The 230,686-nt window shown below is 38.9% G+C and carries 198 protein-coding genes and 4 pseudogenes (1 of these 202 running past the window's edge); 96 read left to right on the forward strand and 106 right to left on the reverse strand.

Going from position 1 to position 230,686, the window contains the following annotated elements; translation table 11 throughout:
* The first annotated feature begins 5 nt into the window (after nt 1-5).
* Nucleotides 6-566 (forward strand): tetratricopeptide repeat protein, encoded by a 561-nt coding sequence (locus D0817_RS00245; protein ID WP_127336388.1) that lies wholly within the window; start codon nt 6-8, stop codon nt 564-566.
* 123 nt (nt 567-689) lie between these two features.
* Here the strand turns inward: D0817_RS00245 and D0817_RS00250 are convergent, their stop codons facing one another.
* Complete coding sequence (locus tag D0817_RS00250; protein WP_127336389.1) at nt 690-1,121, reverse strand: nuclear transport factor 2 family protein; 432 nt, start codon at nt 1,119-1,121, stop codon at nt 690-692.
* A 121-nt stretch (nt 1,122-1,242) separates the two neighbouring features.
* Nucleotides 1,243-2,289, reverse strand: coding sequence for an NADP-dependent oxidoreductase (locus D0817_RS00255; protein WP_202866460.1), 1,047 nt, complete (start codon nt 2,287-2,289; stop codon nt 1,243-1,245).
* Between the two features lie 130 nt (nt 2,290-2,419).
* Between D0817_RS00255 and D0817_RS00260 the strand changes: the two genes are divergently transcribed.
* Together D0817_RS00260 and D0817_RS00265 are read left to right on the forward strand one after the other, a co-directional pair.
* Complete coding sequence (locus D0817_RS00260) at nt 2,420-2,776, forward strand: winged helix-turn-helix transcriptional regulator (RefSeq protein ID WP_127336390.1); 357 nt, start codon at nt 2,420-2,422, stop codon at nt 2,774-2,776.
* A 132-nt stretch (nt 2,777-2,908) separates the two neighbouring features.
* Entirely contained in the window at nt 2,909-3,814 is a 906-nt protein-coding gene (locus D0817_RS00265; protein WP_127336391.1) for a Wzz/FepE/Etk N-terminal domain-containing protein, read from the forward strand.
* Here D0817_RS00265 and D0817_RS00270 read toward each other — a convergent pair.
* The 7 genes from D0817_RS00270 to D0817_RS25995 all read right to left on the reverse strand — a co-directional run bounded on the left by D0817_RS00270 (nt 3,811) and on the right by D0817_RS25995 (nt 11,140).
* The gene (locus D0817_RS00270) at nt 3,811-4,491 is read right to left on the reverse strand and encodes a transmembrane-type terpene cyclase (protein WP_127336392.1); all 681 of its coding nucleotides are present in this window, start codon (nt 4,489-4,491) and stop codon (nt 3,811-3,813) included. The two genes, D0817_RS00265 and D0817_RS00270, sit on opposite strands and share 4 nt — an antisense overlap.
* Nucleotides 4,488-5,477: a UbiA family prenyltransferase gene (locus D0817_RS00275; protein WP_127336393.1), complete on the reverse strand. Its 990-nt coding sequence runs from the start codon at nt 5,475-5,477 to the stop codon at nt 4,488-4,490. Before D0817_RS00275 ends, D0817_RS00270 begins: the two co-directional genes overlap by 4 nt.
* Nucleotides 5,477-6,442: a glycosyltransferase family 2 protein gene (locus D0817_RS00280; RefSeq protein ID WP_127336394.1), complete on the reverse strand. Its 966-nt coding sequence runs from the start codon at nt 6,440-6,442 to the stop codon at nt 5,477-5,479. The genes D0817_RS00275 and D0817_RS00280 overlap by 1 nt, the downstream gene beginning before the upstream one ends.
* A 250-nt stretch (nt 6,443-6,692) precedes the next feature.
* Nucleotides 6,693-6,980: a hypothetical protein gene (locus D0817_RS00285; RefSeq protein ID WP_127336395.1), complete on the reverse strand. Its 288-nt coding sequence runs from the start codon at nt 6,978-6,980 to the stop codon at nt 6,693-6,695.
* A 162-nt stretch (nt 6,981-7,142) separates the two neighbouring features.
* Entirely contained in the window at nt 7,143-9,332 is a 2,190-nt protein-coding gene (locus D0817_RS00290) for a glycoside hydrolase family protein (protein WP_127336396.1), read from the reverse strand.
* A gap of 56 nt (nt 9,333-9,388) precedes the next feature.
* Entirely contained in the window at nt 9,389-10,912 is a 1,524-nt protein-coding gene (locus D0817_RS00295) for a DEAD/DEAH box helicase (protein WP_127336397.1), read from the reverse strand.
* Between the two features lie 57 nt (nt 10,913-10,969).
* The gene (locus D0817_RS25995) at nt 10,970-11,140 is read right to left on the reverse strand and encodes a hypothetical protein (protein ID WP_167470915.1); all 171 of its coding nucleotides are present in this window, start codon (nt 11,138-11,140) and stop codon (nt 10,970-10,972) included.
* 350 nt (nt 11,141-11,490) lie between these two features.
* Here D0817_RS25995 and D0817_RS00300 point away from each other — a divergent pair, with 350 nt between their 5' ends.
* From D0817_RS00300 to D0817_RS00315, 5 genes are all read left to right on the forward strand, one after another.
* On the forward strand, nt 11,491-12,537 hold the full coding sequence (locus D0817_RS00300; protein ID WP_127336398.1) for a glycoside hydrolase family 130 protein: 1,047 nt from the start codon (nt 11,491-11,493) through the stop codon (nt 12,535-12,537).
* Nucleotides 12,538-12,570: 33 nt separating this feature from the next.
* Entirely contained in the window at nt 12,571-12,732 is a 162-nt protein-coding gene (locus D0817_RS25610; RefSeq protein WP_161568401.1) for a hypothetical protein, read from the forward strand.
* A gap of 371 nt (nt 12,733-13,103) precedes the next feature.
* Nucleotides 13,104-14,684: an FAD-dependent oxidoreductase gene (locus D0817_RS00305; protein WP_127336399.1), complete on the forward strand. Its 1,581-nt coding sequence runs from the start codon at nt 13,104-13,106 to the stop codon at nt 14,682-14,684.
* A 58-nt stretch (nt 14,685-14,742) separates the two neighbouring features.
* On the forward strand, nt 14,743-15,117 hold the full coding sequence (locus tag D0817_RS00310) for a SpoIIAA family protein (RefSeq protein WP_127336400.1): 375 nt from the start codon (nt 14,743-14,745) through the stop codon (nt 15,115-15,117).
* Between the two features lie 36 nt (nt 15,118-15,153).
* On the forward strand, nt 15,154-15,600 hold the full coding sequence (locus D0817_RS00315; protein ID WP_127336401.1) for a hypothetical protein: 447 nt from the start codon (nt 15,154-15,156) through the stop codon (nt 15,598-15,600).
* A gap of 76 nt (nt 15,601-15,676) precedes the next feature.
* On the opposite strand, the gene D0817_RS00320 is transcribed toward D0817_RS00315, so the two are convergent.
* Nucleotides 15,677-18,853, reverse strand: coding sequence for a PAS domain-containing sensor histidine kinase (locus tag D0817_RS00320; RefSeq protein ID WP_127336402.1), 3,177 nt, complete (start codon nt 18,851-18,853; stop codon nt 15,677-15,679).
* Nucleotides 18,854-19,217: 364 nt separating this feature from the next.
* Between D0817_RS00320 and D0817_RS00325 the strand changes: the two genes are divergently transcribed.
* The 9 genes from D0817_RS00325 (at nt 19,218) to D0817_RS00370 (ending at nt 31,465) form a co-directional block, all read left to right on the forward strand.
* Nucleotides 19,218-19,997: a bestrophin-like domain gene (locus D0817_RS00325; protein ID WP_127336403.1), complete on the forward strand. Its 780-nt coding sequence runs from the start codon at nt 19,218-19,220 to the stop codon at nt 19,995-19,997.
* A 532-nt stretch (nt 19,998-20,529) separates the two neighbouring features.
* A complete protein-coding gene (locus D0817_RS00330) occupies nt 20,530-20,739 on the forward strand; it encodes a hypothetical protein (protein WP_127336404.1) in 210 nt (69 codons plus the stop codon).
* Between the two features lie 85 nt (nt 20,740-20,824).
* Complete coding sequence (locus D0817_RS00335; RefSeq protein WP_127336405.1) at nt 20,825-22,633, forward strand: DUF8693 domain-containing protein; 1,809 nt, start codon at nt 20,825-20,827, stop codon at nt 22,631-22,633.
* Between the two features lie 58 nt (nt 22,634-22,691).
* Nucleotides 22,692-24,212 (forward strand): phage tail-like protein, encoded by a 1,521-nt coding sequence (locus D0817_RS00340; protein WP_238160789.1) that lies wholly within the window; start codon nt 22,692-22,694, stop codon nt 24,210-24,212.
* Nucleotides 24,213-24,637: 425 nt separating this feature from the next.
* Entirely contained in the window at nt 24,638-26,656 is a 2,019-nt protein-coding gene (locus D0817_RS25615; protein WP_161568402.1) for a PAS domain-containing sensor histidine kinase, read from the forward strand.
* A 10-nt stretch (nt 26,657-26,666) separates the two neighbouring features.
* Nucleotides 26,667-27,107 carry a response regulator gene (locus tag D0817_RS00355; protein WP_127336406.1) on the forward strand — a complete coding sequence of 147 codons (441 nt, stop codon included), beginning with the start codon at nt 26,667-26,669 and terminating at the stop codon, nt 27,105-27,107.
* Nucleotides 27,108-27,137: 30 nt separating this feature from the next.
* Nucleotides 27,138-28,430, forward strand: a complete 1,293-nt coding sequence (locus tag D0817_RS00360; RefSeq protein ID WP_127336407.1) for a hybrid sensor histidine kinase/response regulator — start codon at nt 27,138-27,140, stop codon at nt 28,428-28,430.
* A 163-nt stretch (nt 28,431-28,593) separates the two neighbouring features.
* Nucleotides 28,594-30,528, forward strand: coding sequence for a M1 family metallopeptidase (locus tag D0817_RS00365; RefSeq protein WP_127336408.1), 1,935 nt, complete (start codon nt 28,594-28,596; stop codon nt 30,526-30,528).
* Between the two features lie 409 nt (nt 30,529-30,937).
* On the forward strand, nt 30,938-31,465 hold the full coding sequence (locus tag D0817_RS00370) for a hypothetical protein (RefSeq protein WP_127336409.1): 528 nt from the start codon (nt 30,938-30,940) through the stop codon (nt 31,463-31,465).
* Between the two features lie 49 nt (nt 31,466-31,514).
* Here the strand turns inward: D0817_RS00370 and D0817_RS00375 are convergent, their stop codons facing one another.
* The 8 genes from D0817_RS00375 to D0817_RS00410 all read right to left on the reverse strand — a co-directional run bounded on the left by D0817_RS00375 (nt 31,515) and on the right by D0817_RS00410 (nt 40,083).
* Nucleotides 31,515-32,948: a glycosyltransferase family 2 protein gene (locus D0817_RS00375; RefSeq protein ID WP_127336410.1), complete on the reverse strand. Its 1,434-nt coding sequence runs from the start codon at nt 32,946-32,948 to the stop codon at nt 31,515-31,517.
* Between the two features lie 3 nt (nt 32,949-32,951).
* The gene (locus tag D0817_RS00380; protein ID WP_127336411.1) at nt 32,952-33,773 is read right to left on the reverse strand and encodes a hypothetical protein; all 822 of its coding nucleotides are present in this window, start codon (nt 33,771-33,773) and stop codon (nt 32,952-32,954) included.
* 1 nt (nt 33,774) lies between these two features.
* Nucleotides 33,775-34,989, reverse strand: coding sequence for a YaiO family outer membrane beta-barrel protein (locus tag D0817_RS00385; RefSeq protein ID WP_127336412.1), 1,215 nt, complete (start codon nt 34,987-34,989; stop codon nt 33,775-33,777).
* A complete protein-coding gene (locus D0817_RS00390; RefSeq protein ID WP_127336413.1) occupies nt 34,989-35,354 on the reverse strand; it encodes a response regulator transcription factor in 366 nt (121 codons plus the stop codon). The genes D0817_RS00385 and D0817_RS00390 overlap by 1 nt, the downstream gene beginning before the upstream one ends.
* A gap of 80 nt (nt 35,355-35,434) precedes the next feature.
* Entirely contained in the window at nt 35,435-37,423 is a 1,989-nt protein-coding gene (locus D0817_RS00395; RefSeq protein ID WP_127336414.1) for a GAF domain-containing hybrid sensor histidine kinase/response regulator, read from the reverse strand.
* A gap of 136 nt (nt 37,424-37,559) precedes the next feature.
* A complete protein-coding gene (locus tag D0817_RS00400) occupies nt 37,560-38,465 on the reverse strand; it encodes a cyclase family protein (protein WP_127336415.1) in 906 nt (301 codons plus the stop codon).
* Between the two features lie 19 nt (nt 38,466-38,484).
* Nucleotides 38,485-39,051, reverse strand: coding sequence for a cysteine hydrolase family protein (locus D0817_RS00405; RefSeq protein ID WP_127336416.1), 567 nt, complete (start codon nt 39,049-39,051; stop codon nt 38,485-38,487).
* A gap of 75 nt (nt 39,052-39,126) precedes the next feature.
* Nucleotides 39,127-40,083 (reverse strand): GlxA family transcriptional regulator, encoded by a 957-nt coding sequence (locus D0817_RS00410; protein ID WP_127336417.1) that lies wholly within the window; start codon nt 40,081-40,083, stop codon nt 39,127-39,129.
* Between the two features lie 202 nt (nt 40,084-40,285).
* Between D0817_RS00410 and D0817_RS25620 the strand changes: the two genes are divergently transcribed.
* The 10 genes from D0817_RS25620 to D0817_RS00455 all read left to right on the forward strand — a co-directional run bounded on the left by D0817_RS25620 (nt 40,286) and on the right by D0817_RS00455 (nt 53,460).
* A complete protein-coding gene (locus D0817_RS25620) occupies nt 40,286-40,456 on the forward strand; it encodes a hypothetical protein (RefSeq protein WP_161568403.1) in 171 nt (56 codons plus the stop codon).
* Between the two features lie 432 nt (nt 40,457-40,888).
* Nucleotides 40,889-42,319, forward strand: coding sequence for a hypothetical protein (locus D0817_RS00415; RefSeq protein WP_127336418.1), 1,431 nt, complete (start codon nt 40,889-40,891; stop codon nt 42,317-42,319).
* A gap of 2 nt (nt 42,320-42,321) precedes the next feature.
* On the forward strand, nt 42,322-43,365 hold the full coding sequence (locus D0817_RS00420; RefSeq protein ID WP_127336419.1) for a caspase family protein: 1,044 nt from the start codon (nt 42,322-42,324) through the stop codon (nt 43,363-43,365).
* Nucleotides 43,352-44,773, forward strand: coding sequence for a hypothetical protein (locus D0817_RS00425; protein WP_127336420.1), 1,422 nt, complete (start codon nt 43,352-43,354; stop codon nt 44,771-44,773). Before D0817_RS00420 ends, D0817_RS00425 begins: the two co-directional genes overlap by 14 nt.
* A 941-nt stretch (nt 44,774-45,714) precedes the next feature.
* Nucleotides 45,715-46,476 carry a LytR/AlgR family response regulator transcription factor gene (locus D0817_RS00430; RefSeq protein ID WP_127336421.1) on the forward strand — a complete coding sequence of 254 codons (762 nt, stop codon included), beginning with the start codon at nt 45,715-45,717 and terminating at the stop codon, nt 46,474-46,476.
* Nucleotides 46,477-46,529: 53 nt separating this feature from the next.
* The gene (locus D0817_RS00435; RefSeq protein WP_127336422.1) at nt 46,530-48,932 is read left to right on the forward strand and encodes a PAS domain-containing sensor histidine kinase; all 2,403 of its coding nucleotides are present in this window, start codon (nt 46,530-46,532) and stop codon (nt 48,930-48,932) included.
* Nucleotides 48,929-49,333, forward strand: coding sequence for a response regulator (locus tag D0817_RS00440; protein WP_127336423.1), 405 nt, complete (start codon nt 48,929-48,931; stop codon nt 49,331-49,333). The genes D0817_RS00435 and D0817_RS00440 overlap by 4 nt, the downstream gene beginning before the upstream one ends.
* A 513-nt stretch (nt 49,334-49,846) precedes the next feature.
* Nucleotides 49,847-50,035 (forward strand): hypothetical protein, encoded by a 189-nt coding sequence (locus D0817_RS00445; RefSeq protein WP_127336424.1) that lies wholly within the window; start codon nt 49,847-49,849, stop codon nt 50,033-50,035.
* A 45-nt stretch (nt 50,036-50,080) separates the two neighbouring features.
* On the forward strand, nt 50,081-51,895 hold the full coding sequence (locus D0817_RS00450; RefSeq protein ID WP_127336425.1) for a T9SS type A sorting domain-containing protein: 1,815 nt from the start codon (nt 50,081-50,083) through the stop codon (nt 51,893-51,895).
* A 68-nt stretch (nt 51,896-51,963) separates the two neighbouring features.
* On the forward strand, nt 51,964-53,460 hold the full coding sequence (locus D0817_RS00455) for a phage tail-like protein (RefSeq protein ID WP_167470916.1): 1,497 nt from the start codon (nt 51,964-51,966) through the stop codon (nt 53,458-53,460).
* Between the two features lie 449 nt (nt 53,461-53,909).
* Here D0817_RS00455 and D0817_RS00460 read toward each other — a convergent pair whose 3' ends face one another.
* Nucleotides 53,910-54,794, reverse strand: coding sequence for an alpha/beta hydrolase (locus tag D0817_RS00460; protein WP_127336426.1), 885 nt, complete (start codon nt 54,792-54,794; stop codon nt 53,910-53,912).
* Between the two features lie 284 nt (nt 54,795-55,078).
* On the opposite strand from D0817_RS00460, the gene D0817_RS00465 reads away from it, so the two are divergent.
* Both D0817_RS00465 and D0817_RS00470 read left to right on the forward strand, forming a co-directional pair.
* Nucleotides 55,079-55,651 carry a hypothetical protein gene (locus D0817_RS00465; RefSeq protein WP_127336427.1) on the forward strand — a complete coding sequence of 191 codons (573 nt, stop codon included), beginning with the start codon at nt 55,079-55,081 and terminating at the stop codon, nt 55,649-55,651.
* Nucleotides 55,652-55,863: 212 nt separating this feature from the next.
* Nucleotides 55,864-56,088: a hypothetical protein gene (locus D0817_RS00470; protein ID WP_127336428.1), complete on the forward strand. Its 225-nt coding sequence runs from the start codon at nt 55,864-55,866 to the stop codon at nt 56,086-56,088.
* A 164-nt stretch (nt 56,089-56,252) separates the two neighbouring features.
* Here the strand turns inward: D0817_RS00470 and D0817_RS00475 are convergent, their stop codons facing one another.
* A complete protein-coding gene (locus tag D0817_RS00475) occupies nt 56,253-56,705 on the reverse strand; it encodes a response regulator (protein WP_127336429.1) in 453 nt (150 codons plus the stop codon).
* Nucleotides 56,706-57,268: 563 nt separating this feature from the next.
* On the opposite strand from D0817_RS00475, the gene D0817_RS00480 reads away from it, so the two are divergent.
* From D0817_RS00480 to D0817_RS00525, 9 genes and pseudogenes are all read left to right on the forward strand, one after another.
* On the forward strand, nt 57,269-57,883 hold the full coding sequence (locus D0817_RS00480; RefSeq protein WP_127336822.1) for an alpha-ketoglutarate-dependent dioxygenase AlkB family protein: 615 nt from the start codon (nt 57,269-57,271) through the stop codon (nt 57,881-57,883).
* A 197-nt stretch (nt 57,884-58,080) separates the two neighbouring features.
* Nucleotides 58,081-58,260: a DUF3606 domain-containing protein gene (locus tag D0817_RS00485; protein WP_127336430.1), complete on the forward strand. Its 180-nt coding sequence runs from the start codon at nt 58,081-58,083 to the stop codon at nt 58,258-58,260.
* A gap of 2 nt (nt 58,261-58,262) precedes the next feature.
* On the forward strand, nt 58,263-58,469 hold the full coding sequence (locus tag D0817_RS00490) for a DUF2188 domain-containing protein (protein ID WP_127336431.1): 207 nt from the start codon (nt 58,263-58,265) through the stop codon (nt 58,467-58,469).
* A complete protein-coding gene (locus D0817_RS00495; RefSeq protein WP_127336432.1) occupies nt 58,456-58,695 on the forward strand; it encodes a hypothetical protein in 240 nt (79 codons plus the stop codon). The genes D0817_RS00490 and D0817_RS00495 overlap by 14 nt, the downstream gene beginning before the upstream one ends.
* A 150-nt stretch (nt 58,696-58,845) precedes the next feature.
* A complete protein-coding gene (locus D0817_RS00500; RefSeq protein WP_127336433.1) occupies nt 58,846-61,233 on the forward strand; it encodes an ATP-dependent helicase in 2,388 nt (795 codons plus the stop codon).
* A gap of 632 nt (nt 61,234-61,865) precedes the next feature.
* Entirely contained in the window at nt 61,866-62,345 is a 480-nt protein-coding gene (locus D0817_RS00510; RefSeq protein WP_127336434.1) for a GNAT family N-acetyltransferase, read from the forward strand.
* A gap of 188 nt (nt 62,346-62,533) precedes the next feature.
* The gene (locus D0817_RS00515) at nt 62,534-62,995 is read left to right on the forward strand and encodes a VOC family protein (protein ID WP_127336435.1); all 462 of its coding nucleotides are present in this window, start codon (nt 62,534-62,536) and stop codon (nt 62,993-62,995) included.
* Between the two features lie 148 nt (nt 62,996-63,143).
* Nucleotides 63,144-63,995 (forward strand): helix-turn-helix domain-containing protein, encoded by an 852-nt coding sequence (locus tag D0817_RS00520; protein ID WP_127336436.1) that lies wholly within the window; start codon nt 63,144-63,146, stop codon nt 63,993-63,995.
* 86 nt (nt 63,996-64,081) lie between these two features.
* A pseudogene (locus tag D0817_RS00525) lies at nt 64,082-64,665 on the forward strand (DUF417 family protein).
* Nucleotides 64,666-64,852: 187 nt separating this feature from the next.
* Here the strand turns inward: D0817_RS00525 and bshB1 are convergent.
* From bshB1 to D0817_RS00590, 13 genes are all read right to left on the reverse strand, one after another.
* A complete protein-coding gene (bshB1, locus tag D0817_RS00530) occupies nt 64,853-65,560 on the reverse strand; it encodes a bacillithiol biosynthesis deacetylase BshB1 (protein ID WP_127336437.1) in 708 nt (235 codons plus the stop codon).
* 10 nt (nt 65,561-65,570) lie between these two features.
* A complete protein-coding gene (locus D0817_RS00535) occupies nt 65,571-66,185 on the reverse strand; it encodes a pyridoxamine 5'-phosphate oxidase family protein (RefSeq protein WP_127336438.1) in 615 nt (204 codons plus the stop codon).
* 112 nt (nt 66,186-66,297) lie between these two features.
* Nucleotides 66,298-67,281 (reverse strand): type I glyceraldehyde-3-phosphate dehydrogenase, encoded by a 984-nt coding sequence (locus D0817_RS00540; protein WP_127336439.1) that lies wholly within the window; start codon nt 67,279-67,281, stop codon nt 66,298-66,300.
* Between the two features lie 15 nt (nt 67,282-67,296).
* Nucleotides 67,297-68,061, reverse strand: coding sequence for a sulfite exporter TauE/SafE family protein (locus D0817_RS00545; RefSeq protein WP_127336440.1), 765 nt, complete (start codon nt 68,059-68,061; stop codon nt 67,297-67,299).
* A gap of 2 nt (nt 68,062-68,063) precedes the next feature.
* The gene (locus tag D0817_RS00550; protein WP_127336441.1) at nt 68,064-68,969 is read right to left on the reverse strand and encodes an alpha/beta fold hydrolase; all 906 of its coding nucleotides are present in this window, start codon (nt 68,967-68,969) and stop codon (nt 68,064-68,066) included.
* An 87-nt stretch (nt 68,970-69,056) separates the two neighbouring features.
* A complete protein-coding gene (locus D0817_RS00555; protein ID WP_127336442.1) occupies nt 69,057-69,923 on the reverse strand; it encodes an alpha/beta fold hydrolase in 867 nt (288 codons plus the stop codon).
* A gap of 21 nt (nt 69,924-69,944) precedes the next feature.
* Nucleotides 69,945-70,490 (reverse strand): carboxymuconolactone decarboxylase family protein, encoded by a 546-nt coding sequence (locus D0817_RS00560; protein ID WP_127336443.1) that lies wholly within the window; start codon nt 70,488-70,490, stop codon nt 69,945-69,947.
* 368 nt (nt 70,491-70,858) lie between these two features.
* Nucleotides 70,859-71,692: a helix-turn-helix transcriptional regulator gene (locus tag D0817_RS00565; RefSeq protein WP_127336444.1), complete on the reverse strand. Its 834-nt coding sequence runs from the start codon at nt 71,690-71,692 to the stop codon at nt 70,859-70,861.
* 101 nt (nt 71,693-71,793) lie between these two features.
* A complete protein-coding gene (locus tag D0817_RS00570) occupies nt 71,794-72,228 on the reverse strand; it encodes a DinB family protein (RefSeq protein WP_127336445.1) in 435 nt (144 codons plus the stop codon).
* Nucleotides 72,229-72,356: 128 nt separating this feature from the next.
* The gene (locus tag D0817_RS00575; RefSeq protein ID WP_127336446.1) at nt 72,357-72,935 is read right to left on the reverse strand and encodes a Crp/Fnr family transcriptional regulator; all 579 of its coding nucleotides are present in this window, start codon (nt 72,933-72,935) and stop codon (nt 72,357-72,359) included.
* A gap of 93 nt (nt 72,936-73,028) precedes the next feature.
* A complete protein-coding gene (locus D0817_RS00580; RefSeq protein ID WP_127336447.1) occupies nt 73,029-73,811 on the reverse strand; it encodes an alpha/beta hydrolase in 783 nt (260 codons plus the stop codon).
* A gap of 214 nt (nt 73,812-74,025) precedes the next feature.
* Nucleotides 74,026-75,120: an alkene reductase gene (locus D0817_RS00585; RefSeq protein WP_127336448.1), complete on the reverse strand. Its 1,095-nt coding sequence runs from the start codon at nt 75,118-75,120 to the stop codon at nt 74,026-74,028.
* A gap of 130 nt (nt 75,121-75,250) precedes the next feature.
* Complete coding sequence (locus D0817_RS00590) at nt 75,251-75,676, reverse strand: nuclear transport factor 2 family protein (RefSeq protein ID WP_127336449.1); 426 nt, start codon at nt 75,674-75,676, stop codon at nt 75,251-75,253.
* Between the two features lie 469 nt (nt 75,677-76,145).
* On the opposite strand from D0817_RS00590, the gene D0817_RS00595 reads away from it, so the two are divergent.
* On the forward strand, nt 76,146-77,561 hold the full coding sequence (locus D0817_RS00595) for an aldehyde dehydrogenase family protein (protein WP_127336450.1): 1,416 nt from the start codon (nt 76,146-76,148) through the stop codon (nt 77,559-77,561).
* A 100-nt stretch (nt 77,562-77,661) separates the two neighbouring features.
* Nucleotides 77,662-78,459 carry a helix-turn-helix domain-containing protein gene (locus tag D0817_RS00600; protein WP_127336451.1) on the forward strand — a complete coding sequence of 266 codons (798 nt, stop codon included), beginning with the start codon at nt 77,662-77,664 and terminating at the stop codon, nt 78,457-78,459.
* Between the two features lie 196 nt (nt 78,460-78,655).
* Here the strand turns inward: D0817_RS00600 and D0817_RS00605 are convergent, their stop codons facing one another.
* The 8 genes from D0817_RS00605 to D0817_RS00640 all read right to left on the reverse strand — a co-directional run bounded on the left by D0817_RS00605 (nt 78,656) and on the right by D0817_RS00640 (nt 93,220).
* Nucleotides 78,656-79,819 carry an MFS transporter gene (locus D0817_RS00605; protein WP_127336452.1) on the reverse strand — a complete coding sequence of 388 codons (1,164 nt, stop codon included), beginning with the start codon at nt 79,817-79,819 and terminating at the stop codon, nt 78,656-78,658.
* 28 nt (nt 79,820-79,847) lie between these two features.
* On the reverse strand, nt 79,848-82,199 hold the full coding sequence (locus tag D0817_RS00610) for a GH92 family glycosyl hydrolase (protein WP_127336453.1): 2,352 nt from the start codon (nt 82,197-82,199) through the stop codon (nt 79,848-79,850).
* A 12-nt stretch (nt 82,200-82,211) separates the two neighbouring features.
* Nucleotides 82,212-83,390, reverse strand: coding sequence for a glycoside hydrolase family 76 protein (locus D0817_RS00615; RefSeq protein ID WP_127336454.1), 1,179 nt, complete (start codon nt 83,388-83,390; stop codon nt 82,212-82,214).
* Nucleotides 83,390-84,580 (reverse strand): glycoside hydrolase family 76 protein, encoded by a 1,191-nt coding sequence (locus D0817_RS00620; protein ID WP_127336455.1) that lies wholly within the window; start codon nt 84,578-84,580, stop codon nt 83,390-83,392. Before D0817_RS00620 ends, D0817_RS00615 begins: the two co-directional genes overlap by 1 nt.
* 54 nt (nt 84,581-84,634) lie before the next feature.
* Nucleotides 84,635-85,819: a SusE domain-containing protein gene (locus D0817_RS00625; RefSeq protein WP_127336456.1), complete on the reverse strand. Its 1,185-nt coding sequence runs from the start codon at nt 85,817-85,819 to the stop codon at nt 84,635-84,637.
* Between the two features lie 11 nt (nt 85,820-85,830).
* Nucleotides 85,831-87,420 (reverse strand): RagB/SusD family nutrient uptake outer membrane protein, encoded by a 1,590-nt coding sequence (locus D0817_RS00630; RefSeq protein ID WP_202866461.1) that lies wholly within the window; start codon nt 87,418-87,420, stop codon nt 85,831-85,833.
* Between the two features lie 11 nt (nt 87,421-87,431).
* Complete coding sequence (locus tag D0817_RS00635; RefSeq protein WP_202866467.1) at nt 87,432-90,446, reverse strand: SusC/RagA family TonB-linked outer membrane protein; 3,015 nt, start codon at nt 90,444-90,446, stop codon at nt 87,432-87,434.
* A gap of 89 nt (nt 90,447-90,535) precedes the next feature.
* Complete coding sequence (locus tag D0817_RS00640; protein WP_127336457.1) at nt 90,536-93,220, reverse strand: ROK family protein; 2,685 nt, start codon at nt 93,218-93,220, stop codon at nt 90,536-90,538.
* A gap of 256 nt (nt 93,221-93,476) precedes the next feature.
* Here D0817_RS00640 and D0817_RS00645 point away from each other — a divergent pair, with 256 nt between their 5' ends.
* A complete protein-coding gene (locus D0817_RS00645) occupies nt 93,477-94,211 on the forward strand; it encodes a GntR family transcriptional regulator (protein WP_127336458.1) in 735 nt (244 codons plus the stop codon).
* Nucleotides 94,212-94,564: 353 nt separating this feature from the next.
* On the opposite strand, the pseudogene D0817_RS26510 reads toward D0817_RS00645, so the two are convergent.
* A pseudogene (locus D0817_RS26510) lies at nt 94,565-94,786 on the reverse strand (hypothetical protein); the annotation flags it as partial.
* Nucleotides 94,787-94,840: 54 nt separating this feature from the next.
* A complete protein-coding gene (locus D0817_RS00650; protein ID WP_238160790.1) occupies nt 94,841-96,862 on the reverse strand; it encodes a glycoside hydrolase family 97 protein in 2,022 nt (673 codons plus the stop codon).
* A gap of 400 nt (nt 96,863-97,262) precedes the next feature.
* On the opposite strand from D0817_RS00650, the pseudogene D0817_RS00655 reads away from it, so the two are divergent.
* The 3 genes and pseudogenes from D0817_RS00655 to D0817_RS26165 form a co-directional block, all read left to right on the forward strand.
* A pseudogene (locus D0817_RS00655) lies at nt 97,263-98,246 on the forward strand (SDR family NAD(P)-dependent oxidoreductase).
* 534 nt (nt 98,247-98,780) lie between these two features.
* The gene (locus D0817_RS00660; RefSeq protein WP_127336459.1) at nt 98,781-99,986 is read left to right on the forward strand and encodes a hypothetical protein; all 1,206 of its coding nucleotides are present in this window, start codon (nt 98,781-98,783) and stop codon (nt 99,984-99,986) included.
* Between the two features lie 876 nt (nt 99,987-100,862).
* Nucleotides 100,863-100,990: pseudogene (locus tag D0817_RS26165) on the forward strand (transcriptional regulator); the annotation flags it as partial.
* A gap of 135 nt (nt 100,991-101,125) precedes the next feature.
* On the opposite strand, the gene D0817_RS00670 reads toward D0817_RS26165, so the two are convergent.
* Nucleotides 101,126-102,151 carry a hypothetical protein gene (locus D0817_RS00670; protein ID WP_127336460.1) on the reverse strand — a complete coding sequence of 342 codons (1,026 nt, stop codon included), beginning with the start codon at nt 102,149-102,151 and terminating at the stop codon, nt 101,126-101,128.
* Nucleotides 102,152-102,348: 197 nt separating this feature from the next.
* Between D0817_RS00670 and D0817_RS00675 the strand changes: the two genes are divergently transcribed.
* From D0817_RS00675 to D0817_RS00720, 9 genes are all read left to right on the forward strand, one after another.
* Nucleotides 102,349-102,864, forward strand: coding sequence for an RNA polymerase sigma factor (locus tag D0817_RS00675; protein ID WP_127336461.1), 516 nt, complete (start codon nt 102,349-102,351; stop codon nt 102,862-102,864).
* Nucleotides 102,865-102,914: 50 nt separating this feature from the next.
* Nucleotides 102,915-103,814, forward strand: coding sequence for a FecR family protein (locus tag D0817_RS00680; protein WP_127336462.1), 900 nt, complete (start codon nt 102,915-102,917; stop codon nt 103,812-103,814).
* Between the two features lie 27 nt (nt 103,815-103,841).
* Nucleotides 103,842-106,346, forward strand: coding sequence for a TonB-dependent receptor (locus tag D0817_RS00685; protein ID WP_238160791.1), 2,505 nt, complete (start codon nt 103,842-103,844; stop codon nt 106,344-106,346).
* A gap of 353 nt (nt 106,347-106,699) precedes the next feature.
* On the forward strand, nt 106,700-107,608 hold the full coding sequence (locus D0817_RS00690; protein ID WP_127336464.1) for a COG4315 family predicted lipoprotein: 909 nt from the start codon (nt 106,700-106,702) through the stop codon (nt 107,606-107,608).
* Nucleotides 107,609-107,724: 116 nt separating this feature from the next.
* A complete protein-coding gene (locus D0817_RS00695) occupies nt 107,725-108,117 on the forward strand; it encodes an OB-fold protein (RefSeq protein ID WP_127336465.1) in 393 nt (130 codons plus the stop codon).
* A 19-nt stretch (nt 108,118-108,136) separates the two neighbouring features.
* Nucleotides 108,137-108,979 (forward strand): DUF5777 family beta-barrel protein, encoded by an 843-nt coding sequence (locus D0817_RS00700; protein ID WP_127336466.1) that lies wholly within the window; start codon nt 108,137-108,139, stop codon nt 108,977-108,979.
* Between the two features lie 351 nt (nt 108,980-109,330).
* Nucleotides 109,331-109,711: a cytochrome c gene (locus D0817_RS00710; RefSeq protein WP_127336468.1), complete on the forward strand. Its 381-nt coding sequence runs from the start codon at nt 109,331-109,333 to the stop codon at nt 109,709-109,711.
* A 5-nt stretch (nt 109,712-109,716) separates the two neighbouring features.
* Entirely contained in the window at nt 109,717-110,271 is a 555-nt protein-coding gene (locus D0817_RS00715; protein ID WP_127336469.1) for a YceI family protein, read from the forward strand.
* Nucleotides 110,272-110,332: 61 nt separating this feature from the next.
* The gene (locus D0817_RS00720; protein ID WP_127336470.1) at nt 110,333-110,734 is read left to right on the forward strand and encodes a hypothetical protein; all 402 of its coding nucleotides are present in this window, start codon (nt 110,333-110,335) and stop codon (nt 110,732-110,734) included.
* 17 nt (nt 110,735-110,751) lie between these two features.
* On the opposite strand, the gene D0817_RS00725 is transcribed toward D0817_RS00720, so the two are convergent.
* Nucleotides 110,752-111,864, reverse strand: a complete 1,113-nt coding sequence (locus D0817_RS00725; RefSeq protein WP_127336471.1) for a PepSY-associated TM helix domain-containing protein — start codon at nt 111,862-111,864, stop codon at nt 110,752-110,754.
* A 58-nt stretch (nt 111,865-111,922) separates the two neighbouring features.
* On the reverse strand, nt 111,923-114,310 hold the full coding sequence (locus D0817_RS00730; protein ID WP_127336472.1) for a TonB-dependent siderophore receptor: 2,388 nt from the start codon (nt 114,308-114,310) through the stop codon (nt 111,923-111,925).
* A gap of 278 nt (nt 114,311-114,588) precedes the next feature.
* On the opposite strand from D0817_RS00730, the gene D0817_RS00735 reads away from it, so the two are divergent.
* From D0817_RS00735 to D0817_RS00790, 12 genes are all read left to right on the forward strand, one after another.
* Nucleotides 114,589-115,713: an NAD(P)/FAD-dependent oxidoreductase gene (locus tag D0817_RS00735; RefSeq protein WP_127336473.1), complete on the forward strand. Its 1,125-nt coding sequence runs from the start codon at nt 114,589-114,591 to the stop codon at nt 115,711-115,713.
* Nucleotides 115,714-116,427: a methyltransferase domain-containing protein gene (locus tag D0817_RS00740; RefSeq protein WP_127336474.1), complete on the forward strand. Its 714-nt coding sequence runs from the start codon at nt 115,714-115,716 to the stop codon at nt 116,425-116,427.
* The gene (locus D0817_RS00745) at nt 116,424-117,476 is read left to right on the forward strand and encodes a type III polyketide synthase (RefSeq protein ID WP_127336475.1); all 1,053 of its coding nucleotides are present in this window, start codon (nt 116,424-116,426) and stop codon (nt 117,474-117,476) included. The genes D0817_RS00740 and D0817_RS00745 overlap by 4 nt, the downstream gene beginning before the upstream one ends.
* 19 nt (nt 117,477-117,495) lie before the next feature.
* Nucleotides 117,496-117,933 (forward strand): 3-hydroxyacyl-ACP dehydratase FabZ family protein, encoded by a 438-nt coding sequence (locus D0817_RS00750; RefSeq protein WP_127336476.1) that lies wholly within the window; start codon nt 117,496-117,498, stop codon nt 117,931-117,933.
* Complete coding sequence (locus D0817_RS00755) at nt 117,930-119,204, forward strand: beta-ketoacyl-[acyl-carrier-protein] synthase family protein (RefSeq protein ID WP_127336477.1); 1,275 nt, start codon at nt 117,930-117,932, stop codon at nt 119,202-119,204. Before D0817_RS00750 ends, D0817_RS00755 begins: the two co-directional genes overlap by 4 nt.
* Nucleotides 119,205-119,208: 4 nt before the next feature.
* The gene (locus D0817_RS00760; protein WP_127336478.1) at nt 119,209-119,463 is read left to right on the forward strand and encodes an acyl carrier protein; all 255 of its coding nucleotides are present in this window, start codon (nt 119,209-119,211) and stop codon (nt 119,461-119,463) included.
* Nucleotides 119,460-119,963 (forward strand): 4'-phosphopantetheinyl transferase family protein, encoded by a 504-nt coding sequence (locus tag D0817_RS00765; protein WP_127336479.1) that lies wholly within the window; start codon nt 119,460-119,462, stop codon nt 119,961-119,963. Before D0817_RS00760 ends, D0817_RS00765 begins: the two co-directional genes overlap by 4 nt.
* A 140-nt stretch (nt 119,964-120,103) precedes the next feature.
* Entirely contained in the window at nt 120,104-120,304 is a 201-nt protein-coding gene (locus tag D0817_RS00770) for a hypothetical protein (RefSeq protein WP_127336480.1), read from the forward strand.
* Nucleotides 120,305-120,686: 382 nt separating this feature from the next.
* Nucleotides 120,687-121,472, forward strand: a complete 786-nt coding sequence (locus tag D0817_RS00775) for an SDR family oxidoreductase (RefSeq protein ID WP_127336481.1) — start codon at nt 120,687-120,689, stop codon at nt 121,470-121,472.
* On the forward strand, nt 121,469-122,389 hold the full coding sequence (locus tag D0817_RS00780; RefSeq protein WP_127336482.1) for a helix-turn-helix domain-containing protein: 921 nt from the start codon (nt 121,469-121,471) through the stop codon (nt 122,387-122,389). Before D0817_RS00775 ends, D0817_RS00780 begins: the two co-directional genes overlap by 4 nt.
* A gap of 178 nt (nt 122,390-122,567) precedes the next feature.
* On the forward strand, nt 122,568-123,542 hold the full coding sequence (locus D0817_RS00785) for an aldo/keto reductase (RefSeq protein WP_127336483.1): 975 nt from the start codon (nt 122,568-122,570) through the stop codon (nt 123,540-123,542).
* Between the two features lie 76 nt (nt 123,543-123,618).
* The gene (locus tag D0817_RS00790; RefSeq protein WP_127336484.1) at nt 123,619-124,536 is read left to right on the forward strand and encodes a helix-turn-helix domain-containing protein; all 918 of its coding nucleotides are present in this window, start codon (nt 123,619-123,621) and stop codon (nt 124,534-124,536) included.
* 22 nt (nt 124,537-124,558) lie between these two features.
* On the opposite strand, the gene D0817_RS00795 is transcribed toward D0817_RS00790, so the two are convergent.
* The 6 genes from D0817_RS00795 to D0817_RS00820 all read right to left on the reverse strand — a co-directional run bounded on the left by D0817_RS00795 (nt 124,559) and on the right by D0817_RS00820 (nt 129,620).
* On the reverse strand, nt 124,559-125,317 hold the full coding sequence (locus tag D0817_RS00795) for a hypothetical protein (RefSeq protein ID WP_127336485.1): 759 nt from the start codon (nt 125,315-125,317) through the stop codon (nt 124,559-124,561).
* Nucleotides 125,318-125,375: 58 nt separating this feature from the next.
* Nucleotides 125,376-125,885, reverse strand: coding sequence for a hypothetical protein (locus tag D0817_RS00800; RefSeq protein WP_127336486.1), 510 nt, complete (start codon nt 125,883-125,885; stop codon nt 125,376-125,378).
* 39 nt (nt 125,886-125,924) lie between these two features.
* The gene (locus D0817_RS00805; RefSeq protein WP_127336487.1) at nt 125,925-126,527 is read right to left on the reverse strand and encodes a hypothetical protein; all 603 of its coding nucleotides are present in this window, start codon (nt 126,525-126,527) and stop codon (nt 125,925-125,927) included.
* A 238-nt stretch (nt 126,528-126,765) separates the two neighbouring features.
* Entirely contained in the window at nt 126,766-127,623 is an 858-nt protein-coding gene (locus tag D0817_RS00810; RefSeq protein ID WP_127336488.1) for a hypothetical protein, read from the reverse strand.
* Nucleotides 127,624-127,668: 45 nt separating this feature from the next.
* A complete protein-coding gene (locus D0817_RS00815; RefSeq protein WP_127336489.1) occupies nt 127,669-128,718 on the reverse strand; it encodes an alpha/beta fold hydrolase in 1,050 nt (349 codons plus the stop codon).
* Nucleotides 128,719-129,080: 362 nt separating this feature from the next.
* Nucleotides 129,081-129,620 carry a YceI family protein gene (locus tag D0817_RS00820; RefSeq protein ID WP_127336490.1) on the reverse strand — a complete coding sequence of 180 codons (540 nt, stop codon included), beginning with the start codon at nt 129,618-129,620 and terminating at the stop codon, nt 129,081-129,083.
* Between the two features lie 120 nt (nt 129,621-129,740).
* Here D0817_RS00820 and D0817_RS00825 point away from each other — a divergent pair, with 120 nt between their 5' ends.
* The 6 genes from D0817_RS00825 (at nt 129,741) to D0817_RS00845 (ending at nt 134,044) form a co-directional block, all read left to right on the forward strand.
* The gene (locus D0817_RS00825; RefSeq protein ID WP_127336491.1) at nt 129,741-130,082 is read left to right on the forward strand and encodes a winged helix-turn-helix transcriptional regulator; all 342 of its coding nucleotides are present in this window, start codon (nt 129,741-129,743) and stop codon (nt 130,080-130,082) included.
* A 186-nt stretch (nt 130,083-130,268) separates the two neighbouring features.
* Nucleotides 130,269-130,469, forward strand: coding sequence for a hypothetical protein (locus D0817_RS00830; RefSeq protein WP_127336492.1), 201 nt, complete (start codon nt 130,269-130,271; stop codon nt 130,467-130,469).
* 319 nt (nt 130,470-130,788) lie between these two features.
* Nucleotides 130,789-131,598, forward strand: coding sequence for a mechanosensitive ion channel family protein (locus D0817_RS00835; protein WP_127336493.1), 810 nt, complete (start codon nt 130,789-130,791; stop codon nt 131,596-131,598).
* A gap of 156 nt (nt 131,599-131,754) precedes the next feature.
* Nucleotides 131,755-131,898: a hypothetical protein gene (locus tag D0817_RS25625; protein WP_161568404.1), complete on the forward strand. Its 144-nt coding sequence runs from the start codon at nt 131,755-131,757 to the stop codon at nt 131,896-131,898.
* A gap of 65 nt (nt 131,899-131,963) precedes the next feature.
* Nucleotides 131,964-132,569 carry a DNA-3-methyladenine glycosylase gene (locus tag D0817_RS00840; protein WP_127336494.1) on the forward strand — a complete coding sequence of 202 codons (606 nt, stop codon included), beginning with the start codon at nt 131,964-131,966 and terminating at the stop codon, nt 132,567-132,569.
* A 65-nt stretch (nt 132,570-132,634) separates the two neighbouring features.
* Nucleotides 132,635-134,044 carry an MFS transporter gene (locus tag D0817_RS00845; protein ID WP_127336495.1) on the forward strand — a complete coding sequence of 470 codons (1,410 nt, stop codon included), beginning with the start codon at nt 132,635-132,637 and terminating at the stop codon, nt 134,042-134,044.
* Between the two features lie 152 nt (nt 134,045-134,196).
* Here D0817_RS00845 and D0817_RS00850 read toward each other — a convergent pair whose 3' ends face one another.
* The gene (locus tag D0817_RS00850) at nt 134,197-134,835 is read right to left on the reverse strand and encodes a carbonic anhydrase family protein (RefSeq protein WP_127336496.1); all 639 of its coding nucleotides are present in this window, start codon (nt 134,833-134,835) and stop codon (nt 134,197-134,199) included.
* Between the two features lie 18 nt (nt 134,836-134,853).
* Complete coding sequence (locus D0817_RS00855; protein WP_127336497.1) at nt 134,854-135,747, reverse strand: bestrophin family protein; 894 nt, start codon at nt 135,745-135,747, stop codon at nt 134,854-134,856.
* A 142-nt stretch (nt 135,748-135,889) separates the two neighbouring features.
* Here D0817_RS00855 and D0817_RS00860 point away from each other — a divergent pair, with 142 nt between their 5' ends.
* Nucleotides 135,890-136,561, forward strand: a complete 672-nt coding sequence (locus D0817_RS00860; RefSeq protein ID WP_127336498.1) for a TetR/AcrR family transcriptional regulator — start codon at nt 135,890-135,892, stop codon at nt 136,559-136,561.
* A gap of 129 nt (nt 136,562-136,690) precedes the next feature.
* On the opposite strand, the gene D0817_RS00865 is transcribed toward D0817_RS00860, so the two are convergent.
* Complete coding sequence (locus D0817_RS00865; RefSeq protein WP_127336499.1) at nt 136,691-137,467, reverse strand: acetolactate decarboxylase; 777 nt, start codon at nt 137,465-137,467, stop codon at nt 136,691-136,693.
* Nucleotides 137,468-137,948: 481 nt separating this feature from the next.
* Between D0817_RS00865 and D0817_RS00870 the strand changes: the two genes are divergently transcribed.
* Genes D0817_RS00870 through D0817_RS00880 form a run of 3 tightly spaced genes read left to right on the forward strand, consistent with a single transcriptional unit; the run spans nt 137,949 to nt 139,888 of the window.
* On the forward strand, nt 137,949-138,161 hold the full coding sequence (locus D0817_RS00870) for a hypothetical protein (protein WP_127336500.1): 213 nt from the start codon (nt 137,949-137,951) through the stop codon (nt 138,159-138,161).
* Nucleotides 138,162-138,213: 52 nt separating this feature from the next.
* Nucleotides 138,214-139,218 carry an SDR family oxidoreductase gene (locus D0817_RS00875; protein WP_127336501.1) on the forward strand — a complete coding sequence of 335 codons (1,005 nt, stop codon included), beginning with the start codon at nt 138,214-138,216 and terminating at the stop codon, nt 139,216-139,218.
* 49 nt (nt 139,219-139,267) lie between these two features.
* A complete protein-coding gene (locus D0817_RS00880; protein WP_127336502.1) occupies nt 139,268-139,888 on the forward strand; it encodes a hypothetical protein in 621 nt (206 codons plus the stop codon).
* A 60-nt stretch (nt 139,889-139,948) separates the two neighbouring features.
* Here D0817_RS00880 and D0817_RS00885 read toward each other — a convergent pair whose 3' ends face one another.
* Together D0817_RS00885 and D0817_RS00890 are read right to left on the reverse strand one after the other, a co-directional pair.
* The gene (locus tag D0817_RS00885; RefSeq protein ID WP_127336503.1) at nt 139,949-140,473 is read right to left on the reverse strand and encodes a PPC domain-containing DNA-binding protein; all 525 of its coding nucleotides are present in this window, start codon (nt 140,471-140,473) and stop codon (nt 139,949-139,951) included.
* Nucleotides 140,474-140,597: 124 nt separating this feature from the next.
* Entirely contained in the window at nt 140,598-141,035 is a 438-nt protein-coding gene (locus D0817_RS00890) for a hypothetical protein (RefSeq protein ID WP_127336504.1), read from the reverse strand.
* A gap of 445 nt (nt 141,036-141,480) precedes the next feature.
* Here D0817_RS00890 and D0817_RS00895 point away from each other — a divergent pair, with 445 nt between their 5' ends.
* Nucleotides 141,481-142,107: a phage tail-like protein gene (locus D0817_RS00895; RefSeq protein ID WP_127336505.1), complete on the forward strand. Its 627-nt coding sequence runs from the start codon at nt 141,481-141,483 to the stop codon at nt 142,105-142,107.
* 207 nt (nt 142,108-142,314) lie between these two features.
* Here D0817_RS00895 and D0817_RS00900 read toward each other — a convergent pair whose 3' ends face one another.
* The 9 genes from D0817_RS00900 to lepB all read right to left on the reverse strand — a co-directional run bounded on the left by D0817_RS00900 (nt 142,315) and on the right by lepB (nt 153,369).
* The gene (locus tag D0817_RS00900; RefSeq protein WP_127336506.1) at nt 142,315-142,908 is read right to left on the reverse strand and encodes an outer membrane beta-barrel protein; all 594 of its coding nucleotides are present in this window, start codon (nt 142,906-142,908) and stop codon (nt 142,315-142,317) included.
* A gap of 335 nt (nt 142,909-143,243) precedes the next feature.
* Nucleotides 143,244-144,113, reverse strand: coding sequence for a hypothetical protein (locus D0817_RS00905; protein WP_127336507.1), 870 nt, complete (start codon nt 144,111-144,113; stop codon nt 143,244-143,246).
* 48 nt (nt 144,114-144,161) lie between these two features.
* Nucleotides 144,162-144,893, reverse strand: a complete 732-nt coding sequence (locus D0817_RS00910; protein ID WP_238160792.1) for a hypothetical protein — start codon at nt 144,891-144,893, stop codon at nt 144,162-144,164.
* 416 nt (nt 144,894-145,309) lie between these two features.
* Nucleotides 145,310-145,690, reverse strand: coding sequence for a sensor histidine kinase (locus D0817_RS26170; RefSeq protein ID WP_238160793.1), 381 nt, complete (start codon nt 145,688-145,690; stop codon nt 145,310-145,312).
* A 44-nt stretch (nt 145,691-145,734) separates the two neighbouring features.
* Complete coding sequence (locus D0817_RS00915; RefSeq protein WP_238160794.1) at nt 145,735-147,291, reverse strand: ATP-binding protein; 1,557 nt, start codon at nt 147,289-147,291, stop codon at nt 145,735-145,737.
* A 144-nt stretch (nt 147,292-147,435) separates the two neighbouring features.
* The gene (locus tag D0817_RS00920) at nt 147,436-147,681 is read right to left on the reverse strand and encodes a hypothetical protein (RefSeq protein ID WP_127336508.1); all 246 of its coding nucleotides are present in this window, start codon (nt 147,679-147,681) and stop codon (nt 147,436-147,438) included.
* A 363-nt stretch (nt 147,682-148,044) separates the two neighbouring features.
* Nucleotides 148,045-150,321 (reverse strand): catalase/peroxidase HPI, encoded by a 2,277-nt coding sequence (katG, locus tag D0817_RS00925; RefSeq protein WP_127336509.1) that lies wholly within the window; start codon nt 150,319-150,321, stop codon nt 148,045-148,047.
* Between the two features lie 418 nt (nt 150,322-150,739).
* Entirely contained in the window at nt 150,740-151,615 is an 876-nt protein-coding gene (locus tag D0817_RS00930; protein WP_127336510.1) for an alpha/beta fold hydrolase, read from the reverse strand.
* Nucleotides 151,616-151,761: 146 nt separating this feature from the next.
* Entirely contained in the window at nt 151,762-153,369 is a 1,608-nt protein-coding gene (lepB, locus tag D0817_RS00935; protein ID WP_127336511.1) for a signal peptidase I, read from the reverse strand.
* Nucleotides 153,370-153,726: 357 nt separating this feature from the next.
* On the opposite strand from lepB, the gene D0817_RS00940 reads away from it, so the two are divergent.
* Genes D0817_RS00940 through ku form a run of 3 tightly spaced genes read left to right on the forward strand, consistent with a single transcriptional unit; the run spans nt 153,727 to nt 155,296 of the window.
* A complete protein-coding gene (locus D0817_RS00940; RefSeq protein ID WP_127336512.1) occupies nt 153,727-154,098 on the forward strand; it encodes a SpoIIAA family protein in 372 nt (123 codons plus the stop codon).
* A 13-nt stretch (nt 154,099-154,111) separates the two neighbouring features.
* Nucleotides 154,112-154,498, forward strand: a complete 387-nt coding sequence (locus D0817_RS00945; RefSeq protein WP_127336513.1) for a YidH family protein — start codon at nt 154,112-154,114, stop codon at nt 154,496-154,498.
* 21 nt (nt 154,499-154,519) lie between these two features.
* Nucleotides 154,520-155,296, forward strand: a complete 777-nt coding sequence (ku, locus tag D0817_RS00950; RefSeq protein WP_127336514.1) for a non-homologous end joining protein Ku — start codon at nt 154,520-154,522, stop codon at nt 155,294-155,296.
* Here ku and ligD read toward each other — a convergent pair.
* Both ligD and D0817_RS00960 read right to left on the reverse strand, forming a co-directional pair.
* A complete protein-coding gene (gene ligD, locus D0817_RS00955) occupies nt 155,293-157,845 on the reverse strand; it encodes a DNA ligase D (RefSeq protein WP_127336515.1) in 2,553 nt (850 codons plus the stop codon). The two genes, ku and ligD, sit on opposite strands and share 4 nt — an antisense overlap.
* A gap of 49 nt (nt 157,846-157,894) precedes the next feature.
* Entirely contained in the window at nt 157,895-158,551 is a 657-nt protein-coding gene (locus tag D0817_RS00960) for a DUF6766 family protein (protein ID WP_127336516.1), read from the reverse strand.
* A 508-nt stretch (nt 158,552-159,059) separates the two neighbouring features.
* Between D0817_RS00960 and D0817_RS26400 the strand changes: the two genes are divergently transcribed.
* The 5 genes from D0817_RS26400 (at nt 159,060) to D0817_RS00980 (ending at nt 161,134) form a co-directional block, all read left to right on the forward strand.
* Nucleotides 159,060-159,188 carry a hypothetical protein gene (locus D0817_RS26400; RefSeq protein ID WP_255667786.1) on the forward strand — a complete coding sequence of 43 codons (129 nt, stop codon included), beginning with the start codon at nt 159,060-159,062 and terminating at the stop codon, nt 159,186-159,188.
* 28 nt (nt 159,189-159,216) lie between these two features.
* Nucleotides 159,217-159,489 carry a hypothetical protein gene (locus D0817_RS00965; protein WP_127336517.1) on the forward strand — a complete coding sequence of 91 codons (273 nt, stop codon included), beginning with the start codon at nt 159,217-159,219 and terminating at the stop codon, nt 159,487-159,489.
* A gap of 247 nt (nt 159,490-159,736) precedes the next feature.
* The gene (locus tag D0817_RS00970; protein WP_127336518.1) at nt 159,737-159,973 is read left to right on the forward strand and encodes a hypothetical protein; all 237 of its coding nucleotides are present in this window, start codon (nt 159,737-159,739) and stop codon (nt 159,971-159,973) included.
* Nucleotides 159,974-160,022: 49 nt separating this feature from the next.
* On the forward strand, nt 160,023-160,244 hold the full coding sequence (locus D0817_RS00975; protein ID WP_127336519.1) for a YtxH domain-containing protein: 222 nt from the start codon (nt 160,023-160,025) through the stop codon (nt 160,242-160,244).
* A gap of 188 nt (nt 160,245-160,432) precedes the next feature.
* Entirely contained in the window at nt 160,433-161,134 is a 702-nt protein-coding gene (locus D0817_RS00980; RefSeq protein ID WP_127336520.1) for an SRPBCC family protein, read from the forward strand.
* A gap of 73 nt (nt 161,135-161,207) precedes the next feature.
* Here the strand turns inward: D0817_RS00980 and D0817_RS00985 are convergent, their stop codons facing one another.
* From D0817_RS00985 to D0817_RS01020, 7 genes are all read right to left on the reverse strand, one after another.
* Entirely contained in the window at nt 161,208-161,405 is a 198-nt protein-coding gene (locus D0817_RS00985; protein ID WP_127336521.1) for a hypothetical protein, read from the reverse strand.
* A 112-nt stretch (nt 161,406-161,517) separates the two neighbouring features.
* A complete protein-coding gene (locus D0817_RS00990; protein ID WP_127336522.1) occupies nt 161,518-162,627 on the reverse strand; it encodes a catalase family protein in 1,110 nt (369 codons plus the stop codon).
* Nucleotides 162,628-162,662: 35 nt separating this feature from the next.
* Nucleotides 162,663-163,298, reverse strand: a complete 636-nt coding sequence (gene pdeM / locus D0817_RS00995; RefSeq protein WP_127336523.1) for a ligase-associated DNA damage response endonuclease PdeM — start codon at nt 163,296-163,298, stop codon at nt 162,663-162,665.
* Nucleotides 163,299-163,300: 2 nt separating this feature from the next.
* Complete coding sequence (locus D0817_RS01000; protein ID WP_127336524.1) at nt 163,301-165,760, reverse strand: ligase-associated DNA damage response DEXH box helicase; 2,460 nt, start codon at nt 165,758-165,760, stop codon at nt 163,301-163,303.
* 247 nt (nt 165,761-166,007) lie between these two features.
* Nucleotides 166,008-167,609, reverse strand: a complete 1,602-nt coding sequence (locus D0817_RS01005; protein ID WP_127336525.1) for an ATP-dependent DNA ligase — start codon at nt 167,607-167,609, stop codon at nt 166,008-166,010.
* A gap of 268 nt (nt 167,610-167,877) precedes the next feature.
* Entirely contained in the window at nt 167,878-168,918 is a 1,041-nt protein-coding gene (locus D0817_RS01015; RefSeq protein WP_127336526.1) for a ligase-associated DNA damage response exonuclease, read from the reverse strand.
* 169 nt (nt 168,919-169,087) lie between these two features.
* A complete protein-coding gene (locus D0817_RS01020; RefSeq protein ID WP_127336527.1) occupies nt 169,088-172,006 on the reverse strand; it encodes a S8 family serine peptidase in 2,919 nt (972 codons plus the stop codon).
* Nucleotides 172,007-173,031: 1,025 nt separating this feature from the next.
* Between D0817_RS01020 and D0817_RS01025 the strand changes: the two genes are divergently transcribed.
* Nucleotides 173,032-173,700, forward strand: coding sequence for a response regulator (locus D0817_RS01025; protein WP_127336528.1), 669 nt, complete (start codon nt 173,032-173,034; stop codon nt 173,698-173,700).
* A 187-nt stretch (nt 173,701-173,887) separates the two neighbouring features.
* Here the strand turns inward: D0817_RS01025 and D0817_RS01030 are convergent, their stop codons facing one another.
* The 7 genes from D0817_RS01030 to D0817_RS01060 form a co-directional block, all read right to left on the reverse strand.
* Entirely contained in the window at nt 173,888-175,243 is a 1,356-nt protein-coding gene (locus D0817_RS01030) for a S41 family peptidase (RefSeq protein ID WP_127336529.1), read from the reverse strand.
* A gap of 35 nt (nt 175,244-175,278) precedes the next feature.
* Nucleotides 175,279-176,052 (reverse strand): hypothetical protein, encoded by a 774-nt coding sequence (locus tag D0817_RS01035; protein ID WP_127336530.1) that lies wholly within the window; start codon nt 176,050-176,052, stop codon nt 175,279-175,281.
* A gap of 101 nt (nt 176,053-176,153) precedes the next feature.
* Nucleotides 176,154-176,999 (reverse strand): T9SS type A sorting domain-containing protein, encoded by an 846-nt coding sequence (locus tag D0817_RS01040; RefSeq protein WP_127336531.1) that lies wholly within the window; start codon nt 176,997-176,999, stop codon nt 176,154-176,156.
* 150 nt (nt 177,000-177,149) lie between these two features.
* A complete protein-coding gene (locus tag D0817_RS01045; protein ID WP_127336532.1) occupies nt 177,150-178,451 on the reverse strand; it encodes a beta-helix domain-containing protein in 1,302 nt (433 codons plus the stop codon).
* Nucleotides 178,452-178,943: 492 nt separating this feature from the next.
* Nucleotides 178,944-182,177, reverse strand: a complete 3,234-nt coding sequence (locus D0817_RS01050; RefSeq protein WP_127336533.1) for a TonB-dependent receptor — start codon at nt 182,175-182,177, stop codon at nt 178,944-178,946.
* An 86-nt stretch (nt 182,178-182,263) separates the two neighbouring features.
* Nucleotides 182,264-183,109, reverse strand: a complete 846-nt coding sequence (locus tag D0817_RS01055; RefSeq protein WP_127336534.1) for a FecR family protein — start codon at nt 183,107-183,109, stop codon at nt 182,264-182,266.
* 276 nt (nt 183,110-183,385) lie between these two features.
* Nucleotides 183,386-183,952: an RNA polymerase sigma factor gene (locus tag D0817_RS01060; RefSeq protein ID WP_127336535.1), complete on the reverse strand. Its 567-nt coding sequence runs from the start codon at nt 183,950-183,952 to the stop codon at nt 183,386-183,388.
* 362 nt (nt 183,953-184,314) lie between these two features.
* Here D0817_RS01060 and gnd point away from each other — a divergent pair, with 362 nt between their 5' ends.
* From gnd to pgl, 3 genes are read left to right on the forward strand one after another with little or no spacing between them, the layout of a single operon-like run.
* Nucleotides 184,315-185,721, forward strand: coding sequence for an NADP-dependent phosphogluconate dehydrogenase (gene gnd / locus D0817_RS01065; protein ID WP_127336536.1), 1,407 nt, complete (start codon nt 184,315-184,317; stop codon nt 185,719-185,721).
* A 21-nt stretch (nt 185,722-185,742) separates the two neighbouring features.
* On the forward strand, nt 185,743-187,260 hold the full coding sequence (zwf, locus tag D0817_RS01070; RefSeq protein WP_127336537.1) for a glucose-6-phosphate dehydrogenase: 1,518 nt from the start codon (nt 185,743-185,745) through the stop codon (nt 187,258-187,260).
* Complete coding sequence (pgl, locus tag D0817_RS01075; protein WP_127336538.1) at nt 187,257-187,973, forward strand: 6-phosphogluconolactonase; 717 nt, start codon at nt 187,257-187,259, stop codon at nt 187,971-187,973. The genes zwf and pgl overlap by 4 nt, the downstream gene beginning before the upstream one ends.
* A 101-nt stretch (nt 187,974-188,074) precedes the next feature.
* Here pgl and D0817_RS01080 read toward each other — a convergent pair whose 3' ends face one another.
* On the reverse strand, nt 188,075-188,614 hold the full coding sequence (locus D0817_RS01080; protein ID WP_127336539.1) for a hydrolase: 540 nt from the start codon (nt 188,612-188,614) through the stop codon (nt 188,075-188,077).
* A 272-nt stretch (nt 188,615-188,886) separates the two neighbouring features.
* Here D0817_RS01080 and D0817_RS01085 point away from each other — a divergent pair, with 272 nt between their 5' ends.
* The gene (locus D0817_RS01085) at nt 188,887-189,627 is read left to right on the forward strand and encodes a hypothetical protein (RefSeq protein ID WP_127336540.1); all 741 of its coding nucleotides are present in this window, start codon (nt 188,887-188,889) and stop codon (nt 189,625-189,627) included.
* 71 nt (nt 189,628-189,698) lie between these two features.
* Here D0817_RS01085 and D0817_RS01090 read toward each other — a convergent pair whose 3' ends face one another.
* From D0817_RS01090 to D0817_RS01180, 19 genes are all read right to left on the reverse strand, one after another.
* Nucleotides 189,699-190,538: a DUF4249 domain-containing protein gene (locus tag D0817_RS01090; protein ID WP_127336541.1), complete on the reverse strand. Its 840-nt coding sequence runs from the start codon at nt 190,536-190,538 to the stop codon at nt 189,699-189,701.
* A 5-nt stretch (nt 190,539-190,543) separates the two neighbouring features.
* Nucleotides 190,544-193,156: a TonB-dependent receptor gene (locus D0817_RS01095; protein WP_127336542.1), complete on the reverse strand. Its 2,613-nt coding sequence runs from the start codon at nt 193,154-193,156 to the stop codon at nt 190,544-190,546.
* A 101-nt stretch (nt 193,157-193,257) separates the two neighbouring features.
* Complete coding sequence (locus D0817_RS01100) at nt 193,258-194,100, reverse strand: FecR family protein (protein ID WP_127336543.1); 843 nt, start codon at nt 194,098-194,100, stop codon at nt 193,258-193,260.
* Between the two features lie 12 nt (nt 194,101-194,112).
* Nucleotides 194,113-194,319 carry a hypothetical protein gene (locus D0817_RS01105; protein WP_127336544.1) on the reverse strand — a complete coding sequence of 69 codons (207 nt, stop codon included), beginning with the start codon at nt 194,317-194,319 and terminating at the stop codon, nt 194,113-194,115.
* Nucleotides 194,320-194,365: 46 nt separating this feature from the next.
* On the reverse strand, nt 194,366-194,887 hold the full coding sequence (locus tag D0817_RS01110; protein ID WP_127336545.1) for an RNA polymerase sigma factor: 522 nt from the start codon (nt 194,885-194,887) through the stop codon (nt 194,366-194,368).
* A 315-nt stretch (nt 194,888-195,202) separates the two neighbouring features.
* A complete protein-coding gene (locus D0817_RS01115) occupies nt 195,203-196,708 on the reverse strand; it encodes a calcineurin-like phosphoesterase C-terminal domain-containing protein (RefSeq protein WP_127336546.1) in 1,506 nt (501 codons plus the stop codon).
* 91 nt (nt 196,709-196,799) lie between these two features.
* Nucleotides 196,800-198,626 carry an alkaline phosphatase gene (locus tag D0817_RS01120; protein WP_127336547.1) on the reverse strand — a complete coding sequence of 609 codons (1,827 nt, stop codon included), beginning with the start codon at nt 198,624-198,626 and terminating at the stop codon, nt 196,800-196,802.
* A gap of 259 nt (nt 198,627-198,885) precedes the next feature.
* The gene (locus tag D0817_RS01125) at nt 198,886-200,421 is read right to left on the reverse strand and encodes a RagB/SusD family nutrient uptake outer membrane protein (protein WP_127336548.1); all 1,536 of its coding nucleotides are present in this window, start codon (nt 200,419-200,421) and stop codon (nt 198,886-198,888) included.
* A 20-nt stretch (nt 200,422-200,441) separates the two neighbouring features.
* Nucleotides 200,442-203,831 carry a SusC/RagA family TonB-linked outer membrane protein gene (locus tag D0817_RS01130; RefSeq protein WP_127336549.1) on the reverse strand — a complete coding sequence of 1,130 codons (3,390 nt, stop codon included), beginning with the start codon at nt 203,829-203,831 and terminating at the stop codon, nt 200,442-200,444.
* A gap of 63 nt (nt 203,832-203,894) precedes the next feature.
* Entirely contained in the window at nt 203,895-204,815 is a 921-nt protein-coding gene (locus tag D0817_RS01135; RefSeq protein WP_127336550.1) for a FecR family protein, read from the reverse strand.
* 113 nt (nt 204,816-204,928) lie between these two features.
* Nucleotides 204,929-205,486, reverse strand: a complete 558-nt coding sequence (locus D0817_RS01140) for an RNA polymerase sigma-70 factor (RefSeq protein ID WP_127336551.1) — start codon at nt 205,484-205,486, stop codon at nt 204,929-204,931.
* 363 nt (nt 205,487-205,849) lie between these two features.
* Nucleotides 205,850-206,839: a beta-ketoacyl-ACP synthase III gene (locus D0817_RS01145; protein WP_127336552.1), complete on the reverse strand. Its 990-nt coding sequence runs from the start codon at nt 206,837-206,839 to the stop codon at nt 205,850-205,852.
* Between the two features lie 330 nt (nt 206,840-207,169).
* Nucleotides 207,170-207,469 carry a putative quinol monooxygenase gene (locus D0817_RS01150; RefSeq protein ID WP_127336553.1) on the reverse strand — a complete coding sequence of 100 codons (300 nt, stop codon included), beginning with the start codon at nt 207,467-207,469 and terminating at the stop codon, nt 207,170-207,172.
* Between the two features lie 18 nt (nt 207,470-207,487).
* Complete coding sequence (locus tag D0817_RS01155) at nt 207,488-207,835, reverse strand: hypothetical protein (RefSeq protein WP_127336554.1); 348 nt, start codon at nt 207,833-207,835, stop codon at nt 207,488-207,490.
* 33 nt (nt 207,836-207,868) lie between these two features.
* Nucleotides 207,869-208,819, reverse strand: a complete 951-nt coding sequence (locus tag D0817_RS01160) for a polysaccharide deacetylase family protein (protein ID WP_127336555.1) — start codon at nt 208,817-208,819, stop codon at nt 207,869-207,871.
* Between the two features lie 163 nt (nt 208,820-208,982).
* Nucleotides 208,983-209,831, reverse strand: coding sequence for an AraC family transcriptional regulator (locus D0817_RS01165; protein ID WP_127336556.1), 849 nt, complete (start codon nt 209,829-209,831; stop codon nt 208,983-208,985).
* A gap of 87 nt (nt 209,832-209,918) precedes the next feature.
* A complete protein-coding gene (locus D0817_RS01170) occupies nt 209,919-210,620 on the reverse strand; it encodes a LytR/AlgR family response regulator transcription factor (protein WP_127336557.1) in 702 nt (233 codons plus the stop codon).
* Nucleotides 210,613-212,469: a histidine kinase gene (locus D0817_RS01175; RefSeq protein ID WP_127336558.1), complete on the reverse strand. Its 1,857-nt coding sequence runs from the start codon at nt 212,467-212,469 to the stop codon at nt 210,613-210,615. The genes D0817_RS01170 and D0817_RS01175 overlap by 8 nt, the downstream gene beginning before the upstream one ends.
* Nucleotides 212,470-213,229: 760 nt before the next feature.
* A complete protein-coding gene (locus D0817_RS01180; protein WP_127336559.1) occupies nt 213,230-213,589 on the reverse strand; it encodes a hypothetical protein in 360 nt (119 codons plus the stop codon).
* Nucleotides 213,590-214,448: 859 nt separating this feature from the next.
* Here D0817_RS01180 and D0817_RS01185 point away from each other — a divergent pair.
* Nucleotides 214,449-215,042: a hypothetical protein gene (locus D0817_RS01185; protein WP_127336560.1), complete on the forward strand. Its 594-nt coding sequence runs from the start codon at nt 214,449-214,451 to the stop codon at nt 215,040-215,042.
* 88 nt (nt 215,043-215,130) lie between these two features.
* On the opposite strand, the gene D0817_RS01190 is transcribed toward D0817_RS01185, so the two are convergent.
* A complete protein-coding gene (locus D0817_RS01190) occupies nt 215,131-215,565 on the reverse strand; it encodes an META domain-containing protein (protein WP_127336561.1) in 435 nt (144 codons plus the stop codon).
* Nucleotides 215,566-216,075: 510 nt separating this feature from the next.
* Between D0817_RS01190 and D0817_RS01195 the strand changes: the two genes are divergently transcribed.
* The gene (locus D0817_RS01195; RefSeq protein ID WP_202866462.1) at nt 216,076-216,630 is read left to right on the forward strand and encodes a phage tail protein; all 555 of its coding nucleotides are present in this window, start codon (nt 216,076-216,078) and stop codon (nt 216,628-216,630) included.
* Here the strand turns inward: D0817_RS01195 and D0817_RS01200 are convergent, their stop codons facing one another.
* A complete protein-coding gene (locus D0817_RS01200; RefSeq protein WP_127336563.1) occupies nt 216,631-217,647 on the reverse strand; it encodes an SAM-dependent methyltransferase in 1,017 nt (338 codons plus the stop codon).
* 97 nt (nt 217,648-217,744) lie between these two features.
* On the opposite strand from D0817_RS01200, the gene D0817_RS01205 reads away from it, so the two are divergent.
* On the forward strand, nt 217,745-226,174 hold the full coding sequence (locus D0817_RS01205) for a T9SS type A sorting domain-containing protein (RefSeq protein WP_127336564.1): 8,430 nt from the start codon (nt 217,745-217,747) through the stop codon (nt 226,172-226,174).
* A 53-nt stretch (nt 226,175-226,227) separates the two neighbouring features.
* Nucleotides 226,228-227,082 (forward strand): outer membrane beta-barrel protein, encoded by an 855-nt coding sequence (locus D0817_RS01210; RefSeq protein WP_127336565.1) that lies wholly within the window; start codon nt 226,228-226,230, stop codon nt 227,080-227,082.
* Between the two features lie 91 nt (nt 227,083-227,173).
* Here D0817_RS01210 and D0817_RS01215 read toward each other — a convergent pair whose 3' ends face one another.
* Nucleotides 227,174-228,142, reverse strand: a complete 969-nt coding sequence (locus tag D0817_RS01215; protein ID WP_127336566.1) for a hydrogen peroxide-inducible genes activator — start codon at nt 228,140-228,142, stop codon at nt 227,174-227,176.
* A 139-nt stretch (nt 228,143-228,281) separates the two neighbouring features.
* On the opposite strand from D0817_RS01215, the gene D0817_RS01220 reads away from it, so the two are divergent.
* Both D0817_RS01220 and D0817_RS01225 read left to right on the forward strand, forming a co-directional pair.
* Complete coding sequence (locus D0817_RS01220; RefSeq protein WP_127336567.1) at nt 228,282-228,701, forward strand: OsmC family protein; 420 nt, start codon at nt 228,282-228,284, stop codon at nt 228,699-228,701.
* A 43-nt stretch (nt 228,702-228,744) separates the two neighbouring features.
* Nucleotides 228,745-229,542: an alpha/beta hydrolase gene (locus D0817_RS01225; protein WP_127336568.1), complete on the forward strand. Its 798-nt coding sequence runs from the start codon at nt 228,745-228,747 to the stop codon at nt 229,540-229,542.
* Between the two features lie 49 nt (nt 229,543-229,591).
* Here D0817_RS01225 and D0817_RS01230 read toward each other — a convergent pair whose 3' ends face one another.
* Nucleotides 229,592-230,176, reverse strand: a complete 585-nt coding sequence (locus D0817_RS01230) for a TetR/AcrR family transcriptional regulator (protein WP_127336569.1) — start codon at nt 230,174-230,176, stop codon at nt 229,592-229,594.
* 125 nt (nt 230,177-230,301) lie between these two features.
* On the opposite strand from D0817_RS01230, the gene D0817_RS01235 reads away from it, so the two are divergent.
* Nucleotides 230,302-230,686, forward strand: partial view of an SDR family NAD(P)-dependent oxidoreductase gene (locus D0817_RS01235; protein ID WP_127336570.1) — the 5' portion only. It continues 416 nt past the right edge of the window; 385 of the gene's 801 nt are visible here — the first part of the coding sequence; the start codon lies at nt 230,302-230,304; the stop codon falls past the right edge of the window.

The following is a 230,686-nucleotide window of genomic DNA, read 5'->3' on the forward strand; positions in this document are numbered from 1 at the left end:
GAAAAATGAAAGGACTCCTCAATGCAGCGATCACAAAAGTTAGAGAGCGATTCTCACAATCCGCCAAAAATCCGTCGGTAGCCCATCTGGAAAAAGCCAAAATGCTTTTCAAAAGCAACAGGCTTCAGGAGGCATTGACGCATTTCGACCAGGCCATACTTGCGGGGTTTGAATATGGCGTTTACGAACTTCGGGGCCGCTGTCTTCAAAAACTGGACTATCATTACAAGGCCATTGATGACTTTGACAAAGCGATTGAAAGTGACCCCCTGCAATTCTCCATGTACTATGCCAGAGCAGTGTCCAAAAAAGCCATTCTCGATTTTACCGGACATCTCGAGGACCTTCACAATGCTATTTATTATTACAAGAAAGAGCCAATCGAAGATCAAATCATGCTTGATCATTTCAGGACCGATGTACTGAGCGCCCAGATCAGTATCGAAACCCTGGACTCCGGTGGAAGCAGTACTGCGAAGGTACGCTCTTTTGAAATCAAAAACCTCATTAAGGATTCCCTGCATTTGATACAGAAAGTAAGGCTGAAAAGCAAAATAGTACAATAACCTGTTTTTTACCTTAAACTACTTCTCTTCTTGCTATACCTACAAAAACAGGTAGTTTTACGCTAAAATCAGATACTGAAAATCCTTAGATTAAAGGGCGATAAGAATTTCTTAAATGCTATTCTACTGGTTTTGAAACTGAAACTCAAAAGTTCCTATCCGTTTAGCTACAAGCCACCGATCGTCTGCGCGAATATAATCGTCCTCATAAATTGCTCCGATGGTCGTTCTTGTTTTTTGTCCTTTCTCACTGCTGATTAATGTGATCAGACAGTAACATGTTCCGCTAGCCTTATCACCGTCTATGGTAAAAACCTGCTGTCCGTTAAAATGATATACAGTCTCGATTGCACTGAGATATTCTGCAAAGGCAGCTGCCATTACTTTTCGTCCTTCCAGTTTTAAAATTGTTTTGCCATGAGCCCTAGTTTCTGATACTGCATTCTCTGAAAACAATTTCACTTGCTTATTAAAATCTTTTTTGTCTCCAAGAATAGAAATTGTATCTACAAGTTCTTTAAGCAAAATCCTGTCCTCTACTTCTTTAGTATTCATAATTTATATTTTTTGAAGGATTCCCAATCCCATGTGTTTTAGTGAATAATGATTGGATATTACGCTGAAATAAAGGCTGTCTGCAAGTAGAGACAGCCTTTTGTTTTATAAAAGATCCGTATCAGGCAACCGTCAGCACAATCTTTCCCTGAATATGTCCTTCTGCTGCTCTTTCATGAGCTTTACGGGCATCAGAAAGCGGAAATGTACTATCGATAACAACGCGAATAATTCCCTGGTCCATTATAGCTGCGATTTGCTTCAGCTGCGCACCATTGGAGCGTACCTGGGTGGCAGAAACTGTTACTCCCAGTTTTTCAGCCTCTTCCCCATCAGAGAATCCCAGAGGAAAAATTGGAAACAATGCCCCGCCGCGCTTCAGTGTTCGTAAAAAACGACTACTTTTTGGGCCACCTACCGAATCGATGACAAGATCTATATTGTTTACACTATCCTCTGCCGCAGCTTTTGTATAATCTATAAACTCATCAGCACCCAGCTCGAATAATAATGCCTCTTGTTTTCCGGATGCTACCGCGATAACTTTTGCCCCTTTCCATTTAGCGAGCTGAACAGCAAAGTGACCAACTCCGCCTCCGGCTCCATTTACCAGCACCGTCTTACCTTCAAGAGGAACGGGTTCGTGTCTGTTTGGCTGCAATGGATTTTGTTCGTCGTGTCCCAGTGCTATCATAAACTGCCATGCGGTAAGAAGCGACATAGGTACAGCAGCTGCATGTACGTGATCTATGTTTTTCGGTTTTAGCGCAAGCTCGGAAATGGCTACGTTTACATATTCGGCGTACGCCTGACTTGGTCCGTAACTTGGAAAACGAACCATAGCATACACTTCGTCACCTATGGCGAATTCCTTTACATCATTGGCAACTGCCTCTATCACGCCCGAAATATCTGTACCTAAAATTATAGGAAACGGGACTTTTGGCTGCCATTCAGGCGGCAACATCTTATATCCGTCGCGCAAATACCAATCCGGTGGATTAAGTCCTATCGCATGAACCTTTACCCTCACCTCGCCGTTTTTTAATTCCGGAATAGGAGCATCTTCGTAAATCAGGACCTCAGGTCCTCCAAACTCATGCTGGCGAATGGCTTTCATTACTTTACTGTTTTGATTATTATCTTTTTTATTCTTTAAGGTTTCCATTTTTATTTATGTTATTAATGAGCTACAAAAGTAATTTAACTGTATCTTTGCCGCAAGTATGTACTAATTAGTATGTTATATACCAAAAAGAATGTATTACTGATAATCAAACACTTATAAGTAATTAAAAATGAAAAATAAGATAATAAATCCTGAAGCTGAACAAAGGTGTGGTGTCGATTACGCATTTAAACGCATTGGCGGCAAATATAAAGGACGAATTTTATGGCATCTGCATTCAAAAAAGGTATTGCGCTATGGTGAGCTGAGCAGAACTTTACCGGATATCACTACTAAAATGCTGACTCAGACACTGCGGGAACTGGAAGAAGACAAATTGATAACCAGAGAAGTGTATCATGTAGTGCCTCCAAAAGTGGAATATTCGTTAAGCAGCACAGGCCTGGAATTGATACCCTTTATAAAGCACTTGCACAATTGGGGTAATCAGCAATTGGAAAAGGAAAACCTTGAATGTCAACCCTGACCTTAGAAATCTACAATTCTAACTATAATAGATTGAGAAGAAAAAAACTGAAATTATTAGAAAATAGAAAGTTTTTTATCATCTTTGGCTATCCATACTTTATATTACTACGGAGATAAAACCTAATCAAAAATGACGCAAACAGACCAACAAAACACTGAATTTACCTCAATTTATCTAAATTCACTAATCGTTGTTTTGAAAAGGGAATATAAAATAATTTTAGCATTTACTGCCCTGCTTCCAATTATTGGAATTTTTTATATCTTAAATATCTCCAAAGAATATACTGCCAGCAGTAAGATAATGCCGGAAGTCTCCTATAAGGCGCCCAATGGTATGGCTGGTATCTATCAATTATTAAAAAAGTATAACAATAATATTGATCTCTACAATACCGAAATAACCAGTCCGGAAATTTACTCCGAAATACTTAAAACAAATGACTTCTGCGAATACATACTGAATAAGACAGTAAAGACAAAGAATAATAAAGACATAAGTTTGAAATCTTATTGCGATGGTTATTTGGAAAACAATAATCTCTTTCTTCAAAAAAGAATTGTGGTAAGCACTAATAAAAAGAACAACATCACTTTAGTGACAGTAAACATGCCGGACCCTTCCGTTGCAGCTGATATTTCCAACTTTACAACCACATATCTAATCGATTATATCACAAAATATCGTACTGAAAAAGCCAGGCAAAAACTACATTTTATTGAGAATCTGCAAAAAGATTTTTCAAAAGACTCCACAAAAAGCGAAAATCTGACAGGGGAAATTCAGGATAATCTGGAAGCCTTAACGGTACAGACAAAAATACAAATACAAGAAGATACACCAATTTTTCAAATATTAGAAAAAGCGCAGCCTCCCTTAGGCAGCAACGAACCTTCAATCCTGGAAATTCTTGGGGTATTTGTTTTTGCAGGTTTCTTAATTGGAATTGTTATCGCCTTTTTAAGAAATCATAACTACAAAATACTCCTGAATTCAAATCAAATCATTACAGCAAAAAGTGAAGAGATAAATTAGAATCTTTTCCAGGGGTTTATACCTTCTTTAAGTAATTGTTTGTACAGTAATTTTGCGTAATAAAGTTCAATAATTACGCTAACCGTAACAATTAGTACCAGAAAAGGATTGCTCCATTTGTAATAAAAGGGATGCAGAAAAAATTGCAGGATAAAGAAAAAATTACCGACTATCATGCTCGCAATTATTATAAACGACTGGCCTTGTGAATTTTTTCTCTGAAGAAACATAGCCAACATGCTTGCGGGAGTAATCAAAAGCATCATCCATGCTAAAAAAACAGGTATTTCTGCAGAAGGAAACTGAGTTAAATATTGAGAAAAAAACGGATACCCCAGAAAATTAAATAAAAAACCAATCAAAAAAGCAAATCCACTTATCAAATACCATTGTTTCTTTTCTAAGCCGTAAAAGGCATTAAAAGAACTGTATCCGTATTTAAAATACGTATAGACAATACCCAGATCACAGAAAAACCAGAGTGCGTTTGTAACCTGCGCATATACATTGAGAGGAAAGCAAAAAGAGAAAACAAATTCCCATCCTAAATTAAAAGCCAGCGGTATAAGAGGAATGCCATAGGTTTTATCCTTTATTCCCCTGTAAGCGATAAGTACGTAGGCAAAAATCCACCACAATACACCCGATAATCCTAACAATGCATTAATATATTTCATTTTATTGCTTTTACTTTTAAAAAATTCATTGCATTCAACAAAGTAGGCACATTAAATAAAATAATTGAAAATACCAATAATATTGCGTTTTGATAATTTTTAAAAGTGAGTACTCCCAAAAGCGCAAGAGGAAGAATTGTGATATAAAAATCAAAAAATAAACTTCTGGACCTTTCATTTTCCAGCGGTTTAAAAAAATAGAATTTTATAGTAAACACGATTTTAAAGACAACGAGCAGCAAAACATAGATTAAGATGGGAAATACAAAAATTTGCCAGTCTATGGCCCACATAAATACCATAAAAGATATAATTTCCCCAAACAAAACAAATCCCTGAAATAAACTTTTTGACAGCTGAGAGGTGCTGTTTACAAAAGTAGAAACACCCGCTTTTATATCGTTTTCATAATCGTCATATTGGTGAATAATTAAGGACCGCATCCCGAAAGAAAATGTCATCCAGATACTTCCACTAACTATAAATAGTAAATGATTCCCGATATCTCCTTTATACAAAAAGGAAAAAATAAAAAGAGTAGGGAAAAACTGAGATCCCAATCCGTCAAAAATAACACCAAGATATGCTTTTTCTTTTAACCTGAATTGTTTGCAGGAGTAGAGATAAAAACAAAACCAGCTTAGCCAGTAAAAAACCAAAGCATAAAAATTTGGAAACAGGAAAACAGAGTATAAAATTCCTGTAAAAAAGGCACTTCCTAAAACTATATACTTATAATTTTGGCTCAGATTAATCATTTTATTTTCTTTTCCGGCTATAAGATCATCTTCCTGATCATAATAATTATTAATTAAGCTGGCAAATACAGCAATAGTTATTATGCCTAGTATAAGAAATAAGACCAGAAAAATTTCCTGCCCGAAATCATTTTCATTCTCTTTGATAAAATACAAATAAATCAACACCAGAAAAGGTGGTAATTTAAACCACCACGTACCTATTCTAATATGTTTGAAAAAAGTCATTAATTCTTAGGAGTAAATTGGATATTTCTGGAAATTTCTTTATGAACCCCTTTTGTAAGTGCTTTAAGGAACAATTGCGGTTCTTTAACACTGTCCATAAAGAGTTCCTTAAGTTCTAAGCCAAAATTACCTTTCAACAGCAACATGTACGATATTAAAATTTTATTTTGAAAAACTTTCAGATTAATCATATTACGTTCCTGATTATCAAGATATGAACTAAAGTTATAAAGAATCAGATCTAAATCTTCAATGTGTAATTTTCTAAAGGCAACGCCTTTTCGTCCATCACTAATATTGCTGGTGTCCCTGTTTTTTTTCCAAAAAACTTCTTTAGTAAAACCAACACGGCAGTTTAGATTTTTAAAAATTATTTCGAGCTGTAGAACCCAGTCATCTCCAATATTCACTTTAGAATTCCAGCCAAAAGGTATCGAGGATTTTTTTAAGATTAAACCAGAGCTCGGGGCAATAGAATCAATCAATAAGACTTTCCTAAATTCTTTGTAATCAAAAACATAACAGCCTATATTGGGAATATTTTTATTTTTCAGAAAAGCGGTAAAAACGTTTGCATGGTATTTTTCGATAGTATTATGCTCCCAATTGGAAAAAAAAAAGTCTAAATTGTTTTCCAGCATATAGGCAATACTTTTCTCAAGATATTGATCCTGCCAGATATCATCTGAATCCAAAGGAGCTATAATTTCTCCTTTCGCATACTGCAGTCCCACATTTCTTGTATCAGCCTGCCCGGTATGTTCCTTTTCAATAAACAGAATCTTATCCCCATAAGCTGAAACTAAATCTTTTGTATTATCGGTTGAACCATCATCGACTATAATAATTTCAATATTTTTATAAGTCTGATTTAAAGCTGCCTGAATTGTAGCGTGTAGCGAATAGGAACGGTTATAGGTAGGAATAATAACTGAAACAAGAGGAGAATAACTAGTATGGATCAATGGTTAAATGTTTTTTTGTTTGGAAATGCCTTTGGCTTACGGAAAGCAAATCTAATCAATTATTTAGATATCCAAATAAAAATTAATTTTATGTAGAATTACCTTGTAAACTTTGAGATTGCATCAATCATTTCCTCTCTCCTTAACTCTTTTTATCCTTAAATTTTTGCTCCTTAAAATCAAAAAATAAACCTGCAGCAATTGCTTGCTGCAGGTCTAAAAACATTAATAATCAACCAGGGCAGCACCTTTATCTGCCTTTCTTAGTAGTACTTGTAGAATCTGTGTTTATATTGGTAGTTCCTTTTTGCTGTGTTCCGGCCGATCCTGACCCGGTTGAACCTTCTCCGGTTGCACCGGTAGTTCCTGCGCCGCTTACAGTTGTTGTATCTGAATTTGGTCCGACGGTATCAATAGTGGTTTCCGTAGAATCAGTACCTGTTGCATACGGATCTTCTGTAACAGGTTCATTTTTTTTACAGGATAGTGCGGTTCCCAACACTATAAGGAGCAATGTGGTTTTAATTAGCGTTTTCATAATTTCCTTTTTTAAGTTAGCTTACTATCAAAGATACTGCTGTATCTGTCCGAAAAGTTATATAATTTTGGTTCAACATTTACAATTTTAAAAACATAACTACCTATATATCAATATTAAAAAGTACAAAATTGCAGATATTATAGATAACAGCAAAGACTATTACTGCCATATCATTGTAACACGGCTGCCTCCGGGAATTTTATATGAAAGTAGTCCGGCTGTTTTTTCAGTGGGAAGAATTTTACCCTTGTGTACGGAAACTTCCATTTTTAGAGTTCGTTTTTCCGGAATCAAAATTTTCAGGTTACACTCAAAATCATCCGTTCCTAAAACAGTAAAAGTTAGCGTTTGTTTTGATTTTCTGGTATTCGTTATGGGGTAATCGGAGAATAATAGAAATTCTTCATTTTTAACTTTATGATACTGCCTTGTCAGGATTCCGAAACCTACTCCTGCACCGTACACCTCCTGCCCTACCTGTCCGCTTTTTTCCCAGCCGCTGTATAAGTCTTCGAGGGGAATCCAGAGATCTTTTACAATTTCACCTGTTTTTACCTCATCAGATATCATTTCCTGAGAAAGCTTTGTCGGATAATAATAGGGAAACCGGCTTATGGCATATTTTAAAAATTCCGGTATTAAAATTTTTAAAGAGGGCAGCAGATTTATTGACTCGGACTGTATCAGGTACTCCGAAAGCCCTGCGTATACTTCCATTTCTTCATATGCTGCTGTGTAGGGAGCATCATTGAGCGGAAATACCGAAAAATAATTGGGATAATTTTTACCATATCCGTACTGGCAGTCCCAAATCTGCATGTTTTTAAAAAGACAGGCCAGACAGGCATAACTCAAATCCAGATACTCCTGTTGATTGGTGATTTTATGTAATTCTAATAACGCGCCTGCGGCAAAAGCTGTATTATTGGCCTGATACAGAATATCAAAACCACAGCCTACAAGTTTTTTTACTGCTTTTTCAGCTTCACGCAGATAACGTTTATCCTTTGTCAGTCGAAATAGCAGCAGCATTAAATGTGCGTAAGATCCCGGCACGTCTTTTTCGCCGCCCTTTCCCGGTACGGTTTCTTTTTTGACTACCTCCAGGGTATCCATTTTATAAAATACCGGCCATTGGTAATCAAAATGGTGCGCGACTTTTATGGCAAAATCTATCGATTTCAGAAGTAGTTCTTCTGCCTTTTTTTCGCCATTCAGTGCAAGTCTGGCAAGATTCATAAGCGGATGATGCAGGTACCACGAATCCATAACCATTTCTTTCTTTTGCTCTTCCGATTTATCAAGCTGTTCCAAAAGTTCCGGAAGCCAGCGGTTGATCGTTTTTATCTTAGGATCGTAAAAAGAATCAATTGCATTAAGCAGGTCGGTGTAGACAGGAGGTGTTTCTCCATACCAGTCTTTCAATTCATTGAGAGGCATCAGTACTGCCAGTTGCACCATAACTTCTGCAGGGGTATCATAGTCGCATAAGTACGCATTTAGGTATGAAATCCCTTTAGTCTGCGTCCAGCAGCCTTTACTTTGATCCAGATCCGTAAGACAATTTTGTGTAATCTCAGGCCAGTTATGATAAAGCACCTCCGGATGAGGAAGTACGGTATAAACCTGAGCCAGATTATTTAAAAATTGCTGCGTTTCGGTAATTTCATTATCAATAATTGTATCGGAAAACAGCACATAGGCATCAGAGATAATATAAGCTTTATCGGAAGGCAGCGGTTTTTCGTTAGTTACAGGAAGCTGAAAACCGATCTCCGGCCACGTTCCGCCAACTGTGTCCGCCAGGGAAGTCTGCGTAGCTTCACAATACGGACTAATGGACGTAAGGTTCTGAAAATAGAAAACAGAACCCGTTTTGGGTTTCGTCACACTTGCGAATAGTATTCCCGATCTCGACCCCGCCTGATTCATGTGTATTTTGCCATTGGTGTTTTCTACATCTCCCTGTTGTGTCACGGCAATAATATCACGTGGCCAAAAAGGGATTAGAAGCGGCATAGCTGCCTTAAAGGAAGTTGTATAATGCAACAAGGCTGCTTCGCTATCGGGAAAAGTAACACAGACTTCATATTTGCCGAGCCTGGTTTCTAAATTGATCACCAGCAATTCTCCATCATCCAGTAAATTGGTCACTTCAAAGTAGCTATTCAGCCCGAATGCAGCCCGAAATGCCATTTTACCACGGTCAGGCCAATGGGCTACAATCCATATCGAATCACCGGTATTAAAAGCCTGAAAAGTATACTCTTTACATTTCTTTTCCCAGATTACGTTGTTGTTTTCCAGATCGGCATGCACAGTAGCAGCCCAGGGCGAAATAGTATGCATAAGTTAGTCGTTTAATAAATTACTGTAAAATTTTTCTATATCTGTGATTGCCTGAATTACATTATTCCGGCTAAAGGTGATTTTACCTTTGAAAACAATTTAATAATAAGTCCCTTAAGGCGGTTCTGATAATCTTCGATGAGCCAGTCCTTATAATTTTTACTGGCATGGTCAAGGCATTTCACATATTCTTTTACCCTCCACTGTATCTCCGGCTGTAATGCTTCGGCAAGTGCAATGGCTTCCGATAGCGTTTCAGCATTATCCATGCACATTTTGGCCTGTTGTCTTATAGATTCCTGTATGACTGTTTTAGGTTTTTTCTCCGTATCTATAACTTCCTGATAGGTTGATTCAACATCAAAAGCCATTTCAAGTGTATTCGGAAACTTTGCGCGTAATTCGGCTGACATGCCATGAGACTGTACAGATGAATTTCCAACTGCATTATACTGCAGCTGTTTTGCAAATGCTTCCGGTTTTTCAAAAACAAACTGCCAGTCTATTGGTGCTTCCCATTCTCCAAAACGCTGAATATTATTTCCGAGATCTGTAATTCCAAAGGTTTTCTTTGACGGAAGCCTGCGCGCACCGCGGCCAATCATCTGGTGATACAGCGTGATCGACGTCGTAGCCCTGTTGAGTATGACATGCTGAACGGTTGGCTCATCAAAACCCGTCGTCAGAATTGAAACTGAAGTGAGTACCGCATCTTTTGTTTTCTTAAACCACTTGAGGATTTGCTTACGCTCGTCGTCTGTTGTTTTATTGTCGAGATGCCTGATCGGAATCCCGGCTGCCTCAAAAGTTTCCAGTACTTTTAGTGAGGTGGAGATTCCATTATTAAAAATGAGTGTCTTTTTTCCCAGGGCATTTTCTCTGTAAACCTTTAGCAATAATTCCTGCAGGGCTGGTGAGCTGTACAGTGCATTTGATGAACTTACCGTAAAATCACCGTGTATTCCGGTTTTTAAGGAATTGGTCTCTACCTCAGCAATAAAGGATTGCGGTTTGGCCAGAAAGCCTTCACGGATCAGCGAAGCAATACTTTCGCCCGTAATAAGCGTATCATAATGATGCTTCATGGGTTTAGAGATATCCGAACTAAATGGGGTTGCGGTCACGCCTATTACAATCGCTTTTTTAAAACTTCCCATCAGCTTCCGGAAAGAATTATGATGTGCCTCATCGATAATAACAAGGCCCACATCACGGGGATTTATTCTTTTTGATTTTATCCGGTTGCGCAGTGTTTCAACCATAGCCACATAACAGTTATAATCCGGTTTAAAGTTGCCGCTTGCACTGGTAATGGTCGTATTTCGCACCCCCAGTTTTTTTAATACACCTGAAGTTTGGGTACATAATTCCTTGCGGTGGGTTAGAATTACTACGGTTTTGCCATATTGTTCTATAAATCTTCTGGCTATTTCTGAAAACACAACCGTTTTACCTCCGCCTGTAGGCAACTGGTACAAAAGCTTACTTTTGGAATTTTGTTCCAATTTTTCAAAAATGCAGTCGATATCTCTTTCCTGATAATTATAAATAGAAGTCGACGCTGGTGTATTGTTTTTCATTGGTGTCTTGATTTATAAAAGTGATTAGGCCTAAACACTTTGATTCATTTTTCTACTTTACTGTTCTGCCGGTACGAGTTGTGATTCCATAAATTTTCCCGTCACGATAGTACCTTCTTCATCTTCCCACTGGGTAATTATATTTTCTATGAATTCAGGCTCAAATCCAATAACTTTCATGACCTGATTGCCAAATTCCTGCTGTACATGCTGACCTTTCTTAAACATATGATTTTAGTTTTAGGGTTATTATTAGTAGTAATCCTGTGTGGTTAGTTATAGCACTATTTCACAAGACTAAATTAGAATAACCTATATGCCAACACTTTATATGATTCCCTTCTGTTTTTTATATTATATCAAGTCGTTTGAATCGTTTTTCGTTTTCCTTTATTCTAAAAAGCATGTCTCAAAAATATACACTTATGAAAATATTATAAACCTGATAAAATATTCTATAAGAAAGCAATCGTATAAAAGAGCTTTCTTTATGGTATTGCATGCTGTCCGGAATAATTCAATACTTTATTCTTCCTGCAGGCTATCGGTTATTAATATAAATCAAATTCCTAAACAATATGAGTGACATTGCCCGCAGGTTTGCCGAAAATCCACTTCTGATGCCAAAGGATCTGCAATCCAGCAGTACGGAACTTCAGATTATCAGTCTTTTGAATCCGGGCGTATTCCGCTTCGAAGGTAAAATCTGGCTTCTCGTGAGAGTTGCAGAATCTATCGCCCAAAAAGAAGGTGTGATTTTCTTTCCCGTAGTTAACGCATTGGGAAAAATAGAAATTATCGAAATTCCGCTTAACGATCCCGATCTGGTTGCGAATGATGCACGCGTGATTCAATATAAAGGGCTGGATTATTTAACGACACTCTCGCATTTGCGCCTGCTCTCCAGTGATGACGGAATTCATTTTTCCGAACCAAAGGAGCATGCCCTTTTAATGGGCGACGGCAGCCTTGAACAATTTGGGATTGAAGATGCAAGGGTCAGTCAATTAGGGGATACGTATTACATCACCTATACTGCGGTATCAACAAGCGGTGTGGGTGTAGGTTTGCGCACCACCAAAGACTGGAAAAACTTTGACAACAAGAAAATGATCTTCCCTCCCCATAATAAGGACTGCGCCATTTTTGAGGAACTGATCAATGGAAAATACTATGCCCTGCACCGACCGTCGAGTCCCCAGATCGGAGGTAATTTTATCTGGCTGGCAGAATCCCCGGATGGTATTCACTGGGGCAATCACCAATTTCTGATCGGAACACGTCAGGGATTATGGGATAGTGCAAGAGTTGGCGCCGGTGCAGCACCTATTAAAACAGAAAAAGGATGGCTCGAAATATACCACGGTGCCAATGCCGAACATCAGTATTGTCTTGGTGCTTTTTTAATGGATCTCGAAGATCCTTCAAAAATACTGGGCAGAACCCGTGAACCTATAATGGTACCCACAGAAAATTATGAGCTCAGCGGTTTTTTTGGCTTTGTTGTTTTTACCAACGGGCATGTAGTCGACGGAGATCAACTCACCATTTATTACGGCGCAGCCGATGAATTTGTATGCGGTGCCCATTTTTCCCTTGCGGAGATTTTAGCCGCACTGGAATAATTCGAAATATTTTTAACAACTAAAATTTAAATCATGGAGACAGCAAATTATAACACAGGTGAAATTCACTATGACCTTTGGGCTTCTTATTGGAATTTAACGACAGAACAACTTCAATGTGTAATCACCAGGATTGGCAGTACTGACTTTTTAAAAATTCAGCATTACATTCAGGCCAGGCTCACGAGAAATTGAATTTGTATTTTCCAATTATTTGAAATATGAATAGCAATAAAAAAAATCTGCACATGATACAGATTTTTTTTATTGCTTATTTTTTTTACTGAAATCTTACTTCCATGGATTCAAGATTATGTACCGTATCATATTACGGAATCCGGTGTTTGTATCACTGCTGCTTTCATAACAACTAATTTTAAATCAACAGAACGCTAAATAACTACTATGTAGATGATTAGATCTTACAATTCCTCTGATAATTCTCTATAAAAACAACTGGAAATCATATAAATATCAGGAAATATCTTATAACCTTTAGGTGACATCATTTTATAATTTTGGCAGGAGCGGTATTTTCTTTGCCGTATAAATTAAAAACTTTTCAAATGGCACCATTACATGATAAATTCAACAGCAGTAATATAACATCAGGAGAAAATGTATCCTACTGGATCGATTCTACTCCTATTATAGCCTTTGATAAACCGGATCGCGATATACAGACGGAAGTTCTTATTATCGGTGGCGGAATTTCAGGCCTCACGACAGCCTACCAATTGGCAAAAGCCGGAAAAAAGGTAACCGTTGTTGAAGATGGCTTTATAGGCAGCGGGGAAACAGGACGTACTACGGCACACCTGACCGCAGCACTGGATGACCGTTATTATTTTCTTGAAGAGACTTTTGGGAAAGAAGCTGCAAAACTCGCAGCGGAAAGCCATACAGCAGCTGTTGATGAAATCGAAAAAAATGTAACGGATTTGCAGATTGACTGCTCTTTCAGAAGAGTAAACGGTTATTTGTTCCTGCACCCTACTGACAAAGAAAAAAATTTACATAAAGAATTTGAGGCCACCAGAAATGCCGGTTTACCGACAGAACTCCTGGCAAGTACTCCTTCGCTAGCGGGTGGGGATACAATGGAATGTCTTGCCTTTTACAATCAGGCCCAATTTCATGTCCTGCAATATTTAAAAGCCCTGGCAGATGCTTTCGTTTCACTTGGAGGCCAGATATTTACCGAAGCCAGAGCAGAAGACATCACAAAAGAAGGTGCCAAAGTCAATGGTTTTACGTTTTCGGCACAAGATATTGTGGTAGCTACCAACTCGCCTGTGAATGATACACTGACGATGCATACCAAACAGGCTGCCTACAGAACTTATGTTATTGCAGGTAAAATTCCGAAAGGCAAATTACCGTACTCGCTTTGGTGGGATACCGGTGACGCGGATTCCAAATGGGTTTCACAGCCTTATCATTATGTACGTGTCGAGGATTTTGATGAGCAGTACGATTTATTGATTTCCGGAGGTGAAGATCACAAAACAGGTCAGGCCGATGAGGAAGGCATTTCCGAATCCCAGCGATATGAAAGACTGGAATCCTGGACGAGAACCTATTTTCCAATGCTGGAGGAAATTAGCTATACCTGGTCAGGCCAGGTGATGGAGCCTGTGGACTCTTTAGGATTTATGGGGAAAAATCCCGGCGATGACAATATCTACATTATTACAGGAGATTCCGGAAACGGAATGACACATGGTACCATAGGTGCTATGATCATAAGCGATGCGATACTTGGCATTAAAAATAAATGGGAAGACCTCTACAGCCCGTCTAGAATAACAATGAAAACTACCGGTGATTTTGTCAGGGAAGCCGGTAACATGGCCGCACAGTATCTGGACTGGATCTCTGCATCAGATCTGAAAAATACTTCCGACCTGGGAGCAGGCGAAGGCGGTGTGCTCTCTTCCGGATTAAAGAAGATTGCAGTGTACAGGGATTATGACAATAGCCTGCGGGCTTTTTCCGCCGTATGTCCTCATTTGGGCTGTATTGTACAATGGAACAATGATGAAAAATCGTTTGACTGTCCCTGTCACGGCTCAAGGTTCTCTTGTGACGGAACTCTTACCAACGGTCCGGCAAAAACGGACCTGAGCAAAATTCACATCAAATAAAAATTCTAAAAAAATAAGTACCGTTTAATTTTCAGCACCATTTTTTATACTATATGATATGATACAAACAATTCCGGCACCCGATAATGTAGTCGCCTTCAGGGCATTGGGAGAAGTAACGGCAAACGATTATAAAACCATTATAGCGCCGGCGGTAAAGCGTCTGGTGGAACAGATCAACGAAATTAATTTCCTTTTTCTGATCGATACTGAAATTGAAAATTTTACCGCAAGTGCCTGGCTCGAAGATGCTTTTATCGGACTAAAAAATTTCGGTAAATGGAACAGGGCAGCCATTGTTACAGACTCCGATCATGCCATTTCCTTTACGAATGCCTTCAGCTATGTCGTGCCCGGAAATTTCAAAGGTTTCAAAAAAGATGCATTTGAGCAGGCACTCGAATGGGTTCAGGGCAATAGTCAAAAAGAGTAATTATTTTTTCCAATATAACACTTCAAAAAATTTCTTATGAATTTATATATACTCCTTCAAATTATTATCTCCTCCATAGTTGCGACTTCTGTCATGACTCTTTTTAGTTATGCTGTCTCGGCTGCTGCACGGGAAATATACAAAGAACCGGTACTGCTTACCTATGTACTGCATAAGACTAACATTAACATATCTTCTAAAACAAAAGTAATCTTAGGATGGTTTCTGCATTATGTAATTGGCTTTTTATTTGTCTTAGTATATCATTTGTTATGGTACTACGAATTTTTAGAAATATCGTGGACAGTTAGTATCCTTTTTGGTGTCATTAGCGGCATTATCGGAATAGTGAGCTGGATTATTCTTTTTGAAATAATTCCACAAAAACCAAATATTGATTTTAAAGGATATTATATTCAGTTATTGCTGGCCCACATTATTTTTGCTGTTTCTTCTTTTATGATTTATAAACTCTTCTTATAGTAAGTGAAGTTTTCACTACCAACAGTCCGCCTTTGTCAGGAATAAAAAAATAGGGCTGTATTATTATAAATCAGGCTTAATCTTTAGGCCCAAAGGGAATCAGAATGGTAAAAACGGCTCCTTCGCCAAATATACTTTCAGCAAATATATCACCGCCATGGTTCTGGACAATCTTCTTACACATCGCCAGTCCTATTCCGGTTCCCTCATAAATAGTTTTACTGTGCAGACGCTGGAAAATATTAAAAATGCGCTCGAAATATTCCGGTTCGAATCCTATTCCATTATCCCTGATCTGAATTTTGCAAAATTCTGTTTCTGCGCTGCCGGTTTTTATTTTATGAATCGCACACAGCACAATTGTTTCAGCGGTTACTGAAATTACGGGATCCCTGTCTTTTTGTGTAAATTTCAGAGCGTTACCGATGATGTTTCGAAACAATTGTGTCATTTGTACCTCATTAGCTTTTATAACGGGTAAGCCTTCAATATAAACTTTAGCCCTTTTCTGCTCAATAAGAAGATCATAATCCTGAATCAAATGCGTTACCACATCATTGAGATTTACTTCTATAAACTGCTCATCTGATTTCGCCAGCTGTGAATAATTAAGTACATCACTAATCAGGCTTCGCATCCGCATGGAGGCATGTACAATTTTATCCATATAATTCTGGGTACCTGAGGTTCTGTTTTCCCCCAGGCTTGTCTCGAGAAGACCTGAAAAAGTAATTATTTTTCGAAGCGGTTCCTGAAGATCGTGTGAAGCAATATAAGCGAACTGAGCCAGTTCTTCATTGGACTGAAGCAGTCGTATGTTGGATTTTTCCAGATCCTCATTGGTATGTCCTAACTCATGAACCGCTGCTGCAAGTTGCTCGGTACGAACAAGTACCTGCTGTTCTAATGCCGTTTGTACTTCGTGCTGCAAAGTAACATCCTGTGCGGTACCGTTCATTCGAAGTGGGTTTCCCATACGGTCAAATACGGTTTTTCCCTGCGCATGCAGGATTCTTCTGAAACCGGTTTTAGGATGAATGACCGTATAGGTTTCATCGTAGATCCCTCCTGATTCCGGTTTTAGTGCCCACGTCAAAGCTTTGGTTATTCTTTGCTGATCTCCCTCTGCCAGTATGGGTATTACTTCGTTATAATCTTTATTGTTAGGATCAAATCCAAACCATTCAATAAGGCGATCCGAGTAGACCAGTCCATTGGTCGCGACGTCAATACTCCAGGTGCCCAGCTGTGCTAATTCAACAGCACCTCTTAATCCTGATTCTGCTTCCTGCTGTTTTTGTCTGGCATATACCTGATCGGTTACCTCAATAACAATGCAGATAACACCATAGGGCTGATCATTATCATCGCAAAGCGGTTTATAGGTATAATCGTAATAGCCAAAATAAGATGTGCCATTTTTTATAAATTCAATATACTGGGCAAATGCCTGATAGGTTTCCCCGCTTTCTAAAACATAACTATATTTTTCAAATAAATCCGTTTTCTTTAATTCAGGAATCGTTTCGGTTACGGGTTTTCCGATAATGGAGGCATCGCGTCCAAAAATTTCAAGCATTTTCTCATTAGCCTCCCGTAAAATCATTTCTTTGCCCACATATACCAGATTGGCAACCGGTGAGCTGTAAAATATTTTGCGTATAAACTCCTGATTTTCTTCCAGCAAACGGTTTGCTTGCACCTGGGAGGTAACATCTATAACAACATCTAAAATAGCATATACATTTCCCGTTTCATCAAACAGCGGTTTATAGGTAAAGTCCAGGTAAAATGTGGTGAGCCCCCCCTTTACATTTATATCTGCCCGTGCTCCTTTTTGTTCATATTGCTTTCCGGTGCTGTAAACTTCTTTAAGAATTTCCGGAAAAGGCTGGTTTTTGGCTTCAGGAAAAACATCTAACATATTCTTGCCAATGATTTCAGGGCCTCTTCCCCATTGATCCATTATAATTTTATTGGCAATTTCAATACGCATATCCGGTCCAACATACAGGCAGGTACCTACCGGTGCTTCTTCAATTAAAGAACGGAAGCGCTTCTCACTGTCTTCAATTTTTCTTCTGGATAAGAGCTGTTCGGTTACGTCTACAGCCATATGCAGGACTGCAGAACTTCCTGTTGATTCGGTGATACGATCGTACGAAAAGTTAAAATAGCGACGCTCCAGTTTACCATTTATTATTAAATCGACAGGCTGGTCATCACCTCTGAAAGGGGTTCCTGTTTTTTGAACGTCAATAACGGTCTGCAGGGCCTGCTGGTCTATAAGTTCCGGCAGTGTTTCGATCATTTTTTTGCCTAATACCTCAGCTGCAGATTTTTTATTCATAAAGTCAAGCATCGGTTTATTGATGCTTTCTATGACCACATCTTCACCTCTTGAAAGCAATACCGCCACCGGTGCCTGTTCGATCATATTTCGAAAGCGTGTTTCACTTTGCTGAAGTAATTCTTCCGCACGTTTTATCTCTGTAATATCACGTGTTGTTCCGGCAATGGCCTCTACATCTCCCTGATCGTTTACAACCGGGACAAGAATATAATCGTAAATCCGCCTGCCTAATTCAGCATGTGGAAAAGAAACTGTTCCTCTCACTATTTTTTTTGTGGCAACTACCTCATCAATTTCCTGTTCGTGCATTTGCGCGTGCCATTCCTCGTAGCCGTTTTCCCTTAGTCCCTTACCAATAGCATCCTGCTCCGATTTGCCCCACATGGTAAGTAAGGCCTTGTTGGCATAAATAAATTCATACGATAAACTAAAAACATATACCAGATCGGGTGTATTGTTGGTAATGGAATCATAAAGCCGTTTTTGTTTCTGTACATCGGCCAGCGCATTTTTCAGATTGATTTCTGTCTGCTTTGCTTCTGTTATATCTTCGGTAGTGACCACAAGAAGTTTAGCCTGCTTTACGGCCGTAAAACGGAACCAGTGCTGCATGCCTTCACCGGTATACCACTGTTCAAAGGTGGCCGTAACACCCGTTTCGGCAACCTCAATAAACTTTTCGAGAATGCCGGTTTCTTTTACCATGGGAAACAGGTCGCTGTACCGCTTGCCTTTATAGTCTATATCACCAATCCATTTGAAAGTATAGGCATTAAACAGTAAAATTGAAAAATCTTCTGTTTTGCCCTCCTCGTTGTAAAGTGCCTCCATTACGGCAATCCCATTTGAGGAAGAGTTAAAAACGGTTTGAAAAAGGTCTTTATTTTCTATTAGCTCCATTGTTGTATCTAAAGTCTGTCAAAGCATAGCTGCTTTTGTATTTTTTTAATTCTCAAAACACTTACACATTTTATCTGATCCGCACTAACAATAAGCCAGTGCAGTTTTATTTCGCCTTTTTACTTCAAAATCAGAAGCGGCTCACAACCAAATTATAGTCTGTATGTCTTAAAGAAGACAAAAACAGTAAAACGTAATTAATATAAAAATAAAAAAAAAGTGGTAAACTTTGATTACCTGCCGCTAAATAAAAATTCCGGATCCTGACCGAAGATAATTCGTAAGAAAATTTATAAAGATTTTCCTCTTTTTTGTTTAAATTGGTGTACTATTTCCAAAACTTCTTTGTAAAAAATAAAATGCTATGGAAGCAAATACACTAAATCATACCGAAGCCTGGGTAATCGCTCTGCTGCTATTTTCCCTAATGCTGATTTCAAGTTTTGTTGGAAAACTTTTAGGAAATTACATTCGTGATAAAAAAAGCACGAAGGAAAAATCCACTGAGACTTCAGCGCTGACAGCATTGCTTTTCTTTTTACTGGCTTTTACGTTTGGCATGAGCGGGGACCGTTACGATTCGCGAAGAAAAATCGTGGTAGAAGAGGCCAATAGTATTGGTACGGCCCTATTGCGAACCGATTTATATCCGGATGCAGCCCGAAACTTATTTCGCAAGGATTTTCAGGAATATGTTGAAGCAAGAATTTCCTACTATGAGGTAGGCGCGGATACAAAAGGAATTTTAAAAGCAGACAGTCTGTCGCAGCTCATTTCCTCCCGGTTGTGGAAACGTGCAGCCACGTTGTCCAAAGACCCGGCTAATCTGGCAGCCACCCAGCAGATGATTCCGGCGTTAAACGATATGATCGATGCTACTACTACCCGTCTTGCAGGCGAGAAAGCAAAGGTGCCTCAAAGTATTATCATCATGTTATTTTTTCTGGCTATTATTAGTGCCTTCTACGGCGGCTATTCCGAAGGTCGCAAAGACAGGGCCGACTGGCTAATACAGATCGGATTTTGTCTGATTGTTTCTTTAGTGGTGTTATTTACACTGGATCTTGACAGGCCGAGAAGAGGCTTTGTAAATCTGGACGTCCCAAATCAGACTATAATAGATTTGAGAAAGAACTTCGAATAATTGCCATGTTTGTAGCCTAAGATAATATCAGGCCCAGATCTATCCTTTATATTTTTCCAGCTGCATGTTTTTTTGTTGGAAGGCTGTAATTTATTCTGATTTTCAACACTTCCTGTTTTTTAAATTTTTCCTTACACGATTACCGGTAAACCGTATTTTATTGGAATGCCTTTTTGATGCTTCAAAACCAAAAAAATGAAGTATTGTGATTTTTCCATAGTAGAAAATACCAAAGCTTTAAAAAGCACAATTATTTACTATGCTAGCATACAAATAAAAATAGTCAAATACTAACAAAGTGGGAATTATGTAACTTTTTGTACGAAATTATGTAAGCCGTTGTCATATGAAAGTGTCAAATTTGAGTAAAGGAAAAACTGTTATTGTAATACAATAATTACAATGGCTTTTGGATTTGCATTTTTTCAATCTAATAATCAGCAATTTAACAATTAACATCAATTAGAAGAAGAATTTCAAATTTTGACGGTCGCACGGCTAACAATTATCATACTTAACCCCCAAATCAAATATGAAAAAAACGCCCTTATCCACAATTTTATTTAGCTGCGTTGTGCTTTTTATTCACAATATTGCCTTATCTCAGAATCTGCCCCCTCCGGGCCTGCCTGATGAGCCGGTGGTGATACCCATAAATTCGATGATTTATGTATTGTTAGCTATAGGAATTGTGTTCGGTATCTATATTATCGCTACAAGAATAAATAGACAAAATGCATAAACTATAGCAACGCAAATTATTAAATAGCACTAAAGCTGCGAGTTAAAACTGACAGCAGGTGATTATCAATTAAAAGAAAGAAAATATGAAAAATACTTTACTATTACTTTTTATTTTAATTTCCGTGCCGGGCTTTTCGCAACTTCATATTGGCGCCAACACGCCTGTGTATGTCAAGAATCAGGTTTTGTATGTGACTCAGGGTATGAATCTGGCTGCAAGTTCCAATCTGTACTTGCGCAATAACTCTCAGTTATTACAAGGCACTACGGGAACTTCTACAAATACAGGAACAGGAATTGTGTCTGTATATCAGGAAGGAACCTCCGATAATTTCGAATACAATTACTGGTGCTCGCCTGTTGGAAATCCGACGATTGCAACTGGTAATACCAGTTTTGGAATCTCATTGCTAAATCGTCCGACATCTTCAACTGCTGCGGTTGCTGCCACAGCGCTTCCATTGTCAAATTACAACGGAACTTCCAACCCGCTGGCTATCGCCTCTTACTGGATCTACAAATTAACCAATGCCAACAACTACTCACAATGGGTTCAGGTTGGTAATGCAACTACCATTGCGGCAGGAGAAGGTTTCACCATGAAAGGTACGGGCGGCACTGATGTTACCGATCCTGAAACTACTGGAGTTGCCAATAATCCAGGATCAGCGCAGCGATATGATTTCAGGGGAAAACCGAATGATGGCAATATCAGTGTGGCCGTCGGATCCGGGAATGCGGCGACGCTCACCGGAAATCCATATCCGTCGGCAATAGATCTAAATGCTTTTTTAATGGATCCGACAAATTCTGCCTGCACCCGAGTAGCGTATTTTTGGGAACAGGATAAAACAACCAATTCTCATTATTTATCTGCCTACAGAGGAGGTTACGGAACATATTCGCCCGGGGTTTTAGGATCAAACGGAGTATATGTCGCCGCTACTTTTAACAGTTATAAAAGCGACGGTACGTTAAACACAACCGGTACAAGTTCCGGATTGGTCATACAGCGAAAATACTCGCCTGTCGGACAGGGTTTTTTGATAAACGGCGCCAGCAATGGTACGGTAACTTTTAAAAATTCGCATCGTTTCTTTTATAAAGAAGGCTCCCCTTTATCGCAATTTGCAAAGTCTTCACCGGATAAAGCAGCCGCTGGTAAGGAACAAAAAGAAGAAAAAGAGGAAGAGATTATCATAATCTCACACATTAAATTAAATACCATAATCAATAATCAGTTTACCAGGCAACTTGCTTTGGCATTTATTCCGGAAGCAACAGATGGCGTGGATCCGGGTATCGATGCCTTAAACATGGATCAGACACTTCCGGGTGATGTTTCGTTTTGGCTGGATAATGGTAATTATGTCATACAGGGCGTTAATTTTGAAGTGACAAAAAAAATTCCTTTAGCCGTAAAGGCAGCAACAAACACTACCTTAAAATTTTATATTCCCGAAGTTGTAAATTTTGACCCTTCGCAAAATATTTATATCTATGACGAACTCGATTCGTCATATCATGATATAAAAACAGGAATGTATGAAGTTACTATTGCACCGGGTACTTACACAGACCGATTTAAAATTGCCTTTACCAATGTAACCCTGGGCGTTAATGAATCGGCTAAAAACAATCTTTTTATAAGTCAGGATAATACCAATAAGATATTAACTGCCTCAAATCCGAATAACCTCGTATTTAAGTCATTCGCTTTATATGATATTCTGGGTAAAGCCGTCCTGACCAAAAACAATCTAAAAGAAGAACAAAATTATAGTTTTTCTACTTCAGGCCTGAGTTCAGGAGTTTACATTGCCGCTTTTGTAACCGCTGATAATGAAAAAATCACTCAAAAAGTCATTATATCAAATTCAGGAAAGCAATAATCAGATTTAAACGATCATCCAAATATTTAATCTTCAGTACTAACTAAAAATAATGATTATGATCCATAAATATACCCTTCAAAATTATAAGAACTTCTTGTTATTTCTTTTTTTCTTATCATCGTTTTTAGGAAATGCACAAATCGGAATCGGCACGACCACTCCAAATGCAAGCTCTGTTTTAGATATAACGTCTACGACCCAGGGTCTACTTCCGCCACGTATGACCACGATACAAAGAAATGCTATTGCTACACCGGCTGACGGACTGCTTGTTTACGACACCGATTTAAAATTGGTCTACAGCTATGTCTCCAGCTCATCCTCTTGGATACCTCTTGGCGGAGCGCTGCCACGACTAAATTTTAAACGCATAAGATCGACGGACAATCTGGCAACTGTACTGGCTACCGAACTAGCGGCTGGTGGTGGTGCCAAATATGTTTTGACTGCCAATACCTTATACGAAATTAACGGACAGGTAGTCTTTAATTTCCCAATAGACCTTAATGGTGCTTATCTGGACGGCCTGGATGCTAATGAAGATATTATCGTTAAAACATCCGGAAATCTTTTTGACGGCACTACGGGAGGCAGTGTGAGGAATCTTACCATTACGACACCTGGTGCTACCGTCTTTAATCTAAATTCCGCAGTCTCAACGTCTACTTTTCTACTTAGGGATTGTATCATTGCCAATTCGGCTAGTGTCGGTACAATAGCAGGTTATGGTTTAGTTTTTATGAGTATTGTCAATTTTTCAGGAAATACCACCGGTATCACTTACACTAATATTGGCCAGTTATTGTTAAGCAATCAGGCCTGGTTCAGCAATAATGCCGGTACTTATGAGAAATTTACAGGAACATTCAATCTGATCGAAAAACAGGGAGGGTTCTCCAATGTTAGTTCCGGAGCGTATGGTTTGGATGTTTCCACCGCAGGCCTTACGATTACGGGAGATGCCGTTTTAGAGTCGGTTGTTTTTACAGGTCCTACTCCTGCTACCTATATCAGACCTTATGCAACTCCGTCAACCACTACCTTCACGGGTTTTAATTTTAGTACCAGCTGGACCGTCAGGGCTGCAGGAATACCAACTGAAGCAGATGCAAATTCCGTAGGGGATTTTTCAATGGATTATCCTGTTAACTCCGGTCTTGGTGTAACCTTAAACAATTCAACTCCCAGTGATATCGTAAAAGTCGGGGTAAGTACCGGTAGTGCGCCCTCAACAGTATATTCCAATTTGTTCAGATTTGCAACAGATGCCGGTACTGCCGGTTACAACAGGCTAAAATATGTCGGAAAAAAGAAAAGAATTTTTCAGGTATCGGGATCCATTTCTTTTCAGGTCCCTGGCACCGGAGTTTTCATAGCCTACATTATGAAGAATGGTACTCCCTTAACGCAATACAAAATCTACGGAAGAGGAGCTGCCGTTAATGATATTATCGTGCTTCCCTTAAATGCCACTACCGAATTAACTACCAACGATTACATCGAAGTGGCTTTACAGCGTAATTCCGGAGCGACAGGTCAACTAGTGGTTCCCAATATTACTGTAACTATAAAATAAGCATTAGAATTATCCTTAGAGTTCAATAATCTTGTTTGGTACTGATTTTATGTTTTTTCGAATTAAACTCAGTATCAAACATCTATAAACCCTGCTACAAACTTTTAAGTTTATGTAGCCTGCTTTCCTTTTTATAATAAGCGTTAGAAACAAGTCTGTGCGTAAAACCATATCCCCTTTACAATAAGCTTTTCAGGCCTGGTACACCTTTATTTATTTCATTTTCATTATTCATTGAAAACAAACAAACTTATCCGGCTTTATTCACTACATTCGTAAAATCACAATATATAGTGTACCACTTCATTTTAGGAGTGGGTAACTATTACAGGATTACGGCATACCTAATACTCCATTTAACTATAAAATATCGGTGCTTTTCCAGCAAATTACTGCCATTATTTTCTAAATAATATTACGCTTATATGAGCAGCAAAGCAAAAAAAGGCAAGGAACCGATTACCTCCGGCGAAAAAACTTCACTCTATACTAAAGAAAACAGAGCTGAAAATTTACAGCTAAGCATCGCCAAAAAAGAAATCATTTACCAAAATACAGAAAAGGAAAAGCGGGCCTCTGAACTGGTTCTTGCCAATGAAGAACTGGCCTTCCAGAGCGACGAAAAAGAAAAACGTGCCGCCGAACTTATTATTGCCAATAAAGAACTTGCTTTTCAAAACAAGGAGAAGCAAAAGCGTGCTGATGAATTGTATGTGCTGAATGAACAGTTAAGAGCAAAGGAACAGCAGCTACAAAACCATATTAATGCCATTGCAGTTTCTAATGCTTCAATAGAGTTTGATCTTGAAGGCTACATCCTCACTGCGAATCAAAATTTCCTAAAGATCATGGGCTATGCCAAAAAAGACCTTATAGGAAAGCACCATAGCCTTTTTGTCGATAAAGAATATGCAAAATCAGCTGCTTATAAACAGTTCTGGACTACGTTGAAGAAAGGGGTTTACCAAAAAGACGAATTTCAAAGAGTCACCAAAAAGGGCAAAAGTGTATGGCTGCTGGGCAGTTATAATCCCATTTTGGACATTTCCGGAAATCCTTATAAAATATTAAAACTCGCCACTGATGTTACCCTTGCCAAAAGGCAATTTCTGCAATTGGCGACAGAGGCCGTGGAAAAAGAAAAACGTGCTTCAGAACTGGTCATCGCCGTTAAAGAACTTGCTTTCCAGAACAAAGAAAAAGAAAAACGTGCCGCAGAATTAATTATTGCCAATAAGGAACTGGAGTTTCAGAATGAACAGAAAGAAAAGCGGGCTTCAGAGCTGGTCATCGCCGTGAAGGAACTTGCTTTTCAGAATGAAGAAAAAGAAAAACGTGCCGCAGAATTAATTATTGCCAATAAGGAACTGGAGTTTCAAAACAATCAGAAAGAAGATCGTGCTTCGGAGCTGGTCATTGCCGTTAAGGAACTGGCTTTCCAGAATGAAGAAAAGGAAAAACGCGCTGCAGAATTGATTATTGCCAACAAAGAACTGGAATTTCAGAATAAGCAAAAGGAAAAAAGAGCAATAGAACTCGTCACGGCCCATAAAGAACTTGCCCATCAGAGCAGGGAAAAAGAAAAACGTGCCGCCGAACTGATCATTGCCAATAAAAAACTGGCGCTGGAAAACATACAGAAAGAAAAAAGAAAAGCCGAAAAAGAAAAAAGCGCTGCGGCCCTGATAGTGACTAACCGGGAGCTGGCTTATCAGGAAAAAAGAGGAAAAGAACTTACGCTGGCCAATAACGAACTGAAAAAAGCCCAGGAAGAACTGGGTGCATTTTCATACTCAGTCTCTCACGATTTACGGGCTCCGATCCGCGCCATCAATGGGTACACACAAATTTTAGTAGAAGACCATGCCGACTCGATTGACGAGGATGGCAAAAAAGTACTGCAGGCCGTGATACACAATTCCAGAAAAATGGGACTGCTCATTGACGATCTGCTCGCTTTTAGTAAACTGGGGCGTAAACAAGTCAGCGCTTCTGCCATCAATATGGATGCTCTGGTCAACGGAGTCATTAATGATATCGTTTTTGACGCCGACGCAAAAACACCCCTGTTTGATTTACAGGCACTTGCCCCTTCCAATGGTGATCCTTCACTCATCAAGCAGGTCTGGATCAATCTTATTTCCAATGCGATTAAATACTCGCAATACAAACCTGAAATCCGCATTAAAATTACCTCCGCTGTTCAAAAAGACAAAATTGTATACTGCGTACAGGATTATGGTGCAGGCTTCGATATGGAATATTACGATAAATTATTTGGCGTTTTTCAGCGCCTGCATTCACAAGAGGAATTTGACGGTACGGGCATCGGCCTGGCTATTGTTCAAAAAATAGTAAGCCGCCATCATGGAGCGGTTTGGGCAGAATCAAAATTAGACACAGGCTCCAGTTTTTACTTTAGCCTTCCAAATATTCAACATTAAAACATACAAAATGAATTACGATAACATTGAAATATTATTTGCCGAAGACAGCTTAGATGACGCTATGCTAACCATTCGCGCACTCACCAAAAGTGGCTTTACCAATAAATTACTGCACGTAAAAGATGGAGCTGAAGCCCTTGATTTTATTTATTGCCGTGGTGTGTATGCTGAACGAAATCCCAATTCACATCCGAAGTTATTTCTTCTGGACCTCAAAATGCCAAAGGTTTCGGGAATGCAGGTGCTCGAAAAAATCAAAGGTGATCCTGACTTCAAATCAATTCCGGTCGTGATCCTTACCTCTTCCCAGGAAGATCCGGATATCGCCAAATGTTATGACCTTGGGGCAAACAGTTATATTGTAAAACCTGTAGACAGCAATAATTTTTTCAACGCTATTAAAGAGATGGGAATGTACTGGATGATATTAAGTCAGCCTTCCTTATAAAAACAAACCACACTTTATAAATATTTTAAAATGAAAAAAGAAATTAAAATATTAATACTGGAAGACAACGTGACAGATGCTGATTTAATAATAAGGCAAGTGCACAAATCGGGAATAAGCTTTTTGCCAAAAATCGTTGAAACCCGAAAAATGTTTGAGGAATCTCTTGATCTTTTCGCTCCGGATATTATTTTATCAGATTACTCCATGCCGGCATTTGATGCCGCTACGGCATTTCGTATGCTGAAAAATAAAAATCTTCATATTCCTTTTATTATCGTTTCAGGCACTATAGGCGAAGAGAATGCCGTGCTGCTTTTAAAAGAGGGTGTGACTGATTTTGTTTCGAAAAACAACCTGCTTACCTTATCTCAAAAAGTGATCAGGGGACTAAAAGAAGCGGAAGAAAGCCAGGAAAAAAAAGAAATCCTTGAAAAATTAAAAATACAGACTGCAGCGCTTCTTATTGCCAACAAAGAACTGGTATTTCAAAATGCTGAAAAAGAAAAACGGGCTATCGAATTAATTAATGCCAATAAGGAGCTTCTTGCCTTTAATTTTATCTCCAGTCATGACCTGCAGGAACCTTTGCGTAAAATTCAGACTTTCATTTCCATCATTATGGAAAATGAAATGCAGGGCATGACACAGGCCGGAAAAAATAATATGGAACGCATACATGTTTCGGCGACGAGAATGAGGCAGCTTATTGAAGATTTACTGGCTTTTTCCCGTGTAAACAGCATTGAACGCGAATACGAAATGAGTGATCTGAGAATAATCATCGAAGATGTAAAGACAGACCTCAAAGATACGATTCAGGAAAAGAAAGCAGTCATTGCTGTCGTCGGTCCGCTTTTGCCGGTAAATGTGGTCGTATTTCAGTTTCGCCAGCTTATTTATAACCTGATCAGCAATGCCCTTAAATTTTCACATCCTGATTTGTCACCGCATATTACAATAGAAACCAGTATTATTGAGCATCATAACTTAAAACTTCGCAACCAGAATTTTCAGCCGCAAAAATGCGATTACTGGAACCTTACTTTTAAGGACAACGGGATTGGTTTTGAAGCTGAATTTAACGAACTCATTTTTGTAATGTTCCAGAGGCTGCATCACAGCCACGAATATTCAGGTACCGGAATAGGTCTTGCCATTGTAAAAAAAATCGTCGATAACCATAACGGGATTATTCATGCAGAAGGTATCCTGAACGAAGGCACCACTTTTGAAGTTTTCATTCCTGTGCACCAAAATTCAGAGACCGTACTTCAAGAGACGGTATTAATAGATTTGCAGTACGAGCTGGCGAATGTATAATATTGTTTCCGTGCAAAATGTACTGTCTTTTGAGAAGTTTTTTTATAATGACCTTCTGGATTTTCATGCTCTTTTAAATTAAAACACTGGTTAAATTTTGTTAAATTATAAGTGTCCCTATTTTTTGGATTGCCATAAAAAAAAATAGTTATTTATTTGTAGCATGGAAAAAAATAGCAATACCGGAATTTCGCTGTCTGATCACTCTACAACTATTTCTTCAGCAGCCTCCTTTCAGGATAAAACCAAATCAGCCTTTTTTGTTGTCTTGTCTTTTATTACGATTAGCTTGAATGCTCAGGGCATTCCTGTGTTGCGAAATATCGCAAAAGCAAATCAAAACAATACCCGAAACTATACAGGAACGCCAGGAAAAAAGTATTGGCAAAACCGCGGTGATTACACTATAGCCGTTGATTTTAATCCTTCTACAGGAGAACTTCAGGGAAAAGTAACTACTTTATATACCAACAATAGTCCGGATACGTTAAAATTACTGGTAGTCAAATTATTTCCCAACTTTTATAAAAGCAATTCCATGCGGAATATGGTGGTGGACACGGAAGATTTGGGTAAAGGTATTCAAATAAGCAGTATCAGTATAGAGGGAACTCCCTATAGTCAGGACAAGCGTAAAATTCGGGGTACCAACATGTACTTGCCGAACGTAACCGTTTTGCCGGGGAAAACCATAACTGTTGCAATGGACTACAATTATGTCCTGAACAAGGGATCTTTTGTCAGGACCGGAACAATAGATCCTGAGAGTTTTTTTATTGCTTACTTTTTTCCACGGATCGCTGTTTATGATGATGTCGATGGCTGGGACGAACATCCTTATGTTGGAAAAGAAGAATTTTATAACGATTATGGTAATTTTTCCGTAGCGGTGACCGTTCCCGGAAATTATCAGCTGTGGGCGACCGGTGACCTTAAAAATCCTGACTCCGTTTACGAAAAACATATCATTGACAAGATCGGCCTGGCAGAAAAAGGAGATGCTATTATCGATATCATTACCCCTTTGGATATTAAAAATGGGAACATTACCTTAAAAAACAAAACCAACACCTGGAAATTTGAAGCCCTGAATGTTACAGATTTTGCCTTCGGACTAAGCAGCCATTATATCTGGCAAGCGAGAAGTGTTGTGGTCGACGATGCGGGTAATCGTACAAGAGTTGATGCGGTTTTTAATCCCGATCATACTAGTTACAACAAAGTGGCCAATTATACCGCAAAAACTATCGAATTGATTAGTAACCATTTTCCAAAAATACCTTTTCCGTATTCCCATCAGACTGTTTTTGAAGGACTCGATGCTATGGAATATCCAATGATGGTCAACATGCTGCCTTTTGAGGATCATAATGAGCTGCTTGAATTAACTACGCACGAAGTTTTTCACAGCATATTCCCTTTTTATGTGGGTACAAACGAAACCAAATATTCTTTTATGGATGAGGGCTGGGCAACATTTACAGAATTTTACTTATCGCCTATGATCGATTCTTCCGTACCCCTGGCCTATGACATTAGCTCCGTAAACAATAGCGCAGGAACAGCAGAAGACATGCCGGTTATTACGCCGACACCACAGTTATATGGTAAAGCTCGTTTCTCCAATAAAGACTTAAAGCCTGCACTGGCACATCTCTATCTTAGGGAATGGATGGGACATGACCTCTTCATTAAAAGTGTGCAGGGTTATATTAAAAATTGGGCAGGTAAACATCCCACGCCTTATGATTTTTTTAATAATATGGAAAGCGAAAGCGGACTGGACTTAAAATGGTTTTGGAAAAACTGGTATTTTGAAAATAATGTTCCCGATCTCGCCATAGCAAAAGTACAGCAACTAAAAAAGGGATATACAATTGTAATTTCCAGTCCCGGAACGTTGGCAGTTCCTGTGCATTTAGTCGTTCACTATTCTGATGGCACTCAGGAAATGATCTCAAGAGACATCAGCTGCTGGAAAACCGGAAATAAAGAAGTAGCTATTTCCTTAAAAACACCAAAATCTATTGTTAGTGTAGATTTGGGGGATGCTTACGATATCGACATTGAGAACAGTAACAATCACTGGAAAAAGTAATGTAATATTCCCGGAAAAACCGATACTAAAAAAAGCCGGTGAAACGATCTTCACTGGCTTTATACTGATTCTGAAAGACAGTATGTTTTAACACTTTACTCAAATGGGCCATTCAGAATTTTAAAATATAAAAAATGAAACCTGCTGTAAAAAAGCTTTTTACGTTGAAAATTATTACTTTTAACCCGTTGGGTCAAATTCACGGAAACGCTGTCGTAATCTAAAAACAAATGGATAAGAAGTATGAATTGGAGTAAAATATCGTTATTCTTTTAGAAATCAATTTTAGCCTGAGCGGAGTCGAAGTCCTTTCCATGTAAAAAAAGCCTTCGACTCCGCTCAGGCTGACACCAATTTTTCATACACCCACTGCCTTACTTTACTACCACAAAAACCACACTTTAAAAAGATGAAATATAAATTAACCCTGTTCCTCGTCCTTCTTTTAGCAAGCAGTTGCGCTGTTAAAAAACCGAAAAAAAAAGAAGACGTTATAACGATCCAAAATAGTTTTGATGATAAGGCCGTCAGCTGGTTCACCAACACAGGAACCGGAACTATAAAAGGACTGGCAAAATTTAAATCCAAAAACGGAGAACTGCGTTTTGGACCGGAATTCCGGGTAGAACTCATGCCTTATTCCCTGTATACAGAAGAGCGGTTAAAAAAAATATATCAAAACAAAAAGTCAGGGTTTATTTATCTGGAAGATGGTGTCCCAAAATTTACGCCGGATCCGGAAGGCTACCACAAAACGATAAAAACCTTCTGTGATAAAGAAGGCAATTTCGAATTTAAGAACCTTCCGCCGGGAGACTATTATATTGTCGCTTTTATGATTTGGGAAAATCAAAACGTAAAAACGGGAGGTGGATTAATGCAAAAAGTAGTGCTCTCCGATGGTGAATCTGAATCGGTTAAAATGATAAATTTTTAGAAGGCGGAAAAAAAGGATCAATCCCAAAATCTGTCAAGAAAGTAAAAAATTACTCTTTTTTGGTAAACCCTTTTCGGGTCATATCGCCCCAGCCTTTCGTTCCCCTTATTTTTTCCTTATAGCCCACTAAGGCAGCATAAACCGATAACGGATGAAAATACAAAGGTTCGATAAAAGCCGCTAAAAGCAGTTTGAAAAAATCCGTTTGCTTCGGATATTTATGATACGTCCGTTCTTCGCTGTACAGGGCAATCACCGAAAACATCACCGCAAAAAAGTATACAAACAGCACCAGCAAAAGGAAAAAATGCCAATTAAGCAGTCCTAAAATAATAAAGACAATTGTGATCGCAATACCGGCAAATTCTATTCCGGGAGCAAGGAATTCAAATAGTGCCCAATATGGGACGCTAAGCATGCCCAGCACTTTGTATTTCGGATTCAGGAACATTCTTTTGTGAAAGCTCAGCGTTTCAATCGTTCCCCTCATCCAGCGGCTGCGCTGTTTCCTGAATATCTTAAAATCCTCCGGTGCCTCGGTCCAGCACAGCGGATCCGGGATATAATGAACGGAATACGGCATTTTGTTCTCCAGCATGTAACGTCGCATGCGGACGACCAGTTCCATGTCTTCGCCTACCGTTTTGGTGTTGTAACCGCCTGCCAGCAGTGCTATCTCTTTATCAAAAGCGCCAAAGGCTCCGCTGATCAGCAACAGGCCGTCGAGTCTTCCCCAGGCCATCCTTCCCAGAAGAAACGCCCGCAGGTATTCTAAAACCTGTATTCTGGGCAGCATAAGATCTGGAATGTTTACTTCCACCAGACGGCCGTTTTTTATAATGCACTGGTTGGCGATACGCACTACCCCGCCGGTGGCAATAATTCGTTTGCCGTGTGATTCCAGAAAAGGTTTGGCCAGTTTCAGCAGCGAATCCTTATCCAGGATACAGTCCACATCAATGCAGACCACGTACGGATTCTGTGCAATGTTCAGGCCTACGTTCAGGGCATCGGCTTTACCGCCGTTTTCTTTGTCTACCACTATCAGCTTTCTGTAGGCCGCATTCCGGGACACATACAGGCTTTTAATTTTTTTGGTCTCAATTTGCGGGTGAATGTGCCGTTCCGTCTGCACCAGATCATAGGTTTTGATCAGTATTTCCATCGAATTGTCTTTACTGCCATCATTTACTACAATCACCTCGTAATTATTGTAATTTAAGGAGAGTAACGATTTTACATTTTCTTCAATGGTAAAGCTTTCATTATAGGCAGGGGCAATTAACGAAAGTCCGGGTGCAAATTCACTGGTAAGAAGCACATTATAATCTACAAAACTGTTTTTCTTCAGATATTCCCGTAGTTCTCTCACAGACAGATGCGCCAGTATCAGGTAAGACGACATCAGCAGTATAGCGTACCCCAGAATCAGGATCAGATATACATGCGAGAACAGGGCTATTTCATTATTAAAAAAATCCATTGGCTAAGCGTTTAAGGTCTTCAGTACGTTTTGCGCTTCATATTGTATAATGGTATTGTGCGTCCGGGCAGCCAGCTCTGCCACATACGGAAGCTTTTGCGTGAGCTTTAATTCTCTGATCAGTTTCAGTCCAAGCGCCACCACAGTAGTGTTTTGCGATTCCAGCAGGAATTCAACCCCTTCTGTATCCCCTATATCATGTTTTTTAAAAGCGCTTATAATATTGACCTGCGTCCAGTCGTCAATTGGGTAAGGATGTTCGGTAAGGTGCGTGATGCCTTTTACGCCACCCAGTTTGATACAGGCGTTGAGCGCTGTTATTTTCAGGGTTTTGTTCTGGGCTTTAGAGACGGTAAGGATACTGCTAAAAACCCTCGTAATATTCATTTCCGCCACCTCTGTAATACCTTTGCACTTGATCTCCCAGTTCGGGTTTCTTAGTTTTTTAAACGAGTCCTGTATGAGCCCCGATTCCTTATAAAATTGTTCCAGTTTCCTGGCATAAATACCTTCATAGTTTTTATGCAGGCTGATCACCGATTCCGTCAGCACTTCCCTAAAGAAACCATCCTCAATAAGCCTGCTGAAATCCTGATTTTCTTTTAACGCGGCTAGTGAGGTATCCTCAAAAATAAGGGCGAATAGTATTTTTTCAATCAGGATCGTATATTCGATAGTGAGCTTTTCCTTTCTGATGTTGCTGTTGCGGCTTCTGACGATCATCAGGTACAATATAAAAGCCACTACTATAAACAGCACCGTCGACACGATCAGGAAATATTCTACCCATGCCCCGCCTTTATAAAATTCCCAAACCTTTTCCATATCAGAAACGTTTTGTAATAATGAGCTGCGCACTAAACCTGTTTCTGTACGCATCCGGTAAATATTCTTCATATTCGTAAAGGAAAACAGGCCGTACCAGAAATGAATTTCCGATACGATGCTGATATTGTATTCCGGCCCTGTACGCTTTCAAAGGTCTCACAAAATTATTGTACAAATAAAAATAAGGGACATTGCCGTACTGCAGTTCCAGCCGTAGTAAACTTTCTTTTTCTTCATTGGCTTTCTGTAGGCTGACCACATGAGAAAATAGTTCGTTTGAGGTATCATAAAAAGGCCTGTAGGCAATCGTGTAGGTACCGGTACGATACCCCAGCTGTCCCGTAAGCAAGGTTACGTCGTCTGTTTCAAAATGCATGTACTTAAAACCAACGGAAAAGTCGAATCTTTTCAGGGGGGCAAAAAAATATTCCGCACCTGCTTTGGAGACCGGAAATACGGTCTGCCCTGTTGACACCCCTGCATTCACGTATAAATAATTTCTTTTGGAGAATGTCTGATAATAATCGGCTTCAAAAAGCAGCTGCGTATCGGCATTGACATAGCCGATGTTGGCACGTCCTACCAATGCCGATTTCGTAAACTTATGCGAATATTCGGCATAGCCGTAATGAAGCGGAGACTGTCCGGGATTCGAGGTCGATACATTCAGGTACGAAAACGCCAGCGCATTTTTTGCCTTACGGCCAATAAGGGCGCGTATTCCGGTAATAGCCTGTGTACTGTTATCGGTAACGGGTAATCTGTCGGCAAGCTCCAGTGCTTCTTTGTCACGGTCTAGTTTTTCAAGACATTGTATCTTAATCAGGAGTACATCGGCAGCATTTGGAGCTATTAGCAGGTATTTATCACAATAAATATTACAGGTCTCATACTGTTCCGACCAGAAATAAGTAGTAATGATGGCCAGCAAAGCATCCGGATGTGGTTTTGTCCTGTCGGTCAGGGGAGCCAATACTTTTATAGCGGAAGGATAGTCTTTTTTCCAGCTGTAAATACGTCCCTGATACACTTTGATATCCTCATTTTCAGGAAATCTCAGCTGTAAAGACTGCAGGATGGTCAGGGCAGTGTCATAGTTGCCTTTTTCAGCTTCGAGCTTTACCTGAGACAAAGCTTCATCAAAATTCATTTCCTGCGCTGCAGCAGTAAAAGAGAGCAACAGGAATAAAACGGAAGAATAGATCAATTTCATTAGGCGCGTGTTTTTAGCAGTTTGTTAATTCGCACTAAAAGCACGGCCGGACTTACAGGTTTGGCCATAAATTCGTTGGCACCCATATCAAAAGAATCCAGTTCGGTCTGCTCTACTCCCGAAGAGGTAAATATAATAATCGGAATATCCGAGCCAATAGTTTGTCGTACGTATTGTGTAATTTCCATGCCGCTTTTGCCCGGCATATTGATGTCCGTCAGGATGAGGTCGTAAGAAGTTGCTTCAATAGCATCGAGTGCGTCCTTTCCATCAGAAAACTGATCAACGGTAAATCCTTTGGACTCTAAAAAAAATGATAACGATTTGCGTAGGATGTCATTATCTTCTGATAAAATAATTCTCATGGCGTACGTATTTGTCTTGAAGCAGTATGAATTGCACAACATTTGTAAGAATTACAAAAGTAAGGCATACTCCCCTTCTATCATAATTCCTTTAAAACTTTAACTACTTCAATGATTTCACAATTCAAGATACTCATTTTTTCTCTGGTTTTAACCGTAAAGCTGCCATTTTTAGCTTCCTCCTCTATCACCGACACACAATCACTAAGATCTGCCAGCAGGAAAATATCAAAACTGGATTTCATGTTATGGGCCAGTTTTCGTACAGTATCACTATTGTTAGTTTTATAGGCTTCATTAAGCAGCACTATTTCAATGGGAATTTTTTCCGTAAAAAGATGCACCATCTCCTTTGTAAAATCGGCATTACCGCAAGCCATCTCCTCGATCAAAGAAAAATCGATCTTTCTTTTGGGCGCCGGCTTATGATCCTTGTTCAAGACTGTTTTTATAGTTTCCAGCAACGCGGCCTGTTTAAAAGGTTTGGGTACATAGGCATCCATTCCCATATTATAACAAAGTTCCTGTTCGCCGACCAGCGAATGTGCCGTCATGGCAATAATCGGAATGGTGAGTTTCATTTCATCCCTGATATACTGGGTGGTCTGGTAACCGTCCTTAACCGGCATCTGAAGATCCATTAAGATCAGGTCGTATTCATTTTTAGACAACAATTCGATTCCGGCTTCGCCATGTTCAGCAATATCCAGTTCGAATCCAAAATTATAAATAACACTTTTTACGAGTTTTTGGTTTAAAACGTTGTCTTCACACAACAGTATTTTAAGTTTTCCGAGGTTAGAACCCGTGAAGGATTCCGGTACTATCTCAATATCCGAAGCTTTTTTATAGGCAAGCGTAAAGAAAAATTCCGAACCGCGTCCTTCCCTGCTTTTTACCTTAATTTCAGAGTTGTGCAGTTCTACCAGCTGTTTTACAATATTAAGACCAAGCCCCGTACCGCCAAATCTTCGTGTGGTACTTTCTTCGGCCTGGGTAAAACGGTCAAAAATCGTTTTCAGTTTCGCTTCCTGTATACCGATTCCGGTATCTTTGACCGAGAACCGAAGCAAATAATGTTCGTCGGTTTCCTCCATCTTTTTCACCGAAACCGTTACGTCTCCTTCTTGTGTAAACTTCAGGGCGTTGCCGGTTAGATTCACCAGGATCTGGTTTAACCTTCCCTGATCCCCAACGACAATTTCGGGCATATCAGCATCCAGAAAGAGATTGAATTCTACATTTTCGGGTACCTTTACTTTTAGCAGGTCGTAAATATGTTTGAGGGTTTTCTTTAAATCAAAAGGCTGATCTTCAATAGCGAGATTACCGGATTCTATTTTGGAAAGATCCAGAATATCATTCACGATCAACAGCAGGTTTTCGCCTGCTATTTGCACACTGTCAATATAATCACGCTGAATAATATCCAGCTTGGTTTGTGCGAGAAGATCCGTAAATCCGATGACGGCATTGAGCGGTGTTCGGATCTCATGGCTCATATTGGCCAGAAAACTATCTTTTGCCAGTACGGCGCGTTCCGCAATTTTTTTCTGGGCATTGAGTTCGTTATTTTTTGTCCGTAACTCCAATTGGTTAATGACGTGTTTTGCCACGATATTGAGGGCATTGCGCTGGCTTTCATCCAGTTTTTTGGTCACATGGTCCACCGCACAAATGGTTCCGATATTATAGCCATCGGGCGTGGTCAGCGGGACACCGGCATAAAACCGCACTTTAAAACCATCCGTAACATTTGGATCATCTTTAAATATTTCGTTCGAATGTGTATCCGGTATTTCAAGCATTTCCGACTCCATAATAGTATAACGGCAGAAGGTAATTTCACGGGGTAGCTCCGATACGCCTATACCAATTTCAGATTTAAACCATTGCCTGTTCTCATCTATAAACGAGATATGGGCAATGGGTACACCACAAATGTAAGAAACCAGCCTTGTGGCATCGTCAAAGGCGTCCTCAGGGAGCGTATCTAATATATTGTACCGCCGTAAGGCTGCCAGGCGCTCTGTCTCGTTATGCGGAATGGGTTGTTGCGGATTATTCATGCTATAAAAAAGTAAGGCTGTAAAGGTAAAAAAATAAAACCGTTTACAAGGCATTTAGTAAGTGGACCAGACCGTAGTGAATTTACAGCCAGCCAATTGCTGTCGATTTTCGGTTTCAGGATAAAAAAAACCATTTCTAACGAAATGGTTTTTTTGAAGCAATTTTGGCCATTGCCCGGACGGGAAATGTTCCGACTCCCTTAAATTTTGGCGGAACGGCACTAAACGTAAAATCTTCCTGCGGCAAAAGATACAGATTGCAGAGATGTTCTACGATCAGTATTTCGGCCTGCAGCAGCGTCGTGTGTACAGGTCTGGACTTGCCTGCAGTACTGTCGATATTATGAGAATCGATGCCGACCAGTTTTACCTGGCAGTCTCTTAAATAAGCCGCAGCTCCTGTGGTCAGGTACGGATGGTTTTCATAATAGTCCTCCGTATTCCAGTACCTGTCCCAGCCCGTATGAATCAAAACGGCTTTATTTCTAATTTCACGGTTTTTCAAATGCTGCTCGGTGATTTCCAGCGTTTCCGAAAATGGAATAGCGATCACAACGGCATCAAGGTCTGCAAAACATTCCAGGCCAACTTCCGAAAGGTCTTTTCCGCCTTCAAAACGGTGAAACGGACAATCGATATACGTTCCGGTATTGGTGACCATCTCAATTTTGCCGATTTGAAACTGGGTGCCTTCCTCATAAAACTGTTTCGAATTTTCCCTGCTGAGGTAATCGCATACAATTGGAGCCGGCAAGCCTTTATAGGTAACAAGCCCATGTTCGATTGTATGACTTAAATCAATAAATACATCCGCCTCGGTCCGGGTCTGGATCGGTTTTCTTTTGTGTGTTTCCGCGAAAATTTCCTTGTTCAGAATCCGGACTTCCCCCACCATCAGCAGCCGTAAGTCATTTACAATATAATCGGCGAGCTCTTTATCCGAAATACTTTCGCCTTCGATATCCAGACGAAAGTCCTCGCCTTTAATGCTTCCGCCATTGGTGAAATAGATTTCAAAGTCAAATTTTACTCTTGTATCCATAAGTTTTGCTTTACCTATTTTAAACTAAATCCAATACTTTTTCGGTGGTTATGACCTGTGCAAATTCATTGTGCAGACTCGCCAGAGAGATCTGATGAATCAATTCCGAATCAAACTTTTCGCCATTGATCCCTATCCTGTCAAACGTAGCCGTGGCATCGGAAATTACGAAAGCGTCAAATCCTAAATTACCGGCCATTCGTGCTGTGGTGGAAACGCAGTGATTGGTGGTCAATCCCACCAAAACCAGTTTATTGATGCCTTGCTGATCCAGTCGCTCTTTTAAATCCGTTCCTATAAAAGCACTGTTGACATTTTTGACGATAACCGGTTCACCTTCGATTGGCTGTACTTCATTCTTAATTTCAAATCCCGGATTCGATTCGTGCAGTTTGGAGTCCGGATGTACGGAACTGTGCACGATATGAAATACAGGAAGTTTAAGAGCCCTCCATTTTTCAAGAAGCTGTGCTATTTTTAGCTCCGCATCCTGATTGTTCCGGTTGCCGCCCCAGTATTTTTCGTCATTAAACCCTTTTTGCACATCGATAATAATCAAAGCTGTATTTTGTTCCCTAAGTTTCATGTTTCTGTTAATTAGATTAGTACTACAAAAATAGCAGCTGTTCCCGCATGCAAACAAGGACAAAAGACAGTCGTTTTAAGACAGCCTGTTTTTAATTTCCGTGGGCAGTTCCTGCAGATGGGTTTCCAGAACGACGCGCAATTGCTTCGAGGTTTTGTAACCGCACATATGGGCAATGCTTTCTACCTTATAATCGGAATGCGCCAGGAGGCTTTTTGCTTTTTCGATTCTCAGTTTGGTACGGTACTCGGCAATGGTGATTCCGGTTTGTTTCTTAAAAATTCGCGTCAGGTTTCGTGGGCCGATATGAACGAGGTCTGCTAAAAAATCAATAGTCGATGTTTTTTCGAGATTGTAAATAATCCAGTCCTGGACGGTATGGATTTTTTCGTCACGGTGGTTTCTGTTCTGCAGATAGACACTTTCCTGCTGATCGCTTCCCTGTCGTCTTTTATAGACCACCAGTTCTTTGGCTATGGTTGTAGCGACTTCTTTGCCATGACGGTCTTCAATCAGGAACAGGGCCAGATCAATTCCTGTCACAATCCCCGCACTGGTATACAAATTGTCTGCTTTGGTAAATAGTGTATTGCTTTGCACTTTTAAAAGTGGAAAATCATTAGTAAACTTTTCAATTAATTTCCAGTGCGTCGTACATTCCTTAAAATCCAAAAGCCCTGACTTCGCCAGTATAAAAGCGCCGTTACAAATGCTTGCTATCGTGGTCTTGCGTGCATTTACCTGTGTAAGCCATTCGAAAAAAGTTTCATCCTCTTGTAATTTATTGATTTCCAAAGAACTGAAACCGGAAATAAATACGATATCATTTTCTTCCGGATTTGCTTTTGAAAAATGCCTGACGGATGAAACTGCTAATCCTGATGAAGATGTAATGGTGGACGTACTGCTGATAAATTCCAATTGATAAGGAAACCCTAAATTTTTAGCTTCCTGAAAAACTTCCAGAACGCCGGCCAAATCCAGTAAGGTCACCTGTTTTGGAATATAAAAATATATCGTTGTCACTTCCATATCGGTGAGTCTGTTATTAATGCGAAAAATGTCTTTCAAATTTAGAATAAAAATAACTATTCTGCAGCCTTAAAGGAGTACTAAAAAAATCCATAACATGGGAATTATATAAATTCATGGAAAAAATATATAAACATCCCGTAATTGTAATATTTATTTTTGTAGGAATTACCATTTGTAAAAACTCTGTAAAACAGTAATTATGAAGACGCTAACCATAAAAATTTTATCCATTTTATTTTTAATACTCGTAACGAACATCAATTGCAGCGGTTACTGTGATCCTGATGACCTGACCCGCGATCAAAAAGACAAAACAGAAGCTCAGTTGCAGCCAACACACAAAGATTCTGTCGCCGTCGACATTGACTAAATCTCAAATTTTACTTGTAAGCCTGCAGTCTTTTGCAGGCTTTTTGTTTATAAAACATTCTTCTTTGTGATTTGTTTCAATAAAAATCAAAATAAGGCCATTTTCCCCTAAATAATCAGGTGTTTTTACCCGTTAGTACTCCCCATTTTATTTCTAAATTTACTTTTTATTTTATTATTCATAATAAAGTACTGATTGTTAAACTGTTGACCAAAAAACTTTCAGGATACATTATTTTAATAAAATCTGACCTACTACTATTCAAAGTATAGGTAAGACGGGATATCTTTTATGTTCTAAGAAAACAGAAGTAAAATTATAATAAAACAGTTGCAGCTTCTTCCTGATGTTCACCTAAAATGTACCTGTTTTTTTTCCTCCGTAAAGAGAGCAACTCCATTAGATTAACAACCAAAAACAATCATAAATCCAATGACAAATCTTGAAAAAATTTATTACATCAACATCGGAGAGGGCGGAACATTTAAAAAATCCGGGGACTATGACAGTTCACCATCCGATGTAGAACACCTGTTCGAATATCTGGAAGAAAACGACGTCGAAAGATTGCTTGTTTATTTTCACGGCGGACTTGTCAGTGAAACCAGCGGAATGGGATCTGCCGAAGTCATGCGTGCCAGTTTCGCAGATACGCCTTCGAAAACTCATGCTGTTACTTTTGTCTGGGAAACAGGACTTTGGGAAACCATAGTCGAAAACCTCAGTTCAAAGAGCACAGAGGGCCAATTCCAGAAAGTACTGAACTTTGTTATCAAACTGGTGGGCAAAAAATTAGGCATCGATTCGCGCGGTGGCGGCGAAACACTGGACAATGCCACGATTGAAACCGAAAAACTAAAAGAATATCCGTTTGCCGAGCAGAACACGGAACTGAACAGCAAAGGCGGAAACATTACGTTTGACGAAGAAGATGAAATGTTTTTTTTAGCTAAGCTTAAAAATGAAAGCGATGCGATGATCCGCGCAGAAGGGGAACTGGAATCAAAAGAAATCGAAGTAGCAGCACCTGATCCCGATTCCGGCGATTCAAGGGGATTGTTACTCACATTGGGCACACTTGTAGCCAAAATTGCATTTGAAGTTCTAAAACGGTACGCAAAAGACACCCATCATGATTTCTACCCTACCGTGGTAGAAGAAACTTTCAGGAAGCTTTATATCGACCGCATCGGGAAATGGGGCTGGTCTGAAATGAAAGAAAAGGCCGGGCAAATGTTTGCAGGCAATGAAGGGCTGTCCGGTGATGATTTACATGCCGGAACTTATTTCCTTACACTTTTGGAAGCTCATTCCCAAAAAAGACAAACTGCCGGTAAAAAATTCACTATCGAACTGGTAGGACATAGTGCGGGCTCGATCGCGATCTGTAATATGCTGGCCGCAACGTCCGAAAACTTCAGGCAGCTAAAATACAATAATGTTGTCTTTCTGGCACCTGCCTGCAGGACTGACCTGTTCATCGAAAAAGGAATACCGGCAAAAGAAAACGGAGTCTTCAAAAAGTTCAAAATGTTTACTATGCAGGAACAGTATGAGAAAAAAGATTACTGTGTCAAATACCTGTACACCTACTCCCTGCTCTATCTTGTATCCGGCTTGTTTGAAGACGAGACAGATGCCAAGATAATGGGCCTTCACGAACAGTTCAAAGCCGAAGGGCGTTATGCTAAATTTGAAGAACTGAATGTAATAAACAGCTTTATTACCAGCAACAAACTGGCACTTTCAAAGGATATTGAAAATGCAGACAACAGCATGTGGACCGATTCGCTGCGTCATGGCGATTTTGACAACAACACTGCCACGTTAAAATCAATCCTTTCCACTATTAATATTGTTTAATCATGAACTACGCTATCGTAATAGGAATCGACCACTACGAGAAAAAACCATTGTCGGGTGCCGTAGCAGATGCTAAAGCTTTTGCGGACTGGCTGGAAACAAAAGGAGGTGTGCAAAAGGAAAACCTCAAACTGTTTGTATCCAACAGCGAAGACATGCTGGTGAGTGGTCCCGAAATTGACATAGCCATCGATACGATCAACCGTGCGGCCAGAAACAACAGCGAAACAAACAGGCTGTATTTTTATTTTTCCGGGCATGGCATAGGCGTCACTTTCGACAATACGGCGCTTTGCCTGCGGCTCTGGCCGGCACTGATCAACCATTGCATTTCCGGCCTGGACTACCGCACCTGGTTTACCAATGCAGGGGCGTTTGACGAGGTTCTGATTTTCTTCGATTGCTGCCGCGAACATGATACCCTCATTAAAGGCAATTCTCCCGCCGGCTCCTGGAACCTTCCCATTGGAAACAGGAACCCCAAAGTGCTGATTTGTAATTCTACTGCGTACGGCAAACTAAGCTATGAGGTGATACTGGATCCGGTAAATGAAAACAATTCACCGGGAGCAGCAACTGGCGGACCCGCTAAAGAATCGGAATCTGACAAAAAAAGGGGTGCTTTTACTACCTTTCTTATTGACAGCCTGAACGGTGATGCAGACAGTGACGGTACGGGGCAAATTACCGCACTGGCACTTAAAGATCATATCCGCAACAATTTTAAAAGCCATGCCGAAAAATTCAAAAAAACACAGGACGCTTCAGCCGATACACTAAATGGCGGAGATCAGATTCTGATCTGTACTGTTCCTGTCGTATTGCCGCAATTTAATTGTGAAATTACCTTTGAACGCAATTCCAATATCACGCTCTATGGCCCAAATTTAGAAGACCTCTGGACAGGTGATGTGGTAGACGGACAGGTTTTACAAAGAAATCTCGATAAAGGCTTTTATCAGTTAAAGGACAACCGCGATACAACGTTACCGCCTAAAAATTTTACAAATTATTCCCCAAAAACAATCAGTTATGAACGCTTCTGATACCAAATATACCATCCGTATTTCTTTTACACAGTCATTGGACGGATTGCAGCTCATACTCGTTGACGGCAGCCTCAATAAAATAGTGGAGCAGGAAGCGCAGCAGCTCGAGCTTACCTTGTCCAAAGGAATATACCAGCTAAAAGCTTCTTTTATTGACTACTTCGAGGAATATTTCCTTACGGTCAATCAGGACGAACATTTTGTTCTGGATTATCACTACCCGATGACCTCACCGAGTATGGATTTTGCGACGACCCATGAATATTTTTCAGTACCTGCCGAAATATGGAGCAGGAAATGTACATCAGGTGATCAGAGTAAGGTGCCTAATTTCTTTTTCTTTGCTGCTGCCTATGACAAAGATGCTTCGTATAAAGAGGAAATAATTACGGATCTTGTTGAAAATTTTTCACTGTTCGATCCAAAAGGAAAACTAAATATCCGTTTCGACGACGACAATTCGTTTGTAGATCCCGAAGCCGCAGTTGTTATTTTTTCTGCCCGCCTCAAAAAGGGCCTGTATTTTCTTAAGTACAGAAAAAAAGGGAAACGCAGGATTTTTCCCTTTTACATTTATAACGAGTATCAAACCCAGTTTTTATTGCGTTACAAGCAGGAACCTGATTTTTGCAACAGTTTTTTCTACTATGACAACAAATCTGGATTTACCAGAGGTGAAAACCAATACCTGCTGCTCGACAAAATCCAATATGCTTACAAAGACTACAATAACTATAAATTGCTGACCCCTTCAGACCGATCCGCTATAAAAAACCATCCCTATCTGGTGGCCCTTGTACAGATCCTTCATCTGGTTACGGGAAATGAGCAGGACAACACCGAATTTGCGAATGCACCCCTGCTGGAACTGCCCGATATCGCCATGCTGAAAGCCCTGACAGATAATGAGAAGCAGATCAATTCGGACGAATTACCAATCATCTCGGCTATAATGGCCAAGTGTATGATCACGGTCGGAAAAAAGATGGAATTCAAACCCGGTTCCATCATGGATCGGGTTGTAGACAGCCTGAGTTACGATATCTTCTGGAACAATTTTTCAGAAGTAGAAGACCTTTCACGTATGGAAGAATTGTATAAGGACCTGTTGCAAAAATCAAAGTATTATGGTACAAACCTTAAAGACAATGCTATTGCTAAGGTTAAAAAACTCATTGTCAATTCAATCCGTACCACACCCGAAACGTTCAAAGAAGACCGCCTCAATACACTTTTAGGAAATAACCTCACGAACACCCCGGAGGACACTACTAGATTTACAGATGCCATAAACAGTGTCGGCAACGTATCTGAAATTGCCAATAAATTTAATCTCCCGCCCACTACTATACTTCGAAACTATGAAAAATACGATGACATCTACAAAAAAATGAATCTCAAATAACAGCAACCTGTTTGTAGACTGTTATCGGGAAACGTTACAACAGCATCATCTGCCACTTTCTTCACTGCAAATAGTGATTGATATTCAAATAATGAGCATCAATAAAAAACACTCTAAAAGGGTTGTTCCCATCAGGACAACCCTTATTTATTTCTTCCCGGAAACGAATCATTTATAAAGGTTAACTTTCCTCCCTTTCTCTATAAGCTATCATAGCGACATTACTACTAATGGTAATTATATAACTTAAAAACACCGTCAGCATAATGAGTTGCAAGTTTAAAGGTTCACCTTTGCCTGCGGTAGTAGAACGCGCTGTTCAAATTAACGCTATACCGTTTATTTTGAATGCTGCAACGCGCTGCACCAGCTTAAAATGATTACTATTGTAAAAATATAAGCGCCAATGCCTCCGGGCTGACTCGCTATTAAGGATTTTTTAGTAAACATAAAATGGAAGATTATGTTTATGGACGCCCGTCTCGTGCTGCAAAGTACAGACGGGTTTTCCATTTTATTTTTGACGTTTCTATTTTGCTGCTTAAAGCAAGTGATCATCAAAAAAGAGCAATCCGCTTATTTTTCAGGCCTTACAGGAGAAAGTTAGCATCAAAAAACACAAAAAAAACCTCGTAATACACTAATTTTAAGTTATTTATACCTTACATTTATAATAAATACCATAAATTATATAACCTGATCTGTATCGGGAATCGTATATTTGAAAGCACAACTATAGCCGTTTTATTCCCACTTATACCAATTGAAGCACGTTTATTACTTTTCGACAGATTTTGCCGTTTAGAATCAAAGTATTGCTGTAATTTAAATTTTGTGATTTACAATTTAAAAATACAGTAAAACCATACAAATCAACCGTTTAAAAAGTATCCTAAATAGTTAGTATACCGTTTGAATTTCGTAACCTCCAAAATAAGCTTATGAATCCTATTAATGCTATAATCATATCAGGGGAAAAAGAAACACTGCAGATTCTAAAAAAATTTGAAGAGGAGAACGCTATGATTATAGAAATACTCGGAGAGGCAGATGGTATAAGCACCGGAACCCTGTTGATTAAATCCAAAAAACCGGATCTTATTTTTCTGGATATCGTGCTGGAGGACCAGGCTTTTTTTGAAATGCTGGAACAATTAGAATTCAGCATACCGAAACTGGTATTTTTATCCGCACATAAAGAGTGTGCCATGATGGCATTCAAACACAATGCCATTGATTTTCTATTGAAACCGCTTGATTTTAATGCCATTATTTTAGCCATTTACAAAGTAATCAAAAGGAGAGAAATGGAACGCTCTTATCAGAATCATAAAATCAACAGCATCAATATCCTGAATTCTGCCAGTCAGTCGAATGATTATGTGGCAGTAGCTTTCCTGGAAAAGATAGAGTTAATACCTACGGCAGATATTATTTTTTGCAAAGCAGATGGAAAACACACTGTTTTTGTACTTCTGAACGGTACTAAAGTAATGTCCAGCAGGAACCTCGGAGAATACAGTACGATTTTAGACCACAACTATTTTTTCAGAATACACCATTCGTATATCATCAATCTTCGTCATATCGTTAAAATTTCAAAAAAAGACGGCTATTTCTGTGAGTTTTCCAATGGAGCCATTTTACCGGTTGCCAAAAGACGACAAGAGGATTTTAATAAATTTATTAAACTTAAAGAATAAAAAAAACGGCTTCCTGTTTTGCATTAATTTCAATTAATTACAGACCAATCGCTATGAAAACAAAAATAGTACCTTTTGAGGAGAAAATTGCTGATAGTGCCGCGATTCAACAAGGGCTGAAGACCGGCAGCATCAATGCTATGGCAGAAGGTTTTCGTTTCGGAAAAGAATATGAAGCAGGCCGGCAGGCAAAAGAAATACCACAGAATACTGCCCATGCATCACAAGAGTCCTTAGAGGATCTTCGGGAAATCTTAGATTTTTCAATGGATCTGATTTGCGCCTGCGACGAAGAGGGAAAACTTGTGTGGGTAAATAAAGCCTGTGAACGTATTTTAGGCTACAGGCGCGAAGCATTAATCGGCAAAAAATACATCGACCTCCTGTTTCATGAAGATAAAGAAAGCAGCACGCAGGAAGATTTCAGTGGTAAAAACGGAGCGCAGTTACCTATATTCGAAAAAAGGTTTCTGCACAGCAACGGCACTATTGTCTATCTGCAATGGTCTGCGGTATGGGATGGTAAAAAAAACCGAAGCTACTTTATAGGCCGGGATACCACCAGTGAAAAAAAAATAGAAAAAGCGTATAAAATTGAAAGACAGCGATTTTATAATTTATTCTCTCAGGCACCTTCCTGTATGGGAATCTTAAAAGGTCCCGATCATATCTTTGAATTGGGCAATGAACTTTATCTGCAATTAATCGGCAAAAAAGACATTATAGGCAAAACAGTAAAGGAAGTGTTGCCGGAACTGGAATCGCAGGGGATTTTTGAAATTCTGGACACTGTGTATAAAACAGGCGAAACCTTTTCAGCCAACGAGATGCTCATAAAACTGGATCGCGACGGAAACGGAAAATTAACAGAGGCTTACTTAAATTTCATCTATCAGGCCAACAGGGATATCAACAACAATATTGATGGTATTCTTGTCTTTGCCAATGATGTGACAGAGCAGGTAGTGTCCCGCAAAAAAATTGAGGAACGGGAGAAAATGTACCGGGACTTAATCCACAAATTGCCGGTTGCCACTTATTCCTGTGATCGGGATGGACGAATAACCATCTATAATAAAGCTGCGGTAGCATTATGGGGAAAAGAACCGCAGATCGGAAAAGATATGTGGTCGGATTCCTGGAATATGAACGCTGCTAAAAAAAATCCTGAGCCCCAGAGTTTATGCTCGCTGGCATCTGCACTGACAGAAGAGGAGGCAAACTTCAGGAAAGAAATCATCATCCAGCGCCCCACTGGCGAAAAACGCAATGTCCTGCCCTACCCTGTTCCTTTTCGCAATGCAAAAGGCCAGATCACAGGTGCCGTAATTGTACTGGTTGACATTACTGAAATGAAACTCACACAAAAACAGCTCAAGAAAAGCGAAAAAAAATACAGGTACCTCTTTGATAACAATCCAATGCCGATGTGGATTATTGATTTAGTTACTTTTAAATTTCTCGATGTCAATAAGATGGCGGTGGCGCATTATGGCTATAGCCGTGAGGAATTTCTTTCTATGACTGCGTTAGACATACGTCCAAATAATGATAAAAAGAATTTCCTTAAATCCAGTGATACTTCAGAAATTAACCAATCGAATTACAACAGGGGAAAATGGAATCATCTCAGAAAAGACGGCTCTGTTTTTCCCGTTGAAATCATTGCCCACGATATTATGTATGAAGGGTCGCGGGCAAGATTGATTCTTTCTAACGATATCACCGATCGCACCAAAGCCGAAATAAACCTGGAAAAAAGAAACAAGGAGCTGCTCAAAACCAATGCGGAACTCGATAAATTTGTATACAGTGTTTCGCATGATTTACGTTCCCCCCTCACTTCTGTTTTGGGCCTGCTCTCCTTTATTGAGACCGAAAGCAAGGAAGCTGATACCGTTATACATGCTGAAATGATACGCTCCAGCATCAATCGTCTCGATGATTTCATAAAAAACATTTTAAGTTACTCGCGAAACAAGCGCACCGGTCTTCGACTGGAAAAAATTTCGCTTCAGGAAAGCCTGCTGGAGGTCGTCAATTCGCTTCAGAGCACAAGAGATGCAAAAGGAATTCAGTATGATATTAAGGTCACACAACAGCGGTCGTTTTATACAGACCGGCTGCGCTTTAATACCATACTCGAAAATCTGATCTCCAATGCCATCAAATACCAGAAGAAAGAAGAGTCCGGCAGATATATAAAAATAGCCGGTCATGCTGATAATGAAACGCTTCATCTGACCATAGCCGATAACGGAATCGGTATTGCGCCCGCCTATCACCAAAAAATTTATGACATGTTTTTTCGGCTTTCCGGCAAAAAAGAAGGTTCCGGTATCGGCTTGTATATTGTAAAGGATGCCATAGAAATATTGCAGGGTTCCATAAACATAGCGTCCGAAGAAGGAATCGGCACTACATTTACCATCACACTAAAAAATTTGAAACCATGATCGAAGCATTAGTACCAAAATTTGAGACCGTCATGATTATTGATGATAACATCATCGATCTATATATTGCGTCCCGAATGATCACTCAGAATAATTTTGGAAAAAAAGTATTACTCTATACCGCGCCGGAAGAAGCCATGAAATACCTGCAGGACCATCAGGACAATATTGCGGAGCTGCCTCAGATCCTGTTTGTGGATATTTATATGCCCTTGATGTCAGGTTTTGAATTTCTGGAGGCCTATGATAAGCTGTCGCCTGTCTTAAAAAATTATTGCAGGGCTTATATTATATCATCTACCATAGACAATGAAGACATCTCATTATCCAAAAGTAATACCAACGTAGTGTCGTTCCACATCAAACCGGTTACCAAAGAATTTCTCGACCGGATTATTTAAGCATCCTTATGATGATTTAAAATTTACATCACGGTAATTCTACTTCCTTGTACATTACCGGAACTTTTATGGCATTCCTTAAGCAGGTAAAGCTCTTTTTATAAGAAGAGCGGAATCGTCATGGAACCGCTTAAGTACGCGGACTCCAATGGTACCTGCTCCGCCGGAAATTCCAATAGTCTTCCTTACTGAAATTTCACTTACTTTTTTACTCAAATCCGCTATTACAATTTACACTGGTCCTGTGACAGGGAGTGGTCATCTTCTGTCCCGGCGTTCCAATCTTAATACCTTCATTTTCAAAATACTGTACCCTATTTATCGTTTGCCTATTTGATTTTTCGAATAATGTGCCGCTTTTCAAAAAACAGTTATACCCTATAAAAGACACTTATTACTTCTCACTTTTAATTAAGCAGGCATTCCCCTTAATTTGCCTTACTGTTAAAGCAGAAATCCTACTGTCATTTTTACCAATTCTTTATTATTTAATCAAAGTTGCTATCCCAAATAATGAAAAAAATCGCCCCTTTTTTACTTTTTATTATCCCTTTAATAGCCCTTTCTGCCAATCCCCCTCCACCCGGTTTACCCGATGAACCCGTAGCAGTACCTATTGACACCGGTCTGCTATTATTAGTCACAGCAGCTGTTCTGTGGGGCGGTTATGTTGTGCTTAAAAGAAAGAGAAGCTTACTTTAAAATCAGGGTACCTCTTACTATCATCATCATTAAACCAAAAGCAATATGAAAAAAACTTTACTCGTAGTAGCTGTTTTTATTTCTTGTCAGGCCTTTTCCCAGATATCCATTGGGGCCAGCACACCTATGTATGTAAAAGGCCAGGTATTGTATGTGGGGCAGCAAATCAATTTAGCAGCCAATTCCAATCTGTATTTACGAAACAATTCCCAATTGGTACAGGGTACCACCGGACTTTCAGCCAATACCGGAACCGGCAATATATCTGTTTATCAGGAGGGTACTTCCGATAATTTCGATTACAACTACTGGTGTTCTCCGGTAGGAAATACGGCCGCCACTGCCGTCAATAACAATTTTGGAATTACACAGTTGTATCAGCCCCAGACGGCAACAGCATCAGCCGCTGCTGTCCTGTTGCCTGCCGGCAGTTACAACGGCTCAGCCAATCCGTTAACCATTGCCTCACACTGGATCTACAAACTGACCAATGCCAATAACTATTCGCAGTGGATACAAGTGGGAAGTACCACTGCACTTGCACCGGGAGAAGGATTTACAATGAAGGGAACCAGCGGGTCTGATACCACGGACCCTGAGGGCACCGGAATTGTAAATAACCCGGGCACCGGTCTGCAGCGCTATGATTTCAGGGGAAAACCAAACGATGGCACTATTACGGTTGCCGTTGGTGCGAATAACGCCGCTACACTAACAGGAAATCCCTATCCTTCTGCACTGCATCTCAATGCTTTTCTTTTAGATCCCGCCAATACTGCCGCGACAGGTATTGCCTATTTCTGGCAGCAGGACAAAAATGTAAACTCCCATTACCTGTCGGCTTACAGAGGCGGTTATGCCGCATACGCCCCGGTTAGTATCGAATCAAACGGTATCTATACGGCTGCCACATTTCGATCGTACAACAGCAACGGAACGGTAAATAACAATCCTCCAACAGGAACAAGTCCTGCCATTGCCAGAAAATACCTTCCGATCGGTCAGGGGTTTCTGATCAACGGTGCTGTCAACGGAACCGTCTCTTTTAAAAATGCCCACCGCATTTTTTATAAGGAAGACAACAGCACCTCAAAATTCGAAAAACCGGCCAGAAATGTAAGTGCCAAAACAGCGGGAACTGATAAAGACCTTCCGCCGGTCCCGCCGTCACCCATTCCTTATTTTAAGCTGAATACCATCATCAACGCCGAATATACCAGACAGCTTGCCTTAGCTTTCGTTTCAGGAGCAACAGAGAGTGTAGACAAAGGAATAGATGCCAAAAATATGGATGAAGACCTTCCGAGTGATATTTCTTTCTGGATTGAAAACGGAAATTATGTGATTGAGGGCGTTCCTTTCAATTTATCAAAAAAAATTCCGCTGTCGGTAAAAGCCACCGCTGCTACCACCTTTAAGTTTTATATCTCAGAAATGGTTGATTTTTATTATGACCAGGTTATCTACCTGTACGATTCCAGCGATAACTCGTATCATGATATTAGTAAGGACAGCTACGAAGTTACCGTTGCATCCGGAACCTATACAGAGCGTTTTAAAATCAGTTTCACTAACGGAACGCTCGGAACAACTGAGCAGATCAAAACTAATTTCATAATTACCCAGGACAATACCAACCAGGTTTTAAAAGCAATAAATCCGGATAACAGCCCGATAAAATCATTTGCGCTTTATGATATGGCCGGAAGGACAGTGCTTTCTAAAGACAATTTAGAAGCCGAACAAAACTACGGTTTTTCAACTTCCGGACTGAGTTCCGGTGTGTATATCGCCACCTTCCGGACAGTCGACAATACAGCCGTTTCCCAAAAAGTAATCATCTCCAATTCCGGAAAATAGTCCTGAATCGCTGTGTCAACAGAACAGGGTCACTTTCAAAATATTCAAATTAATTAATACTCAACACTATGGTAACGAACTTTACTCCTCACAATACTAAAAACCTGCTGCTGCTCTTTTTCTTTTTCCTCACGATTTCGGGGAATGCACAAATTGGTATCGGTACGGTTACACCCAATGCAAGTTCCGTTTTAGATATAACTTCTACAACACAGGGTATGCTGGCACCGCGTATGACCACTGCCCAGCGCATCGCTATCGCCACACCCGCTGAGGGATTGCTGGTTTATGATACCGATTTAAAATCATTTTATTATTACAGTGCTTCTGCCTGGGCAGCGATGAGCAGCACTACAAATGGAAGAGCCAATTTTAAGCGTATAAAATCAACTGATAATTTAGCCGTTGTGCTGGCAACAGAGCTTGCGGCCGGTGGCGGGGCCAAATACGTACTGACCGCCAATACCTTATATGAAATAAACGGTATGGTGACCTTTAATTTTCCTATAGATCTTAATAATGCCTACATAGACGGTCTGGATGCCAACGAAGATATTATTTATAAAACATCGGGAGTGCTGTTTGACGGGACCGCCGGTGGCAGTATCAGGAATGTAACCATTCTGGCGCCGGGTGCTACCGTATTTAATCTAAATGCTGCAGTATCAACAACAACATTTTTAATGCGCGATACTATCATTGCCAATGCTTCCAGTATCGGAACGATATCCGGTTACGGGTTGGTTTTCCTGAGCATTGTCAATTTTTCGGGAAATACAACCGGGATCACCTACAACAATATTGGTCAGCTGTTATTGAGCAACCAAGCCTGGTTTGTCAACAATGGCGGTACCTACGAAAAATTTACGGGAACCTTTACCCTGATAGAAAAACAGGGAGGTTTCTCTAATGTGGGTCCGGGGGCATTTGGCCTTGATGTTTCTACAGCCGGTCTGGCTATTAGTGGTGATGCTGTTTTGGAATCTGTTGTTTTTACCGGTGCTACCCCTGCCAATTATGTAAAGCCCTATGCAGCCGCCTCTACGTATACCGGCTACAATTTCAGTAATGCCTGGAGCGTCCGGGCGGCCGGGATTCCAAATGAATCCGATACCAATGCCACAGGAGATTTCTCTATGGATGCCGAAACCGGAGGTGCCATACCGCTTAATTTAAGTGCCGGAACGCCCAGTACCAATTTACGCATCTATTCGGCCTCAATTCCCACAGTCTCGGGCAATTTATTCCGATTTTCAACAGATGCCACCTACAACAGGTTAAAATATGTAGGTAAAAAGAAAAGGATTTTTCAGGTATCCGGAGCAGTAAACTTTCAGGTACCCTCAGCAGGAACCTATATTGTACACTTATACAAAAACGGCGTGGCAATGCCGCAATTTAAATTTTATGGCAGGGGAAATGCCGCAAATGATATTATCACCCTTCCCATCAATGCCTCTATCGAATTAAACACCAGTGATTACATCGATTTTTACCTGCAGCGTTACAGCGGCAATGACGGAGCCGATGTACTGGTTTCGAATATGACAATTATTATAAAATAAGGGGTTTCGCGAAATATGAATGCTGCCAGCACTTAAGAGCAGTACCTTCCTTAAAAGATATTGTACCAAAAAGGCTCCGGGAAAAAATCCGGAGCCTTTCACATCAGGACAACTCTCTTTCTTCGACTAAACGAATAGCCTGCAAAATCGCTTTATGAGCCGTTAGCTCCGCTATAAAGCCATCAACTTCTTCGATTCCGTTTTCAATACGCTGTACGTCCAGCTCTTTTTGCAGTAAGGCTACAAGGCCATAGCTCTCTTTACGGTTTTCCAGTAAGACTTTCTTGTATTCTAACTTTACTTTCTTTTAAACGCATCTACTTTAGACGGGTCTTCGGGAAGTACACCAATCACGGTCCTGTAAAATTACACGTAGAAGCCTTTTCAAATCATAACCAACATTTTCCCTTTGAAATCATATGTGACATATACAAAGCCGAGTTGTTCATTTATTGATTCAATAAATCTATAATTTTATTTAATGCTTTTTTCGATTCGGTCATTAAGGGCAGCAATGGCCAAATATGGGGCATTTCGGCGCCTAAAATGACAGTGTGCTCAACCTTTGAATTTTTAAGTGCTCTGCATAACAAGACCTGATCGGGGTAGGTTATGTCGTTTTCGGCCAGAAATAAAATGGTGTTGGGAAAATCTGTAAAGTCACCGAACAACGGAGAAATCATAGCATTTTTTAAATTACCATCATCTGAACACATCTTTTTTGCACTTAAAACACCATTTTTTGAAAGCATGGGATCTCTTTTGTCAATTTTATCTATGTCAGGATTTTCGAGGGAAGCATCCATAACAGGAGAAATTAACAGCAGCTTTGATGGCAGGCAAATGTTGTTTTTCACTAAACGTTGAACCATAGTGATAATTAAAGTGGCTCCAACTGAATCACCCATAAAAGAAATGTCTGCAAAATTAAATTTACTCGCTGCCAGGTCGTAAATTAAATCTATGTTGCTGGAAATTTCTGAAATTTTGTGCTCCGGGGCTTTAGGGTAATTACACATCCAAATCGTATATTGAGTGCCTTTAGCTATTTTTTCGACGCTGTCCCAGTGATGTTGCGAGGGTCCTGAAACAAAAGCGCCACCGTGAATGAATACCAGTAATTTGTCGGAATTATATTTACTCTTTACCTCAGTCACAGTTGTACCTGCTACGGAGAAACTGGTACTGTGTGTTTTAAAAAATTTGCTTTTAGGCGAGTGCACGTCATCTTTTCTTAATTTCAGGAAATCAATTGGATGCTCTGAAAAGTTTCTTTTTATGCCTTTAAATTTGATAACAGATAAAGTGAGGTAGTATGTGAAGCTTTTTGCCATTAGTTTATTTAAATACTGATTACATTTTTATTCTCCTTTGTAAAAATAGGATTAAAAGTCTTTTTTAGACAAACGAAGATATTGAAAATGTGGCATATAAAAGAGTTATGAGTTAACTGATAGCTATTTTATAAATGCAAATCATTATTCTGTAAAAAAAAACGCCGCTATCCTTTTTACATTTGATAAAGGACAAACACAGGCACGCAAGGCCATACCGCCAAACTTGCTCAGGACACTCCTTTAAAGAAACGATAGTAAAAATTTAATTTAAAAAAAATAAAATGATAAATTCAGATATTCCGGAAAATTACGGTCAGGATGACAAGAATTTTCAAAACGCAAACAAAGGCAATCACGGAAAGCAAAAAGATTCCTCCGCTACATCTCACCCTATTACAGACAATGCCGAACCCGATTACGGAGGAGATCTGAGTACCGAAGAAATCAGCAGCGAATCCGGTCACAAAAATGTTGCAGGCAACGTTCAGCAAGATCGCAAAACTTCAGATTCAGAACCGCAAAGCAGCGATGAAAACAGCAATCCTTATGATTCAGAGAATCTTGACAATGAATCGGACAGCGAATCGAAAGATATAACGGAGAAGGACATTGAAGAGGATCTTCTACATAATGATCCTTCTGAAGGATTTGAAACTGAGATTGATACTACTGAGAGCGATGAAGCTACAAGTGATACCTTTAAAACTCTTGAACCCAATCAGGATAATCCCGTTAATAAGGAATTCGAAATAGGGACGCTTAGCAATGAGGAGCTTAAAAACGATGAATTGACCAGGGATGAAACAAGTCGTGGTGCGGTCCACAATACTAAACCTTCTCAGCGAAAATTTTAATGTATTGAGATGTTAAGCCACGGTCCACAGCAATGCGCCGCTGGCAATGGCTGATAGCAGGAATGTTAACCATCTGGAAATAATATAATTAAACAGCAAAAGGCTGTAATGTAGTCCACGGCTTCTTTTTTAACTTTACTGCTCTTTCTCTCTTTAAGAGATTGACGGCCTGTTTTGAAAGCAGCAATTATTAACTATTTAATTAAAACAATATGATACCACAAGAAAACTATGATACTTACCATCAGGAAGATAGTACGTATCACATGGGGGAAGAATCCATCCAGTCTGAAACTATGGAGCACACCGATCCGGGTGTTAACCAGCACTATGACGATGAGAGATCTTCCGGCCACCAGCCTGGCGAACTGGACCATGACGATGCAGACAGAAGGACTTTAGACGAGTCTGAAGCGGATGAAGATGACGAGGATTAATTTTTTTATCAACGTAGTTTATCCAAATAGAAAAGCCTGCGAAATGATTGCATTTCGCAGGCTTTTTTGAATTTTAATTTATCTTGTTTACAGGGCAGAGCTTACCGGCACTGATCATACAAATGCAAGTTCAGAATGACTGCCTTCTGGCTGCCTGACCACAATCACACCAAAAGAAATTTCCGATTTTCTTCCAGAGTCGAGATAAGATTTATACTCAGTATATCCTCGAGTATGGATTTAAGTTTTTCAAAAGAACTGGGTTTTACCGCGTAACATGTAGCGCCCAATTCCATTGCCATCCGAATATTTTCAGGGTCATTGCTCGTCGAAAGCATAATAATATTTACTTCCTTTAAATTTTCATGTTTTCTTATTTCTTCAAGACATTCAAATCCTGATTTTCCAGGCATATTGATATCAAGAAAAATGAATTCAGGAAGTTCTGTATCAGAATTCTCAAACAGATCATCCATCAAATACATGCCGTCGTGAGCCATTTTTAGAATAACACCGGGCTGAATTTCCAGCATCGCATCAGCAAAGAAATCCCTGTCATCGCTATCATCATCGGCTAAATAAATATATCTCTGAGCACTACGGTTGTCAACAGCCATAATCAAAAAATTTATATTAAACCAAAAAAAAAAGTTTGCAGTGAGCAAAACGTATCAATTTACAGCTTCGGTAAATTTTGAGTATCGAATTATATCCATATCCAGATCAGGGAACACAAAGATAAATCATAATTAGGAAAAAACACATTAAAAAATATTTTTTTTACATTCTCATCACCGTCTTATTTCTGTCAGTTCCTCAATATTTACGGGCAATTGTCCTGGAACAAAAAAATGAACCGTCTAATTTGTTATAAATTAGAACATAAGGTTTCTTAAATCATGTTTCGATCTGTACTAATTTTGTCTTAAATAAAGAGAAGAGTATGGAAAGGTCAATGGTGCACATCGCCAGGAATAGGTTTTTCATGTCCTGCGAAAGACTGACTGATTCACAGATTAACGGGATACCGCCATTATTGGAAGTGGCGAAAGAGGTATTGTGTATCGTGTTCTTATGAAGCGCTATTTCGGACTACGCTCTCCTGCCCCTTCACCTTGCGATAAAACTTTGTCCACAGGCCAAAACTATGAAAGCTGACATACAATTAAAACTTATGAAAATGATGCTATTTGATGACACCGAAATTTTTTCATCAGGCAAAGGCGGCAAAAGAACATTTGACGTCCCTGATGCGGATCTGATGCTGATTGATAATTTTTTCAGTAAGGAAGAATCCGATTATTACTATAATTTTTTATACCATAATTCCCAGTGGAGGGAATATGAAATGCCTATGTATGACAAAGTAGTCACAGCACCCAGAATGATAGCATGGTATGGGGCGACGAGCCGGGTTGAGCGAAAATCAAACCCGGACTGGCCCCACCAGCTCCTTGAAATCAGGGCGCGTGTACAACAGCATACCAATATTAAATTCAACGCAGTACTGCTTAACTTATACAGGGACGGCAGTGATGGTGTTGGCTGGCACAGTGATAAAACGACCAGCAGCAATAAAAACATGAATATCGCTTCGGTGACTTTTGGGGAAACACGCCTGTTCCGTCTGCGCCATAAAACCCTCAAACATATTCCGCAGATCGAAATACCCCTGCATCATGGAACTTTTCTGCTGATGGCAGGACATACCAATACTTATTGGGAACATCAGGTTCCTAAAACAGCCAGGGATGTGCTGCCAAGAATCAACCTTACCTTTCGTCAGGTTAGATAAGGCATTGGTACTCTATTGAGGGAAGTCCTGATTTGTTTTTTCTTTTAGAAGATTCCTGTTTTCCAAATGAGTTTTATGGCACATTAGTTTTTATGTTTCTGACTATCATTGCAATCCTGTAAAAATCAGGGTTTATCTTATAACGGGATTGGTGAACTGTTAAGGTAACTTTAGCGAAACTTTTAAATACAAAAATCATGGATGATAAAACGAAAACAGGAAAAGCAGATGATTCACAAATTAATATCAATGAATCATATGAGGTGCAATACTGGTCTGAAAAGTTCAATGTACCGCAGGAAGTATTAAAAAGTGCTGTGAGAGCTGCAGGCACGAATGTCGAACATGTCAGGGATTATCTGGCAGAAAATAATTAATCATGCCCTGGCACAACGGGGACTATCCCCCATCTTATAAAAACCAGCCCGCCGGGTTAAGGGAAAAGGCCGTCGAGATAGCCAATGTCCTGCTTCAGGACGGCGCAGAAGAAGGCATCGCCATAGCCACGGGACTCAAACAGGCCCGTGAGCTTTTGGAAAACCATAAAGAGAAAACCCATAAAACTGAAAATCATGGAAACGAATAAAAACATACCAGAGGACGCGGAAAATACAAACGAAAATACAAACGAAAATGCAAACAGCGCCTACAATGGTTCGGGGAGCATGCAACCCGGTGCAGGAACCGGAGAAGCCGGTCGTCTGAATGACTACCAGAAAGATGACCTGGATGATGCTGCAGACAAAAAAAACAATCCTGAGGGAAAAAGCATTGCCGGGGCCACTGACCCTTCCGGGCTTTCGGATATTTAACAGTGTCGTATTATAATGACAGTAAGGGATCCTGAAAAGAATTTAGTATTTTTATGGTAAATTCTTTTCAGGGTTTTTGATTTTATCCGAAGGTGTAAAATGCGCCTGATAGATTCCAAAAATACTATTTCTTCAAATTAAAAAAAGACAATGACCGATCCGATTTTAGAGCAGCTTAATCAAAAACAGCTTCAGGCAGTCAAAACTACCGAAGGCTATGTGCGCGTCATTGCCGGGGCCGGATCAGGAAAAACAAAAGCCCTGACCTCCAGGTTTGCCTATATTGTGGACCGGCTCGGAATCAATTCCTCCAACATACTTTGTGTGACCTTTACCAATAAGGCGGCACAGGAAATGAAAAAAAGAGTAAAAATGCTCATCGGTGATACCTATGATGTAAGCCTTATTACCACCTACCATGGTTTTTGCGTGCGGTTTCTTCGTGAGGAAATAAATAAGATCCAGTACCCCAAAAATTTCATTATACTCGATGCAGAAGATCAAAAGACCATTCTGCGCGAGGTTTTTAACGAGCTGGACATCAACTCCAAAAACCTGACTTTCAAACAGGTCCTGCAGTTTATTTCCAAGTCCAAAGGCACCTCTGACTATTTGGGCTACATTTTGGCAAATAAAAGTTTTGAGGACGAGCAGACCGACAATTTATCGCTGAGGGTATTCCATAAGTATCTCGATAAACAAAAGCGGAACTATGCCCTGGACTTTGATGATTTGATACATTTCACCGTATACATCCTGACTACTTTTAATGAGGTACTTGTAAAATGGCAGGAAAATATACATTACATACAGGTTGATGAGGCGCAGGACAGCTCCGACAGTCAGTTTGAGCTTGTTGAAATGCTCTCGCGTATTCATCAGAATTTATTTGTGGTGGGTGACCCTGACCAGGCCATCTACGAGTGGCGCGGTGCCAAACCCGAATACCTGGTAGATTTTGATAAAATGTTTCCGGACTGCGAAACGATCATCATGAACCAGAACTACCGCTCAACGCCCAACATCCTGAAAGTTGGCAACCATATTATTAAAAACAACAAAATAAGGGTTGACAAGGATATGATTACCGAGAAGCCCGCCGGGTTTGAAGTGGTGCATTTTCACGGCAAAAATGATTTTGAGGAATCACTTTGGGTAGCTTCGGAAATTAAGGAGATCATTAAAACCGATAAGGCAAAATATTCCGACATCACCATATTGTATCGTGCCAATCACATCTCCAGAAATATAGAGCAGTCACTGATCAAGGAAAATATACCCTATACCATATTTGGTGGTGTTAAATTCTTTGAAAGAAAAGAAATAAAAGATGTTTTATCGCTGTTAAGGCTTATTGTAACGGGCGACAATATTTCATTCCTCCGTATGTTCAATCAACCCTCCCGCGGTCTTGGCAAGAAGTTTATGGAGCGCCTGAGTTATCTGGGGCGCGAACAGAACCTTTCCCTGCTCAAAGCGCTTGAACAAAACAGTACAGACAAGGAATTGGCTAAAAAAGGGGCCGTTGAATTTCTGGATTTGATCGCTCAGCTAAAAGAGCTTGCTAAAATAAAATCCATATCGGATCTGGTCAAAGAGATACTGGAAAGAAGCGGACTTGCTGAATTATATCGGAAAGACGGTGATGAGGACCGTCTGGAAAACATCAGGGAGCTTGTCAGTTCCATGCTGCTGCTTGAAAAAGAATATAAAGAGCCTATCAACGCAGCCGAATACCTGCAGGAAATTGCGCTGTTCACCGATTTGGATACACACAATGAAAATCAGGATAAAGTAAAACTGATGACAATCCACATTTCAAAAGGACTGGAATTCCCCTATGTTTTTCTGTGCGGTTTTACCGAAGGTGTCCTGCCAAGCGCGTTGTCCATCAAAGAAAGAAGAAGCCGCGCCATTGAAGAAGAAAGAAGGCTCACCTATGTAGCGGTGACGCGCGCCGAGAAAAGATTTTACATCACCGATTCGGAAGGATATAATTTTACGACCGGGCTTAATAAATATCCATCGCGCTTTCTCTTTGAAATCAGCGAGGAGTTTTACATCCGTAAAGGCAAATTAAGTCCCGAAATCCTGCAGGCTGCTAAAGTACCGGCCGGAAATCCAAATGCAGAAAGCAGGGAGCTTTTTGCTGTCGGGAATCTGGTTTACCATGAGGTGTTTAAAAAAGGGAGAATCAATGCGGTCGATCTGGAAAAAAACCAATATACCATTGACTTTTTTGAAATGGGCAAGGAGAAACCAATAGACTTCAATTTTCGTTTCCTGAAAAAAATAGCCGATGATTCCTCTTCAGAATCCAGTGAGCATGGTACTACTGATTCTGCCGGGGATTTACAATCCCATTTGAAGTCCCAGAAAAATCCGTTTGAAGAAGATCTCACTGAACTTTCAAAAGCGGAGTCTTTAGAGAATCAGCCATTTGATGAAAATGCAAAAGCAGATCCAGGCCAGAATTTAAATTCAGACAATGCTTCAGAATCTGTTAAAATCAAGGATCAAAAATGGTGGAAGTTTTAATGGTACCCTGCTCTTGCCGCAGCCATATGGAGCCTTTTTTTCATATATCCTTATAGCAACGCCCAATAAAAAATAATATTTCGATGAAAAAAAAGGTTGTCCCCACAGGACACCCCGTCTTTCTTCTGTTTCGTATTTTTACGTGAAGTGATAAAAATATCACCGGCAAAGTTGAATTTCCTGTATAGTTTTGGATAGTTTTTTTGTATATTGAACTTCTAAGTTAATTGTTACGCAAGGCATACATTAATTCTTGTTTTGTCATTTTAGATCTTCCTTTAATGTCTGCTTTTTTAACTTCCTGATAAAGATCTTGTTTGGTTCTCTTCTCATAGTCGGCGCTTTTACAGCCTCGTTTCTCAGCATCTTTAGCAAGTCAGATAATCTTTGCTTTAGAAGAATATAATAAGAACTAATCCAGGACTGCAGCACGGGTGTTAATTTTTCAGATTATCTCTAAATATATAATTAAATGATTTACAAACCTCGCTGCCTGCATGGCCGTTTAAACAGATAAAGCCTAAATTTTGTAATTGAGGGCAGATCAATAAATATATTCCTCATGTTTTTTATAACTTCGTAACTTCATACTTATACAAAAGAATAATAAACTCATAATTAGTATAAAGCAAATGGTTGATATTGCAGAATTTAAAGCAGTCCAACAGAGTCTGGTGCGCGAATTTGTACTAAACATACAAAACGGAGAATTTAACCTGGGATTTACACAGGCAGATCAGCCCGACCTGATCGATACTGAAAAATTTTATCGCAATGGTAACTTTTGGACTGCCCAAATTAATAACGAAATAGTAGGTACAATTGGGCTTCAGAAGCTGGACAATCAAAATGGAGTACTTCGAAAAATGTTTGTACAAAAAGATTACAGGGGTGCTGAACCAAAGATTTCCCAATTGCTTTTTGAAAAACTGGCCACTTATGCACGAAGTATTGATTTAAAAATAATTTGGCTTGATACCCCTGGTATTGCCGTAGCATCACACAGGTTTTATGAAAGAAATGGCTTCCAGCAGACCGATCGGCTGAATCTGCCGGACAATTATGTTTTTCCGGATAAAAACTCAAAAATCTACAAACTCGAATTAAAGTAAATTGTATAAGGAGCAAAAGTACGTCCGGTACATTCCATTTTGTTTTTTACTTAGATCATTCTTGACATAGATCAATTCTTTTCCTATCAAATATCAATAAAGAAATTAATGTATTATAGGAAATTTGCAGTGTAAAAAAAACACACATCAGCTGATGTGTTAAGTATCTAAATCTAATCTATTACAAAATGGAAATTACCTCACAAAATAAAGGCGGACTTGCCTCCTTTTCCCTTTACAATGTCGCTTTTACGGTTGCAGACCTCGATCAGTCGATCGCCTGGTACAAAAATATTTTTGGCTTTGAGCTTGTAAGCCGTGTAACATTCTCGATCCCGAGTGGCTCTGCAGAAACAGCGATCATTAAATCGGGGGAACTTCGCCTTGAGCTTTTACAGGTCGACAACGCAAAACGAATCGAAGAACTGTTTGCAGAAGCACCCGGGCATCTTATAACGATCGGAAACAAATCTATTGTCTTACAGGTTGATGATGTTGCAGCAGCTTCTCAGGAACTTGAAGAAAAAGGAGTGAAATTTGTATGGCGTGAGCTTTACATAGCAGGCGATAAAATGCTCTGTACGATGATTGAAGACGTCGATGGAAATAAAATCAATATTTTCCAGACTGATACTATTATTGGGGAGTAATACAAAAAATCTTTGTCAGGGTTTATAAAGCTGTACCCTTAAGAGTGCAGCTTTATAAGTACTGTCCTGAGCAAAAAGGAGTGAAAATAGAAAATCCTTGCAGTAATCTGTTTATTTTTACAGCGGTAACTAAACTAATCCTCATAGTATGAATAAAGTATTTTCAGATACGGGAAATTTACTTTTGGGCCTTGATCAGCCTGAAAATAATACATTGGGGACACCTGCGCAATTTGCGGAATATACCATCATAATTGTCACGGCCGGTGAAGGCGTTTTCCATGCAGATTTTGCTTCTTTTGCATTTTCTGGCCCTGTAATCCTTTTTTCAACACCACAGCAGACCATATCCATTAAAGAGAATACCGCTTTAAAATATGCAATCCTGCAGTTTCACAGCGATTTTTACTGCATTGAATACCACAGAGATGAAGTTGCCTGCAACGGACTTTTATTTAATACTATTTATATTGAACCTTCACTGCAGCTATCATCAGATGAACTTGTATCCTACCAGATGATAATGAGTCAGATTACTGAGGAGTTCAAACAGCCTGTTCCCTCAGATATCGTACTTAGAGCTTACCTCCAGCTATTTTTGGCCAAATCCAGCAGCATAAAAATTAAGAGTATCGAAAAGCAAAAAGTATACAGGGATGAGAAAATGGATGTATTCAGACAGCTTCTTGAAGAAAATTTTCTGACACTTCGAAAACCCGGCGATTATGCAGCACTGCTAGCGATGACTTCTAATAGCTTTACAAAACAGTGTACCAGGCGCTTTAACAAAACACCTTCGCAAATGATACAGGAAAGATTAATTCTGGAAGCAAAAAAGCAACTGCACCTTACAAGATTAAGTATTAAGGAAATCGCCTTTGCACTAAAATTTCAGGACGAATATTACTTCAGCAGGCTCTTTAAAAAAATGACAAAAATTTCTCCTCAGGCTTTCAGGAATACCACAGGGATTTCAATAGTGGCTGATTTGTCTATCTAAAAGCACTTTTGATCCATTTCAGCAGAACCCTACCCGCTGTAGCTTTGTATTGTTAATTAATGACATATAATTTAAAAAACAAAGCAATGAAAAATACTATTTTAAATACAATCGCAAACCTTGACAGCGTGGGCAAAAAGGTCATTAGGGCTGGAATCGTAATTGTTTTCCTCTGGATTGGAGGACTTAAATTTTTCCCTTATGAGGCTGATGGAATTGTACCCTTTGTAGCCAACAGCCCATTTATGTCTGCATTGTATAATAATCCGGAGCAATATAAAGATCACGTCAATAAAGAAGGGGAACTGATCGCTGAGAATCGTCAGTGGAACATCGAAAATAATACCTATGGCTTTTCAAATGGGCTGGGCATCTTGTTGATCGGCCTTGCAATTCTGGTAGGAATTCACCGTTGGGCACCTCTGGAGAGTATGTTTGGAAGTATCTTGTGTTCCTGTTAACCCTTGGAACACTTTCTTTTTTAATAACAACCCCCGAAAGCTGGGTGCCGCATTTGACCGACCAGCAATATGGATTCCCTTTTTTATCAGGCAGGGGACGTTTGGTTCTTAAAGACATCGTGATAATGGGAGCCTCTATTATTACCATGAGCGAATCGGCCGCCCTTTACCTGCGAAATAAAAAAAGAAAATCAAGTACTGCACGGTAATAAATCTCAGGTCTTCTGTTGACATGGCAGTTTAAATATATTTAAAGTAAGGACTATGGGACAATGCTCCGCAGGTCCTTTTTTAATATCTTTATGGAAGAAAAAAAGTTAGGTCTCCGGAAAAAGTAGTCCAGGCATCAAAGGCCGAAACTGTCGGAACTTAATGGCACATGGAAAAACAGCTTTGCTAAATGAGATCTAATAAGTCTTTTGCTCCTATATACCTTTCACATGTAAATCCTTCAGCATATTGAACCCCGATAGCGCGTCCGAAAATCTGATTGGTGCTTTCAATCTGTTTCAGCAGATTTAAGATGCCCACCGCACCTGAGTCCGAAGCAGAAACAAACTGCGTATCATACGCCTGAATAACTTCCGTTTTTTTCGTAAAAAAATCGGTAATATCAACCACAACATCAGGTTTTATAAAATAATCCTGAATATAATGGTATACAGCCCCTGCACGCCACTTAAGCTGCATTTCTCCCTGCTCAAATGTTTCAATTTTTCTTAATCCTGATAAAAAGGACGCCTCTCTTATCAGGTCGGCTGCCTTTTTATGATCAGGATGACGATCAAAAACTGCATTTGCCAAAATAATTTTGGGCTGATATTTTCGTATCAGATGAATGACCTTTAATCGGTTTTCATGGGTATTCTCTATATTGCCATCCCTTAAATTTAACTGTTCCCTTGCAATAATGCCAAGCATTGCTGATGCCTGTAAAGCCTCCTTTCCTCTTGAGTGTTGGTCTCCGAAGCTGCCGAGCTCTCCTTTGGTCAGATCAACTATTACAACTTTCCCGTTGTTCTTTATTGTTTTTAAAATAACCCCGGCCGCGGCACATTCCACATCATCAGGATGTGCACCAAATGCTAAAATATCGATACTCATACTTTTCGATTTATTTGCCTGAAAGCTGCTCTTCCAGTGTTTTTATCTTATTCTCAAGGCTTACAATATACTCTTTTTGAGGCAGCAGTGCATCGTCAATTTCCTGTGTGGTATAACGCGGGGTGATATGCTGTGGGCAATTCCAGTCGTATGCCTGTATTTCAAAAATCATCATTCGCTCCGGACGAAATTTATATTCTTCGGGTTTTAATAAATCATACAGTTTCGGATCACTCTCCAATTCCACTATTTTTGCCTTAGCATACAGTTTCAGTCTTGCCCTGTGCGGATAAGAAATCATGATAATGGCTACATTATTGTTTGTGGCAATATTTCCCGTTGATATATATTGTTTATTGCCGACAAAATCAACAATTCCAATTGTTGAGTTATCAATGACTTTTATAAAACCTTTTGGTCCTCCCCTGTGCTGAATGTATGGATATTCATTGGCCCCAAAGCTGGCCATATAAAAACTGTCGCGGTCCGCTATGAAATAAATTTCATTGTCGGTAAGTCCGTCGACAACGGCCATTTTTTCCATGCGGTCGTAACCATTTCTACTCCCCTGTTTTTCCTGCAGATCTTTAACAGCATCTGTAAAGGCTAATTTTGCATAATTCATAATCAAAAAATTTAAATTGTTTTGAATTTTATATACTTCCCTTTTTATATCATATAAATCCCTAAAAATGATTTAGAGAAACCATCTTTAAGGATTTAAAAAAAAATAAGGATCATAACTCCTGAATCTGTCTTATCATTTGATTGGTGAAACCCCACTCGTTATCATACCAGGCCATTACTTTCACCAGATCTCCATCCACTACCCTTGTCATTTCCAAATCAACTGTTGCGGCAAATGGGCTTTTAATAATATCAGTAGAAACAAGGGGTTCATCTGTTACGGCAACCACTTTCTCATAACGGGCAGTCAGAGATTCTTCGGTTAAAATAGCATTGATCTCCTCGGCTGTTGTATTTCTTTCGGTCACAAATGTGATATCCGAAATAGAACCCACCGGAACAGGAACCCTTACCGCTACACCATCAAATTTTCCGGCGTATTCCGGCAAAGCTTTTGTGGTCGCTATTGCGGCGCCTGTAGCTGCGGGAGCCAGATTGATCCCTGCCGTACGTCCCATTCTTGGCTCCCTTTTTGAAGGCGCATCTACAAGAGTCTGAGAAGCTGTATAGGCATGGATGGTATTTAATATAGCTTTTTTAATCCCTATCCGGCGTCCTAAAATCTCTATCAACGGACTGATATTATTAGTGGTACAGCTTGCACAGGAAAATATGGAAACTTTGCCTTCTGCTGTATTTACACCATGTACTATTGTGGGAGTATCCTTTGTAGGTCCTGAGATCACAACAAATTTAGCTCCTGCGATAATGTGTTTTTCCGCATCAGCTTTATTGGTAAAAAATCCCGTGCTTTCTATGGCTACATCCACCCATAATTCCTTCCACGGAAGTTCCAATGGATCTTTCTTCGAAGTATATCTTATCTTTTTATCATCAATCAGAATATAGTCCCCTTCAAATGAAACCTTTCGATCATACTTTCCATAAATACTGTCATACTTTAAAAGATATACTGCATTTTCTATACTCATCAAATCATTAATTGCTACTACTTCCAAATCCGGAGATTCAAGAATAACTTTTAAAGAAGATCTTCCAATTCTGCCAAAACCATTAATTGCTATTTTTTTCATGTTGTTTGTTTTTAATTATTTTGCTGTAAAAAAATAGAGCGTAATTAATCCGCCTATTATGATTATTATTTTTTTTAATATGTCCTGATTTATTTTTCTTGTCAATGAAGCTCCATAGTACCCGCCGATAAGGGCTCCTGCAATCATAACCAGCGTAAAATGCCAGTCTATTAAACCGGAGAATAAAAGCGTTAAGGCTGCAACCCCATTGTTTACCGCAACCATTAATACTTTTAACCCATTCATTTCATTTAGGCTTTTCATTCCGTAGAAAGTAAATACAGTTAAAACCATCATACCCAGCCCGGCACCGAAATAACCTCCGTATATGCCTAATAGCAGAAGTGGAGCAAATTTTTTATGATCATAGCTAAAACTTTCCTGCGTTTGCTTCTTGGCCTTAAAATATTCCAAAATTTTAGAACTGAAAGAAAACAGCAGCCATGAAAATAAAAGAAAATAAGGCACCAGAAATTCAAAAGTTTTAGAGGAGGCCAAAATTAACAGCATCGCTCCCAGAAAACCTCCCAGGCCAGATATGAAAAGCAGGTAAATCAAGGTTCTTCTCGAAGCTTTAATATCGTTGTGAAATGCCTTGGCACTTGCAATATTGCCTGGCCAGAGTGCCACGGTGCTAATTGCATTTGCACTTACCGGAGAAGCCCCCGCAAAGACAAGACTCGGAAACGCAATAAAACCTCCGCCTCCGGCAACGGCATTGAGCACGCTTCCTGCCACGGCAGCGAAGAATAACAGGACCTCAATAGTATACTGTTCCATATTTATTGATTTTTAAAATTTAATTCCCAAAATGCGATGATTTCACTGGCTATTTCCTGTCCAAACTCTTCCAGGGCAAAATGTCCTGTGGGATAAAAAACCAATTTGGAATTAGAAATATCCCTGTGCAGCAGTTCTGCTCCTTCTCTTTTAAAAAATTCATCATTTTCTCCCCACACTATTAAAGTGGGAGGCTGCAGCTTTATAAGCGTTTCCTGCCACAGCGAATACAGTTCAATATTTGTTTTATAATCTCTTTTCAGATTGATCTGAATGGCCTTCACGCCTTCTCTCTCCAGAAGAAACTGATCCAAAAGATACGTTTCGGGCATTATTCTCTTTTCATTCTGAACACCATTCATATACTCCCATTTGGTATAATCCAATTCAAAATAGTTATTTACCTGCAGTGCGCTTTCAGCAGTATTGGCATCATACAATTTTTTTATTTCCTTTAATTTATCTCCAACACCTTCCATGTAAATGTTTCCATTTTGAAAAATCAGCATTTTAACCATCTCGGGATTCTGAGCAATGCAGCGCATCAAAATAGGAGCTCCATAATCAAAAAGATAAAAGCTTGCTTTGCCGATATCCAGTTTTAGCATAAAGGCTGAAATAAATCTGGCATAATTTTCAAAAGTGTAATCAAAATTATCTGCACTTGGAACATCGCTGAAGCCAAAGGCAGGCATATCTACTGCAATAACCCTGAAATGCTTAGCCAATATAGGAATAATGATTTTGAACATGACAGACGAACTGGGATAGCCATGAAGCAAAAAGAGTACATTTTGATTTGATAAACCTGCTTCCCTATATCCAATCTTTATTCCCTCTACATTTATATATTGATAGTAAACAGTATAATCAATTTCCTGTGAATCAAAATTTATTTTTGTTGTCATGATATATGATATTAAAGGTTTTACCGTTTGTATTTATAATTGCATCCTGCAATGCTCTGTTTAGCATCGCAGGATGAAATTCTATGCTTATTTATTTACTTTTCTATCAAGGAAATCACTGATAAGCTCCCCAATTTCTTTTCCGTAGCTCTCTAAAGCAAAGTGACCGGTTTCAAATAAATGGAATTCAAGATTCTTGAGGTCTTTTTTGAAAGCTTCTGCTCCTACGCCCGGAAAAATATAATCGTCCTTTCCATACACTATAAGTGTTTCAGGCTGATGGACTCTGAAGTACTGCTGCCATTTCGGATACAGTAACACATTGGTTTGATAATCATAGAACATTGCCAGTTGTATAGCTCCGTTTTCAGGACGTTCCAGGTGTCTTAAATCGATTTCCCAGTTATCAGGAGAGATCGCACTTACATCCGGTACGCTGTGCGTATACTGCCATTTTAATCCATCAGGGGAGTGAAAAGTTTTAAGGGTAGCCTCGGCCTCTTTATCATTAACATTTTTCCAGTACGCTTTAATCGGATCCCAAAAAGCTTCCAGACCTTCATCATAAGCGCAGCCGTTTTGAATAATTAACGTATCGATCTTCTCCGGACTTGCACTGGCAATTCTAAATCCGATTGGTGCTCCGTAATCCATTAGGTAAAGACTGTATTTTTGAATCTCGAGCTCGCTTAAAAGTGTAGTTACTATGCTGGCCATATTCTCGAAAGTATAATCAAAATCTTTCATTGGCGGCTGCTCGCTTCTTCCATATCCCGGATAGTCCGGTGCAATCAAATGATATTTATCTGATAAATCTACAATCAGATTTCTAAACATATGGGAAGATGTTGGGTAACCGTGCAGTAATACTAATGTCGGTTTATTTTTGTCTCCTGCTTCGCGGTAAAAAATTTCAACTCCGTTGATTTTTCTTGTGTGGTAAGTTGTTTTCATAATTATTGTTTTGGTGAATTATTAGTTTTGGTGAATTGGTGCCAGTTTCGGAAAATCTATATCTGTTTTGGCGGTATTGTTAAAGTAATTTGTAAAAATGCTCAGGGAAACAGCAGCTACTATTTCTGCAATCTGTTCTTCTTCATACCCTGCGCTTTTAAATTTTGCTATAGCATCATCAGATACATTTCCTTTTGTATCCAGAACTTCTTTTGCAAATTCCAAAGCTGCGTTTGTTTTTTCATCGGATGATACTCCAATTCTTGCCTGAGCCAGAGCATCAGCATCAATTCCAATTTTCCCTCCAATGAAACTGTGTGCCGAATTACAATAGTCACATCCATTTTGGTTTGCGACCATTAATGAAATTAATTCTCTTGTTTTTGGAGTAAGTGATGAGCTGTTAAGTGCGGTACTCAATCCAAGATATCCGTTTAGTACTGCCGGCGAATTTCCCATCGTTCTCATCATATTGGGAACCATGCCCATTTTGCCTTTTATTGCAGTAAATAGTTCTTTTGATTTCCCGTTTGTCTGATCCGGGTCTAATGCTGTTAATCGTGCCATGATATTAAATATTTAATTTATAATAGTTTTGATTGTCGTTATTGACAGTACAAAGTTGCGATACTTACAGTGGCAGGAGTTAGGCACATTTTCCCGATGAGTTAACCTTTTTTCCCAAATAGCAGAAATATGGAGAAATAAGGTCTTGACGAATTATCATAACCCGGCAAATCCGCAAAAACAGCGTTTTGTAACAAAAAAATCTGCTCAATCTGCGTGAGCCTTTTTTAAGCAAAAGTTTTTTCTCGCAGATTTGGCAGATTGCGCAGATTATAATCGATTTAAAATTGATTTAAAATTGAGTTTAAAATGAGGCACAAAAAAAAGTGCCCTGAGCGGGGGCACTTCTATAATTAGTTTGATGTTGGCTAATTTAACTTTAGTTTTTCACGGTATTGAATGGGTGAAACACCTTCTTTGTTTTTAAAAAAGCGGCTGAAAGTCTGAATGTCTTCATACCCTAAATCATAGGCTATTTCTTTTATGGATAAATTGGTATAATTGATCTGTCTTCTGGCATGCAGCATAATCCTGTCGTGAATAATACTTATGGGCGGGCGATTGGAAACTAATGCAAAAAGATTGGAAAGTGTCTTTGGCGACTTATTTAACTTCGCTGCATAAAAGGCCACATCGTGATGCTTTGAGAAATGTCCTTCCACCAGAAAGTTAAATTCCCTTATAATATCAACCTGGCTCTTTTCCAGGCGGTCATAATGGGCCGATTTTTTGAGGCTTCGTGCGCAAAAAATCAATATTTGTTTCAATATAGACTGAAGCATATCCTTTTGAAGGCTGTCTTTGGATGCCATTTCATTTGTAAAGTTTTCCCAGTAATTTTCGAGAAACTTGATTTCATTTTCAATGATGTTTACAATAGGCAAACCTGTTGCGCCAAAAAATAAAAGTCCTTTGATGCCAACTTCGTTATCATGATTAATGGGGCAGAAAAAAGGCTGATTCCACCGAAGAAACCGAACGGAGTCTAAATTTAAACTGTCAATTTTGTGATATTCGGTCAGGAAAACAACATCATTTTTTTTAAAATTATATTCCACCTTATCAATCATGATTTGCATTTCTTCTCCTTTGTTCCAGAGTAAGGTCATATCCGTATCCCCACATTTATAAAGTATGTCTTTGTTTACGTTATCCAGTTCGTCTAAAATTAATAACTCTTTGCTTTCTCCGTTATAAATCATAACTATAATTATGAGGTGATTAAAGAGATAAAGTTAGCATATTTATTTACATCATGATAAAATGTAGTGTAATTAAACCTCAGCAAAAGCCAACAGTATTGCTACAAAAGAAAATTAAGCTGGCCTAAGTGATAGCACTGATGATTTACTATCGTTAACATCGTTTTTAATTTGTGATACGATTTTTCGCCTTCAGTAATCCATTGCTTTTCGTTTATTGCCGCAAATTTCAGAATCAGCTGTTCATTTAAGGCAAACCAATGCGATTTTACTTCTTTGACAGTGGGGAAATTTTGAGCATATTTGTCAGGACAGCACAAGAAAATTTTCTCGTACTCCGGATACATTTTTTCTCCAAAACCAAAAAGAGGCATCAATAAATCATTGCTGGCAATTAGATGTCCTAAAAGATAAATCCCGCTGTTTCTTCCCAAAGCAACATCTTTCTTTAAATCTTCATCAGTAAGCTTATGAATAAGATCGCTAATTTTCCTGTTCTGTAAAAGCCATGCCTGGTAAATAATGCTCCATTCCATATTTTCTTCCGATTTTATGTTGTTAAGTAGTTACACAAAATTAATTTTAAAAGCGCTCTAAACAATTGACATAAAATAAAAAAGCACTTGATATATATCAAGTGCCTCAGTGGAAATCTATTTCCTAATTATTTTTTAGCGCTCTGTTTTCGTATTCTGCTCAGCGTTTCCGGTGTCATTCCCAAATAAGAGGCAATCATGTGCTGGGGAACGCGTAACGCAATCTGTGGCTGTTTTTCGATAAAGCGAATGTACTTTTCTTCTGCATTAAGGCTGATACTGTTATTGATACGATCCTGGCTGGCCACAAAACTTCGCTCGATTATTAAGTTTACCAGATCCTGAAATTGCGGAATGCTTTTCATCAGTCCGGCAAAATTTTCCTTACTGATTAACAGCAAAGTACTCTCTTCGATGGCATCAATATTAAAGCGGGACGGCGTGCCGTTTAAAAGGCTTTCCCTGTCTCCTATCCAATAATTTTCAATCGCAAAATTAAGAACATGCTCTGTCGATTTGTCATCTATACTATACGTTCTCAAACAACCTTTGGTTATAAAGGCATTAAAGCGCCAGATATCCCCCTCCTGCAATAAATATTGATTCTTTCTAAGTTTACGCACCACGCAAACCTCTTCGATCATTTTTAATTCCTGATCACTCAGTTCTATCTTACTTTGCAGGTATTGAGCAAAAATTTCAAACATATAAATCTTAATTAAAATACAGATTATTTTATCGTAAAGATAAAACAATTACCAAATGAATTTATTGATAAATCCTGAAGGTATTTACTCCTCTTATTTGTTTGTTTTCGATGCTTTTACAATTAAATCAGCAACTTCTGCAGGGTGGGAAATATAAACCACATGGCTCGATTTAATCTCAACTATGGCAGCATTGGCACGCTCATACATTTTGCGTTGCAGGTCAGGATGAATATTTTTATCTTCCAGCGTTACAATAGCAAAAACCGGTTTGGTTTTCCATGCTGCAGCTGAAAGAGCTGTTCCAAAAGAAGCCGCCAGTATCGGAACCTGTGAAGCTTCCATAAAATCACTTTCTTTTTTACTGATATCTGCTGCAAAACCCGCATGGTATTTATCCTTACTATAAAACAGGTAGCCATATGGGTCGGGAGCTGTAATTCCATTTTCGGGAGCTGCAGGATAAGTGGAAGCCCATTGCGCTGCGGTTTCTCCCATGTCCGGAACAAAAGCGGCAATAAAAACCAAACTCGCGACTTTTGGGTCTGTTCCTGCTTCAGAGATTACAGCACCTGCCCAGGAATGCCCAACTAATACTGTTGGCCCTTCTACTTGGTCCAAAACTCTGTTTACTGCCGCAACATCATCAGCAAGACCAGTTAAAGGAAGCTGTACTACACGTACATTATACCCTTTATGGGTCAGTATTTCATAAACCTTCCGGTATCCTGATCCGTCAGCAAAAGCGCCGTGCACCAAAACCACATTTTTACTGATTTGTTCCTGGGCAAATGTACTTTGAGCAATAGCGGAACTTAAAGCCAGAACTGCAACCACAGCTAAGCCTTTTAACGATTTAAATTTAAACATTTTCATATCTTCATTTTTTAAATTTTATTTGTCATTTTTGACGATACAAAGTTGCAAATCATGTATGAGGAACCGTTAGGCATATATTCCTGATGTGTTAGCTATTTTTCCTTATTTTCATTTACAGAAAAAACATTCAAGGGTTTGATAAACTTACTTTGCTAAATAAAAAAACTCTTAAATGGTTTTAAGAGTTTTGTTTTTGAAGAAATATGGGATATTAGTTTTTCATCATTGTTTCATAATCAATATAACCTTCAGGACCACCTGAATAAAGAAGATCGGTATTAGGAAGAGACAGCGCTGTTCCTGTACGATATCTTTCTACCAAATCAGGGTTAGCAATAAACGGCAAACCAAACGCAATAAGATCAGCATTGCCTGAGTGTAAAAGTGCCTCTCGTTTTTCAGAATCAAGTCCACCGCCAATCATAAGAGTACCCTTGTATAATGGTCTGAAATAAGAAGCTACATCCTGAAATGCTGCTGCCGGAGTATCGGCAACCGATTCTACAGAGCCCAAAACATGCAGATAAGCCAAATCAAACTGATTTAGCGCTTCGGCCAAATAACGGAAAGTAGGCTCCGTATCCGCATTAGGTTTTAGCGTTCCGGAACTAGTCGCAGGACTAATTTTCAATCCTACCCTTCCTTTTCCCCACACGCTGGTTACGGCTTCCAGTAGTTCGATTACAAAACGGCTTCTGTTTTCTGCAGAACCGCCATAAGAATCGGTACGTTTGTTAGTCTCCGAACTCAAAAATTCAGGAAACAGGTACACGTGGGCGCCGTGAATTTCGACCCCGTCAAAACCGGCTTTTTTTGCGTTAAGGCTTGCGGTGCGAAAATCTTCTATAATCCCTTTAATGTCTTCAACCGTCATTTCGCGGGGTACAAGAGTATCCTTAAAACCATCAGGTGTATATGTTTGTTCATTCGGGTTAATAGCAGATGGCCCCAGAGGCAGTTTCCCTTTCAGGTGATCCGGATGACTCACTGCCCCAACATGCGAAATCTGAAGAAATATTTTGCCTCCTGCATTATGTACTGCATCAACTACATGCTTCCAGGCTTCAGTTTGTTTATCGCTGTAAATACCGGGTACATTGATATATCCAATAGCATCCGGGCTTACCCAAGTCCCTTCCGTAATGATCAGACCGGCAGATGCGCGTTGTTGGTAATACGTGGCCATTAGGTCAGTGGCCATAAGTTCTGGATTGGCAGCACGGCCTCTAGTCATGGGTGCCATGATGATGCGATTTTTTAAAGTAAGGTCGCCCAATTTGTATTCAGAAAATAATTTATTGTCCATTGTTGTGTATATTTAAGTTAAAAAAATGATAGTGATTTGATATGTGCTTAATAAGAATCAAATGCCATAATTAACTCTTATAAGCTTGTTGCGATTTAATTAATCAGATTCAATAAAAAGTATAATTTAATTATTCAAAAGGCAGAAGTGCTGCCGCTTCAGGGAAGAAGCTTTTGGCAACCTCGGCCATGTTCAATGCTTCGCGCAGCAATTTAATTTTCCCGTTTTCGGCCACCAGTCTGCCCATATACGATTGATTGTAAGGAAGTCCCGTTGCTCCATTGGTACAATGAACATCATATTCGCCAAATACCTGATCGGTTGTGTCAATAAGAATTTGAATGTTTTCGAATTTAAAACCGGGAAACATATTTGGAAGATTTTGCAGAAATTCTAATATAACAGCCTTCCCTTTCATTTGCCAAGGCATCCCCAGCGTTTTAAGATAGGGAAGTTCGATAGCGGCATCGTCCGCAAATAATTCTATTACTTTTTCCGGATTATTAATATTTTCAAGATAACTTATAAGCAATTCTTTCGCTGTTGTAGTACTCATTTTTTCTCATTTAAATAGGTTAGAAATTCTATTTGATTAGTGCAATTAACTTTCAACTGTAAAAAAGTTAACCGCTGATTGAGTTACAAAATTAGGCCGGGATATTGATTTTGAAATTGACATATAATAAGAAATCAATTGACAAATCTCAATGATAAATACCCGGTTATTACACCACGGGAAGAATCGTTAACGATTCAGGAAAAGATGCTAAGCCTTAATGTATAGCGTTGTCGCAATTTTACATTTAATAGTAACCGACTGGAAAACATTCATTTCCTAAAACCAATTCCTATGAAAACTATATTTTGTTTAAGGACTAAAAGCATACCTGTTTGTTAATTCCTAATTGAATAGTAACGATAAGATCAAATGATAGTGAGCTTTAGAGACAACAAATTTGGACTTCTGAGTCAAGTAGCTCCTCTGTTTTCACTCTAATTTTGCATTGTTAATTAAATAATACAATATGAAAATAATAGATAAAATTTACGTTGATGGTCGCTTTACAGCACCACACGGAACAGCAACCCAGGATCTGTACAATCCTTCAACAGGCGAAAAAATTGGTATCGTTCATTTAGGGGATCAAATTGATACCGATCAGGCAATTGAGGCCGCAAAAAAAGCTTTTGTGACTTTTTCAAAATCAACCGTGAAGGAACGTGGCGAAATACTGCAGCGTCTGCACGATGCCATTCTTGCCAATGAAGAAGAACTTAATAAAGCGGCAGTGGAAGAATACGGATCTCCTATTTCGGCCACCAAAGGAAGAACCCGATATGCCGCACAAATATTTAGGGACACCAAAGCTGCCATGGAAAGTTTCGAATTTGAAAAACAGCTGGAGTATGCCACTATTGTAAACGAGCCTTTGGGTATAATAGCTGCAATCACGCCCTGGAATGCAGATTATACGCACATCTGTGGAAAACTTGCCCCGGCTATTGCAGCGGGGTGTACGATTGTGATTAAGCCCAGTGAATTAAGTGCCCTTCAGACGCAGATCCTGACGGAGTGTTTTGATCAGGCTGGTGTTCCTAAGGGTGTCATCAATATTGTAAACGGAACCGGTCCTGTTGTTGGAACGGTACTTACTGCTCACCCCGACATTGCAGTGGTAACCTTTACCGGATCTACCCAAATAGGAAGAGTTATTGGAAGCAAAGCCGCAGAAACCATGAAAAGGGTTACACTTGAGCTGGGCGGGAAATCCCCTAATATTATACTGGAAGATGCTGATCTTCAGAAAGCCATTCCTTTGGCATTGGCAATAGGTTTCAGCAACAGTGGCCAGGCCTGCCATGCCGGAACCAGGATATTAGTTCCGGAAAGCAAATTGGAAGAAATCAAAAGCCTGATTATAGAAAATATGAAAAACATCAGGATTGGGGATTTATGGAACTCGGAGTCTTACATTGGTCCGATGGTAAGTCAAAAACAGTATGACACTGTGCAGCGCTACATTCAGTCCGGCTGGGATCAGGGTGCTGAAATCCTTGTAGGAGGACCGGGCCATCCCGAAGGTCTTGGAGGGTTTTATGCCAAGCCCACAGTCTTCGTGAATGTAACGCCAGAGATGATCATTGCCAAAGAAGAAATTTTTGGCCCGGTTCTTTGTGTTATCACCTACAAAACAGAAGAGGAAGCCATAACTATAGCCAACGATACCATTTATGGCCTTTCCGCTTATATCAGTTCAGGTGATACAGAAAAAGCGAAACAGATCGCACGCCAGATTATCTCCGGACGCGTATTGATAAATACGGCTGTAAACAGGGAATCCCAGTCTCCATTTGGAGGATTTAAACAGTCCGGTATAGGCCGAACTTCATGGGCTTACGGTATTGACGAATACGTTGAACCAAAAGTGATTGCGGTTTAATAAACAATTTGCTTCTGCTATTTCATCTACTGAATGAGCAGCATTGCAATTTAAAATTTCAATGCTGCTTACCTTTATAGTACAAAATAATTTTTAGAAAATGATAAGTCCCAACATTCTGTATTCCTGTTATGTAACGCGAAATTTATCCAACGAGCAGTTTATTCCCGAACATATTTTTCTGTATCAGTTTTCCGGATCGCTGGTTATCAATGATGCTGAAAAAGAATACACAGTGCAGACAGGCGAATTCTGCCTGGCCAGAAGAAACCGCCTGGCCAGGTATATTAAAATTCCGCCACAAAACGGAGAATATAAAACCATATCAGTACGGCTTGACCAAAACTTTTTAAAAGATTTCAGTAAAGAGTATGGATTTACAGCAGAGATGCCGGCTGCTGACGATTCCGTGATAAACATACAGTCACAGCCACTTTTACTGCACTATATTCAGTCCCTCTCGCCTTACTTTGATCTTACGTCAGCTGGTAAAAATGAACAAATACTTCTTATAAAAACAAAAGAAGCCGTACTATTGTTATTAAAAACAAATCCCGAACTCAAAAATGTACTGTTTGATTTTAGCGAGCCCGGAAAAATAGACCTGGAAGCTTTTATGAACCGGAATTTTCAGTTTAATATTTCAATGGAACGTTTTGGATACATGAGCGGCAGAAGTTTAACAACCTTCAAACGTGATTTTAAAAAGATTTTTAAAATGGCACCGGGAAAATGGCTCCTGCAAAAACGGCTGCAGCAGGCTAACTTTCTCATCACTAAAAGGGGCCGAAAGCCATCAGATGTTTACCTGGAAGTGGGATTTGAAGATATCTCCCATTTTTCACGTTCCTTCAGCAAGGAATTCGGGATAGCACCATCAAAGGCATTTTCTAAATGATTACTATTTATACTAAAATTAGAGTTACTTAATGCTAATAGTATCCCAAAAAATTTTATGGCTAGTAAGAGTGGCACTATACTGCTAAACTCCATTTCGTTTCTCCGAAGTTTTACAAAATACCTAATCTGAACACTACGCTCCACAACTTCATTAATTACAGGAGTTTATTTTTTTTGTAATACATCTACTATTATTACTGTTGTACTATGATATTATTTAACTTAAAAGAACAGTAAAGAAGAAAAATGGCACACAAAACAATAATTCCTACAGCACCTTGCTGTGAGCCAATATAATCTGTGGCAAATCCCATTAAAGGCGGAAATACAGCTCCTCCAGCCACTCCGGTAACCATTAATCCGGAAATTTCATTGGTTAATAAGGGTTTTGATTTTATGGCCAACGTATAGATTACAGCAAAGATGCTCGATGATCCAAAAGCAATTATACAAACCAATGCAAGAATAAGAGATTGGCCTTCGGCAAAAACTAGTGAAACCAATGCAAAAAGAACAACTGTCATATTGATTTTGAAGAATACTTTTTCAGAAAATTTTCTCAATAAGAATATACCAAAGACTGTACCTATTGTACGTGCTGCAAAATACCAGCTTGAACCATATGTAGCTGCTTCTTTAACTAAACCAGCCCTTTCTATCAGTAATTTTGGAGTTACCGTATTCATACCAACATCCAGACCCACAATACATAAAATGCCAAGGAACGACAGTAAAATATTTCTGTCTTTTAACAGGCCAATTGTTTTAGAAAAGCTGGCGGTTTTCTTTTCAGTTACCCCCTCTTCTATCCTTGTAAAAAATAACCAGACGAGTGAAACGAAGGTAATTAGAGTGTAAACGTAAAAGCTCTTCTCCCACGAACCATATTTTAGAGAAAAATACCCCACCAGTAAAGGTCCTACAAAAGAGGATACTGCTTTAATAAATTGTCCTCCGGTAATGTAGCTGGTTAATTTTGAACTGTCTACAATATTAGTAAGTAATGGGTTTAGAGATACCTGTAAAATAGTATTACCCACTCCAAGTAAAATAAATGTCATATAACAGCTTGCTTCATTAAATAAAATAATGGGGATAAAAGTAGCCGCCAGTGTAACAAGTAATCCAAGTGAAACCATATTCTTTCTTCCGTATTTGTCCATTGCCATTGCTGCCGGAATAGATAATATGAAAAACCATAAAAAAACCATAGAAGGTAAAAAACCGGCCTGTGTCTCGCTCCAATTAAATTGGGATTGCGCGTAGGTTACTGAAATACCTACCAAATCGCAAAATCCCATGATAAAAAATCCCATTAGGATGGGCAGGAGTTTTAAATTAATTTGCTCTTTTTGCATGATTTATTATATAAAATTTATTAGGAAATTAATTAGACCATTTTTGACATGGCTTATCGCCTACAGCCATTTTTATAAGTCCTCCTTTTTTAATATCCTCCAGACTTATTTTTAAATTCTTTAAACTGGTATTGTTGAAACTTGCCTCTTGCAGATAAACATTCTTTTTAGAATTATCACTGACCTCAATGATAAAGTCTTTTCTGTTTAATGATTTTGGTAATTTAATTGTTATTTTATCAAATATCGGACTGCTTATCTGGTAAGACGGATTGATCTCTGTAAGTCCTTTTACATCAAATAAACCAATAGATGACATTACATACCAGGATCCTAATTGTCCCTGATCTTCATCTTGTCCGTAACCATAACCATGAATTCCTTCGGTACCATAAAATTCATCGCAGATAGCGTGTACCCATTTTTGAGTTAAGTATGGCTTTCCTGAAAAATTAAACAGCCATGAGATATGCAAATTGGGCTGGTTTCCATGATTGTAGAATCCTGATAATCCTGCGAATGCATCAATCTTAGTACCACCGCCAAATACATTTTTTTGAGAGGCTTCGAAAATAGTTTCTAACCGGTTGTTGAAGGTGTCTTTACCAAGCGTTTCTACTAATTCTTCTATATCATGAGGAACATAAAACGTATATTGCCACGCATTACCTTCCTGAAAACCTCGCCATGGCTGTGAAGGATCAAAGTTATCGACAAATTTTCCGTTGGCATATTTAGGACGTATAAATTTGCTTTCGCTATCATATAATAATTTCCAGCCTTTAGATAATTTTATTAATTGGTCATAATCTTTCGTTTTACCTAATGATTTGGCAAATTGTGCCACTGCGAAAGCACTATAAGAATATTCTAATGTATGTGAAGCTGAAAATCCTGAACCTTCAGTAATAGTATTAAAACCGATGTCTTCTATTTGTGGTGAGTACCCATTTTCTATAAATTGCTTCACATCCATTTTTCCTGCGCCCTCGATTCTGTCTTTCCAGGTAATTTCATTTTTTAATGCCGCTTCATATCCTAGTGCTACATCAAAATTTTGAATTCCTGAATTATAAGCAGAAGCAATTGCCAATCCTGTGAAATTTGTACCCACACCCGAAACGTATTTACTGTTTGCAAGCCCATCGCCCAGCCATCCGGCATCCTTATAAACAAGCAGCTGCCCCTGCACCCAATCCGCATAATAATCAGGATAGGCCAAAGCCCATAGTTGGGTTAAATTCCAGAATCCTCCCCAAATTGCATCTGTATTGTAGCAATTGTGCTTTGGGATTCCTTTGCTGTTTAATGGTATTTGTCCAATTTCTCCATTATTCATAGGATAAGCTCCATTGACATCATTGTATAATCCTCTTCCTAAAAGAGCATGATATAAACCTGTATAGAATTTAATTTTATCTGTATCATTTTTACCTTCAACAGTTATTCTTCCTAAATATTCATTCCATGTAGCTAATGCTTCTTTTTTTGCTTTATCAAAATTGGTGTTCTTGGCTTCCGAATTTAAGTTTAGTCGTGCATTAGCAACTGAAGTATAAGACAGACCAACTTTTACTGTAATGGTTTCATTTTCTTTGGTATCAAAGGTTAAATATAAACCAGCCCCAATTCCGGAAATTTCTTTTTTGGAGGCTAAAGTCCCTTCTTTGTTGAATACTCCAAAAGCTTTCGGTTTTTTATCCAGAACAGCAGAAAAATACATGGCAACTTCGGCACCGGCCTGATATTTTTTTACATATTCAGGATTGGTAATTACATATCCTTCGATACGCCCATCTTCAGTCATCATTACTTTTGATTCTTTTACTGCACCGCTTTCACCCTGTCTGTTTCCGATATCAAATATAATGTGAGACTCGCTAGATTTTGGGAACGTGTAACGTTGAAAACCAACTCTTTTTGTTGCGGTAAGTTCTGCTTTTACCTTATAATCTTTTAGTAAAACCGAATAATATCCCGAAGTAGCATATTCATCTTTTCTGTCAAATCTTGAACGGTAACCTTCATCAGGATTTTCAAGAGTTCCGGGAATGGTCTGCAATTTACCTACAGAAGGCGCCAGTACTATTCCGCCAACCTGAAATTCATGCAGGCACGCAAATCCTTCAATAGAAGTGTCCCGGTCATCATACCCTGTCGCTTCCCAACCTTGCACATTACCATAGTGCGCATTGGTAGAAGGTCCTAATTTTGCCAGTCCAAAAGGCACAGCAGCCGGGGTATAAAAAAACCATCGGCTGTGAGCAGTTCCTATATTTGGATTTACATAATCGGATAGTTTTTTTTGCCCATTTTGTGCATGAGAGGTATTGCATATACAACTTAGACTTATAATTAGCAGGCTTAAAATCTTTTTCATGATAGAATAAATTTAAGTATTTTGTTTTTTTATTAATGCAATCCGAGCATAAAGTTCGATTACTGCAGCTTGATTAAGCAGCCATTTTGGTGTTTTTGATTCGTCTTTTTCGGCATTCCAATCACTGTACAAAAGCCCTTTATCATCCCGGGCATTTGCCCATGCGAAATCAATATTTTTGATAATAGTATTTATATATTTTGAGTTTTGATCGACAGCATATAAATCCTGATAGCCGCGAAATAAAACGACAGTAAACCACGGATTATCTAAAATTGATATACGACCATCGGTTTGTTTTTTCCCAAAATATAAATAAGAACCTTCGGCCAGTGATTGTGCTTCATTAAGATACATTTTGTTGCCTGTAATTTTGTATAAGCTCACAGCTGCCTGCAGCATTGTTCCGGTATTGTAAGTCCAGGCGGTTTTTAAAACAGAACGATCAGCGGTTTTCATATCATTCCAGTAAATATTTTCTTCAGCCTTTAAATGCGAATGCATCCAGTTATAAAATTTCAGGCCCCAGTCTAAATAATATTTGTCTTTTGTCTGTTCGTAAATTTTTAATGCTAATACTGTTGCTTTTCCGTTGGAACATGCCGGTTTTTGGTCATAAATCCCTTCAAGCCAGGTAACTCCGCCTTCAAGATCACTATTCCATCCGCTTATAATGAATTCAAAAACTTCTTTGGCATCTTTTAGATAACTCTTCTGTTTTGTATTGGAGTAAGCTTCAATATAATCAATACCTACTAATCCGTTATCATCATAATAACGATCCGATTTTTCGAGTCTGGTTGGGTATGCCTGATATCCAATAGGCTTTCGAATAGTATCACGGTATTGTTTTTGAGCTTCAATCAAATTTTTAAGAGAAGTGTTATACTTCTTTTTATCAATTTTGTACAATATATTCACAGCCGATGTCATTCCGCTAAAAGGCCACAAAAATGAAACTTCTTTTGCTGCTTTCTCTCCGTCATTAAAATAATTTAAATTGGGCTGATTGGTATTGGGATAATATTCAGAAAATAAATTATACTTTGGCAAATAATATAATCCATAAACCAATTCATAAAATGATTCGGCTCTGTTTTTATATTCCTTATATGGCTCTATTTTCTGCTGGCCTTGGGCTTGTGCAATGAATACAATACCAAGTATAATTGCCGTTACTATTTTCTTCATTATTCTTTTTCTCCTTTCAATAATGCAATACGTCCATAAATTTCTACTAATGCCGCTTGTTGCAATAGCCATTTATCTCTTCCCTGTTTGATTCCCGACCAGTCTTCATAAAATAATCCAGAACTGTTTCTTGCTTTTTCCCAGGCATAATCGGCATTGTTGATGAAAGTGTTTACATAATTCTGCGCATTTGGATCATGTTTAAGAAGATCCAGATACCCTCTAAAAAGGCATACATTAAACCAGGAATCATGATCCGGGAAAAAGAGTTTGCCATCGACTGTTCTTGTAAAAACACGATAAGTAGATGAAGCAATTGCCCTGGCTTCATTAAGATAGGTAACGTCTTTAGATATTTCGTACAACAAAATATTATTGGTAATCATCGCGCCGGAGTTATAGGTCCATTTTGTTTTGTTTACAAAGTTATCCCTTACCCGAATGTCGTTCCAGAAAAGATTATCAACCGGGTCTTTAGTATTGTCATTTAGCCACTTGTACAATCTTTTTGCAAATAGCAGATATTCTTCATTTTTTGTATGCTGGTAAAGTTTAAGAAGATAAGTTGTTGTAAAAGCTGTTGCGCAAACTGCTTTGTTACAAAGGTCGCTTTCAGGTTTATTTCTGTATTGCTCCACCCAATAGATACCGCCACCTGTTTTGGTATCTTCACCTGTTTTGGTAAAATCTACTTGTTTTATAGCCCTGTCTAAAGAAGCCTGATTTTTGGTGATTTCAAAATCTTCAATTAATTCAAGTGCAATAATGGCATTGTCATCGTAAAAACGATCATCTAAACTGTATTGCACAGGAAAAGCTGCGTAAGCACCCGGAAGACGCTGGGAATCATAATATTTTTCTAAAGCGGTATAAGAATCATTTAACACCTGATCTTTATAACCTATTGCTTTTAATTGGTTTACACCAGCTAAAAGTCCATCAAGTGACCAGAGATAAGAGCTTTCTCTGTCACCAACCTGCTTAGGGAAATTTTCAAGATAAAGACCAGAACTATTGATTTTATAATTTTGCTGAATCAAATCAAATGTTTGTTTTGCTTTTTCTTTATAGCTAATTGTAACAACGGGATCAGTTGGATCAGGATGTGTTAACCCATTATCTTCATTCTCCTGGCACGAAAAAAGAAGTATTGAAATTAACAGTAAACTTAATTTTTGGATATTTTTCATACTATAAGTTTTTTTGAAACAGGCTGTTTAATAAGCAAACAGCCTGTTGTTTTTTTAATTAATAACGGTGACTGAATGTTTATAACTTCCTGTAGGAGACAAATCAATAACTACATTAGCCCGTTTGTTTTCAGAATCTTTAGGAAGTTTATACATGCCAATCCAGTCCTGGCTTTGACCCGCACTTGGAATGTCTGCAAGATTATATACGTTATAATATTGAGCCGGCTGGGTTCCGTCAGGCTGAGTTCCAAATGCCGGCATTCCGGGAATATTTGAACCGTTCATCTGGTCATTATGATAACTTCCCCAAATTTCCCTGCCTGCATTGGTCGCAACCCAAAAACGATAACGCTCTTCGGGATACCCCCAATCGTGATAAAAAGGAAGTGCAATATTTTTAAGTTCAAATTTGTGGTTACCGATATAAGTAAAATCTCCCAGATTGTACTGCCATGTCCTGATCATCTGAATAGACTGAATTTCAGTCGTTTTAATAGTCAGTAAATTAAAATCGACAACAATCCTGTAGACTTTTCCTGTTCCGTTAATTGGAGTCCCCGACTCAGTTTCAGATTCGATTAACTTATTATCGTTATTTAATTTATAGTTAACTTTTGAATCCGACAGAGAATTACATAAGATTATCTCGCTATTGGCTACAGACGCAAAGATTTCGAAAACACCATCTTCTGTTTTTTTAAATTTCATTGCAGCGTTTATAGTCTGTGCCTCAAAACCCTGACCATAAATAAATAATTCACCTGGTATTTCAGCTATACCGGAAGGACGTTTCAGTTTAATAATGCGTGTTTCCTGTGTTTCTTTTTTTTCCCCTCCCTGAGAGGCTATCACTTTCCACTTGACAGCGCCTTCAGAATCTATACCTATGTTGGCACTTTTGGCCAAGATAATAAGTTGTTTTGGTGTTAATGATAACCAATTATCTCCACCTCCTGCATTCGAAACTGTTTTGTAGATAGGATTGCTGAAGTCCCCGTTTTCTTTATCAAACAGAACTTCATATAAAACTACGCCTCCATAATACGATTCTGACTTTGTCCACTCAAAAACAGTTGGAGTTCCATTCTCTAAATCTATCTCTACAAGCTGGTTGGCAACTGGATTTATTAATGATTCCGGCGCATCAAAACCTGTCTCCAATTCGTATTTTTCGGTACAGCTTCCCAAAATAAGGATTGCTATAAGACTAAAGAGTCTTGTATATATCTTTTTCATAAATTAGATTTTTACCAATTAGGATTTTGAGATAAGTTTTTATTTAAATCTCTTTCTGATTGCGGAACTGGCCACAGGTAATTTTTATTAGCATTGAATATTCTTTTTTCAACACGTACATACCCATTGTCAATAAGCGGCGCTTCATTTGTTTTCATACCATGGACCCAATCATTGAGAACTGTTTCGGCTGATTTCCAACGACGTAAATCCATTAATCGCAAGCCTTCCATTGCAAGTTCAGATCGGCGTTCACGATGTATAATTTCTTCCATTTCAGAACTAGAAACAGCAGGGTAATTCAAAGCAGCCGGATTTGTAAATCCTGCTCTTGTACGCAATTTTTTGATTGTTAAATCCCATTCCGCCTGACCGAATTGATTTAGCTTAGCTTTTGCTTCGGCATACATTAATAGCACATCGGCATAACGAATCAGGATTAAATTTGAACCGGAATACAGCATATTACGGGCTGTTTTGTCATAAAATTTCGAAACATAATATCCTGTTGGAGTGCTGTTCGATGAATTGTTTATAGAGTCGTCACCAGTTCCTAACGCAGTGTTGATCGTAGTAAAACTGCCATTTGCATTTTCTAATTGGGATCCGTGTCTTATTACCGTTGCATCTAGACGGGGATCTCTGTTATTATATGGATTTAGTTCATTGTAACTCGCATCTGCAATCGTTTTGCCATTTGATAACAAATAACTGTCAACCAATTCCTGCGTTGGAGAAATTGCTGCAAAACCGCCAAATGATGGAGGAATTAAATAATATTGCGTATTTTGTTCTCTGTTTATTGGCATAAACTGCACATCCAGAAGGACTTCAATATTATTTTTATTTTGAGGTTTGAACAAATCAGCATAAGAACCTGAAAATAAATCTAAATTACCTGCTTCATCCTTGTTTATCAGTGCATCACAAATGTTAGCGACTTCCTGCCAGCGGCTTTCACAAAGCAAAACTCTGGCTTTTAGCGCCATTGCTGCCCCTTTCGTAAAACGTCCTTTATCTGTGGAAGCATACGAATTAGGTAAGATTTTAGCAAAATCCAATTCATCTAAAATAAATTGTAAAACATCTTTTTTAGGGGTTCTTGGCATTTTTCTCGACTCTTCGATACTTATTTCTTTGGTAACTAAAGGTACATCGCCGAAATTATTCATTAAGATAAAATAATGGAAAGCACGGATCGCTCTTGCTTCGGCAATGTATCTCTTTTTTAAATCGTCACTCAAACCAGGCACTTTATTGATGTTATCTAATAAAATATTGCAATGTTTAATGCCTACATATCTGGAATTCCAGACATCACGAACCAACGCCGCCGAAGTATCGTAACTGCCATTTGCCACATCTCTGACCAATGACCCATTGTTACTTTTTGTATATGAATTATCAGAAAGAGATTCGTTAAAAATAAACTGGTCAGCATTGTATAAATCCGGGTAACAGCTGTTTAAGGCGTTAAGGGCATCTTCGGGTTTATCCCAAAATGATAAATCCGATTCTTTATCTAATAATGGTGTATCGAGATTTTCGCAACCCCAAAATACACACATTACAAGTAATACTATTATATGTTTTGTTTTCATATCTAAATGTTTTAGAAGTTAACATTAACCCCAATGGCTAAAACTTTTGTTACTGGATATACACGGCCGTTTGAAGCTTCACCAGAATTAATTTCAGGATCATATCCTGCTTTTAACCTGGTGAATGTTAGTAGATTTTGACCTGTTATATAGGCTCTGAACTTAGCTACTCTTAATTGATCGGTGAATCGGGAAGGAATTGTGTATCCTAATTGTACATTTTTTAAACGCAGGTAAGATGCATCCTGTATCCAAAAGTCTGATTTAGCGGCGTTATTTGCCGATTCAGTACCAATTGTTAAACGCGGATATCCGGCATCAGGATTTTGAGGAGTCCATCTGTCTATATGATAATCCATTACCGGGCCTTCATTGCTGTTGTGAAACGCTTCGACTCCCTCACCGCGAATCCACATACTGCGTTTTCCCACACCTTGCAAGAAGATGCTTAAATCGAGTCCATTCCAATTAGCGGTATAAGTAAGTCCATAGGTATAACGTGGATAAGGATTTCCTAAAATAAATCGGTCATCTTCTTCCTTGATTACGCCGTCTCCGTTTCTATCAATGTATCTTAAATCTCCGGGTTTTGCGCCTGCAGCATTAAAATTTTGTTTTGGACCATTGGCAACTTCATTTGCATTTTGAAAAATACCATCACTTTTTAGTCCGTAATAAGAATTCAACGGAAATCCATTTTTTAAAATTGTAACGACATCTGTTCCCGAAATGAGAGTTCTTCCTCCATCATCTGTCACTTCATTCACATTATCGGAAACATTTGCATTGATGGAATGTTTAACCTTTCCGTTGTTGAATAAGTAGTTCACAGTAAATTCCCATCCTTTATTGTTTACTGCACCAATATTTTGAGTTGGTGACTGGCTGCCATAAATACCCGGAACAGGAAGGCTGTTTACCAATACATCCTTAGAATCTTTACTGTATACATCAAATGTCAATGACAATTTATTATTGAAGAAACCAGCATCAATTCCAAAATCCAGCATTTGGCTGGTTTCCCAACTAAGCTCCTGATTTGCTTCACTAAAATAAGCAGCATTGGCCAGATTATCGTTAAAGGAATAGGCTTGGGTATTAATAGACACAGTTCTCAAATATCTATAAAGTCCGATGTCCTGATTACCAACTTGTCCCCATGAAGCGCGAATTTTTAAATTGCTGATATAATTTGCCGATTTCATGAAGTTTTCTTTAGAAATACGCCATGCTCCGGAAAATGACGGGAAAACTCCCCAACGGTTTTCAGAAGAAAATCGTGATGAGCCATCTGCCCTTACATTAGCTTCTAAAAGATAACGATCCTTATACGAATAGTTTAGTCTTCCAAAATAAGACTGGATTGCCCATTCTTCTTCGTTACCATATGTGTTTTTTTCATCGGTTAGTGCTCCATTCCCCAGAACACCAAATTCATTACCGGGAATACCAATCTTTCTGGCCTGAAACCATCTCCTGTTACTGCTTTCTTCAGAGATTCCCAGTAAGCCGGTAAAAGAATGATTTTCGCCTATTTTTTTATTATAGTTTAAAGTCAGTGTTGAGTTAAGCAGCAAAGCTCTTTCAAAACGATCCATCACAGAGCTTTCATTGTCTCCGCCTCCTGTATAAGGTGCATAGTCAATAGATTTTCGGAATTCATGATTATTATTTTCCGCTAAGTTGGCTCCAAAAAATCCTTTAAGTTTTAGGTCTTTTATTATAGACCATTCTGCTGCGATGCTTCCTGCCAATCCATCATTTTGATACGTTCTCATGCCTCCTTTTGCTAAACGGGCCAAACCGTTAGAGTTGCTCCCGCTTGGAAGAGTATAATTGCCGTTTTCATCTTTTACAGGATATATGACCGGTATTCTGGTTGCCTGTTCTATAAGCCAGTTCGTCCAGTATGCATGTTCTTTTATTACAGTACCATTATATGCTCCACTGGCTGTTATGTTGAATTTTTCAGATAATTTGGAGTGAATGTTTATTCTGGCATTATTCCTTTTAAGGCCAAAATCGTCGTTACCCTCAAATAAACTTTTTTGGTCAACATGACCAAGAGAAACATGGTAAGATGTTTTTTCTCCGCCTCCTTCAATCGAAAGATTTTGTGTAGCTTGTGGTGCTTTATCTTTATAGAGTTCATCCAGCCAAACCGTTCCCTGTCCTATTTTTTTGAAATCATTGATTTGATCAGGTGTAAATCTTGCAGGCAGTCCGGAATTGATAAGGGCTTCGTTCCTTAATTCAGCATATTCCCAGGCTTTTGCATATTTAGGCATGTTAGTGGGCTGCTGCATGCCATAAATGTAATCGTAAGATACTCTGGTCTTTCCGGATTTGCCCATTTTGGTTGTAATTAATATTACCCCATTGGCTGCTCTTGATCCATAAACCGCTGCAGAAGACGCATCTTTTAGCACTGACACGCTTTCTATGTCATTAGGATTAAGATTGTCAATGCTTCCTTGCAAACCATCAATTAATATTAAGGGATAAGTACCGGACTGAAAAGTTCCAATGCCGCGAATATTAATATTTGTTCCCTGACCCGGCTCACTTGATCCCTGTTGGATAACTAAACCGGCAATGGTGCCTTGTAATGCCTCTGATGCATTGACGACAGGTTTATTTTCAAATACATCTGAATTTACACTACCAATTGCAGAAGTTAAATTTGCCTTTTTCTGAGTTCCATACCCCACAACAACAATTTCCTTTAAAAGGTTTTCTTCTTCTTTTAAAATAAAATCAATAGTGTTGCCGTTTACTGTTTTTTCGACACTTTCATATCCTATAAAGCTTACTATAATAACAGAATTTACAGGAGCTTTTAACTTGTAACCACCATCAAAATCAGTCGTTGTAGCGTTTTTTGTACCTTTGATGCTGACTGTTGCCCAATTATAGTTTCGAGCGTTTTGCTGTCTTTGACAGTACCCGAAATTGAATTTTGAGCATATAACACGGTTATGTTTATCATCAAAAATAATGATAAAATTAGCCGTGATTTTTGGGATCCATAGATCCTAAAAATCGGAAAGGGTGTTTTGTGGTTTTTCATAAATTCATAATGTTAGATTTTGGTTTGTTAGTAAAGTGTATTTTCTTATTTTACAAAGGCCTGTATCAATAAGGTTTTGTTATTTGGGTTTTCATTGTATATCGTATAACTTTCTGCAGACGCAGGAACCACAAATGTTTCAGCATAATTAAAGCGCTGCCTGATTCCGTTTTTAGTTTTAATAATTACAGAAGTACCTTCGATAAGCATCCAGACATGGCATTTGTTATTAGTCGGAATATGAATTTTATTATTCAATGTGTATCGGTGTACATCATAAAAGTGCTCAGGATGAGTTGGCAAATGTTCCAGTGTGTACTCTTCTGTCTGATTAATGATATAAGGCACTGAAATTAATTCCGGAACAACAGAATCTCCTTTTCTTTCAAAATCTACATTTCTCATTCCATGTTCAATATTTAGCGGTCGTGGCTTTCCATCTAAATCCAGTCGCAGCCAGTCATACATTTTGAAAGTAAAAATATACGGAGCACTACTGATTTCCAGAACTAGATTATTGCTTCCCGAAGCATGAATAGTACCATTGGGTATTAAAAAAAGGTCATGTTTTTTTGCTGTAAATTTTTGAATATATTTATCTACATCTAGTTCTTTTACCTCTTTTTGACTCTGTAATAATGCTTTGTGAAATTCTTCCGGTTTTACACCATCCTGAAATCCTAAATATACCAATGGCTCGTTCTTGCAATCCAAAATGTAATAGGTTTCATCCTGAGTAAATGGCATTCCGAAATGTTCCCTGATGTATTCCGGAGTTGGATGACATTGAATCGAAAGATTTCCTCCATCGAACGTATCCAGAAAGTCAAATCGAATAGGAAAGTCATGCTTAAATTTTTCTGCACAATCTCCTAATACTTCTTTATAATTATTAAACATCAAAAAGTCAAAAGAAACTTCCAATAAATATTGGTCGCTTTCAAACATAATCCCATTCTCCAAAACCATAAGTTCAAATGACCACGCCAGATTATCGACTTCTTTGTTTAGGCCTTCCATTTGTTCTTTCATCCACGTTCCACCCCAGGCTCCCGGCTCGAACCATGGTCTTGGCCTAAAAACATTTTTTGCCATTTGACTCAGCCCTGCTCGAAGTGCATCACCCGTCATGAACAAGTAATTGTTTGGTCTTTGCTCGTCTGCAATAAGGTCGATATCAGGCAGTATCTCGTTTTTATGTTTGTTTAACACTACCCAGTCCACAAAGAAAAAACGCTTGTATGTTCTGCGATTGTCAATTTTATTTTTAGATCCCAGATTATTTACCATTCCGGCACGGGCTCTAAACTGTAATTCATTTTTTGGCAAATCAAAATAAACAATTGGGCCCTGCCATTGAGCCAAAGAAGCACCACATCCCAGTATGATATTTATATCTGCTGAGGTGTCAGGTTTAATTAGTTTTAGTTTTTCAGTATCAAACCAATCTATTAAGTTTTTATCCGTAATTTTTCCAAAAAGCGGGTCGTCACCTCCTAAGTAAGGTACCAGCATTTCATCTAATTTATCCGAAGATTTCATTGCGGCATCTACATGAAAACATCTTACAGTTTTGCCTCTTTTTTTTAGTTCTGCGCTTAAACTCTCTACAAGGTGACTCCAAAAAACACCTAAATATCCATCAATTGTAATAATCTTATGCTGTTCTATCCATGATGCAAATTCCTCTATACCTGCTTTAATCTTGTTCTCTCCAAGAGAAAATGAAGGATAGGCATCATATGAAATTTCATTATTTTCTTTTTTCTCAGGTGCTAAATACTGCTGTGTTTTACGCCATTCTTTGTTCTGTTCCAAATCTTGTTTTTTTAAAGAGTTATTTGCATGTAAGGCGGCTCCCATTATCGCAGCTTTATCCCACAGTTTGCATATATGTATTTCCGTTTTATTAACTTGATGTATTTTTTTTGTCATCTGATCTAAAAAATGGTGAGATGCTTTTGCTATTCCTCCTCCCAAGACAAGACTTTCGGGTTGAAACTTTAATATCCATGGGGTCATAAACTGGATGAAATTTTCGGTAAATTCATCAAATAAAGAAAGCGCATCAGAATCATGATCATCAGCCAAAATGGTAATCTCTTTTACGGTATGAACTTTTTCCCGATCTAGTTCATTCCACTTTTTTACAAACCATCTTGTCGAAAAATAATCATCAGCAATTCCATCTTTAAATGGAATATTATACAAGTAGCCATTTGGAGGTACACCGTTTTTTTCTTCTGACTGAACACACCCATCTATCAGGTATGTGCATCCAAAACCGGTTCCTAATGTTAAGACAATGCTTCGGGAATTATGCATTGCCACCCCCGCTCCATATTCTCCAATGGCAAAACTTTCTGCATCATTCAAAAAATAAACCGGAACATTATTTACAATCTTTTTGATTTCCTGCTTCACATTCAGACCGAATAAGGAATCGTATTTTTTTACACCGTTAATCTCTGAAATGCCGTCTTTGTAGTTAAAAGGTCCTGGCATTGAAATACCAACAGCTCCAATTTGATGCAAATTTACAGGAGTGTTATCATTTATTATTTTTTCAATCAGATCTTGAAAACCTTTGATAAATGAGTCGCAAGGTCCATTTGAATCTAATAGCGTTTTTTGATAAGAAGCTGCAACAAGTAAATCTGTTTCAGAATCAACTAAAGCCCCGGATATATGCGAGCCTCCAATATCAATTCCTAAATAATAAAGTTTCATAAATTTTCAGTTAAAATGAATAGGCAAAATTAATCATGTATATATGTATGTACATACTATTAAAACAAAGTAAATAAATTGTTACCATACCACAAAGTACATAGTTGCTTTTTGTCAAAAAAATAAATTAACTTTGCAGAAACAATTAAAACAAAATGGCCATATCACCTATTTACATTACTATTTTAGGTTTAAACGTATTGATTTTAAATGTTTAACAAAAATGAATGATTCGTAATGAATTAGATAAATAAGTATGAAAATAACATTAAATCATAGTAGTCCGATTCCGCTTCATGTTCAGATTGAAGAGCAATTAAGAATAGAAATTACGTCTGAAGAGTATCAAAAAGGAGTTAAATTACCAAACGAGATGGATTTGTCTAAACAATTAGGTATCTCCAGAAGTACTTTGCGCCAGTCTATAAATAAATTGGTTTATGAAGGATTGCTTGTGAGAAAAAAAGGAGTAGGAACATTTGCAAAAAAAACTTCTATCATATCAAAAGCACAGAATTGGCTGAGTTTTTCTCAGGAAATGAAAGCCCTGGGTATAGAAATCAAAAATTATGAACTGCATTTAAGTTGGGTGAAACCAACGGAAGAGCTCTGTTTATTTTTTGATATCAAAGATGACGTACGGATTTTAAAGTTAGAACGTTTGAGAGGTAAAGCCGAGTATCCTTTTGTGTATTTTATATCTTATTTTAATCCAAGAATTGGTTTGACAGGTAATGAAGATTTTTCACGTCCTTTGTATGAAATACTCGGACAAGATTATAATTCTATTGTAAAATTATCTAAGGAAGAGATTAGTGCTATTAGCGCAGAAGCTTTTTTAGCTGAAAAATTAGAAATAAAAACCGGAGATCCGGTACTGAAGCGAAAGAGGTTTGTTTTTGATCCCGGCAACAGACCTTTAGAATGGAACGTTGGATATTATAAAGCAGATAGTTTTACTTATACACTTGAATTTGAGCGAGAAATATAATTTCTGAGTAAAATATATGAATTTAAAAAAAATTAATACGCACAAGTTATATCATATCATCATTCTCAATGAAGTGGTTAGATATTTGAATACTTCCCGCTAATAATTAAGAGCCATATTCTATGACATTCTTAAGTTCTAAAAATATCATATCTAAATCAAAAGCTTAATTTATATGAAGCGTTAAATAACGGCAACCAAACTCTCACCGGATTTATTTTTAGCTGTAGCGTTTTCGGCAATATTATCTCCTTACATCCTGGACAATTTATATCATCACTACTCTGGAACACGAGGTGGTATTTTTACTCATTTTAGTTCTTTTAAGGCTCTATTAAATCGATGGTCCTGTTCTACCATATTGCTGAGATATTTACACTGCCGAATTTTAATCTTTGAGAACGTACGCTTGTTATATACTTTGATCGTTCCGGCAGTATAACCGTTTTATTACTGTTTTTTACTCTTGGCCGGCAGTTATTATTAATAGCTTTAATTAGAAAAAACTGAGCGCTTATTCTTTGTCTTCTTCTGATCAAAGGAAAGTCTACTGTATTGCCTGGTTTATCTAGTGCTCTATATAAATATCACCATGTTTTTATTAATTCTGTAATCTTCTTTTTACCTATTTAAATTTCTTCTAAAACTGCTGACCATCCGCCATTTCTCACCATCTTAATTTTAACATCATCTTTATAATTTACCTGGTATTTTTTTTTCTTATAGTCCATTGCCTGATATCCAGCATTGATGCCATCCTCAAATGATGTTAACCTATAAGATTTAGAGGTTTTTAAAAAATCTAATTTAATTACAAAAGACCTTTCTTTTTGGGAACCATTAGTAATTCCTGCAATAAACCATTTGGCTCCTTTTCTTTTGGCGACAATTACATATTCTCCAACCTTTGCTTCCAAAGCTTTAGTTTCGTCCCATGTAGTCGGAACAGAAGTAATAAAATCCGTGCACTCTCTATCCCGATAATAATTAGTAGGATTATCTGCCAGCATTTGCAGTCCACTTTCAAAAACGACAAACAAAGCAAGTTGATAAGATCTCGTACCAATACTGGCCGAATTAGGACGTTCTGATATATAAACCTCCGGCTGCATACTAATCATTGCACCAGGTGTATAATCCATTGGCCCAACAGCATTACGCATAAAAGGAAGATATAAACTATTATCAGGTCTGCATCCTCCCATTTGCTCCATTCCTCTTACCCCTTCATAAGTAATAAGATTTGGGTATTTGTATTCGAGGCCGGCAGGTTTAAATGCTCCATGAAAATCTACAAATATCTGATGCTTAGCGGCTTCCTTAACAACATTTTCATAATATCTCACCATAACCTGATCACTGCGATCCATAAAATCAATTTTTACTCCTGCTATCCCCCAGTCTTTAAAAGTTTTAAATAGTTCCATATTTTTATCAACTGTCAGCCAGGTGAGCCATAGTACTATACCTACGTTCTTTTCCTTACTATAACGAATAAGTTCGTGAAGATCAATGTTGGGGTTCGGAGTATAAGGGTCTTCCGTCGTTTTGCCCCATCCTTCATCCATAATAATATATTTAATACCGTACTTTGAAGCAAAGTCAATATAATATTTATAGGTTTCGAGATTATATCCTGAAATAAAATTAACGTCAGCACCATAAGGCGCAGCACCATTCCACCATTCCCAGCTAACTTGTCCTGGTTTAATCCATGAACTTTCTTTTAATTCGCTTTTTGCAGCAAGCTTTAACGTCATTGTATTTTCAATAATTTCTTTATCATCTTTGGTTATAACAAAATAACGCCATGGAAAACTTCTACTCCCCGAAGTTATTGCTATAAAGTCACTTTCTTTGAGAATCTTTACGCTGCGGTCTCCATCGGCACCAAATTCTAAAGGTACTTTAGGGAATGTACCTTTTATTCCTGACGGACTGCCTTTAAGAAACATGCAGGGATAATCTGAAAGATCAGATTCACTAATTAGTAATTTGTACTTTTTTTTAGAATCAACCAAAACCGGAAGTGTAGAAATTTTTCCAGATGAACTCCAGTCATTAGATTGTGTGTGAGAGTATAATTCTTCGTAAGCTGTCTTATAACTTTCGGGCTGCTGCAAGTGCAGCAGGTAATTATCGGGAAAATTCACAACAAAATTTTCATTTACCACCTTGATTTCACCCTTTTTTTTGGTAATGATCCGATGGGCCACACCATCGTTAAAGGCACGAAATTCAACCGAGTATCCCTTTTTAAAATTTAAAAGCAAATAATTATATGCATTATTTACTGAAGAATATTTTAACGAAATAAATGGCTTTATGGTTTCGTTTATTGTTCCGGTTGTACTTTTTAGTAATTCAGGATTAGAACCTAAAGTTTCGTTTTCAAGAATTAATCCTAAGTAATTCTTTGAAGCCAGCTCCTCGCCACCAGCCACTATCGAATAGTATATTTTATCTTCTAAAGTAATATATAATTTTATTTCGCCATTGGGTGATTCCAGCTCAAATTTTTTATCTTTCGAATAGGTGTTGGACAATCCTAAAAGTAAAATCAAGTAACTAAAGATGGTAATCGCTTTCATATAAAATTTTATTAAGTAATTGACAATTTTGATCAGGTTATTTTCATTTAGGTGGATCATTTTGGGCAGCCTTTTGACTACAAGGTATAGATTTGGTCCTGTCGCAGCTGTCAGAATCAAATATAAGAATTTAAATAATTTAAAAATTAAACTATTGATTACAAAATGATTTAATATAAATATCTTTGGTCTTTACCATCTGATTCTTTCTCCGCATATGCAAAACTTCAATTCCATTCAATGTTTGTCTTGCTGATTCAAAGTTTTAAAGGCCTAACCCGTTTTGTATCCTCCCTTTTATAATTCGATGGTCCCTATTCGGGATTAGTGCTTCCAAAGAAGCTGAAGCAGACAATAAATCGCGAGTGGATAAACATAGACAGAAATTAAAATTTTCTTAAATGGTATCGCCTCAAAAATTATTTTCATTAACTTATATATTTAAATTAAATAAAAGACTATGAAAGATAATAAAACTCTCAGCACCAGTCTTAAAGGAAAGACTGTTGTTATAACAGGTGCCAGCAGCGGCGTTGGCCTTGCAGCGGTAGAAGCCTTTGCGAACGAAGGCTGTAATATAATTGCAGTTGCCAGAGGTCGCAAAGGTATTGACCAGGCTGTTGCATATTGCACAAAATTAAATGTACTGGCAGTGGGTGTTTATGCCGATATGTCTATTGCTGAAGACGTGGAAAGAGTAACTCATGAAGCCTTGAAGATAAACGGAAAAATTGATATCTGGGTGAATAATGCCGGTGTGATGGCGAGTGGAAAATTTGAAGAGATTCCCATGGAAATTCACCATCAGGTAATTAAAACCAATTTGTTTGGGTATATGCATGGAGCTTAAAACGCGGTTAAAATTTTCAAAAAGCAAAATCAAGGTATCTTGATTAACAATGTATCCATCGGAGGATTTATGCCTGCCCCTTACAGCGCTGTTTACTCTGCTACCAAATATGGAATCAGGGGTATGATGGAAGGCCTGCAGGGTGAAGTTTCAAACCGCAAAAATATCCATCTATGTAATCTCTATCCTCAATTACAAAATTCCACGGGTAATTTACATTCTGCCAAATACTCCGGTTTTTCTATGAGTATCCCCTTTATTGCTTCTGATCCCCATGAGACTGCGGCTAAAATGGTTGATGTGGCAAAACATCCAAAAAAGGATACTTTTCCGGATTTACGAGCTGCGGCTATAACCAACACTTATCGATTATTTCCAAAACTGGTAATCAATACTGCCTCTGCAGCAGTACGGGCAAAAATGAAACTGAACCACAATAAGGAGAATAATTCCGGAAATGTTTTGACACAATCTAAAGAACCATTAAGAGTGTATGGGAAGGAACCGTCAAAAACATCGTCAAACCTTAATCTGGCGCTTTTTGCGGGATTGGGTTTCGGTGTCGCTCTTCTGTTAATGGGCAAAAAAACATAATACTATTAAACATTTAAAAATTCCAATTCAGGTATTACGGCAAATTCCGAAACAAATGATGTGGAGTGGATACTTCTTCTGCCACAAAAAGTAAAGGCGTTTTTTAAAGATATTCACCCGTCTAAGTTTTGTGGCAGAATCGTAGCAGACGGGCATCTTGTACACTAGAAATCCGGAAAACCAAGAGCTGATGATTATGCATTACCACTAAAAGATTCCCAGGTAAAATGACCCTGGATACTTCTGGATTATGATGGTCCGCAAGAATCTCGTTAGTACCCTTTTTTCACCACCCGAAGAAACCAGATTTGAAATAGATTTTATTTTTTAACAAAATAGATGCAAATAGAGGTAACAAACTAAGGTCTACGCTTGCAAATAACTTAACTATCATTATTTTTACATACTAAATCTATAGGATATAAGAAATATGATAATTAGAACAGTAGTAAAAAAAAACTCTTATTATTATTCTTTGTACTTATCATTAAAGTAAGTGCGCAACAAACAGATAGCCTGTCTCAGCAGTTCTTAATGAATGTTGAAATAAGGCCGAGAGCAGAATATACTTCTAATTACATTCTTCCTCCCAACGATTCAATAGATCCTTATTTTTACATCACACAGAGAAATAGAATTTCTATGCAATATGCAAGAGAAAAATGGCTTGTTAAATCAGATTTGCAGGAAATTCATCTTTGGGATCAAAACAATAAAGCTTCTAAAGTGGGAAGTCTCAGCTTTTATCAACTTTTTTTTGAAACGAAATTTAAATCCATAAATGTTCGTTTAGGAAGACAAAGTATATTATTAGATAATGGCAGATTGTTCTCTGATGCTCCATGGGCACAGCAGGGAAGGGCTCACGAAGGGATTCGAATAATGAAATCTTCAAAATATTTTTCTAATGACTTCTTCTTTTTATTTACCAGAAAGTATGGTAATGAATTTGATCCGGCCTATTCTCCGGTGGCATCAAATAAGTACAAATACATGTTAGTGAATAACTTTAGCTATAATTCTTTCAAAGAATTTTCTTTTAATGCAATGAATATTATTGATTTTTTAAAAAACACAACCTCAGACGAAATGTATACACGCGTCACTTCAGGTGGCAGGATTGAATTTAAAAAAAAGAACTGGTATTACACACTTAACTCTTATTTACAATTTGGAAATAATCTTAAAGGGCAAAAAGTATTGGCCTGCTATCTTCAGCCAGAAATTCGATTAACGCTTCGAAAATTAAACTGGCGACTGGGTGCTGAAATAATTAGCGGAAGCAGTTCTGCATTATCTAAAAACAAGTCGGGAGATTTTGATGTTTTATACGGCGTAACCTGGAAATTTAACGGGAATATGAACGTTTTTACCCGTTTCCCTACTGATGTTAGTGGAAAAGGTTTAATAAATCCTTATTTATTTACTACGATACCAATAAATCCTAAATTATCACTACGATCTGATTTTCATCTTTTTTATACACAATATCCCTTAGTGAATAATTTAGGTAATGAAACATCAAAATTCCTTGGATTTGAAAATGATGTTTCGCTAAAATACATACCTGTCAAAGAGTTAGAAATAAATTACGCCTTTTCATTTTATAAATCAACAGACTCAATGAAATATCTTCCAAAGATACAAGATGAAACTAAGTTGGCGCTGTGGAGTTATATAATGATATCTTATTCTTTTACTGCAGTAAATGTCAAACGCTATAAAAATAGCAGCAGGTAATTCAAACCACTTCAGCATTGCCTCATCATAATTTGTAAATTCAAATATTTTTCGTGCAGCTTTCAGGTCCGTATACGATCTCAAATCTTGCAAATCAGAAAATGGTATCGTGATTTGCTGGGCAAGTGTACTAAGAATTTTATCTTTCGTTTCCGCCTGTTCCAGTGCATCTGAGCGATACTGTAAGGTATAAAAATTATCCGAGTTGATCTGAAACTTGAAAATATCTCTGTGCAATTGGGGCATCAACATGCAAAAGTGTCCGTATAAATAAAGTTGATTAAGGTCTTAAAGATACGATAGATCACCATTAGTAATCATTAGAGCGGTAGTGGTATCGGTTATTTTTTCCTTTTTAGAACTCTTGTGGATTATGCCGTATAGTGCACTAAGTATTGGAATGATCATACGATTTATCAGGAGAATTTGAATAATCAGATTGTTCGACAAGGAGAAGTGAATTGCATATGTTAGTCTGAAAACTTCTTTCCCATAGCTTCAATTCTTCCAATTGTTTATCAATAAGTAGTTCCTCCTTTTTAAAATCCTCTATAAAACTTTTTTTTTCCTTTGACATATTGTATATTGTGATTTTTATAAGTCTTTTATTTTCTAATATGATAAAGGATAAATCTAACCTATCTTTTGTTTACATCCAAAAGGCTCGCAGCTTAATTGCAATTACGAAAAGTGAATTAAGAAAGAGTCACCATCTCATTCCTATTACTAATCTAATATATGAGTCTTGTGACTTCCTGCATACCACCTTTTATATTGGTTATTCAAAAGTGCAACTCTTGACCCAACATTAAACTTTGTGTCTGGTTTTTCGCCAAAATATTAATATCCCCCGCTGACTTCGAAGAAGATAATATTTCCTGTACTTTCAATCCCTTAGATAAATTAATGGAACAGTAGAAGAAATCAAAAGCCTTTACGAACGTTTATTACAAGCCGAAAAAGATAAAATCGAATACCTGGAAAAATTATTAAAAGGAAAATAAACCTTTACAAGATATGACAATACAAAAAGAGAGACTACAGTTTACGTAGTCTCTCTCTTTGTTTATGGCTCCTATAAACGCATCAAAAAAATGCGGTGATATAATTAAACTCTCTTTATATTGCTAAGCCCACGATCAGCTTTTACTTTTTTCAAAATAAAGATACTGTGTACCATTACTGACATTGCGAAAGCGTATAATCGAATTGTTAAACTCAAACAACTTCCAGCTCGTATTCAATTTCGCGAGTTCGGGGGAGCTGAACGTAAGCTGAAATACCCTTACCCCATACTGCACACTGCTTTGCCATTGTCCGGTTTCCGAAATTCCATTTTTGGTCGCTACAACCGACTGGTCATTAGCAAACACCAGGCAATAGCCGTTATAGGAAGCCGTTTTATCAGAATCGGCAAAATAATACGTAATATCCCAGGAAGCGCCGGTTAGGGTTGCGATGAAATCGAGTGGCGTGATGTTGTTTTCGGGGCAGTAATCGATCGCGTATTTGATGGCGTTTTCGAATTCGGAATTGTTCGTAATCGCTTTTGTCTGATTGTTGTAATCAGTAACCGAGATCGGATATTGCAGGGCGATGTATTGGCTGGCGTTCAGGTTTTTGATAAAATTAAAAAAGGCCTGATCGCTGGCAATCGACACCGAACCGGCAATCTGATTGGCACTGTTATAGGTGTTGATCGTAATCGGATAATTGATGTTAAGTCCGTTGATTTTAGACAACAGGTCCGGGTACATGTTCCAGTAATCGATTAGCTCCTTAAATTCCGTTTCGTTCGGGATCACTTTCTGGATGTAGTTGTAGTAGACCATGGTGACCGGAAAAGTAATTTTTACAATATCATCATCATAAGCATCAGCGTTAATATTGTCGATTACTTTTTGGTAGTCGGCCGTGGTCGTCAGGGCGATCTGCGTATTGTTGACCGTCACGGTATACGGGAGTTTTATGGTACAGTACGTAGACCCGTCGATGACATTGTCCTGCACGGTGGGTACCATGGCCACCCTTTGGAGATAGGTCGTAAGCGGAGACGTATTGGTAACGGTTCCCTGTACATAATCGTTCTGCTCTTCTGAATCGCTCTGACAGCCAAACAAGAACAGTACAAGGACAATGGATAAATATTTTTGGAAAGGCAACATAGTGATATTTTTACAAATGTAATAAAATTTAAGAAACTGTTTTTTAATAAATTCGTCCTCAAAGGTTTCTGTCCGTTGGTGTGTACTAATTTATCAAAAGGGAATAGTATTTATACTCTTATAAAACAATCCTATTTGCTTTTACCCTACTTATACCAAAAACAAATACTTTTGCAGCATACCAATTGAAAATTGAAATGCCAGATCAAAACCAATCCAACACTTGTGATGAAATCGTTTTTTCGTCTTTTTTTAAAAGCCATGTCAAAGCGCTTCGGAATTTTCTTTTTTATAAATTTGGCAATAGCGACCAGGCCGAAGATGTCGCCCAGGAGGCTTTTGTAAAGCTCTGGCAAAACTGTGCTTCGGTACCGCTGGAAAAGGCAAAGTCGTATCTGTACACCATTGCCAACAACAGCAGCCTGAATGCCATAGCCCACCAAAAAGTGGTTTTGAAATACGAAAAAGACTTTACCGGCCTCGATAAAACCAATGAAAACCCCGAATACCTGCTGGAGGAAAAACAGTTTCAGGCCAGACTCCTGAAAGCGATTGAAAACCTGAATGAAAAACAGCGCGTTGCTTTTCTGATGCACCGGATTGACGGCAAAAAATACAGTGAAATTGCCCTCGAGCTCGAAATCAGCGTCAAGGCTGTAGAAAAACGCATTCATCTGGCTTTGTTAAGCCTGCGTAAAGAAATAGATTTATAAAAGTAGGGTAAATGGAATCCCGATTGTTTTACTAACATAATACGAGTACAATGAAAGAAAATCGCTTATTGGCAAAATGGCTCAGCAATGATTTGAATGAAGAAGAGCTGGCCGAATTTAAGGCAAGTCCCGATTTTGAAAAATACGAGAAAATAAAAAGGTACACGGAACATCTGGAGGTGGGTGAACTGGACGAAAATGCAATGTTGTCGAACATTTTGAGTCAGAAAAAAGCAACACCAAAAGTAGTTCCGCTCTATAAAAAATGGGCGTTTCGTGCCGCAGCGATCTTTGTACTGGCGCTTGGAATTACCATGGTGATGCAATTTGTACTGCCGCAGACGCAAAAGGCCGGTTTGGGAGAAAAAATGACTTTTTCGTTACCGGACCACTCGGAAGTAGTACTGAATTCCGGTTCTGAAATACACTATAAAAAATGGAACTGGGAACACCACAGGCACCTCGAACTACAGGGCGAAGCCTATTTCAGGGTAGCGAAAGGCCGCCGTTTTGAGGTGCAGACCAATCTCGGAAAAGTAACAGTACTGGGAACACAGTTTAACGTAAAAGCCCGAAAAAACAGGTTTGATGTCGTGTGTTATGAAGGACGCGTAAAAGTCAATTATGCCAATACCCAAATCCTGCTGACGCACGGACAAAGCGTGAGTTTTGAAAACGGGAAACAAGTCAACAGAAACGTCGCTGCCCAGCAGCCCGAATGGATGAACCATCAGATTTGTTTTTATAAGGAAAACATCAAAAGCCTGCTGGAGGAAGTCGAAAGACAATACAACATTAAAATCGAATTGCATACCAAAGATACGACGGCTTTGTTTACCGGAAAATTACCGGCCAATGACCTGACCGTAGCTTTACAGATTATTAGTACGACCTATCATTTAGAAGCCAGAAAAGGCGCTGACACTAAAATAATTTTTGACGAAAAATAAATGTTGCTCCCCAAACAAGTTCATTTTTTGTTTCTCCCCTTTTTCCTTGCCCTGAACCTTTTTGCTCAGGACAAAGGAAAAGTCATGCCTTTTCAGAAAATCATCATAGCTATCGAGCAGCAGCATCAGATGAGTTTTAATTATACCGAGGATCTTATCGCGGGGCTGCAATGCCCTATGCCAAAAAAGTCACTTTCGTTAGACCAGAAACTGCGGTATCTGGCGCAAAAAACGCATTTGTCTTTTGAAAATATCGGCAACCGCTTTATTAATATTTATAAGAAGGAAAATACAGCTCCGCTGCTCTGTGGTTATGTTTTTGGGGCTGGCGATAAAAAGCCTATTGAAAATGCAAATATCAGCTTAGCGAACGGGACAAAGATTGCCACGGATTTTAACGGGTATTTTGAGTTGGATCCAGGCGAGGTTACTGCTTTTGGCGTCAGTCATGTGGGGTTTGTCTCCCAAAAAATTACGTCTGTTCGTCCTGATGAAAATTGCCTGCAAATCTTTCTGGAACCTGAAATTACCGAACTCGAAGAAATCAGGGCCAGTGCGGTGCTGGCTTCGGGCATTTCCAAAAATACCGATGGTTCTTTTGAAATCAAACCCAAGAAATTCGGAATCCTTCCAGGGCTTATCGAACCCGATGCCCTGCAGACCATGCAGCAGATTCCGGGCGTGAACAGTCTGGACGAAAGTGTGTCGAGCATCAACGTGCGCGGCGGTACCCACGATCAGAATTTGTTTTTGTGGAACGGGATCCGCATGTTTCAAACGGGACATTTTTTTGGTTTAATCTCGGTTTTTAATCCGAATCTGGCACACACCATTTCGATCTATAAAAACGGAAGTTCGGCTTTTTACGGCGAAAGTGTTTCGAGCGTGGTCGCTATTTCTTCCACTCCGGAAACGGCAGAGAAAAATAGTTTCAGCGCCGGAATCAATATGATCAATGCCGATGTGTACGGCAAGTACAATCTTTCGAAAAAGAGTTACATCGAAATTTCGGCCCGTAAATCGATTACTGATTTTGTTGAAACCCCCACCTACAAGGAATATTTTAATAAGGTATTTCAAAACACCACCATCACCGATTTTGCCCAAAAACACGATGTCGATTATCATAGTGACAAGAAATTCGGTTTTTATGATGCCACGCTGAAATATGCCCAAAAAATAGGCTCCAAAGACCAGATCGTACTGGATTTAATTACCATAAAAGACAATCTGGAAGTTTTTCAGAGTGCCACTTTCTATGCCATCAACCGATCGGAAAACAATGTGCTGCGCCAGCAGAATTACGGCGGCAACTTGTCCTGGAAAAGAAACTGGAACCCTTTTAACACGACTAAAATTAATATCTACAACTCGTCGTACGAGCTGCTGGGCAACCAAAAAACGACGAATGCCAACCAAACCCTGATTCAGGAAAATACCGTAAACAATAATGGGTTTAATGTAGAAAACAACCATATACTTACCCCTAAATTTAGTTTTAACAATGGCTATCAGTACAACGAAACAGGCATTACCAACTTAGAGCAGGTGACCAATCCGGACTTCTACCGCAGGGTCAAAGACGTGCTGCGAACCCATGCCCTGATTCTGGAAGGAAAATACAGCGATACCCTCTCCCGACTCTCCCTGAAGGCCGGAGCGCGGATTAATTATATTGAAAAGTTTAAAAAATACAGCCTAGAACCGCGCCTGCAATTGCGCTACGGCATTAGTAAAAGTGTCAGTATCGAACTGCTGGGTGAACTGAAAAGCCAGAATTCGCAGCAAATTATTGATCTGCAGAAAGATTATTTCGGTATTGAAAAAAGACGCTGGATCATCTCCAATAATAGCACTGTCCCAATTCAGCGAAGCAGGCAGGTCTCGGTAAATGTATGCTACAAAGAAAACGACTGGCTGCTGGATATTGAAAATTTTTATAAAAAGGTCAACGGCATCATTACTTCGAGCCAGGGATTCCAGAACCAATTGGAGTTTGTACGTACCACAGGCGATTATGAGGTTTTGGGCACCGAATTCCTGATTCAGAAAAAAATCAACCACTTCCTGACCTGGTTCAGCTATACCTACAATAAAAACAATTACCATTTTCCGGATTATGAATACCCCACTTTTCCGAACAATTTTGAGCTGACACATACCTTGTCGTGGGCCGCTATTTATGAGAAAAACAATTTCAAGATTGCCCTGGGCACCAAATGGTCTTCCGGCAGGCCCAAAACTTCTGCCGATGTTTCGCAAATAGACCCTTCAACTCCGGTATTGGTGTACAACAAACCCAACAATACCAACCTGCACATCTTTTCGCAGGTCAATCTTTCCGCTACCTACAAGTGGGAAACGGCGAATGGCATTCAGTACAAAGCAGGCCTCTCCATCCTGAACATCCTGAACCGCAAAAACGAAATCAGCGAATATTACCGCATCAGTTCGCTTACCAATTCCATCGAGGAAGTGGAAACTTTCGCACTGCAAAGAACTCCGAATGTGAGTTTTAGAATTTCTTTATAAAGCTGTATTTCAGTCTTTTGTAAAGCTTTACTTCCCTTTTTTTACTTTTTTTTAATAAAATATCGATTCTTTGGTAGGGTAACCTGCTATGAGACTGTTTTATTATCAGTTATGGGTTTTGAGTTAGATGTGAAAAGTGAGAATATAGAGTATAGAATATAGAGTATAGAACTGAGAATGATCCCGATAGCTATGGGAGAGACTAAGACTTAAAACTCATAACTCAAAACCCATAACCCATAACCCATAACTCATAACCCATAACTCATAACCCATAACTCATAACCCATAACTCAAAACTCATAACTCATAACTCAAAACTACCCCACGTATCAAATTAAAATTTAAAAACCATGAAATTAAAACAAACTACATTCGCATTTGTTGCTCTTATGGCAACTACCTTTTTTGTAAGCTGCAGCAGTGACAGTGATGGGGACACTCCTCCTGTTACGCCGCCGACAGTTGTTAAAAAAGAAATCTCCCTTTCTACCAGTGCTACTTTAGGTTCTTACCTTTCGGATAAGGACGGAAGAGCTTTGTACTTTTTTGCCACGGATGCCAACGGACAGGCTTCTTGTACCGGAGGATGTGAAGCGGTATGGCCTCTTTTTAATGTCGATAATCTGACGGCTGATAAATTGGGTGACGGACTAAACTTAGCTGATTTTGGAACGATCACTACGGCTTCTGCCAAAAAACAAGTGACTTATAAAGGCTGGCCATTATACTACTATGCACCGCTTTCTTCGGGTGACGGGTATGGCGGTGCCGGAACGAATGTACCGGAAGCGGCAGGTAAAACAACCGGTGACGGTGTTGGCGGTGTCTGGTTTATTGCCAAACCCGATTATTCGATCCTGTTGGTACGAAGCCAGCTGGTGGGCCATGATGGTAAAAACTACAAATCTGATTATACGGTGGGAGATGGTGTAACGACTTATTTTACCGATGCGAAAGGAATCACATTGTATACGTTTAAGAACGATAATTTCAAGAAAAACAATTTTACAAAAGCTGATTTCTCCAACAATGCGGTTTGGCCGATCTATGAAACCGATAAAATTGTGGTGCCTTCTGTTCTGGACAAAACTAAATTTTCTGTGATTACCGTATTTGGTAAATCGCAACTGGTGTACAACGGCTGGCCTTTGTATTATTTCGGACAGGATGCCAACGTTAGAGGTGCCAATAAAGGCATTAGTTTCCCTGCTCCGGGCGTTTGGCCGGTACCGGTGAAAGATTTGCCGCTTGCAATCTAAGCAGCAGCATTTTCTACTGACTGACAGCAACATTATATCTCAGAGGAGTCCGGTTTTTCACCGGGCTCGTTTGAAATAAAAGAGCCTTACTTCTACCTGACAATTAAAGCATTATTATGAAAAGAAAAAGAATCCTATTTAGCATCGCGGCCGTACTGATCATGGCTTCGGCGGGTATTTATTTTTATTACGGATTTCTGTTTAAGGAAGCCCGCAATATAGCCGCAGAAAGTCCGGATTTCAGTATCACAGCCGGAAAATTACTCGAAGAGTACAACGCTGATCCGAAAAAAGCGGATGCCCTGTATCTCAATAAAACCATTGCCATCACGGGTACTGTTACCAAAGAAACGGATTCTGTAATCACACTCGAAAATACTGTTTTCTGCCTGTTTACCCGAAAAATAAAAGAAAAAAAGCTCGATCACAAAGTAACCGTTAAAGGCAAATGTATCGGGTATGATGAACTTTTTCAGGAAGTGAAACTGGACCAGTGTATCCTTAATTAACCCCACAATTATTGTAATTATGAAAAAATTTTTAGTTCCAATCTGCCTTTTTCTGGCTACCATGGCCTATTCGCAGGATGATCTGCTAAAGGATCTCGATTCGACTCAGGTAGAACCTACCTATTCGACGGCTACTTTTAAGGCTTTACAGCTGGTCACTTTGCAAACAACCAAAATGGCAGCAAAAAAAGAATTCTATTTTGTAGTGTCTCACCGTTTTGGTACCGTTAAAGACGGTTTTGACAGTTTTTTTGGTCTTGATAACGCAACCACGAAACTGGGCGGTATTTATGGTGTGACCGACTGGTTATCGGTTAGTCTCTCCCGACATACCCTTAACAAGATGTACGAAACCGGCGTGAAATACCGAATGGCGCGACAAGATGCCAGTTTTCCGGTAGATATTGTCGGGTACAGTGTGGCGGACATCAATACTTTTTTGGAAAAAGATCAGTATCCGGGGCTGGAATTCAAACATCGTATGACGTATGTACAGCAATTGCTGGTTTCCAGAAAAGTAAGTGAAAAACTATCGTTAGAATTAGTACCGTCTTTCATTCATAAAAACCTGCACAATCCGGCCATCGAAAACGACAATCAGTTTTCTTTTGGCGGCGGCGGACGTTATAAAATCACCAAAAGATTATCGGTGAACTTAGAGTACATGCACAACTTTGACACGCCCGATTTTTACAAAAATCCACTATCAGTAGGTCTGGATATCGAAACCGGCGGGCATGTCTTTCAGTTGATCTTCACCAATTCACAGGCAATGAACGAGAGCGGTTACCTTACGAATGCCTCCGGCGATTGGGGCAAAGGCGATTTCTTCTTTGGATTTAACCTGTATAGGGTGTTTTAAGAATTGGATAATGTGAGAATGAGATAATTTGAGAATTGGATAATGTGAGAATGAGATAATTGGATAATTTGATAATTGGATAATTTGATAATTGGATAATTTGATAATTAGAGAATGGGAGAATTTGATAATTGGATAATGTGAGAATGAGAGATTTACAAGCGACTCCCTCCTTACATCTAACCCCAAACACACAACCCATAACTCATAACACATAACACACAACTCACAACCCATAACCCATAACACACAACCCATAACACACAACCCACAACTCATAACCCACAACCCATAACCCATAACACACAACCCATAACCAACAACTCACAACCCACCTAAATAACAACAATTATGAAAAAAATAATAGCCCTTACCCTTCTTATGGCTGCAATTGCAGGCTGTAGTGATTCCGATACGTATCAGGATATTGAAGCGCCACCGACAACAGGAACGCCAAATCCGGATCCTGTGGCGAGCTTTAGTTATACTAAAAATGCAAAATCGATAATTGATGCGAATTGTGTCGGCTGTCACCAAAGCGGAAGATCGGCTTCTTTCAGGCCGCTGACTACCTATGCGGAGGTTAAAGCAGCGGTTGAAAACGGCGGTTTATTAAACCGCATTCAGTTGCAGAATGGCCAGCAGGGCATCATGCCCCAGGCAGGCAGAATGTCTCAGGCCAATATTGATGTGATTGTAAAATGGAATACGGACGGACTTAAAGAAAATTAATCATCATGAGAAAAACAGTTATTCATTTCTTCCTCTTACTCGCGATTAGCACTGTACCTGCCACTGCAGTGGCGCAAAAGCTGATCACCAAAACGGGAAGTATCAAATTTCAGGCTTCCACGCCTTCCAACGAAGAAGTGGCTGCCGAAAACAAAAGTGTCTCTGCGGTTTTAGAGCAGTCTAACGGAGATTTCGCGGCTTTGGTCCTTATTAAAGGGTTTCGTTTTAAGGTGGCCTTAATGGAGGAACATTTCAACGAAAATTACATGGAATCTGAAAAATTTTCGAAAGCTACCTTAAAAGGTAAAATAGAAGATTTTGACCTTTCGAAAGTAACGAATACCGATAAAAATTTTACGCTGAAAGGCGATCTTACCATTCACGGAAAAACAAAACCGATAGCGGTTACGGTAAAAATTTCGAAAGCGGCCAACGGCGTTATTGCCACAGGTTCCTTTGACGTAAAACCGGAAGATTACGGCATCGAAATACCAAGTCTGGTGCGTAAAAAAATTGCGGACAAAATAAAAGTTACTTACAATTTTTTATTGGTTAAATAAGTATTGCCCGGAGGCCAGTCGTCAGGCCGGCCTCTTTTTTTCAACCCCTAATTCCCTTTATATGATCTGCAAAAATTATGTTGTTTCAGGAGAAGATGTCAATGATAATATGGTCATGGAAAGTACGGCCTACATTTCGTATACGCTTCGTGTATTGTATCATTTTTTATTTGAAAACGGATTTTCGAAAGAAAGGCTCAGGACGCTGCAGCTGGGTCTGCAGGAAGGCCATCATGCCTTAGTTTCTTATAAGGACCTGATGTTTACCGAATCCTTTTTCGTGGAGATGAAACAGTGTTATATTGCCGACAAGATCATTATGGAAAGCTACTTTTTCAATTCCAAAAACGAATGCTGTGCTGCCGTCACCAAAGAGGTGGAATGGTTTGACCCTGTTCGCAGCAAAGTGATCGCCACGCCCAAACAGATTCTGCGGTATTTTAATTCGAACCACAGCGCGTAAGACCGAATACAACAGTTCTACCCTTTTATTTTTTTTACTTTTTTCCCTTTTGATTTTTTTCCTTTCTTCCACCAGATGATAAATCCGGTTATGGGAAGAGAAGCACCAATCAGGCTCACCAGACTCCACAGTATTTTACCCGCCAGTCCGAAGAAAGTGCCCGTATGCAAATCGTGATTGCTGGCTTCGTATACATCTGCGGCATTGTTGTCCCGGTACAATTTGGTTCGTAGTAACTGTCCCGTTTTTCCATCAAAGAAAATGATATTCTGATTTCTGGCACTTGCCCATTGATTCGGATAAATCATTCGTACTCTCAGTTCCCCTGTCTTTCGAACCGAAAAACTAATGGAAGAAGCCCCCGGGTATTGGGCGTTCAACGTTTCGTAAATTTTGTTGTACCGAACCGCAATGGTCGTCGAATCTATTTTTACCGGAGGCACGGCTGCTGTTCCTTTGCTTAAAGTGGTTCGCGTCACTACATTGACTGCTTTTTTGGCCGTATCGAATTTAAAATAGAGTCCGGAAAATGCAATGAGCAGCAACACTATTGAAGCATAAAACCCCAACACCTGATGCAGGTCGTAATTGACCCTTTTCAAAGAACCGCTCCATTTTACCTGAAGCGACTGTTTTACCAGACGCCTTTGCTTCGGGAACCATAAAATAAGTCCCGTGATCAGCATGATCAAAAAAATCACCACCGACCAGCCCTGAATGAACTCTCCGACATCTCCCAATAAAAGGGTACGGTGTATTTCCAGAACCGTATTGAGCCAGTCTGCGCCTTTTTGATTGACAAGGCTTCCGTCGTACGGATTAAAGTAGTAGGTCTTTTTCTTTTTGGTGGAGAGCTGAACCGTTGCGTTTGGTTCTTCGTTCGTTATTTTTATCGCCGTGATTTTCTGTTTCGGGTCAAGCTGTTTGTAATTCCCGATGATGGTCGTAAGACCGATAAAGGGTTTCTCCTGAACGGGAACATGGAGGTATTCCTGCTGCGCCACCTCGCGGATTTCTTCTTCGAAAACATACAGGAAACCTGTAATGCTGATGATGAAAACAATAAGGCCCGATGCTAAACCGAGCCATAAATGTATTTGTCGAACTGCTTTTTTAAATCCTTTTGTCATACAGTATAGTAAAGTCCAAATATAGAAAATACGCTTTTAAAAATAGCCAGACGGATACCTAGAATTTAAAGGTAATATTGCCCGTAACCCTTGTCGGATTTTGTGCGGCCAAACGATACGACCAGTATTTTTCGTTGGTCAGGTTATCTACTTTTAATCCCAGTCTGTACTTGGGCCTGTCATAGAATACCGAAGCATCCAGAACTGTATACGAAGGAATGCTAAACTGAAAGTTTGTGGTGTTGGTCTGGTAATATTCACTTCCGTAAATCCCTCCGAAACCTACTCCCAGCCCCGAAAAAGATCCTTCAGCCAGACGGTAACTGGCCCACAGGTTGGCGGTTCTTGGCGAGCCTGCTGTTGTAGGGCGCAATCCGTTGATGGTGGCATTTGCTTTGGTATACCTGCTGTCATTATAGGTATAACCGGCTACGATATTCAGGCCGCGAATCGGGTTGGCAATCAATTCGGCTTCAAATCCTTTGCTAAGCTGTGTACCGTCCTGAAGCAGAAAGTTAGGGTTATCCGGATCATCACGGGTGATATTGGTTACCTGAATGTCATAATAACTTAAAGTGGCGCTGATTTTATTAAAGTCAAATTTAACCCCTCCTTCTAACTGGTTGGCCTGGTTAGGCTTGAACGTATTTCCGTTAAAATCGGATCCGCCCACATTGTTGAAGCCGTTCATATAATTGGCAAATACAGATACTTTTTCTTTTACAATCTGATATACGGCACCCACTCTTGGCGAAAACGCGGTCTGATTGTAAGTTCCTACCAATGAATCGCGGCTTGGGTAATAAACCCCTTTGTTGATATAACGGTCTGCCCGTACCCCGCCCATTACAATTAATTTGTCTGTAATATTAAGTACGTCTGATACATAGGCGCTATAGGTTCGCTCGTTATTAGAGACATAATTACTGAATTTAACCGTCGTTGCTAAAAATAAGGGGTCTATTTTAACGGCAGTGAAATTATTGTAGTCATCCCCCGGCTTTTTATAGTTGAGTGCTTTCATGTTGACGGTCGCATCATTACGGGTGGCGCGAAGGCTGTAGAAATCGAAACCGGCCACGACCCTGTTACGCAATTTTCCTATTTTGAAATCACCATTGAAATTTTGCTGAATATCGGTTCCGTAATACGGATTATCCTGTTTCGTAACCGCCTGTCTCAGGGTTGTATTGCTCAAAGCGGTTAACGAGACCGTATAGCCCTCTGCTGAAGAGCGGGTACGCGACACAATAGTCTGCGACGTCCATTCGTCTGATATTTTATACTTTAACTGCGCAAATATATTGTATTGCTGTCCGGTATAATTTACGGTATTGTTGGCGAAAGAAAGTTTATACGGAATGCCCATTTCGGTGATGCTTCTGGCTGTAGCGTCTTTTCCGGTGTAGGGTGCCAGTCGTGTTGGTGAAGTTCCCTTTGATGTACTGAACTCGGCATCAATAAGCAAAGTCAGCCTTTCGTTTACGGCATAAGAGAAACTTGGCGCTATGAAAAAGCTTTTGTTAAATCCGGCATCCTGAAAACTACGCTCACTGTGCAAAGCGGTATTGATTCTGAAAAGCGCTGTTTTATCGTCATTCAGAGGCGTATTGATATCAGCCGTAAAACGGTTCAGGTCCCAATCTGCAGCGGAATACGAAACTTCCCCTTTGAAGAAATCGAAAGGCTTTTTGGTTACCCTGTTGAACAAACCTCCAAAAGAAGAAATCGTACTCCCGAACAATGTCGCCGATGGTCCTTTAATCACTTCAATGCGTTCTAAATTGGCCGGATCAATAGAATTGTAGGTAAAACTGCCCACCCCGTTGCGTACGAGCTGCGGCGTCGCAAAACCTCTTGAGATATTAGTGGTTCGTCCCTGGTTTCGAACTTCGGCAATACCGGCTCCCGGAACGTTTTTAAAGGCACTGTTGTAATCGGTTACCACCTGCTCTTTCATCAGCTCCTTACTTACGATCGTGTAGACCTGAGGGTTTTCCATATTCTTAAGTTTCATTTTAGAAACTTCTTCGCTTTCTTTTCGGGCAAATCGGTTTCCTCCCGAACTGATAATCACTTCCTCTAATTTCTGTGAGGTGTAGATCAGTTCAAAATCCAATTGGACGGCCGTATTATTCTGATCGATTACGACGGAAGCCGGTGATGAATCATAACCGTTCATTGTAACTTCGACTACATACGTTCCGAAAGGGATATTTTTGAGTTCATAACTGCCATCGGTATCAGTAATAGCTGTCTTATTTAATTCGGCAATTTTTACTTTTGCACCTTGTACAGAATTTCCGTCTTTTACCAGAACCTTGCCTGATATTGTACCGCTGCTGGATTGCGAAAAAGCTGTTGCCGGGCATAAAAAAAGCAAAATAAGCAGCCCTGCTATTTTAGCTAAAACATTATTTACAAGCGGATTAGTATTTATTTTCATGTGAATTAAAATGGTTATTTTTATTTAGAATGATTACAAATATAGAATAATGGTCCATTTCTGCAAATAAAGACCGCCAAATCTTAGCGGTAAATTTTATAACATTTCCCGATAATACTATAACCGGTCTCAGGCACTAAAATCTAAATTTAGGGTTGAGTCAGAAGGATCGATTACCAGGAATTCTTTTTTTACTGAACCTCTTTTTTCATCCTTAGGAATCAAAAAAAGAGGCGCAGTCTGTCTTAACGTAATGGATTTATATCTAACTTGCTTGTATGGAAATAAACACGGAGGTACTTATTATTGGAGGTGGACTGGCAGGTTTGGCCAGTGCTATTCATTTGTCCGGTCAGGGACTTCAGGTGACCCTTATCGAAAAATCAGGCTATCCGAGACATAAGGTTTGCGGCGAATATATTTCCAATGAAATCCTCCCGTACCTGCAATGGCTTGGTGCGGATGTTTCGGATTTGCAGCCTACCTGTATTTCTAAGTTTGAATTTACCACACAGGACGGAAAAAAAGCGACAGCCACACTTCCGCTTGGCGGTTTTGGGGTGAGCCGTTATGCGCTGGATCATTTTCTGTACGAAAAAGCAAAAGCCAACGGCTGCAAAATAATGGAAGAAACCGTTACCGATATTGCTTTCCAGGACGATGTCTTCCAGGTGAGTACGTCATCTCAGGTTTTTTCGGCTGCAATTGTTTTGGGGGCATATGGCAAACGTTCGAATATGGATCAGGTGTTGTCAAGGGATTTTATTCATAAAAAATCGTCGTGGCTGGCGGTTAAAGGCCATTATTCAGGGGATTTCCCGGATGATCTTGTGGCTTTGCACAACTTTAGCGGAGGGTATTGCGGCGTTTCCAAAGTAGAAAACAATACTATTAATATTTGCTACTTGGCCGATTATGCCACTTTCAAAAAATATAAAAACATAGAAGACTATCAGCGAAATGTCCTGTATAAAAACCGGCAGCTTAAAGCCGTTTTTGAAAACAGCCGCCTGCTTTTTGAGAAACCCATCACGATCAGTCAGATATCATTCGACAGCAAACAGCCGGTGGAAAACCATATCCTTATGATTGGCGATACGGCAGGTCTTATACATCCGTTATGCGGCAACGGCATGGCCATGGCTTTACGCAGTGCCCAAATAGCGGCAGAACTCGTACTGGAATTTCATGCCGGAACGCTTTCACGCGACGGTCTGGAAAAAACCTATACCCAAAAATGGAAAATGAATTTTGGCAGACGCTTGTCGATGGGACGCGTTCTGGCACGCATTTTACGTCATAAAAAAACAGCCAGTGTCCTTGTTTCGGTCGTAGCCTCCTTTCCGGCACTGCTTCCGTGCATTATTAAACAAACACATGGTAAACCAATAGTAATCAATTAAATGGCCATAAACACCACCTACAGAACACAGGAAACCGAGATCATGGATGATTTCACGCTTACGGGTGAAGAATTACGCGCTGCACTCGATCAGATTGCCCGGATCAACCGTTTATTGGGCGGCAACAAACTGACCCTGAACGGTACGAAGGAATTACTGAAAAAAAAGAATAGTGACGAACCCATCGTAATTGCCGATGTGGGCTGTGGCAATGGCGATATGCTGCGCATGCTGGCACAATACGGCGCTGCCCATCAGCTGAATTTTAAGCTTATTGGTATCGATGCCAATGCTTTTACGATTCAGTACGCCCAGTCGCTGTCCGCAGGTTTTTCGAATATTGAATATGTTTGTATTGATATTTTCAGCGAGGAATTTAAGTCCCTATCGTACGATATTGTTTTGTGTACGCTGACGCTGCACCACTTTACCAATGAGCAGATCACCCATATCATGCGTATCTTCAATACCAATGCAGCGTTGGGCATTGTGGTCAACGACCTGCACCGCAGTAAACTGGCTTACCGGCTTTTTGAACTGATTGGCTTTGTGTTCAGGCTGAACAGCATGTCGCGCGAAGATGGCCAGGTATCTATACTGAGAGGTTTTAAGAAAAACGAACTGATAGAATTCTCTAAAAAATTAAATTTAAAAAACTATACCATAGACTGGAAGTGGGCTTTTCGCTACCAATGGATAATTGCTAAAAAATGAGTGTAAAAATAACAACAGTGGCCAAACAGCTGCCCCAATATTCCCGTACCACAGCAGAAATCCTTCCTTTTCTGGATGCCTGGCTGTTCGGACATGAGGAACGTTTTATCAAAAAAGTAAAAAAAATATTTGAAGGGGCGGCGGTGGATAAACGCTATTCGATCATGGAGCCCACCGAGGTATTTACGGCAACTTCGTTTGAAGAGAAAAATGATATTTACAGCCGTGAAATGATCCTGCTGGGCGAAAAGGTGCTCGAAAAAGCCCTTACCAAAGCCAATTGGGATCCGAAAACACTGGACTATATTATTACGGTAAGCTGTACCGGCATCATGATTCCTTCGCTGGATGCCTACCTCATCAACAAAATGAACCTCCGACAGGATATTGTACGACTGCCCGTTACCGAAATGGGCTGTGCCGCAGGAATCTCGGGTATTATCTATGCCAAAAACTTTCTCAAGGCCAACCCCGGAAAACGTGCTGCCGTGATAGCGGTAGAATCACCGACTGCTACTTTTCAGCTGAATGATTTTTCGATGCCCAATATTGTAAGTGCCGCTATTTTTGGTGATGGTGCCGCCTGCTGCCTGCTGTCTTCCTATGATGAAGATGAAGGCCCTGAAATTATTGATGAAGAAATGTATCATTTTTATGAAGCCGAACATATGATGGGTTTTAAAGTGACCAACAGCGGTCTGCAGATGGTGCTCGATATTGAAGTCCCGGATACGATTGCTGCCCATTTTGGCGACATTATTCATCCGTTCCTGCAGAAAAACCAATTGGAGATTAAGGATCTGGATCATATGATTTTTCATCCCGGCGGCAAAAAAATTGTCACCACCGTGGAAGCGCTTTTCGCCGGACTGGGCAAAAATATTGACGATACGAAAGCAGTACTGAAAGAATACGGCAATATGTCGAGCGCCACGGTGCTGTATGTTTTAGAACGCATTATGGAGAATAAGCCACAAGCCGGGGAAAAAGGACTGATGCTGAGTTTTGGGCCCGGATTTTCGGCACAACGTGTTTTATTGCAATGGTAATTACTTTTTAAAAACAAACATGGAACTACAAAATATTATCGCGCAACTGCCTTACAGTAAACCCTTTTTATTTGTGGATGAACTGCTTCAGGCAGATGAAAACAGCATTACGGGAACCTATACGTACCATGAAGACCTTGATTTCTATAAAGGGCATTTTAAAGATAATCCCGTAACGCCGGGTGTCATCCTGACGGAAACGATGGCCCAGATCGGGATGGTTTGCCTGGGTATTTACTTACTGGGAAATGAATTGAAAAAAGATACCGTGGTGGCCTTTACCTCTGCCGATATGCAGTTTCTGAAACCCGTATATCCCAATGAAAAAGTAACGGTCACTTCAACAAAAATATTTTTCAGATTTGGCAAGCTCAAATGTGAAGCGATTATGAAAAACGAAGCCGGACAGGAAGTCTGCAAAGGCATCATTGCCGGCATGATTACGACAAAATTATGAAAAAACGAGTAGTCATAACGGGCCTTGGCGTGGCAGCCCCCAACGGGGTTGGCATTGCCGCGTTTACACATGCCCTGAAAAACGGAATTTCGGGTATCCGTCATGATGCCCAATTACAGGAGCTGCAGTTTTCCTGCCAGATCGCCGCCCAGCCACAGATTTCAGAAGAACTTAAAGCGCGGTATTTTACAGAACTGGAACTTCGCGGCTTTAACAGCAGCGGTATTTTATATGGTGTGATAGCCGGTATGGAAGCCTGGCAAAATGCGGGATTACCCATAGAAAAAAACGAAGAACCCGATTGGGACAGCGGAACTGTTTTTGGCTCAGGCACTTCGGGAATTGATAAATTTCGCGAAAGCATTTATAAAATAGATGATTTGCAGACCCGCAGGCTGGGCAGTACCGTTGTAGCCCAAACCATGAACAGCGGTGTAAGTGCTTATCTGGGCGGCAAACTCGGACTGGGCAACCAGGTCACGACCAATTCTTCGGCCTGCTCTACCGGTACCGAAGCGATCCTCATGGCGTACGACCGTATACAATCCGGACAGGCAAAACGGGTACTGGCCGGAAGTACCGGAGACAGCGGCCCTTATATCTGGGCGGGATTTGATGCTTTGCGTGTCTGCAGTTCCAAATACAATGAAAATCCTGAGGACGGTTCGCGCCCGATGAGTGCTTCGGCGGCGGGATTTGTTCCCGGAAGCGGCGCCGGTGCTTTGGTTGTCGAAGAACTCGACAGTGCACTGGAACGCGGTGCCAATATCTATGCCGAAATACTGGGCGGGCATGTCAACTCCGGCGGACAGCGCGGCAACGGCAGTATGACGGCACCCAACAGCACTGCCGTACAAAGATGTATTACGACTGCCCTGCAAAATGCCGGAATTTCGGGCAAGGATGTGGATGCGATCAACGGCCATCTTACCGCTACCACAAAGGACAGCCTGGAAATTGAGAACTGGACGAAAGCCCTGGGACGAAACGGTGCTGATTTTCCGTACATCAATTCCTTAAAAAGTCTCACAGGGCACTGCCTCAGCGCTGCGGGAAGCATAGAAAGTGTGGCCACAGTATTGCAGCTTCACGAAGATTTTATCTTTGGAAATACCAATTGCGATGATCTTCATCCTGAAATTACAGCACTTATCGATGCTTCAAAAATCCCTCTGCAGACCCTGGAAAGGACTTCTACTATAATTGCCAAGGCGAGTTTTGGTTTTGGCGATGTGAATGCCTGTATCCTCTTTAAAAAATTTCAAAAATAATACTATGAACAAACAAGAACTTATACTAAAGCTAAAAACGATTATCAAACCTTACACGACCAATACGGAAGCTTTTGACAACCTTACGGAAGAAACCGATTTTATCAACGATCTTAGTATCAACTCGGCCAATCTGGTAGATATTGTCCTCGATATTGAAGAAACTTTTGATGTCGTCATAGACAATACCGATATGGAACGCATGCTGGATGTAAAAACTGCAGTAGAAATCATTGAAACCAAACTGGCCGCAAAATGATCGGCAATGATGTGATTGACATAGTACAATCCCGTCGGGAAAGCAACTGGCAGCGCAAAGGTTTTTTGGAAAAAATTTTTACCGCTGAGGAACAGCTGTTGATCGCTAATGATGTACATCCTGAAACTATGGTCTGGCTCCTTTGGAGCATGAAAGAAGCGGCATATAAGATTTACAACCGACAAACGAAAATCAGGGCCTATATTCCGCAAAAGCTGGTCTGCAGTATGGCGTTCCAAAATAACAGCTATGCCTCCGGAAAAGTGAGCTGCTGCGGAACGGTTTATTATACCCAAACCTTTATTCATAGGGAGTACCTGCATACCATAGCGGTCAGCGATCCGGCACAGTGGGACACGGTAATTGAAATTGAGAAAAAGAATATTGCCAAGGATCCCTATGGAATTCCGTTTTTGTCTTCTGACCCCTCTCCTAACCGACAAAATGTTTCGGTTAGCAATCACGGGCGTTTTGAAAAGGTGGTTGGTTTATCCGCTTAAACAGGATATAAACGCATTAGAATTAGTAGAAAAAGCAAACCGTTGCACAACAGGGGTATTTTATAACTTTAGTCAGGGATTATATAAGCCTTAACTGTTGGTATTTAAGTAATTTTAGTACAACTTTAAAATGTACTATTATGAAAACGAATAATCAAAATCCAGACAATACTAAGAACAACACTGAGAATCGAACTGACAGAAATGACATGAGAAAACATCAGTATAAAGATCATGATACAGTTTTGACAAACGATGAAAATTATGATGTGGACACACACAAATTTAAAGGCGAAGCACCTGATTTCGATGATGAACTGAATAATGAGGAGAAAAAATAGATCTTTAGATGTTAGATTTTTAGATCTTTAGATTATAGATGTTGGATGTTTTATATTGGATATTGGATATTGGATTTTAGATATTTGATATTGGATGTTTGATATTGGATGTTTGATATTGGATTGGATCGGATGTTAGTCCCTAATAAATTATTAAACAGATATCCTTCTAATGGGAGTGCTAACTAAAATCTGCGCGAGGGCTAATGGGCTTCGCGCAGATTTTTTTTTTGCAAACTTTGAAAACTGAAAAATTCGGCTGCCTGAATAGTGCTCAAAAACAACTATCATAAACCTGATTTTGAATACAGCAAACGTGGTTTCAACTACAACTGCAGGCTGATATGCTGCCTACCTTTGCCCGTATAAAAAACATACTAAAATGGAATTAAAAGGTAGTACGATCCTCATTACGGGAGGAACAAGCGGAATTGGACTTGAGTTTGTTAAGCAACTTAGTCAAAAAGGGCTGGCTAATATAATCATAACCGGACGGGATTTTGATAAACTGGAAAAAGTAAAAAAGCAATTTCCGCACGTTCATATCTTTCAAAGTGATGTTAGCAAACCCGGGGCAATTGAGGAACTGTTTAAGGAAGTGACCCAACAATTTCCGCACTTAAATATTATCGTCAATAATGCCGGAATTATGCGTAATTTAGATTTGCAGGATACCCTCATGGACCTCGAAAATATCAATCGGGAAATCGTCACCAATTTATCCGGTCCGATCTGGATGATTCATCAATTTTTACCTCATTTGAAAAAACAAAAGAGCGCCGCTATTGTAAATGTTTCCTCAGGACTGGCCTTTGTTCCTTTTCCTTTATCGCCCGTTTACAGTGCGACGAAAGCAGGTATTCATTCGTATACGCAGGTATTAAGGCTGCAGTTAAAGAAAACAAATATTAAAGTTTTTGAACTCGCACCTCCGGCGACGGAAACGCCATTGGGAGATGATTTTAAAGGTCTTGTGGACAGCAAACAGAATATGAAAGTCGAAGAAATGGTGAAAATTGCCATCGATGGACTTCTAAAAAATAAATTGGAAATTAAGCCCGGACTCTCAAAAGTATTAAAATTGATGAGTCGGTTAGCGCCTGATTTTATACTGAATGTCCTGGATAAAAGCATTGAAAAAGCTAAATTGAAACTAACAGAAAAATGATCGCACCTAACCTGATCCGTATTAAAACCATATCGGAATTTCATTCGCTGTTGAAATTGTCCCCGCCGGAACATCCGCTGATCAGCATCATTGATTATTCCAAAGTTCAGTACAGTTTGGAAAAAAATCCACCCAGTGCAGTTTTTGATTTTTATTCTATTTCCATTAAACGAGGAATGGATATTAAAATGTTCTACGGCCAAAAGGAATATGATTTCGACGAAGGCGTTATGTTCTTTATGGCTCCGGGTCAGGTTTTGAAAGTCGAAACCGCAGGAAATACGATTTCTGAGCATTCCGGCTGGCTGTTGTTAATTCATCCGGATTTTATCTGGAATACCAGCCTGGCCCGGAATATTAAAAGATTTGATTATTTTGATTATTCTGTTAATGAGTCGTTGTTTCTTTCGCAAAAAGAAGAAGAGGTTATTGAAGGAATTATCAAAAATATACAGCAGGAATACCATTCGAACATTGATAAATTCAGCCACGACATTATTATTGCACAGCTCGAAGTTTTACTCCACTATGCCGAGCGCTTTTATCAGCGCCAGTTTATTACAAGGAGAAAGGTAAACCATAAAATTCTGGAAAATTTAGAACGTAATCTTAATGGCTATTTTGATAGTGACGCCTTACAGCTCAAAGGTTTACCCACTGTACAAAAAATCGCGGAAGAACTTCATATGTCTCCCAATTACTTAAGTGAGGTGCTTAAGATTTTAACGGGACAAAATACCCAGCAGCACATTCATGAAAAAATTATAGAAAGGGCCAAATCAAAACTCTCCACCACAGACTTATCCGTAAGTGAAATCGCTTATGCGCTGGGGTTTAAATATCCGCAATCTTTCAGCAAATTGTTTAAGACCAAAACAGACCTGACTCCGCTGGAGTTTAGAAATTCGTTTCATTAAAAAGTAATCTGTTGTCAAAATGGGATTGTGATACAACTTGCAGACCTCTATGTAATACATTCACCAGTCCCCGATTTTTGCTGTTTTCTCATTTTGGACAAACAATTCCTCCATTAGACTAAATCTGATCACAGACTTCTATTGACCTTTGTTCCTTAATTAATTTAAAAGAAAAAAAATGAAAAGGAAATTAGGAAAAAACGGGCCGATGGTTTCTGCCGTTGGTTTGGGTTGTATGGGAATGTCAGGTGCCTATGGCCAAAGTGATGATGCGGGTTCTGTTGCCACAATACAAAGAGCCCTTGAGCTGGGACACAATTTTTTGGATACGGCCGATTATTATCTCGCAGGGCATAATGAACAGCTGATCGCACAAGCTATAAAAGGGAAACGGGAATCCGCTTTTCTTTCCGTAAAAACCGGTCAGTTGGTTTCTCCCTCGGGTCCCGGACCGGTAAGCGGGCATCCTGACTATATTCGAAACGCTGTTATGCACAGTCTGCAGCGCCTGAAAACCGATTATATTGATTTATATACGCTGGCACGAATAGACCCCAACATTCCCGTTGAAGAAACTATTGGTGCCTTATCTGAACTGGTTGCCAAAGGCATAGTCCGTTATATTGGCCTTTCTGAGGCCTCTTCCGCGTCTATTAAAAAAGCGGCTGCCGTACACCCAATTACCGCCCTGCAAATAGAATATTCGCTTTGGACACGGGATATTGAAGCAGAAGTTCTCCCGGCAATTCGTGAACTTGGCATTGGTCTGGTCGCGTATGCTCCGCTGAGCCGTGGATTTTTAAGTGGCGAATTTAAAACACCTGATGACCTGAAGGATAATCGTATGCATATGCCCCGATATCAGGGCGAAAATTTTTATAAAAATCTGCAGCTGGTGGAAAAGATCAGCACTTTGTCCACTGAAAAAAACTGCACCCCTTCTCAGTTAGCGATTGCATGGGTGCTCGCACAGGGTGAAGATATCATTACGATTCCGGGGACCAAACGTATCAAATATTTAGAAGAAAACATTGCCTCTGAAAATGTACAGCTTACTAAAGAAGATCTGGAAACGATAGAGGCCATTATGCCTGCAGGAATTGTATCGGGCAGTCGTTACCCCGAAAGGTTCATGAATACTTTAAACCGGTAAGCATTCTTTTCGGCGGCCGGACTGACGGGAAAGAGGAAATATTGAATACGTTAAAAAAAATAGTTACATTAACCAGATGAAAAAGGACGAAAATATTCCGTATAAATTTGAATCGCTGTCTGAGCTGCATCGGGTACTGGGATTACCAAAACCGCTACATCCTTTAATCAGTTTGCTGGAGATTAAAGGTGATGCAATAGATACGGGGAAATTACCCGGCACTTTTATCTATAATTTTTATAAAATATCCTATAAAAAGAAGCTGACCGGAAAATTAAAGTACGGCCAGGGCTATTATGATTTTGATGACGGGGGTTTATTTTTTAAAGCCCCCAATCAGGTAAGTGCTAATGGCCTCAACAATGAAGACCATTCCGGTTTTACATTAGTCTTTCATCCTGATTTTTTGGCCGGGTATCCTTTAGCAAAAAAAATAAAGCAATATGGCTTCTTTTCCTACGCTGTAAATGAAGCACTGCATCTTTCAGATAAGGAGAAGGTCAATATTATTTCTGTTTTCAAAATCATTGAGGAGGAATTACAAAACAGAATTGATGATTTTAGTCAGGATGTCATTATTTCACAAATTGAAACCCTGCTGAACTACAGCAACCGTTTTTATAAAAGACAGTTTATTACCCGGAAATCCCAAAACAGCGATTTACTGCAAAAAATGGAAGAATTTCTGGATGCTTATTTTAGTCATGAAAAATACAGGGTATCCGGCATCCCAACCGTTCAGCTTCTGGCAGAGACCCTAAAGATTTCACCCGGTTATTTAAGCGACATGCTGCGGAGCCTGACGGGTCAAAATGCACAACAGCACATTCACGCAAAATTAATTGAAAAAGCAAAAGAAAAAATATCGACGACCCAACTCACCATTGGTGAAATTGCCTACGAATTAGGGTTTGAGCATCAATCTTCTTTCAATAAATTATTCAAGTTAAAGACCAACCTTTCGCCACTGGAATACCGGCAATCTTTCAATTAAAAAAGAGTGAAAATTTGTTTCTTTAATTACAAACAGCAAAGTCTACCAGTAATACATCCGCTGATTTCAGTTTTACCTTTCCCTGCATATCCCGGAAAGAACTCTCCTCCCCGGAACAGTCCTTAACGGATTTTATTTTGACCTCATCACCTGTAATTTCAGTTACCCTAAAAGCTACCCCTTTACTTTTCGGGTTGGGTTTTCCTTGTGTATCTGTAAGCAGATTACAGTCCTTCAGTTGTAACGTTTGTTTTTTAATGTAATCTTCCCAGGTTGAAAAGGTAAATTTAAGATCGGTCTTTTTTACCTTTCTCTTTTCTTTGTTGATATAAATAAAGAGATAGTCTTTATCGGCATTTACATTTTCGGAATCAAAATCAAAAGCAGCAAAATCAGCATTAGGGACAACTTTTCGTGCCACCACTTTTTTAGGCATCGTTAGTGTAAAATAATTCATGTCTTCGTTCAGTACCATTTCCCCAAAAGTGGTATCGTCCTCATTTAAGATCGTCAGCCTGTCGTTTATTTCCAGGGTAAAAGATACAACGCCTTTGCCTCTCATTCTGTCTTCTGTATAGGATGCAAAAGTTTCTGCTTCAAAAACCAAAGACTCTGCTTCCTTACAATCGGCTATCGCAGTTTTCGCATTTTCTTCGGGAACCGTATTGGGGAGTGTAGTTTCATTTAGTTCGGATTCCCCGCTTTTAGTGAGGGTATCATTTTGTTTGCAGGCCGTAAACGCTATTAGTATGGCAGCACAGGTCAATAAATATTTTTTCATCGTTCTTGTATTACTATAATTGTTATGTTCTAAACCACAGGTTTAGATGTATTTGCTGTTATTTTGATTTATAGAAATTCGTGAATTTTTGTTTCTTCGTGTCCTTATCAGGGCTATTTGTAAAATATAAACGTGATGGCTGTAAAGGAGTGCCTCCGACTGTATCACTTTCCTTAAGAGGCCGGTATAAAGCATGAATGATCCCCTCTTTTTTAGTAATTACAATTTCATTTAGCGGGCTGCCTTTTATTCTATCATGAAGATTATCAAATGCAGTACTATAGAAAAAACTGTCTTTGTAAGACACATAAATCGCATACCGCAATACATTCTGATTATCAAATTCGTAGCTTCTGCCATTGTAATAAACAGTTGAAATTGTTTTGCCCTCGTCCCTGATGGCTTCAACATTCACTTTGATGTCTTTGGTAACCGCTGGATCTCCTTTTACTGTAAAGGCCGGTTCCCTCCTGGTACAATTTACAGTTAAAAACAATAACAGCAGTATGCCCGCGTTGGTTCTGATGCTGAAAAAAGATCGGGCAGATCGGGTGACTTTTATTTCCATATGCCGTTTATTTTAGTTCGTACTTTCCTGTTATGGGTATTACCATTGTGGCTCGTTTTCCTCTTTAATCTCTAATGGCAGAAAAACATAGTATTCTTTATAGGCTCCGGTAAAATACCGGTCATCAAATTTTCCGTTGCCTTGTGTTGTGGTCTGAACCAGTACCAAAGTGTCCTGCTCCGAGTAGCCATATTTATATTCAAATTGCCTTCGCGGCACGACTACAGCTTGTATAATTATTCTATGGTTTTCAAGCTTATAATATCCTTCAAACAGTGTGCTGTTTTTACTTGTGAAATCCTTGTTTATGGCTGTGAGGTAGTTGGCTTTGGTTTTGATTTCATTGGAAGGATCCAGTGTTAAATTACATTGTCCGGTGCTGTAAAATTTATAGAAACGATGTTCTTTCGGCTGTCTGACTGTACCTCCGTTCTCCTTTGTCCAAATGTGGTCTAAAACGTAAACCCCGTCTGTTCGCAATACCGTTGAAGCATCAAGTCTGAAAGTCCGGTCATAAAAAGTATAATCGCTTTTTTGATAAACCTTTGGTGTACACGAAGCGCATAAGCCAAGAAAAAAAAGCATGCACAAGCAGTTGTATTGCCTTAATCCAAATTTAAAATAACCAGTTCCACTTTTCATGACACTTTCTCCTTTATAAATGAAAACCTAAATATACATAAAATAGTAACCTGCATCAACTGATTAACTTAAACTATATAACGATTTTTAATTCAGCACTTTTAGGACAAAAAAAGCTGTGAAATATTTCCACAGCTTCTTTTGAATTTTAAAATAAATGTATCCACAATTTGTATGCAGGTCTTAAAGATTCCGGAACAGCTCCGAAATTATTTTCTGTCCAAACAACAAAATGTGCTTATGGTATTTGAAAATATTCCTTTAATTTTGAAACTCCCGCACCCGATGTGTCATCATGGTTTCCTTCCGGTACACTAAATAACTGCACTTTTTTTGATACTAAAAATTTTATCTCTTCTGCAGTGAAATTCCCCACTTTTTCATCTTTAGTACCGTAATAATACATTATTTTATCCAGCCCTTTGACGTTCTCCCATAATGCCGTAAATCTTTTGCAGCCTAAAGCAGCGGCCAGCCTTCCTAAATTTCGGTCTTTGGCTGTTTTATTTTCTATAAATGTACAGGTAACTTTCCCGTCTGCTCCATACACATATTCGCCATCATATCCTTCGCTGAATTTTTCCCAAAATTCATTTTCCATTTCTAATCTTCCGGCAACAATTAAGGCCTTACTAATTTTTGAAGTACCATATCGGGCAATGTAATCCTGTGCTACAAAGGCACCATAAGAAACTCCTACCAGACAAACCGTTTTTCCTTTACTTTTATAATAACTCACCACTTTATCTACATTTTCTGCATTGGTACCGGCCTTTGTTTTTGCTTCAGCAAATGATATATCCTTATTAAACCAGTCCGGATTTAAGGTTTGTATTTGCTGAACATCTACCCACAAAGCATTTTTGGCGTCCGCAAAATCAATCATCTGTGCTGTATCGTTTAATTCATACAACGGTCCTCCCTGCATATTTACCACTACAATATTGCTGCTTTGATTGCCTGTAATTCTCGCAATTGCCTGTACTTCTGATAAGGTATAATTTTTTTCTCTATCCTTATCATCATCATCCTTGTTACAGCTTACAAGGAAAAGAGAAATACTGATCATCATTAATTTTAAAATATTAGTTCTCATCACTTCCGGTTTTAATTTTTAGTATTTGAATTACAAATCATCCTGTTATAATTTGTATTTGCCCATAAAATCAATCACGGACCTGGCAAACAAATCAGGTTCATGAAACATCATATAATGTCCTGAAGCATTAAAATCAACATTGGTCACGTCTTTCGATCCTATATTTTTCAGGAACTCTTTCTGATACGTTCTGGAGACAGCAAAATCATATTTCCCCCAAAGCACCAGACAGGGCATTTTTATGTCTGCCAAAAATGGATTATTGTCTCTTTTCACTATTTCTTTGAACAAAGGCGGATTACTTGAATCTGCACGGCTGGTAAATTTAAAATCTGCATTGCTTACTTTTATGACAACTTCGGGGATTTCGGATGTTACAAGATACGCCAGGCTATTAACCCTTTCCGGTTGTTCTTTCACGGCTTCCTTTATCTCTTTCCAGGTTTCAGCCTCTTTTCCGGCTGCTATACGTGCATCAGCCTCTGCATTGATATCATCCGTTGTCGTTTGAAGAAGGGTCGTTCCGTTATGCGCTCCGGCAGCATCAATCCAGGCGGCAATTTTATTTCTGCGTTTCTCGTCTTTCAGATACGAAGACGAAAGCATGCCTCCCCAACTGTGTGCAAACAATACGATCTTTTTTTCCGGATAGTTTTTTCTAAGCTGATCGACCACTTTATCAGCATCATCCACATATTGATCTATTGTATAATATTTTGAATTATCAGAACCTTTAGATTGCCCGGATGCACGCTGCTGCCAATAGGCGACCTGATAATCGACTTCTATTTTCTTAAATGCCAGACCATCCTGATACATCCTGAAATCAAGAACATCCGATCCCGGTCCGCCGTGCATCACTAAAATGATTGACTTCGAATCTTTATTCCCATGTACCCAGACAGGCATATTTTCCTCCGCGTTGTTTACTACAAATGTGGCATTTGGCGTGAAGTCCGAAACTTTAACAACATTACGCTGCTCTTTGGGGTCATCTTTTCTACAGGAAGTTATTCCTGTAAATAAAAGGCAGGCCGTTATTGCATAACAAGCTGACCTGAAGTTAAATTGATTTTTTAAAACTGTTTTCATAATATGAGCGATTTAATAATTACTTTCTAAATGATAAAATAAAAACCCAGCTCTTACTGGTAAGAAAATTTTTACCTTATAGAAACAAAAGTAATTTTACACCCCCTTAAAAACAGCTTACTTTAAATAACTGACAGCATCAATGTAATAAGTGGTTATTATTTTACGTATTACAGCAACTTAACTTTTAATAAAGCTTAAAAAGAATTCGGAAGACGGATAAACTTTTAAAAGCTTCACCATTTTTAAGAACAGAAAAATGCCCCCAAAAAGTGAGACACTATTTGGAGGCAGTTCTATCTGCATTCACGCATTTTTTATGGAGGGTGTATTTCGATACACTTGCAAAAGCTGCGGTTTATTTATTCCGCTGCCGGTCCCACCTGGATATTGGCAATCAGTTTGATGTATTCACTTAATCCCAAACCTCCTGAATCCGTAATTTTATTCCAGGTCATCCCGAATTCTTTTCGGTTCACGATTCCCGTTACTTCAAAGCCGTGTTTTACATTGCCCTGCCCATCCTTTTCAGAGCCACCGTATTCTACAGTAAGATCAATGGGTTTGGTGACACCTTTCAAAGTCAGGTCACCGGTCATTTTATAAGCACTTCCTCCGTTGTTTACAAATGATGTGGATTGAAAGGTAATTTGCGGATAGGCATCAGCATCAAAGAAATCACCGTTTTGTAAATGCTCGTCGCGTTGCGGCTGATTGGTATCGATACTTTTTACGTCAATCACAATGGACACTTTTGCGTTGCTAAAATCCGATCCTTCGGTAATGATATTCCCTTCAAATTTTTTGAAGGAACCGGTTACAGTAGAAATTACTAAGTGCCTGATTTTAAAAAAAACTTCGGAATGCAATGGGTCTATTGCCCATGTTGTTGTATTGCTCATATTTTATTTTTTTGACTGTTATTATTAGGACAAAATTATCTAAGTTTGCTATACAAAATATAGTAGTTACCCTTGAGTAAGTAGTTACCTTTGGGTGAGTACACTTTAAATCAAATAGTTATGAGTCAAAAAGAGGACGTTTGCCAATATCGGTTAATGATTGCGAGAGATACACTGGAAGTGATTCAGGGAAAATGGCGTTTACCCATCATTATTTCCTTAACGCACGGCAACAAACGCTTTGGAGAAATACAAAGGGATATTTCGGATATATCCCCAAAGATGCTCTCTCAGGAACTAAAGGCCTTGGAAACCAACAAAATAATTATCCGTACCCTTCATGACAGCATGCCCGTAACCGTCGAATATTCGCTGACGTCCCTGGGACTGACTATGAAAAAATTACTGGACGAAATTTTAGACTGGGGAGTACTGTTTAGAAAAGAGATCCTTGAAAAGTAGATGGAAATAGCTGAATTTATGAAACCCGGGGCGCAAAAACTTTCAGATAAAAAACTAAGCAGCTGATAATTACATAACTATTATCGAAAATTATATAACTATTTGAGGTTACTGTATTTCTAATTTAGCCAAAGTTTAAAACCGTACAGCTACTATCAATTACTCATTCTCTAAAAAATTGAAATCATGAACACTGCAAACCCAACAAACCCGGAAAACTACATGGAACTACAAGGTGAACGTCTTTATTGTGCCTACAGAACTATACGTGAACAATTATTAAATTGGGGCGAAGATCCAATATATACGGAAAGTGAATCCTCCAATAATTTTAGCAGCTATGATAATGTTGAAAAAGAGAATTCCGATGACGTTAGTTCCCTATAAAGATTTTTTAAACTAAAATCTTAGAAACAAGTACTTAAAACAAACAATCCGTTATATAGGCATTTTAAAATGCTCCTTTGCAAAAGACCATTAGTAAAAACTAATGGTCTTTTTTTTTGTAAAGCTCTTTTGTATTCACCCATGTATTGAAGTAATGATTATATAAAACATACGGATTATCCTGTAATTTTTTGACATCTGCAGTTCTTAATTTTAAAATCAGAATACATTAAAAAGTACAGGGATATCTGTTTTTTTTTCGAAAGCATCATTTTCGGGTTAACAGGTAACCTTATGTCTTTAGCTTTAAACAATAATTATGGAAGAATTTTTGCGCGACATTTTCAAACACGTTGAAGGCTACTACTACAGCCTTGTCGATATCACACCCAAAATTTTATTAGCCATACTGGTGGTCCTGATCTCTTGGTTCATTGCCGCCCGTGTCAAAGTATTTGCAGACCGCCGGTTAAAAACAAAGATGCACGATCCGCTGCTGGCTACCTTTATTGCCAATCTGATAAAAGCCGTACTTATCGTGATTGGGCTTTTGTTTATGTTCCGCGTAATTGGCCTGACCGGAGTAGCCCAGAGTGTGCTGGCAGGTGCAGGGATATCGGCATTTGTAATTGGTTTTGCACTGAAGGATATTGGTGAAAATTTTCTGGCGGGAATACTGCTGGCTTTTAAAAGACCTTTTTCCGTCGGGGATATTATCGAAAGTAATGGCGTGAAAGGTAAAGTGGTTGCCCTTAACCTTCGTGATACGCAGGTAAAAAGCGACAGCAAGAACATTTATATCCCCAACGCCCTTTTAGTCAAAAATACACTGGTCAATTTCAACAGCGAGGGATTCCTGCTGCAGGACTTTACCATAGGTCTGGAATACGGATCAGATTACAGAAAAGCAATTGAAATCATTACGGACGTTATGAAAACAGACAGTGCCGTGATTGACAAAGGATACTCCAATTCTGCCGTAGTAGCAGGCATTACAGGCAGTACCGTCCAGATCATTATTCGTTACTGGGTGCAGACTGACCGAACCGTTACCGATGGCAAACACAGATCGGAAGTCGTTATTAAGGTTGCCGAAGCCTTAAAAGAAAACGGATTTAATATTAAATAACCCTGGCTGTTTCAGTAGTGTTGTCATTTTCTTATTTCTTTTTGTTTTTTAGGATTTAACAAACTGATAATAATACAATTACAGGATGTTAATTTTATAATACCAATGTTTCCTGAGTTGCTACATTTGTAGGACAGTAATTTAAAAAATGTACTTATGACTACTTCAAATCACAAAAACAATGTTTCGAGTGCGCGAACTTCAGATAAAAAGACAGAAGTAAAGTCGACCTCTTCAAGACACAACGATAAAGTTACTGTTGAAGTAAAAAAATCAATATTGACAAAGAATAATTCTTAAAATAGTAAAATCTTCTTTAATTTTATAGACGTTACTATTACCACTACTTTTAAAAAACCATCATTTTGAAACTTCCATTTGACTACTACTTAAACCGGGACGTCATTTTTCTCGCGCAGGACCTTTTGGGAAAAGTGTTGTATACACAGGTTGAAGGAGAAATTACGGCAGGAATAATTGTAGAAACCGAGGCTTATTTCGGCGAACAGGACAAAGCATCACATGCTTATGGAGGACGCCGTACCAACCGCACAGAAACACTTTATGGCCTGGGGGGCCTTGCGTATGTGTACCTCTGTTATGGAATCCACCATCTTTTTAATGTAGTCAGTTCAGTAGAAGGCGAACCGCATGCCGTATTGATACGGTCTGTAGAACCGCTGATCGGCAAAGAAATAATGGAGCGCAGACGCGGTATGCCTGTTGCTAATGCTGCTATTACTTCCGGCCCGGGCAGTACGGCCAAAGCCTTGGGAATCAACCGATCGTATAATGGAAAAGACCTGACCGGAGAGGAAATCTGGATTGAAGACCAGCATATACAGTATCCCACAGATCAGATTGCCGCTGTACCGCGCGTAGGTGTTGCTTATGCGAAAGAAGATGCCTTTTTGCCCTGGCGTTTTTTTATTAAAAACAATAAATATGTAAGCAAACCCAATACCTTTTAATTTTAGAATCGGACTAAGAAATAACTCCACGATTCCAAATAAAAATGTGCAAAGCCTGATAAAATATGAATACGACTATTGTGGAACAGGACAACGAAACTACCAAAAAAATACTACCGGTTATTCTGGCTACGGCTATTTTTATGCAGATGCTGGACTCCACTATTCTGAATACATCGATCACTTCAATTGCCAGGGACCTGAACGAATCTCCCCTGGAAATGCAGAATGCCATCATCAGTTATGTTTTGACACTGGCACTTTTTATGCCTGTCAGTGGTTTTTTGTCGGATAAATTCGGGACCCGAAAAGTATTTATTTTTGCTTTATTTTTATTTAGCCTGGGTTCCTTGTTTTGTGCACTTTCGCAAAATCTGACTCACCTGGTTTTTGCCCGTGTCGTACAGGGAATCGGCGGAAGTTTGATGACTCCGGTTGGAAAGCTGGCGCTCATCAGGACATTTCCTAAGAAAGAATTGTTGCAAGCGATGAATTTTGCCATTATTCCGGCATTGATCGGTCCGGTATTGGGTCCTTTGGTAGGTGGCTATATGGTCGATTATTTATCCTGGCACTGGATCTTTCTTATCAATATACCGTTTGGAATTCTTGGTATTCTGCTAAGCCTGAAATATATGCCCGATTACAAATCGCCGTTAATTGATTTTGATTTAAAAGGTTTCCTGATTTTTGCCGCAGCCTCACTCCTTTTGTCCGTAGCACTGGAATTATTTGGCAACACGGTTCAGGTTTCGCCGGTGCTGGCCTTATTCATGTCGGGCTTTTTAATGCTGTACTGGTATTATCGCCATGCCGTGACCGACAATAATCCTCTTTTTCCTTTGAATTTATTTCAGGTGCGAACCTTTCGTGTTGGTATTATTGGAAATCTGGCCACCCGTCTGGGTTTTAGTTCCATTCCGCTCCTGCTGCCCATGATGATTCAGATTGCTTACCGAGAGTCGGCAGTTACCTCGGGATGGATTGTGGCTCCCATGGCCTTAACGGCTATGTTTGGAAAATCGGCTGTCATTAGAATTCTAAACACTTTCGGCTACCGAAAAACTTTAATGGTCAATACATTTATCATTGGTGCCCTGATTTGCGCCCTGGCCCTTCCGTCTATACATACATCAATTTACTGGTATGTTCCGATTATCGCCGTATTGGGTTTCTTTAACTCGATACAGTTTACTTCCATGAATTCCATTTCTATTGCCGACTTACGCGTATATCACACCAGCAGCGGGAACTCACTGGTTTCTGTAAATCAGCAGCTGGCTATCGGTTTTGGTATTGCTTTCGGGTTATTGGTTCTTAAAATTTTTCAGGGCGATGTAAAACTCATTCACAATGAAATTCACAATGCTTTTCGTTATACTTTTTTAGTCGTTGGCTTTTTAACCATTCTGTCCGGCTTTGTTTTCAGAAGACTGCATTTTAAAGATGGTGATAATCTGAAATCTTCTGTCTAAAAATGATCAGCAGAACGCATTTAAAAAATATAATTATATTCTAAATAATACGTGCTGCAAAAAAAAAAAATGCTAAACGGAGGCGTTTAGCATTTTAATAAATTATCCGAAGTTATAAACTCCCATTTAGAATTTCTGTGTTTGCTTATTTTTTACAAACCAAAATTCTCAGTATAAAATGTTACTTCCCCGGTGGTGATATCATGAGAACCTCCCACAATTCCAATTTCTCCGTTCTCGATCATTTCTTTTAGGATTGGACTGCGTTCCAATATTGATTTTACGGTGCGCTTCACATTAATTCTTGATACATTTTCGACAAAAACAGCATTACCTGAATTACGGTTCTCTTTGGTTTCAGTCTCATCGTCTACCGCTGGGCGTATTTTTGTCAGCAGTGCTGTTAAGTTCCCCATTTCAACATGGTCACAGGCCCCTTTTACAGCGCCGCATTTGGTGTGCCCTAATACTACGATAATTTTGGAACCTGCTACTTTACAGCCAAATTCCATACTTCCTAAAATATCCTCGTTGATAATATTTCCCGCAATACGCACACTAAAAATATCTCCAAGTCCCTGATCAAATATTAATTCTGCAGAAGTCCTGCTGTCGATACAACTCAGGATCACAGCAAAAGGATGCTGCCCGTCTGACGTTTCATTGGCCTGCTGCAGAAGATTACGATTTATTTTCAGGTTGCTTACAAACCTTTGGTTTCCTTCTTTTAATAATTCCAAAGCTTTTGCAGGTGTAATAGCAGCTTGCATTTCTTTCGTTAATGTTTTCATTTTATTGATTTTAAAAGTTTATGATAAATAAAAATTTTCCGGCTGAAGTGGTTTTGGAACTTCTGTTTCTTTTAATAACTGTTTGATATTTATTTCAATAGTTCTTGCAATTGCGGTTACAGGAGTATCTGTTGGACGGTTTCTAAAAGGATCCTGCATATGTGTTGCCGATTTTTCCAGAAGAAAAAACATTGTTGAAATGGTCAGTAACAATGGAATTTCGAAATAACTTTCGATATCCCGCAGTGCAATCGAGAGCGTAACGATAAAAATGTAGATGAAGATATGCAAAAAAATACGATAGGTAATGGGGAAAATGGTGCCTTTAATACGCTCTGCCATTCCCATAGCATTCGAAAAATTAACCAACGTATTGTTTAACTGAATTTGTGAAAAAATACTCATTGCCTTTTTTTCTTTTAAGGCCAGTATCTGAAGGGTATTCAGCTGTAACAGGGCCAATGGCTTGTTGCTTTGTTTTTCTATTTCCCCCATATCTTCTTTAGAAATAAAGGGCTCCAGATTCTCAACAGGACTAAGGTCACGTAAACTTTGCCCCAGACTATAACACCATGCAATATGCCTGAAAGCTATTTCCCTGATTTCGTTCTTATTTTCTCCGGCTACAAAGGATTGCAGCTGCAGTACAAAACTACGGCTGTCATTTACGATACTGCCCCAGATTTTTCGGGCTTCCCACCAACGGTCATAAGACTGATTGAGTTTGAAAGAAAGCAGCACAGAAATGGCTGTTCCGATAAAGGCCGGTATGGTAATCGGCATTTCGGGAATGAGATTTTCAAACTGCGTGGTGATATAATGCACTAATACCGCAATAATTAATACGAAGATAACTTCATACTTCACTTTATTGAAAAGATAAGAAACCGGAATTTTAGTATTGATTAACATCTGCTTTTAATTTCAATTCGAATAGAATGTAAAATTACTAAAACTATTTCTAATGATAGTAATACTATTATAAATAAATTTTAATAATAGTATTACTATCAAACAATAAATCTTTATTACATTTGCTGAAACAGTTATCTATATGGAATTTCAAGTAAAATTTGATATAAACGAAAAGATATTCCTGCGAAATCCTGAAAGCAGCGAAGTAGGTAAATTAATGGTCAAAAAATCCATAGACCTTATTTATGCCTTAGGTTTTGAACAATTTACTTTTAAGAAACTGGCCCTGGAAATAAACAGTACCGAAGCAACCATTTACCGTTATTTTGAAAATAAGCACCGGCTGTTGCTTTACATTTTGAATTGGTATTGGTGTTATATGGAATTTTTAGTGACGTTTAAACTTGAAAACGTAGTGGACAAAAAAGAAAGACTAAAAATAATTGTGCATTTACTGACACACGAATTTGCAGAAAGTACCAGCCAATTTGATTATAATAAAAAATTGCTGAATCAGATTGTTATTGCAGAAAGCAGTAAAGTGTACCTGGTGAAGGAAGTAACGGAAATCAACAAAAATGAGGTTTTTAAGCCCTATAAGGATTTGTGTGGAAAAATAGCCGAAGTCATATCTGCCTACAATTCAAAATATAAATATCCCCGTTCCCTAAGTACGACGCTGATTGAGACTTCCCATCACCAACAGTTTTTTAGTGTTAATTTACCCAAACTAACCGATGTCTCCTCAAAGAACAACTCAGAGTTTACCAATCAGTTTATTGAAGATTTTTTGTTTAAAATTTTAGATTAGTTATTGAAGTGATGTTGCTATAATTTCAAATACAGCATCTTGTCACTTCGTCTTCAAAGCTGGAACTGGAAGTATCTTTATACATAAATATTCGTTGTTTTAAAAATAATAGCACTTCATCTTACTTATCTAGTACGAACTCTTAGCGTTCTGTTGCGGCCAGGGTTTATCAAAAGTTTTATTTTGTTGCGGCAGAACAATCTCGTAGCCTGATTTTTCGTCAATGCTGATTTTTATTTTTGCAGCAGATAAAACTCCCGAAATAAAATGTCCTCCAAATGTTTTATCAGCGGAAATAAAATGAAAATGAAAAGGGGATAAATCAATTGCCGAAAAAGAAGGCGGCGTGTAGAATCCTACCATCGTTCCTGAAATATGCCCTTTTTTGTACAAAGGCCTTGTTTTCATCAATTCAGCCAAACCAGTAGTATCCTTTTCCTGCACTTTTTCGGCACCACCTACTACAATCGAATCAAAAGCGCATTCAATACGCAGGGCATACGGTTTATTGGAAGAAGGAAGTCGCTTTTGTACTTCCTCTTGAAGTGCCTCAATAGTCTCAATACCGTTAATTTCATATTCCTGGTCTGAACTGAATACCGCTAAGCAGGTAAATGGAACTTCTCTTTCCATTTCTGCTTTTGTCACCTTTCCGGTAGAGGGTACCCGATAAAATATTCCGTCCAAAACGATCATTTCACCATCAAGGAAATTATAAGTACCTATACCAAAATTTCCTTTGCTTTTAAGTGTTTTTACCGTAATATCTCCTTTGTAAACACCATTTCGCAAAGCATCCATTACTGAATAATGGAAAATTAATCCCTCTTTCTGAACTTGTCCGTGTCCGGATAAAAAACCTGCTATAGTAACGAGCAGGGTTAGTACTGTGTGTGTTGTTCTCATTTTACCTTTTTTTATGATTGCTTCTTTTTTGTACCAATGTTTAAATACAGTTTTTTTCCTTTTTTAAGAAACGTTTCCCGTCTTCAATAAAAATGGAAATCGAAGATATAGGAAACCCGGGGAATTCTGTATGGGTATTAAACTGTGTGTCGAATAAGGGAATATCCTGCCACATTGAAGTAATATGTGGAAATAAGAAATGACTGCAACAATAATTCAACAATTAGTATTAGCGCTCTAGTACCTGCAACAGACTGAAAATTAAATAACTATTGGCTGAAATTGTGTAAAAATTTAAAATGCTGTCTTTCTAAATTTGATTTGAGTTATAGCGCGGCACATTTTTTTAACCAATCTTTTATTATAAAATTAAAAGCTAAGAAAAAAACTGGTGCCTTACAAAACTTCCAATCAGATAAATGAATACGCAGAAACCAAAATCAAAGTGTTTCTAAAAATATAAACCTTAAAACATTGCAACATGAAAACAGCTAATTACGCAAACAACGAGCAACAGGTAAAAATATCACAAGACTCTCCAATGTATATGGAGGCTTACGAACGCAATCATATTGAGCAGGCCTATCAGTCTACAAAGGATCAGCTTTTATGCTGGGGGGAAACATCCAATTATATGGACAGTGAATTCTTTACTGCGCTTGAAAGAAAAGATCAGGGAAGTTATTTGTACTAAAAAAACACGTACCCTCATATTACATTTTTAAAGAATTCAAAATTTAAGTATTATGGAGATCAAAAATAAAATAACCCGTCGCTCTGCCCTTACCGGTATGGGAGCGGTATTTGCAACAGCAGCATTTAATCCGATTATGGCCAATGGTTTTGTCATAGATGAATTCCCGATGTCGAATGGGCCTGAAGATCCTTCCACAAAATATACGGGACCGCCCTTTAAAGAACAATCACAACCCTGGCCGGGTCTTGTGAGTAAAATGGATCCGAGGCCGGATCATGGCGAGAAAAGCTATAAAGGCACAGGCCGGTTAAAAGGCCGTAAAGCATTGATTACCGGAGGTGATTCCGGAATGGGCAGGGCTGCAGCCATAGCGTATGCAAGGGAAGGTGCTGACGTCGCTATAAATTACTATCCGACCGAAGAGGAAGATGCAAGAGAAGTAATTGAACTTATAAAAGCTGAAGGCCGCAAGGCAATCGCAATTCCGGGAGATTTACGTAATGAGGAATTCTGCAAATCATTGGTCGAGCAGGCTGCAAAGGCACTTGGCGGACTTGATATTGTAGTTAATAATGCTGCCAGACAGCAGACACATGCCTCTATTTTAGATATTTCAACAGAGGAATTTGACTGGACCATGAAAACCAATATTTATGCTCCTTTCTGGATTATCAAGGCGGCTCTTCCCTATCTGAAACCCGGTGCCTCTATAATAGGAACCAGTTCTGTACAGGCGTATGCCCCTACCGAAGATTTATATGACTATGCCCAGACCAAAGCGGCTACAACAAATTATATTAAATCACTGGCCAAACAGCTCGCTCCCAAAGGAATCAGGGTAAATGGTGTGGCTCCGGGCCCTATCTGGACGCCGTTACAGGTAAGCGGAGGCGCTACAATGGAAAAGCTTAAAGCATTTGGATCACAAACGCCCATGGGAAGACCAGGACAGCCGGTTGAATTGGCATCTATTTACGTGCAGCTCGCCGCAAGTGATGCCAGCTACGCCACAGGACAAATTTATGGATCCAGCGGCGGGGAAGGCAATCCTTAAAATACAAAAAAATTATTGCTCTTCAAGAAACATTATAAATTTTAAGATTATGACAAATACAACCAACGAAAATTTCGATCCGGAAGATCGTGATTTTTACTCAGAAGGACAGCGCGTAAATTCAGATACTACAGGAAAAACAGATCCTCTTAATCGCAATCAGAATAAAGATAACGATAGTGGTGAAAAATATAATAGTTCGTCTGTACAATCCGCACAAGATGAAGATAGTCCCGAGCGTTTCGATCAGGGCAATAGCCTGCAGAACGATTTTTATCGTGATGCGGACAACGGTGATTCCGACAATAATCCAAACAGGAGAACTCTGGATGAACATACTGCCAATAAAAACGAACCGGGCGAAGATACAGGCCTGGAAAACGATGCTGTAAACAGTGATCGTACAAACAATGACAACAAAGACCCATTGGATTATGAAACTGATGATGATTTTGAAATCGACGATCTGGATGATGTAGAAGATGAAGATCTGGAAAACGCCAATCTAAGAGATGCTTTTAATGATGACAGCATCAATGAAAAAGGACAGTCGGATTTCGAAAATAAAGATTTTGAGACAGAAAATAAAATCCGCTATTCAGATCCGGAAATAGAAAAACAGAATCCGAATATCAATGATCCGGATCCTTTTCAGCCTAAAAGATTTTAGCTTTTAACCTAAAAAAAACCGTCAGACTTATTGTTTAACGGTTTTTTTTATTTCATTGTTTTATTTCACACAAGGCGGTAACTGAAGAACATTGGCTCCCAGGGGATATTCTACTTTTCGCTCCATTTTCTCCGTATTCAGTGTTATGTAAACTTCCATAGATCCGGTTCCTACTTTTAAGCCAAGGATATGACCTCCGTACGCAGCAAATTTATCATCTGTGGCCACTCCGTGAATATGAAGGGAGGGCTTTGCCTCACTCCAGGCGATTGAACCTGTTAAGCTTCCCATCTCTACTTTATAAAACGTTTTGGGATGAAATTTCTTTTCGTTAAAATCATAGAAACCAAAAGTAACCTCTTGTGCAAAACCAATTCCGGTAAAATTTGCTGACGGAATCTGTTTTTCTTTGACCAGATCCTCTATTGAAGCAAGGACATCATCACCTTCCCGCAGTACCATCAGATAGCCGCCGTCTGTTTTGACATATTTACAATTCGCCTTGTTTTCTTTCTGTTGTGCCAGCATTACATTTGCCGAACAGCAACATAGTATTGCCAATATCATTTTTTTAGTAAAATCCATGCGGTCCGTTTAATAATTGTTCAGAAATAATTTTGATGAAGTACCCAATAAAAATCTTCCCGGTTCCCGTAAAAACAAGGAAGATCAGTTATAATAAAATTTATAGTTTTCCGATTCAAGTACTTTAGTCGGCTTTGTATTTGTTATTCCAGTATAACATTAACATTAATGTTACAATAACACAGGATGCTGTTCCTTCAAAAAACAAACAAAGTACATAGGTAGAAACGGAAGGATCACCTCCGAACATAAAAGCTTCCGATAATGATTTCACATACGCATCACCGCCTTTTGCATGACTGTAAATAAGCAATGCTATGATACTGAATACAACTCCGGAAAAGGAAGTTATTGTGGCAGATATTGCGTTAGGTACAAAGCTGTTTTTGCCTTCTGCGAGGTTCATTTTTAAGGTTCTGTTTACCCCATAAAAAATGAAAAGTACATTTAATAACCGAAGATAAAAGAGATGGGAAAGCCCTAAAACTTCCATTAATAAAAAGAATACAGCGATTCCCAAAAATATATAAAACCCGTTGCGTATTTCTTTAGGTATTTTCATAGCCGTCTTTTTTTAATTTTAATTCATAATTTACCTGTTCAAGTTAAAGAAAAATAGAATCAGAAAAGTTGTACTATTTCGCTGTAAGATTATAAAATACCCATTTTTTAAATTAACGGGAATTTCGAATTTAATTTATACTATTATAGGAATACTTATCAGTAAGAATTCTCACATTAGATTTCGATTTACTCTAAACTATTTTTTTATTTTGATGCCTCTGATGCATAAGTGTGCCTTATTATTAAATAACCGGCTGATTTCATGAAACCATTATCAGTACCAAATATTATATACAACTAGTATACAGGGAATTGAAAAATATATACTTTCCATTTAGTATTTATTTTCTTATATTTGGTCACTAACAAAAAATACCTCATTGCTTCTGAATTCATCTTTAATGTTTTCAACCTACTATTCCCTAAGTTAAAAAAGTAAAGCCATGAAAAAAAAATTACTACTCCCCATATTACTGTTCCCTTTTATTGCCTTTAGCCAGCTTGGTATAGGCACTGTATTGCCTAATACTTCGTCTCAGCTCGACGTTGTTGCTACCGACAAAGGAATACTAATTCCGCGGGTTTCACTGAAAGGAACAACCGACAATTCCACCATAACAAATGGAAATTTAAACAGTCTGCTGGTGTTTAATACTGCAATTAGCACTGATATCGTTCCGGGTTACTACTACTGGTTTAATAACAAATGGAATAAACTAAAGGCTCCCGAAACGGGGAACGGAGCTCCGTCTTCAATCGGCTCACTGGGTGATATTTATGTGGAATTAAATACAGGTAAGGTCTATGTTTATAACGGAACTGTTTGGATTGCCAATATTTCACAAAATGAAACGCTGACTTCTCTTTCTTTAGACCCTCTAAGCGGTATTCTGACATACACTGATGAAAAAGGCACAGCCAATACGCTCAATCTGGCCGCTGTCATTCCTAACTTTGAAACGGTAACGGGGATTTCTCAGAATCTTACTGCCGGAACGATTACCTATGTAGACGAAAAAGGAATTTCAACTGTATTAAACCTTAAAACCTTAATTGCGGCATATTCATGAAACAAAAGGCAGATTTAAACAAAAACTGGTAATAGAAATGCAGTTTGTTTTAACTTGCCACTACATTTAAAATCTAAAGGAACCGTACGATTTAGCAGCATTTTTAAAAACTTTTAAGTGCATTTGATAAAATAAAAAAATGAGGAGCATAAAGCCCCTCATTTCTTATCATAAGTATAATCAGTTTACCCAACGATAGTACAGGTATTAGAATCTATAATTAATTCCCGCTGTTGCAATACCTTTATAACCGTATCCCAGCTCTACAAATGCGCCGAGTTTTTTCCCTACTCTCAAACCAGCCGGATTGATTTGGTAAGCGAATCCAACTTCATTACTGGAGTACGAACCTCCGGTTTCTTTTATAGATCCTGAAATAATACCCAAACCACCGGAACCATAAAAATTAAGGAGGGAAGTTCTGATATAGCTAAATTCAACTGTTGCCAGCCCCATCAGGTAATTAGTATTCCGGGTAACACTCTTAGCATTTGCGGTGCTTGCCTTAAAGGTATCTTCTGATTTCAGATAGCTTAAATCACCTCCTATTTTCAGACGCTCGTTGATGTTATAACGATATCCTGCTTCAAACATCCCTATCGTTTTGTTTTTGGCATCTTTGTATTTAACACCACTAAGACCCGAAACAATGGCGTTGCTAAACGCATCGGCAAAACCATCCCCCAGCTGAATAAAAGTTGCATCGCTATACCCCACTCTTATTTCGTTTTTTTCTGTATCCTGAGCTTTTGCTATAGTTGCACACAACAATAATACTGACAAAACAATAACTTTTTTCATAACTTATAAATTTTAAAAATTAAACATATTGAAGTTAAACTCCCTGATAAGTACTAAAATGATGCATCATTAATCTGGAAATAAACTTACTCGTACAAAAATAGAGTTGTAACATGGATTAATTTATCCTGTTTAAACGACTAGGCCATATGTGTAACAACTGGACGTATTAAGGTAAAATGTGGTTAACGACTGATTTTTTTTAGGATGAAGTCTTTGGTTTCAGGTCACAGTCTCAGGTCTCAGTCTCGGTCTCAGTCTCAGTCTCGGGTCCCAGCTGTGAGTTTTTGCTGAGTGAACAGATTTGCGGATTACTATTGCTCAGGAAAAAGGACTCAACGTTTGGCTTTAGATCCGAACGGGCAGCGTTTTACCAGATAATTGATTGTTGCGAGGTAGGCATCCACATCACTTCCGAAAGAATTTCTGGAGACGGCATATATATCTGCGCCCCTGTCATTAAAAAAGTTCAGAATGATTTTAGTATCAAAATTGGTGACTGTTGTTGTACTGTTTGAGCTGTACTCGGTACCAAATGCATTGGTTTTTTCTTTCTTTCCGTCTTTCTTCTTTGTTTCCATCACATTCTGGCTGACAAAGCCTCCATGATACGTAGAGGCCCCTGAATTTCTTATATTCGCTGTTCCGTAGACCACAATTTCAACAGCCAGTAATTCTGCCATTTCCTTCGGGCTTATCGCTTTTAAATTGGCGTAAGGAAGTTTATACTTCGCGAGTAAGTTGTTTGTTGTTATGGGATCCTGCATTTCCAGTCCACTGGTATATTTTTTTATGGACAGATACGTTTCTGCCTGCAACTGTTCGCCTAATAAATACACATCCAGGCTTGGGTCATTTGATATCAGTTCAAAAGGAAGAACCGCTATTTTCCCTTTACGATCCGAAGGCCGGGATTGTCTGGTATCGGGTTCGGAATTGCCGAAATAATTTATAATTTCTGTTCTTCCTGACGCAAAAACAATTTTATTAATGTCTGCTTTTTCCAATTCATACTCAAGGGTTTCGCCTGTATACACGAATTTGATGGTCTTGTCTTTTATGGAAAGGATGCTTCCTTCTTTTTTTTCCCCATTCATCATAAAGATGCTGTCATTCTTTTTTGTAGTTTGGGCAACAACAAAAATACTGTTGCAGAAAATGATGATACCAAGCAGTGGTTTTAATTTGTTTACTAATCTTACCATTGTAATACTGAGTTTATTTTTTTACTATTTTATAACTGAAAAAGGGTGTTACTGCCCTGCTATGAGCTTTAGGTATTTTTGTGCGAGGTCTGTGATTAAAAACATACTATCATTCCTGTTTTTTGTTTCTAACGTTTTTACAAACTGAGGATCTTCGATACAGTAGATTTTAAATTCCCTGATGTATTCATTAGGAATTTTCAGCCTTTTTGTATAGTAATCATCGTCAAAGAGGTATTCTATTTTTGAAAACAAACGCTCTTTTTCTTCAATTTTTAACTCTTTCTCTAACATGTTTGTTCTTCCTGAAAACATATTAAGGAGTGCATCTCCGGCAGAAGACTGTGCTGTGTATAATTTCCGCTCCGCCGGTGTGTATTTTTTCGTACCGTACGGAATAATTCCCATACTTTCCGCGGTTATATTCGGGTGTTTATTTATGGCAACTTCCTCTAATTCAATACTTCTTATAGCTAACTTTACCAAAAAAACATTTCCTTTAAGATCTTCTTCGGTTACAATCCTACGCACGGGTTCCAGATTTATGCCTGAAAAAACCAATAAATCCCCTTCGTTTGCAAAAAGGGAGAAAGCTCCATCTTCATCGGTGGCGGACGTAGCCTGTGTAGCACTATTTAAGATCGTGACAGCTGCATTTATCCTGACATCAGAACCTTCTATCAGAATCTTTCCCGTAATTTTCCGGGGTTTACCTGCCTGCCCGCAGGTTAGCACGGTAAATAATGAAGCTGACAGTATGAAAAACAGAGATGATTTCATCTTTTTACGGATTTAAAATTTTAATAAATGATAAAAAACAGATACAGCAGCTACATAAAACCGTTACTATACCTACTGGCCGGATTTCTGCTTTTGCTGAATAAAGCTTGTAAATTAAGGTCATTTGGGAGAAACCACTATTTGAAATTCAACAAAAAGATATTCCGTGATATAACTGGTACTGCTCAGGAAAAAACTGGTTTTATATCATAATCAAAACAAAAAAAGCGTGTTGAAATACTGACTATAGTATTTCAACACGCTTTTCTTACAACACTATTAACAGATTATTCCCACAAGAAGAGGTCTGCAGGATATACATTTTTAAAAACACTTTTTGGGATTGAATAAAGTATCCACTTTCATCCTCCATTAAATGAAACCATTCAATAAATTTGAAGTTTTATTTAATCTAATTACGTAATTTTCTCCAGATTAAATGTAACTTCTATTTTTGTTCCGATCCCGATTTTTGATATAATATGAAATTGCCCTTTTAATAAGTTTGCCCTTTCTTTCATATTGTTTAAGCCAATACCGCTCTTTTTAGTAGTAACATCGAACCCTTCCCCGTCATCGGCAATACAAAGTTTTAATCGGTTGTTGCTTTTCTTCTGAATTATTACTTCACAATTTTGTGCATTTGCATATTTATTAGTATTTAAAATGGCTTCCTGGATAATCCGGTATAGGTTTATTTTATATATATTTTGAATCGCAGACCATTCAACCTTTTCATCGCTTACATATTTAAACCGGGTAGTACTGATATCTTTTTGATTTTCAATTAAACTCATTAACAATACATTAAAATCATTGCCGTCTAAAAAGGAACCCCGGCTTAAATCATGGGATATATTTCTAATCTCACTTTCAATATTTTGAAGTTCAAAAATATATTCCTTCTTTTTTCGATGATGCTGATATCTGTTTTAGCATTGAAAAAACCCAAATTCATACGGACACCATAAATCTTATTCATGATTCCGTCATGCAGTTCCTTAGCAATTTTAGCCTTTTCATTATCTTTTGCAACATTAATATTTTCATGTTGTTCTGTCAATAATACATAGATTTCTTCATTCGCTTTTTGCTGCATTTTTAAAAATTTGAGCTCCTTGTTTTTGTATTTAAAATATCGCAAAACAAAAATGATAACCAGCACCAGAATCAGGACAAACGAAATAATTAAAATATTAAAGTTTTTCCTGGTCAAAATTTTATTTTCATCTTCTATTCTCGAAGTTTCATATTCAATTCTGGCGTATTTTTCATGCGCATTTTTTTGAACAATATTTATACTATCGCTCAATTTGATGTATTCATTTGAATAATACAGGCTTTGTTTTTTATCTAAGCCGGAAAGAAGTTTTAAGGAAGTCAGTATCTCATTGCTATTCTTAATCCGAATGGCCAGCTGATTGGCTTCTTTAAGAATTTTGATCGCCCTGAAAGTATCTTTTTGCGTTAGGAAATATTCCCCAATATGGATTTTTTTATATAAAACGTCCAGTTGGTCTCCGCTTTTTTCTACAATTTCCAATGATTTGAAAAGCATTGAATAAACATTGCGATATTGTTTATTCTTCATTTTGGAATAGGCCAGATTACTTAGGACATTGGCATACAATCTGGGTGATTTTTCCCTGAAATCTTTTGAAAGCAGGCTTTGCAATTTTTTTATAGACTTTGAATATTCTCCTTTCAGGTCGTAAAGGTTACAAATATTGATGATGGAAGTTATGTTATAATTATTGATCTCCTCTTTGGCAATGTCCGTAAGTTTCATTTTTTCCAGACTTTTCAGAGCCAATTGATGATACCATAATGCCTTATCGTAATTTGCCAGCTTCTCTAAACAGTTTCCCATTAATGTATTACAGGAATAAATTAACCGCAGATCTTTAGATTCTTTCAGATACTTCAGTGCCCTGGAAATTTCGACTTCACATTCTATATAATTGCCATCATAAAATAAAACATAGGCTTTATTAAACAGCATCCGCGACGTATTATCATAATCCGATAACTGGTAATACAGTTTTTCTGCCTGCACGTAGTAAAAATAGGCACTGTCCTTTTTTATATTGCCGTAACTATCGCCCACATAAAAAAGTGCTTTTGTAATATCTTCTTTATCATTTACCTGTTTTGATAATTTTAGTGCTATTAAACTGGTGCTTAAAGATTTTTCGAGGTTATTATTGTAATAGTATTGTGTGGATATCTTAAAATACAGATTTCTAATGATGGAATCATTTTTCTGATTTTTTAATAAATGAAGTATGGAATCTAAATACTGTTCTTCTTTCCTGCCTTCTAAATGATTATGATCAAAAGAAATAACCGTATGGGTTTCGGAATCAGCTAATTGTTTTTTTTCGCATGAAAAAAACATGATCCCCAGAAATAAAAAAATCAGTCTACAGGATGTTACCAAAGTTTAAGTATTATTTTACATCAAATATAATATTTTGAAATAAAAAGACTATAAAATTTACCACTAAATGCTATAGTCTTTTTATTTAAAATAATAGCATTACTAATCTTTTCTGGGTGGCTTCGGATTACTTGGGTCGCCTTCTGTAGCCACATTTACCTCCAAAATAATAGCGGTGGAGTCAATAACTTTGTCATTTACATTTTTCTGCAAATAATTTTTCACTTCTTTTTCAGAAGTCATTTTTACGTTTTTAGTTTCCGTTTGTGCGTCAATATCGTCTGTTGAACAGGAGAATATAGAAAAAGAAAGTAAAATTAATGCAGCAATACTTAATTTAGTTTTCATAATAATTTGATTTAATGTATTTTATACAAAAAAAAGACTACAATTAACTTTAATTTTACGGTATATCCGTAAAATTTTGCTGACATATTCTGTTTTATGAAAAATAAGACCAAATCAGAGCCCAAACAAATTGTAAAATTATGATTACAAATATAAAAAGTGAAATTTACGGGTAAACTAAAATCATGTTATTATAGGGTTATTATTAGGGAATATAAACTATTTTAAAAAAAATTATAAATAAAAAAAAGCCCTGTGACCAATTAACTATAAGATAGTTAACCAATCACAGAGCTATTATAATTAATAACGGGAGCAGTATGTAAGTTAATTAAAATACACCTTCATCCCGTTTATCAGCAACTATAGTAAATCAAAACGATCCAGGTTCATTACTTTTGTCCAGGCTTTAACAAAATCAGAAACAAATTTTGCTTCCGAATCAGCACTCGCATACACTTCAGCTATGGCCCTAAGTTCTGAATTCGATCCAAATACCAGATCGGCACGTGTACCTGTCCATTTTACTTCACCAGTAGTTCGATCATGTCCGGCATATTCTTCTTTATCTTCTGAAACTGCTTTCCATGCGATTCCCATGTCTAACAGATTTACAAAAAAGTCATTTGATAATATTTGCGGACGATTGGTAAAAATACCCTTTGCTGATCCGTCAAAATTAGCATTTAAAGCGCGCATACCTCCAACAAGTACCGTTAGTTCGGGAGCTGTAAGGGTTAACAATTGTGCCTTATCAATTAGAAGGGCTTCCGTGGCTACTGAATATTTAGTCTTTTTATAATTTCTAAAACCGTCTGCGACAGGCTCCAGAAATGAAAAAGATTCCACATCAGTTTGATCCTGTAATGCATCTGTACGACCTGGTGTAAAAGGAACAGTGATCTCATTTCCACCTTCTCTGGCAGCTTTTTCAATTCCAACCCCACCTGCCAGAACAATTAAATCAGCAAGGGAAACTTTTTTAGTATCAGATTGTGTGGTATTGAATTCTCTCTGAATACCTTCCAGTACCACTAATACCTTTTGCAGCTGAGCCGGGTTATTTACCGTCCAGTCTTTTTGAGGAGCCAGTCTGATGCGGGCTCCATTTGCACCACCACGTTTATCAGAGCCCCTGAATGTAGAAGCCGAAGCCCAGGCTGTAGCAACCAGCTCGGCAACCGTTAATCCTGAATTCAGGATTCTTGATTTCAGTTCTCTGATATCCCCATCGTCTACTAATGTATGGTTCAATGCCGGAATTGGATCCTGCCAAAGCAACTCCTCTGCCGGAACATCAGAACCCAGATATAAGGCACGGGGTCCCATATCACGATGTGTTAATTTAAACCATGCTCTGGCAAATGCATCGGCAAACTGATCGGGATTTTCCAGAAAACGACGCGATATTTTCTCATATTCGGGATCCAGTCGTAACGAAAGATCGGTCGTCAACATCGTTGGAAGGTGTTTTTTTGAAGCGTCAAAAGCATCCGGGATAATGGCGTCTGCATTTTTGGCTACCCATTGGTGCGCGCCTGCCGGGCTTTTGGAAAGTTCCCATTCAAAACCGAAAAGGTTTTCAAAGAAATTATTGCTCCACTGCGTTGGAGTTGTAGTCCAGGTTACTTCCAGACCACTGGTGATGGCGTCTTTCCCTTTTCCGGAACCAAATTTATTGTGCCACCCAAGGCCTTGCTGCTCCAGATCTCCACCTTCTGGCTCTACTCCTACATTGTCAGACGGAGCTGCACCGTGCGTCTTACCAAAAGTGTGTCCACCTGCAATTAGTGCCACAGTCTCTTCATCATTCATAGCCATACGGCCAAAAGTATCACGGATATCTTTTGCTGCCGCTATTGGATCCGGGTTTCCGTCCGGTCCTTCGGGATTTACATAAATTAATCCCATCTGAACCGCAGCCAGCGGTTTTTCAAGGTCACGGGTATGAATATCGCCGTCTGCATTGTCATCTGAAGAAACTACAGCGTGTTTCGCTACTCCTTCAGAACCATGTGCGTATCTTTCATCACCACCAAGCCATACTTTTTCGGATCCCCAGTAGATATCCTGTTCCGGTTCCCATACATCTTCACGTCCTCCGGCAAAACCAAATGTTTTGAATCCCATTGATTCGAGTGCTATATTTCCGGTAAGTATCATTAAATCGGCCCATGAAATTTTTCTTCCATACTTTTGTTTAATAGGCCATAGCAGCCTTCTGGCTTTATCTAAACTTACATTGTCCGGCCAGCTGTTAAGTGGCGCAAAACGCTGTTGTCCGGCACCTGCTCCTCCACGTCCATCTCCCACACGGTACGTTCCTGCACTGTGCCATGCCATACGGATGAAAAGGCCTCCGTAGTGACCAAAATCAGCCGGCCACCAATCTTGTGAATCCGTCATCAATGCATGAAGGTCTTTCTTAAGCGCCTCCAGATCCAGTGTCTTAAAAGACTCGGCATAATTAAAATCTTCTTCCATCGGGTTCGACAAAGAGGAATGCTGGCGAAGAACACTTACTTTTAATTGATTGGGCCACCAGTCCTGATTTTTAGTACCGGAATTTACTGCAGTAGCCTGTTTTGTGCTTCCGTTATGGAATGGGCATTTGCTGATGTCGTTTGAATTGTTTTCCATTTTTTTAAATGAGTTTATTGTTAGTAATCAAATTTTATAAACCATGCATGTAATTAAAAAATCAGATTAATGATACTCAAAGAGTACCTGAAATATGAAACCTTTTATTTTAAATCTGTAATAAGTAAAAAAATAAAAGAGTTATAAAAGTATTAAAAGTACGATAATTACTTTTTAAAGTGAAACTGATATTTTCTATTAACAAATAGTTAAAACTTATTGTATTTGAATAACAATCGAAAATCGTTATACCACTTAAGATCTGTAATCACCTCATCTTTACGGTTTAAAAAGAGCCACTTTTAAATTTATTATCAAGTCAGCCGTAAACAAAAAAAGAGCTGGAATATTACTATTTCAACTCTTTTATATTTTAATTTATAACGGATATCTGCTGCGCTGCAAAACTGAAGCCGCTTTATTTCCATTTGGTCCAGTTGGAATCGGGCCTTTTAAAAGGTTGCGATAAAAATTTATTGGCAATTTCATTAAACAATACCGGGTTTGAAGCAGGTGTAAAATGAGTCTCTCCCGCCATTATATTCAATTGTGCCTTCGGGATATTTTCATAAATTTCTACACTGTGTTTGTTTTTTATGATGTCTTCATCGCCCGCCATAATTAGCACTTTTGCTTTTATTTTTGCTAAATCCTTAACCGCAATATCAGGCTGGTCTCCTAAAAGGCCCAGCATCTGCTTTTCTACGTTCCAGTTTTGGGTGGCATCTTTTTCCTTAATTTTTAAAAGAACTTCTTTTTTGTGTTTGCTGACTTCTTTTACGGCCCAGCCATTCACAGCTGTTGAATCCGGTCTTAAATTGGCACCCATTGTTACAATTTTTTTTATTTTTGTTTTGCCTGAAATACCCATTTCCAATCCGACGATTCCACCGTCACTCCATCCGATAATGCTGATTGAATCTAATTTCAGGTGATTCACTAAACCCTCCCAGTCTTTTGTGATTTGCACATACGTCAGCGAATCTGTTTTCATCTCTGATTTTCCTTGTCCTCTGCTATCCGCGATAATGACCCTGTAAGTCGATTTAAAATAATCAATCTGGTTTCCCATTGAATTAATGCTTCCCCCATTTCCGTGAATCAGCAATAAGGGCTCTCCTTTTCCGTATTCCTCATAGTAGATTTTGGCACCATTTATTTCTGCATATTTTCCGACCGCCTTATTTTCACCGTAAGGTGTGTCGAATTTAAAATTCATTTTAACCTGAGCATTTGCAATACTGCAAGCTGAAAACACCATAAATAGTAGTACTAGTTGAATTCTTTTTTTCATAAAGGCCGGTTTTGTTAGTTAATGGTCAGGACTGCACGAGGCCGAAGCTGTAAATCAGTGTATTTTCTGATGAAACGAATATAGGAAATAAAACTATAATTCCAATAAAATACAAGCTGCTCCAGTGCTATTTTCGACAATACCCATTATTCTTTCCTTATCTTCTTTAATACTTTTTTACCTATCATATAAAAGGCTATCAGGAATAAAAAATGAATCAGATACGATTTGGGCTCGTTATTTCCATTCACTACAGAAAAAACACGATTCCATCTTACTTTATTAATTCCGCTACCATCCTTGTTCCAGCTAAACCAGATAAATACCGGTTTGCCTACTACGTGATCAAACGGCACATATCCCCAAAACCGCGCATCTAAAGAGTTTTGACGGTTATCTCCCATCATCCAGTAGTAATCCTGTTTAAAAGTATAGGATATGCTAACTTTTCCATTTATGATAATCTGATTTCCTTTGATTTGCAGCGTATTATTTTCGTATTCCTGTATAATTCTTTTATAGAAAGGAAGTGTCTTTATATCTAATTTGATCGTTGCTCCTTTTTTAGGAATATAAAGAGGACCAAAATTATCGATGTTCCAGCCCAGCGAAGGAATATGAGGAAAGACCTGCCCATCTGTTCCTTTTGGTGCTATATATTTCTTTACACTTTTTACGATTGGGTTATTCGCCAGTAAAGTGGCTTCTTTATCTGTTAATGTCAAAAAATATTGCCCTTTGTCTGTGAGCGCAAAATCTCCATTTTCATATCTTAAGCCTTCTCTGGCCCCATATCGGTTTACAAGGGCATCCTGAGGAATTGTTTCTCCTTTTGTATCCACAAAGAAATTAAACTGTGGTTTCGCACTTTCCGGCAACTGGCTTAGTTTCCCGTTAATGTAAATATCCCCATCCCTAATTTCAAGAGAATCTCCGGGTATTCCCACGCATCTTTTTACCAAATTTGTTTTTTTATCAACAGGCTTATAGTAATTCCTGTCCGGATTAAAATTATCCATATCACGCAAAGTGTCTGCAGGCTGGTTAAATACTACAATTTCATTACGTTCAATTTTTTCTATCGCCGGAAACCTGAAGTATGGCAACTGAAATTTATTTAATAATGAGGTTTCTTTTTTAGTCACATCATCGCTAAACAAATACGATTTGACCCCTAAAAAAGGAATTGAGTCATGCACCATTGGCAATGCAACGGTAGTCATTGGTGTTCTTGGACCAAAATTAATTTTGCTTACAAATAAAAAATCCCCGATTAATAATGTTTTTTCTAATGAAGAAGAGGGAATCGTAAACGGTTGTATCACATATGTATGAACCAATGTGGCTACAATCACCGCAAATAAAAGAGAACTTACCGTGTCTCCCGTTTTTGTCCGGGCTGTCAGGTTTCTATTCTCTATATAAGTCAGTTTTTCGGAGGTGTAGTTTAAAAAAGTAATGTAAAAACCAAATGTTAGCAGTACCAAAAGGGTATCCACTGTTGAATTCTTTCCAAACCTTCTAATTGTTTCGACCCAGACCACCGGAATCATAATAAGATTGATAATGGGTATAAAAAGTAAAAAAGTCCACCAGCGCGGGCGATTGATAATTTTCATGAGAATTACCAAATTATAAATCGGTATAAATGCCTCTGCAGCTTTTCTGCCTGCTTTTACATACAGGTTCCAGGTAGAGAGTCCATGAACAATTTGCATGATTACAATAAAAATGAGCCATTCTGATACATTCATCTTTTTCCTTTTTTTAGTTATAAAAATTTGATTTCGAAGTGAGCCTTCCTAAAATGTAATTCCTGTACTATCCGTTCACTTCCTTCTATAGGTAGTTTTTTATTCATTATGTTACATCATAGCTTCATAAAATCTAATTATACCTGCACAAACAAGAATCAGCAGGAGTTTAATCTATTTCTCTTGATTGAAAAAATGTACTATTGAGCCCTACCAGTAAAAAACCTCAGCACCTAAGAACCTTAGCACCTCAGCACCTTACAAAAAGCATTACGATTTTATAAGATTTAACTTTTTAAGTGTAAGCAGGGAAATAGCGGGTTGACTAAATTTATTTAAAATTTTAAAAGATACAAAATGATACAATTAATACCTGATACCCCAAATAATATCGCGGCCTTTCGCGCCACCGGAGAAGTTACCAAAGAACATTTTCAAAATGTTGTAATTCCAGAAGTAGAACGTGTGATCCGACAGATTAACCACCTTAATTTCCTGTTGGTCCTGGATACCGAACTGGAAAATTTCACCACAGGAGCCTGGGTCCAGGATGCGATGCTTGGACTGAAAAACATTGGAAAATGGAACAGGGCGGCAATCGTTACGGATTCCGAGACCATAATATCTTTTACCAATGGATTCAGTTACCTGATTCCCGGAGAATTCAAAGGTTTTAAAAAAGAACAATATGATGAAGCCCTGACATGGGTTTCCGAAGAGACACTTTAATACAATTATACCAATGGCACCAAAGAATGATGAACAGATGATGAAGGAGTATCAGTCTAATGAAAGAACTTTATTGGCCTGGATACGAACTGGTATTGGCATAATGGTTTTTGGTTTCGTCGCGGTCAAGTTTTCTTTATTTATCAAACAACTGCCCGAAAAATTCCTGCCTGATACTAGTGTACCAGGCAGCAATTTTAGTATTTATCTCGGAATCGGACTTCTGATTGCAGGTGCATTGACCATTATACTGTCGTATTTCCGGTACATGCATACTGTAAAACTTTTGCAGCAGGGTGAGTATCAATATTCAACCCGACTGCTGACTTTTATTACCATGACGCTGTCTTTTCTCAGCATAGCCTTAATTGCGTATCTGATTGCTGCGTCTTACGATTAAATAAATTTTAAAATTATTATTATGAGAGCGATATGGACAGGTGCAATTAGTTTTGGATTAATTAATATCCCCGTGAAGTTATTTTCTGCCGTACAGGAAAGTACGTTAGATATGGACATGCTGGATAAAAATGATCATTCCAATATTAAATTCAAACGAGTAAATGAAACTACCGGAAAGGAAGTTGCGTATGGCAGTATCGTAAAAGGCTACAAAATAGAGGACAAATATGTAATTCTGGATGATGAAGATTTTGAAGCTGCCGATGCCGAAAAAACAAAAACCATCGATATTCTAAGTTTTACACTCGAAAAAGAAATTGACAGCCTTTATTACGAACAGCCGTATTACCTTGAACCGGACAAAGGGGCCATGAAGGCATATGCCTTATTGCGTGATGCCCTGGAGTCTTCCGGTAAAGTTGGCGTAACCAGTTTCGTAATGCGAAATAAAGAGGGTTTGGCGATCTTAAAACCATATAAAAATGTAATCGTTTTAAACCGGATCCGTTTTCAGCAGGAAATCAGGGATACTTCTGAATTAAAACTTCCGGCTGTTTCCAAAACAAAAGTCAAAGAAATGGATATGGCCAATAAACTGGTCGAACAGCTTACCGAAAAATTTGATATTACCAGTTATAAAGATGAGTATACCGCTAAACTGCTGAAAATTATTAAGGATAAAGCCAAAGGAAAAAAACAGGCTCCCCCAAAACTGAAAGTCGTTCATAAACAAAATGACGACTTAATGGAAATGCTTAAAGCAAGTCTTGAAAACAAAAAAAAGAAAAGTTCCTAGGAACTTTTCTTTATTATTGCTTTGATGTCGGCCCCTTTTCCTAAAACGGGTTTCCACAAATCGCCTTTCTTCTCAAATCGTTTTAATACATTTTTGATTGTAAATTGTGAAGGGGATAATTTCGCATTTACCTCACTCCATTCCAATGGTGTAGAAACGGTAGCGCCCGGTTTTGGCCGCACGGAATAAGGCGCTGCAAGGGTCTGCCCTTTTCGGTTTTGCAGGTAATCGATATATATTTTGTGATCCCTTTTTTTAATGGAACGTTCTAAGCTTGTTGTTTCCGGCAATCTCGTATGAACTTCATGAGCAATAAGTTCAGCAAATAATTTTACGGAATCATAATCATATTTTGCTCCCAGCGGAATATATACATGAAGTCCCGAAGCACCGGAAGTTTTACAGTAACACTCCGTTTCAAATTCATCCATGACTTCTTTTACCATTAGTGCCACTTTAACAACTTCTTTAAAGTCGTCCTTTTCGGGATCAATGTCAATCACCACCCAATCCGGATTGTCGATATGTTTGATAGTTGAATTCCACGGATTAATGTCTATACAACCCAGATTGGCCATATACAATAAGGTCGCTTTGTCGTTGCAGATCAAATAGTCAATATCGGAATTGGTAGATTCAGAAAAAATCTTTTTGGTTTTTAGCCAGGACGGAATTTTATCATCGTCAACATCTTTCTGATAGAAACCGGATTGTTCGATTCCGTTCGGGAAACGGTACATTGATTCCGGACGGTCTTTCAGATAAGGCAGAATCAAATCGGCAACTTCATTGTAATACGTAACGATATCGCCTTTGGTTATTCCGTCATTTGGAAAATAAATTTTATTCTGATTGGTTAAATGCAGGGTAGTTTTCCCTACTTTCAAATCGAAATTTTTCTCCTTATGTTCTTCTGCTACATTTGTCTTTTCCATTTTTTCTTTCTTTTTAGTGATCGTGTCTTTATTCTTTCCGGTAAAAACAACCTCTTTTACTGATTTATCTACCCGGAGTCCGAGATAGACGGGCTGACGAAGATTGTTATCCTGCGTCCACTCCGAAAATTTAACCTGACAGATGAATTTAGGTTTAATCCATTGTATCGTATCACGATGCGGTACTTTTTCTTCGAGTGGAGATTTATCGGTAAAATACGGTTCAAATTTAGCGTGTAATTCTTTCAGGACTTCCTGCGAAAAACCAGTTCCGCATTTACCGATAAACTTCAGTTTACCCTCTTCGTACTGCCCTAAAAGCAAAGCACCAAAATAGGTACGTGAATTTTTGGGCTCCGTAATTCCGATAATAATGGCCTCTTCCTGTTGCGATAATTTTATTTTAAGCCATTCTCCCGTTCTTTTTCCAACAGTATACAGACTATTTGCTTTTTTAGCGATTATGCCTTCGCTTTGTTTTTTAGCCGCAACTTCGAGAAATCCAATTCCTTTTTCCTCAATGTGTTCTGAATATATGATATTTGAAAATTTAGATTTAGACACCAGCATTTTCAGCAGCTCTTTTCGTTCCAGCAACGTTAAACCGGTGGTATCATTTCCATCCAGGTTCAGAATATCAAAAACATAAAATTTTAATTTCCCTTTTCCTGTTTTCAGATAATTTTGCAATAATTGAAAATCAGAGCGTCCCGATTCATCTTCTACCACCACTTCACCATCCAGAATGGCTTCATGGTTTATTTTTTTTAATTCATCGGTTACAGGCTGAAAATTTTTAGTGAACGAAATCTGATTCCTGCTGAAAAGCTGTACATCGTCTTCCTTAATCACTGCAAGAGTGCGGTAACCATCGAATTTATTTTCAAAAATCCAGTCCGGATCATCAAAAGGTTTTTCCGTCAGGCTCGCAAGCATGGGCTTTTTAAATCCTATGACTGATTTTTTCTTAGTGTTTTTTTTTTTGACAGCTGCTTCCGGCTTTAGATCCGCTTTTTTGGAAACTGTCTTTTCTTTGGCTGCTTTTTTTTCTAATGCATCCAGACTAAGTTTGGAGATAACCGATTTGTCTTTTTCAAGAACATCGTCGGTTGTGGCATATTTATCTTCTTTTTTAATAAGCAGCCAGGCATTTTCCTGCTTTCCTTTTAATTTCACGAGCGAAAAATTTCCCTTCAGCTTTTTTCCTTTTAAGGTAAAACTCAAATGTCCTTTTTTAAGATCGGCCAGTAGTTTTTTTTCGGCTGTGCCTTTATAATCCTCATCAGCGGGAAGGTAGGTTCCGTTATCCCAGACAATTACATTTCCGGCACCATAATTCCCTTCCGGAATGGCACCTTCAAAATCTTTATAACTGTACGGATGATCTTCTACCATCATCGCAAGGCGTTTGACTTCAGGATCCAGTGAAGGCCCTTTCGGAACCGCCCAGCTTTTCAGCACACCATCCATTTCCAATCGAAAATCGTAATGCAAATGAGAGGCAGCGTGCTTTTGAATCACAAAAACCAATTGATTTTCAGATCGTCCCACCTGCCCTTTCGGCTCAGCAGTATCGTTAAAATTTCTCTTTTGATTGTATTTTAAAAGTGACATACCTTTTATTCATTAATTAAACTTCCGTTACATTTCGAATGAGCCTCTGTTATTCTCCTGTTTCACTGTGGGATGCATCTACAGGTTTCGATTGCGAAGAGCCTTTTTGCCTTAGAAATATCGACAATGCAATAATCGCAAATACGGAAAGAAACTCACTTTGCCAGTTCTGAAATGATTCAAACCAAAAGCGGGATTCGCCCAGGTACGCTGAAAGTGAAACTGCCGGTTTTCCGTTTAAAAGGTTCATTGTGTTTTCGTCTTTTAAACTTCCGTATAAGTGGAGGACAAAAGAGGCCATAAACAATACAAACAAACTAAGGGTCAGAGAAGATTGGTAGAGTTTAAGCCAGATTCCGCCTTTTTTTACCGGCCACGGCGCACCTTTACGTTGTGGAGACGGCTCCCGGTCTACTTCTTCCTTTCCCTCACATTTTTTTGATTCGGAAGATCCTTTTTGTCTCAGAAAAATAGTAAACCACACAAACAAACCCATTTGTAAAAATTCGCTTTCCCAGTTCTCAAAAGTCGATTCAATAAAGTGTCCGCTGCCAAGGTACTGGTACATCGTGACTGCATGGCCTCCGTTTTCGGTAAGTTCTTTGTTGTATTCGTCAATACCAAAGAAAATCTGTCCGAGGAAAGCTCCTATGAATAATAGTATAAAAACCAGCGACAGACTGTTTTGGTAAATAATTTTTTTCATGATAAAATGTAGAAATGAATACTATTGTTTTAAATCAATTTTTTGGCTTCCAAAAAACGATGTTTTCCCATCATTTGATGAAAGTGTTGATGCTTTAGCGTATCAAAATTAAAAAGACGCCGAGAGAAGCGCTTACATAATTACAGGTGAATTTTATAATATTAGACGCTATGAACTAATGAGTTAACAGCTATTTACAAGACGGCGTACTTATTTTAAACTGGCTCAGATCTAAATACAACCTACAAAATAATTTATTCTACAATTCGCATTTTTTTTATTCAGCTACAGATTAAATAAGAATGCGGGGTTAACCGCTTTTTAAACATGCATTCCGATTTTCCGTAGTACTTCTGTTTCCGGAAATGTTTTTCCCTTTAAAAGTTTAATTTTATAAAATTCTCAACATAGAATACTGAAAATTATACAATTACAAATTTAAATTGTATAAAAAAAAGAAAAACATAACTTCTAATTTTGGAATACTAATTATTTAAAACAAAAAATCATGAACACAACAAATGTAAATGACGGAAAAAAAATGGCAGATAAAAAAACAGCCGGCAAAAGCAGTACTGATAAAAATTCAGGAAAAGATGCCGGTAAAGCTGTGAAAAAAAGCCCTGCTAAAAAGTAAATCATTAAACACTTTTAAACAATTAATTATGGAAGAAAATAAAAACCGTAATTATGATCGGGATGATCGTAATTACAACGAGGAATCAAATCAGACGAACCAGAGAAATGAGGAACAATCTGAAAAAATGGATACAAATCCTAACCGTTATGATGATACTGACAGGGATATAAATTCTCCGGAAAGAGATGAAGAAAACAGGAGAACCGGTCAAAACCGCGAAGATGATATAAATCAGAATGATGAAAATTATGATGATGAAAATCGAAGAAACCCTCTGAGAAAAGACAGAGACCTTTAAAAAGGTAAGCCCACAGCTTTTATTCATACAGGTTGTGGGCTTATTTATTTTCTAAAGCTTTTTAAATTTTCCGGAACAACCTTCCCTTCATAATAATGATAATTTATTTCCACAATATCCTCATAATTAAAATAGTATAAAAATTTACCAAAGTTATGTAAAGAAATTACTTCATTAAAATTGCAAATTTGTAAAAGATACCTTTAATGTTTTTTGAAATAGCAATTAATCACTTTAAATATATAAGATGAACATCAATATAAATAACTGGCCGGAAATTCACCAGGTGAGCCGCAACGATGAATACGAAGCGGATTACACTGACGACCAGAATAACTCCAATACGGGCTATAATGAAGATTTACTGAAATACGAATTAACCCAGGCCGAAAAAGAAAAAGAATACCGTTTTGAGAATGACTATGATTCCGATCAGAATCCTGATTTCGAAATAAACGACAACGAAAAATATGCTACCGATTAGTATATAAATTTAGCTTAAAATTGAACATTAACTTTAAAAAATAAACATCATGGAATCAGGTAAATTAGTATGCACATTGCTTACGGGAGTTGCAATAGGTGCAGCAATAGGAGTTTTATTCGCTCCGGAAAAAGGAGAAGATTTAAGAAACAAATTAGCAGATCTTAAATCGGATTATCTAACCAACTTAAAAGATAAAATTAGCGATTTTACAGGAGATCTTACAGGCAAAAATACACCAAACACCGGTGCTGCCAATCAGCCTGTATAACAAAATAACGTCTTTACGAAAAATCCATTGCAACTGAAACTTTTCATTGCAATGGATTTTTGTTTTTCACACACTTTCAAAAATGAAATCTTGTAAAATCAACAAAAGATCATGTAAGGCTATCCTGTTGATTTATAGGTAATTTTAAAATTGAAAATAAAAAATAATAATTTCAAAAAAATAAAATCATGGAAACAAGAACAAACAGTCCGGCAAAATTTTTAAAGGAACATACTCCTAATTTAAAAAATAATGTTTCAACGTTTGAAAGAATCATTATGGTCACCAGCGGTGCGTATCTTTTATACAATGGCCTTGCCAAAAAAGAGAAAAACATCACAAAAAGTACACTTGGAGGATCAATGCTCCTAAGAGGGATCAGTGGATATTGTCCGGTATATGATGCAGTGGATCATCTGAAAAATGACAAAGCTTACAATGTGAATATCAGAGTGAGCAGTCTGATCAATAAACCGGTGAGTGAAGTGTATGCTTTCTGGAGAAACCTGGAAAACCTTCCTAAATTCATGAACCACCTGGAATCTGTAAAATCCATCAACTCTACCACTTCAGAATGGGTTGCAAAAGGTCCTGTCGGAATTGGTACACTGACCTGGAAAGCAGAAATCATAAAAGATGAAAAGGAAAAGCTTTTAAGCTGGCAGTCGTTAGCAGATGCCTCTGTTGAAAATGTGGGAAAAGTAGTTTTTAAACAAAAAGGAAGAGCAACAGAACTCGACATCACCATTTCATATCGTGCACCTCTGGGAATTGCCGGTGAAAGTGCTGCCAAATTACTAAACCCGTTTTTTGAGAAAATGGTAAATGATGATGTTCAGAACCTGAAAACCTATCTGGAATCCGGTCATAACAAAAAAGTAGTGGTATGATATAAAAAAGCCAGCAAGTGAGAAATCATTTGCTGGCTTTTTTTAATTTACTAATTCAAAATGGTAACGTTTATTAAGGCGTTACAGTTCTTGTGGTATCAACAGTTGCAGTATCTACAGGCGTTTGTGTACTATCAGTAATGGTCGCTGTAGAATCTGTTTCATAGGTTGTATTTTCACCTGCCGGAGTTGTGTCTTTTGTTTTACAGGAAACTGCAAGCCCTGCAATTACAACAACGATTGCAATTTTTGATTTCAATGACGTTTTCATAATATGGGTTTTTTAATTAATACTAATTTATGTATCAAATTTAGAATCTTAACAGCCAATTTTGTTATATGATTCTGACATTTTATTATATAATATATTATTAATCAAATAATTAATCCGGAAGTTCATCAATCCCAACCGGTTCAACTCTGGGCTGCGCATTCATATGATGCCTGTACCTGCTTGATGTTTCATAAGCTAATTTTCGAACCCGCATGATATTTCCCAACGGACGGTGTTCCGGCAGGCAGTGAAACGGATTGAAACTCAAAACATCATCAGCGTACACCCTGCGTTCCGGGCTAAACGTAATTTGAGGCAAGATGGTCAGTTTTGCAATGGGCTGATAGGGGCTTTGCTCCTCCGGCCACTGTACCGAACCATCTTCCACCGGCATAATTTCCAGATTTGTGCAAAGTTGTGCACTCATTTCAAATTCCGCTGTATTGGACTTAAAAAAGTCTGCTATCAGTTTGGTTAAAAAGGCATTTTCATCTGCTTCGATTTCTTCCTTATCTATTTTTTTGCCCGATACTTCTTTTACATTTTCTGAAAGCGGTTTTACATTGATTTTGGCCACATAATCACCATACCGAATTGCTGCCATACTAAAATACGTATCACCTAAAATATGAGGTCCCGGGGCGCTCAGCTCGTTGGTATCGTCTGCAAGTCCCACGGCAGCAAGGACATTTTGTACCCCAACCGCAACCTGCTGTTCTATTTTTTGAAACAGTTCGCCACTGTCTGCCTGTTTTTCGAGTCCCTCCTGCATCTTCAGGTATTCCTTTATGGTACCGGTCGGGATAACAGGATAATTTACCAGTAAAAAATCCTGTGTCAGTGCATTGGCCAGGTCCGGCAGTAATTTTTCGCCTTCTACTCCGATAATTTTTATAGCCATTCCCCTAAATGCCGACATCTTATCGGGTACAATAGATCCCTGTGCCGTAGAATATCGAATAATAACCGGATAGGTTTTGGGCTGGCTGAACAATCCCTGTGCTAAATGCTCCGGAAGATTATCGTATATTTTCAATTCCCCTTTCAGGATTCCGTGACTTTTGGCATGTGCATCGCGAATGGCATGACGGTATTTTTCATACATCAGCCGGTTTACCCTTGCCATAGAATCTACAATTTTCTGACTGATCGCCTCTTCATCCGGTTGTTTTACTTCTATATTTTCACTGTAACGTATATAATTTGCTGACGCTTCCATAATTTTTATTATTATTTTTTAAAATTGATTCTAAGTTATTTACTGTTGACAATAACAATTTCATCCCGCGCAATTGCATAAATAAGATCGCCTTGCTCCGGTCTCATAATATGTTTGCCTGTAAATTCTCCGAAAGCAGGTAAAATCATCTGATTTTCCTTCTGGAAAAAGCAGGGCAGTTTTAAAGACTGGCCTCCTAAACCCCGCAGGGTAACCCCCGGATGAATATGTCCGGAAAAGTTAAACCAGCCTTTGTTTTCCTTTGGATGATGTGTTAATAAAAAACCATCGATTTCAAGGAATTGCAAAACGTCTATCTGAATATCGGTATAATGCTTTTTATTAATAATATCGTGATTTCCGGCAATAAGAGTAATTTCGCTGACACAGCAGGAAACCCATTCTTCGAATAAATCCCATTCCTGATTTTTGGAGCTGTGGAATAAATCGCCCAGAAAAATCACTTTTTCAGGACTGAAAAATGCGACTACCGTTGTCAGCCTGTTGAAGTTTTCTGCAATAGCATTGTTAGGAATGGCAACACCATGTTTCCTGAAATGTGACACTTTACCCAAATGCACATCAGAAATCAGGAGCCATTTTTTGCTTTCCCAAAATAAAGCACCACTTGGATGTAAAACGAATATATGATCTTGTATTGTTATTTTCATAATTATTTCATGTAGGAAGCTGTCATTTTTTTAATTCGTTCTGCTAATGTTTCGCTCGATAGTTTTTCTCTTAATCTGTCTGTAATTAACGGAAAACTGAATGGTGTTGGTTTGGCGCAGGATTTCCAGACCATTTCCTGATTTTGAATTCGCTCTAAAGCCATAATCAGACGGCCTTCTTCCAATTGGTGTTCGAAGGTTTCGCGATACGACTGCTGAAACAATAAATTATCGGGTTCGTAATCCCGAAAAACTTCAAACAGCAATTGGGAACCGCTTTGCAAATGCTTTGTTTTGACCATTTTTCCGGGAAAGCCCGTAAAAACCAATCCTGCAATCACGGCAATGTCCCTGAACTTTCTTCTTGCCATTTCGGTGGCATTAAGGCTTTTTTGCAGATCATCATGCACATAGGCTGTCGAAAATAAATTATTATCCAGGACCTCCTGCATATTGATTTCCTGGTCCGAAAGCAATTCAAATCCATAATCATTGTACGCCAGTGAAAAACTAATCGATACCAGGAGACTGATTCTGTACGCCAGTAAACTTGCCAGAGCTTCGTGTACAAAGCGTCCTTCAAACGGATAAAAAACAGCGTGATAGCCTTCCCTTGTTTTAAAAGTCTCTATTAGAAATTCATCTGCTCCAGGTACAATAGATTCCTTTCGCTGTCTTGCAAATAAAGGCTGGAGCGCTTTTAATTCCGGTGACAGATTATCGGTGTTGGCGCGGTACAATTCCTGGCGAAGCAATTCACTCATTTGTGCCGAAAGTGCCATTCGGCCTCCCATCCAGCTTACCACCTTTGATATTTTTTTCGGATCTGCTTTTCGCACCAAAACCTGCATGTTCCGAATTTTGAATAATTCCAGTCGTTTACCGGCAAAAATAAAAGTGTCACCCGGTTTTAATTTGGTGATAAACCACTCTTCAATCGTTCCGATATAACCGCCGGTCATGTATTTCACATTTAAAACCGAATCGCCAATGATGGTTCCGATCTGCATTCTGTGGTGCATGGCGATCAGGCGGCTGTTGATTTTAAACCGTCCGTCTTCCTCTACGTCTACTTTTTTGTATTCGTCATACGCCTGTAAACTCTGGCTTCCGTTTGAAATAAAATTCAGGATCCAGTTCCAGTTCTCTTCCGTCATCGTCTGATAACAGAAAGTTCCTTTCACTTCTTCAAAAATTTCGTCAGGGAAAAATCCGTCTGACACGGCGAGGGTATTGAGATACTGTACCAAAACATCCCAACTGTTTAAATACGGCACACGGTCTTCGATAACATTCTCTTCGACTGCTTTTTTTAAGGCCGAAGCTTCAATTAATTCAATGGCATGCGTCGCCAGAAAATAAATGACACTTTCTTTGCCGGGCTGGTGTCCGCTTCGTCCCGCTCTCTGTAAAAAACGGGCCACACCTTTTGGTCCGCCTACCTGAATAATCGTTTCAACAGGCGCAAAATCAACGCCCAGGTCCAGACTTGAGGTACAAACGACGACTTTCAGTTCTTCATTTCGAATTGCGTCCTCGACCCAAAGGCGGGTTTCGCGGCTGATACTTCCGTGATGCATGGCCATTTCTCCGGCAAACTCCGGATACTTTTCGAGTAAACGCTGAAACCATATTTCACAGGCCGAACGTACATTCGTAAAGACAAGCGTTGTTTTGCTCGCTTTGATAATCTTTGCAACTTCGTCAATCAGATGCAACCCCATATGGCCACGCCACGGATAGGTTTCCATTTTATCCGGAATGATCGAAATGACTTTTATTTTTTTGTGAATGACCGCTTTAATCAAAACCGAATTTTGATACGCTTCTGAATTCACTCCCAGTAAAACTTCCTGTGCCTGCTGCAAATTGCCTATAGTGGCCGAAATTCCCCAAATACGCAAATTGGGTGCTATTTTTTTTAATCGTGATAAAGCCAGTTCAGTCTGTACACCACGTTTGGTACCCAGTAACTCGTGCCATTCATCAATTACAATCGCTTCGCAATTGCCAAAAATTTTGTCGTAGCCTTTGGTGGCCAGCAGTAATTGCAGGCTTTCGGGGGTAGTGACCAGTAAATCGGGCATTTTTCCCTTCTGTTTGGCCCTTTCACTTGCCGACGTATCCCCGGAACGGATTCCGACAGTCATTTTCGTTTCCAGATCCAGCACAACACGTTCGGCAGCCTGTTTGATTTCTACCGAAAGGGACCGCAGCGGCGTGATCCAGATGGCTTTGAGTCCGGGTGTGTGTTTTGTTTTATAGTTTGGATTTTTTTTAATGTAGTTTAAAACAATCGGCAGCCAGAGTGCATACGTTTTTCCGCTGCCTGTCGGTGCATTCAGAAGACCGTTTTTACCCTGCAAAAAAGCCGTCCAGGTCTGCGTCTGAAACGGAAAAGGTTTCCATCCCTGTTGATGAAACCAATCATTTGCTACCGTAAAAAGCTGTTCTCTGTTCATTTTGTTTTAATACTAAATTATTTTTTATAGCCACAATCCTGTCCTTTCGTCGCAGGAAATCAGAACCATAGCGAACAGACAAGTAAATCGCATTCGAAATTCAACAAAGATTGGCGACTTTAGTTGCGGAGTTTCTCGTGTGATTTCTCCTTCGTCGAAATGACAAAAAATGCAAAAAATCCGTTCTAATCCGCGTTTTCGCATCAGCGAATCCGTGTCATCCGTGTACTAATTTCCCCCAAAACAATTATACAATCATACTTTTTAAATCTTCAATTGAATTGGCTTCTTCCATTTTTTTATCGTGGCGCCATCTCAGAATCCTTGGAAACCGGGTTGCAATTCCACTTTTATGTCTTTTTGAAAGCGCGATACCTTCAAAGCCAATTTCGAAAACCAACTGCGGCGTTACGCTTCGCACAGGTCCGAATCGTTCGAGTGTATTTTTCTTGATCCAGTCATCGACCATTCTGAATTCTGCATCTGTTAAACCGGAATAAGCTTTGGCGAAGGTGACTAATTCGCGTTCGTTATTTTCATTTTGCTGCCACAGGGCAAACGTATAATCAGTAAACAAATTCGAGCGTCGTCCGTGTCCGCGCATCGCGTAGGTCAGCACGGCATCTATTACCAAAGGTTCTATTTTCCATTTCCACCAGTCGCCTTTTTTTCGTCCTACCAGATACGGTGAATCCTTCCGTTTCAGCATCAGGCCTTCGCTTTTCATTTCGCGGGAGCGGAGTCTTTCTGCTGTCAATTCTTCCCAGCTTGAAAATTTTACCCTTTCGGAAAGCTGTAACGGAATTTCGTTGTGTTTGATATCTTCATATAATTGTTCTAACAGGACGCGTCTTTCTTCAAAAGGAAGATTTCTGATGTCTTCTCCTTTCCATTCTAATAAATCATAGGCTTTTATAATGACCGGTGCTTTTTTCAGGATGGCCGCAGAAACCGTTTTCCGTCCGATTCTGGTCTGAAGATCATTGAAAGTTCCTATCTCATTATCTATAAAAGGAAGAATTTCACCATCGATAACTGTCCCATCCGGAATCACTCCTATGAAAGCAGCAAATTCTGGATATTTGTCCGTAACCAATTCCTCACCGCGGCTCCAGACATAAATTTCGTTTTCACGGATAATGGTCTGGGAACGAATTCCGTCCCATTTATGTTCGGCACTCCAGTCTTCTGCATTTCCGAGATTAGAAGGTTCTCCTTCCACAGGATACGCCAGATAAAACGGATAGGGTTTCGATAAATAGTCGCTGTTTTTTTCGTCGAGGATTAATTCCTGAAACGTGATATTATTGGGATTCCAGTCGCCCATTAATTTATAAGCCAAAGCATCTTCGTCAATATTTTCGGCTTTTGAAAGGGCTCTGGTCATTAACTTCTGACTTACCCCAATCCTGAAGCTTCCTGTGATTAGTTTCGTAAAAACAAAACGTTCATAATAATTTAAGGCCAGCCAGTTGGTTTGCAGGTATTCTTTTTTTTCAACGTCGGTTTTCTTTTTTAAGGCTATGATTTCCTGTAAAAATTCGGTCAGGCTTCTGTCGGAATGTTCTTTTGTAGTCGGAATCACCAAGGCAATGGTTTCGGCAAGATCGCCTACGATATGGTAACTCTCCTCAAAAAGCCAAAGCGGGATACCGGCAAGTTCATTGGCCCATAATCGCAATAAAGTAGTATTGACCGGTCTTGGCGGACGGCGGTGCGAAAGAATCGCAATGGTCCAGACTTTATCTTCATCACTGGCATTGCGGAAATAATTCGTTAAAGCATCCACTTTTACCGAAGTTTTATTAGAACTGTCCAGTGTTTTTATAAGTTCGGCAAAGTTTTTCATTTTCGTAACGTTAAAAGTTATTTGTTGGAAGTTAGATGTTAGATGAGATGAAAGAATATAGAATATAGAATATAGAGAAAAGACCATAGACAGCAGAAACAAGATTGGTGGATAATTTATAATCTTACCTTACTCTATATTATTTCGTCTACTTTTTATTCTTTCCTCTAAATTCTTTGCTCTTTCCTTTACTCTTCTCTATACTCTTTTCTCTATACTCTTTTCTCTATACTCTATACTCTATACTCTATTCTCTATTCTCTATTCTCTATTCTCTATTCTCAATATTCTCTTCCTCATCTTCTTTCTTAACCTCCATTTCCCCCGCTTCTCCTTCGTATTGTGTGTGGGCAGTCCGGGCGTCATAGCCTAACTCCTGAAGGTATTTCGAAAAAATATCCGAATAGCCATGGGTTGAAATCACCTTTTCGGCACCGGTTGCTTTTATACTTTCGAGTAATCCTGTCCAGTCACAATGATCGCTTAGTACAAATCCGCGATCTACTGCACGGCGGCGTCTTGCCCCGCGAAAAGCCATCCATCCACTGGCAGAACCGGTAACAAAAGGCGTCATTTTTCTGATCCAGGTACTTCCGTGAGCACTTGGAGGAGCCAGTACAATGCTGCCCAACAGATCTTCTTTTTTTACTTCTGAAGTTATTCGCGTGGTTGGCGGGAAATCGACCAGCGGTCTTAAGACATTCGTCATATTTTCTATGGCGCCATGCGTATATATTTTACCAATATCGGTATCTAAGTATTTTAGCAATCGTTGTGCTTTTCCAAGCGAATATCCAAAAAGAACAGAGGTTTTTCCCTCGGCCCTGTTTTCTGCCCACCAATTGTTGATGTCTGTCATGACTTCGGCTTGCGGCGTCCATTTGAAAGCAGGCAGTCCGAAAGTACATTCTGTTATGAAAGAGTGGCATTTAACCACTTCGTAAGGAACGGAAATTCCGTCGTCCTCGGTTTTATAATCTCCTGTAAAAACCCAGATCTCGCCTTTATATTCTACACGGATCTGAGCAGATCCGATGATATGTCCGGCAGGATGGAGTGAAAATTTAACGCCGTTTATGGTGAAGGTTTCATTCCAGTCTTTTCCTGTCACATTGATCTCTCCCAGGCGGTGTCTTATTATGGGTACATTGGTATGATGCGTAATGTAATTTTTATGCCCCCAGCGCGAATGATCCGCATGACCGTGAGTAATTATAGCATTGGTTACCGGACGCCACGGATCAAGATACACATCGGCCTGCTGGCAGTATATCCCTTTATCGTTAAAAGCTAATAGTGGAGGATTCATTTTTTTATTTTCAGAACCTTAAAATTAAGGCAGATCTGCTTCTGAAATTTTACAGGATTTGGTATTGTTATTACAAAACTTCAATAAGTACTTTGTATTGAGCACTAATTAAAAACCTAAAAAAGCAGCCCGAAGGCTGCTTTTCCAAGTAGGTCAGAAGAATAGTAAATTATTTTTTAATGATTTTTCTGGTCGTTACGACTCCACTTTCAGAGGTAAACTGAATAATGTAAATTCCGGGAATTTGTTTGGCAATATTGACATGGAATTCTGTTTGTTTATTGTTTTTTTCTTCAAAAACAACGCCATTGTAAATATTGATTATTTTTAAGGTTCCCTTTTCGTCATTGTTTACATTTATGGTAAATATACCATCAGTAGGATTAGGATATACCGTAAGGATACCTGAACCAGCTGCTTCCGTAAGCGCTATTTCATTTGATCCTTCTTTTGATTTCTCTGCTTTTACCAGGGCAAAACGTTCTCCTCCCTCAAGCTCGCCTTTCTGAGCATCTTCCTGAACAAGGTCTAACGTAATCTGCTGATCGTCCGGAAAATCTTTTGCAACTCTGAAATCGAGCGCAATGGAGAAAGTTTCACCAGCACCGATTGGTAAATTTGCAATCGATTCATCTGCAGAACTGATCAGGATTTTATTTTTATCTAAAATTTTCACTCCTTTCAGACTTCCGTTGGACTGGGCTCTTTCGAATAAGCGTTCATCCAGCGTTGCTTCAATTGTACCCCCTAATTCAAAGAAATTATTTTTAAGTTCTTCATTAAATCCTTTATCAACAAATTTTATATTGATCAGTTTCGATTTAATTCCTCTAATAAATACTGCCGTAGGCGCTACAAAATCTGTTGTATTTAAATTATAAACACTCAGGTTTTTCCAGGCAATATTGTTGTTGTTTTTGACATTGGAACCAATGGAGATGTTATTTACTTCATTTGGCATTGGATCCCTTGGAGATTCTATTCTGGCTGTTAGACAAAAATGATGAATGTCATTTGTAAAATCGGCCGGATTTGGCGGATACCACGGAACCATAACAATTGTACTGCCGCCCGGTAATATAGACGGGATACTTACTTCTCCGATTTCATTACCATGTACCACAGGTCCGATACTAAAATTCACGAAGTTTGTCGGCCATGTTAATCCGGAGGACGCCTTTGCGAAATACAGCCTTACTTTGGCTGATGAACTCGGATTTGTTCCTTTATTATACACTCTAATGTATACTGCGTTAGGTGAACTTGTTTTATATTCCGGATTTTCATGTGTCAGTCCGGCGTCTGTATTTTGTCTTACCCAAATATCATCACTGATCCACATCGGGCCTGAATCCGGATTAGGTTCGATTCCGGTATCAAACGGCCTGTCTTTAATATATAAATCAGCAATAGGAACTGTTATACCTGTTACGATTACAGAATATTTCTGACTGCCGTTTACCAAAGTTCCCTTATGACTAATCGTTACTGTATAATTGCCTGCTGCTCCTGTAATCGCAATGCGCTCAAAAGGATCTCTGGTATTATCACCCAGTCCGTTTACGGTAGCTGACAGCAACCTGTACGGAAGAACGGTACCTGATGAATTGGTTACCCTGATATCCAGGTCATTGACAAGCCTTGCCGTACTTACGTTTGCAATACTACCTAAATAGGCTGTTCCGGCAGGATCTGTCCAGGATATAGAAGCAATTAGCGGATTTACACCATCTGAAGTGACAGGAAAACTGTAGGTACTTCCGGTTGGTAAGGTATGCTCCTGAATAATAGCAAATGTTCCGTTTTTGGTGATGGTTTCCGCTGCAAATTTGGCATTTAGCAATCCCCAGCCAAATATGGCATCCGGTCCTGTTGGTCCCGCATCATCTGCAGTGTGTAAAGCCAGTCCTTTTAATGTTGCCGCACGCATGAAATTACCTTTCAGATTTTTATAATGCTGCTGTAACAAAAGTAGTGTCCCCGTAACATTTGGAGACGCCATTGAAGTTCCTGTTGCATTACCATAACTGCTGTTCGTCAGGGGCGTCGGTGTTGCGGTAAGTGTAGCTGTGGAATATACGGCGGTTCCGTTTCCGGTAAGATCCGGTTTTATCCTTAAGTCGTCTGTTGGGCCCTGGCTGCTTGAAGTGTTGATGGTTACGCTTGTTAATGCTCCTGTTGTAGTATTGATTACAGCATCATTGGCATTGGCAATCACCAGACTGTTTTTGGCAGTGGCATATCCTGTAAGTTTATCGTAACTGGTATTACCACCTAAGGGGCTGCTATTAGCAGTATTATCGGTACCATCATTACCTGCCGCTTTTATCATTAAATAATAAGGCGCATTAAACATTAAGTTATCCCAGTCTCTTGCAAATGTTTCATAGGCGCCAAATCTCCAGGGTGCCATAATAACGTTGTTAAAATTGTCTCTTAACCTCCATCCGTAGGAATGATTGGATAATAACATTCCGGCTGTAGTGGCTGAACCAGCCTCAGATAAGTCATTATTCCATTCATTCGTTCTTGCATTTGCCTGATTAGCCATTCCTTTTGCTGCTGCTACGGAGCCAGCTGCCACTATAGTCCCGGTAACATGATTGGCGTGCTGGCTATTATTGCTGCCCGCTACAATAGCAGTTACACCATCCAGAATAGAGACTCTTCCTCCAAACTCATTGTGAGTAGGAAGTGTGGCGCCACCATCCCAGACGTACGCAGTCATTGACTGTCCGTTAAGGTTGAGTCCCAATCCGCCACCTGAATTCAAAAAGTTAGTTCTTGTGGATTTTGCAGCAGCTACATTATCAGGTGCAAAATAAATTGGGGATTTACCGTCCGGGGAAACGCCCATTAATTCGCTGACGGTTCCGTCCTTATTGATAAAAGTAACACTCCAGCCATTTGTTTTGGCCAAACTTAAAGCTAATGCTTTGTTTCTCTCCGCTTCGGCCTTATATTTCACGCTTAACGATTCCAGTTCCGACAAATTACTGTTAGACCTGATCGTCTCGATATCATTTTGAGTCTGCGAATAGGTTATTCCGCATACACAAAGGAAAATAATTTTGTATAATTTTTTCATGTGATTTAGATTTAATGGTTTGTATTTTTAAATTTTAAAATCTCATAAAAATTAAGGAGGGCTTCTGGTCGTAAACATTCCCAAAAAAGGAAGGGTTACCGTTTTTTTCATTTTCATAATTGTGGTTTTAAGGGTTAATAAAAATTAGGGTAAAAAAACTGTTGCTTCCTAAAATTGAGTGTGTTGACTTTATTTACAAAAGTCGTTTTTGTTTGTAAGATTAATTTTAGGTATGCTAAAATTCGCAAAAGAACAGGTGCTGAAATAGCGTATAAATACCTGATTTAAAACAGATTATGTATTTTAGAAGAAAATTCCTAATTTTAACAAAAACGTTTCATAATTATTAAAAAAAGGAGTAAAATTGACAGTAAATTCAGATAATTAATTGATTTTTGAAAATGCTTAGAAATTAAAAATGTTGTACAGATTATCTTACGGCATAAAAATCCTGAAGCTGGCAGCGAAGGTGATTTCAAATTCCAGTAAAATAATTACTTTACATTTCAGGTTTTTGATAAAAATCAAATCAGCGAATTTTAAATTGGGGATTTTCAACTGACCGAAAAGTGTTCCGGCGGTTTGTATTTTACAAGCCGAAAAAATGTCTTAGTTTTTAATTTCAGACTACAAAAATTTAAAATTTTAGTAAAACTTTTTCGTTCATTTAAAATTCTCTGATGTCGCAGGGAATTTTATTAAAGTGTATCTTGCCGCTGATAAAAAACTTAGTGAAGTATCCCGATAACCTGCCATGCAGCTTTATTTGAATTGCTATTGTTTCCGAAATTCTAAAAATGACGGGCATCGAATATGTCACAGGTATCAGGTCTGGCTTACTAAATTTATATTTTTTAGCATAAATTTTTAAATTTATAAGATATAATAGTGCTATTTATCATTTATATTTATAAATACCGGCTTTATTTCATAATTATTTGTCGAAAAAAAATAAAGAAAATTTATTTAAATTGTACGGTTTATCCGTAATATTTAGTTAGATTTGCTACAAATAATTAAAAAATATGATGTTTAACATTTTGATAGTCGACGATCACCCTATGACTGTTGATAGTTATATTAACCTATTAACTGAAAATAATTATCAAAATAAAACTCCTGATTTTATAAAGAGCTACAATTGTGAAGATGCCTATAATAAAATAAATTTTTACCAGAAACAAAATGAAATTATCGATTTTGCTTTGCTTGATATCAATTTGCCTTCTTACAAAAAAGCCAATATAAACAATGGCACTGATCTCGCTTTATTATTGCGACAAAAATTCCCAAACTGTAAAATTGTGCTTCTTACCATGCACAGTGAACCATTGACAGTAGATAAGATTATTAAAAGTTTAAAGCCTGAAGGATTTATTGCAAAAAGCGATATCAATTTTGAATTATTTCCCATTATTTGTAAAAAAATTATGGACGGAGAGATATTCCGTAGCCAGACGATCATAGAATCCCAACGGGAATTGTTTAAGAAGAATATAAACTGGGACAACCACGACAATCATATTTTAATTCTCATCTCCGAGGGCGTCAAAACAGTCAATCTTCCGGATTATATTCCGCTTTCCATGAGTGCCATAGAAAAAAGAAAAGCAAGTATCAAAGATCAGCTTTTACAAGGAAAAGGAAGTGATAAGGATTTAATAGAAAAAGCTAAAAAGTTAGGGTTATTGTAGGGATTTTAGAGTATAGAATATAGAATATAGAGTATAGAATATAGAGTATAGAATATAGAGTATAGAGTATAGAGTATAGAGCATAGAATATAGATTTTAGTCCTCCATCTTTATTCTATGCTATATTCTTTATTCTCAACTCATAACTCACAACCCAAAACTCATAACTCAAAACTCAAACCCACAACTAATTAAAATTAACTTTAAGAAGAGGATCTGCGTCATTGTAGTTTACTTTGAAAGGAATAACCTGTACCGAAGAAGAAGAACTCTTTTTTGCAGCTGACATACCATTCAAAGCCTGCTGAATTAAAACTTCCCTTGGATCTGCGAGAGGAAATATTTCCAGGTTCTGAATTTCATTTAGAGTTACGGAAGGTGTTATGCCCATGCTGTAATTGCCTTGATCGGCAGCATTAAAGAGCTTATAAATGGCCGGATATAATACCCATCCCTGCTGGCCGGAAATTCTGGTGTCTTCTATTGCAAAACCGGCAACATCTTTTCCAACTGTTTTTTCGCCTATGGTAATGACCTTCATAAAAGGTTTTAAGTTATTTATAATAATTTCAGAAGCCGAAGCGGTACGGCTTCCACATAAAACATACACTTCCTGAATGGCCGGATGTGCTGCACGTAAGGCATCATAAGTTACCGTGGTTTCATTCATTTCCAGCGCTTCTTTAAACGATTTGTTTACAAGACCTCCGTTTTTATTGCCTTTAAATTTTATAAATAAATCATCCGGTTTACTACCAGGCGCCAAAATAATGCTTAAGGCTGCAGCGGACGAAACATCTCCACCACCGTTATATCTGAGATCAACAATGACTTTTGTAACCGATTGATTTTTAAAATCCTGAAAGACCTGCAATAAGGGCGACGCCAGTCCAACATCAAAATGAGGAATTGAGAGGTATCCGGTTTTTTCTGTATTGTTTAGAATAAGCTTGTGCAATATTGGTTGGGAAAAAGTAAAACCGCGTAGTATTTCTATTTCTTTTATTGCCGAAAAACCAGAGGATGAAGCATATTCCGTGACCTGTAATTTTGCCTGATCCGAATGGGCTAAAGCAACGTACAGGCTTTCGAAATTCTGGCTGTTGAATACCGTTCCATTGATGGCTTTGATCAGCTGGCCTCTTTTCATGCCGTTTCGTTCGGCAGGTGAATCGGAGAGTACAAATAAAACAATTCCGTAGAATTGTCCTTCGTGTTCTATAACGGCCATGTCAAAGCCATAGGTGCTTCTGATACTTTTAGGAAATGTCTCGGGAGACGAAAGATGGGTGGCATATGAAAACCGATCCTCTGCCTGCAATAATTTTTTGAAGTATTCTTTTGAGTCTAAAGACAAATTGGTGCGATCCGGCATGTTTTCACTCCATAAATAATATTTTTTCATCTGCCCGTACATCCAGCTGTTTACATATTCGGTACTGCCTTCTTTGTAAATAACAGGTTCATCATCGTTCTGGCAGGAAACCGCCAGCGCAAAAAAGACGAGAAGAAAACTTTTCAGAATAAAATGATATTTTTTCATGGGTAGCGCCGCATTCAAATTGGTTCTTTTAAAACTTAAAAAGAAAAATATTCCGTAAGATTGATCGTTCCGTCTACTCCTGAAAATACACCGTTGGCATCTGCTTTTTCTTCGAGAACAATTAACTTGGATTTATTAGTCTGCATGATGGTCTGAAAAGTCACTTTTTTTCCGGGTACGTACGATTCAGTGGTTCCGTGTTTGACAAGCTCAATATTTATGATCGGCGGAGAACTGAAAGGAAACTCCAAAAAAGCACTAAAACTGTTTTTCGTTATATTCTGAACTACTCCGATTTCCTGTCCGTTTGCTTTTGTAATGATCGCGTCGAGGGTACCGGTATAGCTGCTCTTTGAATACAAATTGAAGTTTGGAAAAATGAATCGGTATCCGGTGTGTTTTGTGGTGCTCAGAGTTCCGGGTTTCTGAGAAAGTACATTTTCAATCCAAATATTTTCTTTGGCATAAAATGAAAGCGTATCGACCGGTTTAGCGGTAGTGAAATTATAGGAATGTAAAACCTGCTTTGTTTTTTTATTGATAATTTCTACTGTTTTAATGCTATTATCATAAAATACAAATTCGTATGTTTTTTCTATTTTTTTAACAAAAGCATCACGCTTATCCACCACCAGCAATTTACCGTCTAATGCAACCTGAATAGAATCGGGCATTGCATTATATCCTTTTATGACCACTTTACCGGCTTTTTGCTCCTGATTGAGGGGAGTTAAATTGTCATTGGAACAAGAGGAAAGACAAATAGTGGTGATTAAAAAAGCAATTACTACTTTAACTAAATTATCCATGCGTTTGATTGTAAATTATTAAAAATGATTGTTTTATTAATACCTTAATTGTTTTCCGCCTGTAAAAATAAGTTCCTGAGCGGCCTGCAAAAAAGGAGTGCTTATTCTTTTATAAATTTGATTTTTTCGACTCTTTCACCGTCCTCTATAACCAGATAATATACACCGGACGACAGATTATCCAGTAAAATACCTGAATCGTTATATTTGGTATCTTTCACCAGTGTACCTGCTGTATTGTATATTTTTACGGCAAGATCTTCTGCATTTAGAGCCTCGCTTAACTGCAGCTGCAAATAGTTTTTTACGGGATTTTGTTTTACTACTGTCGCTTTTTTTCCTTGTATATCCTCTAATCCCAATGAAGCAGCCGTGATTGAAATTTTATCTATTTCGTAACCGATAGCAAGATCTGGTGCGGTTACAAGGGCGAAATATACTTGTGACTTACCCGCAAACTGAGAAATATCTACTGTAAAATCTTTAAATTCAGATGCTAACATATCCTCTCTTTTTATTTCTATAGTTGCGATCTGAGTAAAAGAATCCGGAGCTGCATCTGTGACAGAAGCGTAAACGTATAAATTATTTGTGACGTCAAATATTGCTTTTTGTGCATTGATAATTAATTGCATTCCGCCGCTGTAAAAAGACAAATCGACTGCCGGTGCAATGGCCCAGTTATTTTGTGTACGCCCCAGAGACTCCAGCGTTTCCGTATTGATATTATACGTTCCTAATATCTTATTAGTACCTTCTATTACAGCATAATTTTCATCTACCTGAAGATTGGTACGGGCAAGCCAGTTAACGGCATCCCCGTCTCTGTCTAATAAAGTCCAGTCAGACACATCTGAATCTTCAAAATCATCTTCCCATATGGTAAATTGTGCCGATGCAATTCCGGAAACAAGCATAAAAGCGAATACAAGTAATTTTTTTTTCATTTTTTTGTGTTTAAAAACAAGGGCTGCCTAAAAAGTAAGGACAGATGCATACCAACACTGCATACGAACATATCCTCCTTTTTAGTAAAAAAACAATAAACACACCTTTTAGACAGCCCTGTTAAATTATTTAAATAATTAAAGTATTAATTAGAAATTAATAAACTTTGTCCAGGTGTTTGTCCAGTTTTGTTCTGTCTTAAAGGCACCTGTAGCTCCTGCTAAGTTTAATGGAGCAATATTAAAAAATGGTTGTGTTAAAGCCCATGAATCTGCAACTGTAGCAGTAGACGCTGGTGAACTTCCTGCACCTAAAGATGTTCCAACCGGCAATATAGGATTAGTGAAAGCATGTACGGATAAAAAGCTTCTAGCAGAACTTGCAGGTAATGAAGGAGACTCAAATCTGATTCCTGTAACATATCCTGTAACAGTAGCATTCGTAAGGCTTATTTGTCCTAATCTGCGTACGTGGATGGCATTTTCATAAAGAGCTCCACCTGCAATTGAATTAGCACCAATGATTGATAATTCAGAAATTACCGGTCTTGTGATAATTGTAGTCGAAGTACCAGTAGCGTTATTATCTAATTCGATACCGTTTGAATCCGGGTTTCCACCGCTTAAACTGTGTGTCGAGGTTGTATCAGCAATAGCGATTGCTTTATTGATCGTTCCTGTGTAACCAAAATCAAAATCGAAATTGTCATCATCCGGAGCAAAAGAAACTAAATGGCTTGCTTTTACCGTTCCTCCGAAAAATTCGAATGAATCATCTCTTCCGTAAGAAACCTGAACGTGATCAATAACAGTACCGCTACCTACACCACCACAAGTTAAACCATTGATTTCAACACCTGTAGCTGCATCTAAAATACGACCTGCATACTCGATACGAACGTAGTTTAAAGCTCCTGCGCTATGTGCATTGTTTGTTCCTCCATAGTAAAAATCAGAAGGTGTTGGCTGATCTCCTAAACCTTCGATAATATTAGTAGTTACTCCTGTATTTACCTGAGCATCACCTAAAAGTACAAGTCCGCCAAAATCTCCGGGAGTTGCTTTTGTAGCAGCGTTTCCGTCTAACAAATTATAACTTGTAAAAATAACCGGTGCTGTTGCAGTACCCTGAGCATCAATCTGACCTGTTTTAGTAATTACCAGTACACCTGTAGCACCACTGGCTAATACTTTAGCTTTGATGAAAGTTCCCGGTTGTATGGTTAATTTTGCCCCTATTACACGAACTACTCCACTTACTTCCCAAACTCTGTCGTTTGTCCATGTAGTGTTAGTCGTAATGTTACCACTTACCGTTTGTACTGTAGCAGGATAACCTGAATAATCTGCGCTGGCAGATTTCATTGCAAATGAAGAATCAGCACTTGCTTCATCATTTTGACAAGAATTGAAGAAAATAATTGCAATCGCGAACAAAAAAACTTTTTTCATGATAACTGAATTTTGATTAACTTTGCTGCTTGTATTTTACAAATGAGGTCTTTGGGGAGAGCAGCAAATTTTCTTCCCTCTGACCTTTCCTTTTGGTAAAGTCTTTTATCATAAGCTTCCGCTTTACCGCCGGAAACTTAGCCCTGTTTATTCTTCTTTCACTTTAGGGCCCGGGTGAAAGGATTCTTCCTCTTCCAATTGGAAACAAATACCAACGCAAATATTAGAGAACGTGAAAATCTATTGTACCATTCTGATCCGCTTTCCGGTCTGGTTTTTTTCGCAGATTATGTACGTCTGAAATGTTTAGTAATTACTTGCAACCCTTTTTCAAAGAAATTAATTTGAAGACCGATTTTATGGTTATTAAAAAATCTATGGTCCTTTATATACATTAGACTTCAGGAGACGAAAAAATCATGTGAAAATTTATCCTTAACGTTTTCTTAATTTTGATAGTCTTTTATTGCTGAAATCGGCAATTCAATGTTACTAAAAAGAATAATTCATAGAAAAGCTGATGGTTCTTCCGCTCCAGGCTTTAAACTTTTTTTGATCGATAAAAGGATCGTATTTATCTGTCGCTCCGGCACCAAGACCTCTTTGATCTCTTGGATTGGATCCAAATTCGACATCATTAATCTTTGAATAACTATTGAAATTATTGTAGGTCTCGATAGCGGTATCAAAAAGATTTTTAACTCCTAACTTTATTTCTAAATTCTTTTCTTTAAACAACTTGTAGCTGACCTGAACATCTGTAACAGCATAAGGCATGCGTATTTCTTCTGCATCATAATCAAATCCTACTAAAATATACTGATCGCCTATAGCATTGTGTCTAATACTGAACCCCGTACGTTCCCCTATATAATCCAAACCTAAATTATAGTTATAAGGAGCCTGACCATATAAAGGTCTGTTTGCTTCATAAAGTCCGCCAGTACCATCTATTTTTACATATCCGGTAACCTTGGTATCATTGAATGCTGCATTACCACACAGAAATATTTTCTTTAAAAGATCTCCTTCACCCAGAAAGGATAAATTTTTATAAATTTCAAACTCCACTCCAAAAAGTTTAGCACTATCAGAATTCATGTTATAAATATATCTTGTGCCCCCATCTGCTCCTATCTGTGTAACACCTTCAATTGGTTTTTTAATATTTTTATGATAAATACCAAAAGAAATAATTTCACCCGGAGCTGGAAACCATTCCGTCTTAAAATCAAAACTATCCACTAAGGTCGAAACAATTCCTCCAGTGTAATTTAAAACCTGTGCATTACGTACCGGATCATAATAAGGCATGTTCAGACGCTCTGCAAACTGAGGACGCAGGACCGATTTGTTATAACCCAACCTGAAATTCATTTTGTTTGTCGGGCTTATCGTTAAATTTGCCGAAGGAAGATATTGCCAGACATCATCGTCTAATTGTGCGGTTTCAAAACTGCCTGAATTATCAGACTGGCTGGCAATCTGGGTGTACACATAACTCTCAGCGCGCATTCCCCATACCAATCGTATGTATTGGTTGATTTTATTATCGAGCATTAAAAAAGGAGAATGAATTTTAACATCTCCTATATATTCATTGCCATAAGTAGTGATTCTGTTCCATCCGAAACCGCCCCACTTATAATAGGAGCCATCGAGTAATTGGGAGTAAGGAAAATCAACAACAGCAGTTTCAGTTGGTTGTCCTAAAGTAACCATTGCAGCTGTTTCCTGCTGATTAGTTGCTTTTTTATAGGTACCGAAATAACCTGCTTTGATATTGTTTTTTATCGATTCCCCAATGTCAAAAGCATAGTTGAAATTAATTCCGACGTTATAATCTTTTTCGCTATTAGTAAAATTTGATCTCTTAAAATTATCCGGCGAGCTATTGTAAATTTCCTGATATAAAAGTACATCCTCTCCAACTTTTTTTCTACGCTGTGTCAAAAAAGTGGCATCTTTAGTGTCTTTTGATGTAGTTGTAAAAGCACCAAACCAGTTAATTTCAAAATTTTCGAAACGATGATTACCCTCTATTTTGTTCTGTATAAATTTTTGGTAGACAGGATAACTTGTTTCCTGTGTAAACGGTAAAAAACTTCCCTCTACTATTTGTTCTAAATTTCCATTATATAAATTCCAACCCGTAATTTGAGTTAACTGACTGTCATACATATGCATATAGGTATTTCGGGTGGTAATTTTATGCTTTCCCAACTGAATTCCTGCATTAAACATTCCTCCCAGCGTTGAATTGAAATTATAAGTGGCACCTGAATTTTTAAATCCATATTTTTTAAAAGTCGAATAACCATTTTCCGGTCCGGCTCTAAATTCTGTATTAGGCATGTAAGATCCTCTTTCGGTATGGTCAATTTTTAACTGATCCTGTGTGTTTTTGAAAATCAGGGAACCCACAAAACCAAATTTGTTATTGTCCTTTAATTCATACACCCGGCCTACTGCAAACTGCATCGAAGTTCCCGGTGCTGCATAGGTTTTATAGGTTGTAAAATTATCCTGGGTAAACCTTTTGGATTGTTCTAAGAATGGCCCTGATGCCGCTTCGGTAGTAGGTACGGCGATATTGACCAAACCGGAAGGGTAATTTCGGCTGCCATCATCAAATCCGATATAATCGTTTTCCCCTTCCTGTTTGGTCAGGCGATCCTTAAAAGTGCTTCGGCTGTTGTAGGACGTTCCGACAGTGAATGTCATAAAATTTTTCTTCGGAATATCTTTGGTTTTCACCTCTACATAACCACCCGCAAAATTGGCATTCATATCCGGAGTGGCATTTTTACTGACAATCACGCTTTCTACCATAGCGGTCGGAATGATATCAAAATTAAACTGCTGCTGGTTGGGATCAGTACTCGGGAGATTCACGCCATCCATCACCGCCTGGTTCCAGCGCTCGCCCATAGAACGCACGACTACATATTTGTCGTCAATTGTCGTTACGCCTGTAATTCTTTTTAAAGTACTTCCAACATCTTTATCCGGTGTTCTGGCAATTTGTTCGGCAGAAATACCATCCGAAAACTGAGCGGCTTTCTTTTGCTGCAGCAGCATTCCTTCTGTTGAGGCAGTCGCTTTCTGATAAGTTTGGGTAATGACCACCTCATTCAGTGATTCGGCATCATCTTTCAGCACTACATTCAATAGAGCATCCGATTCGGCGGAAACTTTTATATCGGTAATTTTCTGCGTCTGAAAGGAGACGTAACTGATTTCCAGTGCATAAGTTCCCTCTTCCAGGCTAAAAGAATAATTTCCGTCGAAATCTGAGACCGTTGTATTTCCGGTCTCCACTACTTTTACGGAAGCCCCCGGTAAAGCAAGACCATTTTTATCAACCACTTTTCCCGAAATACTGCCCACTTTTTTGGTGGAAGCTATTTTTTTATTGACAGCAATATTGGTATTGTTTCTTCTGAAATTTAAGTTGGTCAGCACCTGAAGTTCCTGCAATATCACATCAATGCTGACATTATCTTTTTTTAGCGTGACAAGCGGTTTACTAAAATCGATGTCTTTTTGATAAATAAAGCGATAGGGCGTCCGGGATTCTAAATTTTCAAAAATATCTTTTGGAGAAGCATTCTTGAAATCTACTGACACAGTGCCAGATTGTGCATATAGCTCGGCCGTACCGAGAAACAGGCTAAAAAACAGAATTTGTACGGCAATTGAAAATTGCCTGAAAAAATCGCTCATAAGTAAATAATTTGTTTTAGGTGTGTATCGTTTATTTTAGTTTAGATTTTCGGAATTTTTTCGGGAAATTGCAGCAGGCCTGCAAGTTATTTACTCACGATATAGGTGTTGTTACCGGCGGGTTTTATGGTTACTTCCAAAGCAAAAGCAATGGTCTGTATTATTTCCGGAACGCCTTGTCTGGTATCAAGAGTTCCTTTTAGCTGCAGTAATTTTAAATTTTCACTGGAATATTGCAGCGTAAAAGCGTGATCCGCCTGCAGTTTTTGAATCACGGTCACCAGACTTAATCCGTCAACATCCAGAAGTGCTTTTTTCCATTCCGGTTCCAAAACCTTTATTGTATGTTTTTTGAGTGTCTTATTTTTTGGATTAAACAGGGCGGCATATCCTCTTTCTAAAAAAACCGCATTTTGGGCGCTTTCTACTTTTACTTTACCAGTCCTTACGTTTACTTCTGCTATTTTTCCGTAGGCTTTCACATCAAAAGAAGTTCCCAAAACAGTAGTTTTGATGTCACCGGAGCTGATAATAAATGGCCTTGTGGTGTCTCGTGCCACTTCAAAAAAAGCTTCTCCTTTCAATGTGACGATTCGTTCGTTGGCTGCAAAATGTTCCGGATATTCAATTTGGGTATTTTCATTCACCCAGACTTTTGTTCCGTCCGACAAACGCAATAATCGTATATCCTGAGGAAACGTCTGAGTGACCACTTTTGGAGTTGCAGCAAAATCTAATGCAGAAAAGGACTGATAGCCTGCAACAGAAATAAAGAGAATTATACAGGCCGCAATTGCTTTTTGATAATTACGGCTGCGTTTTTTAATTGTGGCATTCTGAATCCTGTTCCACATTCTCAATTTTATTTCATCAGAGAATATTCCTTTCTGCGGCAACGCATCCCATTCTTCACGTAGTCTGTTCGATTTCATTATGTATCCGTAAAATTAATTGTACAGGGAAATCCTGAATATCTCCTGCTTAACTACATTAGATTATTCTGCTTCAAAAAATCACGGGGGTACAGGACACTTAACGTTTTGTTAATGATGCGAAAAGACAAATACAAACAACCCTTTAGAAAACAGCTCTTTACTAAAAAAGGCTTCATAATAAGTTACATTTACTTTACATTGGAGTTCCCGTTACGGCTATTGCCTGATACTTCAAAACGCATAAAAGAGGAAGGTTAGATAAAAAGTAAGTTCTTAATACTGATTGAGGAAAAGTAAAGCAAACCAGTACAGTTCGTAGCTCTTTACGGAATTCTTTTTCAGGTATTGCAGTGTCTTGGAAATCTGATTGGCCACGGCACTTTGGGACATGCCCATTTCTATGGCAATTTCCTTATAACTCATTTCTTCAAACTTATGAAGGGTAAAAATTTTTCTTCTTTTCTCGGGAATCTGCTGTAAGAGCATTTCTAATTTTTCCATTTTCACGGAAATATTCTCGTCAATTTCTTCAGAACTGTCCAGTTCTTTTACCAATTGCAGGTATTCAACCGAAATAATTTTATTTTGTTTTTTATACCATTTTGAAATTTCCTGTTTACTGCTTTTAAACAAAATAGCATCCAGGGCAATTCCGGGTTCAATTTTAGTGCGGTACTTCCAGAGATGAATAAAAACATTTTGGGTGATATCTTCCGCATCTGCAAGCTGGGCTGTATATTTTTTTACAAAACAGAATACCTTGAAATGATATAGCTCATAGATTTCCTTAAAACAAGAATCGTCTCCATCGCGCAATCCGGTGATCAAAATAGTATTCATAATGCAGTTTTAAAATAGGTAAACAATCCTTACAAAATTATCCTAAACTAACATCGGTTATTTTATCAGCCCGGTCATTTAATGATTTATTAATATTTGCCCCGACACCTGCGGTCATTTTATAACATAAAAATAATTTACCCTCCGGCCGAAAAGCAGCTTTGGCAATTCGGGGTTTTATCCAACTTTTCCTTTTAATTATGTTCCCACAGCCTGTTTACGGCGCAATGATTTAAAGCCCGGGGTTTATTGTATAATATTCCAACCTTTTTATCTAATTTAGCAGAACATAAGCAATACGGCGTATTTTCCCGTAGTATTGTGAACAACAGCACACTAATAATTTAGTTAATTTGAAAACTATGAACACATTTGATTTTGGCATTGTCGGTCTCGGCGTAATGGGCCGTAACTTGCTTTTAAACATTGCCAGCCAAAAATTTGCCGCAGCAGGTTTGGATTTAGATGCCGAAAAGGTCAACTCTCTTCAGCAGGAAGCTGATGCCGGACATACACTCGAAGCAACAACAGACGTTACCCATTTTGTCGGGCTTTTACAGCGTCCAAGAGCCATAATGCTATTGGTTCCTGCCGGAAAACCTGTCGACAGCGCCATTCAGAGCCTGCTTCCACACCTTGAGGAAGGCGATATTATCATTGATGGCGGTAATACTTATTTTACCGATACAGACCGCAGGTTCCTCGAATTATCGGCTAAAGGAATCCACTTCTTCGGTATGGGAATTTCCGGAGGCGAAAAAGGCGCAAGATTCGGTCCGAGCATGATGCCCGGAGGAGATAAAAAAGCCTACGAAAGACTTCGCCCTATTTTTGAAGCCATAGCAGCAAAAGTGGACGGAGAACCTTGTGTTGAATATTTAGGAAACGGATCCGCAGGGAACTACGTTAAAATGGTTCACAACGGAATCGAATACGGAATTATGCAGCTTATCTCCGAAATTTATGATCTGATGAAACGAGGTTATAATCTCGATGAAGATACCATTCAGAAAACTTTTGAAGAATGGAACGAGAGCGATCTTAAATCCTACCTGATCGAAATTACAAGTCATATCCTGAAACAAAAAGACGATAACGGTCAAAGACTTATCAACCAGATATCAGACTGGGCCAAATCGAAAGGAACGGGAAAATGGACCTCCCAGAATGCCATGGACCTTCAGGTTCCGATTCCGACCATCGATGCTGCAGTAGTGATGCGCGACATGTCGAAAAGCAAACCTGAAAGAATCGAGGCCGCCAAAAAACTGATCTGGAATACTGATGCGTCAGCTGTAAATACGGCAGAAGCCATTGATTCCCTAAAAGAAACATTGTTTTTTGCGATCCTGATTACCTATGCGCAGGGACTGGCACAGCTTAGAACGGCTTCTAAAGAATACAATTATGAATTAAATCTGGAAACGGTTACCAAAATATGGCGTGGAGGCTGTATCATTCGTGCCAATGTGCTGGAAGACTTCCGAAAAGCATTTGCAGCAGACCCTAACTTAGCCAACATTCTTTTAGATGACGCTATTGCCGAAAAACTGAATCAGAGTCAGGCCGGAACCAGAGCAGTTATCCAGTTTGCCGTACAAAAAGGATTACCTGTAGCAGGACTAATGAACTCACTGGCTTATTTTGATGCTTACCGATCTGAAAATCTTCCAACCAACCTCATTCAGGCGCAGCGTGACTATTTTGGAGCGCATACCTACGAACGTATCGATGCCCCGGGTGTCTTTCATACGGAATGGAATGATTAAGAACCTTAAGCGACGCAAAAAATGAGTAAAGTAAAGAATAGCACCCCAACAATCATCGTTATTTTTGGGGCATCGGGTGACCTTGCCAAAAGAAAGCTCTTTCCTGCCTTTCAAAATTTGTTCCTTGACGGCCGTATGCCGGAAAAGTTTCAGATTATAGCACTGGGGAGAGCGGAAAAAAGCGACGAGGAATTCCGCAATTACGTTTTAGAAAATTTAAACACGTTTTCAAGAAAAGCGACACTCTCACCGGATGAAACTAAAAATTTCGTTTCACATATCACCTATTTAAAACATGATATCGACAAGGAAGAATCTTATCATGAATTAAATTCAAAATTAACCAGTATTGATGAACTTTTCGGGATCCGTGCCAATCGACTTTTTTACCTGTCTATTGCACCTTCCTTTATCAGTACCATTTCGGTTTATATTAAGAAAATAGGGCTTACGCCAAATGTCAGTCAGGACCGTATTATTATTGAAAAGCCTTTTGGCTACGATAAAACGTCAGCGATTGCACTCAACGAGATGCTTTCACAAACATTTAAAGAAGAGCAGATTTACCGTATAGACCATTATTTAGGCAAAGAAACCGTTCAGAATATTCTTGCGTTCCGTTTTGGCAATTCGATGTTTGAGCCTTTGTGGAACCGTAATTTCATAGATTTTGTCCAGATTACTGTGGCCGAAGAAGTGGGCGTTGAAGAACGCGGCGGATTTTATGAAGGAGTCGGAGCTTTGAAGGACATGATACAAAACCACCTGCTTCAGATTTTATGCATGACGGCTATGGAGGCTCCGGCTTCACTTGGCGCCGATGATATCCGAAACCGTAAAGCAGACGTTTTGCGCTCTATACGACGCATCAAACCCGAAGAAGTAGATCATTATACCGTAAGAGGCCAGTACGATGCCGGTTTTATAAAAGGCAATCCTGTAGCAGGATATCGTCAGGATAAAGGAATCGCACCGGACTCGAATACGGAAACGTATGTGGCCATGAAAATATACCTGGACAACTGGAGATGGCAGGGCGTTCCGTTTTATCTGCGTTCCGGAAAAAGAATGCAGGAAAAACAGTCTTCGATCGTCATTCAGTTTAAGCCTGTGCCCCATTCCTCTTTTTCCTATGGAAATGAAGGAATGACGCCTAACCGACTTATTATTAATATTCAGCCGTCAATGGATATCAAGCTGCAATTTATGACCAAAAAACCAGGGCTGTCACTTTCGCTGCGGCCTGCAGAAATGGTATTCGATTATTTCCAGTGTTCTACAATGTCGCCCGAAGCTTACGAAACGCTGCTTTCCGATGCTTTGGCAGGAGATCCTACCCTATTCATGCGTTGGGATCAGGTAGAACAGGCCTGGGATGCCATCGATACGATTCAGGAAGTGTGGAAAAATAATGCCCCTGTTAATTTTCCGAATTACAAAGCCGGAAGCTGGGGACCGGAAGCTGCAGATGAATTACTGGCCAGACAAGGACATGCGTGGGTTTCTAATACAGCAACTGAAAACGAAAAAGTAAAATGATACAGATATTTGATACTATAGAAGAAATTAATAGTAAAGCAGCAGACATTTTTGTGGCGTCTGCCCAAAAAGCAATAAGCGGGAAAGGCAAGTTTTCGGCGGTACTTACGGGAGGTTCATCGCCAGCGGGTATTTACCGCTTACTGGCCTCAGCCGATTATAAAACGAAAATTGACTGGAGCAAAGTTTATATTTTTTGGGGCGATGAACGATGGGTTCCGCTTGACGATAACCTTAGCAACGCCAAAATGTCTTTTGAGGCGCTGTTAAGCCATGTGCCAATTCCACAGGAAAATATATTTACCATGTATGAAGACGGCATTTCAGCTGAAGATTATGCCGTGAAATACGAACAATCCATCAGGACTATTTTAGGTGATGATGGGAAATTTGACCTGATTTTACTGGGAATGGGTGATGATGGTCATACGGCCTCACTTTTTCCGGGAGAAGCAGTATTAAACGAGCAGGAAAAATGGGTAAGCGCCTACCGTCTTGAATCTCAGAACATGCATCGTATTACGCTGACTGCTCCGCTGATTAATAAAGCAGAGCAGATTGTCGTAGTCGCTTTTGGCGAAAAGAAAGCACATGCCCTGAAAGAAGTACTGCACGGAGCTTACAATCCTTCCCTTTATCCGATGCAATTAATTAAACCTGTTTCGGGAGAACTATTATTTTTAGTAGATAAAAAGGCTGCGGAGAAAGCGTAACAAATTTTTCTGACTTAAAAATCAGCAGCTGAACACTATAAAAAACGAGTTAAATATCCTCATCAGGACATTTAACTCGTTTTTGATTTAACGGGATTATTTTATTTGATTAGGTTTAGGATTCCTTTGAACACTTCACTTTTAGAACTTTTAACAAGCTCATAAAGACACATTTCAACAGTCGTTACATCTGCGCCTTTATTTTGTAATTTTTTCAAGGCCAGATCCCTATTTTCTTTTGAACGCGAAGAAACACAATCGGCTACAACTTCTACTTCAAAATTATGGGATAACAATCCTAAGACGGTCTGATACACACAAATATGGGCTTCAATGCCGCACACTAACCATTGCTTTCTTTCTGAATTGAGGACTGCCTTTTTAAAGCTTTCATTCTCCATCGCGTTGAAAGAATATTTTTCAAAGGGTTGTTGATTTTTTAACAGTTCTGCTAATTCGGGCACTGTTGCTCCAAGTCCCTGCGGATTTTGTTCTGCCCAGATTATAGGAAGTTCCAGCAGTTGACAGCCGCGAATAATTTTCTCAAGATTGGAAATTAATTTGTCGCTTTCATTTACAATACGTGCCAGTTTACCCTGAACATCAATTACAATCAATCCTGTGTTTTCCTGTATGAGCATAGTCTTTATTTTTTAAATGAAAGTTGTAAATCCGGAGTATAGAAATATTTTCAACTCCATTTCACTTTATAATACGTCCCGTAAAGTTACTAATTCAGCTGCAGGATTTGCCGTAATCTGATTACTAATTTTAAACCGGTCACAGTGTTAAATCCAATATATTCAGATTATTTTTCGCCGATGTTTGAAGTTTTTTCTTCTCAAAAACTTATCTTAGCAATACTAAATTTATGATTTGTCAGCTGAAATTGAGAACCCCTAAATCTTAAAAAATGCCACATAAAAAATCAGACAAACAAAAAGAAGAAGAAAATGACCTGGTGCTTTCTTATCTGACGATGAGAAATTTAATTGGGTTTTCGGGCATACTGCTTCCCCTCATTTTAGTTTTGACCACCAGAGGAGAAATCGGCGAAAAACTCATCGAACCTTCTATCAGTGATTATTATTACACCAGCAATGGAGATGTACTGGTGGTACTTTTGAGTGTCCTTGGCGTATTTTTATTCACGTATAACGGTTACAACATCATCGAGAAAGGATTAACTACCCTGGCCGCCTTTTGTGGTATTGGTGTAGCCTTTAGCCCAACAGCTACGAGTACTGCACGTTCTTCCAGCATTCATACCGCCAATGAAGCAGTTCCGATACTACTGGGCATTGAGCGGCATTTTATTTTCGCCGGTTTATTTTTTATTGCCCTGGCGATCATATCATTAGTTTATTTTCCAAAACTAAAAGACAACGAAATGGTCATTAGCCCGCAAAAAAAGAAACGAAACAGGATCTACATGATTTGTGGATGGGTTATCATTGCCTGTATTGTCCTTCTGGGTATCTATTTTGTTTTAAAACCATCGTTTTTACAAGATGTTCCGGTCATATTTATTCTTGAAACGGTAGCGATCGAGGCATTTGGTTTGTCGTGGATTACGAAAGGGCAGACTTTATGGCCGGACTGTGAACATTATCTGGAAAAAGGCTATCATGATTTAGAAAATGCGCTGAAATAAACCTTAAAAAAAAAATACCTGACATATCAATTATGCCAGGTGTAAATACAAATCAACCTTCAATTAAAATCTTATTTTACGATATACGAAACCGTATCTGCTTCACAAAGCCGGAAATAGCCGAAAGCAAAATTACTGGCATCCGTGCTATTGACAATATTACCCCTGATATTACCGGGAGGAATAGAAAACGGATTTCCGCCATATCCTTCCAAAATTAAATTCATATAATCATAAAAGTTTTTAGAAATGCCGCGGTGTATAATTTCAACAGTATTGCCCGGCTTTATATCTTCGTCTGAATATCGGGTGCTTATTTCATTCCCGTTAAACAATTCATCATCAGTTAGTTCATATTCAGGGTACAGCAGGAATGGGGCTTTATAATCCGTCAGATAAAAATTAACCTGATCGGCAGGATCTTTATAATAAAAAGTCAGTTCGATTACATCTTCCCCGCCAAAATCGGGAACCATTTTTTGTTCGATTTTATCAATTGGCGTTACTGATGTCAGTTTTTCGACCGCCGTAAAACTTTGCCCTTCTGCGGTTATGTATAGCGTGTATTCCGTATTCAGAACCGGAACAAAATTGGTACACACATAAGAACCCGGTTCTGTTTCATTAAACGTAAAAACAGTACCGGTGCTGTTCTCCACTCGTACCTGCGCTCCGGAAACTTTTGGTGTGGTATTGTTATAATAGGGAGCTGTTTTAGTGATTTTTATAACCTGCTCATTTCCCGTAGTTCCTTTTTTCCAGATGATTTCGGCATCTATTACGATTTTGGGAGCACCGCTTTCCAGATCAAGGTTTACGACATCTTCACAAGATGAAAAAATCAGTATAAAGAGAAGGCTGAATAAAGTAAGTGCTTTACTTTTAAAATTATAGTTTTCAATCCTTTGCATATTCATTAAAATTTAAAATTATAGGAAATACCCGGTACTATCCCAAAAATTGACAGTCTTCTGGTTTCATTCGCTCCTGTATCTTCATTGGTGGTAAAGGTCATGGAAGCCGCATTTTTTCTGTTGTAAACATTATAAATACTAAACACCCAATAGCTTTGCCATCCTTTCTTTTTATCAGGTTTAGGCGTATAGGTCGCCGCAAGGTCTAAGTGATGAAAGACCGGCAGCCTGTTTTCATTTCGAAGCGAATAATTAGGAATATTGATCCCTCCGAATTCATAATATTCATTCGCGTACGTTACCGGCTGACCGGACTGCAGGGAGAAATTGGCATTAAAAGACCACTTTGGATTGTATTCATAACTCCCGACAATGCTCAGATTATGCAGCTTGTCATATCCGGACAAATACCAGTCACCATTGGCGATTCCCGGTTCTTCTGCTGTTCTTCCGGGCGTTTTTTGTTCTGCCCTTGATAAGGTATACGAAACCCATCCGGTAAAATCTCCGGTATTTTTTCTAAACAATAATTCCATACCGTACGATCTGGCTTTACCATTTAAAATCACCTGTTCTATATCATTGTTTGCCAGGATATCTGCGCCGTCAATATAATCGATACGGTTCTGGATTTTCTTATAAAATAATTCTCCTTCAAAAGAATAATCGCCGTCCCTGAAATTTCTAAAATAACCGGCTGCATATTGATCGAGCAGCTGTGGTTTTGTAAAAGGCCCGCTTGGTGTCCAGATCGTCATGGGCAACGGAGACTGGGTATTGGACAGCATGTGAATGTATTGCGCCATTCTGTTATAACTGGCCTTTACGGAATTATCATCATTAAAAGCGTAGGACAAGGCTACCCTTGGTTCCAGGTTGTTAAATTTGCTAATCGTCTTTCCCTTTCCGTACGCTATGCTTCCGGTTGGGGTTCCTTCCTGGTAAATATGGTATAACGGATTGTATATTACTGCATTACCGTTTTCATATGTATTGATATTTTCATCCCCTAAACGATAAAACATACTGTAACGAAGTCCGTAACGAAGGTTCAGTTTTTTCGTAAGCTGATGTTCGAAATCCAGATAGGCCGAAGATTCCAGAGCGTATTTTTTGTCCAGTTGCTTGTAATTGAACGGCGAATCAGAACTGGTAGGCTGCACGGTACCGGGGTTAAAATCATAATACTGACCATCAATGCCATAGTTTAGCTTTAATTTTTCTGAAACGGTATGATTCCACGCATATTTAAGACCATAACTGGATATTTTATTGTCCCATTCGAAATTCTCGGACTGTATGCCCAGATTGAATTTATAATCACTGTAAAAAACAGACAGATTGGTATTTATATTATCCGAAAACTTATGTTTCCAGCTTAGGATTCCCATTGTGTTTCCATACGTGCTTGAAAAACGATCATTAATATCGAAAACATCATTTCCGAAATATCCGGAAAATGCAATGGTGTTGTTGGCGCCCAAACGGTAATTCAGCTTCGCATTCAAATCATAAAACATGGCAGAATTCTTATTGTCTGCCAGCTTTAAAAATAGGTGTGCGTAAGAAGCACGTCCTGCAAGAATAAAAGAGCCTTTTTCCTTTTCGATCGGACCCTGCACCAGTAAACGGCTTGATATTAAACCAATACCACCGTTTACCTTGTAGTTTTCAAAATCCCCGGTTTGCTGGTTGACATCAAGGACAGAGGAAACGCGGCCTCCGAATTTCGACGGAATACCTCCTTTGTACAAATCGAGTCCGTTTACAATATCGGCGTTAAAAATGGAGAAGAATCCAAACATATGCGAGTCTCCGTAAACCGGGGCACCGTCAAGAAGAATCAGATTCTGATCGGCTGCTCCGCCACGAACATTAAAGCCCGATGAAGCCTCTCCCGCATTCGTAACTCCGGGCAATGTCAGGATCGATTTTAAAGGATCCGGCTCCCCCATAGCTGCCGGAATCCTTTTGATTTCTTCCATCGAAAGTTTATTGACGCTCATTTGGGTATTTCTGACGTCAACTGCTTTGCTGTTGGTGATAATTACCTGCTCGAGTTCCTGACTGTCTGAATCCATGTAAAAATTCATCCTTGTATCATCAGCCACGGTGAGCTGTTTTTCTTTGTTTTTTAAACCCAGATAACTGACCAGGACGGTATAACTGCCTTTATCCACTTCTATGGAAAACTTTCCGTCTGCATCGGTTGTGGCTCCGGTTGAAAGTTCTTTGATGAAAATATTAGCCCCAATAACGGGTTGTTTGCTTTCATCAAAAACCTGACCGGTCAGCTTATTTTTTTTTTTAGGTGCCTTCGTTACTTTTTGTTTGACAAAAATATTGTTACCCACTACCGAAAACTGTAGTAATGCACTTTTATTCAGTTCATTGATAAGTTCTTTTATTTCGATATTTTTGTAAGTCCGTTCCTGGGTAAAGTACTTCTGGCTCACATTAATCTGATCGGTAAAGGCAAATTTAAAATCGGTCTGTTGCTCAATTTGCTTAAAAAATTCTTTTAAGGTTACCGTTTTATCGACAGTTACGGTTACGTTTTGAGAAAACATACTCCAACTGAATAAAAAAAAGCATGCTGAAATTATATGCTTCATGAAATTTTGTATTTTTGAATATTATTAAATGGAATAGTTTTTATACTATCCTGACTATGAGGAGGATGTTTAGTTTCGCGGCTAGTGCATCCTTTTCTTTTCTACTGAAAAGCAATCTGTTTTAATGCTTCATTTACTTCAAAGTTTAGGTTATACATTTCTGATATTAATTGAACAATTGTTTTCAGGTCTTCTTTTTTGTTGATGCGGACTGTAATTCGCTGGTTGTCATATTCCTCCGGAAAAATTACTTTATATCCGTAATGCTCCCTGATGTAAGCACTGACAACAGTAAGCTTTTCGTTTTCAAAATCAGTAAACCTGTTAAATTCGGTTACTGAAGCGGTATTGTCTTTTCCATACGTAAAGGTTTCGCCGGGCACCAGGATCCATTTTTTATCCTGATCTTTTACACTCATCTGAACACTTCCTTCATAAAGTGCTACCTCCACCCCGTTTTTCGTATCGCCTTTTACCGTAAAAGAAGTTCCTAAAACAGTAGTTGTTGTTTCGTGGCAAAAAACCTGAAAAGGATGTTTTTTGTCTTTTTTTACTTTAAAGTACGCTTCCCCTTCCACTTCTATTTTTCTGTTGACTGAAAAATCAGCGGCATATTCAATTTTAGAGGCCGGACTTAATTCAACCCTCGAACTATCCGGTAAGAATATGGTTTTTACTGCAGAGGTCGTGTTTTCAACAACATTTCCGGCAATGGAAGTATCGGTTTTCAGTGGATTTTTCAATAGATAAATTCCGGTACCCATCAGCATCACAATCACTGCAGCCGCCGCCGCATACTTACGCCATGCGAAGTTTTTTCTCTTTGAAGGAAAAGCTGCCGAACGGAACTCTTCCCACGAATCTTCTTTTGTACGATCAGAATGTGCCATGGGTTTCTCTTCCCAGATCTTTTTTAATTCCTCATCCATTTTATTCTCGTCCATATCTTTGGGGCGTTATAGTTTTTGACAATGAAATCCCTGCTTATTAAAAACACCATAGACCATTTCCTTGATATCCCTGTTGGTCTCAATTTTAAGAATATTATACCCTTCTGTATCAAAATTCATGATACAGTCAGAAATAACAAACTGAAGCAGCTTCACAAGATAACCTGCTTCCTCTTTTGTTTTAACATCTGTTTTGTAAACCTCTATATCCATCTTTATGGTTTGTTTTTATAGATAACAAACGAGAATGGAAAAGTTCCTAATGGTTTTCGATTTTTTTTCGAATAAATTTACTGGCAAGATAAATATGATTGGCGATTGTCTTCTCAGAAAGATCCGTAATCGCTGCAATCTCCTTATAGCTAAGGTTTTCCAGTTTGTGTAATGTAAATATTTTTTGCTGCTGCTCCGGAAGCTGATTGATGAAGGTGTACAACTTTTCCTGTCTTTCCTCAAAATTTCCGCTATCAGTCACTTCCTCTGCCATCTCCATTTTTAAAGGATCAAGCTGAATTATTTTATTTTCCCTGTTAACATGATTGATGATAATATTCCGGCAGATGGTAAACAATTGTTTATCCAATAAAACGTCTTCATGAAGTAATTCCCTTTTATCGTAGAGTCTTAAAAAGGTTTCCTGAACAAAATCTTGTGGGGTAAGGACAGAAAAATCAAATCGTCTGGCAATATGGATGAGTTTATCATAGTAATTCAGATAGACCTCTTTGAAGGCTGCTTCATTACCTTTTTTTAAACGTAAGATAAACTTTCTATTGTCCATAAATTAAATAGGATCACTACTCTTAAACTTAATGACTTCAATAATATTGTGTTTGGAACCTTAAATTTAAAATAAGGAATCTATTGAATCATTTTGCTTTCTTCCATACTGCCGTAAAATGCAAAGAACAGTAATTTAATTATAAATCTGATGTCCGCTGCGATAAAATTTGAGCATTTGCAATATTGAAGCGCTTCGATTAGTAGTAATTTCGCCAAATATGTTACAGCCAAAAAAGAAGATTCAGGAAAAAATCCGCAAGTCTTTTTATAAACTGTTTTGAGACAAGCCCTTTACCATCGCATCGGCCTGTTTTTATTTTGCCCACCAAACAGCATTGCCAAAAACCTCCAGATTAATTCCTTCGCTTAAAGCTTTTATCCTTACACTATGTGCACCCGGTACTGCATCTGCAGGGGTTTCTATCCTCCACAGATGGGTACTGATCGTTTCGGGCTTTGGAAATTTGGATATTTTCATACTGTCATATCTTCCCTCGCTTTGCAGGCGATACTGTTTTAGCACATTAGGGGAAATCCCTTCATACTTTGTCATTTCGGTCCATTTTCCCTTATCAAAACTGATGTACACTTTTGTAAATTCATCTGCTGCAAATACATTGGCATAAATAAAAGTATCGTTCAGTATATTGAGTGTCGTGTCCCATTCATTTACTTTCGGAACGGTAATGTCTATTTGTTTTCCGTCAGCAGCTCCGGAAACTTTGTAGTGGTATGTATAGTCGTCAGGAGTTATGCCGATGGTCCAATATCCTTTCGGCGTTCCGTCATACATTAAGGCAAACGGAATCTGATCGAGATCATGCGGCCCTTCCCACCACGACCCGCAAACGGCCCCGGCCACTAGTTCATGGATAGGCTGTCCCGTTTCCCTTGCAAAATATTTATGGTATTGGGTATGGGTATGTCCGGCGCTGATTGACACCTTTTCAAAAGGTTCCAACGATTTGATGATCCAGTCTTTATCTTCCATTTCCTCGAGCGGAATATGCATCAATAAGTGTATCGAACTATAATTACCTTTTCGGGCTGCAATCAGATTAGTGATGAACTCCTTTTGTGTTTCATCAAGGCGGCCTACATATCCTTTTTCATTCACGGGATAAATATTATTCAATACCAAAAACAATTGTGTTCCGTACTCAAAAGCATAATAGGAAGGACCAAAAACGCTTTCAAAACTTTTATCCCTGTCCTGAAAAGCGGTTTCCTTAAAATTGAGATCATGATTTCCAATAGTATAAAAAACAGGAGCCCCGATAAGTCCCAAAGTCCCGGACAACGGCTTAAAAATATTCAGATTATCAAAAGAAAGATCACCGAGCGGCACTATAAAATCAATTTCCTGATCCATTAATTCTTCCGTGACCAATTTTCCGACATGGTGAATATCGTCCATAACATCTACCTGCGTATCTCCCAGCAGAACCAATTTTAAATCTTTCTTTTCTACATGGGGAATCAGCGGGAAATTATACTTTTTAGCCGCTTTTATTTCATCGAAAGGGACATAAAAGAGAACACTATTTTGTTTGTTTTGCTTCGAAATATAATTTTCCGGTTTAATTACAAAAACGGTATTTCCTTCTATTTTTGAAATCGTATATTTTCCTTTCGAATTGGTTCTTACAATATCTTTACCATTGGATACCAAAACATTAGACAACATTACCTCATCTTTATCAGGAACCTCATTTTTGTTGGTATCTGCAAAGACGACTCCGGATATTTTATCGTGCTGCTGTCCAAAAATAACCATACAGCTGCAGAATAGTACTACTGTTAAAATAATTTTATTCATAACTATTTTTTAACTGAAATTAGAAGTTAATAAAAAACCGCAGTTTTATAATTTTCATTGTAAAACTGCGGTCCCTTTTTTGGCAAAGCTGTTATTTTATTCCTAACAACTGCATTATTTTGCTGTAAATTTCGGTGTTCTGATACACGCCCATAAAATTCTGAGCTCCGGGACCGTAGGCAAAAACAGGCACCGTTACTGAGGTGTGGTCGTTGGTGCTGAAGCTTCCGTGTACATAACCTTTTTCGGTACTGCCGTCTATTAAGGAAAGTCCGCCGGTCTCGTGATCGGCCGTTACAATCAATAAAGTTTCCGGATTTTTGTCTACAAATTCCATGGCCTGACCCACCAAACGGTCAAAATCAAGCAGTTCACGTACGACGTATTCTACATTATTGCTATGACCGCCGTAATCAATCTGAGCGCCTTCGGCCATGATAAAAAACGGATTCGGTGTTTTGGAAAATGTATTCGTAGCTTTTAATAATGATTTCGCTAAAAAATCGCCTCTTCCGTCTTTTCTCGAAACTACAGCAGCATTTTCCAATACTACAAAACGGGAATTGCTGATCGTATCCAAAGCGCTGAAGTGATCCGAAAAAGTATAGCCTTTTTGCTGTAAGGCTTCCGCCAGATTTTTACCGTCTTTTCGGGATTTGAACTGGTTATTTCCTCCTCCGATTAAAATATCAGACGGATTGGATAAAAAATCTTCGGCAATGGCTTCGTTATAACTTCTGTCGGACTGATGGGCATAAAAAGCAGCCGGTGTAGCGTCTGTAATATCACCGCACGAAATAATAGCGGTTTTATATTTTTTCTTAGCCAGCAACTGTGTTATGGACTCCACTGGTTTTCCTTTTTCATCGACACCAATAAAACGGTTATTGGTCTTATGACCGGAAGCCATAGCAGTAGCTCCTGCCGCCGAATCGGTAATATAACTGTCCGAAGCTTTAGTAATCGAAAATCCCTCTGTCGGAATATTGAACATGTTTAACCTTCCTTTATTGGCCGTGTAACCTGCATAAATCTGGGTCAGTCCCATTCCGTCTCCAATAAGAAGAATTACATTCTTCGGACGTTTATTTTTGGGAAATACTGCGTCGTTTTTAGGAACATAGGTTTCGTAAAACTCCGTGTTCTGGTAAAAGGCAGATTTAATATTTTTGATGAATTGCGTCAATGCCGACGTGTTATCCGTTGCAATGTAATCCACATGCAGGTTCATTAAAGTCATCCAGGTATTCACATTATCCTGTGTCGACCAGAACCGGATTTTTTTATTTTGATCGTGTACTTTTTTAATGATGGCCAGTATTTTCTCAGAATCGGCCTGAGTCAATACACCTTTGCCATTCCAAACCGTCAGTTCTTTCAAATCCTCACTGATCATTTCTACTCTTGACAGTTCTTCTGAAGTATAGGTTTCGTTGAGCCTTCCGTCAAAATAAATAAAGGCCGGATAGTCTTTCCATTTGGAGGGCGCTGGCCTGTTCCCGGAAATAATAACCTTAAAGTTTTTGTTTGAAATGAGTTCCGGAAAGGTGTTTAACTGTTCCGAAATTACTTTTAAAGTGGCCTCTGCCTCCGACTTGATGTCAATCATCAAAATTAAAGGTTTGTCGCTTTTATAAGCTTTCCCCCCTAACGCTTTAAATTTTAATAAAAGCGGCTCCAGGTAAAGGTTCCGAAGGGAATTGACGGGATTAATTTCCTTTGAGGTATGCGCCACAGCCAAATCGTTTTTAACCAGAAAAACATCGGCTTCGATGACGCCTGCCTCATTGGCGTAAGCTTCATAAAAAGGAAGCGGACTAGCGTAATCATTATGGGAATGAATATTCACAGAACTGTATTCCTGTGCCTGTGAGAAAAGGCAAAAATGGAGGCAAAAAAGGGTGATTATTTTTTTCATCTGTACTAGTATTTGTTCTTTCTGAAAGCTGTAGGCAAACTTCAATAAAAAGAACATAAGTTATTGGTATTAATTCAAATACACTTCAATTCTTACATTAAAAAATGTATCGTATTTCTAATCCGAAAATAGAAACCAGCCCTTTCACGAAAAGACTGGTTTCTAAGTTATTTATAAATCATTTGTTTTTTATTTACGACCGCAGACTCCTGTAAAGCCTGCAGCGTAAAAAAAAACACAAACTAAATGAAACTACTTTTTACCAGCCTTTATTTTGAAATAAAGCACCTTTGCTTACGGCAATCTCATCTGGTGGTATTGGCCATACATGGTGAATGGCAGGATTAAAATTACGGGCAGGATAAATCACTGTTCCGTCATAATGGTGCAATGGTTTTGCGTAAGTGGCCTGCGCATCGCCCCAGCGTACTAAATCGTAATGACGGTCTGTCCATTCCCCGGCTAATTCGCAACGTCTCTCTCTTTTCAGATCAGTCATTGTGGCTCCCGAAATACTGGCAAGACCTGCACGGTTGCGAATCATATTTATTTCGGTATCGGCGTCCTGTCCTTTCATTAATTTAGCTTCCGCCAGCATCAGGATCACATCGGCATAACGCAAAAGTGGTACATTCAGCGCTGTGGAAGGTTTATCCCCGTTGGCATTTACATAACGAATGTCGATTCCGCCCGAATTCGTTTTGGCGTAACCGAAAGGCTCCATATATTTTTTAAACTGATAGCCTGTTCTGTTACTGGAACTCACGACATATTTCCCTACATTGAAAGTCGCTAATTCACCGAAATACATAAACTGATCGCCTTTTTGTAAAATCGTGGCACTGCGTCTTTTATCGGCAGGATCATAGGTGTCAAATAATTCTTTGGTCGGGTAGAAATTTCCCCAGCCGTTGTAAACGCCCCAGCCTTTATCTTCCAGGCAAACTCCCGGAAAAATAGAGCCAAGAGAAGTATTCTCAGCACTTGAAGTAACCGACCAGATGTATTCTGAAGACCAGTTATTCTTGATTTTAAAAACATCTTCAAAATTAGGAAGCAACGTATGTTTGCCACTGTTCACAATCATATTGGCATATTTGATCGCGTTGTCCCAGTCTTTTGCATAGAGATACGTACGCACTAAATAGGCCCAGGCCGCAGTTTTGTGTGCACGTCCGTAATTGTCTGTCGTCAGTTCATTAAAATAAGGCAGCAAATCAGCCGCTTTTTGTAAATCGGCAGCTATATAGGCGTAATTTTCAGCTACATTTTTGGCACGGGGCACATATACATTCGTTGGGTCATTTCGATCCTGAATCGGAATTCCGGCGCGATCATCTCCATAGTGATAGGCCAATTCCAAATGCATCACAGCATGATTGAAATACGCTTCACCCAGCATCATGTTTCTCGTTTTTTCGTCTAATGCAATATTTGGAATATTGCGGATTACATCATTACAACGTTTCATGATTTCGTAATGCAGCCTCCAGATATCCTTCGTATCCGATTCTGATCCGTCTACAATGAAATTTTTAATACGTTCCGCATTTTGTCTTGGTTTAGTCCCGATATCATCACTGGCATTGTTCAGCCAGAAAAAACCTCGTCCATACATATTATCATCCGAGTACAAAGCATAGATAGCATTTACGCCTGCCTTTGCATCTGCGGGTGTTTTCCAGAAATTTCCACTCGAAGGAGCTCCCTGAGGTACCAGATCAAGTTCGCTTTCGCAGGCTGTCGTACCTAGCAGCATTGTAAAACTCAATAATAAAATACTTAATTTTTTCATTTTGTTTGTTTTAATATTTTTTAAAAAGTTGCGTTTATACCCGTCATGTAAATTCTTGAAAGCGGATATTTCCCTAAATCCAGACCAAAATTATTCAGTCCAACTTCCGGGTCCATTCCGGAATATTTGGTAATCGTGAAAAGGTTTTGGGCGGAGATAAAGAATCTCAGATTTGCTTTTCCGTTTAACCAGCTGTCTTTAACGGTATAACCAATGGCCACATTTTTCAATCTCAGGTAATCTGCCTTTTCAATATAAAAATCAGATATTCTTCCGAAGTTATTGTTGTTGTCTGTTGCCGAAAGTACCGGTATCTTAGTATCGGTGTTCTGCGGTGACCAGGCATCTTTCGATTCTGCCAGCAAATTATAGCCAGGGAAAGAACCATTCAGACCTGTATATTTTACAGCATTAAAAACACTGTTACCGGCTGCTCCGCTTAAAAAGATATTCATATCAAAGCCTTTATACCTGAAATTGGTATTTAAGCTGAAAGTTGTTTTTGGAAAAGGATTTCCTAATACAACCCTGTCATTATTATTAATCACTCCGTCTCCGTTTACGTCTTTAAACTTCATATCTCCGGCAACGGCATTCGGCTGATAGACTACACCTGACTTATTTACATACGCTTTTGCTTCTGCAGTGCTTTGAAACAATCCGTCTGTGGCATAGCCGTAAAAAGCTCCTACAGGGCTTCCCACCTGATAGATATTCGCTAAAGGCAGACTACGAACCCTGCTCAGATTAAGCGGCTCCAGGGAAGTTAAATCATCTTTGATGGAAACAATTTTGTTACTTAAAAAGGCTGCATTCCCTGTAACATCAAATTTAAACTGCCCGCGTGTTTTCTGATACGTAAGGCTTGCTTCAAGACCTTTATTCTCTACATCACCTGAATTTACGATTCGGCCTAACGGTGTCCCTGCCACTCCCGGCAGCTGATCGCGAACCAGCATGTCTTTATTAGTCTTTTTATAAACATCTACAGCTCCTGTAAGCGTATTGTTGAAAAGGCTGAAATCCAAACCTAAGTTTGTTTGTTCGGAGCTTTCCCATTTTAAAGCCGGATTTGATAATTCGCTTTCGGAATACCCATAATTAATCACCGGAGTCGATCCGATTAAAGCCGAAGTCTGGTTTAACGGCACACTAAACTGGTACGGCCCGAGGTTTCCTAAATTTCCGATTTCTCCCCAGCTCGCACGCAATTTTAAATTGTTTACTGTTGAAGTGATATTTTTCATAAATCCTTCTTCAGAGATCAGCCATCCTGCAGAAACAGAAGGATACACTCTCCAACGGTTGGCTGAAGTCAGTTTTGAAGTACCGTCACGACGCACAATTCCGGAGAACAGATATTTTTGATTAAAATCATAATTTAACCTTCCCACATAAGAGGAAATAATCTCTTCTGACATTCCTGCGCCCAACTGCTGAATTAATTTTGCATTCAGTAAATAACGCTGTGAAGGATCTTCATTATCAAAGCCTGTACCCGATACGCTGTAAAAATCCCTTTTGGTATCCTGGTAGGTATATCCCGCCAAAGCTTTAAAATTATGTTTTCCAAATGATCTATCATACGAAAGTGTCTGCTCCCCCAATAAATCAGTCGTCGTAGAAGTCGTTTGTGTCAATCTGTTAAAGTCAAATACTTTACCCGGCTCTGTAATCTTCACCGTAAAATCCTTGTAATCGTTCTGGATTCTGGTATATCCCCAGTTGGATTTGATTTTCAGGCCTTTGATAATTTCCCATTCCGCGTACGGATTGATCAGTATCGTAGAAATTGGATTGCTGTTATCGAGTCTTTTCAGATATGCCACCGGATTGATCACGTCTCCGTAGGAACCGATATATTTCTCCGGTACCCCGCCAAAAAGTCCGGAACCGTCTTCTCTGTAAACCGTTGCATTTGGCGGATATAAAATCGCTCCTAAAATGGCTCCGGTATAAGCACTTGATGTATTGGCGCTCTGACCATTCGTTAAGGAATATGTCAAATTTTCTCCTATGGTAAAGTTGGGCGCGAGTTTGAAAGAAGAATTGGCTCTTGCAGTATAACGGCTTGCATCGGTATTCAAAAGAATTCCTTCGTTTTTACGGTAACTTCCCGACAGGAAGAAATTCGATTTTTCTGTTTTCCCATTCACCGAAATAGACAAATCCTGAATCTCACCCGTCTGGAAAATTTCATCCATCCAGTCGGTTTTAGTAATTCTGGCTGTCGGTTCAAATGCCGGATCAAAAGCGGGAATTCTTGGTAATCCCGCGTTATCCCTGGCCGTGTTCATGGCATCTGCATATTCTGCGGCGTTAAGTACTTTCAGTTTTTTGGCTACACTCTGAAAACCTCCCTGATAGTTCACATTTACATTCAGACGCTCCGAAGTTCCTTTTTTAGAAGTAATTAAAATTACCCCACCTGAAGCTCTTGCTCCGTAAATCGCTGCCGAAGCCGCATCTTTCAAGACACTGATCGAAGCAATATCATTCGGGTTAATGGTATTTAGTGAGCCACTGTAAATAATTCCGTCCAGTACAATTAAAGGCGTTTCTGCATTTAGCGAACCAATACCACGAATATTGATGGTTGGCTCTCCTGTAGGATCACCTCCATTATTGATAACGGTAACACCTGCTACTGTACCCTGAAGCAAATCGGCAGCAGAATTATACGTTCTGCTGGAGGTTTCTTTCATCGAAACTGATCCTACTGCTCCTAAAACTTCATTCTTTTTGACACTTCCGTATCCCATTACCACTACTTCCTGTAATTGTTTTACATCTGCGGCTAATTTGACATTCAGATTCTTTTGTGTCTCTGTAACTTTGATTTCCTGTGTAACATAACCCACATAGGAAAAAATCAGCAAAGCTTCAGAGGAATTGATTTCCATGGTAAACGTTCCGTCAAAATCGGTCGTTGCCGTTGCGCTTGATCCTTTGTCTTTAATGCCTACTCCCGGTAAAGGCATCCCGTCATCACCGCCAAAAACAGTTCCGGATATCGTAATTTTGTTTTGTCCGACATCACTGATTTTCTGGTTTCTCTTAATGACAATGTTGTTGCTGATAATTTCATATTTCAGAAAAAAACTGCTGCAGATCTTATCAAGAGCATATTCCAGCGTTACATCATTCAGTTTTAAACTTGCTTTTTGATTGGTATTGATCTGATTGGCTTCGTACATAAAATGTACATCAACCTGTTTTTCAATTTTTTGCAGAATGTTTTTTATATTTTCATTTTCTACTTTTAATGTTATTCTTTTATCCATATCGACATTTCCGGCTTTGGCCGTTAATCCGATAAAAAATAAAGCAATGAACAGGATTAATTGGGGCATAACGCCTTTTTTAATACTTTGACACTTTGCGGCGTACCGCAGTTGTTTTTCATTCATAATGGTGTTGTTTTGATTTTTTGTGTGATTGTTTTTGTTTATTGTCAGGTATGCGTTCTGCGTTTATTGAATTCTGTACACTCCCGATTCGATTTTATAATTGGCATTGATGATATTACACACCAGTCCAATGACCTGATCTGCCGGAAGTTCCTTGAAATAGGCACTTATTTTCAGATTATTGAGATTCTTGTTTTCAATGGAAATGGCAACATTATAATTTCGGTTAATGGTCGCTATCACTTCCGGTAAAGGGGTATCCTCAAAAACAATAATGTTTTTTCTCCAAAGCGAAATAGAGTTCATCGGAATATTCGTAAAGGCATGCAGGCTGCTGTTTTTCGATTTAAAAACGGCTTTCTGGCCCGGCGTTACATAAACATTCTCGTCTGTTACCGTTGATTTTACATTGACTCTTCCCGTCAGAACCGAAACTTCCTGGGTGGCCTGGCCCGGATACGCCTGTACATTAAAACTGGTGCCCAGTACTTTGGTATCCATCTTGTCTGTGTGAATGATAAAAGGATGCTTTTTATCTTTGGCAACATCAAAAAAAGCTTCGCCTGTCAGATACACTTCGCGGGTGTCTCCGTTAAATTTACTCGGGTATTTTAAGAGACTTCCTGCGTTAAGCCAGATCTTAGTTCCGTCGCTTAGTGTTATTTTGGTATGTTCTCCCGGTTTTGCGGCATATTGTCTGGTCGTGATGGCTTCTGAATTCAAAAAGAAGAATCCCGTTAATCCGGCTGCCAGCAAAAGAGAAGCCGCCATTATCCAGTTCCTGGTGTTCAGCAAAAAAACCGTATTTGATTTTTTGATCGCCCTGATTTCTTTTTTAAGTTTTGAAATATCGGATGCAATAACAATCCCGTCTTCGGATATTTCTTCCGGGTTATCGTACCAGTTGTTCCAGATTTCTTTTCCTTTTAAAGAAGGCTTCCCCTCCAGAAAAGATTTTATATTTTGATGTAATTGCTCAGGCATTATAATTTTTTATAGCTTTAATAATAAGTCTTGGGAATTCCGGTTTCAGGTAGGCGCTCCAGGTTACGCTTTTGTTAAGAAAACAAAAGAAGACCGGGCATTGAAGTTTTATTTTAGTTAAACTCACCCAGATAAAGCCGCATGAATTTCAAAGCATAGCTAATATGATACTTCACGGTCTCGTGCGAAACATTCAGTTCTTCCGCTATTTCTTTGTTGGAATATTGTTTGAAACGGCTCAGGATAAAAACCTCCTTGGATTTTTTTGGCAGTAAGGAAGTGGCTTTGTCTAAAGCCTCCTGAAGTTCATCGTGATAGATAGATTCTTCGGTGGTATTATTACTTTCTTCAAGAGAAGAATTCCGATCCAAAACTTCCTTAATATACTGATCGTTTACCATATTGGCCCTGATATAATCCAGCGTCACATAACGTACTGAAGTATACATATAAGCCGAAAACTTCTTCTGAATGATTAACGTTTTACGTCGCTCCCAGATCGTGGTAAAAACTTCCTGAACAATCTCTTCCGAGATTGGAATCGATTTCATTCGCTGGTACACAAAGCGGACCAGTTCATCCCGGTACCGGAAATACAATTCATCAAAAGCTCTGTCTTTCCCTTGTTTCAGTAATGCAACAAGTTCTTCGTCACTATATTTTCTATACATGGTACATCACTTTTACAGCAGCTGCCAAACCTACAGTATTTCCTGAAAAACAGGATTCGATTGTTTTTCTGCGATGTATTCTTACTCTAAAAAACGACATATATACAAGTATTGGGTTCTTATAATATGTCTCCAAAATTAGCCCTGAGGGTAGGTCAAAAAGGTTACGTTTACATTAATAAAACAGCACTGTTACTAAACATATTATTAACATTTGACACGTCATGTTATCGCAATGTGGTGCGGTGGAAAGAATAAACTTACGTAAGAAATGAAGTGAAACTTACGCTTTGAAAAAGTAGCGATAAAAAAAAAGGGCATTCATAAAATTTATGAATGCCCTTTTTTAGTACTATTATTTTTTTATTTGCCCCAGGTCAGGTAGCAGCTTCCAAAAGTAAACCCGGCACCGAATGCCGTAAGCAATAATCGGTCTCCTGATTTGAAATCATTTTGGAAATCCCATAAGCATAAAGGTATAGTCGCGGCGGTTGTATTGCCATAGCGCTCTATATTTACTTTTACTTTTTCCATAGGTACGTTTAGGTTATTGGCTACTGCATTAATGATCCGGATATTGGCCTGATGGGGTATTACCCAGTCAATATCTTCTACCGCCAAATCATTACGGTCCAGAATTTCATTGCAGGTAGTCGTCATGCTTTCTATAGCATGTTTGAAAACAGTTTTTCCATCCTGTTTTACAAACTGTTCGCGGTTTTCTATAGTGTCTTTGTGAAAAGGTTTAAGAGAACCTCCTCCTGAAACAGACAGGAATTCGCTGCCCATTCCGTTTGTTTTTAAGACAAAATCTTTTAGTCCGTTATTTTCCGAAGGTTCCAGCAATATGGCACCGGCACCGTCTCCAAACAAAATACAGGTGTTACGGTCTGTATAATCGATAATCCTGCTCATGGTATCTACACCGACCACAATTATTTTTTTATGTCTTCCTGATTCTATTAAGGATGCAGCTGTTGATAAAGAATACAAAAAACCACTACAGGCTCCGTTGAGATCAAAACCCCAGGCATTTACCAGTCCTGCTTTATGACAAACTACGGGAGCAGTCGGGGCAAGTAATTTATCAGGTGTGGCTGTGGCCAGTATTAAACAATCGATTTCTGAGGGATCTGTACCGGAGTTCTTCAAAAGGTCATTTATCGCTTCTATAGCCATATCTGAAGTTGCTTTTTCAGGATCCGTTAAAATACGTCTTTCTTTTATTCCGGTTCGCGATATAATCCATTCATTGGAAGTATCGACCATTTTTTCAATTTGATAATTATCAAGTACAGTGCTGGGAACATAGCCACCTACGGCAGTGATGGCTGCTAAATTATTTCTTGTCATTGCTAACGAATGTTATTTTTTTCTTGCAGAAGCCTGCAAATGTAAAATTGCCCATGCCGTTTTTCTGTGATTTCAGAATTTATATACTATTGTGGTTGTATTAAGAACCTTTTCATTCTTACTTTAAAATATTAAAAGTCATTTTTTCAGTACTAAAACTTACTAGTAATAAAAAAAGCCAAAAGCATTTTGCAGAGTTACGTGAGAGTAATAACCCGCAAATGTATCAAAAAAAAGTTGATTAAGTCGTATTTTTACGGCTTAATCAACTAAAAAGAAATAGGTTTTGGATAAGATATTCGCTTGAGTTCAATTACCAACTGTGATATATCAATTAGAAACCCGATTCATACGAACCACATTTACCGGATCGACTAACAGTTCATCTGTCATTTTTGCGAAATTCTGAAAATGATCCGATTGGATATGTGCATCAAATGCTGCGTCATTTTCAAATTCTTCACTCATGTAAAAAATTCCGGCTGTTAAATGATCCTCATAAAGTATGTACTCCAGACATCCCGGTTCATTCCTCGTAGGTTCTATTAAGGCAAGCAGGGCCTCTTTTAATGCTTGATTTTTACCGGTGTTTGCTTTTAAATGGGCAATGGCCCTAAATGTATTTGTCATGATTATTCATTTAATTTTTTATCCTAAAAGTGCTGTTCCGTCTATCAGCCTGTCCAGCAAAGCATAACAGCAAATGCTGCTGACTATGAAGTAAACAGTTGCCAGTAAAATCAGGCAGCTGAAAATGGAAGGCCAGTATTTTAAGCCGATACGCTGTTCCTGATTTAGTACATAAACAGCGGCAATCTTTTGGTTAAGCGTAATCCAAAACCAGACTAAAAGCGATGCTATTGCTATGAAAAATAAATTTATTAGTAGAAATTTAGTTTCGTAACCCGCCATTACTAAATCAACAATAAAAACAATACCGATGATTACTGAGCTGGTAACAGCTAGTATACTTGTTAGCTTAAAGATTTTAAACATGGATTCTGTTTTTAAAATTTAAGAGTGATCCAATTATTTATTGTATTGCGCCTCCGAATTATCTATGGGGGTATTCGGGTCATTCTGTACCAGTCTGGCAATATCATCTTTTCGCATGTAGACTACGCCGGGCTTTGTTTTGGTATATTTTATAAACTGTTCCATTACGTTTATCACGGCCGGAGATCCTCCGATACGATCATGAAAACTCACAGACATCATTCTTCTTTTCGTGGCACCTTCCTTATACAGCTGGTCAAATTCTAATTTTAACTGATTTAAAAATTGATCCGGGCTCCAGTGTTTGCCTTCAATATTTACAATATCATTGTTCCGAAGAGTATACGGAATAACAACAAATCTTTTACCATTTACCATGGTGATAAAGGGTTCATCATGGCTCAGATCATCTATATGGTATAAAAAACCAAGTTGCTGAAGCACTTTTAAGGTATTTGGACCTCTTCTCAACCAATTACTATTGTACCCCACTCCTCTTTTTCCTGTAATGGCTTCGACGGTATCAATACCTTTTTTTACAAAGGCCAGTTCATCAGCATAACTTTTATTCCATTGGTTGTCCCATGTCATACCGTGCGCTGCAATCTCATGACCCTGATCGGCAATTGCTTTTGCCACTTCTGGATATTTTACCGCTGCTTGTCCAACGACATGAGAAGTTACTTTGACATCGTATTTTTTCCATAAATCAAGCATGCGGTAGACGCCCTCCTTCCCTCCATATCGAAACCAGCTGTCAGCAGCCAGGTCAGGCTGTCCTTTGGGTAATGGATTTCCTGAAAAAGGGCTTTCTGCACCTTCCGGCTGTCCCCCGGTTTCAAATTGCATTGATACTGAAATTACTAACTGAGCGCCATTAGGCCAGTAACTTTTAGACTTTGGTGCCGTTTGGGCGATTCCTATGAAAGAGGCGAACAACAGCACCATTGCTAAAATCCCTCTGACAGATACGTATTTTTTCATCTTTTATGGTTTTTATTTGTAAGACAAAATTAAAACTGTACTGTCAGTTATCAAGGTAAAATTCAATTGTAATTTTGTATAAATCAATCTTTTGAATTGGGGATGCTTTTTAAATAAAAGCTTCAAAAATAAATTTATGAAAACCCCTTCTCTTCCAAGGCTTCTAAATAGACGAATAGGCCATACCAGGGCTTACACCTCTGTACTTTTTATACAGTTTATTGAAATGACTCGCATCTGTAAAACCTAGTTTGGTTGCTATTTCATTGATGTTCAGGCGGCTGTTTTTGAGCAATTGATCTGCAGATTTCAGCTTAGTTTGTATAATGTGCTGCTGAATTGAAACATCACTGTGTTTCTTTACATAAATACTGATATAATTGGGTGACATTGCAAAATGATGTGCAATATTTTCGATGCGCATTTTTTCTGCATCCAATGCATACAATCGCAGATAGCTCAATATCTGATTGAGTTTGTCCAGTTCTGTATTTCCGGGACAGTGCTCCCCATATTCGGTCGTCGAATGACTTCTGGCGAGCATCATCATTACTGCTCCAAAAAGTTCAATTACCAATTCACGGCTGTAGGCACAGGTTTTTGCAAATTCACTTACTAAAATCTGCAGTAAATAGCTAAGATGTTTTTTATCCTCAGCCTCCGCTATTAAACTACCGCTTACCGAAGATGCGTTTTGCAGCAGGGTTTTGATAACCTCCATCCATTTTGCCGTTTTATTTCCTTCTAATTTTTCGATAAAAAGCTGTTCCGTAAACTTGATAAATATAAAATGGGTTTTCTCTTCCAGGGTGAAATAATGGGAATCTTCAGGTCTTAATAAAAAAGCATCCCCTTCTTTATAAGAAAAAGATCCCTCATTCAAAAAATGGTTCCCGCTTCCCTTTTCAACAAAAATAAATTCATAGCAATTATGTTTATGAACCGGAAATTCCCATCGATCAAGCTCCAGTCGAAAAACATTTAAAGAATGATAACTATTAAAACGTTTCATAGTGTAATAAATTTTTACAAAATTATAATGAAATAATACAACACCACACCCTCGGGCTGTATTTGTTTTGTCATAAAATCAACTATTTTACTTCAGCAAAAATCTTCTCCTTACCGATACGGGAATCACATCTCCGTTGCTCATTTTCACGGTAGATACTTTTCTTGAGGCGATTTCATTTTTAGACACCAGGTGTGAATTATGAACTCTTATAAAGTTATAGCCCTGCAACAGGTCTTCATAATATTTCATATTTTTAGATACGGTAAAAGACCTGTCCTTCAAAACGAACTCCGTATAAGCGCTGTCTGCCTCGAGTCTGATGATATCTTCAATATTGACATAAAGCGTTTGATTTAAAACGGTAAGAGCCAGACGGGGCTTATCGACATTTCTGTTACTTAAAAAAAAATCAATCAGGACAAGGTTGGTTAATTTTTCTTTTGCCTTGTGTATTGCTTTTGCTAACTCCTCAGGATCCACTGGTTTTAAAATATAATCCACCGCATTAAATTTAAAAGCTTTTATGGCGTGGGTGTCATAAGCTGTAGTGAAAATAATCGAAAAATTAATACACGGGATTTTTGACAATAATTCAAAACAATCTCCGTCGGCAAGCTGTACATCCATAAAAACAATATCTACACTGTTTTCTTTAAAAAAAGCAAGACTTTCAAAAATACTTGGGATTTTGGCGCAGATTTTAAAATCGGGCTCTAAAATAGAAATCATCTTTTCCAAAGCTGCCGCTGCCGCTACTTCATCTTCTATTATGGCTACGTTATACATTTTTTACAGTGTATTTAAATTCAATTTTAGTGCCTTCAAATTCAGGTCTTGACAAGATGGTAAAACTATTCAGATCATTGGCATTGTGTATCGAAAGCCGGGCTTTAAATATCGCTGTCGAATGTAATTTATCATCTTTAACCGCCTTACAGCCAATACCGTTATCCGTAATACGAAAACCAATTTTTTTCTTAGAAACAGTAAAAATTTCTATTTTAAGAATTCCAAATTCCTTAAGTCCTTTAAAACCACTTTCAATGGCATTTTCTACAAAAGGCTGCAGTAATAACGGTGGTATTAAGATGCTGTCAATTTCGACATCTCCGCATTCTATAAAAAAGTCAAATTTTGATTTAAACCTCATTTTCTGGACTGCTATATAATTTTTCAGCGCATCAAGATCCTCTTCCAAAGTGATATAATCTTTTTGGGTAAAATCAAAATTTTGCCGGATCAGTTTTGCGAATTTTGCCACATAGGAAGCCGACTCTAAAATATTGTTATCCATCATTGAATTCTGAATGGCTACAAGCGCATTAAATATAAAATGCGGATTCATCTGAGACCGCAGCACTTTTTGTTCGAGCTGCAAAGCGGTCTGCTCCTGCCGCAATATATTTTTACGGTAATATCCATATAAAATAAGAGCAACCAATAAGAGTAGTACAAATACAATGATGCGTTCACTCTTGAACAGTTCCTTTTCTAGCTGGTTGTTATCTTTTAAAAGTCGGATCGCCTCTCCCTGAAATTTAATTTTTGCCTGCTGTGTGGTTTTATCAACCAAATCCTGTTTCTCTAAAAACTGAACGCTCTTTAACTCTTTTAGCTCTAATTTGCGATAATACAAAGCACTATCGTGTACTGATTTTTTTTCATGGCACTCCGAAAGAATACCATACAGGCTTTCCTGGTCATTTAGAAAATAGCTATTACCTGAATAATATTTCAAAGCTTTTTTTCCATAATAAAGTGCACTGTCGATTGCGTTTCTTCTAATAAAAACCAATGCCATCCTTTTATTTATAGTCGCCTTTAGCCCTAACAAATCTGTATTTAATACGTAGCCGGTCCCTGCATATTTTTTTGCCTTCTTTAAGTAAAAATAAGCACTGTCATAATTTTTCAAATCAGTAAATACAGCTGCAATGTTGTTATAAGTGGCAGCATGTAAACTAAATTTCTTATGCAGATCGTCATTTATAATGGATTTTTTAAAATACTTCAGCGCTTCCTGTGGTTTTTTCTGCCGCCGCAATATTCTTCCCAGTTGATTGTAGACTTTTGATAAATTGACATTGTATTTAATCTTCTTGGAATGCTGAATTGTTTTCCTCAGATACTCTTTTGCTTTTTCATAAAAATCTAAATTGTTATAATATTTGGCCGTCTGAAGATAGCTGTCTGATAACTCTTTTGAAGAAGGTGACCATTTTTCGAGTTCCAGATTGTTTTGCAGGATTATTTCCAGTGCCATTACTATTTTATCACGCTTGAAATAATATTCGGCATTGATCATATTAACGATCCCTTTTTCGGGATAACACCGCTCACCATTACAGATGGTAAGTGCCTTATTCATTTCTGCCGCAGCCTGATTGTCAAATCTCCTCGAGGCCATAAATTCTGCCGATTTTGCGTAAACCACCTGCCCTCTTTTCGGAAAGCCTGTGTTTCTCCTTTTGAGCAGTTCAAGCTGCGCTTTACACCAGGAATATCTATCCTTCTGATGTCCCTCGATTATACTGTCAATGGAATCAAAATTTAAATCAGACTGTCCGTAGCCCTTTCCGGGGAGGAAAAAGACTAAAGTAAAAAACAGAAAAAAAACAGAGTAGCTTTTTATCATATCCGAAATGCTGGTTTTTATTAAAAAATCTTACTTTTTAATCCTAAAAAACTAACGGTTACCAATTTAAAACAACAGAATACCAAATCTCAATTTGTGTGTTTTGCATTGGTTTATCCGCTGTACAACCCTTACCCATCAGCACCGTGCTGGCATAATGGAGATCTAAAAAGGCAGGAATAAAGGAAAATATCTTTTCAGTATATTTTTTTGCAAAGAAACCACCAAATAAATATTTAATCCCAAACAATTAATAACTGGAACGTTTCAGTTTATAACTGAACATTCTGTTTGTATAATTGGAAAAATTTTAATGTGATCTTTTAGAAGGATTTCTGCATTTTGGCTGCATTTTATAGATTAAATCCAAAAGCTGAAGGGTTTATTTCGAAGATTTGAGGTTCCGGTACTGCTATACCAGAGTTAAAATCATTATCATAAATAATAAAGAGGATACCTCTTATGCAATGCTGACTTGTAAGAATACCACAACTTACTTATACACCAGTACATAAAGAGAATCCTCCTTAAAAAGACCTTACTGCTATCACCAAAAGCAAGGTCACAATTACTATAATTAAAATATTTTTTTTCTCTGAACCACTTTGTATTTAAAAATTAGGGCTTATTCTATTAATCATTTCAAAATCACTCTGGAGAATATAATTACCGTTCCTGTTATTCTTTGTATACGAAAAAACAGGTAAAAGGTTTTTTAGAAATACAGATAAAAGAATTATTACTAAAAGATTTTTATTTTTTACAACTCAACATAGGTGTAAAGAAAAATTTGGAAATCATTTATAAGTTCCTGTTTACTTCTCGAAGTATTCATTACATTAATGTCTGTAACACTTTCAAATTGATGCAGCAGTTGTTCATTAAAAGTACAAACGACCAGGGGCACTCCTCTTCTGTAAATTTTCATTAAATCAAATAAATTTTTCTCGGAATAAATCACGAAAAAGGCCAGCAGGTATTCGTTTTGAAAGCTTTCTAAATCGAAAGTTGTATCAAATTTTTTAAATATTTTAAAGTCATATACTTCTCCAAACACTTTAGTTAAAAATCTTGAAAAACCATGCTGATTGTCATAAATCAATACTTTGTTATTTTCCATATTATTAAAGTTTTTAAATTATTTTCTATTATCTGAAATTGTAAAAAAACAGCTTTTACAAACATTTTTGGTAAAGGTAAAGATGAACTTTCAAAGCATTGCTAACCAGGTAATATCTGGTCACTTTCAGTTTATATCCGGTTACTTTCAATTTATATTCGTATAAAAACATAACTCTTCAGAGACGAACAAACAAATGCCATATTCAAAAGAAAAAAACTTAACGCTGAGTCCCAAATATTGACCAGGAATCTGCCTGTTACTGATACCCCCCAATATCAAAAAACAAGCAGAAAACCTGAGACAATAAAAATGAAAAAAAAGGAAATTATGCCATCGTCAATAAAACCAAACAAAAAACATCATTCTATTAATACCTAATAATTTAATTTCTCCAAAAACATAAACTTTCATTAGATTTTATAGCTATCCGGCATAATTCCAATATTTAATCCTATCCTTTTTCTCCTTTTAAAAAAAGTAGTGCTTATCTGAAATTTATTTTTTTAGTGAATCAGCCAGTTGCATTTCTGCCGGCCCATTCACTCGTTCATTATGTTGATGCGAAAGTACAATCGGATAAAGTTAATTTCCAAAACCGATTTATAACTGTAGGGTTTTAATTGATATTCGTAAATTTCAGGGCCAAATTTTGGTTTTTTGACCCCGAATTTTAAATATTATCGTTTGGATTTTACAGCAAAAAAAATTCAAAATGGCCATTTTTAATGTCATTTGGATTTGAAATACACAATCTGTTGATGCAATAAATAGTTCAATTAAATGTTTATATCAATTAGGCAGTAGCATATTTTGCTCTAATGCCTGATTGTTTTATTTATTAATTATTAAGAGAATTATGAAAAGTATATTGTTTTTAATTATAGTGACTGCTGTTTCCCTGCAGGGACAAGCGCAGGAACTGAATACTAAATTTAAGTCGATCCCCGCCAAGGAATCCCCTGTTAAAGAGGTCATTCCTCCCAAAGAAATTTCCCCAAAGGTCAATCCGCCCGCTGTTGTGGAAAAACCGGATCCGCTGAAGATTGATCCGAAAGAACTTTTTAAGGATACAAATCTTTATAAACCGGATTCCAATACCAATGAAATTGCTTACAGACGAAATCAGTATTTAGGAGGTTTCAGGACGAAATCATTTACGTCGACCGTCCGTTATCGTGATGCTGCTTTTGTAGACGGCGATAAAATCAAAGTTTATCTGAATGATAAGGTCATTGAACCGGAAGTTGGTCTGGACGGGGAATTTAAAGGATTCAAAATAACTTTGGTGGAAGGCCTTAACAAAATAGACTTTGAAGCTTTGAATGAAGGATTTGCTTCCCCAAATACGGCTCAGTTTGAAGTGTTTGATGATAAAGGGGCTGTTATTTATTCAAGCCAGTGGAATGTGGGTACCGGATATAAAGCTACCATTTTACTGCTTAAGGAATAAAATTCAGTACATTAGTCGAGGCAATACTATTAAAAAAAGGGGAAGTGAAACAAATCACTTCCCCTTTTCTATACGCTTATTTTTAGCTTTATTTTGCCACTTTTTTAAATCTCATCATAGGAACATCTCCTTCAATTAAATTTAGCTTCCCGTCTTTATCTAGAGAATAGCTTGTAATTTTTTTCATTTGCCTTAAAAATTGCTGCTCTCCGCCTCCGTCACAAAACATCATTGTTGCCGGGCCCGGTTCTCCAAAAGTCAGTGCTGTTCCGTTTAAGGTATAAGGGGCGCTGTACCCGTTACAGCCGTTATTTCCGAATACTTTAGTTTCTTTCTGATCAAAAGTAATTTGCGGTTTTTTATTTGGATATAATCCTTCAAAAGCAATTCTTGGTCCGGAAATGTATTCCAGTTCCCAGGTTGTATCATAAAGACCGGCTGTACTTTTAGCCTCTTTTGATGCCATACAGGAATTAAGTAATAGAGTTGAAAATGAAACGATTGCGATTATGTAATTTCTCATAAAGTCTGTTTTTTTGTTATTATTTTTTGTTATTTAAAGATTAAAGTTACTTATAAAATTATAAAAAGCATCCCTGTAAAAATAACTTTCTCAATATTCGTGCCTTATTTCACTGTTTATTCCTTCTTTCGATATTTAAATAGTGAAATATGCTGCAGACACTATCGTGCACTTTTTTCCATCGCCAGAATTACCAAAATTTTATCATCTGGTTGTTTTGGCCTTTTGAAAATAAATTTTAAGTCACCCAAGCTATGTTTTTTTCTTTAGAAAAATATTTCACACTTACAATAAGGGTCGCGTAAAAATATAAGAAAAAAATTAATAAAAAAAAATAATCAAAATAGAATTAATTCATTTAGAATGAATTAGCTTTAAACTAAATTAATTGAAAGACTAATTTGACCACAAAAACAGGTATTTCTACGTGCTTCCACAAGTAGCCAATACGGTAGATTTGTTACATATACTAAACAAAAACTATTACTAATCAATTTAATCAATTTTATTATGGAAGAATTTTTAGGAGTTGTAAAACTTTTTGCAGGAAATTTCGCACCAAGAGGCTGGGCGCTTTGTAACGGACAAATAATGTCTATTGCTCAGAATAATGCTCTATTCGCAATTTTAGGTACTACTTACGGCGGAAATGGCCAAACTACATTTGCATTACCAAATTTACAGGGATCTGTTGCTATTGGTGCAGGAAATGGTGGTGGTTCCAACTATGTGTTAGGTCAGGTTGCCGGTACGCCGACTGTTAGTCTTTTGACAAGTAATTTACCAGCTCACGTTCACGCCGGTCCTGCTACTTTAGCAGTAAGTAGTGCGAATTCAACTGATGCAGTACCTGTAGCGGGAGCTTCAATAGCTACACCCGGATCGATAGTTTCAAGAGCATTTGCCCCTACATTAGGTTTCACTACATCAACTCCGAACGTTAACCTTACAACAAGCATTGTGACTGGTGCCACGGGTAATAACATACCGGTATCTATAATGCAGCCTTATGTGGCCTTAACGTACATTATTTGTCTTGAAGGTATTTTCCCTTCCAGAAACTAATTAGTAAGCACTTTCTTTTACGTTATATGACCATTGTGGAATTTCACTAAAATCATATACTAACTGAATTTCAGAGTAAGCACTAAGATTATACAGGGATACCACACAAAAAGGATTGGTGATATAGGATTCAGCAGTTTTTAACTCAATATCCCCGAATATCCTAAGTGCTGTAAAAATGCATACATCCGGATGATTACTAAAATCGGCCGGCAGCTTATAAAAGCAGCTTTCAAATTTTGAACCGCTGTTGTAGCTGTCAAAATGTTCTTTGTTTATTGTAAATAATCTATCAACAAATACATTGTCAGTATAGGGCTGCATATCATTGCGGCCCTTTACTTCCTTAGTGTTTTTGAGATATGGCTCATAAGCAAAAAAGGTATAGGCAAGATCAATTCTTATTTCTTCGGGAATCAATATGGCATCAGAAGTCAATTGACTGAGAATATTTTTTGTAATGGCTACCTGAGGCTCACGGGTAAGTGCGTAGTGCATCGTTTCGGTAATGGCAAGGTCGATCACAAAATCTGTTGGTTTGGTATAGGTAATGGCGTTTGCTTCTATAAGTTGCAAATCATATTCCTCAAGACCGATAACAGTTAAGAGATTGTGTACCGATGCTATGGATTCGGCATTGATGTCTACTAAAACAGCTTTAATTCTCTCTTTACCAAATAATGGAAGTAAAGGCAGAATTAATGTTGCGTATGGGCCACATCCTGCATAAAGGATATTAATGCTTCTTTCCGGGAAATCCAGACATAATTTAGTTAAGGCCTGGTAAACTCCTTTTATAAAGAAAACGGTACGCAAATAATCATCAACACAGTCAGCAGCGCCTGAACTGGATAAAGCAACGCCACCTTTTATAAGAGTTTCATTAGTTTCCGAATTCTTAATCGTCGTCGTTTTTTTATAAAAAACAGAAAGCTGCTCCGCCCACTTTACATGCTCATTAACAGTGTCTGAGGCGATGATAGATTTAACAATAAATGTAAGTTCCTGTTTATACATACTTTACAACTTTAAGAATCTTTCTTTTTAAAGTTAGAAATATAAGTTAAAAATATAATGCAACAATACGATCAGATCAATTTAATCTCAATGAATTATGAAAAAACTTTACTTATTAATCATCTTTCTGTTTTTTGCAATACCCCATATTGGGGCGCAAACCACGGAAACATTTGAAACCGCTACTAATAATTCCAGCAGTTTTACAAATGGCACAAAAACGTTTAATTTAACCAGCAGTTATCTTAGCTTTAAGGTCTACCCGCTTGCAAGCGGGGGCTATAATGGCTCAGGTAAATTTATTCAGGTGGAAGATTCACCAGGACCGGAAGGTTTCGGACAGAGTGGTACTATTACTGATGCTACCGGAAGCTTTAAGCTGAGTAGTTTATGGATTTATGTAACCGGTAATGCCGCTTTTACTCCGGGTGTTACCGGTGACGGCCTGGCCGGTTCCATTACTTTTACAGGTAGACTGGGCGGGGTACAAAAATTTTCAGTAATTAAAACTACAACCGGTGCCAATCTGGGTACTGCACTTCCCGCTAATGGCTTTATACAAATTAACTTCGCTACCGAAGGAGGTTCGGACAATACCGCTATTAACATCGATCAGCTTGAAATTAAATTAAGCAGTAACTATGATTATCTTGCTGTTGATGATTTCAGGTTTGCAAATGGTGCCTCGGCACCTACAGTGACAACCGCTGCAGCTACAAATGTAGGAGCAGTAAAAGCAACACTAGGTGGTAATGTAACTGCCGATGGCGGTGATGCTACCATTGAAAGAGGAATTGTCTGGGCAACCACAACAAACCCGACAACATCAAATAATAAAATACAAATCGGTACCGGTACAGGTACCTTTACTAATACTGTGGGATTATTTCCTGCTTCTACTCTTATTTACTATAAAGCATATGCCAAAAATTCCGGAGGAACGAGTTATGGCGCTGAGCTAACCTTTACGACCGGAGCTGCCCTGAGTACTTCTTCGACACCACAAACTAATGTTTCGTGTAATGGAGGAGCTAATGGAACCGCAACAGTAAATGTAACAGGGGGGAAAACGGCGTATACGTATTCCTGGTCACCATCAGGAGGAACGGGAGCCACCGCTACAGGACTGGTTATGGGTAATTATACTGTCACCATCACAGATGCTGAAGCAACTCAGATAACGAGATCTTTTACTATAACACAACCACCGGCTATTAGTCTGGCCACAGGAGCAAGTACCAATGTATCCTGTTTTGGAGGATCGAATGGTACGGCTACTGTTATCCCCTCCGGAGGAACAGGAACCGGTACCTATACCTATTCATGGTCGCCATCTGGTGGTACAGGAGCAACTGCTTCCGGATTAGCCACTGGTACTTATACCGTAACGGTTACAGATGCGAATAGCTGTCAGGCAACCAGAACGTTTACAATTACACAGCCTACTGCAGCTCTTAATGCCAGTGCCGGAAGCCAAACCAACGTTTCCTGTTTTGGAGGTACTAATGGTACAGCTACCGTTGCCCCAACAGGAGGAACTACCGGATATACCTATTCATGGTCACCATCAGGAGGAACTGCTGCTACGGCTTCAGGACTCGCCGTTGGTACTTATACCGTAACGGTTACAGATGCGAATAGCTGTCAGGCCACTAAAACTTTTAGTATTACACAACCTGCTGCTGCTCTTGTAGCTTCCCCTTCAGCCCAAACCAATGTATCCTGCAATGGAGGTACTAACGGTTCAGCTACAGTAAGTGCAACCGGTGGAACTTCCGGATATACGTATTCATGGTCACCATCAGGCGGAACTGCAGCTACGGCTTCAGGATTGGCCGCTGGTACCTATACTGCAACAGTTACAGATGCCAATGGATGTACTGCAACTCAAACTTTTACAATTACACAACCTGCCACTGCTCTTGTAGCTTCCCCTTCAGCCCAAACTAATGTATCCTGCAATGGAGGTACTAATGGTTCAGCCACGGTAAGTGCTACTGGCGGAACTCCTTCTTATACCTATTCCTGGTCACCATCTGGCGGAACTGCTGCTACGGCTTCAGGACTAGCCGCTGGTACTTATACAGCCACTGTTACAGATGCTAATGGATGTACGGCAACACAAACTTTTACGATTACGCAACCAAATATTCTTGTTGCTTCTGCCGCAGCCCAGACCAATGTATCCTGCAATGGAGGTACAAACGGTTCAGCGACGGTAAGTGCAACCGGTGGAACTACCGGATATACGTATTTGTGGTCACCATCAGGTGGAACTGCAGCGACAGCTTCAGGCTTAAGTGCAGGAACCTACACAGCAACCGTTACAGATGCCAACGGATGTACTGCCACTCAGACTTTTACCCTTACAGAACCGGGTGTTCTAATCGCTTCGGCGGCAGCCCAAACCAATGTATCTTGTAATTCAGGATCTAACGGTTCAGCGACTGTAAGTGCAACCGGAGGAACTTCCGGATACACCTATTCCTGGTCACCTGTCGGTGGAACTGCCGCTACGGCATCAGGATTAACTGCTGGTACGTATACCGTTACCGTTACAGATGCCAACGCATGTACTGCCACGCAAACTTTTACAATTACAGAACCAGCGACAGCACTTACAGCTTCGCCAGTATCCCAAACCAATGTATCCTGCAATGGAGGTACTAACGGTTCGGCAACAGTAAATGGAACTGGTGGAACTGCCGGATATACCTATTCCTGGTCACCATCAGGAGGAACTGCTGCTACGGCTTCAGGACTGGGTGCAGGAACCTATACCGTTACCGTTACAGATGCCAACGGATGTGCGGCAACACAAAGTTTTACTCTTACAGAACCAGGTGTTCTTACAGCTTCGCCACTATCCCAAACCAATGTCTCCTGCAATGGAGGTACTAATGGTTCAGCAACGGTAAGTGCCACTGGTGGAACTACCGGATATACCTATTCCTGGTCACCTTCAGGAGGAACTGCTGCAACAGCTTCAGGACTAACTGCAGGAACGTACACGGCAACTGTTACAGATGCCAACGGATGTACTGCAACGCAAACTTTTACCATTACAGAACCAACTGTTCTTGTCGCTTCTGCATCGGCTCAAACCAATGTATCCTGTAATTCAGGATCGAATGGATCTGCGACAGTAAGTGCAACAGGAGGAACTAGCGGCTATACGTATTCCTGGTCACCTTCAGGAGGAACTGCTGCAACAGCTTCAGGACTAACTGCAGGAACGTACACGGCAACTGTTACAGATGCCAACGGATGTACTGCCACTCAGACTTTTACCCTTACAGAACCAACTGTTCTTGTCGCTTCTGCCTCGGCTCAAACCAATGTTTCCTGTAATTCAGGTTCGAATGGAGCTGCTACGGTAAGTGCAACAGGAGGAACTGGTACTTATACTTATTCGTGGTCGCCTTCAGGCGGAACTGCTGCTACGGCATCAGGACTGACTGCAGGAACGTACACCGCAACGGTTACAGATGCAAACTCATGTGTTGCAACGCAAACTTTTACGATTACAGAACCAGCAACAGCCCTTACGGCTGTACCTGTAGCTCAAACGAATATCGTTTGTAATTCAGGCGCGACCGGATCTGCAACAGTAAGTGCAACCGGAGGAACTCCTTCCTATACGTATTCATGGTCCCCATCAGGAGGAACTGCTGCTACGGCAACAGGACTAACTGCAGGAACATATACCGTAACTATTACGGATGCAAACGGATGCACCGCAGCACAAAGCTTTACCATTACAGAACCAGCTACTGCCCTTACAGCTTCAGCCGCAGCTCAAACCAATGTTTCCTGTAATTCAGGATCTAACGGATCTGCGACAGTAAGTGCAACAGGCGGAACTCCGGGATATAGCTATTCCTGGTCACCTTCAGGCGGAACTGCAGACACAGCAACAGGTTTAACAGCAGGAACGTATACCGTAACGGTTACGGATGCCAACGGATGTACTGCTACACAAAGTTTTACGATTACAGAACCGGGTGTTCTTACCGCTTCTGCCGGAGCTCAGACCAATGTATCCTGTAATTCAGGATCTAACGGATCTGCTACGGTAATCGCAGCGGGCGGAACTAGCGGATATACCTATTCCTGGTCTCCATCAGGTGGAACCGCAGACACAGCAACAGGTTTAACAGCAGGAACTTATACAGCCACTGTTACAGATGCCAACGGATGTACTGCCACTCAAAGTTTTACGATTACTGAACCAACTGTTCTTGTCGCTTCTGCCTCGGCTCAAACCAATGTATCCTGTAATTCAGGTTCGAATGGAGCTGCTACGGTAAGTGCAACAGGAGGAACCGGTACTTATACTTATGCATGGTCCCCTTCAGGTGGAACTGCAGCAACAGCTTCAGGACTAACTGCAGGAACGTACACCGCAACTGTTACAGATGCCAACGGATGTACTGCAACGCAAACTTTTACCATTACAGAACCAGCAACAGCCCTTACGGCTTTGCCTGTAGCTCAAACAAATATCGCTTGTAATTCAGGAGCGACCGGATCTGCGACAGTAAGTGCAACCGGAGGAACTCCTTCTTATACGTATTCATGGGCACCATCAGGAGGAACTGCTGCAACAGCAACAGGACTAACTGCCGGAACCTATACCGTAACTATTACAGATGCGAACGGATGTACTGCAACACAAAGCTTTACCATTACAGAACCTGCTACTGCCCTTACAGCTGCAGCCGCAGCCCAAACCAATGTATCCTGCAATGGAGGAACTAACGGTTCAGCTACAGTAAGTGCAACAGGTGGAACTGCAGGATATACCTATTCATGGTCGCCTTCAGCAGGAACTGCTGCAACAGCTTCAGGACTAACTGCGGGAACATACACCGCAACTGTTACAGATGCTAACGGATGTACTGCAAAGCAAACTTTTACGATTACAGAACCAACTGTTCTTGTCGCTTCTGCATCGGCTCAAACCAATGTATCCTGTAATTCAGGATCGAATGGATCCGCTACGGTAAGTGCAACAGGTGGAACTGCTGGATATACCTATTTATGGTCACCTTCAGGCGGAACTGCCGACACGGCAACAGGACTAACTGCTGGAACGTACACCGCAACGGTTACCGATGCCAACGGATGTACTGCCACACAAAGTTTTACGATTACAGAACCAACTGTTCTTGCAGCTTCACCTGTAGCACAGACTAATGTTTCCTGTAATTCAGGATCGAATGGTTCTGCTACGGTAAGTGCAACAGGCGGAACTGGTACTTATACTTACTTATGGTCCCCTTCAGGTGGAACTGCCGACACGGCAACAGGTTTAATTGCAGGAACGTACACCGCGACTGTTACAGATGCCAACGGATGTACTGCAACACAAACTTTTACCATTACAGAACCTGCAACTGCTCTTACGGCTTCGCCAGTAGCACAAACCAATGTATCCTGCAATGGAGGTACTAACGGTTCTGCTACGGTAAGTGGAACAGGAGGAACTCCTTCCTATACGTATTCATGGTCACCTTCAGGCGGAACTGCTGCTACGGCAACAGGACTAACTGCAGGAACATACACCGCAACGGTTACAGATGCCAACGGATGTACTGCAACACAAAGTTTTACCATTACAGAACCAAGTATGCTTACAGCTTCTGCCGGAGCTCAAACCAATGTTTCCTGTAACTCAGGATCTAATGGTTCAGCTACAGTAAGTGCAGCTGGTGGAACTGCCGGATATACCTATTTATGGTCACCGTCAGGAGGAACCGCTGCAACGGCTTCAGGATTAACCGCAGGAACTTATACGGCGACTGTTACAGACGCCAACGGATGTACTGCTACACAAAGTTTTACCATTACGGAACCGGGTGTTCTTACGGCTTCTGCCGGAGCTCAGACCAATGTATCCTGTAATGCAGGAACTAACGGATCTGCAACAGTAATCGCAGCGGGTGGAACTAGTGGATATACCTATTCATGGTCACCTTCAGGCGGAACTGCCGACACAGCAACAGGATTAGTTGCAGGAACGTACACAGCAACGGTTACAGATGCTAACGGATGTACCGCAACGCAAAGTTTTACGATTACAGAACCAACTGTTCTTACCGCTTCTGCAGGAACTCAGATTAACGTATCCTGTAATTCAGGAGCTAACGGATCTGCAACGGTAATCGCAGCTGGGGGAACTAGCGGATATACCTATTCATGGTCTCCTTCAGGCGGAACTGCCGATACAGCAACAGGACTAAGCGTAGGAACTTATACAGCGACTGTAACTGATGCCAACGGATGTACTGCAACTCAGACTTTCACTATTACAGAACCAACTGCCCTAACGGCTGCTGACGGTGGACAAACCAATGTAACTTGTAATTCAGGATCGAATGGTTCTGCGACAGTGATCGCGGCCGGTGGAACTGGTACTTATACTTACGCATGGTCACCATCTGGCGGAACTGCTGCTACGGCAACAGGATTAAGTGAGGGAACTTATACTGTAACCGTAACAGATGCAAACGGATGTGCAGCAATACAAAGCTTTACTATTACACAGCCTCAGGCTCTTCTTGCTACTCCTTTAATACAAACTAATGTGAGCTGCAAGGGAGGTTCAAATGGATCTGCCTCAATAGTTGCTTCCAGAGGAACTGGTGCATACACCTATTCATGGGCACCTTACGGAGGAACTGCTGCAACAGCAACGGGTCTGATTGCCGGAACCTATACTATAACAGTAACGGATGCCAATGGATGTATTGCAACGCAAAGTTTTACCATTACAGAACCTCAGGCACTTACAGCTACCTTTACACAAACTAACGTAAGTTGTGCTGGAGCAGCAGACGCTTCGGCAACTGTTATTCCTGCAGGTGGGGCTACTCCATACACGTATGCATGGTCACCATCAGGCGGAACTGCCGCTACAGCTTCGGGATTGGCTTCGGGAACTTATACCGTAATTGTTACCGACGGAAACGGATGTACAGTAACACAACCAATCACTATCGTAACGTCTCCGGACACCACTGCTCCGGTACCTAACGTAGCGAATCTTCCGGCGATTACTAATTCTTGTGCTGTTTTAGCAGCTGAAATAGCAGTGCCAACAGCAACTGATAGCTGTGCAGGAACGATTACTGCTACAACATCCTCACCATTAAATTATACTTCAGCCGGTACTTATGTGATTATCTGGAGTTATGATGATGGTCATGGAAATATTTCAACACAAAACCAAACCGTTACTGTAACGGCTTCACCTTTATATCAGGTTACTTTTACAGATGCAGAAGTTACTTATAATGGAAGCCTTCAAACGCTTTCCGTTGCAGGTCTTCCGACCGGAGCTACAGTTGCGTATTCAACAGCACCGGCAACAGGAAATGCAAACGGCGCAATTGATGCAGGTGTTTACACTATTACTGCAGTGGTATCTCCGGCAGCCGGAACGCCAAATTGCTCTCCTGTTACCTTAACAGCAGAACTTACGATCAGTAAAGCGGCCCAAACTATTACTTTTGCACCAATACCTGTGAAAACACTTGGAGCAAATAACACGTTCAGTCTGGGAGCTACTGCAAGTTCAGGTTTACCGGTGACGTATTCTTTCACCTATACTTCTGCGTTGCCACCGGCTACTGTTACTCCGGCAGGTTTGGTAACCATGCTTAGAACAGGTCAGGGAATTATTACTGCAAACCAAGGTGGTGATGCTAATTACCTTCCTGCAGCGGGTGTAGCACAAACGATGACCATCATGAACAGCAATGCTGATATTACACAAATCACTATTGGAGGCGTTGTTTATAATAATCCACCGTTAGTAATTAATTATTTGTTGGAATGTGGTGAACAAAATCTTACGGTAGCTATTGTAAACGATGCCAACGCAACGATTACGCCAAGTGCCAATTTTACCATTCCGTTGCCTAAGCCAGGAATTTACAACCAGCCGATTACGGTAACTTCAGAAGACGGAAGTGTGGTTAAAAATTACAATCTGGTGATCGAAAAACCTTTTGGTTTCTATGACATTGTTAAAATGAAATTCAACAATACGCTTTTAGTAAACAACAATCCTTTAACCAATGGTGGTTATGAGTTTGTTGCCTACGAATGGTACAAAAATGGTGTCCTGATAGGAACCGGTCAGTATTATTCAGCCGGTAACAGTCAAAACAACACCTTAGACCCGACTGCGGATTATAAAGTAAAAGTGACTACCAAAGATGGAAAAGTACTTCAAACTTGTACAGACAAGATTGTATTACAAAATTCACTTCAGGTAAAACTTTATCCTAATCCTGCTGAAAAAGGAAAAGTGGTTACTGTTGAAGCAGATTTCCCTGAAGACGAACTAAAAGATATGCAAATTAGCTTATACTCTGTTTCAGGACAACTGATCAAAACATTGAAATCATCAACGGTAAAAACTGAAGTACAACTACCTGCAAATGCAGATGGTAATATGTTTGTTGTGGTGATTGAAGCGGCAAGTTTCAAGAAAACACTAAAAGTACTTGTAAAATAAATAAAATCTGCCAGTGCTGTTTTTTAACCGCACTGGCATAATATAATTTCAATATGAAAAAAAATATCACAAACCATATAGCTTCTTTATCGATGGTTACTGCTCTTTTAGGCACCTGCTTAAGTAGTTACGGTCAGGATAAAAATTATGAAATTTCCATTGCTGTTGCAGGTCCCTCATCCTTTATTAAATTTGATTCACCAGGCGTTGACTTAGTGGAAGGAAACGGATTTAGTGCAGGACTTCGTTATTCATATTATTTAAATGAAGGACTAAGTATTGGAATTGGTGCTGAATATCAGTCTTATCAATCGGATGCCAAATTTCAGTCTCTATCAGGGCAATACAACACTGTTGATGCTGAAAATGAATCCTTTCAATTCAGATACAAGGCTGCAAATTTAAGGGAAAACCAAAAATTAGGCTACATCAATGTTCCGATCAACATTCAGTTTGAAACTCCGGGAACCAGTCAATTGTATCTTTCTGCAGGTGCCAAAGTGGGTTTTGCCATCAATGGTTCTTATGAATCAACGATTGACAATCTGACTACCAGCGGTTATTATCCGCAGTACAACGTAGAATTGTTTGCTCCGGCTTTTGCAGGATTTGCAAGTACGAATAATATAAAAGTCGGCAAAGAAGATCTTGATACCGAAGTTTCCTATTCCGCTACTTTTGAAACAGGGCTAAAACAAAAATTGGGTGACAAAATTTCCTTCTACATTGGTGCTTACCTGGATTATGGACTGAACAATATTTACGACAAAGAAAGTACTAAAAACGTGGTGCAGTACAATGCTGCCTTACCGGTTCAGTTAGGACACAATACCGTATTGAATTCCCAATACGCAAACGACGTGAGATTAGTTTCTTACGGGATAAGGTTACGATTTGCTATTCGTTAAATACTTAATTAGATTACGAAAAAAGGCATACTTAACGGTATGCCTTTTTTTATGGGCTGTATTTTAAAATAGCACCTGAGCATTTTTTTTATTACACCTTACTGATCGCATCCACAAAATAAGGAGAGTCGTTCCATCTGATTTTTCGGTAGCTGACATTGGTTTTAATAGCCTCCGGGAGACAGCTCCAGATCGCTTCATTCATTTTTTCCAGTAATAATTTTTTCGAAAAAGTATCTGAAACCACAAAACTGATTTCACGCACCGGCTTCGGATCTTTGAAAGGCTTAAAGAGTTCCTTTTCTTTTTCATTCAAAGTAGAAAGCTGCGGAATAATCGCAAAGCCTAATTCGGCGCGGACAAGATTCTTCAAAGTTTCAATAGAACTGATATCGTAACTGAACTGGTCTTTTATCGGTCCCGGTGCTTTCAATCCGCAGATGTCCAGCAATTGTGCATTATAACAATATTCATTCTGTAGCAGCAACAACATCGGTTTATCCCCGGGCTGAATTTCATAAAAATTCTCCTTTGCCATCGGATGTTCCTTATTCAGGTAGGCTACAAAAGGTTCCTGAAAAACCGGATGTTCGATGAGGTTCTTATTTCCGGTTGGCGTAGCCATAATCGCCACATCAAGTGCCCCGGTTTCGACATCATGCATGAGCTGTCCGGTGTTGGCTTCTTTAATAATAAAATGAACCTTGGGCGTAATCTCTTTCATCACTTTAATAAAAAGCGGAATCAAATAAGGCGATAAAGTCGAAATCACCCCGATTTTCAATTCCCCTTCCAGTGCGTTTTTCTCATTGACCACAAAATCACGGATTTCATTGGTCTCTCGCAAAATCTTTCTGGCACGGTTGATAATCTCTTTTCCGAGTACGGTTGGCGTTAAAGGAACCTTCGCCCGGTCAAAAATTTTAATTCCGATTTCTTCTTCAAGATTTTTTAGCTGAATGGTCAGTCCCGGCTGAGAAACCATACAGACCTCGGCAGCCTTAGCAAAATGCCGCTCTTCGTCAAGAGCCACGATGTATTTTAATTGTTGAATCGTCATGATTATAATTTTAATTTATAAAGGTACAAAATTATTAATTTGATTTATAATCACCTTCGTCCTAAATTTGTCTCATCAAATCAGAACAACGATTTGGAAAACTAAAAAAATTTTAAATAACAAATAAAAAATCAGGATCATGAAATTTACAAGAACAGCAAACGCAAATTGGAAAGGTACAGGAATGGAAGGAAACGGAACCATCAGTACACAAAGCACCACATTAAACAATGCACAATTATCTTTTAAAACCCGTTTTGCAGAAGGCGTGGGAACCAATCCGGAAGAATTAATCGCAGCGGCACATTCAGGATGTTTTACAATGCAGTTAAGCTTTTTATTATCAGAAGCAGGTTTTGTACCGGAAGATTTAAATACAAAAGCAAAAGTAAGTTTTGAAGACGGTACCATCACTTTAATCCAGTTGGAACTGGAAGGAAAAGTTCCCGGAATCTCAGAAGGACAATTTCAGGAACTGGCTCAAAAAGCAAAAGCAATCTGTCCGATTTCTAAATTACTGAACACCGAAATCACATTATCAGTCGTATTAACAGCTTAATTATCAACTATTAATTATTAATTAAAAATTAAATTCAAATACTATGAAAACAACAACTATAAAAGAACAATTGAATCACTATTTCATGTTCGCCGTATTATTTTTCTCTTTCTTCTTTTCAGCTACGATTGCAACTGCACAAAATACACCGGCTGTCAAAAATGTAGTTTTAGTGCATGGCGCCTTCGCGGATGGTTCAGGCTGGAGAGGATTATACGATATCTTATCTAAAAAAGGATATCATGTAACGATCGTTCAAAATCCACTTTCTTCCCTTGAAGATGATGTAAGAGCAACCAATTTAGCCCTTGACAAACAAGACGGGCCAACCATTTTAGTCGGACATTCCTGGGGTGGAACGGTAATTACAGAAGCCGGAAATCATCCGAAAGTAGTTGCTTTGGTATATGTGGCAGCCTTACAGCCTGATAATGGGGAAAACTCTGTACAATGGCTTCAAACTGCGCCTCCGGCTCCGGAAAATGGTGTTTTAGCACCGGATGATAAAGGAGTAGTTTATTACGATCAGGCAAAATTCCACGCAGGATTTGCAGGAGATCTTCCAAAAGACCAGTCCGATTTTATGTTTGCCTCACAAGGTGCCTTTTATGCAAAAGGTTTTGGAACTCCGATTACACAGGCAGCCTGGAGAACTAAACCAGCTTACGGAATCGTGGCAACGGAAGATAAAAGTATCAGCCCTGATATCGAACGTGCGATGTACAAACGTTCTAAAACAAAAATAACAGAAATAAAAGGAAGTCACGTAGTGTTTATTTCTCAGCCTAAAGCAGTGGCAGAAGTGATCATTACAGCCTCAAAAGAAGTGGCTAAAAAATAATGCTCTTATTATAAAGGTTAATCAAACTCCGGCAATCTGTCGGAGTTTTTTATTTGTATTCACAAAGCATTCTGGCCGCATTTTTAGCCATTTTCATGGTATCGCCACTTCGCGTTACTTTACTGCGAATGATGGCCCCTTCAAAAAGCATCATGATCTGAACAACCAGTTCATTGTGATTGGGCAAATTCGCTTCTTTCAGCGCAACATCAATAAGCGTTTGTATTCCAGAAGTATAAGCATCACAGCTGGCCTCGATCTCATTGCCCTTGTTGGTATATTCTGTTTTGGCATTCATAACAAAACAACCATTAAACGGCCCCTCTTCTGCCCTTTCGATCAAAAAATCAAAAATACGCAGCATCTTATCCACAGGCTTAGCGTTCGGATCACTATTGATATACCTTAAAATGATTTCATGCATGTTGGTTCGGTAATAATCGATGGTGGCAAGAATCAGCCCTTCTTTCGAACCAAAATGTTTGTACAAAGTCCGTTTAGAAATACCTGTCCCTTCCATGACGGTGTCCACACCCGTCGCATGAAAGCCGTTTTTGTAAAAAGTATCAAAAGCAAACTTCACCATTTCTTCCCGTTTCAGGGACTTCGCAGAGGTTTCTGAATTATTTTTCATTTTTTTCTTCTTTTTCTTTTGCAAATGTAAACAGTTCTGTATACATTTGCAAGTGTAAACAGATTAGTTTACATCTAATTTGAATTTAAAAAGATCAAAATAAAAAACATTTAAAGTAAAAAATCATGAAAACAAACAATGAATTAGGGACTGCAGTAGTAACAGGAGCATCATCCGGATTGGGAAAAGTATTTGCTGAAAAACTGGCAGCACGCGGTTACAACCTGAAACTGGTAGCCAGACGTGAAGAAAAATTAATAGAACTGGCCGAAAAACTTCGCTCACTATACGGTGTGACCGTTACCAATTTAGTCGCCGATTTAAGTGCAGCAGCAGATCTGGAAAAAGTAGCCAGCGACATTCAAAAAGATTCCAATATCACTTTACTGATCAATAATGCCGGAACTTCTACCCTTGCACCGATAGCGCAGACTTCTATTGAAAAACAAAAAGAAATGGTAGACGTGAACATTACTTCCCTTATGGTATTAACCAATGCCATTCTTCCGT

This window comes from Flavobacterium cupreum (genome assembly GCF_003996965.1).
GTDB classification, from domain to species: Bacteria; Bacteroidota; Bacteroidia; order Flavobacteriales; family Flavobacteriaceae; genus Flavobacterium; species Flavobacterium cupreum.

Coding starts and splice junctions, on each gene's coding strand:
- D0817_RS00960 (WP_127336516.1), bottom strand. CDS start 158,551: ATGAAAAAAATTATTTACCAAAACAGTCTGTCGCTGGTTTTTATACTA.
- D0817_RS00605 (WP_127336452.1), bottom strand. CDS start 79,819: ATGCAAAAAGAGCAAATTAATTTAAAACTCCTGCCCATCCTAATGGGA.
- D0817_RS00650 (WP_238160790.1), bottom strand. CDS start 96,862: ATGATCCACCTAAATGAAAATAACCTGATCAAAATTGTCAATTACTTA.
- D0817_RS01140 (WP_127336551.1), bottom strand. CDS start 205,486: ATGTATAGAAAATATAGTGACGAAGAACTTGTTGCATTACTGAAACAA.
- D0817_RS00790 (WP_127336484.1), top strand. CDS start 123,619: ATGAAAAAGGACGAAAATATTCCGTATAAATTTGAATCGCTGTCTGAG.
- D0817_RS01185 (WP_127336560.1), top strand. CDS start 214,449: ATGAAAAGTATATTGTTTTTAATTATAGTGACTGCTGTTTCCCTGCAG.
- D0817_RS00975 (WP_127336519.1), top strand. CDS start 160,023: ATGGAATCAGGTAAATTAGTATGCACATTGCTTACGGGAGTTGCAATA.
- D0817_RS00585 (WP_127336448.1), bottom strand. CDS start 75,120: ATGGACAATAAATTATTTTCTGAATACAAATTGGGCGACCTTACTTTA.
- D0817_RS00660 (WP_127336459.1), top strand. CDS start 98,781: ATGAATGTTGAAATAAGGCCGAGAGCAGAATATACTTCTAATTACATT.
- D0817_RS00765 (WP_127336479.1), top strand. CDS start 119,460: ATGATCGGCAATGATGTGATTGACATAGTACAATCCCGTCGGGAAAGC.
- D0817_RS00300 (WP_127336398.1), top strand. CDS start 11,491: ATGAGTGACATTGCCCGCAGGTTTGCCGAAAATCCACTTCTGATGCCA.
- D0817_RS01190 (WP_127336561.1), bottom strand. CDS start 215,565: ATGAGAAATTACATAATCGCAATCGTTTCATTTTCAACTCTATTACTT.
- D0817_RS00725 (WP_127336471.1), bottom strand. CDS start 111,864: ATGACAAAAGGATTTAAAAAAGCAGTTCGACAAATACATTTATGGCTC.
- D0817_RS00945 (WP_127336513.1), top strand. CDS start 154,112: ATGGCACCAAAGAATGATGAACAGATGATGAAGGAGTATCAGTCTAAT.
- D0817_RS25625 (WP_161568404.1), top strand. CDS start 131,755: ATGACTACTTCAAATCACAAAAACAATGTTTCGAGTGCGCGAACTTCA.
- D0817_RS01045 (WP_127336532.1), bottom strand. CDS start 178,451: ATGAAAAAAGTTTTTTTGTTCGCGATTGCAATTATTTTCTTCAATTCT.
- D0817_RS00310 (WP_127336400.1), top strand. CDS start 14,743: ATGATACAAACAATTCCGGCACCCGATAATGTAGTCGCCTTCAGGGCA.
- D0817_RS26170 (WP_238160793.1), bottom strand. CDS start 145,690: ATGAGTTTAATTGAAAATCAAAAAGATATCAGTACTACCCGGTTTAAA.
- D0817_RS00485 (WP_127336430.1), top strand. CDS start 58,081: ATGGATGATAAAACGAAAACAGGAAAAGCAGATGATTCACAAATTAAT.
- D0817_RS00510 (WP_127336434.1), top strand. CDS start 61,866: ATGGTTGATATTGCAGAATTTAAAGCAGTCCAACAGAGTCTGGTGCGC.
- D0817_RS00915 (WP_238160794.1), bottom strand. CDS start 147,291: ATGTTTTTTTCATGCGAAAAAAAACAATTAGCTGATTCCGAAACCCAT.
- D0817_RS00560 (WP_127336443.1), bottom strand. CDS start 70,490: ATGGCACGATTAACAGCATTAGACCCGGATCAGACAAACGGGAAATCA.
- D0817_RS00820 (WP_127336490.1), bottom strand. CDS start 129,620: ATGAGCAATACAACAACATGGGCAATAGACCCATTGCATTCCGAAGTT.
- D0817_RS00575 (WP_127336446.1), bottom strand. CDS start 72,935: ATGTTTGAAATTTTTGCTCAATACCTGCAAAGTAAGATAGAACTGAGT.
- D0817_RS00645 (WP_127336458.1), top strand. CDS start 93,477: ATGAAAATAACATTAAATCATAGTAGTCCGATTCCGCTTCATGTTCAG.
- D0817_RS25610 (WP_161568401.1), top strand. CDS start 12,571: ATGGAGACAGCAAATTATAACACAGGTGAAATTCACTATGACCTTTGG.
- D0817_RS00910 (WP_238160792.1), bottom strand. CDS start 144,893: ATGAAATCATCTCTGTTTTTCATACTGTCAGCTTCATTATTTACCGTG.
- D0817_RS00335 (WP_127336405.1), top strand. CDS start 20,825: ATGAAAAATACTTTACTATTACTTTTTATTTTAATTTCCGTGCCGGGC.
- D0817_RS00540 (WP_127336439.1), bottom strand. CDS start 67,281: ATGAAAAAAATAGCAATTAATGGTTTTGGCAGAATTGGAAGATCTTCT.
- D0817_RS00470 (WP_127336428.1), top strand. CDS start 55,864: ATGATACCACAAGAAAACTATGATACTTACCATCAGGAAGATAGTACG.
- D0817_RS00740 (WP_127336474.1), top strand. CDS start 115,714: ATGGCCATAAACACCACCTACAGAACACAGGAAACCGAGATCATGGAT.
- D0817_RS00865 (WP_127336499.1), bottom strand. CDS start 137,467: ATGAGAACAACACACACAGTACTAACCCTGCTCGTTACTATAGCAGGT.
- D0817_RS00825 (WP_127336491.1), top strand. CDS start 129,741: ATGAGTCAAAAAGAGGACGTTTGCCAATATCGGTTAATGATTGCGAGA.
- D0817_RS00535 (WP_127336438.1), bottom strand. CDS start 66,185: ATGAATTATGCAAAATTAGCCTTTACAGATGCTGTTAAAGATCTGCAG.
- D0817_RS00775 (WP_127336481.1), top strand. CDS start 120,687: ATGGAATTAAAAGGTAGTACGATCCTCATTACGGGAGGAACAAGCGGA.
- D0817_RS26400 (WP_255667786.1), top strand. CDS start 159,060: ATGAACACAACAAATGTAAATGACGGAAAAAAAATGGCAGATAAAAAA.
- D0817_RS00570 (WP_127336445.1), bottom strand. CDS start 72,228: ATGGAATGGAGCATTATTTACCAGGCATGGCTTTTACAGAACAGGAAA.
- D0817_RS00395 (WP_127336414.1), bottom strand. CDS start 37,423: ATGAATAATCCGCAACAACCCATTCCGCATAACGAGACAGAGCGCCTG.
- D0817_RS00340 (WP_238160789.1), top strand. CDS start 22,692: ATGATCCATAAATATACCCTTCAAAATTATAAGAACTTCTTGTTATTT.
- D0817_RS00475 (WP_127336429.1), bottom strand. CDS start 56,705: ATGGCTGTTGACAACCGTAGTGCTCAGAGATATATTTATTTAGCCGAT.
- D0817_RS01050 (WP_127336533.1), bottom strand. CDS start 182,177: ATGAGCGATTTTTTCAGGCAATTTTCAATTGCCGTACAAATTCTGTTT.
- D0817_RS00875 (WP_127336501.1), top strand. CDS start 138,214: ATGGAGATCAAAAATAAAATAACCCGTCGCTCTGCCCTTACCGGTATG.
- D0817_RS01090 (WP_127336541.1), bottom strand. CDS start 190,538: ATGCAAAGGATTGAAAACTATAATTTTAAAAGTAAAGCACTTACTTTA.
- D0817_RS01170 (WP_127336557.1), bottom strand. CDS start 210,620: ATGTATAACGTAGCCATAATAGAAGATGAAGTAGCGGCAGCGGCAGCT.
- D0817_RS01110 (WP_127336545.1), bottom strand. CDS start 194,887: ATGGACAATAGAAAGTTTATCTTACGTTTAAAAAAAGGTAATGAAGCA.
- D0817_RS01130 (WP_127336549.1), bottom strand. CDS start 203,831: ATGAATGAAAAACAACTGCGGTACGCCGCAAAGTGTCAAAGTATTAAA.
- D0817_RS00330 (WP_127336404.1), top strand. CDS start 20,530: ATGAAAAAAACGCCCTTATCCACAATTTTATTTAGCTGCGTTGTGCTT.
- D0817_RS00415 (WP_127336418.1), top strand. CDS start 40,889: ATGACAAATCTTGAAAAAATTTATTACATCAACATCGGAGAGGGCGGA.
- D0817_RS00830 (WP_127336492.1), top strand. CDS start 130,269: ATGAACACTGCAAACCCAACAAACCCGGAAAACTACATGGAACTACAA.
- D0817_RS00610 (WP_127336453.1), bottom strand. CDS start 82,199: ATGAAAAAGATTTTAAGCCTGCTAATTATAAGTCTAAGTTGTATATGC.
- D0817_RS01040 (WP_127336531.1), bottom strand. CDS start 176,999: ATGAAAAAAAAATTACTTGTATTCGCTTTTATGCTTGTTTCCGGAATT.
- D0817_RS00465 (WP_127336427.1), top strand. CDS start 55,079: ATGATAAATTCAGATATTCCGGAAAATTACGGTCAGGATGACAAGAAT.
- D0817_RS00290 (WP_127336396.1), bottom strand. CDS start 9,332: ATGCATACTATTTCGCCCTGGGCTGCTACTGTGCATGCCGATCTGGAA.
- D0817_RS01150 (WP_127336553.1), bottom strand. CDS start 207,469: ATGACAAATACATTTAGGGCCATTGCCCATTTAAAAGCAAACACCGGT.
- D0817_RS00745 (WP_127336475.1), top strand. CDS start 116,424: ATGAGTGTAAAAATAACAACAGTGGCCAAACAGCTGCCCCAATATTCC.
- D0817_RS00630 (WP_202866461.1), bottom strand. CDS start 87,420: ATGAAAACAAAACATATAATAGTATTACTTGTAATGTGTGTATTTTGG.
- D0817_RS00845 (WP_127336495.1), top strand. CDS start 132,635: ATGAATACGACTATTGTGGAACAGGACAACGAAACTACCAAAAAAATA.
- D0817_RS00720 (WP_127336470.1), top strand. CDS start 110,333: ATGATCTGCAAAAATTATGTTGTTTCAGGAGAAGATGTCAATGATAAT.
- D0817_RS00670 (WP_127336460.1), bottom strand. CDS start 102,151: ATGTTGCCTTTCCAAAAATATTTATCCATTGTCCTTGTACTGTTCTTG.
- D0817_RS00550 (WP_127336441.1), bottom strand. CDS start 68,969: ATGACAACAAAAATAAATTTTGATTCACAGGAAATTGATTATACTGTT.
- D0817_RS25620 (WP_161568403.1), top strand. CDS start 40,286: ATGAAGACGCTAACCATAAAAATTTTATCCATTTTATTTTTAATACTC.
- D0817_RS01005 (WP_127336525.1), bottom strand. CDS start 167,609: ATGAAAAACTTTGCCGAACTTATAAAAACACTGGACAGTTCTAATAAA.
- D0817_RS01100 (WP_127336543.1), bottom strand. CDS start 194,100: ATGGACGAGAATAAAATGGATGAGGAATTAAAAAAGATCTGGGAAGAG.
- D0817_RS00680 (WP_127336462.1), top strand. CDS start 102,915: ATGAAAGAAAATCGCTTATTGGCAAAATGGCTCAGCAATGATTTGAAT.
- D0817_RS00495 (WP_127336432.1), top strand. CDS start 58,456: ATGGAAACGAATAAAAACATACCAGAGGACGCGGAAAATACAAACGAA.
- D0817_RS00515 (WP_127336435.1), top strand. CDS start 62,534: ATGGAAATTACCTCACAAAATAAAGGCGGACTTGCCTCCTTTTCCCTT.
- D0817_RS00940 (WP_127336512.1), top strand. CDS start 153,727: ATGATACAATTAATACCTGATACCCCAAATAATATCGCGGCCTTTCGC.
- D0817_RS00430 (WP_127336421.1), top strand. CDS start 45,715: ATGAATCCTATTAATGCTATAATCATATCAGGGGAAAAAGAAACACTG.
- D0817_RS00580 (WP_127336447.1), bottom strand. CDS start 73,811: ATGAAAATGTTTAAATTTAAATCGTTAAAAGGCTTAGCTGTGGTTGCA.
- D0817_RS00920 (WP_127336508.1), bottom strand. CDS start 147,681: ATGAAAACTAAATTAAGTATTGCTGCATTAATTTTACTTTCTTTTTCT.
- D0817_RS00410 (WP_127336417.1), bottom strand. CDS start 40,083: ATGGAAGTGACAACGATATATTTTTATATTCCAAAACAGGTGACCTTA.
- D0817_RS00320 (WP_127336402.1), bottom strand. CDS start 18,853: ATGGAGCTAATAGAAAATAAAGACCTTTTTCAAACCGTTTTTAACTCT.
- D0817_RS00615 (WP_127336454.1), bottom strand. CDS start 83,390: ATGAAGAAAATAGTAACGGCAATTATACTTGGTATTGTATTCATTGCA.
- D0817_RS00690 (WP_127336464.1), top strand. CDS start 106,700: ATGAAATTAAAACAAACTACATTCGCATTTGTTGCTCTTATGGCAACT.
- D0817_RS00545 (WP_127336440.1), bottom strand. CDS start 68,061: ATGGAACAGTATACTATTGAGGTCCTGTTATTCTTCGCTGCCGTGGCA.
- D0817_RS00315 (WP_127336401.1), top strand. CDS start 15,154: ATGAATTTATATATACTCCTTCAAATTATTATCTCCTCCATAGTTGCG.
- D0817_RS00985 (WP_127336521.1), bottom strand. CDS start 161,405: ATGAAAACGTCATTGAAATCAAAAATTGCAATCGTTGTTGTAATTGCA.
- D0817_RS00800 (WP_127336486.1), bottom strand. CDS start 125,885: ATGGAAATAAAAGTCACCCGATCTGCCCGATCTTTTTTCAGCATCAGA.
- zwf (WP_127336537.1), top strand. CDS start 185,743: ATGAGTAAAGTAAAGAATAGCACCCCAACAATCATCGTTATTTTTGGG.
- D0817_RS00700 (WP_127336466.1), top strand. CDS start 108,137: ATGAAAAAATTTTTAGTTCCAATCTGCCTTTTTCTGGCTACCATGGCC.
- D0817_RS01165 (WP_127336556.1), bottom strand. CDS start 209,831: ATGAAACGTTTTAATAGTTATCATTCTTTAAATGTTTTTCGACTGGAG.
- D0817_RS01000 (WP_127336524.1), bottom strand. CDS start 165,760: ATGAACAGAGAACAGCTTTTTACGGTAGCAAATGATTGGTTTCATCAA.
- D0817_RS00850 (WP_127336496.1), bottom strand. CDS start 134,835: ATGAAAACATTAACGAAAGAAATGCAAGCTGCTATTACACCTGCAAAA.
- D0817_RS00325 (WP_127336403.1), top strand. CDS start 19,218: ATGGAAGCAAATACACTAAATCATACCGAAGCCTGGGTAATCGCTCTG.
- D0817_RS25615 (WP_161568402.1), top strand. CDS start 24,638: ATGAGCAGCAAAGCAAAAAAAGGCAAGGAACCGATTACCTCCGGCGAA.
- D0817_RS00755 (WP_127336477.1), top strand. CDS start 117,930: ATGAAAAAACGAGTAGTCATAACGGGCCTTGGCGTGGCAGCCCCCAAC.
- D0817_RS01195 (WP_202866462.1), top strand. CDS start 216,076: ATGGAAGAATTTTTAGGAGTTGTAAAACTTTTTGCAGGAAATTTCGCA.
- D0817_RS00965 (WP_127336517.1), top strand. CDS start 159,217: ATGGAAGAAAATAAAAACCGTAATTATGATCGGGATGATCGTAATTAC.
- D0817_RS25995 (WP_167470915.1), bottom strand. CDS start 11,140: ATGTTTAAGAAAGGTCAGCATGTACAGCAGGAATTTGGCAATCAGGTC.
- D0817_RS00715 (WP_127336469.1), top strand. CDS start 109,717: ATGAGAAAAACAGTTATTCATTTCTTCCTCTTACTCGCGATTAGCACT.
- D0817_RS00490 (WP_127336431.1), top strand. CDS start 58,263: ATGCCCTGGCACAACGGGGACTATCCCCCATCTTATAAAAACCAGCCC.
- D0817_RS00855 (WP_127336497.1), bottom strand. CDS start 135,747: ATGTTAATCAATACTAAAATTCCGGTTTCTTATCTTTTCAATAAAGTG.
- D0817_RS00385 (WP_127336412.1), bottom strand. CDS start 34,989: ATGAAATTGATCTATTCTTCCGTTTTATTCCTGTTGCTCTCTTTTACT.
- D0817_RS00555 (WP_127336442.1), bottom strand. CDS start 69,923: ATGAAAACAACTTACCACACAAGAAAAATCAACGGAGTTGAAATTTTT.
- D0817_RS00425 (WP_127336420.1), top strand. CDS start 43,352: ATGAACGCTTCTGATACCAAATATACCATCCGTATTTCTTTTACACAG.
- D0817_RS00440 (WP_127336423.1), top strand. CDS start 48,929: ATGATCGAAGCATTAGTACCAAAATTTGAGACCGTCATGATTATTGAT.
- D0817_RS00390 (WP_127336413.1), bottom strand. CDS start 35,354: ATGAGAATTATTTTATCAGAAGATAATGACATCCTACGCAAATCGTTA.
- D0817_RS01105 (WP_127336544.1), bottom strand. CDS start 194,319: ATGGATATAGAGGTTTACAAAACAGATGTTAAAACAAAAGAGGAAGCA.
- D0817_RS00880 (WP_127336502.1), top strand. CDS start 139,268: ATGACAAATACAACCAACGAAAATTTCGATCCGGAAGATCGTGATTTT.
- D0817_RS01175 (WP_127336558.1), bottom strand. CDS start 212,469: ATGATAAAAAGCTACTCTGTTTTTTTTCTGTTTTTTACTTTAGTCTTT.
- D0817_RS00930 (WP_127336510.1), bottom strand. CDS start 151,615: ATGAAAAAAAGAATTCAACTAGTACTACTATTTATGGTGTTTTCAGCT.
- D0817_RS00970 (WP_127336518.1), top strand. CDS start 159,737: ATGAACATCAATATAAATAACTGGCCGGAAATTCACCAGGTGAGCCGC.
- D0817_RS00305 (WP_127336399.1), top strand. CDS start 13,104: ATGGCACCATTACATGATAAATTCAACAGCAGTAATATAACATCAGGA.
- ku (WP_127336514.1), top strand. CDS start 154,520: ATGAGAGCGATATGGACAGGTGCAATTAGTTTTGGATTAATTAATATC.
- D0817_RS01145 (WP_127336552.1), bottom strand. CDS start 206,839: ATGACAAGAAATAATTTAGCAGCCATCACTGCCGTAGGTGGCTATGTT.
- D0817_RS00455 (WP_167470916.1), top strand. CDS start 51,964: ATGGTAACGAACTTTACTCCTCACAATACTAAAAACCTGCTGCTGCTC.
- D0817_RS00370 (WP_127336409.1), top strand. CDS start 30,938: ATGAAATATAAATTAACCCTGTTCCTCGTCCTTCTTTTAGCAAGCAGT.
- D0817_RS00780 (WP_127336482.1), top strand. CDS start 121,469: ATGATCGCACCTAACCTGATCCGTATTAAAACCATATCGGAATTTCAT.
- D0817_RS00735 (WP_127336473.1), top strand. CDS start 114,589: ATGGAAATAAACACGGAGGTACTTATTATTGGAGGTGGACTGGCAGGT.
- D0817_RS00400 (WP_127336415.1), bottom strand. CDS start 38,465: ATGGATACAAGAGTAAAATTTGACTTTGAAATCTATTTCACCAATGGC.
- D0817_RS01020 (WP_127336527.1), bottom strand. CDS start 172,006: ATGAAAAAATTATACAAAATTATTTTCCTTTGTGTATGCGGAATAACC.
- D0817_RS00500 (WP_127336433.1), top strand. CDS start 58,846: ATGACCGATCCGATTTTAGAGCAGCTTAATCAAAAACAGCTTCAGGCA.
- D0817_RS00860 (WP_127336498.1), top strand. CDS start 135,890: ATGGAATTTCAAGTAAAATTTGATATAAACGAAAAGATATTCCTGCGA.
- D0817_RS00285 (WP_127336395.1), bottom strand. CDS start 6,980: ATGAAAACGCTAATTAAAACCACATTGCTCCTTATAGTGTTGGGAACC.
- pgl (WP_127336538.1), top strand. CDS start 187,257: ATGATACAGATATTTGATACTATAGAAGAAATTAATAGTAAAGCAGCA.
- D0817_RS00250 (WP_127336389.1), bottom strand. CDS start 1,121: ATGAATACTAAAGAAGTAGAGGACAGGATTTTGCTTAAAGAACTTGTA.
- D0817_RS00265 (WP_127336391.1), top strand. CDS start 2,909: ATGACGCAAACAGACCAACAAAACACTGAATTTACCTCAATTTATCTA.
- D0817_RS00815 (WP_127336489.1), bottom strand. CDS start 128,718: ATGAAAACAGTTTTAAAAAATCAATTTAACTTCAGGTCAGCTTGTTAT.
- D0817_RS01115 (WP_127336546.1), bottom strand. CDS start 196,708: ATGAATAAAATTATTTTAACAGTAGTACTATTCTGCAGCTGTATGGTT.
- D0817_RS00360 (WP_127336407.1), top strand. CDS start 27,138: ATGAAAAAAGAAATTAAAATATTAATACTGGAAGACAACGTGACAGAT.
- katG (WP_127336509.1), bottom strand. CDS start 150,321: ATGGAAAACAATTCAAACGACATCAGCAAATGCCCATTCCATAACGGA.
- D0817_RS01160 (WP_127336555.1), bottom strand. CDS start 208,819: ATGAAAAAATACGTATCTGTCAGAGGGATTTTAGCAATGGTGCTGTTG.
- D0817_RS00245 (WP_127336388.1), top strand. CDS start 6: ATGAAAGGACTCCTCAATGCAGCGATCACAAAAGTTAGAGAGCGATTC.
- D0817_RS01135 (WP_127336550.1), bottom strand. CDS start 204,815: ATGCCTGAGCAATTACATCAAAATATAAAATCTTTTCTGGAGGGGAAG.
- D0817_RS01015 (WP_127336526.1), bottom strand. CDS start 168,918: ATGAATCCTCCACTATTAGCTTTTAACGATAAAGGGATATACTGCCAG.
- D0817_RS01210 (WP_127336565.1), top strand. CDS start 226,228: ATGAAAAAAAATATCACAAACCATATAGCTTCTTTATCGATGGTTACT.
- D0817_RS00375 (WP_127336410.1), bottom strand. CDS start 32,948: ATGGATTTTTTTAATAATGAAATAGCCCTGTTCTCGCATGTATATCTG.
- D0817_RS00420 (WP_127336419.1), top strand. CDS start 42,322: ATGAACTACGCTATCGTAATAGGAATCGACCACTACGAGAAAAAACCA.
- D0817_RS00255 (WP_202866460.1), bottom strand. CDS start 2,289: ATGGAAACCTTAAAGAATAAAAAAGATAATAATCAAAACAGTAAAGTA.
- D0817_RS01120 (WP_127336547.1), bottom strand. CDS start 198,626: ATGAAAAAAATAATCACCCTTTTTTGCCTCCATTTTTGCCTTTTCTCA.
- D0817_RS01025 (WP_127336528.1), top strand. CDS start 173,032: ATGATGTTTAACATTTTGATAGTCGACGATCACCCTATGACTGTTGAT.
- D0817_RS00770 (WP_127336480.1), top strand. CDS start 120,104: ATGAAAACGAATAATCAAAATCCAGACAATACTAAGAACAACACTGAG.
- D0817_RS00260 (WP_127336390.1), top strand. CDS start 2,420: ATGAAAAATAAGATAATAAATCCTGAAGCTGAACAAAGGTGTGGTGTC.
- bshB1 (WP_127336437.1), bottom strand. CDS start 65,560: ATGAGTATCGATATTTTAGCATTTGGTGCACATCCTGATGATGTGGAA.
- D0817_RS00640 (WP_127336457.1), bottom strand. CDS start 93,220: ATGAAACTTTATTATTTAGGAATTGATATTGGAGGCTCGCATATATCC.
- D0817_RS01180 (WP_127336559.1), bottom strand. CDS start 213,589: ATGGAAAATAACAAAGTATTGATTTATGACAATCAGCATGGTTTTTCA.
- D0817_RS00835 (WP_127336493.1), top strand. CDS start 130,789: ATGGAAGAATTTTTGCGCGACATTTTCAAACACGTTGAAGGCTACTAC.
- D0817_RS00480 (WP_127336822.1), top strand. CDS start 57,269: ATGATGCTATTTGATGACACCGAAATTTTTTCATCAGGCAAAGGCGGC.
- D0817_RS01225 (WP_127336568.1), top strand. CDS start 228,745: ATGAAAACAACAACTATAAAAGAACAATTGAATCACTATTTCATGTTC.
- D0817_RS00445 (WP_127336424.1), top strand. CDS start 49,847: ATGAAAAAAATCGCCCCTTTTTTACTTTTTATTATCCCTTTAATAGCC.
- gnd (WP_127336536.1), top strand. CDS start 184,315: ATGAACACATTTGATTTTGGCATTGTCGGTCTCGGCGTAATGGGCCGT.
- D0817_RS00890 (WP_127336504.1), bottom strand. CDS start 141,035: ATGAAAATACCTAAAGAAATACGCAACGGGTTTTATATATTTTTGGGA.
- D0817_RS00435 (WP_127336422.1), top strand. CDS start 46,530: ATGAAAACAAAAATAGTACCTTTTGAGGAGAAAATTGCTGATAGTGCC.
- D0817_RS00760 (WP_127336478.1), top strand. CDS start 119,209: ATGAACAAACAAGAACTTATACTAAAGCTAAAAACGATTATCAAACCT.
- D0817_RS01205 (WP_127336564.1), top strand. CDS start 217,745: ATGAAAAAACTTTACTTATTAATCATCTTTCTGTTTTTTGCAATACCC.
- D0817_RS00355 (WP_127336406.1), top strand. CDS start 26,667: ATGAATTACGATAACATTGAAATATTATTTGCCGAAGACAGCTTAGAT.
- D0817_RS00710 (WP_127336468.1), top strand. CDS start 109,331: ATGAAAAAAATAATAGCCCTTACCCTTCTTATGGCTGCAATTGCAGGC.
- D0817_RS00450 (WP_127336425.1), top strand. CDS start 50,081: ATGAAAAAAACTTTACTCGTAGTAGCTGTTTTTATTTCTTGTCAGGCC.
- D0817_RS00625 (WP_127336456.1), bottom strand. CDS start 85,819: ATGAAAAAGATATATACAAGACTCTTTAGTCTTATAGCAATCCTTATT.
- D0817_RS00905 (WP_127336507.1), bottom strand. CDS start 144,113: ATGGTAAGATTAGTAAACAAATTAAAACCACTGCTTGGTATCATCATT.
- D0817_RS01030 (WP_127336529.1), bottom strand. CDS start 175,243: ATGAAAAAATATCATTTTATTCTGAAAAGTTTTCTTCTCGTCTTTTTT.
- D0817_RS00405 (WP_127336416.1), bottom strand. CDS start 39,051: ATGAAACTTAGGGAACAAAATACAGCTTTGATTATTATCGATGTGCAA.
- D0817_RS00460 (WP_127336426.1), bottom strand. CDS start 54,794: ATGGCAAAAAGCTTCACATACTACCTCACTTTATCTGTTATCAAATTT.
- ligD (WP_127336515.1), bottom strand. CDS start 157,845: ATGTCACTTTTAAAATACAATCAAAAGAGAAATTTTAACGATACTGCT.
- D0817_RS00750 (WP_127336476.1), top strand. CDS start 117,496: ATGGAACTACAAAATATTATCGCGCAACTGCCTTACAGTAAACCCTTT.
- D0817_RS00885 (WP_127336503.1), bottom strand. CDS start 140,473: ATGGATTTTACTAAAAAAATGATATTGGCAATACTATGTTGCTGTTCG.
- D0817_RS01080 (WP_127336539.1), bottom strand. CDS start 188,614: ATGCTCATACAGGAAAACACAGGATTGATTGTAATTGATGTTCAGGGT.
- D0817_RS00795 (WP_127336485.1), bottom strand. CDS start 125,317: ATGAAAAAATATTTATTGACCTGTGCTGCCATACTAATAGCGTTTACG.
- D0817_RS00295 (WP_127336397.1), bottom strand. CDS start 10,912: ATGAAAAACAATACACCAGCGTCGACTTCTATTTATAATTATCAGGAA.
- D0817_RS01155 (WP_127336554.1), bottom strand. CDS start 207,835: ATGTTTAAAATCTTTAAGCTAACAAGTATACTAGCTGTTACCAGCTCA.
- D0817_RS01125 (WP_127336548.1), bottom strand. CDS start 200,421: ATGAAAAAATTAAGTATTTTATTATTGAGTTTTACAATGCTGCTAGGT.
- D0817_RS01035 (WP_127336530.1), bottom strand. CDS start 176,052: ATGGATAATTTAGTTAAAGTAGTAATTGCTTTTTTAATCACCACTATT.
- D0817_RS00810 (WP_127336488.1), bottom strand. CDS start 127,623: ATGAGAACTAATATTTTAAAATTAATGATGATCAGTATTTCTCTTTTC.
- D0817_RS00620 (WP_127336455.1), bottom strand. CDS start 84,580: ATGAAAAATATCCAAAAATTAAGTTTACTGTTAATTTCAATACTTCTT.
- pdeM (WP_127336523.1), bottom strand. CDS start 163,298: ATGAAAATAACAATACAAGATCATATATTCGTTTTACATCCAAGTGGT.
- D0817_RS01055 (WP_127336534.1), bottom strand. CDS start 183,109: ATGAAATCGAACAGACTACGTGAAGAATGGGATGCGTTGCCGCAGAAA.
- D0817_RS00805 (WP_127336487.1), bottom strand. CDS start 126,527: ATGAAAAGTGGAACTGGTTATTTTAAATTTGGATTAAGGCAATACAAC.
- D0817_RS00895 (WP_127336505.1), top strand. CDS start 141,481: ATGAAAAAAAAATTACTACTCCCCATATTACTGTTCCCTTTTATTGCC.
- D0817_RS00870 (WP_127336500.1), top strand. CDS start 137,949: ATGAAAACAGCTAATTACGCAAACAACGAGCAACAGGTAAAAATATCA.
- D0817_RS01200 (WP_127336563.1), bottom strand. CDS start 217,647: ATGTATAAACAGGAACTTACATTTATTGTTAAATCTATCATCGCCTCA.
- D0817_RS00380 (WP_127336411.1), bottom strand. CDS start 33,773: ATGGAAAAGGTTTGGGAATTTTATAAAGGCGGGGCATGGGTAGAATAT.
- D0817_RS00730 (WP_127336472.1), bottom strand. CDS start 114,310: ATGAAAATAAATACTAATCCGCTTGTAAATAATGTTTTAGCTAAAATA.
- D0817_RS01085 (WP_127336540.1), top strand. CDS start 188,887: ATGCCACATAAAAAATCAGACAAACAAAAAGAAGAAGAAAATGACCTG.
- D0817_RS01060 (WP_127336535.1), bottom strand. CDS start 183,952: ATGAATACTATTTTGATCACCGGATTGCGCGATGGAGACGATTCTTGT.
- D0817_RS00595 (WP_127336450.1), top strand. CDS start 76,146: ATGAAAATAATAGATAAAATTTACGTTGATGGTCGCTTTACAGCACCA.
- D0817_RS00695 (WP_127336465.1), top strand. CDS start 107,725: ATGAAAAGAAAAAGAATCCTATTTAGCATCGCGGCCGTACTGATCATG.
- D0817_RS00275 (WP_127336393.1), bottom strand. CDS start 5,477: ATGACTTTTTTCAAACATATTAGAATAGGTACGTGGTGGTTTAAATTA.
- D0817_RS00600 (WP_127336451.1), top strand. CDS start 77,662: ATGATAAGTCCCAACATTCTGTATTCCTGTTATGTAACGCGAAATTTA.
- D0817_RS00270 (WP_127336392.1), bottom strand. CDS start 4,491: ATGAAATATATTAATGCATTGTTAGGATTATCGGGTGTATTGTGGTGG.
- D0817_RS01230 (WP_127336569.1), bottom strand. CDS start 230,176: ATGAAAAATAATTCAGAAACCTCTGCGAAGTCCCTGAAACGGGAAGAA.
- D0817_RS00980 (WP_127336520.1), top strand. CDS start 160,433: ATGGAAACAAGAACAAACAGTCCGGCAAAATTTTTAAAGGAACATACT.
- lepB (WP_127336511.1), bottom strand. CDS start 153,369: ATGAATGTATCAGAATGGCTCATTTTTATTGTAATCATGCAAATTGTT.
- D0817_RS00990 (WP_127336522.1), bottom strand. CDS start 162,627: ATGGAAGCGTCAGCAAATTATATACGTTACAGTGAAAATATAGAAGTA.
- D0817_RS00900 (WP_127336506.1), bottom strand. CDS start 142,908: ATGAAAAAAGTTATTGTTTTGTCAGTATTATTGTTGTGTGCAACTATA.
- D0817_RS00785 (WP_127336483.1), top strand. CDS start 122,568: ATGAAAAGGAAATTAGGAAAAAACGGGCCGATGGTTTCTGCCGTTGGT.
- D0817_RS01095 (WP_127336542.1), bottom strand. CDS start 193,156: ATGAAGCATATAATTTCAGCATGCTTTTTTTTATTCAGTTGGAGTATG.
- D0817_RS00590 (WP_127336449.1), bottom strand. CDS start 75,676: ATGAGTACTACAACAGCGAAAGAATTGCTTATAAGTTATCTTGAAAAT.
- D0817_RS01215 (WP_127336566.1), bottom strand. CDS start 228,142: ATGACGATTCAACAATTAAAATACATCGTGGCTCTTGACGAAGAGCGG.
- D0817_RS00520 (WP_127336436.1), top strand. CDS start 63,144: ATGAATAAAGTATTTTCAGATACGGGAAATTTACTTTTGGGCCTTGAT.
- D0817_RS01220 (WP_127336567.1), top strand. CDS start 228,282: ATGAAATTTACAAGAACAGCAAACGCAAATTGGAAAGGTACAGGAATG.
- D0817_RS00565 (WP_127336444.1), bottom strand. CDS start 71,692: ATGATTTATAACGGAGAAAGCAAAGAGTTATTAATTTTAGACGAACTG.
- D0817_RS00365 (WP_127336408.1), top strand. CDS start 28,594: ATGGAAAAAAATAGCAATACCGGAATTTCGCTGTCTGATCACTCTACA.
- D0817_RS00675 (WP_127336461.1), top strand. CDS start 102,349: ATGCCAGATCAAAACCAATCCAACACTTGTGATGAAATCGTTTTTTCG.